The sequence below is a fragment of the Rahnella rivi genome (genome assembly GCF_019049655.1).
Classification (GTDB): Bacteria; Pseudomonadota; Gammaproteobacteria; order Enterobacterales; family Enterobacteriaceae; genus Rahnella; species Rahnella rivi.
On sequence record NZ_JAFMOX010000065.1, the window covers coordinates 1 to 230,686 of the forward strand.

Below are 230,686 nucleotides of genomic sequence, written 5' to 3' on the forward strand. Positions count from 1 at the left end.
GCCCTATCACCAGCGCTAAAACAACTGACGAAATCGCCAGTTCCAGTGTCACCAACGTGCCCTGGATGATTACCTGGGAATACCCATACAGCATGGTTTTTTCCTGTCTGAAAGGATCCCGGCGCGGCCAGAAAATGGCTCGCGTCAGAACCTCAGGGAGCAGCGCACCGCCCCCTGTGGCACATCACACAGCGCGCAATTAGCCGCCGTATACGTCAAAGTCGAAGTATTTCTTCGCCAGCTTGTCGTAAGTACCGTCTTTACGCATGCTGTCAAACGCCTTGTTCAGCGCGGCTTTCAGATCCGTATCGGTCTTACGCAGACCCATGCCGGTACCCACGCCGAAGAATTTATCGTCTTTAACAGACGGACCCGCGAACGCGTATTCTTTACCTGCAGACTGTTTCAGGAAGCCTTCGCTGCCCGCCACTTCGTCCTGGAACGCGGCATCAAGACGGCCTGAAGCCAGATCCGCATAAATCAGATCCTGGTTCTGGTAGGCCACAACGTTGATGCCTTTTGGCTGCCACATGGCGTTGGCATAGGCTTCTTGGGTGGAACCCTGTAATACACCGACGTTTTTGCCTTTCAGCGCGTCCAGTTCAGGCAGAACTTTAGAGCCTTTAGGCGCGATCAGACGGGCGTTGGCGGCGTACAATTTCTCAGTGAAATCAATTTCCTGCTGGCGTTTTTCAGTGATGGACAATGAGGAAATGATCGCATCAATTTTTTTGGCTTTCAGGGAAGGGATCAGTGCGTCGAAATCACTTTCGACATACGTGCATTTAATTGCAGCGCGTTTACACATTTCATTAGCGAGATCGATATCAAAACCTACCAGCTTGCCGCTGGAATCCTTTGATTCAAATGGGGCATACGTCGGATCAGTACCGATATTAATTGCTTTAGGTGCGGCAGCGAACGCACTACCTGCGCTGGCTAAGACCAAAACCAGCGGAAGAACCTTGAACAACTTTTTCATACATTAGCCTCAGTGATTATTCATCTGTTGTGGTTGCGTGTGCGTGAATGAACGTCTTTTTATAGTTTGCTGAACGATGCAAATGGCTTTTTTGCCAGATTCTCTCATGCACGTTTCGTGCCGTTTCTTAGCGAGGGCAATTTCCCCGTTAAGAGAGTGAAAACCGGTCAAAAAATCATCAGGAATATGAAAGTATTCAGAGGTCTGAGGAAAGGATAGCGTAAGCGCCCGTTAACAATGCACCAGAATGAATCAAATTGTGATCAGCGTTGGTGCATTGTTAGTGAAATGCTAGAAATAAGTGCGTAGAGGGGGGAGAAAACTCAGTGGCTGCCCTGCCATCGAACAAACAGGTCTTCCGGCAGCTCAATATCGAACTGATCGATGACGCGGTTAACGGTCTGATCGATGATATCTTCCACCGACGCAGGGCGATGATAGAACGCCGGAACCGGCGGCATGATGATGGCTCCGAGCTCAGCGGCCTGAGTCATCAGGCGCAGGTGGCCAAGATGCAGCGGCGTTTCGCGGACACAGAGCACCAGACGGCGGCTTTCTTTAAGCACCACGTCTGCCGCGCGGGTCAGTAATCCGTCGGTATAGCTGTTAACAATGCCGGACAAGGTTTTGATCGAACAGGGTAAAATCACCATTCCGGCGGTTTTAAAGGATCCGGAAGAAATACTGGCGGCGATATCGCGGGAATCATGAACCACATCGGCCATGGCCTGCACGTCGCGCAGCGTCAGATCGGTTTCCAGAGTCAGCGTCTGCCGTGCGGCATTACTCATCACCAGATGGGTTTCGACATCCGGTACGCTTTTTAACACCTGCAACAGCCGGACACCGTAAATTGCGCCGCTGGCGCCTGAAATACCGACAATAAGTCGTTTCATGAACACTGCCTTAGAAGAATGAACCCGGACGGTGCTAATACTGACATACATTCAGGCATAAAAAAACGCGCCCGACCTGTGTGTTCACAGGAGGGGCGCGCTTTGTATCATGTCAGCAACGCGCTTATCAGCCTTCGTTGTGCATCTCGAGGTTTTCAGCTTCCTGCTGACCACGTAACGCCTGAGCGTCGTCGTTGCGCAGGGCTTCGAGGTATTCCAGGTAATTCTGGTCAACATCTTTCGTGACGTAAATACCGTCGAATACTGAACACTCAAATTTCTCGATATCGCTGTTGTCTTCTTTCACTGCGGCGATCAAATCGCTCAGGTCCTGGAAGATCAACGCATCGGCACCGATGATTTGGTTGATTTCGCTGACTTCACGGCCATGCGCAATCAGTTCGTTAGCACTTGGCATATCGATGCCGTAGACGTTCGGGAAACGAATTTCCGGTGCCGCTGAAGCCAGATACACACGTCTCGCCCCCGCTTCACGCGCCATCTCAACGATTTGCTGGGACGTGGTGCCGCGCACGATGGAGTCATCCACCAGCAACACGTTCTTATCACGAAACTCAGCGCGGTTAGCATTGAGTTTGCGACGCACAGATTTACGACGTTCCTGCTGACCCGGCATGATAAATGTACGGCCAACATAACGGTTTTTCACAAAACCCTGACGGTACGGTTTATCCAGGATACGCGCGATTTCCAGCGCGATATCACACGAGGTTTCCGGGATAGGGATCACCACGTCGATATCCAGATCTTCCCATTCACGGGCAATCTTCGCGCCCAGCTTTTCACCCATACGAACACGGGCGCTGTAGACGGAAATTTTGTCGATAAACGAGTCAGGACGTGCGAAATAGACGTACTCGAACAGGCACGGATTGTACTGCGGATTCTCAGCACACATGCGGGTGAACAGCTGGCCTTTTTCGGTGATGTACACCGCTTCGCCCGGCGCCACATCACGCAGGAACTCAAAGCCCAGTGTATCTAACGCCACGCTCTCAGACGCCACCATGTACTCATTGCGGCCATCTTCCAGCGTACGTTTGCCGATCACCAGCGGGCGGATGCCGTGCGGGTCACGGAAGGCCAACATGCCGTGGCCGATGATCATCGCCACGCAGGCATAAGCACCACGGATTTTCAGGTTCACCGCCGATACTGCGGCGAAAATGTTGTCAGCTTCGAGCGGATAATGCTGGAAACGATCCAGCTCGCTGGCCAGGATATTCAGCAGGACTTCAGAATCAGAAGTCGTGTTGACATGGCGACGCTGGCCTTCGAACAGATTGCTTCTCAGTTCATGGGCATTGGTCAGGTTACCGTTATGGGCCAGGGTGATGCCGAACGGAGAGTTGACGTAAAAAGGTTGAGCTTCTGAAGCGCTGGAACTGCCAGCCGTTGGGTAGCGAACATGGCCGATGCCCATGTTGCCTTGCAAGCGTTGCATATGGCGGGCTTCGAAAACATCCTTCACCAGGCCATTCGCTTTCCGTAAACGGAAGTTATTATTGGCATCAATGGTGACGATGCCTGCGGCATCCTGCCCACGGTGTTGTAACACCGTTAACGCGTCATAAATCGACTGGTTTACCGGCATGAAACCGGCGATACCGACAATACCGCACATGTTGTCTTTTCCTCTTCAGCGCTGCCAAAACTAAAGATGTTTTGGCAAGAAACTCGACGTGCTCTGCAGGTAGTCAAAGAACCACCTGATGATATAACTGAACTGTGGGATCAACTGGGATTGCTTCCAGTCTTCACTTTGTGAGAAGCCGGTAAAAGTATCCAGGAAGAACAGCATCGCGGAGACAATCAACACCCCGCGCAGCGCGCCGAAGCACACACCTAACACCCTGTCTGTGCCGGACAATCCGGTTCTTTCCACCAGCGAACCAATCACATAGTTGACAATTGCACCTACGATCAACGTCGCGATGAACAAGATGGCAATTGCGATCCCGTTTCGAACTAACTCATCTTCGAAACGCGTGAAGTAGATGGCGAGGTAAGGGTAATAATGACTGGCAACGAAGAAGGCGCAAGCCCAGGTTACCAGTGATAAAGCCTCACGAACAAAGCCACGAATCAAACTGACTAATGCAGAAAATCCGATAACCGCAATGATGACGTAATCAATCCAGACCATTAACTATTCCAGTGTCTAATCCAGTCACGTCTACCCCGGCATCCAAATCGCTGCGAATTCTAACAGAAAAAGAAAACGTTTGCGTAGGGGAAATCTGCCGGTCAGACAAATTAATAATAGCGATTAAAAAAACCTCAATCGCAGCATAACCCTATAAAAACCCAACCTGAGGATCTTATAGAAAAAGGGCACAAATCGCTTGTGCCCTCCCTGGTATTTTTTATGTTTTATCAGTTCCCTCCCCGGCAAAGGGGAGGAGTCACGTCAGTGTGCAGAGTAAGCCCTAACCTGGCCGCCTAATCCGCTGAGCTGTTGCAACTGCGGCAACGAGGCTTCGAGTTTCTGCCTGGAGGCATCCGGCCCGACGTAGAGGCGCGTTATCTGCCCCTGTACCGGCGTTGACGGAACCGTGTAGGCACGGAAACCGGAGAGTCGCAGATTCGCCACGATCTCATTGGCTTTGGCCGCATTTTTCAACGCCCCCAGCTGCACAACATACGACTGCCCCGCTGGCGCTTTTTCTTCCTGCGCCGGCTTCGGCTGTTCTGCGGCTTTCGGTTGCTCTGCCGGTTTAGGCTGTTCAACCGGTTTCTGTTTGACGACAGGCGGTGCTTCGACCATCGGTTTAGGCTCGATCGTCTTAGGCTTCTGAACCACTGGCTTTTGCTCAACCGGTTTCTGCTTCGCAGGTTCGGTACGCGTTGGTTGCACCGTTTTTTTCTGCTCTGGCAGCGTCGTTGCCGGTGGCGTCTCTACCGTGGTATTCCCCGGTGCCACCGCGCCACGATTGGCCGCCGTGGTGTTGGTCGCGGAATTGTCAGATTCCGGTGCGCCATGCATCGACTGATCTGCGCCTTCAGGCGCCTGAGCAGGCAGCGACTGCGTCACCGGCGGTACCGAATCCTGCTCCTCGACATCACCCGCTTTTGGCACCAATGGGATCGACGCAAATTCGTCTTCGTAATGTTTTTTCTTGCCGTCGAGTAATCCGGGCAAAATGATGACGCCCAGCGCCACCAGAATGACCGTACCGACCAGGCGATTTTGAAACTTACTTGCCACTGGTTTTCCCCGTATCTAAAGCATCCATTACGTGAGCGACGGTATGAAACGAACCGCAGACGATCACAATATCCTGAGGAGCCGCCTCCTGCATGGCCTGCTTCCAGGCTGACTCCACATCCGCAAACTGACGCGCCGCGGGCAGATGCGCCGTCAGTTCTTCAGCGCTGGCACCGCGCGGGCCTTCAAGCGGCGCGCAATACCATTCATCCACCTGCGGGGACAGACACGCCAGCGTACCGGCAATATCTTTATCTGACAACATGCCGACGACGGCCCGTACTTTCCCGCCATGGCGTGGCTGTTCAGCCAAACGCCCGGCCAGATAGGCAGCAGCGTGAGGGTTATGCGCCACGTCGAGGATCAGGCGCGGTGATTCGCTCACGGTCTGGAATCGTCCCGGCAGCGCCGCACGCGTCAGACCACTGCGCAACGCCTCAGCCGGGATCTCCAGCGGCGAATAATGCAGGGCTGCCAGTGCCGTCGCCGCGTTGGCTAAGGGAACGTTTGGCAACGGCAAAGCCTCCAGAACAGTGGTTTCCGCCCCTTCCTGCAACGCCGCCCAGCGCCAGCTGTCAGAACCGGCGGTAAAATGCCACTGGCTGTCACGACGGCAGAGATCGGCATTTTTTTCCTGCGCCACATCCGCAATCGACTGTGGCATATCCGGCTCACCGACCACCGCCGGTTTACCCGAACGGAAAATACCGGCCTTTTCGCGGCCAATGCTTTCGCGGTCTGACCCCAGCCAGTCCGTGTGATCCAGCGCGATGCTGGTCACCACGGCAACCGAGGCATCAACAATATTGGTGGCATCCAGACGACCGCCCAGCCCGACTTCGAGGATCACCACATCCAGCTTAGCCTGCTTAAACAGCTGCAAAGCAGATAAAGTGCCGTACTCGAAATAGGTCAGAGAGATATCGCCACGCCCGGCTTCCAGCTGTGCGAAAGAGGCGCAGTGTGCCGCTTCGGGCAACTCGTCGCCCTGAATACGCACGCGCTCGGTGTATCGCACCAGATGAGGAGAACTGTAAACGCCGACACGGTAACCCGCCGCCATCAGAATCGATTCCAGTGTGGCGCAGGTGGTGCCTTTGCCATTGGTACCGGCCACGGTAAAGACCAGCGGCGCAGGTGTCAGTAAATCGAGTTTGGTGGCGACTGCGCTGACGCGGCTAAGGCCGAGTTCAATCGCCTGAGAATGGAGATGTTCGAGATAATAAAGCCACGTGGCCAAAGGCGACGTGGCTTGAGGGATAAGTTGATTTTGCATGAGCCCCGTTCAACCTGCATTAGGTTCACTTCGACACTACATCACCAGACTGTGACAGCAGGCAATGCCCTCTTTTTCAGATACTGCTGAAAGAGTAAAAGCACGGCCTGCCAGTCCTGAGCGATAACAGCTTGACGGCGACAGCTTGGGCGGCACAACGATGAGTGGCCGCCCTGAACAACTGACCGGCTTTTACTCTGATCGATCAGGCATCCTGATGATTGTCAGCGGCAGAACCGTTGACCGCTGCCGGCACCTCAGCCACACGTGGCTCAGGTTGTCCGGTGAGCTTCGCCAGAACGCTGCCCAACTTGGCACGCAGATCCGGGCGACGGACGATCATATCGATCGCGCCTTTCTCAATCAGGAATTCACTGCGCTGGAAACCAGCAGGCAGTTTTTCACGTACGGTCTGCTCGATAACGCGCGGGCCGGCAAAACCAATCAGGGCTTTTGGCTCAGCCACGTTGATATCACCCAGCATCGCCAGGCTGGCAGAAACGCCGCCCATGGTCGGGTCAGTCAGCACAGAAATATACGGCAAGCCGCGTTCCTGCAATTTCGCCAACGCCGCACTGGTTTTCGCCATCTGCATCAGCGACATCAGCGCTTCTTGCATACGTGCGCCGCCACTGGCTGAGAAACACACCAGCGGGCAGTTATCTTCCATGGCCTGTTCAACGGCACGGACGAAACGAGCCCCGACCACTGACGCCATGGAACCGCCCATGAACGCAAACTCAAACGACGCCACCACGATCGGCATACCAAACAGCGTGCCTTTCATAACAACCATCGCGTCTTTTTCGTTGGTTTCTTTTTGTGCAGCAACCAGACGATCTTTGTATTTTTTGGAATCTTTAAACTTCAGAACATCTTTAGGCTCAAGCTCGCTACCTAATTCAACCTCACTGCCCTCGTCCATGAAAGTGGACAGACGCATACGCGCAGACATACGCATATGGTGGTCGCACTTAGGGCAAACCATGAGGTTGCGCTCGAGCTCGGCGCGGTAAAGTACCTGTCCGCAGCTGTCACATTTAGTCCAGACGCCCTCAGGAATGCTTGCCTTACGGGTTTGCGAGTCAGTGCTCTTACTAAGAATTCGTTCAATCCAGCTCATCGATAACCTTTCTGTTTGAACCCGGCCAAAGCCAGTCCGCTGTTCATGCAGTAACAAGTCCCCTGAAACCTACCCAAAAATGTCTGTGTCCGGCGTGATAAAAAACCTCACACGCCGCATCACAGAAGGGTTGTTCGCAGGAACAGACCATAAATTGTCGCTCATTAAACCATAACAGCCAGAGACTGTGGATAAAAAACTGGTGAGTCTGCGGGTTTAATGACCGTCAATATCCTGTTAATTGATAAAAATTGTCACGGGATCACCCCTGATGACGTTTCTCTTTCGCCGCTGCGCGTTTGTGCCGCCAGATTTCAATCACACCCGGCAGGATGGAAACCACAATGATGCCGACGATCAGTAATTTCAGATTTTCCTGAACAATCGGAAGATCGCCGAAAAGGTATCCAGCATAGGTAAACAGCAGCACCCAAACTAACGCACCAATCACGTTATACGCAGCGAAATGACGATAAGACATATGCCCCATGCCCGCGACAAACGGCGCAAATGTCCGGACGATCGGCACGAAGCGCGCCAGAATAATCGTTTTGCCGCCATGTTTCTCGTAAAACTTATGCGTCTTGTCCAAATAACTGCGACGGAAAATCTTCGAATCCGGGTTACTGAACAGACGCTCACCGAACACCCGCCCGATCGTATAGTTCACCGCATCGCCCACAATGGCAGCAATCGCCATCAGGAACACCATCAGATGGACGTTAAGGTCATTGCCCGGCAACGCGGCAAGCGCACCTGCGACAAACAGTAATGAATCGCCCGGCAGGAAAGGTGTCACCACCAGGCCGGTTTCACAGAACAGGATCAGGAACAAAATCCCGTACACCCAGGCGCCATACTGCGCGACCAGCTCCGCTAAATGCACATCAATATGTAGAATAAAATCGATCACAAACTGAATGAAACCCATTTGATTTCCGTCCTTTTTTACACCATCAATGGTTCTTAATCTTCTAAGAACAGCGGCCCCATATTGACCTGGGGTAATGCAAATTTCTCGGGGTAATCCACAGAAACCAGATACAAGCCTTCGGCTTTTCCGGTCGCCGCAGCCAGATTGCGATCTTTCGCCGCCAGCAGCTCTGCCATCCAGCTCACCGGCTGATTCCCCGCACCAATTTCCACCAGACTGCCGACAATATTGCGCACCATATGATGCACAAACGCGTTCGCCTTGATGTCCACCACGACATAATTACCGTGGCGTGTGACATTCAGGTGCACCATGTAGCGCCACGGCGTACGCGACTGACACTGCGACGCGCGAAACGACGTGAAGTCGTTCTCACCCAGCAACGCCTGACCGGCGAGCTGCATTTTTTCCACGTCGAGCGGCATGTGAACGTGCGTCACACCGGTGTGCAAAATCGCCGAACGGTAGCGATGATTGTAGATAACATAACGATAACGGCGGGCAGTGGCGCTGAAACGGGCGTGAAAATCTTCCCCGACGTTGGCACACCAGCGTACCGCAATGTCTTTCGGCAGGTGCGTGTTCACGCCCATTGTCCAGGCCGCATCATTACGCATCACCGGCGTATCGAAATGGACCACCTGACCGGTGGCGCTGACGCCCGCATCGGTGCGCCCTGCGCAAAACACCACAATCGGCGAATCGGCCACACGGCTCAGTGATTTCTCCAGACATTCCTGAACGCTGGCGGCTCCCTGCTGACGCTGCCAGCCGAAATATGCGCTGCCGTTGTACTCAATACCTAACGCAATGCGCCCCACTACCGGGGCTGCACTGACGTCAGAAATAACCTCGTCGGACATAATCAGTACCAGTACTCATTGATCAGTTTTTCTGCGGTTTCCACCGCCATCAGGGCACCGCCGAAACGCACGTTATCCGCCACTGACCAGAATTGCAGTAATTCAGGCACGCCGTAGTCATTACGCAGACAGCCAATGCTCAGATTGGCATTGCCGGACGCATCACTGACCTGGGTCGGGAAATCGTCTTCATCGCTCAGGGAAATATCGTCGATACGTTCAAGTTCCGCGCGTGCTTCGTCTGCAGAGAGCGGGCGCAAACCTTCCAGATGCACTACCTGCGCGTGACCGTAAAACACCGGCGATTGCACGCAGCTGACAGAAATTGGCAAACCGTCGTCCTGCAAGACCTTACGCACCTGATCCACCAGACGACGTTCCTGCAACACGCTGCCCTCTGCATCACTCACCAGCGGCAACAGGTTAAACGCCAGTTGCTTACTGAAGATCCCTTCCTCTGCCGGAATACCGTTCAGCAGGCGCGCACTTTGCCCGGCTAAATCATCCACCGCCGCTTTACCCAGCGCAGACACGGAGAGCAGTGACGTCACATGCAGACGCGATAAACCGGCCTGTTCGGTCAGCGGTTTGATGGCGGTCAGCAACTGACTGGTCAGGCTGTCAGCCACGGCCACAATATTACGGTTACGGTAATGGGACAGCGCGTCCGGGTTCACGCCCGGCACCACCAGAGGAATGTCGTTTTCCAGCGAGAACAGGCCGCTGCTGTCGATAACCAGACATCCCTGATTCGCCGCTTCTTCAGCGTACAGTGCCGAGGCTTCGCTGCCCGCGACAAAAAACGCCAGCTGAACCTGCGACCAGTCGAATTCAGACGCCAGCTGCACGCGCAGGCTTTTGCCATTGAAACGCACGGTCTGACCGGCGCTGCGCTCACTGGCCAGCGGGAAGAGCTCACCAACCGGGAACTGACGTTCAGCCAATAATTCCAGTAACGCATCACCGACTGCGCCCGTTGCGCCAAGCAGCGCAATATTCCAGCCATCAGACATGTTGGTTTTCTCCAGAAATAAAAGTGCAAAATACAAAGGGGCGATGAATGATCACCGCCCTGCTTTCGAAATCGTTATCAGATTACTGTATGTGAAAAAGCTTAAGGCCGCGTTAAGCCTCAGCCCATCTGAGTGGTAAAGCCCAGCTTTTTCAGCATCTCCGCGGTGGCCGGATCGTCACATATCACCCGTAAAGATGACCACTCGCGACGCTCTTCATAGAACTTACGCAGTTTGTCGAATTCACCTGCTTTTCCGGCGACACGGCGCAAAGGCCGGTCATCGCGGCGCACATCATACACTAAGTGAATAAGACGCAGCAGTTTGGCTTCACTCAGTGCACCGCGTAGCGTGACTTCAGCAAATTCTGGCGGCGGTAACAGCGAGGCCAGCGCCACGGTTTGCGGCTGACCGATAAACTGACTGAATGCCTCAAACACCTGGGTGGTGCCGCGCGCCTTGCCTTCCAGGCTGTAGCCTGCGATATGTGCCGTGCCGATAGCCACTTTTTCAAGCAGCGCCAGCGATAAATCAGGCTCCGGCTCCCAGACGTCGAGCACGGCGGTCAGCTTTTTCGTGCCGTTCAGCGCATCGAGCAGCGCGGCGTTATCCACCACTTCACCACGACAGGCGTTGATCAAAATACGGTCAGCCGGCAGGCGCGCCAGCAGATCGGCATCCACCAGATGATGGGTCGCGTAAGGGCCGGACGGGTTGAGCGGCGTGTGGAAGGTCAGAATATCGGCGTCGGTGACCAGTTTTTCCAGCGGCCAGAATTCCCCTTCATCACCGCGATCGGCACGCGGGGGGTCGCATAACAGGGTGCGGACACCCAGCGCTTCCAGACGGGCATTGAGGCGTGAACCGACGTTACCCACGCCGATAATCCCGACGGTTTTATCGCGCAGCTGGAAACCATCGCGCTCTGCGAGGATCAGCAGTGAGGAGAACACATATTCAACCACCGCAATGGCATTACAGCCCGGAGCGGCTGAGAAACCGATGCCCTGCGCAGCCAGCCAGGCATCATCAACGTGATCGGTCCCCGCTGTGGCTGTACCGACAAATTTCACCGGTTTGCCCGTCAGTAAACTTTCGTTCACCTTGGTCACCGAACGCACCATCAGCGCATCGGCATCGTTGAGCGCATCCTGCGGAACAGGACGGCCGGGAACAGCCTGCACAGTGCCCAGCCGGCTGAACAGCTCAACGGCATACGGCATATTTTCATCAACCAGGATTTTCACGTTTGACTCCGGCAACACGGCCTAAAGAAAGAATAGAAAATAAAGAAGACAGGGATTTTGCCACGTTCGTGGCGTTGATCCCAACTTTCAGGGCACAACTTTACCTGTCGTTACGAAAACGCTGCGGGGTGGTGCCGGAAATTTGCTGGAACATGGTGATGAACGCCGAAGACGAGCTGTATCCCACATCGTGAGCGACGTCCTGCACATTTTTTCCCTGCTCAAGTAACGAGATAGCATGTAAAAAACGCAGCCGCTGACGCCATTGGGCAAAACTCATCCCCAGTTCCTGCTGGCAGCGGCGCGACAGCGTCCGTTCGGTGGTGTAAATCTTTGCCGCCCATTGCGCCAGCGGCGTGCTGTCAGCCGGATTCTTTTCCAGTGCGCTCAACACCTGCGACAACAATTTGTCTTCCGACGTCGGCAGATAGGTGTTTTGCCGGGGTGCCAGGCTGATTTGATCCAGCAACACGCGGCACATACGCAGGTCTGTCTCCGTCTCCGGTTCCGTCAGTTTTCGCGAAAAACAGTCATCGGCAATCGCATTAAAAATCGCGGTGGGCGTTAACAAACAGGGCGCAGACGGCAGATTTTGGTCCAGTTCGGGAGCGATATCGATGGCGCAAAACCGCGTCGTTTTGCGGTTATAACTCGAGTGCTCGGTGCCCGCCGGTAACCAGATGGCAAATTCGCGCGGCGCCAGATAGCGCTGCCCGCCCACCAGCATGGCAAGCACACCGGATTTGACGCAGATAATCTGGCTCCACGGATGCGAATGGCGCACATACTCCGAGTTGCCTGCCACGACTTCGCCGCGAAACAGCAGCGTGGTCGGCATTTTCTCCGGCAACGGCGGATAGTAACGTGGAGGAGGTGATGTGCGCTGAGCCGTGCCGCGTGGTGATGCCATAAAAGCCTTTTGTCTGTGACGGAAATCCCGCGCCATCAGGTTGTCTGAATTACGTGAAGGGTTGTCTGATTATCGTTATATATAACAAATAAGACAATCGTACACTGGCGCAACGATTTACTTAGGGATGATTTGCCATGAATGTACTTTTTCCGCTGATGGCCGTGTTGATCTGGTCACTCAATGCCGTGGTCAGCAAGGCTTCCGCGACCGCCATTGATCCTGCTGCCATTTCTTTTTACCGCTGGCTGCTGGCGCTGCTGACACTGACACCTTTTGTCTTGCCCGGCCTGCTGCGTAACTTTCAGGCGGTGAAACAATACTGGTGGAAACTGCTGATCCTCGGTCTGCTGGGGATGGTGCTTTATCAAAGCCTGGCCTATTACGCCGCACATAGCGTCAGTGCGTTGTTCATGGGGATACTGAACTCGCTGATCCCGCTGCTGACCGTGGTGATCAGCCTGTTCCTGCTGAGCGTGGTGCCCACTGTCGGTATCGCGCTGGGCTGCATCATTTCTTTCGCCGGTCTGGTGTGGCTGGTCAGTGCGGGCGATCCGGCGCAACTGCTGCAACATGGGATTGGCAAAGGCGAGCTGATGATGTTTTGCGCCTCCGCGGCCTACGCGCTGTATGGCGTGCTGACCAAACGCTGGGCGATCCCGCTGCCTAACTGGCAGTCACTGTATGCGCAGATTATTTTTGGCGTATTACTGCTGCTGCCCAACTTCCTGCTGGCAAACGACGTCAGCCTGACGGTGCACAACATTCCGCTGGTGCTTTTTGCGGGGATTCCGGCCTCGATCATTGCGCCCTTTTTGTGGATCCAGGGCGTTATCCGCCTCGGTGCCAACAAAGCGTCCATTTTCATGAACCTGTCGCCGATTTTCACCGCCATTATCGCGGTGCTGTTCCTGCATGAGCATTTGCAGAGTTACCACATTATCGGCGGCGGCATTACGCTGGCCGGGGTGGTGATCGCCCAGCGGCTGCGCAAACCGCTGTTTGGCGGCGCCTGCCCTCCCGCAGAGAAATAACGCCACTGAACGTCACTGCTCTGCGCGAAAATCAGCAGAGCAGTGACTGATTTTTCGCTTTCGCGCCACGCCAGACGTTTTTAACGCCCGTTTTGATAAATAATATTTCTAAGAATAGTCATCAGCCTGCCATTCACGGTGTCGATTAATAAACTTTGCAGGTATGATGAGGCGCTTCTGCGCTCTTGCGCCGCGCTTTGACTTTTCTTCCAGGTTCAGGCGACGTTTTAATTTCCAGCGAAGGACGGTGATATGCAACCTTTGAGCGGCCCGGGCATGCCGGTTGGCGACAACAGAACACAGCCTCAGGGTCAGACCGTTCCTGCTCAATCGGGTGGCGAACTGCCATTAACCCCGGCGCAGCGAACCACGCTGGAAAAGCTGATCGTAAAGCTGATGGCGCTGACGCCGATTAAATCTGCGGAGATCTGGGCCAACCTGCGCCACGACCTCGCTTTACCGCACGACGCAGAGATCACCTCGTCGCAATTTCCCCAGGCGCAGACGCTGCTGCAGGGAAAACTGACGCAGGCACAGGACAGCCACGCTTCGCGCCAGCTGATGCTGCAACTGACCGAGCTGCTGCCGCAGGGCAACAATCGTCAGGCGGTCAGCGATTTCATCCGTCAAAGTTTTGGCCACACCGTGCTCAGCCAGCTGACCCATCCGCAGTTGCAACAGGTGCTGGATCTCATTCAGACACGCCAGATGAATATTCCGCAGCCGCAGCAAACACCGGTCACCGATCGTCCCTTGCTGCCTGCCGAACACAATAACCTGCAACAACTGGTCACCCGTCTCAGTGCGGCCACCGGTGAAGCGCCGGTGAAAGTGTGGCAGGAGCTGTTCAATCTGGTGGGCGTCAAAGTCGGCGATGCCATACCGGCGAAACACTTCCAGCTGCTGAGCCAGTTTATGCAGGTGAAAGCCTCACTGAGCCAGCAAACAACGCCACCGACGCTGACGACCCTGCTGAGCGTGCTTAAACAACCCGCCACAACGCAGGAAATTCGCCAGCTCACCGAATACGTGGAAAACCGCTTCAACGCGACGTTATCATCGCCCCTCACGCCGGTGCAGGTGAATGACCTGATTGGCGTACTGTTCAGCCAGCGCGTGGATCGCACGCCGCGCAGTGAAGAGATTGATGATCACTTCACTACCACGACGCGTACCGATCCCCAGCCGATCATGAATCCGCTTGTTGCGATGTTGCCGCCTTCCATGCAGGCGCTCGGCGGCAAGCCGCTGCTGTTTATCGCCTTTGTGGTGATTGTGCTTTTACTCTGGGCACTGTTTTAAGCCCGCTTCGCTCCTGAACCTGCAAAGGTTCATCACTCAGGCACAGCCACAATCTTGCGGGGCGACGTGACGGGAATAGTCTCCCCGTTCCTCGCCCGTTGCCAGCGGATGCCGGTCGCGGATCCAGAAATCCAGCCCGCCAATCATCTCTTTTACCCGAAATCCGAGCTTAGCCAGCTTGTATGCGCCCTGTGTAGAACCGTTACAGCCAATCCCGTCACAATAAGTCACATACACCACCTCTTTACTGAGGGCAGCCGTGCTCTCAGCGGTCATCAGTTTATGTGGAAAACTCACCGCCCCCGGCACGTGCCCGCGTACATAATATTCAGCAGAACGGGTATCAATAACCACAATACCGGTGACGCCATTTTGCAAATCTGCGGCCACATCGGCTGCGTCGGTGTAAAAACTCAGTTTTGACAGCAAATATGCAGCGCTGACTTCCGGTGACGGTGGCTCAAAAGCCAGAACATACGATGAATGCGACATATCTTCTCCTGTGAGATTTTCTTTGTTGAAAGCCGTTCCATCATCACCAATTTTGGTCTTATTATTGATGCCAATTTCAGCCATATGATAAGACCCATTATGCCCAAAACGGATCGGCCTTCCGCCTTGATCACTTTGTTCGGAGATACCGCTGAGCGGGGTCAGGCAGCGCCTGCCGGGCTGCGCGACCGCCTGTGTGCCGCACTGCGCAGCGCCATTCACAGCGGTGCGCTGATTGCCGGGGAGAGATTACCGTCATCCCGCCTGCTGGCCGCTGATCTGAACCTGTCCCGCATCACCGTGGAAGCGGCGTATGCCCAGACAGAAGCGGAAGGTTATCTGTATCGCCAAACGGGAAAAGGCACCTTTGTCAGCGCATCCCTTCCCCGCCCCGCAGCACCGCGCAAACAGGCCATAATTGCCGTAAGCCCCCCGAGACTGTCAGCACGTGGACAAACCATTTTGGCAACCGGCGGGTGCCGCGATCCGCAATTCCCGCTGGCTTTTGCCGCCGGTTCGCCCGATCTGCGCGCATTCCCGCTCAAAACCTGGAAACAGCTGACCGCCAGGCAATTGCGCGTTCACGGCGAGCGTCTGCTGGGTTATGGCGATCCGCAGGGCTATTTACCCTTACGCGAAGCCATCGCCAGCTATCTGCAACAATCGCGCGGCGTGGTGTGTTCGGCAGAACAGATCCTGATCACCACCAGTTCGCAGCAGGCGCTGCAATTACTGGCGATGCTGCTTATCGATCCGGCCGATTGTGTCTGGCTGGAACAGCCCGGTTATCCGGGTGCGCGCAACGCGTTTGCCAGTGCGGGTGCGGATATTTGTGCCGTTGCGGTTGACGGTGAAGGGATCGCGCCGGCGGCGAATTTACCCGTGCCGCGCCTGATGTATCTGACGCCGTCACACCATTACCCGACCGGCGTCAGCCTGAGTTTGCCGCGCCGCCTGCATCTGCTTGACTACGCAAAGCGTCACGGCAGCTGGATCATTGAGGACGACTACGACAGCGAGCTGCATTACGACGGACGCCCTCTTCCGGCCATGCAGGGGCTGGATAAATATCAGCAGGTCATTTATCTCGGCACGTTTTCGAAGGTTTTATTCCCTTCTTTGCGGCTGGCCTACGCCGTGCTGCCGCCAGCTCTCGTCGGGCCAATGGTCACGATGCGCACGGTGAATGACGGACACTCTTCACAGCTGATGCAGGCGGTGACCGCTGAATTCATGCAAACGGGGCATTTCGCCGCCCACCTGCGTTTTTCCCGCCAGCTGTACCACAGCCGTCGTGATCATCTGCTTGAACACATTAAGCAAAAAATCAGCTGGCTGACACCGCAGGTTGCCGCTGGCGGTTTACAGCTTGCTGCCCGCCTTCCTGCCGGTCAGGAGTCACACCTGAGTAAGCTTGCTGCACACGCCGGGGTGGAAACACCCCGCTTATCGCCGTTATTTCTGGATGTGCCAGGCTCTGCCGCCCGGCATCAGGACGGCTGGTTGCTGGGATTCTCCGCACTGACGCCTGCGGAAATCACGGCAGCCGTCAACCGGCTGGCGTCAATCAACGTTGCCGTTACTTCGCCAGCAGCGGCAGCAGCCACCACCCCGCCAGCCCGCTGAACAGCAGGAACGGGAAAGAGTAGTAATGAAATTTGAGCCAGATCTTTTTGTCATTCGCCATACGCAGGGCAATCAGATTGGCAAGCGAACCTATTGCCAGCCCGAAGCCCCCCGCGTTAACGGCGTAGGCCAGCAGCGGGCCGGACGGCAGATAGTTGATCATCAGGATCGTCGCAGGCACGTTGCTGATCACCTGTGAAAGCCCGATGCTCAGCAGGTAATGTCCGTAATCGGGCAAACTGTGGATGTGGGTAAACGCGGGCTGCAAAGCATTCAGCCCGACCAGCAAACGCACATCAATAAACATCACGATAAACACCAGAATCAGCGGCCAGTCGATACGCAGCAAAACGTTGCGTGCCAGCAACAGGAAGCACGCAATCACGGCCAGTAAACCGTAAAGTGCCAGCCCCAGATCCACACAGGCGATGAACACCACATACAGCACTGCGCAGCTGAAAAGCAGCCGTTTACGGAAAGGATATCCCTGATTACTTTCAAGCTTTTTCAGGCTGTGCGACGGAAAACAAAACCACGTCACCAGCAACAATGCAGCCAGCGTCACCAGCGCCAGCGGCGCCATCTGCCCGATAAAATGCAAAAATGACTGCCCGGACTTATTCCACAACAGGATGTTTTGCGGATTGCCGATAGGCGTGAGCAGGGATCCGGCATTCACCGCCAGCGCTTCGAAAATGATCAGCCGGGTCACCGGCAGCGATGTCAGTTTTTTTAACGTAATCGTCAGCGGTATCACGATGAACAGCGCAACGTCATTGGTCATAAACGTTGAAAGCACCGCCGCGGCCATCACCAGAAACAGGGCCAGCCACCGCTCATTGTCGATGGCGTTAATCATCTTACGGCCCACAAAATCAAAATAGCCGCTGACCTCCACGCCTTTGGTCAGCATCAGTAAACCGAGCAACGTGACGATGGTGTTCCAGTCAACAAACTGCGGAAACTGAGTGATTTTCTCCGGCTGGAACACGGTCAGAATGACGCCAAGCAGAATTAACAGATGCAAAAATCTGTCACGTAAAAAAGGTTTAACGACTGTGCAGAACGCTGCTATCAACATGGTTATTCTTCGCTGAACAAGATGCGCTGACGTTACCCGAAGAAATTCTCTCCTGCCAGCGCAAAAATGATTTCTCCGGGATGTCGCGCAAAAAAAACGAGGCTCATACAGAGCCTCGTCATCGGGTTGCGGCGTATCCCGCAATGCTTTTATCTCATACCACTTTCCGCTTGCCGGTGAAAAAACAGACGCTACTCTTTCAGCACCCAGATGTGGTACTGGCCGTCTTTGAACTCTGCCCCTTCGAGTTCTTTTTCGAAGCCGGGGAATTTCTCGCCCCATTGCGCGATGCTGCGAATATAACTCAGCCACGGGTCGTTTTTGGCACCGAAACTTTCACCCGGCATGACGATAGGGATCCCCGGTGGATAAGGGATCACGCCGACCGCGGAGACGCGACCGGCCAGCTTGTCGAGGGTCAGATGCTCACAGCGCCCGGCCATATGGTCCTGAAACGCAGCGCGCGGCAGTTTGACCGGTGTCGGGATCTTGCCGAAAGCGTCGGACTGCAGTTTGTCCATCTGGCTGGTTTTCATGTAGGCGAACATCTCGTCGCAGAGATCTTTCAGCCCCATACCGGCATAGCGCGCGGCGTTGGAGGAGGCCAGATCCGGCAGGCACAGCGTCAGCGGGCTGTTGTCGTCGTAATGCTGTTTGAACTCCAGCAGAACGTTGATCAGTGTGCCCCACTTGCCTTTGGTCACGCCGACCGAAAACAGACACAGCACCATAAAATCGGTGGTGCGCGAAGGGACAATGCCGTGCTGAGAAAGGAATGCCGTCACCATCGCCGCAGGAATGCCGTTTTCCAGCATCTTGCCGTCGTCACCCATGCCCGGCGCCAGAATACCGGCTTTGATCGGGTCGAGCATGCACCAGTCGTCGTCGAGCTGATCAAAACCGTGCCAGCTTTCGCCCGGTCTGAGCACCCAGCAAGACGGGTCTGTCGTCAGTTGTTCTTTGGAGGCATTAATGAACGGAATTTTTTTACCGGTTTTCACATCCAGCACGTCTGGCGCATTCCACGGCGAGAAGAACCATTCGCCCTGAGCGGAGAACGCTGCATGAACTTTTGCCAGCGCCATGCGGAAATCGACCGCTTCGTTGATCACTTCCTGAGTCAGCGATTCGCCCTGCTTTCCGTCCATCATCGCCGCGCCCACTTCATTGGCGGCAATAATGGCGTACAACGGCGACGTGGTGGCCTGCAACATGTAGGACTCGTTGAAGCGCGAATGCTCCACCGGTTTTTTACCGTTACGGATGTGGATGTAAGAAGCCTGAGAAAGTGCGGCCAGCAGTTTGTGGGTGGAGTGCGTGGCGAAAACCGTCGGGCCTTCAGGGTCATGATCGGCCGGATTACCGCGCATGGCGTAACGATCGCGGTAGAACGGATTAAAGCGTGCATAGGCATACCAGGCTTCATCGAAGTGAATATTATCGACGCTCTTCGCCAGTAAATCCTGCGCCTGTTTGGCGTTGTAGCACATGCCGTCGTAAGTACAGTTGGTGACGACGGCATAAACCGGTTTCGGATCTGAGGCGAGTTTTTTCAGCGGATGTTCATCCATTTTCTGCTGGATGGACTCGGCCATAAACTGCGATTTGGGGATCGGCCCGATGATGCCAAAGCGGTTGCGCGTCGGGATGAAAAAGACCGGTATACCGCCGGTCATTACCAGCCCCTGCTCGATCGACTTATGGCAGTTACGGTCACACAGCGCGAACTGACCATCGCCTACCACCGCCGTCATGATCGCGCGGTTAGAGCCCGATGTGCCGTTAAGCACCGAGTAACTCTGGTGCGAGCCGAAGACCCGTGCGGCGTAGGTTTCAGATTCTTTAATCGGACCGCTGTGATCGAGTAACGAACCCAGCGCACCGCGCTCGATACCGGTATCGGTGCGGAACAGGTTTTCACCAAAGAAATCGAGAAACTCGCGCCCTACCGCTGTTTTGGTAAAGGCGACACCGCCCTGATGACCGGGTGCCGCCCACGAATATTCCGGAGAATATTTGGTGTAGTGAAACAATGCTTTGGTGAACGGCGGCAACAGCTGGTCATAATATTTATCGATCAGGGCAACGGAGCGCGCCGCGATAAACTCTGCGGTGTCCTCGTGCATCCACACAAATTCGTTGACCATTTTCATGGTGTCGAGGGTCAGGGTGTCGATACAGGAGTGCTCTGCCATCAGCAGCACCGGCACGCCTTTGTTGCGGCGGCGGATCTCCTGCAGCAGCGCAAACGCCTGACTGTGCGAAACATCGTCGTTGCCGCCGGAGGTCCAGTCGACAAACACGCAGCAGATAGAGGCATCAGACGTGATGGTCGCGATGCCGTCTTCAAAGGTGACGGCGGGGATCACCGTCAGGTTGGTGTCTTCCAGCGCTTCGATAAGTTCGCGCACGGCGCGACCGTTTGCGGTATTAACCTCGGAAATATTGCTGTCAACCACCAGCACTTTACGTTTTTTATGGCGACTTAAATCGATCATAACCTTTCCTTTCCTCTTGAATTTCAAAATGTCAGGGAGCTAAAAACGGTCAGTCCAGTTCAAGCGGTTTGCCCAACGGATACGGGTTTTTATGACGACGGTTATAGTTGAAGCTGTACAGCGCGGTAATCACCATCAGCGCGATGAATGACCACATCACCTCTTCCGCGCCGGAGCCGACCACGGCCCATACGCAATACACAAAGGCGATCAGCGTAATAAAGCTGTACATTCCGGTGCGGTTGCCCAGATGACCATGCCCGACCAGCATCAGCGCGGCGCAGGTATACAGATACGGCACTAAGGTGAAAATGACGGAAACCGAGGAAACCAGGGCGAACTGTTCCGTGGCATCCGGAGAAATGGTCGATACCTGGAAGATAGTCATCAGGATACCGAGCACGATAAGACCTTTGACCGGCACCCCCTCTTTGTTGACCTTGGCAAATATCGGCGGGAACAATCCGTCATCGGCGGCGGCTTTTGCGGTCTGGCTGGCAAGTAACGTCCAGCCACCGAGTGAGCCCAGACACCCCGCAGCGGCGCAGAAGGTGACGATGGCCCCTGCCGTTTCGCCCATTGCCATCCTTGCGGCATCACCGAACGGCGACGTGGAGAGGCGCAGCGCCGCATTCGGGATCATGCCCATGATCGCGGTGGTCGAGAGCACGTAACAGACCGCAGCAATCAGCACGCCGCCGATGGTGGCAATCGGCACGTTGCGTTTCGGGTTTTTCACCACCGCCGCCGCGACCGAGGCGCTTTCTACGCCGATAAATGACCACAACGTCACACTCAGGGTGCTTTGAATCGCGCCAAAGGTGCTTTTTCCACTGACGTTCCAGGCCTCCATGTAAGTATCACTTTTGAACCAGAACCAGCCAAAAATGGCGATCGCCAGAATCGGGATCAGCGCCAGCACCGTCGCGACGGCCTGAACACGGGTGATCATCTTCGCACCGACAATGTTGAGAATGACGAACAACCACAGCACGGCAACGCAGGTGAAGGTCAGAACCAGCGGCTCTTTTAAAATAGGGAAGAAGTAGCTGAGATAACCAACGCCGATCACCACCATCGCGATGTTACCGACCCAGCACGCCAGCCAGTAAAGCAGGTTGGTTTGATAACCCAGATAGGGGCCAAATGCCCTGCGCGCATAGGCGTAGGAGCCCCCTGCACTGTCATCAAGCGATGACATTTTGGCGTACACCATCGACAGCGCCAGCGCGCCAATAATCGTCACCAGCCAGCCATATATCGCTACCCCGCCAGTGGACGCCAGGTTGGCCGGCAGGAGGAAAACTCCCGAGCCCATGATATTCCCGGACACCATCAGGGTGACCGGAATTAACCCCACTTTGTGATCATCTGATTCAATAGCCATGAACAAACCCCTACATAAAGTAATGCATTAATTTACAAAGGAAATATTGAATAAAACAAAGACATTCTTCGGACTTTTCTGATGCAAGAATAAGACTAGTAGAGTTTTTGGCGGGCGTAATAAATAGCGCGATAATTTAAATAAATGGTTAATTATCACAAATATAAAAATCAGTTTTATCAGTGTGATATATGAAAATGAAAAAATAAGATTCAGAGGAAGGAGAGTAATGCCGGTGGTGCATCGCATCAGCACCACCGGAAATTTAAGATTAGTTCAGGTTACGGGTGCGGTACACCCTGCGCTCAGAGGTTGCCCAGCGGGCGATATCAATCAGCAGGAAAATGACCAGGCTGACGCCCATCACCGGCAACGAAACCGCAAGCCCGAGTGTGATCAAAAAGAGTGGGCATTGCAGGCTGAAAGGCACCGATTTCCAGGTTTGCATCAGCGTGATCACCGGGTTTACCCCGCCGCTGCTCACGTTTCTGCGCAGCCACCACAGACGATATCCCCAGGCAATCATCACGCAAAGCCCGGTACCAAACACCGCCAGAATCACCTGATTCCACAGGCCAAACAGAATACCCATATGGGCGTCCACGCCCCAGCGGGTCAGTTTCGCCAGCAAAGGGAAATCGGCAAAACGCACGTGATCGACAATCCGCAGGGAGGTCGGATCGATAGAAACGGCATCGACCTGCGTCGGCCAGCTGCGATCGACTTCGGTCACCGTCCAGGCTTTACCGGGGGTATAGGCCGGGCGGATTTCAATTTTATTCGCCCCGATCCCTGACGCCCGCGCGGCCTGAACGACAGTATCAAAGGTATCGGGGGTGACCGGCACGGTTTCAGGTTTCTCGTGCATCGCATGACCAGACATCTCCATGCCCGGCATATCCGCCATGGTGGCGTGATGCTCAGCGTGCTCGTCAGCGGGCGCGGCCGGAGCGTCAGCCTCTAAGGCCGTGTTCACCGTAGGCGTCAGCCAGCCCATGTGCGCGCGCAGCACGCCAATATTATCCCCTGCCCACTGCGACCAGGTCAGACCCGTGGCCGAGAAAAACAGCAAACCGGCCATCAGCGCCAGCCCCAGCGTGCTGTGCCAGCGACGGCTGCGCTCCTGCTTCGCCACTTTTTCGCTCAGTTTTCGGGGCGAGCGGCGTTTCGGGCGGCCGGTCAGCCACAGGATTATGCCGCCGATTGCCGCAACCCATAGCCAGGAAGCCGCAAGCTCACTGTAAAACCGTCCGGCATCGCCCAGCAGCAGGCCGCGATGTAAATCATCCAGCCAGGTGCGAAACGGTAAAATCCCGCTGGTGCCGTACACCGTCATATCGCCTTTAACCCCCAGCGTGGCGGGGTCGATAAAGATGGCGCGGCTTTTGGAAGCACCCAGTTGCGGATCGGAGAACATCACCCGCGTGGTATCGCCCTCATGAGGCGCAGGGCGGACGGCGTAAATTTTAGGATCCGGACCGGCCACCTTCACGGCAGCATCAATTTGTTGCGACAGCGGCTGCGCTTCCCCCTGAGAAGAGGTGAACAGCGCATCGGCGTACAGATAGTTTTCAAACTGCGGCGTGAGGACATACAGCGTGCCGGTCAGTGCAGCGACAAAAATAAACGGGCCGACGAACAGGCCGATATAAAAGTGTATGCGCTTGAGCAGCGCAAGAGATGCGGCTTTGACCGTCATTTTTTGAGAAACAGCAGGCTGGCTCATCAATCAGATTTCCTGAATTTTCCATAGCAAACACACAACGGTTACGCGGGTTAAGCGCCGTTATGTCGATAATTTTCATGTGAAGAGAAAAAGCTAAAGAAAATGAGGAGGCGCGCGGGGTTGGGAATCAGTGAAGAACAGCGAAGGAAAGAGACGTTGTATTACTGAACGCGAAGGCGCGCGGCCGGAATAAGCCCGCGACCACAGCATCGGCATGGCCTGTAAATCGAGCATCGGCAGATGCACCAGCAACACGCAATAACCGCAGGCGGCATCGCTCATGTCACCGAACATCATCCTTTTGGCGATATCTTTCGGCGCAGACTGACAGGATAGCTTCTGACAATGTTCCGGCGAGTCATGGTGGTCAGGCATCATCATGCCAGCCATCTCACCCTCTGGCATGTCCATGTCGGACATCACCATTCCCGGCATCATTGTGTGCTGCGCACCCTCAACCCCCTGTGATTTAGAAATCACCGGAGCAATAAACAACATCAGGATCGCCAGGATCCCAAGCCAGGCCGGGAAGCGCAGATGTCGATGATTGATGTGTCGGAGTGAGAGCATTATGTCAACAAAGTGAAAATAAGAAGCGGCGAAATTGTACCTGAATTGTTGAGGGATAACAGGAGGGATAAACAACAGACGTAAAAAAGCCCGTGTTAAACGGGCTTTTTTTAGTGCTTAACGACAGGAATTATTTGTCGTTTTTCATCTTGCGCATAACCAGCGTGGCGTTAGTGCCGCCGAAACCGAAGCTGTTGGACATCACGGTCGTCAGCTCGCGCTGAGTTGGCTTAGTGATGATATCCATGCCTTCCGCTTTCTCATCGAGGTCTTCGATGTTGATGCTTGGCGCGATGAAGCCGTGCTCGGCCATCAGCAGGGTGTAAATCGCTTCCTGAACGCCTGCGGCACCCAGAGAGTGACCGGTCATGGCTTTGGTGGAAGAAAGCGCTGGCGTTTTATCGCCGAACACTTCACGGATCGCACCCAGCTCTTTCACGTCGCCGACCGGAGTAGAAGTCCCGTGCACGTTAACGTAATCGATAGGCGTATCCACGCCGTTCATTGCCATTTTCATGCAACGCACAGCGCCTTCACCGGATGGAGCCACCATGTCTGCGCCGTCAGACGTTGCGCCGTAGCCAACGATTTCTGCGTAGATGTGCGCGCCACGAGCCAGAGCGTGTTCCAGCTCTTCCACGACAACCATACCGCCGCCGCCTGCGATAACAAAACCGTCACGGTTCTGATCGTAAGTACGGGAGGCTTTTTCAGGGGTTTCGTTGTAACGGGTAGACAGCGCGCCCATTGCATCGAATTCACAGGCCATTTCCCAGCACAGCTCTTCGCCGCCACCGGCAAAGACCACGTCCTGTTTGCCAAGCTGAATCATTTCTAACGCGTTACCAATGCAGTGAGCAGAGGTTGCGCAGGCAGAACTGATGGAGTAGTTCACGCCACGGATTTTGAACGGGGTCGCCAGACAGGCTGAAACACCGGACGCCATCGCTTTGGTCACCATGTAAGGGCCAACGCCTTTCAGGCCTTTGGCACGCATACCGTCGGAACCCGCAACCTGGTTGCGCGGAGAACCGCCGCCGGAACCGGCGATAAGGCCGGTGCGGTCGTTGGACACCATTTCAGGGGTCAGACCGGAATCTTCAATCGCCTGTTGCATGGAAAGGTAAGCGTAGATCGAGGCATCACTCATGAAACGCACAATCTTACGATCGATAAGGCCTGCGGTGTCTAATTTGACATCACCCCAGACGTGACTACGCATGCCGGCATCTTTCAGCTCTTGCGAGAAGGTGATCCCAGAGCGACCCTCTTGCAGAGATGCAAGAACTTCCTGCTTGTTGTTACCGATGCTCGAGATGATACCCAGGCCAGTAATCACTGCACGTTTCATTTAATACCTCTTGTACTATTCACCATTCGGGATTTCGTCACGCACTCTAGCGTACAGTTGTACGCCGAACAAGTCCGATCAGCAATTCCTTGTGTAAATCGTGGTAAATTTGCGCGGGGTCAAACGCAGGCGTAAACTCCGGCATCGCCTTGAACTGAGAGAGTTTCACGTGAGCCATAACCCGATCACACCCGCTGAATTAAGCTGGAACGAACAGGGTACACCTGTTTCCCGACATTTTGATGACGTCTACTTTTCCAATCAGGACGGCTTACTGGAAACACGCCATGTCTTCCTGAATGGCAATCATTTTCCGGCACGTTTTGCCGATCACCCGCGCCCGCTTTGCATCATTGCGGAAACCGGATTCGGTACCGGACTGAATTTCCTGACGTTGTGGCAGACCTTCGAGGCGTTCCACTCTGAGAACCCTGAGGCCACCCTGCAACGGCTGCATTTCATCAGCTACGAAAAATTTCCGCTGTCCGCCCGCGACCTTATCGCTGCCCATGCACAATGGCCGGAACTTGTCGACTACTCCGCCGAACTCTGCGAACAATGGCCGATGCCCTTTGCCGGATGCCACCGTTTGCTGCTGGCCGGTGGGCGTATCACGCTCGACCTGTGGTTCGGTGACGTGACTACCCTGCTTCCGGCATGTGACACCAGTATGAATCAGCAGGTCGATGCCTGGTTCCTCGACGGCTTTGCGCCCTCGAAAAACCCGGACATGTGGACACCTGAGCTCTTCCACGCCATGGCAAAAATGACCCGTCCGCAAGGGACCTTTGCCACTTTCACCGTCGCGGGCATAGTCCGCCGTGGCCTGCAGGAAGCCGGTTTTGACATCAGCAAAGTGCCGGGCTTCGGTGAAAAGCGCCATATGTTATCCGGTGTTTTACCGGCAGAAATTGATGTTCCTCATCCTGCCCCGTGGTATTTACGTCCTGCGGCGAAAAATGCCACAGAGTTTGCAGTTTTAGGCGGCGGCGTTGCCAGCGCCGTGCTTTCACTGGCACTTTTGCGCCGTGGCTATGCGGTCACGCTGTACTGCGCCGATGAAAAACCGGCGCTCGGGGCCTCCGGCAACCGTCAGGGCGCGGTTTATCCGTTGCTTAATGGCCGTGGCGATACGCTGGAAAACTTTTTCGCCCAGGCCTTCACCTTTGCCCGCCGCCAGTACGCGCAGCTTGAAACGCTGAATGTGCCTTTCGACCACGGCTGGAGCGGCGTGACGCAGCTCGGTTATGACGAAAAAAGTCAGGGCAAAATTGATGGCATACTCAAAGGCGGCTGGCCGGAAGAACTGGCAAAAGGGCTGAGTGAAGAAGACGTGGAAGCGTTGTGCGGATTACCGTGCGGCAGCGGCGGCGTGACCTATCCGCTCGGCGCGTGGCTGTGCCCGGCAGAACTGACCGCGTCGCTGATTTCTCTTGCCGAAACCCAGGGCTTAACGGTGCATTATTGCCAGCGCGTGACTGCATTAGAATTTGACGCCGGTTCGCAATGGGCGCTGACCTTTGCTAACGGCCATGTCGCCCGACATCAGGGTGTTGTTCTGGCGAACGGCGCAGACATTACTGATTTCAGTCAGACAGAAAAACTGCCGGTTTATGCCGTCAGCGGCCAGGTGTCGCATATTCCGACCACACCGGCGCTGAGCAAACTGACGCAGGTGTTGTGTTATGACGGCTACATGACGCCGGTCAGCCCGCAGAATCATCACCATTGCATTGGTGCAAGCTATCACCGCGCCGACAAATGCACGGATTACCGTGACGGCGACCAGCAGGAAAACCGCCAGCGTCTCATCAGGTGTCTGCCGGATCAGCAATGGCCGCATGACGTGGATGTCAGTGAAGGCGAAGCGCGAAACGGCGTGCGCTGCGCGACCCGAGACCATCTGCCGATGATCGGCTCGGTGGCTGATTATGATGCGCTGCTGGAGAGTTATCAGACGTTAGATCTCGACATTAAACGCCACCGCCCGGTAGCGCCTGCGCCTGTGTATGAAAATCTGTTTCTGTTTGGTGCGCTCGGTTCACGCGGGCTGAGTTCTGCGCCGCTCGGGGCAGAAATACTGGCGGCGCAGATTGCCGGTGAACCGCTGCCGCTCGACAGCGAAACGCTGGCGGCCCTCAATCCGAACCGCATGTGGGTCAGAAAATTGCTGAAAGGCCGCCCGGTGGAATCACATTAAGCAGGTTTTCAGACCTGACTTTGGGTAAATAAAAAAGCGCAGCCGGTTCACCCTGGCTGCGCTTTTTTTTACTGAAAGGGGATTATTGTGGCAAGGAAGCCTGATAGAGATTTTCCCACATGCCCTGAACCAGTGCCTGATCGCGCGGCGATAATTCACCGGCGCGGATAGCCTTATCCAGTCCGTCCTGAACACGAATTTTCAGCGCTTCGGCGGTGTGTTCACCGTTCTCTTCCGCTTCTGCTACCGCGACCGTCAGATGGCCCCGCAGATAGCCACTGGCAAACAGTTCGTCGTCGCTGGCGCTTTCGACCATGTCGTCAATCAGCGTTAAAATCCGCGTTTCAAATTCTGCGATCATTACTCTTCCTCTCGTGTCCGGTATTGAGTCTTTTATTCGATCGGCTGCAACGCAGGGAAGTCTGCAGGCGTCAAAGGGGCGGTATTGTAAAACGATTGTAACGCTTTAATAAAGCGCGAAGGTCTTTCCGGGATGCCCTGCTCCAGCATACGCAGCACTTCTGCACGCACTTTATTCTGGAAACCGACGCGGTCGGGCTCGCAATCGCCGCTCAGGTTGTCGCAACTGACGTTAAACGCAAAACCCGCTGCCGCGCAGAACAACCATTCATAGGATTGCGGTTTGATTTCGACTTTCTCAAACTCGCTCTGCGTCTGGGCATCACGGCCGTCCGGGCAGTACCAGTAACCGAAATCCACCAGTTTGTGGCGTTCAGCACCCGCGACGCACCAGTGAGAGATTTCATGCATTCCGCTGGCGTAATAACCGTGGGCAAAAACGATGCGGTTAAACGGCTCCTGCTCATCCGCAGGCAGATAGATCGGCTCGTCATCGCCTTTAATCAGGCGCACGTTAAATTCCTCAAAGAAGCAGGAATCAAAAATGTCGATCAATTGATGATAGTTATGTGTTGCAGTCGAATCAGACATAATTGCTGTGAAACTCGTTAAAGTAAGATCAGGGGCGACAATATACCCCTGATTGAATGGCGTATTTCATGACTTCGGGCAAGCATTCTGCTGCTGGTAAAATTATAAATGCAGACTTAGCCAGTGCATGATTTCGGTACCGTGATTGTCGTAAATCAGCTTGCAACTCATCACCACGGACACGGTCACCACCATCGGGCGGATCATCTTCTGCCCTTTGCTGAGCACCATCCGCGCACCAAGACGCGCACCGATAAACTGCCCGGCCATCATCACAAATCCCAGCACCCACACCACTTTGCCGCCGAGTATGAAGAACAGCAGGCCGCCGAAGTTGGAGGTGAAATTCAGGACTTTTGCGTGCGCCGTGGCTTTAGCGAGGTTAAACCCACATAAAGTCACAAAACCCAGCGCGTAGAACGAGCCCGCACCGGGGCCGAAAAATCCATCATAAAAACCGACACAACCGCCGCCGACCAGCGCATACGGCAACGCATTCAGGCGTCTGGCGCGATCGCTTTCGCCCAGGCGGGGCGTCAGCAGGAAATACAACCCAATGCAGATAATCAGCAGAGGCAGAATCTGACGCAGCATGTCGGCGCGCAGATGCTGAATCAGGATCGCACCAATCACCGAACCGACAAAGGTGCAGGCGATATTGAGCTTTTGATCGTTGAGATCCACCACCCCGCGCCGCACAAAATAGAGGCTGGCGGAAAAAGATCCGCCAATGGATGACAGCTTGTTGGTGGCAATGGCCTGCGCGGGGGAAACCCCCGCCGCCAGCAGTGCGGGCAGGCTGATAAGCCCGCCGCCCCCGGCAATGGAATCAATGAAACCGGCAAACAGTGCAACGAAAAATAAGACGATTAATACCCACGGTGCAACGATCAGCCAGTCCATTCATTTCACTCAGCAAGATGAAGTCAAAATCGTACAGGCCAGTTAAAGCTGACCAACATGTTTATCCAGCAGCGCCTGACAGGTTGGCGGCAACGGAGGCGGCTCGCTTTTCACTGAAGTGCCACTTCCCGGTTTTGGCGGCAGGAACCAGCTTTGCAGCTCAGCGCCACAGCCATCTCCCGGAGGAGGTGGTGCCTGATTGTCGCATTCCAGGCTTCCGGCGGGGCAGCTCAGGCGCACATGCATATGCGCACGATGGCCGAACCACGGACGCACTTTGTGCAGCCATTCACGATCGGTTCCCGCATCGATGCAAAGCTGTTGCTTGATCGCCGGGTTGACGAAAATGCGTACCACCTCTTTATCCTTCGCGGCCATCTTGATCAGCGTTTCTATCCGCGGCTGCCACTGGCCTGGCACAACGGATTTACCGTTAGCACTGACCAGATCGATAGGCTGCGGTTTGAGCAGCATCTGTTCGCTCCAGCGCTGACGCGGCAGTTGCAGCCAGATATCCACATCCAGCCCGGACTGATGGCTGGCGTGACCGCTGCTGAAACGTCCGCCCGCGGGCATCGCCATATCGCCGACCAGCATGGTGCCCAGGCCTTTTTCACGCGCCTGAGTGCCCAGACGGGTGATAAACGCCAGCAAATCCGGCTGCCCGAAATAGCGGCGCTGATCGGTTCGCATCACCTGATAATCCGGTGAATTGAGCGGCAGTGGTTGCGCACCAATCTGGCATCCGTTGGCGTAGCTGCCTATGGCCTGAGGCGCGCCGGAAATCGGTTGGGTAATTTTCTGCCACGGCGTTGCCGCCAGAGCAGGCGCGCAAAGCGCGAGCACCAGAAAACTGGCGCAGGCGGCTTTCAACGCAGGAACAGGGCGTAAAAGTTTCATCGAATGATTACCAGCGTGGCACGGTGGAATGAACGTCGCCGTTCTGAGCGCGCTGACGCAGTAAGTGATCCATCAGCACAATCGCCATCATCGCTTCCGCAATGGGTACAGCACGGATGCCGACGCACGGATCATGACGCCCTTTGGTGATCATCTCGACCTGCTCGCCTTCAAGGTTGATGGTGCGCCCCGGAACGGTGATGCTGGACGTAGGTTTCAGCGCCAGATGGGCAACCACCGGCTGGCCGCTGCTGATCCCGCCGAGAATACCGCCCGCATGATTGCTTTCGAAACCGGTCGGCGTAATTTCGTCACGGTTTTCGCTGCCGCGTTTATTAACCACGGCAAACCCGTCGCCAATTTCCACGCCTTTCACCGCGTTGATGCTCATCAGCGCATGCGCCAGATCAGCATCCAGACGGTCAAACACCGGCTCGCCCAGGCCGACCGGTACGTGATCTGCCACAACGGTAATTTTGGCACCGATGGAATCGCCTTCTTTTTTCAGCGCGCGCATCAGTTCGTCCAGTGCTTCGAGCTTGCTTTCATCCGGGCAGAAGAACGGGTTGGTTTCGACCAGATCCCAGTCTTTCAGTTCGCAGGTGATATCGCCCATCTGGGACATATACCCGCGCACCTTCACGCCGAATTTTTCCAGCAGATATTTCTTCGCCACGGCACCTGCGGCCACGCGCATGGCGGTTTCGCGGGCAGAAGAACGGCCACCGCCACGATAATCGCGCACGCCGTATTTTTGTTCGTAGGTGTAATCCGCATGTCCCGGACGGAACACGTCCTTGATGGCGCTGTAATCCTGCGAGCGCTGATCGGTATTCTGGATGATCAGGCCGATGCTGGTGCCGGTGGTCACGCCTTCGAACACGCCGGACAAAATTTTCACTTCGTCGGCTTCGCGGCGCTGCGTGGTGTAACGCGAGGTGCCAGGGCGACGCCTGTCGAGATCGTGTTGCAGATCTGCTTCGGTCAGCGCAATACCCGGCGGCACGCCGTCAATAATACAGCCCAGTGCCACACCGTGGGATTCGCCAAACGTGGTGACGCGGAAAAACTGCCCAATACTGTTCCCTGCCATCACGGCTCCTTACCATTATGTTGATGTTTGATGCTGGAATGACCGGCGAAAGGCCGGTCATGAGAAGTCATTAGTCACGGTAGCCGGTGAAGTATTCGGCGCATTCAACGAGCTGCTGTTTGGTCAGCATAAAGACGCCATCACCGCCGTTTTCAAACTCCAGCCAGGTGAACGGGATCTCAGGATATTGTTCCATCAGATGTACCATGCTGTTTCCTACTTCACAAATCAGCACGCCGTTGTCCGTCAGGTAATCCGGCGCACAGGCCAGAATACGACGGGTCAGTTTCAGGCCGTCAGTGCCTGAAGCCAGGCCCAGCACAGGTTCGTGGCGGTATTCCTGTGGCAAATCAGACATGTCTTCTTCATCCACATACGGCGGATTAGTGACGATCAGATCGTATTGCAGCGGCGGTAATTCGCGGAACAGATCAGAACGGATCGGCGTGACCCAGTTCTCGATGCCGTGCGTATCAATATTGCGTTCAGCCACGGCCAGCGCATCGGCAGAGATATCCACCGCATCCACTTCGGTTTCCGGAAACGCATAGGCACAGGCGATAGCAATACAGCCGCTGCCGGTGCACATATCAAGAATATGCTCAGGTTTCTCGTGCAGAATGCCGGAGAAGCGGTGTGTAATCAGCTCACCAATCGGCGAGCGTGGCACCAGAACGCGCTCATCGACATAAAACTCCATGTCACAGAACCAGGCTTTGTTGGTCAGGTAAGCCACAGGCACACGCTCATTGACGCGGCGGATCACGCGCTCCACGATGCGGTGACGCTCACTGGAGGTCAGACGCGCAGTGTGCATATCTTCAGGGATATCCAGCGGCAAAAACACGCTCGGTAACACCAGTTGCACCGCTTCGTCCCACGGGTTATCGGTGCCGTGACCGTAATAGACATTGGCTGCGTTCAGGCGGCTGACGGTCCAGCGCAACATATCCTGAATGGTATGCAGTTCACTGACCGCTTCGTCGACGAAAATTTTGTCCAATTTTATTCTCCAGGCATGCACGGGTTTTTAACAGACGTTTAACCCATAATTTGCCGCATAGTTTGCCACGAAGCCCGTCACAAATCAGCAGCTAGTCAACGCACTTGCGCGATGTCTCGAAGAATTTAACCCTGAGTTTTCTTTAAACCACAGGTCGCCCGCAGGTACACTGTCGGCATTGTGCGAAAAAGACGACCCGAAAATGAAGAAAAAGCACCTGCTGAGCCCGGAAGAAGCCGCGATATTTCGCGAGGCCGTTCCCGGCGTCAAGCGCCTGAAAAATGACACGATTACCCATCCGCCACGGCGAAAAAAAGTGACGCAAATGTCGCCTCAAAAGCTGCTGCAGGAGCAGGTGGACGCAAGCTATTATTTTTCTGATGAATTCCAGCCGATGTTGCAGGAAGAGGGTCCGGTACGTCATGTCCGGCCTGATGTCAGCCATTTTGAATTGAAAAAATTACGCCGCGGGGATTATTCCCCCGAACTGTTTCTCGATTTGCACGGGTTAACGCAAATGGAAGCCAAGCAGGAATTGGGCGCGCTGATTGCCGCCTGTCGCCGCGAACACGTCCATTGTGCCTGCGTGATGCACGGGCACGGCAAGCATATTCTCAAGCAGCAAACGCCGCTGTGGCTGGCGCAACACCCTGACGTCGAGGCATTTCATCAGGCGCCGAAAGAGTTCGGCGGCACCGCCTCGCTGCTGGTGCTGATTGAGCTGGATGACAAAATCAGCTAACCCCGGCTGGCGAAACACAGAAAGCAGAAAGGCACAGCGCGTTCACACGGCTGTGCCTTTCTTTTGTTTACTTTTCCATCCCGGAAAATTAAACCTTCGCCATCACCTGGCACGGACTAAATTGCCACTCGAAAGTGCCCTGCCCGGTTTCACCATTCAGTTCCACACTGGCCATCGCGGAAGTGGCAAACATTGGCGGGCACAGACCCGGACACAGTTCCGCGACCAGATAGCCCACCAGCGGCAAGTGAGACACCACCAGCACGGCATTCACACCGGTCAGCGCCAGATGTTGCAACTCGCTGGCCACCAGTGCGGGATCGCCGCCCGGCGTCAGTTCTTTCAGCGTATCGATTTCAACGTTGTCTGGCAGCGCCAGGCTCAGCCGCACTTTTTCAAGCGTCTGCTGCGCACGCAGATACGGACTGACCAGAACGCGATCAATTTTGACGCCACGGCCATTGAGCCAGGCTGCCATATGTACTGATTCGTCACATCCGCATTCGCTTAACGGGCGAACCGAGTCGCTTGCAGCTTCAAGAACCGCATCACCGTGACGCATAATAACAACTTGCATATTGCACCGCTTTTGTTAACAAAAATAGCGCTATACAGAAACGCTTTGCGTGCTGTATCACCCATTGCCCAGCGTTTTTTTATCGTCGTTTGACAACAAAAAAGCTGAAAGGCAGTACATCCACTTAACCCGCCTGGCCACATGCTTTGCATGGTCAGCATCAGCGGTCGGGCATTTTGCCTGAAAGTTCACGTAAAGAAAACGCTGTTTTTTACACCAACCCTTACCGCATGTAAACTATTCAGGCTAATTTTTAACCACTCGGGTTGTAGATCAATCGTTTGGGTTTGTTCTTGTACAAAACCGACCTCCCCATAAAAAAGATCCCGCAGGCTTAAGTATGGCTGCAAGCAGGATCTGTTCCACACTCTCGCGAAATACATCGTCACACAGTGACGGAGGTCACACTGCGTCGGCCATTTCCTTCGCCTCGCCTTTCGGATAGAAAAGCCCGCCGTTCGCCGCGCGAAGCACCAGACCTTCGCACGGCGTAAAGTGTTCACCGTAACGCTGCGCCAGTTGCTCCAGGGTTTTCACCACGTTTGCCGCCCCCAGCGTATCAATGTAGCGGAACGGCCCGCCGCGAAACGGTGGGAAACCGATGCCAAATACCGCGCCCAAATCGCCATCACGCGCGCTGCGGATCACCTTTTCATCCAGACACCGCACCGCCTCATTGAGCATCAGCATCACACAACGTTGGGCGATTTCCGTCTCCGGCTGCTGCACTTTCGGGGTGACGTTGAGCAGGCGATAGACGGCAGGATCGACCTGCTTTTTCTTAGCCATGCGTCCTTTCTGGGCATAAAGATAGAAGCCTTTGCCGTTTTTACGCCCTTTGCGATCGTCTTTGAGCACTGCATCAAAACCGGCGGGCGCAGCAAATCGTTCGCCAAACGCATCCACCAGAATCGGGCTGATTTTAGTGCCGACGTCGATCCCTACTTCATCAAGCAACTGCACCGGCCCGACCGGGAAACCAAAGCTGACCAGCGCTTTGTCGATGTGATCGATGGGTTCGCCAGCCAGAACACAGCGCGCCGCTTCGTTGATGTAAGGCGCAAGAATGCGGTTAACGTAGAACCCGGCACTGTCACCCACCACAATGGCTGTTTTTCCCTGTTTCTTCGCCAGCGACACTGTTGTGGAAATCGTCTGCGCACTGCTGCCGGCATGGGGGATCACTTCCACCAGCGGCATTTTATCCACCGGGCTGAAATAGTGCAGACCAATCACCTGTTCAGGTCTTTCCGCCTGCGCAGCTATCTGATGAATAGGTAAAGAAGAGGTGTTTGAAGCGAAAATAGTGTGCGGAGCGGCATTTTTCTCAATCTCCGCCACCATGCCCTGTTTCAGCGCCAGATCTTCGAAGACGGCTTCAACCACCAGATCCACCTGCGCAAAGCCGCTGTAATCAGTGGTGCCTGAAATCAGCATCATCTGGCGTTGCTGTTCATTGCGCGTCAGTCTGCGGCTGCGCACTTTTTTCTCCAGCAAATCCCAGCTGTATTTCAGAGCATGGCGGATACCCTCGACATTGATGTCTTTGATACGCACCGGCAGCCCGGCGCGGGTGGCCGTGACGTTAGCGATACCCCCGCCCATCAGCCCGCCGCCAAGAATGCCGACACGGCGAAGCGGCAGCGGTTGGGCGTCCGCACCTGTTTCTTTTTTCAGCGCCGTGGACGCAAAGAATAAGCTGCGCAGCGCAGCGGATTCAGGCGTCATCACCAGTTCGCCAAACGCGTTTGCTTCCGCCTGATAACCATTACCGCTGCCCTGATCCAGACCGGTTTTCACCACATCGATGATTTTTTCGGTGGCCGGATAATTGCCGTGGGTTTTGGCGCGCGTCTGTTTGCGCACAAAATGGAACAGCACACTTTTCCCCAGCGGTCCGCCCGCCAGTCTTGCCTGCCACGGCAGCACAGGGCGTGCCCTGCGGCCTTTGGCTACGCGTTCCAGCGCCGTTTGCAGCAAGATTGAATAAGGTACAGCGTCATCCACCAGCCCCAGTTTCAATGCCTGTTTCGCCCGCAGGCTTCGGCCGGTGAGCATCAGTTCCAGCGCTTTCGGCGCACCGATTAAACGCGGCAGGCGCTGCGTACCGCCGGAGCCTGGCAACAGGCCAAGTTGCACTTCCGGCAGGCCGAGCTGAGTTTTATCATCCAGCGAACAAATGCGGGCATGGCAGGCCAGCGCCAGTTCCAGACCGCCGCCGAGGCAGGCACCGTGAATGGCGGCCACCACCGGCACGGAGAATGAGGCAATCTGCGACATCACCGTCTGGCCTTTCAGCGCGAGCTGGCTGGCCTCTGCGGCGGTTTTGCAGCCGGCAATCATCGTAATATCGGCACCGGCGATAAAAGAATCGGGTTTGCCGGAAATCAGCACCAGCCCCTTCAGATTCGGATACTGCTGCGCTTTATGCAAAATAGAGGAGATTTGCTCAGCAAATTCAGCCTTTAAGGTATTCACTTTTTCACCGGGAACATCAATGGTGATGATGCCGATATGTTCGTTGGTAAACATCAGTGAAAACGCGGAATCCGGCGCTGTGATTAAGTTTTCCATGCTGTCTTTCATTGTGCCGCCTCCAGGATCATCGCCGCGCCTAAACCCCCGGCGGCGCAGGCCGTCGTCAGGCCGTATTTTCCGCCACGGCGGCGTAATTCATGCAGTGTCTGGGTGATCATGCGCGCGCCGGTGGCGGCAAACGGATGTCCGTAAGCCAGCGAACCGCCAAGCACATTGAACTTATCCCAGTCGATTTCCCCCACCGCTTCGCTGCGCCCCAGTTTTTCACGGGCAAACTGCTCGCTGCCCAGCATTTTGATGTTCGCCAGCGTCTGTGCCGCAAAAGCTTCATGCATGTCGATCAGATCGAGATCGGCAAACGTCAGCCCCGCCCGGTCAAGGGCAATCGGCGTGGCGTACGCCGGGCCGAGGAGCATATCTTCCCAGACATCGATGGCGGCAAAGGCAAAACTTTTCAGATAGCCGAGCGGCTGCAGCCCAAGCTCACGGGCGCGGGACTCGCTCATCATCAGCACCGCGGCGGCGCCGTCCGTCAGCGGCGTGCTGGTGGCGGCGGTGACGGTGCCATGTTTGCGGTCAAACGCCGGTCGCAGTTTGGCATATTGCCCGATCTCTGAATTGAGGCGGATATTGTTGTCTTTTTGCAGCACCTCACGGTACGGCGGGATCTGCGCGGCCATTACCTGACTGTTCAGGTAGCCCTGTTCCCAGGCCAGCGCCGCCAGCGTGTGGGAACGGTGCGCCAGTTCGTCCTGCTGCTGACGGGTAATGCCGTGGCTTTTCGCCATCTGCTCGGCGGTGTCGCCCATGCGCAGGCCGGTCGAATACTCCGCAACCGCCGGAGGCACCGGCATCAGGTCACGCAGTTTGAGTTTACTGAACAATGACAAACGCTGTGACAGCGTGCGGGCTTTGTTGACGTCAACCAGCGTGCGGGCGAGACGTTTACTGACGCCAATGGGCAGCACCGAGGAAGAATCCGCGCCCCCGGCGATGCCGACGCTGATCGTTCCGCTGAGAATGCTTTCAGCCACATTCGCCACCGCCTGAAAACTGGTGGCACAGGCGCGCGAGACGCTGTAAGCATCGGTCGAGACATTCATGCCAGTGCCGAGCACAATTTCGCGCGCAATGTTCGGCGCTTCCGGCATTTGTACCACCTGTCCGAACACCAGCTGATCGATAACTTTCGGGTCAATCCCACTTTTCGCCAGCAATTCGCTGACCACCATTTTGCCCAGATCCACGGCGGGAATGCCGTGGTAGGCGGTGGCCTGTTTCGCGAAGGGCGTGCGTAAACCATCGACAATCGCAATGCGATCGCCTTCACGCGTTACCAGTGGAATGACCTTGTTCATACATGCTCCTGAGTAAATAGGGTCTAAGAGGTCTGACCTGATAACTCAGTTTTAACCATGTATTTACATTTGGCAAAGCGAAAGCGGCCGAAGTGCGAGCAACAGCAAATTTTTCTGAAATTAGAATGAGAAGGAAAGCAGGCGGGAAAGGATGACGGACAAAAAAATACCGCTGCGGGCGGGCAGCGGCATGTGAAATGCTCAGGTGGGCTTATCTTAAAGCCAGCTGGAAGATCATGGTTTCAGCCTGGCAGCTAAAAGTGAAATCGATATTCAGCTCAACGCCACCGTCCACTTTTTCCATGCGGCTGGTGATCTCGCAGGGTTCAGATTCGACACCGCGCGCACGTTCGGTCAGGGATTGCAGCATCTCTTCGGCCTGGGCTTCGTTTTCAAAAACGCGGCTGTAAGAAGCGGTGCAATCGGTGTTGTCCATGATAGTGCCCACATCAACACAACAGCAGGCTGCCGTTTCTTCTGCGCCGCATTTGTTGATGGAGTGCAGAGGTTGGGTGGATTTAGAGGACATGGTTACGTCAGACATAATTTTCTCCCCGGCATCAACGGCAACGTCCACCGTCTGGCCTTTTGCGAATTTAAGATTTATTTTCCTTTCGTATTTTACGCCACCCTCTCCCGCTTCGACTAGCACTTACTTTTTATGTGTGTTTATCGTGCTTCAGATCACAAAATGGCGAAGAACAGATTAAATTTAAGTCAGGTTTCTCAGTTTAACGTTTCTGAATTGAACTTTTAATGTTGGTTTTTTGTTAAGTGGATCCGATTTCTTGCATCAAATAAGAAATATCAATGAAACATGATTGCAACTACACCACAGGTCAGACCTATACTTCGCTCACTGGTCTGATTTGTCAGACTGATAACGGACCCTACAATCCCGCGCTCATTGTTACTCGATGTAACATTGTTTGATAAAAAACATAAAATTGAGGTTTTGGTCATGAACCAGAAAAACCTGTTTAAAAGATCAGCTCTGGCAGCTGCAGTGGCAATTGTTTCTTCCAACGTTTATGCAGCAGGTTTTCAGCTCAACGAATATACCGCTGCGGGTTTAGGTCGTTCCTTCTCTGGTGAAGGCGCGATTGCAGACACCGCGGCGTCTGGTAGCCGCAACCCGGCGACCATGACGATGTTTGATCGTCCGGCATTTTCCATCGGTGCGGTTTACGTTGACCCGGATGTCAGCGTGACGGGCAAATCCCCGGTCACCGGTGCCAGCACCGATGCAGGTAACATTGCGCCAAACCAGTGGGTGCCGAATATTCACTTTATTATGCCGCTGAATGAACAGTGGGCAGTGGGTGCGTCGGCGACGTCTAACTACGGTCTGGCGACCGAGTTTAACGATAATTACCCGGCGGGCCCGATCGGTGGCGAAACCGATCTGATGACCATCAATAATAACTTAAGCGTCGCTTATCGTTTCAACGAGAACTTCAGCTTTGGCGTGGGCTTTGATGCCGTTTATGCGAAAGCAAAAATTCGTCGTACCGCCGGTGAACTCGCCCCGCTGGCGACCCGTGGTCTGATTTCTGAAGATACCGAAGCGGCCAAGCTGAAAGGCAACGAATGGGGCTACGGCTGGAACGCCGGTATTCTGTATGAAGTCGATGACAACAACCGCTACGCCTTCACTTACCGTTCAGAAGTGAAAATTGATTTCGACGGGGAATACCGTAACGGCATTCCACAAGCACTGGGCGGCACTGGCGGTCAAACCGTGCCTGGCTCCCTGACCCTGAATCTGCCGGAAATGTGGGAAGTGTCAGGTTATAACCGCGTTGCGCCAAAATGGGCCGTTCACTACAGCCTGGCTTACACCAGCTGGAGCCAGTTCCAGGAGCTGAAAGCCACCGGTTCTAACGGCCAGACCCTGTTCCAGAAAGACGAAGGCTATCACGATGCTTATCGCATCGCGCTGGGTACCACCTATTACTACGACGAAAACTGGACCTTCCGTACCGGTGTGGCATTCGATGACAGCCCGGTTCCGGCGGATAACCGCACCATTTCGATTCCGGATCAGGACCGCTTCTGGGTCTCTGCGGGGACCACGTACGCATTCACCAAAGATGCCTCAGTGGATGTCGGCGTCTCTTATATGCATGGCCAGACCGTCAACATCAGCGAGCAGGTGTCTGCCAACGCGCCTAAGTATGAATTCCAGGCGAAAGGGACGGCCATGTTGTACGGCGCGAACTTTAACTACAGCTTCTGATGAGTTGAGTGTGACGCCTGAAATGAAAAAAGCGCCGAAAGGCGCTTTTTTTATGGCGACGAAACGGTTATTCCGAATCGATATCTTTCAGGTCACCCTGAATCAGTGCCGCATTCGGGTTTTCCTGCGGCGTCAGCTGACCGCCTCTCGCCAGGAAGTCGTGACGCTGGAAGTAAGCTTCACGGATCATCAGGTAAGGATCAGAAGAGTTACGAATGATGCCATCAGAATCCAGCAATTCAGCACGGGTTTCGACGCCTTCCAGCACCCATTTACCGGCTGACATCCAGAACGTCAGATAGCTGAGCATCGGATAGAGATCATCGACTAAATCGCCCCCCTCGTCACGCAGGGTCGCGCTGCCATAACCTGGCAGAACGGCGTAAGGGCCGTAACCAACACCATAATGTCCCAGCGTGCTGCCAAAGCCCTGCGCCTCTTCACGCGCCAGTTTCGGGTTCGCCATTCCTGCCACGTCAATCAGACCGCCCATCCCTAACAAGGTGTTCAGGAAGAAGCGGTTGAAGTGGATCGCCGCGCGGTACGGATCGCCTTTAAGCAAGGAGTTCACCATGCTGGCCGGTTCGTCGAGGTTGCTGAGGAAGTTACTGGTGCCGTTACGCGCCGGTTGCGGGACATAATCACGCCACGCCACGGCAACAGGCCGCACCAGATACGGATCCATATAGTTATAGTTGAAGTCGAACATGACCCGGTTGAAACCTTCCAGCGGATCAGAACGTCCCTGCTGTTCGCTGTCAGAGGATCCGGACGTGCCGGCACAACCGACCAGTAAAACGGTCGCAAACGCCAGCCCAGTCAGGCGTAAGTTCATGGATATCTCCCTGTTATTGATCTTCGGCTCTCTGATTACGGAACCTGCTGATTAATTTCAATGCTGACCTGACCGTTACCGGCAAAATCTGTCAGCGGACTGTCGCCGTACCAGTCACCCGAAGCTGGCGTCGCCAGACCATTCTGTGAAATACGAACGCGTACTTTTAATTGATGCAGCGAAGAAAGCAAGCGTTCCGGCATCATCGCATTACTGTCGTCCACGGTGATCGCCAGCGGGAAGCGGCTCAGGGGCAGTTTTTTCACTGCCACCGGCACCGGGCTGCTGCCGTCCGTCACCGAAATAAAGACCGTGCCATCCTGCGGCAGTGTCTGCTGAGCCGCGGCAGAAAGGCTGACGTTGACGGCCAGTTTTGCCTGATCGGCACCGGACTTTTGTTTCGCCTGTTCGATACTGGCACGCACCATCTCAAGGCGCTTGTCACCGGCGGGCAGAATTTTCAGCATAACTTCCCACGCGCCAATCGCTTGCGGGTAGTGCCCCTGTTCAAATTCATTATAGGCCAGCAGGCTTAATACACGCAGGTCACCCTGAGATTTTTCCAGCATACCGCGCAGGAGATTTCCCCCGGTAAGGTTATCCTGCGGATCGGAAGAGCGGGTTAACACTTCGGCATACCCGAGTTTTACCGCCACATCATCCGGCGCAAGGGCATATGCATGGGCGTAAGCCTGCGTCGCCGTTGCGCCATTATTGAGCGCCATACCAACGCGGCCAAGCATCACCCAGTCCTGCACATTTTTCGGATCGTCCTGTAACTCAGTGCGCAGGCCTAATCCTAAATCCTGCACATCCATAATGGTCAGCGGTGTGCCGCGATCGTCTGCGATGCGGTGACGCAAATCGGGCATACGCTGCATCACCTGATTCCACGCACTCACCTGCCCCAGACCACCGGCGTAGAGATACACCCCCAGCGTGATGATCACCAGCAACAGTGCGCCCGGTACCAGCGTCCAGCGCGCGATCGGCTGTGACGCCGCCGGTGCCTGACCGGCCGGAATATCGGTCAGCAGATTTTCCTGTAATTCCTGAATATGCGCCGGACGTTCATCCACCACGCCCTGCGCTTCATCTTCTTCCAGCTCACTTAACCGGTGATGATAAAACGCTTTGTTCAGCGCATCGCGCGTGGTGTGCTCGCGGCGATCGCCGCGCAGAACCGGCACGATAAACAGCGCCAGCGCGATAACCAGCATCACCAAAATACACAGCCAAAAAATACTCATGATCCTTTCCTGTCGCTGTCTTTAAGTAACTGCGCCAGGCGCTGTCTCTCTTGTTCAGGCATCTGTTGTGCGGCGGTTCTGCTGCTCACCGGGCCACGGCGGGCGCGCATGAAAATCATTGCGCCACCGATGAGCACCACCAGCACCGGTCCCAGCCACAAAATCAGGGTCGATGGCGTGACCGGCGGTTCGTACGTGACGAAATTGCCATAGCGCGCCACCATATAGGCGACGATTTGCTGGCGATCTTGCCCCTCTTTCAGCAACTGAAAGACTTTGGTGCGCATGTCAGCGGCGATGATCGAATCAGACGCGGCGATGTTGGTGTTCTGGCATTTCGGGCAGCGCAGTTGTGCCGTGATGTCGCGATACGCCTGTTCCTGCTCCGGCGAGGCAAACTGGTAAGTGTCGATGGCGGCAAACGCGCTGACGCTCAGCATCAGGCCGAGCACTAACGCCGGCAGTGACGAAAGCATTTTCATGCGCCACCTCCGTACTTTTTGTACAGCGGCAAGACTTCGGCCTGCCAGACTTTCTCATTTAAGTCACCGGCATGGCGATAGCGGATGATGCCCTGACCGTCGATCAGGAAGGTTTCCGGTGCGCCGTAAACGCCGAGATCTAAGCCTAACATGCCGTCGCCGTCGTACAGGCTCAGCATGTAAGGATTGCCCAGCGTATTCAGCCAGTTTACCGCTTTCTGCCGGTTGTCTTTGTAATTGAGCCCGACCACACGCACGCCGGTGGCGGCAAGCCGGTTCAGATAATCATGTTCAGCCCGGCAGGTCGGGCACCAGGTCGCCCAGACGTTGAGCAGCATCGGTTTGCCGTCGCGCAGTACCGACTGATCGTAGGTTTTCCCGGCCTCGGCCAGCGATTCCAGCGTAAACACCGGCACAGGTTTGCCGATAAGCGCAGATTCCAGCAGGGTCGGGTCATCGCCGTTGGCATTGCGGGTCAGCTGCACCAGAAAAGCCGCCGCCAGCGCCAGGAACAAGAACAGCGGAATAAAGAGGAGTTTACGGTTCATGCGTCTTCAGCCTCCGCCAGACCTTGTTTTTTGAGTTTTTTACTCATGCGGTATCGCGGATCCAAAATACACATCACGCCACCGGCTGCCATAAACAGACCACCCAGCCATATCCAGCGGACAAAAGGTTTGTAGTACAAACGCACCGCCCACGAACCGTCGTCCATCTCTTCACCCAGCGCGGCGTAAAGGTCGCGCGCCAGATTGCCGTCAATGGCCGCTTCGGTCATCATGCTGCGCGCCACGCTGTAGAAGCGTTTTTCAGCATGCAGCGTGGTGATTTTTTTGCCGTTCTGCGTGACGTCAATATTCGCTTCACCACCGGTATAGTTCGGACCGGTAATATCGCGAACGTCGCGGAAGATAAAGTGATAGTCATGAATATCCACGGTATCACCGGCTTTCATGCGCACATCACGCTCAACGCTGTAATTCTGGCTGAACGCGATGCCGATCACCGTCACCGCCACGCCAAGATGGCCGAGCACCATGCCCCAGTGGCTGCGGGAAAGTTTGGTCAGGCCGCGCCAGAACGAGTGGCGATGCGTGGCGCGTTCGTGCAATTCCATCAGGGTAAGCACAATCACCCACACCGCCATCAGCATGCCGACCACGGTCATGCCGACGATCTTGTCCTGCAACAACCACGGCAGAAGAATCGACAAGACCAGCGTGACCAACAGCGCCACGCCCAGACGACGCCACAGTTTGCTCGGCTCATCACGACGCCAGCGCACCAGCGGCCCGATGCCCAGCAGCAGCGCCAGCGGCGCCATCAGCCAGGTAAACATCGTATTGAAGAAGGGTTCGCCGATAGAAATACTGCCCATACCCAGTTGTTTATGGATAAGTGGCAACAGCGTGCCGAGCAGCACCACCAGCATCGCCGCCACCAGCAGGACGTTATTGCTGAGCAAATACGTTTCGCGCGAATGCAGTTCGTGACGGCTCGGCGCACGCACCGAATTACCTTTGATGGCGTACAGCAGCAGCGAACCGCCAATCACAATCACCAGATAAGCCAGAATAAACATGCCGCGCGCCGGATCCGAGGCGAACGAGTGAACCGACACCAGCACGCCGGAGCGCACCAGGAATGTCCCGAGCAGACACAGCGAGAAGGCGGTGATCGCCAGCAGCACGGTCCAGGCTTTGAACGTCCCGCGTTTTTCCGTGACGGCGAGCGAGTGGATCAGCGCCGTCCCTGCCAGCCACGGCATAAAGGAGGCGTTTTCAACCGGATCCCAGAACCACCAGCCGCCCCAGCCTAATTCGTAATATGCCCACGCCGATCCGAGCACGATACCGATCGTCAGAAATACCCATGCGGCCTGCGTCCACGGACGTGACCAGCGCGCCCACGCGGTATCCAGGCGCCCTGCCATCAGCGAAGCAATCGCGAAAGCAAATGCCACGGAGAAACCGACATATCCCATGTACAGCAACGGCGGATGGAAAATCAGGCCGATATCCTGCAACACCGGATTGAGGTCACTGCCGTCCACCGGGAAATTCGGCAATGAGCGGATAAACGGATTCGACGTCAGCAGGATAAACAGCAGGAAGCCGCCGGTGATCATGCCCATCACGGCCAGCACGCGCGCGATGGCATCCTGCGGCATCTGGCGGCTGAACAATGCCACCGCCAGCGTCCAGCAACTGAGCAACAGCACCCACAACAGCAGGGAACCTTCGTGCGCGCCCCAGGTGGCCGCCACCCGGTAATACACCGGAAGATGGGTGTTGGAATTGTTCGCGACATAGGCGACGGTGAAATCATTCACCACAAACGCATGGACCAGAATAATGAATGCCAGCGTGATGCAGGCAAACATCCCGTAAGCCAGCGGACGCGCCATCGCCATCATGCGGCTGTCCTGGCGCGCCGCGCCCCACTGCGGATAAATACTCAATAACACCGCCAGACCTAACGCCAGACAAAGTGCAAATGTTCCCAGTTCCGGCATCATGAGCGGTCGTTTCCTTTCTCGTTACCCACATAGGCCGAAGCCGGCCCTTTATGGTTTTCTTTCATGGCGTCGGCGACTTCCGGCGGCACATAGTTTTCATCGTGTTTCGCCAGAACCTGAATGGCATTCACCACGTTTCCCGGTTCCATCACGCCCTGCGCCACCACGCCCTGCCCTTCACGGAACAGGTCGGGCAGAATGCCGTTGTAAGTCACCGCAATCGCCCCGCGCGCATCATAAATTTTAAAACTTACCTGCAAACTTTTCGGGTCACGTTTTACCGAACCGGGCATCACCATGCCGCCGATGCGCAACCGCTGGCCGACTTCCGGCATTTCGTGGTTTTCCCCTTTGCCCTGCAAAATTTCACCCGGCGTATAGAACAAATCAATATTGGAGCGCAGCGCGTACATCACCAGCGTGATGCTCAGGCCAAGGCCGATCAGCACCAGCAGCGCCAGCGTCATGCGCTTTTTACGACGTGGATTCACAATAACTTCTCCGGGGAGGTGTCCGGTTCCAGCGCTGACGTCTGTGCGCCAGGCTGTTTTTTAGACTGAGACTGAATAATGCGTTTTTCGCGGGCCTGACGGCGGCGGACCTCATTGAGGATCTGGCGGTGCTGCACGAAAGTGTGCGCCACCAGCGCAATCAGGGAAATCAGCGTGGCGGCAACGGACAGCCAGACATAAAACGCATAGCCGCCCATCGCAAAGAAATCATGCCAGCTTGAGAATGCAGGGCTCATCCGCGACGCTCCTTATTCAGCAGGCCAGCCACCCACGGACGCAGACGCTCCTGAACCAGGATCAGGTTACGTAAGCGCATCAGCGTCAGGGTAATAAAGAAGAACAGATAACCGAAGATCGCCCAGCGCAGCGGGTAGCGCATACTCGGGTCGATGGTTTGCTGCATATTGGTCGAGCCCTGATGCAGGGTGTTCCACCATTGCACGGAATAATGAATGATCGGGATATTCACCACGCCGACCAGCACCAGAATACCGGCCGCACGCCCCGCCAGACGGCGATCGTCGAACGCGTTGTAGAGCGCAATCACGCCAAGATAGAGGAACAGTAACACCAGCTCGGACGTCAGACGCGCGTCCCACACCCACCAGGTGCCCCACATCGGTTTGCCCCAGGCAGAGCCGGTAACCAGTGCAATAAACGTGAAAACAGCCCCCACCGGTGCCATGGCAGCCACGGCCAGATCGGACATTTTCATCTGCCACACCAGCCCGATAAAGGCGGCGATAGCCATGCCGCTGTAAATTCCCATCGACCAGATGGCCGCCGGGACATGAATATACATAATCCGGTAACTGTTACCTTGCTGATAATCCGGCGGCGCGTAGCCAAAACCCCATACCCAGCCGATCAGCAGGCAGGCAATGCCAAGCAGCCCGAGCCACGGAATGAACCGGCCACAGACGTGGTAAAGCCGTTCAGGCCTTGCGAGTTGATGTAACCATTTCCACATTGTTATCGTTGCTCACTCTAAAATGTCACTGTGCGGGTTGCCGTGGAGCCTCATCGGGCTCTTGCGCGGTCAGACTGCGGTCTTCCGCACTTACTTAGCAATCTCTCTATTTTTGATCATAGAGAAATGTGATGTTAGTCAAAGGTTGCGTTTTTTCTTCCGTATTGTAACGACAGGTAAAATAATTCCACTTCACACGGCGCACAGACACAACTGTCAGTGGACGCTCACTCTCAGCGCCGCCGCCGTGGCGAAGGGCGCTAACGTCGCACTGCCCGCCAGCATCGCGCCGAGGATAGCCAGATAACCGTCGATCGGCATCGACATCGACGCCGCATCAATCGCGCCGGTGGAAAATATCAGTACCGGAATATACAGCGGCAGCACCAGCAGGCTGAGCAGCACGCCGCCTTTGCGCAGCCCGACGGTGAGCGCCACGCCAATCGCGCCGATAAAACTCAGCGTCGGCGTGCCCAGTAACAGGGTCAGCGCGACTGCTTTCCAGGTTTCAAAATCCAGCGAAAGCAGTAAAGCAATCAGCGGTGACAGGAGCAGTAATGGCAGACCGGTCACCACCCAGTGAGCACATACTTTCCCCACAACCGTGAGCGCCAGCGGCGAAGGCAGTAACAGCAGTTGCTCGAGCGTGCCATCGAGATAGTCATCACGGAACAACCTTTCCAGCGCCAGAAGCGAAGACAACAGCGCCGCGACCCAGACAATACCGGGTGCTATCCGCGCCAGCAGTTTAGGCTCCGGGCCAATGCCTAACGGAAACAGAGTGATCACAATCAGGAAAAACCACAGCGGGTTGATAATTTCGGCGCTTTTGCGAAAGGCAATTTTCAGTTCGCGTCGCAGGACTTTAGTAAACATTCCGTCTCATTTCCCCAGGCGTCACGCCAGCTCTTCGCTGGTCAGACGGAGTTTTCGCACGTCACGGCTCACGCCCTGCAAATCCTGATGCGTGGTCAGCAGCACCATGCCGCCCTGCTCTGCGTGTTGTTCAAACAGATTAATCAGCGTGGCAACGCCTTGTTTATCAATGGCGGTCAGCGGTTCATCAAGGATCCACAACGGCGCGGTGCTCAGCCATAAACGCGCCAGGGCAACGCGGCGCTGCTGTCCGGCGGACATTTGCGCCACGGTCACATCCTCGTACCCCAGCAGCCCGACATTGTCTAATGCCTGATAAATCGCCCCGGCATCGGCTTCAGCCTTTCCGGACGGGCGGTTAACAGACAGATAAAAGGCAAGGTTTTCAAACGCAGTAAGCACTGACTTTACGCCGGGCTGGTGGCCGAGATACAACAGATGCTGATGAAAAACGTCGCGCTGACGGCGGGTATTCACGCCCTGCCAGCGAACTTCACCGGCGTCCGCAGAGGAAAGCCCGGCAAGAATGCGCATCAAGCTGGTTTTACCGGCGCCGTTGCGCCCCTCAATCTGCACGATTTCACCCGGTTCGAGGGTGAAACTTAAGCCGCTGAACAAGGTTCGCTCATCGCGAACACAACTCAGATTAAGGGCTTCAAACATGAGGATATCTCTTATTTTTCACAAGTACGCATCATATCACAGGCGTCAGAGGCGACGCAGCGCAAGGTGCCACAGTTTACATGGCTGAAAACCCTGAAATCCAGCACACAATCCACAAATTGTCCCATAAGGTTCATGGGTTAATGCTTTGTAACTTTTATGTATATTTGCTCATAAACGCGTTGTCTCGCCTATGCTTATCCCTGAACACATTTTAAAGCCGCCTTGCGGCACACCGAAGGAATCACCATGCAACAAGAGCACAAAAAACAGGGCAACAGTGACGTCGACAGCGACGAGCACGCACAGGGCAAAGAGATCGAAACCGGCGAGGACAATTTGCCGTCCAAAGCCGCAGCGGTACACGAAGTTATCCGCATGGAAGGTGAGAAAGAGCTGGAGCGCGACGGGCAGGCTTTATTGTGGTCAGCCATCGCCGCCGGGCTTTCCATCAGCGCGTCATTAATGGCGAAAGGCATTCTGCACGCACGCCTGCCGGATTCCCCGGAACGGTTCTTCATCGAGAACATCGGTTATACCGTCGGGTTCATTATTGTGATCATGGCGCGCCAGCAGCTGTTCACTGAAAACACCGTGACGGCGGTTTTACCGGTGATGCAAAAACTGACCGGCAAAAATATCCTGCTGCTGCTGCGGTTATGGGGTCTGGTGCTGGGCGGCAACATCCTCGGCGGCGGGATTGCGGCGCTGGCGTTCCATCTGGTGCCGTTCTTCGACACCACCACTGACGAAGCCTTCCGCACCATCAGTCTGGAGATCATGGAGAAAGGCCCGGAAGCCATGTTTGTTGGCGGAATGGTGTCCGGCTGGCTGATTGCCACGATGGTGTGGATGATCCCGTCAGCCGGTGCCGCCAAACTCTGGGTGATCATGCTGATGACTTACATGGTGGCGATAGGCGACCTGACGCACATCGTGGTCGGTTCGGTGGAGGTTCTCTACCTGGTGTTCTCCGGCGCGATCCCCTGGTATGAATTCATCTGGCCGTTCGCCCTGCCAACGCTTGCGGGGAACATCGCTGGTGGCACCTTTATCTTCGCACTGATAAGCCACGCGCAGATCCGTAACGACATGAGTAACCAGAAGAAAGCCAAAGCCAAAAAAGAGGAACAGGAAGCCGCGAAGAAAGAGGCCGCGAAGCCGTAAACGTCAGTAAAACCGCCGCAACTGGCGAGGAAACGACCAAACGGCAGGCTAACGCCTTATTATTGAGAGAAAAACGAGTATACTACGCGGGCGCTTTCCACAGGCGCCCGTGTCTCCTTAGTTAAACGGATATAACAAGCCCCTCCTAAGGGCTAGTTACAGGTTCGATTCCTGTAGGGGACACCATTTTCACTTCCCATCACGCCTTTCTAAGTGCGAAAAGCCATACATTTCAAATCCATAATCTAAAGCCACGTCTCAACATATCAAAGAGAATGCAGTATAAGCTCGCACAAATGTGTATTTAATTGCGTATAACTCAGGTTCGATGCAGACAGTTTGTTTTAAAAATGTCTTATGAGAGCTTCGTAAGTCAGTTTGGAACATTAATATAGCGTTATCAGCTCGTGTTTCCTGGGCGTAATGATGCCAGCAAGCCGAAGAGTGATGGGTACATCAATAAGGTGCTCAAACTGTTTGGATATCATGGCAAAGCGACAGGATATGGATTCAGGCACACCATGAGCACTGACTTGCATATGGAAGGTTTTGTAGTACTTGAATGGAGTTACAGCTTGCGCATGTTGATAAGAACTCAATTCGTGGGACTTATAAGCATGCACAGAATTTTGAAGGTAGAAAAACAGTGAAGTAAATATATTCAGAAAATATTAAAATTTAAAAATACAATTAACAAATTAAAAAATAGATTTCTCCAATCTATCTTTCAGGTGAGTTTTAACACGCTATCTTTAGCATCCTCCAATATTTCAGCACTATGTACAATAAATTTAGCTCTTTCTAACAACTCATCATAAAACAATATGTCAATATTTTTCATATTTCGACGATACAGCTCAAGTGTTTTTCTTTTAATTGCTAACTCCTTTGGAGAACCTTCAAGACTAGAAAGTGAACCAATAATTAATATACACTCTGTATCATATGTTTCCTCAGAGATTAACTTGTCATCAGAAGTATAATTCTTACTTTGACTTTTAACTTCCCAATTTGCTTTTTGTGTCAATATTTGACTAACTGCATCCGTTAGATCATTAGACAGTCGCCAAGAGTCAGCTCTATTCTGATTCGTCGAAAATAGTTTCGTCATAGGAGTCTTTAACTCCACTATTTTAGTAAACTTTGAGTCTGAGATCAAAAAATCTGTTATTACACTATTAGAACCGCTTACATCTTCACCTGCAACATGGGCTTCCCTCTGAAGTATTTTCAGATACTTGTACCTTAAACCGTATCCAAATATCCATTCATTTCTTTCAAAAAACGCTTGCCAATGCCCTTCTCTATAATCTTGTGCGTTATTAAGCATGGCTTCATATTCAGAAAGCGCGTCCTTACGCCCAAGAATAGTGTTGATATCACTATTAGTAAGTCTATTACTTATTATATGTTGAAGTGCCAAAATCAGTGATGCATTCTCTGAGTGTTCTAGTACCTTCATTATTTGATGATGATCACCAACAACCTCTATAAAATGTCCAGTGCTAGTAGCCGAATTATCACGTATAGCGTGGTACTGAGAAAGATGCTGATAAAAATCACGCAAATTATCTATACTTAAATTACAAGTAAATCGCGACTCTCCAGTTATTGTACAATGTGCAAAGATAGTAGCACTCAAACTTGATACATCTTTAGATTCAGAATCTAAACCTGAAATATTAAAAACAAGTTCATTTACAGTATCCTGACCAATCAAATAAGAGTGCTTTATACTCATATTATACCTTTGCAATTACATATTTGTACATGTCGGACTCAGGCTTGTATTTGTCATTGATTGGAAATGGAGTTTTGGACTCTATAATTTCCACACCTGACAACTCTGATATGTCGAAAGTACGAAACTCAGGGAAGTTAGGAACTGAATCGGTAACACCTTCAGTTTGAACAATATGGACTTTTGTTGATTCAGTCTCATCCAGTCTTCTTAAAATAAATACGGCATGAGGATTACCAATTCTTTGCCCTGGAACCTTACCCTCTTTATTATATTCAAATGAGATAGACTTTCGTTCTTGAATAGCTTTCTTCAAAACTGTTAAAGACATTTACTTTCCTTAGCTATGTGTAAGTTCATTTAACAGTACTTACAATCAACTACTTTGAAAAGGCTTTTTAAAAATTTTTGATGATTTTCATCACAAAACAATCCTAAGCAGACTTATTATTCAAAAATGAAAAACATTAAGTTTAAAAACCTCGACTAGTCACAGCCAACTTATATCCTTTAACTATATAATCAAAATAACTTACAAGCACCACTATTAGCAACATGTCATTACTACCTGTTTTTTTAATATAAAGAACCCATTATTGCTGTAATCTCCATTTAAATCCGTATGTTATTTATGTTTTCAATATAGACACAATTTTGACGAAAATTACCCTAAACCGCACCCACCTGAAGTTTTTGTAATGCATAATTTTATCAGTTTTACGTGAAAATAAGTCACCGAAAAGGGAGTGGTATATGGTTGGGGTAAAACATGCGAATCCTTGCACCATGTGCTCTGGCAGCGTAAGGGATAAAATCAAAACTGAAAAAATGTAAGGTTAAGACCAGCGGCTCCATATTTGAACTTTCAATCAACAAGCTGATTTCTGCGAACTCCCAAAATTATGTCTCACTAACGCACCTTACCTTTTCCTGTTGTTACTCACAGACAATCTCATATGAGAGGGCATTTATTCCCGCAGGGGCTCAGCGAGAGATACTCCGCGCAATCACCTTAAGAACCTAAAATATGTTGGGACTGCGCGTATAGAAACACCATTCACCCCTTCAAGCCCTGTTCATCTTGCTCTAAAAAATATATCCCCCCTTCTCCTTATGCACGTTCTTTAGCCGCTCAACTACTGTTCAAATATCAGCATTGTTTATGTGGTTTTCAGGTGTATTCTCGTCGCAAATAATTACAACCCATACAGCAACGACAGGGATGCAGTGCCATCATGCGCTTACTCGGATTTGTTCTTTTTGCGATCACGCTTTTATTCAATACTGCTACGGCAAAGCAGCATACACAGTCTCCGCCTTCGGATAATGAACTTGTCGAGCAAGGGGATTACACCAACTCTGACGGGCAGGAAATTCACCGTCCGGCGCATACAAAATCGGGTAACGCGCCCGATGGCGCATCGGCTCAGTGCCGGGATGGCACGTACAGTTTCAGTACGCATCGCCGGGGGACCTGTTCCAGACACGGGGGTGTCGCTGCCTGGCTCAACTGACAGCAATCTCCACAAATTCCCAGTTTTGAGATCTCACGCAAACTTTCCTGCAAAAAATTTGTTTTACTTACACATGTTAAAAAATGTTACGGAAATGAGTTCGTAATGAAATCTAAGATGTAAGTAAGGAAACTTTGATGAAGACTTTGACTACTTTTTGCCTCGCCAGCCTGTTTTCTGTCAATGCATTCGCCCTCACCGGCAACGATGCGACCACCAAACCAGACCTTTACTATCTGAAAAACGATCAGGCGATCAACAGCCTGACGTTGCTTCCGCCGCCACCTGCCGTTGGCAGTATCGCGTTTCTCAACGATCAGGCCATGTATGAACAGGGCCGGTTGCTGCGTTCAACCGAGCGCGGCAAACAGGCTGCTGAAGACGCTAACCTGAGCGGCGGCGGCGTGGCGAATGCCTTCTCCGGTGCGTTCGGCTCGCCGATCACAGCCAAAGATACGCCGGAGTTGCACAAGCTTTTGACCAATATGATTGAAGATGCCGGCGATCTGGCGACCCGCTCAGCCAAAGAGAAGTACATGCGCATTCGTCCGTTTGCATTCTACGGCGTGCCGACCTGTAACACCACCGAGCAAGATAAGCTGTCGAAGAACGGATCCTATCCTTCCGGCCACACCTCTATCGGCTGGGCGACAGCGCTGGTACTGACTGAAATCAACCCGCAACGTCAGGATCAAATCCTTCAGCGCGGTTATGATCTGGGCCAGAGCCGTGTGATCTGCGGATACCACTGGCAAAGCGATGTCGATGCCGCCCGCATCGTCGGCTCCGCGGTGGTCGCCACGCTTCACACCAACGATGCCTTCCAGCAGCAGTTGAAGAAAGCCAAAGAAGAGTTTGCGAAACAACATAAATAAAGCGGCACCATGATGTGACGCTTCGGTCAGACAGGCGCGGTTCAGCGCCTGTCTGACACCTCAACCGCCTGTTACCACCCTGGCACCGCGCCACCGTTAAAGATTTTCTCTGCCGCCTTCGCCACTTCTGGCGACTGGTAAGAATTCAGAAACTCCTTCACGTTCTGCGCCTCTTTGTTGTCTTCCCGCGCGACCAGAATATTGACGTAGGGAGAGTTTTTATCTTCGATAAACACGCTGTCATGCACCGGCGAGAGTCCGGTTTGCTGAATGTAGGTGGTGCTGATGATCGCCACGTCAACTTTCGGGTCGTCCAGTACGCGCGGTAACTGCGCACCTTCCAGCTGCATAATGTTCAGGTGATGCGGGTTTGCAGTGATATCCAGCGCCGTCGGCAGCAGGCCGGTTCCCTCTTTGAGGGTGATCAGTTTTTCTTTTTGCAGCAGCAACAGCGCACGCCCGAGATTGGTCGGATCATTCGGGATCGCGACCGTCGCGCCTTCGCTGAGTTGATCAACGGTTTTAATTTTCTTTGAATAACCGGCCATCGGGAAAACGAAGGTATTACCGACGGCGACCAGATGATAGTTATGCGCTTTATTGTCCTGTTCAAGGAACGGGCGATGCTGGAAAACGTTCGCATCCAGATCGCCATGCTCGGTGGCATCGTTCGGCAGTAACGAACCGCTGAAACCGACCAGCTCGACCTCCAGACCGTATTTCTCTTTGGCGACTTTTTTAGCCACTTCCGCCACATCCTGCTCGGCGCCGTTAATCACCCCCACCTTAATATGTTTCGAATCACTGCTTTTTTGGTCACAGCCTGCCAGCAGTAAACCCGCCAGCAAAACCAGGGCTCCGGCCCGAAAATGAGAGGTTGTCAGTTTCACTCTTTATCCTTAAAAAATAAGCGCTAATGTGCAAAGACACTGACTATAACAGGAGGACCGACGGTGATTAAAAAACCAAAAAAGTATCGATAAGAAGAAAAAAGTATAAACACAGAACAGTGGCCGGCAGGGGTATCCAGACGTTTTACTTATACCTGTCAAAAACAGTTTGCCTTCGGGCCCTGTTTACGCAAAAAGTAGTGATTTGGCACCCTCTGCGGAGCAGGAAGAATGGAAATTATTGAGGCGGATGAACAACATGTTTCCGCGATGCAAAAAATTTATGCCTGGCACGTCATTCACGGAACGGCCTCGTTCGAGACTCAACCGCCTGAGCAAAGTGAAATCTCCGCCCGTCTGAAAAAAATCAAAGAGGCCGGTCTGCTGTGGCTGGTGGTGCTGCATGAAGGGGAAGTGAAAGGATTTTGCTATCTTGGCCGTTATCGCGAGCGTTTCGCTTACCGGTTCACGCTGGAAGATTCTATTTATATTGATCCCGGTTTTCAGAAACGGGGAGCGGGTAAAGCGCTGCTTCGCCGCGCCATCGACTGGGCGGAAACTCACGGCTTTCGTCAGTTGATTGGAAACGTCGGCGACAGCGACAATACCGCGTCGATCAATCTGCATCTCGCGGCCGGTTTTCAGATAAAAGGGACCCTGCACTCGGTGGGGTTCAAGCATGGCCGCTGGCTGGATACCGTATTTATGCAGCGCGCACTGGGAGACGGGAATCAGACCCTGCCCGCGCAGTAGCCGTGAGCGGGCAGCCGCGCTGCCCGCCTTTTCACGCTACCCCGTCACTTCACTGCGTAGCACTTTTCCCCTGGCACTTGCGCCCCAGACTTCACTGTACTCATAGCCGGTCAGGTCTTTGATCACTTTCTGGCACTCCGGCGTGCAGTCTGCAAGATCGCCGCCCAGTTTCAGACGCGCGACCTCTTTGATCAGCGTTTTGTGGGTGTCACGCGTCAGTTTAAATTTGAACGTCATGTAAAAACTGACGGCCAGCAGTGCGGCGGTGGCGAATATCATTAGCCCGATAATCGCATGCAGCGCGCTGACCGGTTGCATACCCTGCCCTTTAACGAAACCGCTCTCCTGCAACACGATGCCGATCAGCATAATTGCCAGCGCCACGGTGCTTTTTCGGGTCAGTACCATCACACCGGCAAATATCCCTTCGCGACGTTTTTTGGTGACGATTTCATCCACGTCGGGAATAAAGCTGTAGATATTCCACGGAATATAATAAAGCCCGGCGCGGGCAAAACCGAACACCGCGAACACTGCCGAGAACAGCAAAACAGACACCGTCATTTCGGTGATATACACATAAAACAGGAATGCCAGTACGCAGAAAATAATGCCGTAAGCCAGCCGTAATGCGCCGGAAGGTGACATATTGATTTTTTCCAGCAGCATCATAAAAATAAAGGTGGAAGGCACGGAGGCTAATGCCGCGACGGTTAAATATCCCGATACCGCCGACGCACTCAGATGTAATCCGTACACCACGTAATAAGTAAAGACGGCACCAAATACGTCCAGTGCGGTAAAAGAGAAAATATAGATAATAATATGCTGGCGGAACATACGTATTTTAAAGGAGGAAAGAAGATCCAGCGCCAGGCTTTTTAAATGGTGCAGCAATCCGCCGCTGTTTGCGCCCAGCGGTTCCGGCTCAAACTCTTCCCGCACGTCTTTGGCTTCCCAGGTACACATCCAGGTGGTAAAGACCGCGACGCAGAAAATACAGGCGAAAATAATACCGGTATACGTGTACGTCATCGGATTATCTTTACCGGTGAATTGCATAATCACACCGGGGATCGACACCGCCAGCAGGCCACCGAGCTGGGAGCAGATCATGCGTACGCCTGACAGGCGGGTGCGTTCGCTAAAGCGGTTGGTCATTTCAGAAGAGAGCGTCTCCCACGGCACCAGCACCATGGCCGAAAGCAACTCGATAGAGAGATAGGTGCCGAGATAATACCAGTAGCTCATGTCGGTTACCCAGACCAGCGCATACAGGAACATCAGCGGGGAACTGATCAGCAGGAAAAACCGGCGGCGGCCAAACTTTTTCCCAAGCCAGGTGTTGGCGAAATTATCGGTGATGTAGCCCATGATCGGACTTAATATGGCGTCGATGACGCGGGCAATGGCGAATATTGACCCGGCCTCTAATACGGATAATCCACAATAGGTCGTATAAAAGAATAAAAGCCAGGTACCAATAACGGCGAATGCACCGCCACCAAATAAATCCGTCACGCCATAACCTATGGCCGTGCCGTAACCGACTCTGCGTTCAGTAGGCTTCATTTTTATTATCCTGTGAATGTAGGGTTATTATTAATATTATTTATTCAAGCGTGATCCATTGTCTTAATTGTGAGGAACGATAAATCGCCTCAACCATCTTGAGGGAAATATCGGCCTCATCCAGAGAGGTATAATTATCATCTTCAAGGTTTCTGTTCTCGAAAGACCGGACAGAGTGCGTGAAATTATTAATGGCCTGACGATGGCTGTCGCCCCAGTAACTTTTCCCCTGCCCTGCCGGGCTGTGATCGCTGACCAGCAGCGTTTTATTTTCTCCTGAGATCAGCCACAGCGCGTTATGGTGCAGTTGCAGCAGCCCGTTTTCACAGTGGATTTCCAGCAGCAGCGGGGAATCGGTGCTGTGACAGTTGCTGGCATAAAACAGCCCGCGTGCACCATTCGCCAGTATCAGGCTGGCCATGGCGGTGTCTTCGTTCTCGGTCACCTCCCCCAGAAAATGGCTGTCCACCACACCTTTTATCGCCCGAACGCCGCCGCCAAACCACTGCATCAGATCCAGTGTGTGGATCGCCTGATTGATCAGCAGACTGCCGCCTTCGGTCGCGAAATGCCCGCGCCACGGGCTCTTGCTGTAGTAGGCTCCGCCGCGTGACCAGGTCAGCACGGCTTTAATGCTCAGCATTTTGCCCAGCGCGCCGCTTGCCAGCAGCGCGTGGATTTTCTGGCTCGACGGGTTAAGCCGGTTCTGATAACACACTCCGAGCAGCCTTCCCGAGTCGGTCAGCGCTTTTTTAACCGCCTTGATTTCGCCGGGATTGAGTACCGCCGGTTTCTCGGTAAATACGTGTTTTCCCGCCGCCAGTGCGGCGAGAATGGCCTCCTGATGCAGATAATGCGGCAGGCAAATATGCACCACATCAATGTGCGGATCGCGCAGCATTTCGGCGTAATCGGCGTAAAACGCACACTGATACTGCTGCGCCAGCGCCTGGCCTTTTTCAACATCGCATTCGGCAATGGCCTGTAAACGGCTGGCCGGATTTTGCAGGATCGCCCCGGCATGGCAGGTGTGAATAGCCCCGCAACCGATGATGGCCGCATTAATGGTTTTCATGACGCGCCTCCGGATTACACCGATTGTCCCGCCTGATTTGCCAGCATCTGCGCCCGCACGCACAACTCGGCGGCTTTAAACGCATGCTCCTGGGTCATGGCGTTTTCGGTGCGATTCAGGCAATCCTGAATCAGCTGGCCGAAGAACGGGAAGCCCACTTTTCCTGATACCGGATAGCGGAACTCGCCCTGCTGATTCACCAGATACACCACATCCTGCTCGCCGCGCGTGATATCGACATATTTGCGCATCTCGATGTAGCCTTCGGTACCCAGCAGCGTCAGACGTCCGTCGCCCCAGGTGCTCAGCCCGTCTGGCGTGAACCAGTCGCAGCGGAAATAACCGCGTGCGCCGTTGTCGCCTTCCAGCATCGCGTCGCCGAAATCCTCAAAACGCGGGGACACCGGATGGTTAAAATTCATCGCCTGCGCGGCGACCACGCGGGCGTTGCGGTTGCCGGTGTAAAACAGGAACTGTTCGATCTGATGGCTGCCGATATCACACAGAATGCCGCCGAATTTTTCCCGTTCGTAAAACCAGTCCGGGCGGCCTTGGCCTTCGCGGTGTGGCCCGGTGCCCAGCGTCTGGATAACCCGCCCGATCGCCCCTTCCTGCACCAGTTGTCCGGCGAAAACCGCGCTCTCAACGTGCAGCCGCTCGCTGTAATAAACCGCATATTTTCGCCCGGTGGCAGCCACTTTTGCTTTTGCCGCGGCCAGTTGTTCCAGCGTGGTCAGCGGTGCTTTATCGGTGAAATAATCTTTACCGGCCTCCATCACTTTTAGCCCAAGGGCGCAGCGTTCAGAAGGCACGCCCGCGCCCGCCACCAGCTGAACTTCTCTGTCGGCGAGGATCGTTTCCAGTGAATCTGCCACCGCCACCTGCGGATACTGGCTGACAAATTTTTGCACCTTTTCCGGATCCGGGTCGTAAACCCATTTCAGGCTGGCACCGGCTTCAATCAGCCCGTTACACATGCCGTAAATATGCCCGTGATCCAGCGCCGCCGCCGCCATCACAAACTCGCCCGGCTTCACTACCGGTTGCGGTTTCCCGACCGGCGCATAGTTCATCCCGTCTTGAATGCTCATCTTCAGGCTCCTTTATCCATGTTTTTGCCCAGCGGGATCGCCTCTTCATTGGCGAAGTTTTCCACGGAGGCGGATTTCTCATAAAAGTGCGGTGCCAGCGACACCAGCCCGCCGGTCTGATAGAAAGGATCCGACGGCAAAATCGGCAGCGTCACAATGCAGCGGGTGATGGCGGATTTATAAATCGCGGCAATCAGCTCCAGCGAGCGTTTGCCCTGCACGCCGTCGACCAGCGGTGCGGTTTCGGTTTCCAGCGCAGTGAGGAAATTGTCGATCTGACCGGTGTGCAGCGTGTACGTCAGCGCAGGAATGGACTGATAAATGTCGTTGAGACGGTTTTCCCGCGCCGTATCACGCGCTTCGACAGGGAAACCGTTAGGTGCAGAAATGCTGGCGAAAGTGTCCCACGGCGCGGAGATCCGCGCGCGCTCGCCCTGGATCACCATCTTCTGATCTTCGCCGTGATGCACCACCGAGGCGGTCAGCTGGGTCAGCGCACCGGAGTCATATTTGAAAATCGCCGCCGAGAGATCTTCCACTTCGGCATTGTCGTGCGCGGCATTGGTGATCATCGAGACCACTTCCGACGGGAAACCCAGCATCCACTGAATCGCATCAATATGGTGAACAGCGTGATTGAGCGTGCAACCACCTGCCTCTTTTTCCCAGGTGCCGCGCCACCACAAATCGTAATACGAGTGGCCGCGCCACCAGAAAGAGTCCACCTGCGCATGGCAGACTTTGCCCGCTTCGCCGGAATCGATGACTTTTTTCAGCCGCCAGAACGCATCGGTAAAGCGGTTCTGGGCAATGATCGACAACGTTTTGCCGCTCGCCTGCGCAGCGCTTATCATCGCATCGCATTCCTGTAATGATGCCGCCATCGGCTTTTCACAAAGCACATGTTTGCCCGCGGTCAGCGCATCAATTGAAATTTGTGCATGCACATACGGCGGCGTACAGATGTCAAAAACGTCGATGTCGGGGTCGCCGAGAATATCCTGATGGCTGGCATAGACTTTGGCCTCTGTCAGGCCGTAATGCCGTTTCTTCTCTTCGGCTTTCTCAGGATAAATATCCACCAGCGCGACAATCTGACAACGGTCAGCAAACTGCAAATATCCCTGAATATGGTTATGTGAAATATTACCGGTACCAACGATCGCTATTTTCAGCATTATTTTATTCCTGATTTCAGACTGATGGGCAGCCGTCACCTTGCTGATTTAATGACTGATTTTACGTGTTTCGTCATTTCATCTGGCGCGGATAAATACTTAAAATCTGCTGCAACACTTATTGCTGAGAGAATAGTAATGGCATTTTTTTCCAACAATCGGTATTTGTGACAGGAATTGCAGCGCGGCATTTCGGATTTGCTATGATGATGAATAGCTGATGAATTACAAACAGTTACACGTGGTAATAAGTCCATAAGCTAATGAGGCGTTGATCACAAAATGACAGGAAAATTAAAAATCAGGCAAATAGCCGAGTTAACGGGGCTTTCTCCCAGCACTGTTTCCCGGGTATTAGCTGGCAAAGCGAATGTCAGCCCGCAGGCAAAAGAAAAAGTATTTACCCATGCCAGAAATATGGGTATTTTGCGCGACATTCCCGCCAGCCGCCTGTTAATGAATACTCTGTTAATTTGCGCGCCACCGGCTGCATTCTCTCCCCATGAAGATCTCTATTATTATGAAGCCATTCAGGAAATAACGGCGGAGGTCAGCCGTTTCGACATTCACGTGCGAAAATGCGCGCTGACGGTGAATGATCCGGATATCGCCGGTTTCATGCAGGCGCTCAGCCAGTCGGATGTGGATGGCATTATTATTATCGGCATTGATGATGTGATGCTGTACCGGCTGGCGGCGGAATCCAATAAACCGGTGGTGATGATTAACGCGAAAGACAGCGAAATGCGCCTCGACTGTGTTTCCGCCGATCACTATTCCATCGGCTACAGCGCGGCACATTATTTATTCCAGAAGGGGCACAGGCCGGTATTGCTGTTCACCGATCTGCGGCGGGAAACCATGATGCAGCGTCTGGACGGTTTCAAACGCGCCTGTCTTGAACATCACATTGCTTTTGATGAAGCCACTCATCTGCTGATCAATAAAGGTAATGGCAAGGAGCAGGCGCGGGAAAGCATTGATAAATACCTGCGCGAACATAAACGGGAAACGCTGCCCTCGGCGATAGTCTGCGGCAGTACGCCGATTGCCCACGCCACGCTGGAAGCACTGACCGCAATGGGCATCCGGGTTCCGGAAGATATTTCACTGATGAGCATGGATTTCGCCCATGAGATGAAAACCGCGACGCCGATGAATTTCACCTCGATGCTGCTGCCCTGCCGCGAGCTCGGCACGGAGGCGGTGTATATCCTGCAAAGCCGCTTAATGCGCGCCACCAGCGCCAAGTTTAATCTGCTGTTGCAGGGAAAAATCCACAGCGGCCAGTCGGTGGTCGATGTGAAATGGAAGCGCAAAGGCTTGTATCCGCAGCCGGTTGGGTTATGAGAGATTGCGGTGTAACATGTCGCCATTACAGTGACTTAATCACCCGGCGTCTTGTTGCCGCTGCCTCACCGGAAACTTCATGAACAAACTCACCGCTTCCGTTTCAGAATCCATTACCCGCGATTTAGCGCTGCGTATTATTCGTGGTGAGCTGGCCGTTGGCATGCCGATTGCGGGAGAAAATGAGCTGGCGCAGCAGTACGAGGCGTCGCGCACGTCGGTTCGCAACGCGCTTCAGGTGCTGGGGGCAAAAGGCATGTTACTGATCCAGGCCAAGCGCCGCAGTATCGTCACGCCGCGCGAGCAGTGGAGTTTTCTGGATGCCGACGTGCTCTCATGGCTGGAAGACGTCGGGATTGAATCCGAACTGGTTGAGCAACTGATGCTCACGCGCCTGATTTTCGAACCGGACGTCGCGGCCATGGCGGCGCTCAATGCCAACGGAAACGATCTCGCCGCCATCGAAAATGCGCTGCACGCCATGCAGTCCGGGCAGCAAAAGGGTTCTGCCGCCCAGTTTGAACAGGGCGATCTGGCTTTTCATACGGCGGTGCTCAAAGCCTGCCATAACCCGTTCCTCTCCTCCGTCGGCAGCGCGCTGTCTGCGGCGATGCTGCTCTCTTTTAAGCATACCCTCGAAGAGGATCTCACTCTGACGCAGGATGCCGTGCAGCAGCACCGGGATCTGTTCGAAGCCATTCGCCTCAAGCAGGTCGACGAGGCGCGCCAGTGCATGCGCCACATCTTACTCAGCGCCGCGCACAAACATATCTGGCGTGAGATCCCCGAAAAGTATCAACACTTCTTTTAACGCTTTTCCCGCCTGATTCGCTAACTTCCGATCTCCCTCACAGTAATAAGGTTATTTCTCACCCATCATTCTTGTCATACAAGATTTATATTGTTGTAACTCAAGAATGAGAATGCCATGCACAAACACTGGATTGCCATTGACTGGGGAACCTCGAATTTTCGGGCGTTCCTGATGAAGGATTCCCTCTGTGTTGCCACGACTCACGCCCCCTGCGGCCTGCTTAACGTACCCGACCGGCAGTTTGCGGCGGCGTTGCAGCCTCTGATTCAGCCGTGGCTGGACGAGTACCCCAGGCTGCCGCTGCTGATGGCGGGAATGGTCGGCTCACAGCAAGGCTGGCTGGAAGTGCCTTACGTCGCCCTGCCCGCCGGAGGTGAGCAGCTCGCCGCGCAGGTCGCCACGGTGAACACGCCGTGGGGAAGCCCGTGCCAGATAATCGCGGGCGTCAGCGGCCCAAACGCGTTCGGCCTGCCCGACGTGATGCGCGGAGAGGAAGTCCAGCTGACCGGGCTGGCGGCACTGCACCCGCAGGCGCAGCACTGTGTGATTTTACCGGGTACGCACAGCAAACATGCCTTCCTGCTGAACGGCCAGATCCGTCATTTCAGCACCTTTATGACCGGCGAAATCTACGCCGTGATGCTCAACCATTCGCTGCTGGGCCGGGATTTGCCTGAGCCGTCAGACGATGCCAGCGCCTTTGCGCTTGGCGTCAGTCATGCGCCCGCAGCACCGTTTCTCAGCAATGCGCTGTTCTCGGCGCGCACCCTGCGGCTCGACGGCACGCTGCCTCCTGCAGACGTTGCCAGCTACCTCTCCGGTTTACTCATTGGCGCAGAGCTGCTGGCCCTGCCGGAAACGCAGGCGTGGATCGTCGGTTCCCCGGCATTAACCGAACGCTACACCCGCGCTGCCAGCCAGATGGGCATCAGCCTGCAACCGGCTGACGGCAATGACTGTTTTATTGAAGGCATGGCCGCTATCTGCCGCAGCCTGAACGGAGAACGCACATGAATGCACTGAATTTTTCCACCCGCTGGCAGCAATGCCGGTTGCCGCTGATTGCCATTTTACGGGGTGTGACGCCCGCCGAAGCTGAAGGCGTGGCGCGTACCCTGCTGGAATGCGGATTTACCTGGCTGGAAGTGCCGCTGAACAGCCCGCAACCGCTGGAGTCGATCGCCATCATGGCGAAAACCGTCGGTGATAACGGTTTTGTCGGCGCGGGTACCGTGCTCAGCGAACGTCAGGTGCATCAGGTGGCGGAAGCCGGGGGTCAGCTGATTATCTCCCCGAACCCCGATCTTTCGGTTATCCGCGCCACCTGTGCGCTCGGTTTAGTCAGCCTTCCGGGCGTCGCCACGCCGGGCGAAGCCTTTGCCGCGCTGAATGCCGGTGCCAGCGCCCTGAAGCTGTTTCCGGCGGAGATGATCACCCCGGCCATCACCAAAGCGATGCTGGTGGTATTACCGGAAAAAACCCTGTGCCTGCCGGTCGGCGGGATCAGCGCCGATCCCGCACAAATGCACAGGTATCTGCAATCTGGCGCACGCGGTTTCGGCCTGGGCGGTGGCCTCTATCAGCCGGGCATTTCCCTGACCGCACTGCGCGAACGCGCGCTGGCTTATCAGGGCGCGTGGCATCAGGCGCATGAAGCGCTGCTGAGCCGTAAAACCACCTGACAGCGGCCACTCTGCTTTCCCTACACATCCCAATAAAAACATAAAATGACCTCCGAGGTTTCGTATGACGACACATGCAATTCCACACTCTGTTCCCCGCACCAACCGGCAAACGTTGCTGGTGTGTTTTTTAGCCGCGCTGGCCGGTCTGCTGTTCGGGCTGGATATGGGCGTGATCGCGGGCGCTTTACCGTTTCTGGCACAGGAATTCGGGCTGAGCAGCCATCAGCAGGAAATGGTGGTCAGCGTCATGATGGTCGGCGCGGCGCTGGGCGCACTGTGCAGCGGCCCGATGTGTACCCGTATCGGACGTAAAAAAACGCTGCTGATTGGCGCAGCGCTTTTTGTCGCAGGGTCGGTCGGTTGCGCCTTTGCCCCTGATTTGCAGACTCTGATCGTCTCGCGTTTCCTGCTCGGCGCGGCGGTCGGTGTCGCCTCGTTCGTCGCACCGCTGTATCTGTCTGAAATCGCGCCGGAACATATCCGTGGCAGCATGATTTCCATGTATCAGCTGATGATCACCATCGGGATCCTGGTGGCGTTTCTCTCCGACACGGCCTTCAGCCAAAGCGGCAACTGGCGCTGGATGCTGGGCATCATCACCTTTCCGGCGCTGGTGCTGTTTGCCGGGGTTCTCACCCTGCCGGAAAGCCCGCGCTGGCTGATGATGAAAAACAAACATGCGCTGGCGCAGAAAGTGTTGCTGCTGTTGCGCTCCAGCGAAAGGGAAGCGCACACCGAGCTGGACGCCATCCGCGAAAGCGTGAAGGTAAGCCAGCGCGGCTGGCAGCTGTTTCGTGCCAGCAGTCATTTTCGCCGCTCCACCTGCCTCGGCGTGTTATTGCAGTTCATGCAGCAGTTCACCGGCATGACCGTCATCATGTATTACGCACCGAAAATCTTTGCCATTGCCGGTTTTGCCTCCACCCAACAGCAGATGTGGGGCACGGTGATCGCCGGTTTAACCAACGTGCTGGCGACGTTCATTGCGATCGGTCTGGTAGACCGCTGGGGACGCAAGCCGATCCTCAAACTCGGTTTCAGCGTGATGGCGATTTGCATGGCGTTACTGGGTTACATGTTCTTCATCGGCATCACCAGCCCGGTGCAGCAATACACCGCCGTCATCCTGTTGCTGATTTTCATCACCGGTTTTGCCATGAGCGCCGGGCCGCTGATCTGGGTGCTGTGTTCAGAGATCCAGCCGCTGGCCGGGCGCGATTTCGGCGTTACCTGCTCCACCATGGCGAACTGGATCGCCAACACCATTATCGGCGCGACCTTCCTGACGCTTATCGACTCGGTGGGCAGCGCGGGCACCTTCTGGCTCTACGCCGTGCTGAACGTCCTGTGCATCATCCTCACCCTGCTTTTCGTGCCTGAAACCAAAAACATCTCGCTGGAAAATATCGAGAAAAACCTGATGGCCGGCCTGCCTCTGAGAAATATCGGCAGCTCTCTTTACTAACCCCGTTTTCCCCTTCCTGACGGCGGGGGAAATGAAGAGATCAGAACCTATGGCGATTATTCATTCTGAAAACAGAGCTGACGCGGTGTACAGCAAAATCACCCGTCGCCTGATCCCGTTTTTAATTCTGTGCTACTTCTTCGCGTATCTGGATCGCGTCAATATCGGTTTTGCCAAACTGCATATGCAGGATGCGCTGAACTTCAGCGACACGGTGTACGGGCTGGGTGCCGGTATCTTTTTCATCGGCTATTTCCTGTTTGAACTGCCGAGCAACCTGATGATGCAACGCTACGGCCCGCGCTTCTGGATAGCGCGGATCATGATCAGCTGGGCGGTGCTGTCAGCGGCGATGATCTTTGTGACCACGCCGATGCAATTCTATGTGCTGCGCTTCCTGCTCGGCGTGGCCGAAGCCGGTTTCTTCCCCGGTATCGTCTTTTATCTCACGCTGTGGTTTCCGTCGTGGCGCTCGGCACGCACGCTCGGCCTGTTCATTCTGGTCACGCCGTTGTCCACCATCATTGGCAGCCCGCTGTCCGGTTTGATTTTGAAAACCTTTGAGGGCGTCGATGGCCTGCACAACTGGCAATGGCTGTTTGTGGTGGAGGCGATCCCCTCTTTCCTGCTGGCTTTTGTGGTACTGAAATATCTTGATAACGACGTCAACGCCGCCCGCTGGTTAAGTGCACAAGAGAAACAGATTGTCGCCGAGGATCTGGAAACAGACCGTCAGCGCAGCCTGATAGCCAATGCCGGTAAACCGCCGCAAAGCCTGAAAATGATGTTTAAAAATGGCTACGTCTGGCTGCTGGCGCTGATTTTCTTCAGCTTTAACATCGGTTACTACGGCATTAATTTCTGGCTGCCGTCGATCATCAAAACCTCCGGCGTGACCGATGATTTTCACATCGGCCTGCTCGCCGCCCTGCCTTACGTGTTCGGCGCCGTGTTTATGGTGTGGAACAGCCGCCACTCAGATTTACGCCGTGAACGCCGCTGGCATATCGCCATTCCCGCCATTATTGGCGCGGTCGGCCTGAGCCTGAGCGCCTATTGCAGCGGCTCAACGGTATGGATGATGGCGTGGATTTGCTTAGCCATGTCCGGCACGCTGGCGCTTATCCCCACCTACATCAGCCTCCCCGGCACGTTGCTTTCCGGCACCGCGGCGGCGGCCGGTATCGCGCTGGTCAACTCGGTCGGCAACCTGGCCGGATTCTTCGGCCCGACCGTTCTCGGCTGGCTGAAAGACAACACCGGCAGCACCAACATGGGCCTGTATATTCTCGCCGCCTTCCTGCTGCTGTGTGCGCCATTGATATTTTTGTTACCAGCACGGCTGGTTAATCCCCGTCGCAGCCCTGAACCAGCGGCTGAAAGCGGCGTTGAATCATCATTAAAAAGAGGCAGTGTATGAGCGGATGCAGTAACGGATGTGGAACCTGTGGTGACCACTTTAACCCGGTATTAAGCGGAGACGACGGCGCACTGAAACGCGCGCTGTACAAGTCGATGGGGCATACCGATGAGCAACTGCGCCGTCCGGTGATCGCCGTGGTGAACAGCTACACCAACGCCACCGCCGGTCATGTGAACCTCAATGAGCTGACCGCCGAAGTCCTCAAAGGCATTGACGAAGCCGGTGGCGTCGGCATGGTATTTGGCACCATTGCGCCGTGCGACGGCATCGCCGAAGGCCATCTGGGCATGCGTTACATTCTGGCCGCCCGCGAAGTGATCGCAAGCTCCATCGAAGTGATGATGCGCGCCCACCGTTTCGACGGCATGGTGATGCTCGGCTCGTGCGACAAAATCGTGCCCGCCATGCTGATGGCGGCGGCACGTCTGGATATTCCGGCGATTCTGGTCAACGGCGGGCCGATGTATCCGGCGCGCTATCACGGCAAAGACTGGGACGGCAACATCGTGACCGAAGCCATCGGCTGGAAAAAGCGCGGTGAAATCGACGAGGCAGAATTCCGTCACATCGAAGATATCGCCGAGCCCGGCCCCGGCTCCTGCACCATGTACGGCACCGCCAATACCATGTGCTGCATCGCTGAAGTGATGGGCATGAGTTTACCCGGCAGCAGCACCCTGCCCGCCATTTCGCCGCAGCGCCGGGAATGCGCCTTCCGCACCGGTCAGACGGCGGTAGATCTGGTGAAACGCGGCGTGAATGCGCGCCAGATCATCACGCCGGACGCTATCCGCAACGCCATGATTTACCTGCTGGCGACCGGCGGCTCCACCAACGCCATCCTGCATTTACAGGCCATTCATTACGAAGCCGAATACGGCCATCTGCCGCTGTCGGATTTCGACAAACTCAGCCATCACGTGCCGCTGGTCGCCGCGCTGTATCCGGCGTCAGAGCACGACATGATCGACTTCTGGGAAGCCGGTGGCGTGACGGCGGTCGAGAAAGAAATCAGCGCGCTGATGCATCTGGATGCACTGACCGTCAGCGGCCAGACCAAGCGCCAGTGGCTGGAAACGCAGCCTGAAACCTCGCGTCCGGAAGTCATTCATACGCTGGCGATCCCGGTGCGCAATGAAGCCGGTGTCGCGGTGCTGCATGGCAATCTGTCGCCGCTCGGCTGCGTGGTGAAACCGGCGGCCGTGCCGGAAGACCTGATGATCTTTAGCGGCCCGGCGGTGGTGTTTAACAGCGAACAGGAATCGGTGGACGCCATTCTTTCCGGCGACATCCCGCCGGGCAGTGCGCTGGTGCTGCGTTACGAAGGGCCGAAAGGCGGGCCGGGAATGCCGGAAATGTACAAGCCGATGAAATGCCTCGAAGGCATGGGGCTGTCTGACAGCTGCGCGCTGATCACCGACGGGCGCTTCTCCGGCTCCAACCGCGGGCTGTTTGTCGGCCATATTTCGCCGGAGGCCAGCGACGGCGGCGATCTGGCGCTGGTCGAAAACGGCGACATCATCACCATCAATATTCCGACCCGCGAGCTGACGCTTAACGTCAGCGCAGACGTACTGGCCATGCGCCGCCAACACTGGGTGCCGGTCGAAAAACAGGTGCCACGCGGCTTCCTGCGTTTATACCGCCGCTGGGCATTACCGGCCGCACAGGGCGCGGTCTTAGCCGACCGTGACGAGGTGTAATGATGTATTCATCTTCACAGATTTGCGGCGTCAATCCGATTGCCGCGCTGCCTTTCACCGCGCAGGGCGAACCGGATTACGCGAGCGTTGACCGCCTGCTCGGCCACCTTGCCGACACCGGCATTCAGGGGCTGACGCTGTTTGGTATTGCCAGCGAATTCCCCAAACTCGAGGACAGCGAACGGCTGCGGCTCGCCGATCAGTTTATTTCCACGCTGAGCGGCAGCGGCATTTTCCGCGCCCTGTCCGTCACCGATCACAGCACCGAAGTGGCGGTGAAACGGGCGCGGGATTATCAGAAACGCGGCGCCGATGCCCTGATGCTGCTGCCACCGTTTTTCCTGCAACCGGATAACGCCGCGATTTCGCACCACATTTTCTCGGTGTTGGAAGCCGTGGAGATTCCGGTCATGGTGCAGTACGCGCCGGGGGAAACCGGTTTGTCGATTACGCCGGAGAAGCTCAGCGAGGTGGCCAGGCGCTACCCGCACGCGGTGTTTAAAATCGAATGCAATCCGCCGGTGGATTACACCCGTGAGTTTCTGCAACGCGCGCCGCAGGCCTGTGTGCTCAACGGTTACGCGGGTTTATACATGCCGGAGATGCTCAGCGCGGGCGGCAAAGGCGTGATGCCGGGCTGTTCGTTCAGCGAGATTTACGTGCAGATTTACCGTTTGTGGCAGGCAGGCGAACACGATCAGGCGCGGGCACTGCACGCCCGGCTTTTACCGTGGATCCGCCGCTGGATGACGCACTGTGAATACATCATTCAGGTGGAGAAAACCATTTTGCACAAACGCAGGATCATCGCCACCGACTACTGCCGCCATCCGGGCTGGACACTGACGGCAGAAGACCATCAGTCGATCGACACCTTCATCAGCACTTTTTCCCTTTAATGTTGCGGAGTTCTTATGACTACCACGCTTACATTCCCGCGCGTTGTGATCGTCACCGGTGCCAGCCAGGGCATCGGTCACGCCATCGCACGCACCTTCCTGGATCACGGTGACATCGTGATTGGCTGCGCATTTTCTTCTGCGGATAACGCCCCGCACGCCATGAAATTGCAGGCGCAGTTCCCGGAGCAGTTCTTTTATTATTCCGTCGATATCACCAAAACGGACGCCATCGCGAATTTCATCAGAGAGGTAGAAACACGCTTTGGCCGGCTGGATGTGCTGGTGTCGAATGCCGGTAAAAACGTTTTCAAAGGCATCGACTGCGAACCGGAAGACTGGCATCACAATCTGGATCTCAACCTGCGTTCGCACTGGTATATCGCCAAATGCTGCCGCGCATTGCTGGAAAAATCCAAAGGCGTGATCCTGATCATGACCTCGAATCACGCGTTTTCCACCATGCCCGGCTGCGCGCCCTACAACATCACCAAACGCGCCCTGCTTTCGCTGGTGCAAAGCCTGACCATCGAATGGGGTCCGGCGATCCGCACGGTAGGGATCGCCCCCGGTTTTATTGATACGGCGGGCAATCAGCTGTGGTTCGACGCCCATGAAGACGGCGAAGCCTCGCGCGAGGAAACCATCAGGAAACACCCGGTCGGGCGCATCGGTACGTCTGAAGAAGTGGGCGAATTGTGCCTGTATTTAGCCAGTCAGGCTGCCGGTTTTATCGCCGGTACCACCATCGTCATGGACGGCGGGCGCAGCGCATTAATGCAGGATTAAGCCCTGTGCGTGCCCTGCATCCGGCAGGGCACATTCTCAGCGTCGCGCTTTTTCATCTCCTGCTAGACTTCTCTGTCCTAACCTAAAAAAAGATGCGGAGATTTCAATGTCAGAACAGTATCAGCCACCGAAAGTCTGGACCTGGAATAAAGACGAAGTCAGTAAATTCTCGAACATCAACCGCCCGATAGCGGGCCCGACTCATGAAAAAACATTGCCGGTCGGCAGGCATCCGTTGCAGCTCTATTCCCTCGGCACGCCGAACGGCCAGAAAGTGACTATTCTGCTGGAAGAGTTACTGGCGCTGGGCATCAGCGGCGCAGAGTACGATGCGTTTATCATCCGCATCAACGAAGGCGATCAGTTCTCCAGCGGCTTTGTAGACGTCAACCCGAACTCGAAAATCCCGGCGCTGCTGGATAACTCCACCACCCCGCCGATCCGCGTGTTTGAATCCGGCAACATCCTGCTGTATCTGGCAGAGAAGTTCGGCAAGTTCCTGCCAAAAGACCTCGCCGGACGCACCGAAACCCTGAACTGGTTGTTCTGGCTGCAAGGCTCCGCGCCGTATCTGGGCGGCGGTTTCGGCCACTTCTACCATTACGCACCGGTCAAAATCGAATACGCCATTAACCGCTTTACGATGGAAGCCAAACGCCAGCTCGACGTGTTAGACCGCCAGCTGGCGGAGCACCGTTTTATTGCCGGTGAAGAGTACACCATTGCCGATATCGCCATTTTCACCTGGTACGGCAGTCTGGCGCAGGGCGGGCTGTATGAGTCTGCTGAGTTCCTCGACATTCATTCCTACAAGCACTTCCAGCGCTGGGCCGAAGAAGTCGCCAGCCGTCCGGCGGTGAAACGCGGGCGCATTGTCAACCGCACCTGGGGCGATGAGCAGCTGGAAGAACGTCATGATGCATCGGATTTCGACGGCGTTCTGAAATCCTGACCGGCGTCTGACACGTAAAAAAAGGGCGGGATTTTGCGATCCCGCCCTTTTCTTTAACGTACTTTCCGTCAGGCGGTTTCCGTCTGCGGATCGAGATACTTTTTAAACCAGGCCAGCGTTCTTTCCCACGCCAGATCGGCTGCCGCTTTGTCATAACGCGGCGTCGAATCATTATGGAACCCGTGATTTACGCCGGGATAGACATACCCTTCATAAACCTTGTTATTGGCTTTGAGCGCGGCTTCATACGCGGGCCAGCCTTCGGTGATCGGCTTATCCAGCTCGGCGTAATGCAGCAGCAACGGCGCTTTGATGCGTGCCACGTCTTCCGCTTTTGGCTGACGCCCGTAAAAAGGCACCGCCGCCGCCAGTTCGGGATAGGCCACCGCCGAGGCATTCGCCACGCCGCCGCCGTAACAGAAACCGGTGATGCCGACTTTGCCGGTGGCCGTGTCGTGGTGCATCAGAAATTCGATGGCGGCGAAGAAATCATTCATCAGCTTGGTCGGATCAACGCCTTTTTGCAGCTCGCGCCCCTTTTCATCGTTACCGGGATAACCGCCCACCGAGCTGAGGCCATCCGGTGCCAGCGCGATGTATCCGGCTTTCGCCACGCGGCGCGCCACGTCTTCGATGTAGGGATTCAGCCCGCGATTTTCATGCACCACCACCACGCCCGGCACCTTGCCGGTGGCTTTTGCCGGACGCACCAGATACCCGCGCACGCTGCCGTGCCCCTGCGGCGACGGATACTGAATATATTCCGCCACAATGTCCGGATCGGTAAATTCGACCTGCTCGGCATAGGCATAATTCGGTGTCATCAGCGTGGTGAGCGCCGCCGCCGATAATCCGCCGACCACAAATTTCGCCGAGAGATCGAGAAACTCCCGTTTGGTCATCTTGCCATGCACGTAGAAATCAAAGTATTCGAGGAGTTCAGGGGGAAAATCTTTGGCCGTCATTCGCGTCATCTTGAGGCTCCGTTCAGTGCAAAAGAAGCCTGAATAATGACCTGATTCTGGCGATTTTGTAAACCAATTGTGAAATACCAGGCCAATTCGGGCGCCTTACGCGCCCCCTTTGCGCACCGGAAATGGTAGACTGCGGGATAAAAAAGGGGAGCGTAATGGGTAATCATCAAAGGAAAGCAGCCAACATACATTTCGTTGAGTGGAACTCAGAATACGAAAGGATGATGACGTCTGCCCTCAAAAAAGACTTCAACGTCAGTGAGATTTATCGCGTCAAACAGCATTTCAAGTCTGTGCAAAATCTCCTGCCTGGAAACACGCTCAGGCGCTGCCATGCCAGATGGCAAAGTGCGATAAAATTTCGGCATGTCGCTGACAACGATGTGATCATTTGCAATGGCTACAGCGCGTTTCTGTTGCTGGATCTGATTGCGCCGCTGCGTTGTAAAAAGATCCTGGTTTTGCGTGACGCCGTGTCGGCACTGACCTCTAAGCGCCGCCGCCTGAAATTGCTTTCCGACAATGAAAACTATCTGGACAGAGTGAAACCTGTTTTTGACGTTATCTACAGTTTCGACCCGGAAGATTGCCTGAAATATCAACTTGCCTATGTCGATCAGTTTTTACCCTTTACCCGCAACGACATCGCGGCGTGGCGGGCTGAACCGGCCAACGCCCCGTCTGCGCACTCATGCTTTTATGTCGGTGGCTATGATGATGGCCGGGCCAATCTGATTAACCAACTGGCGCCGTTGTTGCAGGAAAATCAGTGCCAGCCGGATTTTTATCTGGTGGGCGGTGATGCGGAAAACCCCCATTACCCGGCCTTCTGCATCAATCAAAAACTCAGTTATCAGCGAAATATTGAAAAACTCAAACGTTCCACCGTCGTGCTCGAAATCAATAAGCCGGGCCAACACGGATTAACGCTGCGCGCGCTCGAAGCGATGGCTTTCAACAAAAAGCTGATAACCAATAATGCCTCGATAAAAGATCATGCTTTTTATCATCCCGACAAAATCTTTATCTGGGGAGAAGACGACCACGACACTATTGCCCGCTTTCTTTCCTCAGCGCATCAGGAAACCGATCTGGCATTGCTGGAGAAGTATTGCGCTGACGGCATGCTGAAAACCCTGGCCGGAACGGCAGCAGAGTAAAGACAGTGCGGGACAACGTAACCATTCAGTTAAAGGAGACACCATGAACACATCACTCGCAGGGCTCAGTAAAGAAGAAATGGACAAAGTGAGTGCCGGGCTCGCGGCCGGGACTGTCGCGGTGCGCGAGCGCAATAATCTGCCGGTAAATGCAGATGAAGTGGAAATGGAGCAGCCGGAACATCTGCGCGCCTATTTTCGCGAGCGTCTGGAACATTACCGCCAGCAGCCAGCGAAAAAGTGATCCGCGCGGCTCAGCCCGCGTGCGCAAAGAAAGCGATAATCGCCTCTTTCAGATGCCTCGCCGCCTCGCCGGGCAGCGTCTCGCTCTGATGGAGGCTGATGCCCACATCCCCCGCCGCAGGCAGTTCGCTCAGGCAATGTAACGACGCCGGCAGACCGAAACCGGTACGCAACGTCACCCCCAGCCCCGCCGAAGTTGCCGCCCAAATTCCGCTCAGACTGCAGCTGGTAAAGGCGATCCGCCAGGGGATTCCGGCGCGATCCAGCGCCGCGGTTGCCGCACTGCGCATCAGGCATGGCGCGTCAAACACCAGCAGCGGCAGCGGTTCACCGGAGGCCAACATTTCGCTGACGGGGAAATTCGCCGGGCCAATCCAGCGCAAAGGCACCCGCCCCAGCGACTGGCTCGACGGGAAAAGCAGCGTCTCTTCGGCCTGCCAGCACAGCGCCAGATCGAACTCATTGTGCCGGATCCCCTCAAGCAACTGCCGGTTACGGGTAATGCTGGCCGAAATCTGCACCTGCGGATGGGTGCGGGTAAATTGCCCGAGAATGGCCGGTAACAGGATTTCGCCGAAATCTTCCTGCATGCCCACGCTGAGGCTGCCACCCGGCACGCCCGCCCGCAGCGCCGCGCTGGCGTCGTCGTTCAGGCTGAGGATCCGTCGCGCATAGCTCAGCATCACTTCGCCACGTTCGGTCAAAATCAGGTGTCGTCCGGATTTCTGCACCAGATCCGTCCCCGCCTGTTGCTCCAGCTTTTTCAGCTGTGCGCTGACGGCGGAGGTCGAACGCCCCAGCCGGTCGGCGGCCAGCACAAAACTTCCCAGCTCAATGCCGGTCACAAAACTGCGCAACGCCTCTGAATCAAAAGTCACTGGCCTTTTCGACACGCTAACCATCCCGTATTTATGAAGTAATGCTGCTGATATTTTCGATATTCAGGATAATCATAACGCCTTATGCTCCATTTCACACCGACAAACATGGAGCCTGATATGAGCACAACGCCCCCTTCCCTGCGCCCGCCTGAAAACATGGCGCGCCTGACGCCAAAACTGGCAGAACTGACCGAACAGGTGCTGTTTGGCGATCTCTGGCACAGAGACGAACTTTCCCCGCGTGACCGCAGCATGATCACCGTGGCCGCGCTGATTGCCCTGAACCGCAGTGAACAACTGCCCTTCCATCTGGATCTGGCCGTTAAAAACGGTGTCGGCCACGCCGAGCTGGCAGAAGTGATCACTCATCTGGCGTTTTATGCCGGATGGCCCGCCGCCGCGTCAGCCCTGACCCGCTTCGCCGCTCTCAACGATCAGTAACCGGAGGATCTGACAATGCCTTTCAGCCGAATTTCTTTACCCGCTCACCGTGCAGATGCCTGGCAGGACGCCATTTCTGCCATTTTACAGGAGACGCTGGTCGATCATTTCTCTGTCCCCAAAGAAGACTGTTTTCAGCTATTCGAACCCGCCAGCCGCGGCCAGCGGGTGATCAACCCGACCTATTTAGCCGGAGATAATGACCGGCGCTCAGACGATTTTTTGCTGTTTCACATCACCGCAGGCAAACCGCGCAACGGTTATCAGAAACAGCAGCTGTTCCGTCATCTGGCCGATAAATTACATGCCGCGCTGGGCATTTCTGCGGCGGATGTGATGGTGGTGGTAACTTTTACCCAGCCGGAAGACTGGTCATTCAGCCACGGAGAGATGTTTCAGCTGGCAGGAAAATAACCGCAGCCACGCAGAAAAGGCTGCCCGAAGGCAGCCTGAGGAACAGTCAGCGTAAAATTATGCCTGCAGAATCACATCAGCCATTGGCGGGATGTAACCGTAATCGTACTCACCGACCACAAACGTCTGTTCGCCTTTGAGCTTGATTTTCACGGTCGGCGCTTCGGTGCCGCCGATGCGGTAATCCAGACCGGTGGTGGCTTTATCGACCGGGACACTGTCGATAAACGACGTGACCAGACCGTTAGGCATCACATAGTGGGAATAGGTCTGGTAAGGCTGTGAAGGCGGGTTACCCAGCACCAGGCCGGAGCCGTTCAGCGGCACATACGGGCCGAACAGTGCGTCACTGACAAAACCGTAAACCCCGTCCGGACCGGTCACCCCTTCGCCATAGGTGAATTTATGACTGATGGTGAACAGGTAATATTTCCCGTCCTGGAACACAAAGTGCGGGCGTTCTGTCTGATCATTTACCCCGACCGCCGTCAGCAACGGGGGCAGCAATGTCCAGCTGTCGCCGTTTTCATCTGCCGCTTGCGCGATACCGATGCACGCCGTCTGATAGCGTGAATTGCCCACGTCTTCATAGCCCGGTGGCACATCACCGATTTCATCCGGCCCGACCACGTGGGAACCGCGGTCGCCCGCCACATTCCCTTCAAACAACATATACAGCTTGCCGCTTTTCGGGTCGCGGAACGGGAACGGGTCGCGAAAGCCCCAGTAAGGGTTTTGGGTTTCGGTCTGATAGATTTTCCCGTCGGGGTCAAACAGCGGTTTCACCGCAGTAAAATCCGCCACCTCAACACCCTGTTGAGTGGTGATCACGCGTCCGCGGACTTTTACAATCGTCGCACCCGGTGTTACCGCCGTATAATATAAATCCACTTCCCCTTTATTATTTAATAATACCGGTGAACCCGCCCATTCGCGCACTGTAGGAGAAACACCTTCAGCCATTACGCGGCCACCAAATACCCAGTCTTTTCCGGTTGCGGAATACCAGTAGCAGATTTTTGCGCGGCCATGTCGGTTATTCCAGTCGAGGGTAATATCGTAATTGCCATTGGCATCAATATTTGCCGGATCATGTGGCTGACGGTCTGCCGTCAGGGTAAAGATGACTGACCAGCCATCGACCGACAGTACGTTACCGTCAATGTCGCGCAGCGGCATGGTGTCCCAGATAAAGACCTCATCACTCATGACCGGGAAGTCACCGCTGACGCGTGGTTGCGTTGTGGTCGGGTCATTTTCATTCACTTTCAGGGCATCGGCACGGGTCCAGATACTCGGCTTTTTCGCCGCCTGTTCCTGCAAGCCTTTTTCGATTACGTTACTCATAAACCACCTCATCATTATAAAATTCAAAAGATTCAAATTAATTAATTTGCCGGTTTCGCTGCGCTCAATAATATTCATTCACCAAGCGTTGCCGACAGAGTTAATACTGAACCCTGAGGATTTTCTGATAAAGCAGTTGGCGTCCGGTGGCGGCTCACAGGACGTACGAATAATTAACCCGTGGATTTAAAATAAAAAACCCTGAGGCGGAGTCAGGGTTTTTTATCGGTATTTACATGATTAGGATATTTATTATCTGGCGGCAATACCCAGCTTTTTCATCCGTGATAATAGCGTGGTACGCTTTAGCCCGAGGCGCTGTGCGGCACCACGCGGCCCGGCCACCACGCCATTGGTTTCTTTCAGCACGGCCAGGATACGTTCACGTTCATCCTGATCGCTGAGTTGCGCCACCGCGTCCGTCTTCACCTGCGGCGCGACCACGGGCAAGGTGGTCAGCGGGTAATTCAGCTCGGGAAGTTGCAGATCTAACACCGTGCCGCGCGTCAGCAGCACCGCGCGTTCAATGACATTTTCCAGCTCACGCACATTACCCGGCCACGGCATACGGCTCAGCAGGCGCAGGGTTTCCGCCGGAATACTGTCGATGGTGCGCTTCATGCGTTTAGCGATTTTATAAGTGAGGAATTTCACCAGTTGCGGAATATCTTCCGGGCGTTCGCGCAGCGGCGGAATAATGATCGGAAAAACGTTCAGCCGGTAAAACAGATCGCTGCGAAATTCTTTGTCAGCCACCATCTGCTGCAAATCCCGGTTGGTGGCGGCGATCATCCGCACGTTGACCGAAATCAGTTTGTTACCGCCTACCCGTTCAAACTCCTGTTCCTGAAGGATGCGCAAAAGTTTGGGTTGCAGCTCGAGGGGAATTTCTCCGACTTCATCCAGAAACAGCGTTCCTTTATCCGCCAGTTCGAAGCGCCCCATCCGTTGTGCGGTCGCGCCGGTAAAAGAGCCTTTTTCATGGCCGAATAAATCACTTTCCATCAGCCCGGCGGGCATGGCCGCACAGTTCATTTTCACCATACGCTGGTCACGGCGATCGCCGAGATTGTGGATCGCTCGGGCGATAAGCTCTTTACCGGTGCCGGTTTCGCCGAGGATCAGCACCGAGCAGTCACTTTTCGCGACGATTTCCACCTGTTTCAGCACCGCTGACATACTCGAACTGCGCCCGACAATATCGCTGAAATCCGGGTTATTGCTGTTGATCTGCTCGGTGAGATACAGGTTTTCGTGTTGCAGTTTTTCTTTCAGGCTTTTGATTTCCTGATAGGCCAGCGCGTTGTCTACCGCGATGGCGATACGTTCTGCTATTTGTTGCAGCAGACGCAGATTTGCAGAATTGAAATTGTCCGGCTGGCACTGCGCCAGTTTCAGTACGCCCAGCGTTTTATGGCCGAAACGCAGCGGCAGAATACACAGCGTTTTGGTCTGCTCCCGCCACAGCAAATGGAACAGCGTGCTTTCTTCGCTTTCCCGCTCTGCGTCTGGCCGCACGTTAGTCAGCAGCATCTCGCCGCTTTTCATCACCTGCTGTTCAAGGGTGCCCTCCAGCGCCATCCGTGATTGTTCACGTTCCGCCACGTGCGCCTGCACGTAATGCGTGGCATAGACGCTGGCCGGTTCCGTCTCTTTTTCGGCATCGCATAACACTATGCTGATGGCGTTGATGTGAAAGAAATGGTGGATGGTTTTGGCGATTTCGCCGGTCAGTTCATCGAGATCCAGCTTGGACAGCACCGCGTTGGTGATATCCACCAGAATGCGAAAATCGTCACGTTCATGACGCAGCAGGGAGTGCTGAAACTGTGCATTTTCACGCAACCGGATCTGTTCGACGGCGATGGCAGCCAGCATACAGAGTTCATGCAGACCCGCGTTGTCTTCCTCGCTGAACGGACGATCGTGCTGGCGGGTAAACTCGCAGCCGCCGAGCAGGCCGGTGGAGGCCAGCAGCGGCACCAGACAATAATCGGTAAACGGCGGATAGAGATTCAGCGCAGCCAGTTGCGGATAGCGCAGGTTCAGCGCTTCGCTGCGCCAGACCTGCGTTTTAGGGTTGTTCAGCAGGCCGTGCACCGGCCCGGTGGCTAACAGGGTTTCATCTTCATAACTGACCGGCTGATGGTGCGGATCGATACCGTAAAAACTGACGCGATCGCTGTTGCTGTCAAACAGCACCAGCGTCACCGCTTCGGCGATACCGGCACTCTGAACCACCTGCGTCAGGGTTTCCAGCAGTGAAACCATGGTCTGTTGCAGCAACAGCGTGCGCGTCAGTTCCAGTAACCCTTTATGTTTTGTGATGCTCATTGTTGCACTCTGCATAGCGTTAGCTCTGGATACCTGTTCTTTCAGTTGCATAACTGGGTTGCAAAAATTTCTCCGAAGGGGCAGACCAAAAGTCTACCCCTTTCATGGCAGGCCACTCCCTGCCGAGATCAACAAATGCGGGGTAACGGCTCCGCATGGGGCAACATCAGCTGGCGGACGACGCCCAGCGCACCCCGTAAACAGACCTGCGGATGTTCCGTCACCTCGCCAATGGTCCGGGCATCGATGCCCAGAGGATGGCTCTGCAGGATATCCAGCACCGCCTTTTCCACCTGCGGGGACACCACCAGCACCAGTTTGCCTTCGTTGGCAAAATTGAGCGGCTCAAGCCCCAGCAGCTCGCAAATACCGCGCACCGCCGGTTTCACCGGCAGGGCATCTTCGTCAATGCAGATCCCGAAACCACTGGCCTCGCAAAACTCATGCAAAATGGCATTGACCCCGCCGCGGGTGGCATCCCGCAGTGCGTGGACTCCGGCCAACGCACGCAGCGGCGCAATCATCGGGGCCAGCACGGCGCAGTCACTTTCCACCCCGAGATCCATACCGAGCTGTTCCCGCAGATTCAGGATCGCCGCACCGTGATCGCCGAGCGTGCCGCTGACAATCACTTTGTCTCCGGCTTCGAGGGTTTTCGCCGCCCACTTCACTGAGGTGGGGATCACGCCAATCCCGGCGGTATTGATAAAGATTTTGTCCGCCGCGCCGCGCTGCACCACTTTGGTGTCGCCGGTCACGATGGCAATGCCCGCATCGCGGGCGGTCTTCGCCATTGCGCCGACGATTTTCTGCAAATCCGCCAGCGGCAACCCCTCTTCGAGAATGAATCCGCAGGAGAGATAAGCCGGTGTTGCGCCGCTGACGGCCAGATCGTTCGCCGTACCGCACACCGCCAGTTTGCCAATGTTGCCGCCGGGAAAGAAAATCGGGTCGATAACGTAGCTGTCAGTGGTGAATGCCAGCCGGTCGCCCTGACGGGTGAGATCGGCCAGGTTCAGCCGCGCGCCGTCTTCACATTCGTTAAGCCAGGGGTTATCAAATGCGGCGCGAAACGTCCGTTCGATCATCTGCTGCATAGCCCGTCCGCCGCTGCCGTGCGCCATGGTCACCACGTCATTACGGTTACTCATCCTGCCACCTTCTGTCGTTGATGCGTCTGCACGCGTTGCGTTTCCTGATGCCGGTACTGATACCACGCGGCGCAGGCGCCTTCGGACGACACCATCAGCGCACCGAATGCGTTATGCGGCGTGCAACCGGTGCCAAACAGCGGGCACTGATGCGGCTTGCAGCGTCCGGTCAGCACTTCGCCGCAGCGTGCACGCGGATCGTCAGCGACCGACTGCGCCTGCGGGTTAAAGCGCCGCTCGGCATCGAATGCCGCGTAGCCCTTAGTCAGCGAAATACCGGAATTTTCTATCAGCCCCAGACCGCGCCATTCGCTGCTGCCCGACAGCACAAACACGTCGCGCATGGCGTCCTGTGCCAGCAGGTTACCCTCTTCCGGCACCACGCGGCGGTACTGGTTTTCAGTTTTACACGATGCCTCGCAAACTTGTTCCACCAGCATCAGAACGCTTTGCAGCATATCCAGCGGTTCAAATCCGCTGATCACCAGCGGTTTACCAAATTGCGTATTGATAAAGTGATACGGCGAGGTGCCGATCACCATGCTGACGTGGCCGGGCGCGAGGAACGCATCGATGCGCACGTCGTCTTGTTGCAGCAGGCTGCGCAAGGTAGGGATCAGGCTGATGTGCTGGCAGAACACGCTGAAGTTCATCAGACCTTCACGCCGCGCCTGTTGCAGCGTCACGGCGGTCACCGGCAGCGTGGTTTCAAAACCAAGGGCGAAAAACACCACCTGACGCGCCGGGTTTTCCCGCGCCAGTTTCAGCGCATCGAGCGGCGAATAGACTACGCGCACGTCGGCGCCGCGTTCGCGCTCCTGTAACAGCGAACCCTGTTTACCCGGCACGCGCAGCGCATCGCCAAAGGTGCAGAAAATCACCTCGGGATGCGCGGCGATTTCACAGCAGGCGTCGATGCGCCCCATTGGCAATACGCAGACCGGACACCCCGGCCCGTGGATAAACTCAAGCTGCGGTGGCAGCAGTTTATCCAGCCCGAATTTGAAAATCGCGTGGGTGTGGCCGCCGCAGACTTCCATAATCTGCATCGGTTTTGCGGCGCTGTAAGGCAGTTGCGCCGCCCGCTGATGCAGCCGTTCGATCAGCGTTTTGGCAAGTTTAGGATCGCGGAATTCATCGACAAATCGCATTATCTGACCTCCCCTCTGCCGAGGAACAGCGCGACGTCGGCTTCCACTTCCTCCATGGCGTGCAGCGCCGCCAGCGTTTCCTGCGCCTCCTGTTCGTCGAGTTTGCTCAGCGCGAAACCGACGTGGATCAATACCCAGCAGCCGATCAGCGCCTGCCGGTTCTCACCACCGACCAGCGCGATATTCACCTCGCGGCGCATTCCGCACACCTGCGCCCAGGCGTGGTCGGGTTGCTGATCGTGCAGGGCAACGATTTGCCCCGGAATGCCTATGCACATCGCTGTTGCTCCAGCCACGCCAGCCAACGCGCCATCCCTTCACCGGTGGTCGCAGAGAGCTGAATCACCTCAATGTCCGGGTTAACCTGGCGCGCATTGGCAATGCAAACCTCAACGTCGAACGTCACGTAAGGCAGCAGATCGATTTTATTGAGGATCATCAGCCGGGAAGCGGCAAACATATGCGGATATTTCAGCGGTTTGTCTTCGCCTTCGGTGACAGAAAGCACCGCCACTTTATGACGCTCGCCGAGATCGAAACTGGCGGGGCACACCAGATTTCCGACATTTTCGATAAACAGCAGGCTGCCGTTTTCAGGTGCCAGCTGGTGTACCGCGTCGTGCACCATTTGCGCGTCGAGATGGCAGCCTTTGCCGGTATTCACCTGAATCGCCGGCACCCCGGTGGCGCGAATGCGGTCAGCATCATTGGTGGTTTGCTGATCGCCTTCCACCACCGCGCAGCTCACCTGCGATGCCAGACGGGTCAGCGTGCTGGTCAGCAACGTCGTTTTGCCGGATCCGGGGCTGGACACCAGATTCAGCGCCAGGATCGACGCACTGGCAAAGTGCTCGCGGTTATGCGCCGCAATGTGATTATTCTTCGCCAGCACGTCCATTTCGATATCAATCAGGCGGCGCGGCGCAAACGGCAGGCCGTGGGAATGATCATCATGAGAGTGGAAATGTGGCGACGCGTCGTGAGGGTGCTGATGGGAATGTTGATGGAGATGTTCACTGCTGACGCCTTCAATCCGAAGTTCGCCACTGGCACAACCGCAGGTACTGCACATAATTTTCTCCCGGGGCAAAACGCGCCCGTTATTCGATTTCAATACGTTTTAATTTCATGCCGTCGTCAGCAACAACGCGGACATGACGGCCGCCGCACAGCGGGCAAAGCAGTACGCCGGGGCTGAGCAGGCGGATGTCGAGCTGGCAATCGTGGCACCAGCACTCTGCCGCAGGCGTCGCGAGATGCAGCTCGCAGCCTTCGGCCAGCGTTTCGCGGCAGGCCAGTTCAAAACAGAATGTCAGCGCGTCAGGCTCGACGCAGGAAAATGCCCCCACTTCCATCCACACGGCGGTGATCCGGCGGGCATTATTTTGCCGGGCAAATTGCTGCATTAATTCGACGGCATTCTGGCACAGGGTTATTTCGTGCATCGCGTCCGCTCTTTTAAAAATGATGACAGTGCGCTGCAATATTAATGCCAGAGTGTATTCATGAACTGAGAAGGGAATATTTCCGTCGGTCTGTCAGGCGGCGGTCAGCCCCCGTCATATATGTCGAAATAAGGTGTCATCGACATGTCATTTAATTTCCCTTCCACATCCCTGTTAATACGAAAAATATCCAACAACCTGAATTTAAAGCAGTTAACAGAAAAATTCCGCAACTGGCACGCTTTATGCCAATACAGCCCTATGCGCCGTATTTTCGTCGTCATCTGACATTTCGAAATGGCACCCTTACAGAACTCAACAACGGGTAACCACCATGAGCACTCTCAGCGAACTGACCACTAAAGCGGATTACATTGCCAGCAAAAATAATCAGCTGAAATCACACTGGCACACCTATCAGAACAGCCTGATCCAGGCGATCACCACAACAAATAAGAAAATAAATCATGAGTTTACCTGTAGCGAAGAGCAGGACATTCGCTTCACGCTGTTTAACCATTTCTCAGTCAGCATTCATCTGAGCGATGACTTCTACAGTCAGGACGTGATTTACAGCCTGAACATGGCACCGGCCAGCGAAGAACCGGAATTTAAAGCGTTTGCCCACGCCAGACTGAGCGAAGACGGCCATCTCGACGATGTGGTGGATATCCGTGACAAACATGCGGTACAGGAACATTACCTGAATAAGATTTCCGCTATTTATCAGTGCCTGTTCGATTCCCTGCATAACAATCAGGCCGTTTTACCGCAATTAGAAAAATTGCTGATTCAGGAAAAATAATCCTGCGGAATTCATTTTCACGGCGTGGCGAAAATAAATACCCCCTCGCTGAACTGCCGTTTCTTTAATGGGATTAATTCCGACATAAGTGTCGAAATGTCATTTTTAGTGCCGATTTCGTCATCTTTGACGAAATAGAAAGGAGAGGTCATGAGCGTTAAAACGGCCATGAATCAATATGTGATAGCCGACCCGAAACGTTGTATCGGCTGCAATACCTGTATGGCCAGCTGCTCGCAGGAACATCAGCGCCACGGCTTACAGTCTGCTCCCCGTCTGCAGGTGATGCGTAACCGTCTGGATTCCGCGCCGGTCATGTGTCACCAGTGTGAAGATGCCCCCTGCGCGCAGGTGTGCCCGGTGAATGCCATCACCCGCGAAAATGACGCCATTCATCTGAATGAAAGTCTGTGCGTCAGCTGCAAACTGTGCGGTATCGCCTGCCCGTTTGGCGCGATCACCTTTTCAGGCAGTACGCCCGTGGACATTCCGCGCGACTGCAACACATGGAAAGCGCAGCCCGCCCCGCGCGCACCCCGTGCGGTCAGCCCGTTTCTTGACTGCGTTCCCGGCATTCGCGCCGTGGCGGTGAAATGCGATTTGTGCAGCTTCAGCCCGCAAGGCCCGGCGTGCATCACCTCCTGCCCGACGCAGGCGATCACGCTGGTGACCGCCGGTCTGTCTGCCCGCGCCAGCCAGCAAAAACGCCTGAACGCCATGACCGTTTTCCCCGCCGATCTCCCGGTCGATTTAACCGCCTTCACCGCACCTGACGCGGAGACAAAATCATGACGTCTTTATTGGCTTTGACTCCGGCGTCCCTGCTGGCGCTGGCGCTGATGCTCTGGTTACTGAGCGGTGTCCTGAGTTGGCTGGTGGCGGTTTTTGCACGCCTGAGCAGCCTGATTTCCGGCCTCGGCGGCATGCTGGCCTCCCTCGCCGCCATGACGGCGGCGTTGCAGATAGTGCACGGCGGCCCTGCGCAGGCGATCACGCTGCCGCTGCTGCATTTCGCGGCGGAGTTCAGCGCGCTGAACGGCCTGCTGCTGCTGGCGATGTCCGTTCCGGCGCTGTTTTGCAGCCTGTATGCCTGCGCATGGCTCAACGCGGTGAATTCACGCACGCGCGCACGCACCGGGCTGTTGTGCAATCTGCTGCTGGCCGCACTGGCCGCCGCGTCAGTGTCTGCCAATGCCGTTCAGCTGATTCTGATGATGGAGCTGGCGGCACTGTGCGCCTATTTCCTGATCGTACAGAGCGACGATGTAAAAAGCCGTCGCGCCGGTCTGAACCAGTTTCTCTCGGGCCGCCTCGGCACGCTGTGCCTGATCCTGGCCTTTGCCCTGCTGCATCACACCAGCGGCAGCGTCAATTTTGAGGTGCTGCGCCAGGCAACGTTGACGCCGGGCATTAAATCGGCGGCCTTCCTGCTGGCGCTGGCGGGTTTCGGGCTGTACGCCGGAATTATTCCGCTGCACGCCTGGGTGCCGCAGTCACATTCCAGCGCGCCCGCTCACGCCGCCGCGCTGTTCTCCGCCGCGCTGATGAAAATCGGCATTATCGGCATCGTAAAAGTCGGTCTGGATCTGCTGGGCGCACCGCCACTCTGGTGGGGCCTGATGGTGTTGCTTCTGGCGATCCTGACCGCATTTATTGGCGGGCTGTACGCGCTGATGGAACATGATCTCCGCCGTCTGCTGGCTTATCACACGCTGGAAAACGTCGGGATTATCCTGCTCGGCGTGGGGGGCGCGATGGTGGGCGTGGCGCTGGATCTGCCGGTGCTGGCGTCGCTTGCGCTGCTGGCCGGGCTGTTCCATCTGTTCAACCACGGCCTGTTCAAAACCGCGCTGTTCCTCGGTGCCGGTGAAATCGAAATGCAGACCGGCATCAGGGATATGGAAAAACTCGGCGGTATTGCGCGGCTGATGCCGTGGACCGCCGTGGCGGTGCTGATTGCCCTGATGTCGATGGCGGCACTGCCGCCGCTCAACGGCTTTGCCAGCGAATGGCTGCTGTATCAGTCGCTGTTCCAGCTGAGCGCCAGCAAGGTGTTTATCGCGCGTCTGCTCGGGCCGCTGCTGGCGGTCGGTCTGGCGCTGACCGGGGCACTGGCGCTGATGTGTATTGCCAAAGTTTTCGGCGTCACCTTCCTTGGCGCACCGCGCAGTCAGGCGGCGGCAGATGCCACACCCGCCCCGCTGGCGATGACGCTCGGCAGTCTCTTACCGGCGCTGCTGTGCATTCTGTCTGGCGTCGCCTCCCCCTGGATCATTCCGCACTTTTCCGGCGTGGCTGCTTCCGTGCTGAATACGCAGCTCATGCCGTTTGCCCGAAACGGTGCGGCGGTGTCCGGCACCTCCGCCGTCTGTGCCCCGATGATTGCCCTGCTGCTTCTGGCGATGCCGTTACTGCCGTGGCTGATTGCCAGCCTGTTACGCGGAGCGCGTCTGCCGAACCGTGTGCGCGGCGACGCCTGGGCGTGCGGTTATGGACATTCCGCTGAGATGGTGGTGACCGCCACCGGTTTTGCCCAGCCGCTGCGCGTGATGTTTGCGCCGTTATATCGCCTGCGCCAGCGCGCCACGCCTGCCGCGCTGGTGGCTGCCCTGCACCGGGGCTGGCTCGGGGCGTTCTGCCGTCGTCTGGCTTTCATCGAACTGGCCGTGTTGCTGGTTGTGGCTTTTGCCTGAGGAACTAAAGATGAATTTTCCCGTTTTGTTAAACACCGCCCTGTGGCCGCTGGCGCTGATCCAGGCGGTGGCCCTGCTGGCTGTCGCGCCGCTGTTTGCCGGTTTCAGCCGCGTGATGCGCGCCCGGATGCACAACCGGCAGGGGCCGGGCGTGTTACAGGAATATCGCGATATCGCCAAATTACTGACACGCCAGAGCGTGGCACCGGCGGCATCGGGCGCGGCGTTTCGCAGTATGCCGTATCTGCTGACCGGCGGATTGCTGGTCATCGCCACCGCCCTGCCAGCGGTGACGCTGGCATCACCGTTGGGAGCGGCGGGCGATCTGATCACCGTCATTTATCTTTTCGCCATCGTGCGCTTCGTGTTCGCCATCGCCGGGCTGGATACCGGCAGCCCGTTCACCGGCATGGGTGCCAGCCGCGAGGCGGTACTCGGCGTGCTGGTCGAGCCGATTCTGCTGCTCGGCCTGTGGGTCGCGGCGCTGGTGGCCGGTTCCACGTCACTCGGCGCGATTGCTGCCCGCGTGCTGCACTGGCCGGTGTCGTCTTCGTTAACGCTGATTCTGGCCGCGCTGGCCTGCGCTTTTGCCACCTATATCGAAATGGGCAAGCTGCCGTTTGATATGGCCGAAGCCGAGCAGGAATTGCAGGAAGGCCCGCTCACCGAATACTCCGGCGCGGCGCTCGGCGTACTGAAACTGGGGATCAGTCTGAAGCAGCTGGTGGTGTTGCAACTGTTTCTCGGTCTGTTTTTCCCGTTCGGTCTGGCAGAGCACCTCACGCCACTGACGCTGCTGATGGCGGTGATCGTCTGCCTGCTGAAACTGCTGGTTGCCGTTTTTCTGGTGGCACTGATTGAAAACAGCGTCGCCCGTCTGCGCTTTCTTAAAACCTCCCGCACCACCTGGGCGGGCTTCGGGCTGGCGTTTCTGGCGCTGGTGTCCTGGCTGGTCGCAGGCTGACCTGACATTTTTCGTGTCCCGCTGCGGCGGGAAGAGGCTTTGTAATGAGTGAATTCAATACCGCGTTAAACCAAAATCCGGTGGGTAAGCATTATCTGGCGGCGCTGGCGAAGCAGTTTCCTTCGGCAATTTTAGGCAGCGAATGGCAGACCGATACGCAGGCCACCGTGACCATCAAACTCAATGCCCTGCCGGAAGTGGTCGAGTGGTTGTATTACCAGCAGGGCGGATGGCTGTCGGTTTTATTCGGCAATGACGAGCGCACGCTGTGCGGCAACTATGCGCTGTACTACGTGCTGTCGATGGAACAGGGCGTGAAATGCTGGATCACCGTGCGCGCCGAAGTGGATCCCGTCTCGCTGGAATTTCCTTCCGTGACGCCCCGCGTACCGGCAGCCGTCTGGGGCGAGCGCGAAGTGCGCGACATGTACGGCCTGCGTCCGGTGGGTTTGCCGGATGAACGCCGCCTGGTGCTGCCCGATGACTGGCCTGACGATTTATATCCGCTGCGCAAAGACGCCATGGATTACCGCCAGCGCCCTGCGCCGACCACGGACGAAGAAACCTATCCGTTTATTTCTGAGGCCAAAGAAGGCAGCAAAATTGTGCCGATCGGCCCGCTGCACGTCACCTCTGACGAACCCGGACATTTTCGTCTGTTCGTCGATGGCGAAGACATTATCGATGCCGATTACCGCCTGTTTTACGTGCATCGCGGCATGGAAAAACTGGCCGAAACCCGCATGGGTTACAACGAAGTGACGTTCCTGTCAGACCGCGTTTGCGGCATTTGCGGCTTCACGCACAGCGTCGCCTACACCTCGTCGGTGGAAAATGCGATGGGGATCGTCGTGCCGGAACGGGCGCAGATGATCCGCTCGATTCTGCTGGAAGTGGAACGCCTGCACAGCCATCTGCTGAACCTCGGTCTGGCCTGTCATTTCGTCGGTTTTGACTCCGGCTTTATGCAGTTCTTCCGCGTGCGCGAGCAGTCCATGAAGATGGCGGAGATCCTCACCGGCGCACGGAAAACCTACGGTATGAACCTGATTGGCGGCATGCGTCGCGACATTTTAAAAGACGATATGATCGCCACCATTGCGCTGGCGGGCAGCATGCGCCGTGATCTCAACGAGCTGGTGGATATTCTGCTCAGCACGCCGAATACCGAACAGCGCAGCGTCGGCGTCGGCATTCTGGATCCGCAGGTGGCGCGTGATTTCAGCAACGTCGGCCCGATGGTGCGCGGCAGCGGCCATCGCCGCGATATGCGTCAGGATCACCCTTACGCCGGTTACGCCAAACTGCCGTTTGAGCTGTGCAGCGAAACCGGTAACGACGTCTATTCCCGCCTGAAAGTGCGCATCCACGAAGTTTTCAATTCCCTGAATATGATCGAGTTTGGCCTGCAAAGCCTGCCGGGCGGCCCGCTTGCCGTGGAAGGTTTTACCTATATTCCGCACCGCTTTGCGCTGGGTTTTGCCGAAGCACCGCGCGGCGACGACATTCACTGGAGCATGACCGGCGATAACCAGAAGCTGTTCCGCTGGCGCTGCCGGGCGGCCACCTACGCCAACTGGCCGACGCTGCGCTACATGCTGCGCGGCAATACGGTGTCCGATGCGCCGCTGATCATCGGCAGTCTCGATCCCTGCTATTCCTGCACTGACCGCATGACGGTGGTCGATGTGCGTAAGAAAACGACCATTGTCGTGCCTTACAAAGAGATCGAACGTTACGGCATCGAACGCAAAAATTCGCCGCTTTAAGGAGCCGCTCACTCATGCTGAAACTGATAAAAAAAGTGCTGAAAACCGGCACGGCGACGGTGGCCTATCCGTTTAAACCACTGGATCTGGCACCGAACTTTCGGGGTAAACCGCAGTACAACGCGCAGCAGTGCATCGCCTGCGGCGCCTGCGCCAACGCCTGTCCGTCCAATGCGCTGACCATGACCACGGCAGAAGACGGCGAAACGATCCGCTGGCAGTTGTTTTTAGGGCGCTGCATTTTCTGCGCCCGCTGCGAGGAGGTCTGCCCGACGGCGGCCATTACGCTCTCACAGGAATTTGAACTGGCGGTGTGGCGCAAAGAAGATCTGTTCGAAACGGCAGATTTTCCCGTCTGCCACTGCCGTGAATGTGGCAAAGCCTATGCCGTGCAGAAAGAAATCGACTTTGCACTCAGCCTGTTACAGGAAAACGGCGCGCTGAGCGAGCGGCAAATCGCCGACCGGCGCATCCAGTATGAAACCTGCCCGGAGTGCAAAAAAATGCACTGTCTTTCTTCCACCGACCGCATTGATATCGGCCGACATATGACCACGGAGGCGCAGTCATGAGCCAGACGCTGATCGGCCCGCGTGACGAACATGGCCTGCCGGTGCCCGTCACCCTTGATGAAAGCATCGCCAAACTGAAATCCACCCTGCTCACCCGCATCCGCCGCTCTGCCTACGTCTACCGCGTGGACTGCGGCGGCTGCAACGGCTGTGAAATCGAGATTTTCGCCGCGATCTCCCCGCTGTTTGATGCCGAACGTTTTGGGATCAAAGTGGTGCCCTCACCGCGTCATGCCGACATTTTACTGTTTACCGGTGCCGTCACCCGCGCCATGCGCGTGCCTGCGCTGCGCGCCTGGGATTCTGCCCCTGATCCTAAAATCAGTATTTCCTACGGGGCCTGCGGCAACAGCGGCGGCATTTTCCACGACCTTTATTGTGTCTGGGGCGGCACTGACAAGATCGTGCCGGTGGATGTGTACATTCCCGGCTGCCCGCCCACGCCTGCCGCCACCATTTATGGTTTTGCGATGGCGCTTGGCCTGCTGGATCAGAAAATCAAAGGCCAGCAACACGACGAGGCTGCCCGCGAACCGGCGGCATTATTGCATCCCGACCTGCCGCAACCGCTGCGCGTATTGCTCGATCGCGAAGCCCGCCGCATGGCCGGTTACCGCTATGGCCGCCAGATTGCCGATCGCTTTATGGAGCTGGTCGCCGCGCCCGGCCTGCAACCGGTAGAACAGCGCATCTCGGCCTATCTGGATGAACAAGGGGATATGCGGCTCAACGAAATCGTCGGCAACCTGCAACAGATTTACCAGCAGGTGCTGCGCGGGGAGGTACGCCTGTGATGACCTCCGCCAACGATAACCGTTATGCCCGGCATCAGACCCCGGCGGGCATCACGCCTGAAAAGAACAAAGTGATTTTCTATTCGCTGAGCAGCAAGTTCGTCGATGAAAAGCGCGCGCAGAAACGCAGCTCGCAAAAAGTGCAGGAAGTCATTTATTACAGTCTGGCGATCGGCCATCACCTTGGGGTCATCGACTGCCTGAAATCCCGCCTCGAATGCCCGCTTGATGATTATCGCCGGTGGATAGACCTTCTGCCGGAGAACGGTGAGGCGCACCGGAAACTGGCCGGAGTGCAACGCTTCGGCGAGATCAATATCGACAGCACACACACGCACTGCCTGGCGCTGGCGCTGCGCGCTGCGCGCCAGCAGATGACCCCGCAGCAACAGGGCTGGAGCGATGCGCTGGTCGCCCTGCTCCAGCAAATCGAAAACGACCCCGCCATGTACCTGATGGTCAGGAGATACGATGCCTGATTTACCTTCCCGCTACGCGCTGCTGTGCGTCGGCAACAGCATGATGGGTGACGATGGCGCAGGCCCGCGGCTGGCCGAACTGTGCGCCGAACGGCCACTGCCCGGCTGGACCGTCGTGGACGGCGGTGCCGCGCCGGAAAACGATATCGGTTTTTTACGCGAACTGCGCCCGCAGCATCTGGTGATTGTCGATGCCACCGACATGGGGCTGGCGCCCGGCGAAATGCGCATCATCAATGAAGAGGACATCGGTGAGATGTTCATGATGACCACCCACAACCTGCCGCTGACGTTTCTGATTCAGCAACTGCGTGAAGATATCCCGGACATCACGTTTGTTGGCATCCAGCCGGATGTGGTGGCGTTTTATTACCCGATGAGCGCGGTGGTGGAACAGGCGGTCAGGCATCTGCATCAGCGGCTGCCGGCACTGGAAACCGGCTTAGGTATCGCGCTTTATGCTGCCGGGGATGCCTGACATCGGCTATCGACACATCTGTCGAGGCGGTGACGAAGCGGGCATGACGTCAGCGCCCTGTTTCGTCACTGTGAATAATCACTTCGCTAACCCGTTGAATCAAAAGCGTAAAAATTAACCCTCTGAACTGGCACGGTTTATGTATAGCCAGAGCAGCAATGTCGTCAGGCCGGTGTCATCCGGCTTCATAAGAAAATCCGGAATCAGGAGAGTTGAAGATGAACCGGTTTATTATCGCCGACCCTAAAAAATGTATCGGCTGCCGTACCTGTGAAATTGCCTGCGTCATGGCTCACAGTGAATCGCAGGATATCTCGCTGCTTAACGCCGCCACATTCGCGCCGCGTTTGCACGTGATCAAGGGCGTTAATCTGAGCACCGCCGTCATGTGCCGCCAGTGTGAAGACGCGCCCTGCGCCAATGTCTGCCCGAACGGGGCTATCAGCCGCGTCGGCGACCGCGTTCAGGTGATGCAGGAGCGCTGCATCGGTTGTAAAACCTGTGTCGTTGCCTGCCCGTACGGCGCGATGGAAGTGGTCACCAAACCGATTTTCCGCCAGAACGGCGCGGCCATGACCGCCACCTCTGACAAAGCCGAAGCGCATAAATGCGATTTGTGCCACGCCCGTGCCGGTGGCCCGGCCTGTATGGAAATTTGCCCGACGAAGGCGCTGTACGCCATCGACCGCAATCACTTACAGGAAATGAACACAGAAAAACGCCGCCGCGCTGCGCTCGATAGCACCTCCCCCCTGCTGTTTTAACCTCGGATAGAGGAAGGAAGATCATGAAAAAAGTCACCACTGTCTGCCCATACTGTGGGGCGGGATGCAAAATGAATCTGGTTGTGGATAACGGTAAAATTATCCGCGCAGAAGCTGCCAATGGCGTGACCAATCAGGGCGAGCTGTGCCTGAAAGGCTATTACGGCTGGGATTTTCTCAATGACACTAAACTGCTGACGCCGCGCCTGACACAGCCGCTGATCCGCCGCCAGAAGGGCGGAAAATTCGAAGCGGTCAGTTGGGATGAAGCCATCCGTTACACCGCGCAGCGTCTGAAAGAGATCAAACAAAAACATGGCCCGCGTTCGATCATGCACACCGGTTCTTCCCGCGGAACCGGCAATGAAACCAACTATGTGATGCAGAAATTCGCCCGCGCGGTGATCGGCACGAACAACGTCGACTGCTGCGCCCGCGTGTGTCACGGCCCGTCGGTTGCCGGTTTGCAGGCCACCCTCGGCAACGGCGCGATGAGCAATTCCATCGGCGATATTGAGAATTCCAAATGCCTGCTGGTGATCGGCTATAACTGTGCCGATTCACACCCGATCGTTGCCCGCAGGGTGATCAAAGCCAAAGAGAAAGGCGCGCAGATCATTGTGTGCGATCCGCGTCGTATCGAAACCGCGCGCATCGCCGATCAGCATCTGCAAATCAAAAACGGCTGCAACATGGCGCTGGTGAATGCGTTTGCCCATGTGCTGATCGAAGAAAATTTGTATGACCACGACTACGTCGCCAAATACACCGAAGGCTTCGAGGAGTACCGCAAAAACGTCGCGGATTATTCGCCGGAAAAAGTCGCGGAACAGACCGGCGTCAGTGCACAGCAAATCCGTCAGGCAATGCGCACGTACGCCGCCGCGCCGTCTGCCACCATCATGTGGGGCATGGGCGTCACGCAGTTTGGTCAGGCAGTGGACGTGGTGAAAGGGCTGGCCGGGCTGGCATTGCTGACCGGGAACCTTGGCCGGGCAAACGTCGGCGTCGGGCCGGTGCGCGGTCAGAATAATGTGCAGGGTGCCTGCGATATGGGCGTGCTGCCAAACGAATTCCCCGGCTATCAGTCTGTGACTGATGCCAAAGTCCGCGCAAAATTCGCCGATGCCTGGGGTATCGACGTGAATCAGATGGATGCACAAATCGGCCACCGCATCACCGAGATCCCCCATCTGGCGCTGGAAGGACAGGTAAAAGCCTATTACATCATGGGTGAAGATCCGTTGCAGACCGAAGCCGATTTAAGCCTGGTGCGTAAGGGCTTCGAAGCGCTGGAGTTTGTGGTTGTGCAGGACATCTTCATGACCAAAACCGCCGAGCAGGCCGATGTGATCCTGCCGGCCACCTCCTGGGGTGAGCACGGCGGCGTATTCTCCTGCGCCGACCGCGGTTTCCAGCGTTTCGAGAAAGCCATCGAACCGAAATACAACGTCAAGCGTGACTGGGAAATCATCAGCCTGCTGGCAACGGAACTGGGCTATCCGATGCATTACAACGATAACCAGGAAATCTGGGACGAAATGCGCGAGCTGTGCCCGCTGTTTTACGGCGCAACCTACGAAAAAATGGGCACGCTCGGGCATATCCAGTGGCCGTGCACCACGCTGGAAAGTCCGGGGACTCAGTACCTTTATCAGGACAATCATTTCGACACGCCAACCGGCAAAGGCCAGCTTTTCGCTGCACCGTGGCGCGCCCCGGCTGAAGTGCCGGACGGCGAGTATCCGCTGGTGTTGTGTACCGTGCGCGAAGTCGGCCACTACTCCTGCCGTTCGATGACCGGTAACTGCGCCGCCCTGCAAACGCTGGCCGACGAGCCGGGCTTCGTGCAGATGCATCCGCAGGATGCGCAGGCGCTGGGGATCCGCGATCAGCAACTGGTCTGGGTCGCCTCCCGCCGTGGCAAAGTCATTTCCCGCGCCAACTTTAACGAGCGCATCAATATTGGCGCGGTGTACATGACCTATCAGTGGTGGATCGGTGCCTGTAATGAGCTGACGCAGGAAAATCTGGATCCGATCTCAAAAACGCCGGAAACCAAATACTGTGCGGTCAACGTGGAAAACATCGCCGATCAGCGCTGGGCGGAAGACTATGCACAGCAAAGCTACAGCGACATGAAAGCACGTCTGCGCCGTGCCGTTGAAGATGTGATCCCGGTGGTTGAAGTTTAGGTTAATGGAGATCCGCACCTCAAAGTGTGAGGTGTCGTTTTGCTCCCTCCCCTGCAACGGGGAGGGGTCGGGAGGGGGTATAAATGACAACGCGGGATCCGCCGTGGCCATGAATCCCCCTCCCCGCCATTTAAAAAGGGTTTTTATGTCTGGCTTACTCATTCGCATCAGTGGCAAAGTCCAGGGCGTCGGTTTCCGGCCTTTTATCTGGCAACTGGCTGACCGTTTACAACTTCGCGGTGAAGTCTGTAACGACAGCGCGGGAGTGGAAATCAGACTGCTGAAACCGGTCAATATCGACATTTTTGTCGAACAGTTACAACGCCACTGCCCTCCGCTGGCGCGCATTGACAGCATTACACTGGGTCCTTTCGACTGGCAGGATCCGCCACACAGTTTCACGATCACCGGCAGTCGCAAAAGTCAGATGGACACTCAGGTGGTGCCGGATGCCGCGACCTGCCCGGCCTGTCTGAAGGATATTCAGCAGCCCGGCGATCGTCGCTTCGGCTATGCCTTCACCAACTGCACCCACTGCGGCCCGCGCTTTACGTTGATCCGTTCAATGCCCTACGACCGCCCTTCCACCAGCATGGCGGAATTTACGCTGTGCCCTGCGTGTTTACAGGAATATCACAACCCCGCCGACCGGCGGTTTCATGCGCAGCCGGTCGCCTGCCCTCACTGCGGGCCGGGGCTCAGCGCCACCGGACAAAATGGTGAGGTGCTGGCACAGGATCAGACGGCCATCGCGCAGGCCGTGATTGCGCTGCGCGCCGGTAACATTGTCGCCATCAAAGGGCTGGGCGGTTTTCATCTGGCCTGTGACGCCACGCAGCAGGCCGCCGTGATGCGGCTGCGGGCACGAAAACATCGTCCGACAAAACCGCTGGCCGTGATGCTGCCGGACATCCGCTGGCTGGCGCGCTGCACGGATGACCCGGCATCGCCCGCGCTGCGGGAAGTGTTGCAGTCCCCCGCCGCACCCATCGTGCTGACGCAGAAAAAAAAGAGTTCTGTGCTGTGTGAGGCCATCGCCCCCGATTTAGATGAGGTCGGGCTGATGCTGCCGTTTACGCCGCTGCATCATTTACTGATGCAGGCCTACCCGACCCCGCTGGTCATGACCTCGGGAAATGCGGCGGGTTGCGCACCGGCGTTATCCAACACCGACGCGCTGCGCCAGCTCGACGGCATTGCCGATCTGTGGCTGCTGCACAACCGTGAAATCGTCCAGCGTGCCGATGATTCACTGGTACGCCTGACCCCGCAGGGCACTGAAATATTGCGGCGTGCCAGGGGTTATGTGCCGGACGCCCTGCCATTGCCGCCGGGTTTTCTCGTGCAACCGACGTTGCTTGCGCTCGGAGGCGATCTGAAAAATACGTTTTGTCTGGTCCGTGGCGGGCAGGCGATACTCAGCGCGCACTTTGGTTCGCTGGCGCACCGCGATGTTGCCCTGCAACAGCAGCAGGCGATTGAACATTTCCAGCATCTTTATGCCTGTACGCCCGTGACCCTCGCCCGCGATGCGCATCCCGCTTATGTCAGCCATGTTCAGGCGGACAAGCCCGGCACGCGGGTGGTGGATGTATTGCATCATCATGCCCACATCGCCGCCTGTCTGGCGGAACACCGCTGGCCGCTGGAGGGCGGAAACGTCATCGGGCTGGTGCTGGATGGCCTGGGATACGGTCAGAAAGGCCAGCTTTGGGGCGGCGAATGCCTGCTGGTGAACTATCGCCGGTGCGAACACATGGGCGGATTACCGCCGGTGGCTCTGCCGGGCGGCGACCGCGCCGCGCGTGAACCCTGGCGAAATCTTCTGGCGCAGTGGATGGCGTTTGTGCCGGGCTGGCAGCACCTTCCTGAAGCGCAAACGTTGCTTACTCAGCCATGGCAGCCGCTGTCAAAAGCGATTGTGGCGGGCATCAATTCCCCGCTGGCCTCCTCCTGCGGGCGTTTATTCGATGCCGTGGCAGCCGCGACCGGCTGCGCCCCGGAAAGTCTGAGCTGGGAAGGTGAGGCCGCCTGCCGTCTGGAAGCGCTGGCACATCAGGCATACGGCGTAAAACATCCTGTCACCCTGCCGCTCATTCACGCCGCTGACGGCACCTTTCTGGATTTGGCCGTTTTCTGGCAGCAATGGCTCGGCTGGCAGGCGACACCTGCCGAACGCGCGTTCGCTTTTCATGACGCACTGGCACAAGGTTTTGCTGCCCTGGCCCGCTATTACTGCGCGAAAAACGGCACCCGCACTGTCGCACTGAGCGGCGGCGTGCTGCATAACCGGCTGCTGCGCCAGCTTTTACATCAGGCTTTATCGCCACTGCACATTCTGTTGCCGCGGGAGTATCCGGCAGGTGACGGCGGGCTGGCTCTGGGTCAGGCGATTGTCGCCTGCGCCCGTCTTCAGTCTGTTTCTGGTTTCAATCTGAATTAACAATAAGGATCCCCATGATTAACCGCGATTTTTTCCATACGCATCGCCGCGCCTTCTGGCTTTTTATCGGCCTGATTGCCGTCAATCTTCTGGCGTGGGGCTGGGCGCTGGCGGCGTTTCGCCACAATGCCGCGCTGATTGCAGCTGCGCTGCTGGCGTACGGTTACGGGTTGCGTCATGCGGTGGATGCTGACCATATCGCGGCCATCGATAACGTCACCCGCAAGCTGATGCAGCAGGGTCAGCGGCCGGTGGCCGTCGGGGCTTTTTTCTCGCTGGGACATTCGAGCATTGTGGTGCTGGCCTGCGTGGCGATTGCAGCCACCTCGCTGGTCTTTGGCAATAAAATCGGCTGGCTGCACGATTACGGCAGCACCCTCGGCACGCTGGTTTCTGCTCTGTTTTTATTGATGATGGCGCTGCTGAATGCGCTGATCCTGCGCGATGTTTACCGCCGTTTTCAGAAAGTAAAACGCGGTCAGACCTTCAGCGGTAAAGAGGAACTGCATCAGGTTCAGGGCGGCGTGATGAGCCGGTTGTTCAGCTTCGCTTTCAATATGGTGAATAAAAGCTGGCAGATGTATCTGGTGGGATTTCTGTTCGGGCTGGGTTTCGACACCGCCACGGAGATCGGCCTGCTGGGCATCTCGGCGGCGGGCGCCTCTTCCGGGATGTCGGTGTGGAGCATTATGGTGTTTCCGGCGCTGTTCGCCAGCGGCATGGCGCTGATTGATTCACTGGATAATTTTGTGATGGTTGGCGCGTATGGCTGGGCGTTCGACAAGCCGGTTCGCAAGCTCTATTACAACATGACCATTACCGCCACGAGCGTCTTCATTGCGCTGTTTATCGGCGGGCTGGAAGCGCTGGGGCTGATGGCCGACAAGCTGAATCTGCACGGCGGATTGTGGCGGGTAGTGGAACATCTCAACGACAACATGGGCAGCGTCGGTTACGCCGCGGTAGCGATTTTCATCCTGTTCTGGGGCATTTCGGCGCTGAATTATCGCCGTAAAGGCTATGACTCCCTGACGGTCTGAAACCCCGGATCCTGCGGTTACGCATCACCCGGCAAGGTTATCTGCTTTTCCAGACGCAGCGTACCGCCGTCTGTCACTGTGATCATGATTTGCGTTTTACTGCCCGGCTGCACGGCAAAGCGCATCTGCCCGAGCGGCTGTGGCTGATTGGCAGAAAGATTGACGTTGCTGCTCTGGCGGCTGGTGCTGTTGCCCGCGCTGCCTTGTTGCGAAACGGACACCGCCACCTGGCAGGCGCAGGCTTTGGTGAGGCTGACCATCGGGGTGATGACGTAATTCTGCGCCTCATTATGCGTATCAAACCAAAGCTGATTGGACATGACGGCGGCGATCAGGAGTAAATGCATAGCCTTTATTCTCCGGGTTCAGTCGAAAAAAAACAGGGCTAGTGCCCTGTTCTGCTTTGCTCCTCCCCTTCGCAGGGGAGGAATGGTTAATCAGTTTTGACTGGCGTAGGCCAGGTTAGCTGTACCAAGCTGGGTGATGCTGGTCAGAGAACCGTTTGCGCCTTGTGAAGCCTGCGCGTAGTTGCCTGAACCGTTTTGAGAAACAAGCACTTTACTGCCGTTAGCGGATTGCGACACGTTAGCCGTGTTGTATTCGCCTTTCTGCGCCACACTGATCAGGCTGCCGTCGCCAGTCTGATTCGTGCCAGAGGTGTTTCTGAACCCGTCCTGATTTACCGCAGTCAGCGATTTCTGCGCACCGGTTTGAGTGGCATTCGCCAGGTTAGCAGTACCCTGCTGGTAAATCTGAATTTCAGAATTCCACTGGGTGGCCGTGAATGTCGGCACTGTTGATGGAGGTGTAGAAGGACCACCACCGCCGCCGCCACCATGATTTTGACCCGTTGCAAATGCACTGCCACTAACGACTAAAGCGGAGACTGCCACAATTTTCCAAAGTTTCATGATGCTACCCCATTGGTTTAATATCGGATGTCATAAGAACGTATGTTTTTAATGCTGTGTCACTCTAATCGCCATTCCTGACGAGTTTTGCACGACGCCGCTACTCTGGTTCGTTCCATTCTGGCGTATCTCAGTCACACTCCGGCCTTTTTGCAGAATGTAAGCTGTGTTACCAAAATTCTGTTGCGTAATGGATGAATTCCCGCCACCGGTTTGCGATATATAGGCAAAGTTATCGCTGCCGCTTTGAGAAATATCCGCATTATTTCCATTACCTCTTTGTTTTATCAGCGCAGTATTTTCTGAGCCAGACTGCCGGATAACGCTCGTGCTGCCGTTACCTGTTTGATTGCTGTAGGCCATATTGCTACTGCCATTCTGATAAATCGCCGATGTATTCCCTGATGAATTTCCCGCACCTGCATAATAGATTTCAGCGCTGCCGGCACTTATCTCCGGAAAAGCCATATCATATTGTTGTGCGTTAACGACCCAGGATGCTGAAAGTAATGCCAGGGTCAGTAAAGTCTTTTTCATTTCGTCACCCTGTATTAAATCCGGAGAACAATTTCTTGCTGACCGGTTTTATTGCTGTTGACGAATTGATTATGGAGTTTAAGAAAAATAAGGAACTCACCCGCACGTCGTATTTTAATTTCCGGCTTCATCAAAAAGTATGAGTTGCCCCTTCTCATGCGGATTGACCAGTACATTCTGGTTAAAGGTCAATACGGCTAATCTGGTGCATGGCATTAATCCTAAAGTAACGGGAAAGAGTCATTTCATTAATCACACAAATGCAACTATTCTTAATGGCTCGGGAACGTTCCCTTCGACAATAAAGCGATCTGCCGCACATTTCCGTTGCTTATAATTGGGCGAAAAACGCCGCCACACCGCTATTCCTGCCACTTCCTACACCTTTCCATAGGGTTCTGACCCCTGCCACCTAAGTTAAATCGATTATTAGAGCGGGTGGTATTTGAGTTATTAAAGCAGAATGATGAAGTGTATTGCAGAATTTGGAGAATATTTTCGGAGAGGGAATGATTAAAATCGCTGGGTTAACAACGGCAAACGTTAAGATTATGTAAACCCCGTTACTTTAATTTTATTGAACAGGATTTACATTGCGCATGGCAATACATTAGGAAAACTTTATACATTTTACGTTACATTTTGAAACACAAATAGGCCTTGCGTAAGAGAGGCCAAACGCTAAATTGAGTCAGTACCGCACATGAAACGACCTGAAAATATTATGTGCACCAGGTTGTGTTTATTTTCTCTTTTTAGATATACACAGCAAACATACAGCTATAGATTTAGCAAAATAAGTTAACGGCCTCATTATTGCCTTTCTTTAATCCGGCAACAGAAGGCCGTGGCTATAATAATCAAGGCAGGGTTTGATTATGCTTAATGAAGCGGCGATCAATAATAATATTCTTTTATTAGTGACGAAACCGTCATTACAGGCCAGTGCTTTATTGCAGCAATTAAAACAGCAACTTTGTGTCAGTACCCGACTCCATAACATTCAAAAGTCCCTAGAGGATCAATATCTTCATCAGACATTAATTCTCTTCGACATGATGGAGGCAGATCGCCGCACCATTGAGCAGTGGCAATCCGCATTACACCATTATCACGACAGCGTGAAACTGTTGTTACTCAATACGCCTGACGAATACCATTTTCGTGAAATAGAAACCTGGCCGCGGATAAGCGCCGTGTTTTATCTCTCAGCCGATGAAAGCAATCTGGTGGAAGGGATCAAAAGCGTGATCCGTGGCGAATGCTATTTCTCGCAGGGCTTTGCCAGTTACCTGATCAATCAGTCGGGTGCCTTTCGCCAGCTTCACTCGCAAGACACCGGACTGACCCATCGCGAGAAAGAGATCCTCAATAAATTACGTGTGGGGGCGTCGAACACGGAAATTGCGCGGCTGTTATTTATCAGCGAAAACACCGTCAAGACGCATCTTTATAATTTATTTAGAAAAATCTCGGTAAAAAACCGTACTCAGGCGGCGTCCTGGGCCAACGATAATCTCAAGCGCTGACATCATGAGACTTTACAGCAAGACCTTGTGGCTGTGGCTGGTATTGCTTTGCGGCGCCTGCCTGCATGTTCATGCAGCGGAAATTAAAGATCCCGGCCTGGTCATCGATCACACGGTGACCTCGGTCGGCCATGATTTTTATCGCGGTTTTACCGATAAGTGGGACCGCAACTACCCGGAAACCATCACCATTTCAGAAAGGCCCAGCGCACGCTGGGGCAGCTGGATCAGCGTCAAAATAGGCCAGGACACGCTCTACCAGACGCTGTTGTTCCCAAATCGTCGCAATTTTAATAAGGACGTCGACACCGCCATAGATGGCGTCACCGAGGCGCTATCACGTCGCCAGTTAGACAAGGCGTTACTTGGCACCGGGGATCTTGCCCATGATGAATTTTAATGCACAGCCTCTTTTAAGGAGAGCATCGTGAATATTCCAGTCTCAGTCCCCCGCTCGGTGATGCTGCTGGCGTTACTGACGGCGTCCCCGCTTTCCTGGGGCGGCAGTATGGTCTTTCAGTTTGTTAACCCGAACTTCGGCGGCAACCCGAACAATGGCTCGTTTCTGCTCAATGAGGCGCAGGCGCAAAACTCGTACAAAGATCCGGACAGCTATGACTTTGGAACGTCCGGCACGTCGGCGCTGGATAACTTCACTGCCTCGATTCAGTCGCAACTGCTGGGCACGCTGATGGGCAACATCAATCAGGGTAAACCCGGCAGGCTGGTGACGCAGGACTTTATTGTGGATATCCAGAATACCGACGGGCAGCTGGTGATGAATGTCACCGACCGTCAGACCGGCAAAGTGTCCACCATTCAGGTTCAGGGTTTGTCAGCAACGACTAACTGATTCCGACGAACAAAATCCCCAAAAAATTCGATACGAAATCGAAATAAGAAGGGAAAAAACGGGAATGAGATCATGCGCAATTATTTATTACTCATCGCAGTTTTTGTGTTGAGCGGGTGCCTGACAGCAGCACCTAAAGAAGCCGCCAGACCGACATTATTACCGCGTGCGCCGAGCTACACCGACCTGACCCATCTGCCGCCTCCGCAGGGACGGATATTTGTGTCGGTGTACAACATTCAGGATGAAACCGGTCAGTTCAAGCCGTACCCGGCCAGTAACTTCTCGACGGCGGTGCCGCAGAGCGCCACGGCGATGCTGGTGTCCGCGCTGAAAGATTCGAAATGGTTTATACCGCTGGAACGTCAGGGGCTGCAAAACCTGCTCAACGAACGCAAAATTATTCGCGCCGCGCAGGAAAATGGCAGCGTCGCCATCAACAACCAGCGGCCGCTCTCCTCGCTGGTGGCGGCGAATGTCCTGATTGAAGGCTCGATTATCGGTTATGAAAGCAATGTGAAATCAGGCGGGATTGGTGCGCGTTACTTCGGTATCGGCGCCAGCACGCAGTACCAGTTGGACCAGATAGCCGTGAACCTGCGTGCTGTCGACGTCAATACCGGGGAAGTTCTGTCGTCAGTGAATACCAGTAAGACGATATTGTCGTACGAAGTGCAGGCCGGGGTGTTCCGCTTTATCGACTATCAGCGTCTGCTGGAAGGCGAACTGGGCTATACCACCAACGAGCCCGTCATGCTGTGCCTGATGTCGGCCATTGAATCCGGGGTAATTTATCTGGTCAATGACGGTATCGACCGCAATCTGTGGCAGTTGCAGAATCCGTCGGATATCAATTCACCGATACTTCAACGCTACAAAAACACTATTGTCCCTGCCGAATCCTGATGAGAGGCAGTTGGCGAAGGGAAGTGGCGGGTTGAGGCCGCTTCCCTTCTTTTTTTAGGACCAACCTCAGGTTTTGTTCTCCTGAGTTTTCACGCCTTGCTGGTAATTATTAACGCGCTTTTTATCTTCAAGATTAAAATCGGGATCAAGATAAATGCTCAGCCGTTTGATCAGCAACTCGTCAAATTCAAACACCGTACAGAAATGATGACGCCCCGCCTGAGACGTTGGCCAGCGGTCGCCGTTTTGCATCACGCCGCGCATCTGCCCTTCCAGCACCAGGGTGTCGCCGTCGCACAGAAAGCGAAATGCGTCCTGAATATGCTGGATTTTGTCGATCTCCAGCGCAAAACGTTTTCCCAGTTCTCCCAGTGAGGATTTGCCCTGCGCGGTGCCAAACTTAGGAAAGAACAGTTCGACGTCTTCCGTAAAAAGATCTAATAAGGAAGCATCGGCCTGATCCAGTTTGGCGTAAAAAGTCTTCACAACGTCAATGCGCTTTTCTTTCAATGGTTGTTCTGTCATTTTCCACCTCGAAATCACTCCCTCAGCCTCAAGCCTAGTGACTGTCGCTGAATTTGCCAGTTATGTGGCCGGGCTCACAAAAGCCAAACGCCGCCAGTTCAAAGAGATTTCTGCACTCTGCGGCGTAACCCATTACACTTGCAGGATTGTTTACGTTCATTTCCCCTTACATTTTGGAGAGTCACGGATGTCTCAGTTCACTCGCGCAGGCAGCGTTATGCCGCCTGTTCCGACTTCCGCCCGGGCGGTCATCATCGCCATTTGCGTGTTGCAGGGACTGCTGCTGTATTTCTTCCTCTCGCACCCTGCGTCTCCCGCGCTCGAATCCCTGAGCCATAATATTTACGGCCAGACTATGGCATTTACATTACCGGTTCTGATTTCGTTATCGGTCGTGCACCTGAATTCTCGCCGTTTCTGGGGCGGCATAGCCGTGCTGACGTTGCTGCTGGCGGGGATGGCGGCGTGGCTGAAAAGCAACATGACCGGCGCGCCGTCAGAGGCGGTGCTGTTTCCTTTCTGTCAGTCTTTGGTTCTGCTGGTTTACTTTGTGCTGCCGTGGTTGCAGGTGCAGTCTTTCCCGCCGGACACCCGTTACCGCTACGCAAATCTGGTGGCGTGCTATTCGCAAAATACGCTGTGCCTGATGCTCACCGTGCTGCTGATGCTGCTGACCCTGGGCGTGATGGCGCTGTGTGCGGCACTGTTCAGGCTGATTGGCATTGAGTATTTCCACACGCTGTTCTTCGATACGCCGCTGTTTATGTGGCTGGTTTACGGGCTGCTGCTGGGCATCAGTATCGTCACCTGCCGCACCCAGCCGTCGCTGATGAACACCACCAAAAACATTATTCGTTTTATTCTGAAAGGCTTACTGCCGCTGGTGGCGTTTGTGGCGCTGCTGTTCCTGTGCGCCCTGCCGTTCACCGGGCTGAAGGCGCTGTCCGATGCCTGGTCTGCGGCCAGCCTGCTGACCATCATGGCGATGAGTGTGCTGGTGCTGGTGAATGTGGTGCGCGAAGCGGATAACGCCTCGAAGCCGTATCCGCGTTTCATCCGTCTGCTGGTCAATGCGGCCATTCTGCTGCTGCCGGTGTATGCCGCGCTGGCGATGTACGCGACCGGTTTACGTATTGCGCAGTACGGCTGGACGCCGCAGCGTCTGTGGGCGGTGCTGACCATCGGGGTGACGCTGGTGGCCTCGTTGTGCTACAGCCTTTCGGTGATCGACAAACGTCCGGACTGGCTGCCGCGCATCACCCAGTTAAACAAACCGCTCTCGCTGCTGGTGGTTTTGCTGGTGATCGCCGTTAACAGCCCGCTGCTCGACCCGTACCGTATCAGCGTGAACAATCAGATTGCCCGTTTAGACCAGGGTAAAACGCAGGCGAAAGATCTCGATTTGCATATGCTGCGTTTCGATACCGGCCGCCGGGGCAACGACGCGCTGAAGGCGTTACAGCAAAATCCGGCGTTCGTGGCCGATCCCCATCTGCTGGTGCTGTTGAAAAATACCCTTTCACAGACGTCGCGCTGGGGTTCTTATGACGTGGAAGATGCCGCGCAGGCAGCTAAAGACTACCGTGCAGAAAATGCGAAGAAGATGATCCAGCTGGCGAAGGGATCGGTTCAGCCTGAGGATGCCTGGTGGAACAGCCTGCCTGAGCTGGAAAAATACCGCAGTACGCTGCGCGATTGCCTCAGCCTGCAAGGCGTGTGCATCGTCAACACTCTTGAACTGAACAACGACAAACAGAAAGAAGTTTTCCTGTGTAATACCCTGGATCCGAAATCGGTTAATTGCCGGGTGTACGCCAGAAAGGCAGGGAAATGGACTGAAGCCGGTGAACTGTATCTGTATGAGGAAAAAAACAGAGAAGAGATCATTCAGGCATTGCGTAACGGGGAGGTCAAACCGGTAGCGCGCAGAGAGTCAGACGTGCAGATTAAGGGCAAACGGCGGGTGATTCATTACAACAATGATAGTGAGCAGTAAGTGACACATCCTGAATGACGCGTCGTGAATAACCCGCGTCTTTGTCCTTCACCGGCAGGCCACAGCGCCTGCCGGTTTAACATCATATCAACGCAACCTGTTACGGCGTGACCGTCGGATCCTGCTCCACGGGCGGTTCACCCGCGGTTTTCTTCGGCGGCAGCAAACCGTCGGCGCGGAACATCGCTTTGATCCCACGAACCGCCTGACGAATACGATCCTGATTTTCGATCAGCGCGAAACGCACGTGCGTATCACCGTAATCGCCAAAACCAATCCCCGGAGAGACGCAGACTTTAGCATCAGCCAGCAGACGTTTGGCGAACTCCAGCGAGCCTAAATGGGCGTAAGCCGGCGGAATTTTCGCCCAGACGTACATGGAAGCCTTCGGATTTTCCACCATCCAGCCCGCTTCATGCAGGCCGCGCACCAGGACGTTACGGCGCTGGCGGTATTGCTCGGCGATGTCTTTCACACATTGCTGATCGCCTTCGAGTGCCGCGATGGCTGCGACCTGCAACGGCGTGAAGGTGCCGTAATCGTGATAGCTTTTGATGCGCGCTAACGCGCTGACCAGTTCCGGGTTACCGACCATAAAGCCGATGCGCCAGCCCGCCATGTTGTAGCTTTTTGACAGCGTGAAGAATTCCACCGCGATGTCTTTTGCGCCCGGCACCTGCATGATTGACGGCGCTTTCCAGCCGTCATACACGATATCGGCATACGCCAGATCGTGGATCACCAGCACGTCATATTGTTTTGCCAGGGCCACCACGCGCTCGAAGAAATCCAGTTCCACGCACTGCGCCGTCGGATTGGACGGGAAGCCGAGGATCATCATTTTCGGACGCGGAATGGTTTCGCGAATGGCTTTTTCCAGCTCAGCGAAGAAATCCACACCTTCGGTCAGCGGCACGGAACGCACCTGCGCACCGGCGATCACTGCGCCATAAATGTGAATAGGATAACTTGGGTTGGGCACCAGAACGGTGTCGCCGTGATCGAGCGTCGCCAGCATGAGATGCGCCAGCCCTTCTTTCGAGCCGATAGTGACGATAGCTTCACTTTCCGGATCAATCTCGACCTGATAGCGATCGGCATACCAGCGGGAAATCGCCCGGCGCAGACGCGGAATACCGCGTGACGTCGAATAGCCGTGGGTGTCTTCGCGCTGCGCCACCTGCACCAGTTTTTCAACGATGTGCGGCGGCGTTGGACCGTCGGGGTTGCCCATACTGAAATCAATGATGTCTTCGCCGCGATGGCGCGCCGCCATTTTCAGCTCAGCGGTGATGTTGAAAACATAAGGGGGAAGACGATCAATACGTGAAAAACGACGTGGTGAACTGGAATCAGCCATAATTTCCTCGAGGATACGTAAGCGCCCGGACCGTCCGAGCGACGCTGGCCGCATTGCGGCCTTCCACGAACATAACGCAGACTCAAAAAACTGTCGAGAGTGTGAACACTCTTTTTTAGCGTTGCCCGGTTCTCAGCGTGGATCGTGCTTCAGCAATCCCAACAGCCAGTCGTTCTTCCATTCATCGCCAATGCGATAACTGTCGCGCAACAGACCTTCCATCTGAAAACCACATTTCTCCAGCACGCGGCGAGAGGCGTGGTTGCCTTCGAGCACATTGGCTTGCAGCCGGTGAAAATCACAGTGGTCGAAAGCAAAATTCAGCACCTCACGCAGGGATTCCACCGCGTAGCCTTTGCCCTGATGCTCAGGTGCCAGAATAAATCCGACTTCCGCCTGCTGATAAGGCCGCCAGTCAGGGAAGAATCCGGTCAGCCCCACCGCTGCACCGGTCTGTTTTTCGCGGATCAGCAGACACAACCAGAAATCGCTGTAACGATCCCAGTTACCGAGCCGTTGTTCAAAGCGACTGTGGATCTGAGCGGGGGTATCAAGGTTGCCAATAAAACGCATGACGTCAGGATCCTGATACAACCGCAGGAAAAAAGCCCAGTCATCGGCCTGGAGGGGTTGCATGTGAAGCCTTGCGGTCGAAAGCGAAATCATCATCCGAACTCCTTTGCTGTCAGCAAATTATCCCTGTTTTTATTGTGCCATGACAGGCTGAACGCCGTCTGTCTGGTGGTCAATTACGGGTGTTTTACATATAATAAACCACGATTTAATTTAGCGTGATTATACAATGTCGCGCAGAGAACCTGCCATGCAACACATGTTCGATATGCTGCTGGCGGTCTTTGACCGCGCGGCACTGATGCTGATCTGCCTGTTCTTCCTCACGCGTACCCCGCTGTTCCGCAAACTGCTGCACAAAGAAAATGAAAACCACACGGCACTGGAACTGACCGCCGTGACGGCGATTTTCTCGTTGTTTGCCATTTTCGGTACGCTCTCGGGGATCAACGTGGAAGGGTCGCTCATCAACGTGCGAACCATTGCCATCATGTCCGGCGGGATCCTGTTCGGCCCGTGGGTCGGCATTATCACTGGCGTGATCTCCGGCACTCACCGCTTTTTGATCGACATCCACGGCCCGACGTCCCTTCCCTGTCTGATCACCAGTATTACCGCCGGTTTTCTCTCGGGCTACATCAATAAAAAAGTCAAAAAAGCGCTGCACTGGAAAGTCGGCATTCTGGCGGGGATGCTGTGCGAAACCCTGACGATGGTGCTGATCCTGCTGATGGCGCGGCCTTTTTCGCTCGGGCTGGATATCGTGATGAATATCGCCGCACCGCTGATCCTCGGGGCCAGTTCTATCGGGCTGATTGTCTTGCTGGTGCAAAGCGTCGAGGATGAAAAAGAGGTGATTGCCGCCCGGCAGGCGCGGCTGGCACTGGATATTGCCAATAAAACGCTCCCCTATTTTCGAAATATTAATGCAGAATCCCTGGCCAGTATTTGCAGCATCATCCGTGATGATATCGATGCCGATGCGGTCGCCATCACCGATAACAAAAACATTCTGGCCTACGTCGGCGTGGGGGCAGAAGAATACAATATTGGCCATGAAACGCTCAGTGAGATGACCAAAGCCACGCTGGAAAGCGGTGAAATTACGGTGAAAAACAACGACGAAATGCACCGCACGCCGCAAATTCACTCGCTGATAATTATCCCGCTGTGGGAAAAGGGCGAAGTCACCGGCTCACTGAAAATCTATTATTGCGATCCGCACCGCATCACCTATTCGCTGAAAGTGATGGCGATCGGCCTGTCGCAAATTATGTCTACCCAGATGGAAGTGTCGCGCACCGAGCAACTGCGCGAAATGGCCAACAAAGCCGAAATGCGGGCATTGCAAAGCAAGATAAACCCGCACTTTCTGTTTAATGCCCTCAATGCCATTTCCTCTTCGATCCGCGCCCGCCCTGACGTGGCGCGCCAGCTGGTGATCAATCTCTCCCGTTATTTGCGCTACAACCTGGAACTGAACGACGAGCTGATCGATCTGCGCAAAGAGTTGCATCAGGTGCAGGATTATATCGCCATCGAACAGGCCCGCTTTGGCAGTAAACTGACGGTGATCTACGATATTGATGATGACATTTCGGTAAAAATCCCCAGCCTGCTCATTCAGCCGCTGGTGGAAAATGCCATCGTGCATGGGATCCAAAAGTGCAGCGGTAAAGGCGTGGTGGTGATTTCAGTGAAGCACCATGCCAACGGCGTGTGGGTTTCGGTGAAGGATACCGGCCACGGCATTAATCAGGAAACCATCGATCGTGTGGCACGCAATGAAATGCCCGGCAATAAAATCGGCCTGCTGAATGTGCATCATCGCGTGTCTTTACTGTATGGTCAGGGGCTGGTGATCCGCCGCCTCGAACCCGGCACGGATATTTCGTTTTTGATCACACAATCCCCGGCAAAAATCACGGCAGCCCCCGAGAGCACTATAGCCTGACCATGTTGAGGGAATTTCTCTGCTTTATTTCTGTCGCCCGCTTTTCGGGCGCTCGCACCGGGGGATAATTCCGTGAAAGCTATTATCGTCGAAGATGAAGTTCTGGCTCAGGAAGAGCTGAGTTATCTCATTAATACGCACAGCAGCATCAAAATTGAAGCCACATTTGATGACGGGCTGGACGTGCTTAAATATCTGCAAACCCATGAAGTGGATGCTATTTTTCTGGATATCAGCATCCCTTCGCTGGACGGCGTGTTACTGGCGCAAAACATCAGTAAGTTCGCGCATAAGCCTTACATCGTGTTCATTACGGCCTATAAAGAACACGCTGCCGAAGCCTTTGAAATCGAGGCTTTTGATTACATTCTCAAGCCGTATCATGAGTCACGCATTGTCACCATGCTGCAAAAGCTGGAGTCGCACTTTGCGAGGGATAAGCAGAGCGGCAGTAAGCCTGAAGATGTCCATCCGGCGCAGGGCAGCGCCAATCGCGTCAGCCACAGCATTAATCTGATCAAAGATGAGCGGATTATCGTGACCGACATCAATGATATTTACTACGCCGCCGCGCAGGAAAAGGTGACGCAGGTGTATACCCGCAAAGAAGAGTTCACCATGCCGATGAACATCACCGAACTCTGCAACCGCCTGCCGGAAGAGCATTTTTTCCGCTGCCATCGTTCGTATTGCGTGAACCTGTCAAAGATCCGCGAGATCGTGCCGTGGTTTAACAACACCTATATTTTGCGGTTGAGTGATTTGGATTTTGAAGTGCCGGTAAGCCGGAGCAAGGTGAAAGAATTCAGACAGTTAATGCGGTTTTGATGACTCCCCCTTTACAGGGGGAGCTTTTTTTAGATCGTCATACCCATCGACTGACGCAAATACGCGCCTGCGCCAAGCAATCCTGGCTGATCGTGAGTGATCAGGAATACCGGGATATCCATCAGGTAATCTTTAAAGCGGCCTTTATCTTCAAACGCGGCACGAAAACCTGACGCTTTGAAGAATTCCAGGAAGCGCGGAACGATGCCACCGGCAATATAGACCCCGCCAAATGTGCCCATGTTCAGCGCCAGATTCCCGCCAAAGCGCCCCATGATCACGCAAAACAGCGACAGCGCGCGGCGGCAGTCTACGTTTTCATCCGATAACGCCAGCTCGGTGACGTCTTTCGGTTTGAAGCTCTCCGGCACGCGGTTATCAGATTTCACGATCGCGCGGTACAGATTGACCAGCCCCGGCCCCGAGAGAATACGTTCGGCAGACACGTGACCCATTTCAGTACGCAACTGCTCAAGAATGATGTCTTCTTCTTCGCTGTTAGGTGCGAAATCCACATGTCCGCCTTCGCCGGGCAGGCTCAGCCACTGTTTGTTGGCATGGATCAGATGAGCCACACCGAGGCCGGTGCCCGCACCGTAAATCACTGCCGGTTTGCCATCCAGCGCTTTCTTACCGCCGAACTGCAACAGATCAGCCTCTTTGAGCATCGGGATCGCCATGGAAACGGCGGTGAAATCGTTGATCACTTCCAGATGCTGCAGGCCGAGACTTTGTTTCATTTCGGCAATGGAGAACGCCCAGGTGTGGTTGGTCATCGCCACCCAGTCGCCGGTGATCGGGCAGGCGATCGCAATACAGGCATCTTCAACCTCCTGATGCTGCTGCGCGAGATACTCACGTACCGCGGCTTCGAGGCTGTCGTAATCCAGCCCGGAAAAAGTCTGAGACTGTGAGATCTCGCCGCTGTCTAAGGCGCACAGCGCCAGACGACAGTTGGTGCCCCCGACATCGCCCACCAGGGAGTATTTAGTCATGTTATTCTCCGCAAAAGTAAATTCGTTATACTGCGCATCCACGCCAGAAATGCTGTGCTCATGAGTACGCTGCCAGACACCCTGATGTAAGTGGTGGTCATCAATAAAAGCGACTGGCGAATGCCTGCAATGGGGCAGAGCTGACAGATTCGTGTGGGCAAAATAGCGGTAATTGCTATACGCTGCAATGCAGTTTTGTACCAACGCACATTTATGCGGCATGTCACACAAAATAATGTCGGCCACCCGCAAACTGACCTTGCTGATATTCATCTAAGCTATCAGGGCAATCAAAATTATATAATAAGGAAATCATTGCATGTTTCATCCTCGCGCCAGAATCATGCTGGCTTTTGCCCTGCCCGCAATCGTTATTGGTGTCATGTCCAGCCTGATCCTGGTTTTGGTCATGATGATGTCCGGCGCGCTGCAAAACCTGCTGTGGCAGTACATTCCTGACGTTCTGCACGTCAATACCCAGTCGGCCACCTGGACACTGTTCATGCTGACGCTGACCGGGATTGGTGTCGGAGCGTTGATCAAGTATATGCCAGGCCACGCCGGGCCGGATCCGGCGACGGAATCGCTGATTGGCGCCCCGGTGGCGGTCAATGCGCTGCCGGGACTGGCACTGGCGCTGATGGTCGGGCTGGCGGGTGGCGTCAGCCTCGGGCCGGAACATCCGATCACGGTGATCAATATCGCGCTGGTCGTCGCGCTGGGTTCGCGTCTGTTGCCGAAAGTGCCGACCACCGACTGGGTCATTCTGGCCGCCGCTGGCACTATCGGCGCGCTGTTCGGCACGCCGGTGGCGGCGGCGCTGATTTTTTCGCAAACCCTCGGCACCAATAAAGATGTGCCTTTGTGGGATCGCCTGTTCGCACCTTTGCTCGCCGCCGGTGCGGGCGCGCTGACGACCGATCAGTTCTTCCAGCCTGATTTTTCACTCAGCATTCCGTCGTATGACAGCTCCCGCCTGATTGATATTTTTAGTGGTTCAGTGGTGGTGCTGATTGCCATTGCGCTGGGGATGATTGCCGTGTGGCTTTTCCCGCATCTGCACCGGATGTTTTACAGCATTCATGATCCGATTATCCGGCTGGGGGTTGGCGGGTTTGTTCTGGGATTGCTGGCGCTTATCGGCGGGGAAATCACGCTGTTCAAAGGGCTGGATGAAATGAAGGAGCTGGCCCACTCGAACCAGCTTTTTGAGATGGGGCCGCTGCTGGCGATCACCCTGACCAAACTTGCGGCGCTCGTGGTGGCGGCGGCCTGCGGTTTTCGCGGCGGGCGGATCTTCCCGGCGGTGTTCGTCGGCGTTTCGCTGGGGCTGATGCTGCACCAGTATGCGCCTGACGTACCGGCGGCGGTGACCGTATCCTGCGCCGTGATGGGAATGGTTCTGGTGGTCACGCGCGACGGCTGGCTCAGTTTGTTTATGGCCGCCGCCGTGGTGCCGGGGCTGAAATTGCTGCCGCTGCTGTGCATTGTGATGCTGCCAGCCTGGCTGATGCTGGCAGGAAAACCGCTGATGCAGGTGGCTAAACAGCGGCTGGGGCGTCAGGATCCGGAAAAAGATTAATCCTGCGTTAAGGCAAACTCCGCCGCCGCCAGCGCATGAATGGCGGTGGTGTCGAAGACCGCGACGCGCGCGTCTTCCGCGCCCACCAGCAGGGTGATTTCCGTGCAGCCCAAAATAATGCCTTCAACGCCCTGCTGTTCTAATTTGCCAATAATCCGGCGATATTCCTCGCGGGAATCATCCTTAATAATGCCCAGACACAGCTCGTCATAAATGATGCGATGAACGATCGCGCGGTCAGCGTCATCCGGCGTCACCACGTCAATCTGATGTTTTTCCTGCAAACGCCCGCGATAGAAATCCTGCTCCATGGTGAAACGTGTGCCGAGCAGCCCGATTTTACGCAGCCCCTGCCCTTTAATTTTTTCTGCGGTAGCGTCTGCGATATGCAGAAGCGGCAAACCGCCGATGCGTTCGATATCACCGGCCACTTTGTGCATGGTGTTGGTACAGACCACAATCACTTCCGCCCCTGCTCGCGCCAGAGAACGGGCGGCATTGCCGAGGATTTCACCCGCCTGCTGCCAGTCGCCGGCCATTTGCAGTTTTTCGATCTCATAGAAATCGACGCTGTAAAGGAACAGTTTGGCCGAATGTAATCCGCCGAGCTGCTGTTTTACGTGTTCGTTGATCATGCGGTAGTACGGCACCGTGGATTCCCAGCTCATGCCACCAATCAGCCCTAACGTCTTCATTTTCGCCCCTGAGATTAAGTATTGAGCAAAACCATAACTGACAAAAAGCCCGCAGACAAAGAAAATGTCTGCGGGCTTTTTCGGGCATTCAGCGAGGTTGAATCAGTGTTTAGCCGCGCAACGCTCTGCCGCCAGACGGCGGTTCATCCAGCGCTGACGCAGGGTGTCGTAGATCCAGTTGTAGGCGACGGTATACGGCAGGAAGAACAGGAAGAACCCGACTTCCAGCATGAAGGCATCCAGCAGTCCGATACCCAGCCACAGCGCGGCAATCGGCAGACCAATCATGATAAATCCACCTTCAAAGCCCAGCGCATGCGCCACGCGGATTTTAAATGTCCGCACCACACGGGATACAGGCCAGAACCGGTCGAAAATGCTGTTATAAACGATGTTCCATACCATCGCCGTGGTAGACAGCATAATAGCCAGTGCGCCCATTTCCCAGACCGGTTTGTTGAGTAGCCACGCCGCCGCAGGGGCTGAAATCAGCACCGCCAGCGTTTCAAAGCCAACCGCATGAAAAATGCGCTCGCCGAACGTTTTCTGAGAGATGTTCCGTGTTTGCTTAGACATAAAAACCTGCCTGATTCCTGAAATTAAAAAGGGGTGACGGTTGTCACCAGGCAGGCATTATCATTATAAAATGAGATAGGTAAAAGATAGAAAGTATTGATAAAATCGATAGATTGCCGTTCAAAGAGACTCACGGAGCCTGATTATGCGTTATTCACCCGAAGCCCTGATGGCCTTTGTGGAGGCCGCCGACGCGGGATCTTTTTCCGCTGCGGCCCGTAAACTGCGTAAAAGTCAGTCCACTGTCAGCACCGCGATTGCCAATCTGGAAGTGGATTTGGGCGTCACGCTGTTTGATCGCCAGAGCCGACATCCGGTGCTGACGCCCGCCGGGCAGCGCGTGCTGAGCCATGTTCAGGCCATTCTGGCGGCCAGTGAGCGTCTCGATGAACTGGCCGTCCGGTTATCTACACAGGTGGAAACGCGCCTGACGTTTGTGCTTTCCGATACTTATCAGCCGACACACCACGAAGCATTGCTGCGCCGGTTTGAGCGCCGCTATCCTGATATCGAATTTGAGTGTCAGATAGCGGAAGATCAGGACGTGATCGATCTGTTGCAGTCCGGCCGCGCGCATATCGGCATGGTGGAAGTGCAGGATCACTATCCGCCGGATATAGGTGTGGCGCGTCTTCCGGAGCAAACGGATATGTCGATTTTTTGCAGTAAAGCACACCCGCTGGCGAGTATTTCCTCTCTGCAACCCGAACAGTTACACACCTTCCGCCAGCTCTGTCTGCAACCTTACAGCCGCCGGGAAATGCCACGGGCGCAGGGGCAGATCTGGTCTGCGCCGAGCTACCTGATGCTGCTGGAAATGGCAGAGCAAGGGTTTGGCTGGGCCACACTTCCCCACTGGCTGGTGAAGCAGTTCGGGCATGACAAGCTGGTCAGCCTGCCGCTGCGGGGCTGGCCGAAGAGAATTTCGGTGGATGCGGTGTGGAGTAAAAATAATCAGCCCGGCCCGGCGGGAAGCTGGTTCATCGACCAGCTGATTGACCCGCCGCCGCCGGATGCAGAATTACTCCCCTGAATTGCGTTTCGCCAGGGAACGAGTGACGGAATCGAGTAACGCGGGAATATCCATTTTAGGCAAAATCACTTCAATCCAGGCCATCCGCCGTTTGGCGCTGGCCTGTTCTATCGCCTCTTTCAACGCCTGCGGCGAATCCGCCCGCGCGCTGAACACTTCTTTGCCGCCAAACGCCGCCGGGAACTGCGTCCAGTTCCATTGCGCAATATCGTTATAGCGCTGAGTCTCACCGTGGATCGCCCTTTCCACGGTGTAACCCTGATTATTAATGACGAAAATCACCGGCGGCAAACCATAGCGGATCGCCGCGCCCAGGCCCTGAAGGGTCAGCTGCGCAGAACCGTCGCCGATCAGCAAGACCACGCGGCGATCAGGTGCGGCGATCTGCACGCCAAATGCGGCGGGCAGCGTAAAGCCGATTGAGCCCCACAAAGGCTGGACCACGAACTGGCAATCCTGCGGCAAGTTCAGCGCCGCGGCACCAAAACAGGCGGTGCCCTGTTCCGCCACCAGCACGTCGCCGGGTTGCAGAAAGGCCTGAATTTGTTGCCAGAAGGCATATTGATCCAGACTGTTATCCGCAAGCTGCGGGAGTGTGGTGCGTTTAACCGCGTAAGGCGGCCATTGATCGGCCCGTTCCGCCGTCAGACGATGCAACACGCTGACGGTTTTTTCCAGCGGAAGCTGATGGAATATCTGATTGCCGACGCGGGCGGAAAATGGCTGGAGATCGATACATTTTTCGGCAGGGAGTTGCTGGGTAAAACCGGCAGTGATGGTGTCGGTAAACTTCACACCGATGCTAATCACCACGTCAGCGCCCTCAATGGCCTCTTTGGTCGAGGCGGCGCTGGCGGCACCGGAATACGTCCCGGCAAAATTCGGCTGCTGCTCGTTGAACAATCCTTTGCCCATCAGCAGCGTGGAGTGCGCCAGCGGCACTTCCTCCATCCATTGCTCCAGCGCGGCCTTCACGCCAAAGCGTTCCGCCAGAAAATCGGCCAGCAGGGAAACGCGTCCGGCACCGCGCAATTTGGCATCGGCTGCCGCGACAAAGGCTTCGAGAGACGAGGCGGAAAACGCCGGTTGCCGCGCAGGAATGGCATGGGCGCGGGTACTGACGGGCAAGGCGGCCACGTCACTCGGCAGTAAGAGGTAGCCGGGACGCGAGGAATAGATGACGTCTTCAATGACGCGGTCAATTTCGGCCAGCGCATTTTCCGGCGTCAGTGACGCCTGCGCCACACTCACCGGCTGCGACATGCGCATGAAATGGCTGAAGTCGCCATCGCCCAGGGTGTGATGGAGTAATTCGCCTTTGCGCTGCGCTGCGAGGGGCGGAGCGCCGACGATATGGATAACCGGCACATATTCGGCATAACTGCCCGCAATACCGTTCAGCGCACTGAGTTCACCGACGCCAAAGGTGGTCAGCAGCGCGGCGATACCTTTGGTGCGCGCGTACCCATCGGCACCATAGGCGGCATTGAGTTCGTTGGTACAACCGATCCAGGTAATTTGCTGATGGCTGATGACGCTGTCGAGGAATTTCAGATTGTAATCGCCCGGCACGCCAAACAGCTCCGAGATCCCGCTAAATGATAAGCGGTCTAAGAGATAGTCCCCTACGGTATAGATATTATCCATGACGATCCTCTGTTAAATAGAAAGTAAACAGTTAATCCCACTAGCGTAAGTATTACGCCAAACCGGGGAATAGGATATTTTTTATTCGAAAAAAGACGTGGCAACGCAGAGTTACAGTGCTGCACTGCGATCTCGCACGGGCAGCCCCTGAACAGTAAAAGTAATAGCCGGAGGGAATAGCCCTGTTTTTCAACGGTAACGCGCCGTAAGGATTGTTCTGGTTGTGATCGTGGTAGCTGGAATTGTTAGTGAAAGCGCATACACTAAAAGGGTTTTTATCTGATTCCTTACACGACACCTACCTCAAACAATAAAGGTTCCTATGCCGTATCTTGCTAGTTCAAACCGTTACGAAAAGATGGAATATCGTCGCTGCGGCCAAAGCGGCCTGAAACTGCCTGCCGTTTCTCTCGGCCTGTGGCATAACTTCGGCGATAACGCGCATTTTGAGAATGGCCGCAATCTTATCCGCCATGCTTTTGACCACGGGATCACCCACTTCGACCTCGCAAACAACTACGGGCCACCTCCGGGCTCGGCAGAGCAGCATTTTGGCCGTATTTTGCAGGAAGATTTGCTGCCTTATCGCGACGAACTGATTATCTCCTCCAAAGCCGGTTACACCATGTGGGACGGCCCGTACGGAGACTGGGGTTCGAAAAAATATCTGGTCGCCAGCCTGAACCAGAGCCTGAAACGCATGGGGCTGGACTACGTCGATGTCTTCTATCATCACCGCCCGGATCCTGATACGCCGCTGGAAGAAACCATGGCCGCGCTGGATTTGATCGTGCGCCAGGGTAAGGCGTTGTATGTCGGGTTATCGAACTATCCGGCTGACCGCGCCAAAGCGGCATTCGACATTCTCAAACAGCTGGGAACGCCGTGCCTGATCCATCAGCCGAAATATTCCATGTTCGAGCGCTGGGTTGAAGCCGATTTGCTCGATACGCTGGCAGATAACGGCGTCGGCTCCATCGCCTTCTCACCGCTCGCCGGTGGCGTGCTGACTGACCGCTATCTGGCAGGTATTCCGGAGGATTCCCGCGCCGCCAGCGGCAGTAAATTCCTCACCACCGATCAGCTGACCGAAGAAAAGCTGGCGAAAGTCCGTAAGCTGAATGACATCGCGCAGGCCCGTGGGCAAAAACTGTCGCAGATGGCGCTGGCGTGGGTGTTGCGCGGCGACCGCGTGACGTCAGTGCTGATTGGTGCCAGTAAAACCAGCCAGATTGACGATGCGGTGGGCATGGTGGCAAACCGCCACTTCACTCAGGAAGAGCTGACTGCCATCGAAGCGATTTTAGTGTAAGCGTTTACCCTGACGGTGAAAAAACATCCCTTTATGGAGGCTGAGTAAGGATTCCGTTAAGGGTGGGTAAATCAATCAAAACAGGATTGCCCCCATAGAATAGCGGGTGCCTTCACCTTATAACTGTCAGCATAAATTATAAGGAATCTGGGGGCATCATGATTAAGCCTTTACTGTTCGGTACATTATTGTTCGCATTGCTTCCTGCCGCAGCGCCCGCTGTGCAGGCCAGCAGCTTTAGCCTGAGCACGCCTGGGCTTTCAATCAATATCGGTGACCGCGACCGTCGTGGTTATTACTGGGATGGGTATGACTGGCGTGATGCGGGCTGGTGGAACAATCACCGCGGGCGTTACTACGGTGAACGCAGCCATCGCGGCTATTACTGGGATGGCGGCCGCTGGCGCGATCGCGGCTGGTGGGATAACCGCTCTCATCATCGTCCGCCTCCGCCGCGCTATTACGGGCGTCCGCATTATGATCATCCTGGCCGCGGGCCGGATCGGGGTCATGGTCACGACAGAGGTCGCGGCCCGGACCGCGGACACGGTGACCACCGGGGTCATGGCGATCACCGCCATTAATCCGCAAAGATCACAGATAAAAAAACGGGACAGTTTGCGCTGTCCCGTTTTTTTTGCCGCGGTGCTGTGATTATTTCAGCATGCCGAACAGCAGATAGAGATTCAGGCTGACAACAATCAGGACGATCACCCGCCCTGCCCACTGCACGGTTTTGGTGTTGGTCATCTCACCCATCAGATGGCGGTTACCGGTAAATGCCAGCAGCGGCAACAGCGCCAGCGCAATCCCGAAACTCAGCAAGACCTGGCTCATCACCAGAATGCGCGTCGCATCCAGCCCCATCAGAATAACAATAAAGGAAGGCATCATGGTGACCACGCGACGCACCCAGATCGGAATGTAGAACTTCACGAAGCCCTGCATCACCACCTGCCCCGCCAGGGTACCCACTACCGTTGAAGACAAACCGGCAGCCACCAGGCTCAGGCCAAAAGTGGTAGCAGCGGCATGGCCGAGTAACGGTTGCAGTGTCAGATAAGCCTGATCCAGCTCGCTGATACCGCTGTGACCGCTGAAGTGGAACGCGGCAGCGGCGGTCGCCATCATCGCCAGATTCACAAAACCGGCGATGGTCATGGCGATCCCGACATCCAGCTTAGTGGCAGAGTAACGCTGTTCTTTCGATGCCTTACCGGCCCGCTGGGTCAGTGAGGAGTGTAAATAGATGACGTGCGGCATGATGGTTGCGCCAAGCACACCGGCAGCCAGATAAACAGAATCACTGGTGGGCAGAGAAGGGATCAGCATCCCTTTGCCGAGCGCCAGCATGCTGGGCTGCGAGAAGAAGAGTTCGACGATATACGCCGCAGCCACAAACAGCAGCAAACCGGCAATCACCAGCTCAAGCGGTTTTTGTCCACGCTTTTGCAGACCGAGGATAATAAAGGTGGCAATACCGGTAAGCACCGCGCCCTGCAACAGCGACACACCGAGCAGCAATTTAAAACCGATCGCCGCACCGATGAATTCCGCCAGATCGGTCGCCATGGCGATAATTTCAGCCTGCACCCAGTAAGCCCAGACGGCCGGACGCGGAAAACGATCGCGGATGTGTTCAGCCAGGTTTTTGCCGGTGGCGATACCCAGTTTGGCAGAAAGAAGCTGGATCAACATCGCCATGACGTTAGCCCAGACCACGACCCACAGCAGCTGGTAACCGTAAGAAGCCCCGGCCTGGATGTTTGTCGCAAAGTTACCCGGATCGATGTAACCGATGGCGGCTATAAAGGCCGGTCCCATCAGCGAAAATTTCATCTTTCTGGATGCGCGGCCTGAAGATTCGGTCCGGCTGTTAAACATAATGGATTAACCCCTACAATTATTACGCTTACACAAATATCGTCTAAATGATAATGATTATCAAGTGCATTTAGAGAAATTTGAGCGATGATTCTGATAGGCAGTAAGCGACGACGTGATAACTGTGTGGTTATTCGCCCGCCCGGCTTTCTCAATCCGGGCGCGCGCGCTTTCCTAAAACAGAGGCTGTTTGACCAGATTTAGAACGCATTACGGCACATGATAAAGCTAGCACAAGAAAGCAAATTGTGCCTATTTTTCTTAACATCTTGATTTTTTGTGTGGTGGAATGGGATTTGTTGCAATTCATGTCTGCAATTTCTATATTTGCAAGCGACTTCACGTTTTAAATGTACGCGTTACATAGAATGTCCGTCGAAATATAGCCTGCCTCTAATTTGGAGCACCCATGTCTAACATTTTGCACTTTGTATTAGCGTTGGCCGTTGTCGCAGTACTCGCTTTACTGGTGAGCCGTGATCGTAAAAGCATCCGTTTACGTTTCATCGTTCAGCTGTTAGTGATCGAAGTCCTTTTAGCCTATTTCTTCCTGAACTCATCTATTGGTTTAGGTTTTGTGAAAGGCTTCTCAGATATGTTTGAGAAATTATTAGGATTCGCTGCGGAAGGAACCGGCTTCGTATTTGGGGGCATGAGCGATAAGGGATTAGCGTTCTTCTTCTTGAAAGTCTTGTGTCCGATCGTGTTTATTTCCGCACTGATCGGTATTTTGCAACACATTCGCGTACTGCCTTTCGTCATCCGTATCATCGGTACGGTACTGTCGAAAATTAATGGCATGGGAAAACTGGAATCTTTCAACGCCATCAGTTCCCTGATTTTGGGTCAGTCAGAAAACTTTATCGCGTATAAAGATATTCTGGGCAAGATGTCTGAAAAACGTATGTACACCATGGCCGCTACGGCAATGTCGACTGTTTCTATGTCGATTGTGGGTGCGTATATGACCATGCTGGAACCGCGTTTCGTCGTGGCTGCGTTGGTGCTCAACATGTTCAGTACCTTTATCGTACTGTCTCTTATCAACCCTTACAGAGTTGATTCGGAAGAAGACCTGCAGATCGGTAACACGCACCAGGGTCAGAGCTTCTTTGAAATGCTGGGTGAATATATCCTCGCCGGCTTCAAAGTGGCGATCATCGTTGCAGCCATGTTGATTGGTTTCATCGCACTGATTTCCTGCCTGAATGCGCTGTTCGACGTGGTATTCGGTATCACCTTCCAGGGCGTGCTGGGTTATGTCTTCTATCCGTTTGCATGGATGATGGGCGTTCCAAGCCATGAAGCCTTGCAGGTGGGCAGCATGATGGCAACCAAACTGGTTTCCAACGAGTTCGTGGCGATGCTGGATCTGCAGAAAGTGGCGGCTGAATTGTCACCACGCAGCGTCGGTATCCTGTCCGTGTTCCTGGTGTCCTTCGCTAACTTCTCCTCGATTGGTATCGTGGCAGGGGCTATCAAAGGCCTGAACGAACATCAGGGCAACGTGGTTTCACGCTTCGGCCTGAAATTGCTGTACGGCTCAACGCTGGTCAGCGTGTTGTCTGCTTCTATCGCGGGTCTGGTACTGGCGTAAGTAAGCAAACGACTGAACGACAAAGAAACCCGCTTCGGCGGGTTTTTTTATGGCTGCAATTTGGTGCTGCAAAACAGGAAGGAAAAATGACAAGGCTCAGAAAGCAAAAAACCCGCCGAAGCGGGTTTCTTTAATATTTGGTGGAGATAAGCGGGATCGAACCGCTGACCTCTTGCATGCCATGCAAGCGCTCTCCCAGCTGAGCTATACCCCCACACGAGGTCGTACACATTTACTTTTTGTTTCCTCTGGAAGGAAACAGCCAACTTACTCTGGAAAGGAAGTTGGTGGAGATAAGCGGGATCGAACCGCTGACCTCTTGCATGCCATGCAAGCGCTCTCCCAGCTGAGCTATACCCCCAATTCAAACCAGTAAAAACCGGTGAACGGGGCGCATCATATGAAACCGTGTCTACCCTGTCAACGGCTAAATCGGTTTCTGCAATCAAGCGCTGAAAAAGCCGCCAAATACCCCATTTCGCAGGGAAATCCGCCCTGCCCTTAAACAAATTTTTAGCAGGATGCGTTGTTTTACGATCGCCCCTCCAGCCCGCATTTTCACTAGCTTTATGATCGGCCAACACATTTTATTAACAAGCAGGTTTGAATGATTAATGAAATGTTAGCAGACTATTAAAATCGTCTTGTTTTGAGATAACTCTCAGAATAGACTGCTCGCGCAATAATCATAATCCATTACGACGAGCAATCTCATGTCCTTGTATTCACCTAAAGAAATCGCATCCATCGCTGTCTCGGCAGGCGTGACGAAAAGTCATTCCTCCGTGTTGAATTTGTTAATTTTGGGTTTCCTGGCGGGCGCATTCATCGCCACCGGCTTCCTGCTGGATCTGCATGTAATAGGGACGTTACCTGCATCCTGGGGCTCTTTCAGTAACTTACTGGGCGCCGCTGTATTCCCGGTAGGGATCATTCTGACTGTGTTAGCAGGGGGAGAACTGCTGACCGGTAACATGATGACCTTACCTATTGCCTGGTTCGCACGTCAGATCAGTCTGTTTGCCGTATTGCGTAACTGGTTCTGGGTCACGCTGGCCAACCTGTTAGGTAGCCTGGCGGTCGCGTACTTCTTCGGCCACGTGTTAGGGCTGACGGAAGGCGCATTCCTCAGCAAAACCGTCGCCACTGCCACCGCAAAAGTGAACGCTGACTTTATGCATGCCTTCATTTCAGGGATTGGCTGCAACTGGCTGGTGTGTCTGGCGATCTGGCTGGCATTCGCCAGTAAAGACGTCGGCGGCAAAGTGATCGGCATGTGGTTCCCGGTCATGGCATTCGTGGCAATCGGGTTCCAGCACGTGGTGGCGAACATGTTCATCGTGCCTGCGGCAATCTTTGCCGGCGCACTGAGCTGGTCCCAGTACTTCCCGAACTTCGTTGCCGTATTCCTCGGTAACGCCGTGGGCGGTGCAGGCTTTGTCGGTCTGATGTACTTCCTGGCTTATCGCCCGACGGTTGCGACACCGGCGACCGAACAACGTTAATTCAGGCGTTTTTCACGCGTCGGATTTATAAAAAGAAAAAAGCCAGCCGGTTTCCCGCGCTGGCTTTTTTTATGACGAGCGGCTGCGATTACTGAGCTTGTGTTTCGCGCTCAGCAATAAAAGCTAACGCCATGTCGATACGCGCCAGCACACGGCTCTGGCCGATAGCGTGGACGGTCACGTCAACACCCGGTGACTGGCCTGCGCCGGTCACGGCGACACGCAGCGGCATACCCACTTTACCCATTCCGACTTCCAGCTCATCTGCCGTGCCCTGAATGGCATGGTGAATGTTTTCAGCCGTCCAGTCAGTGATGGCAGCCAGTTTCGCACGCACCACTTCCAGCGGCTGACGTGCCACCGGACGCAGGTGTTTCTTCGCTGCATCGGCATCAAACTCTGCAAAATCTTCGTAGAAGTAACGGCAAGATTCCGCCATCTCTTTCAGCGTCTTGCAGCGCTCACCCAGCAGGGTGACGATCTCAAACAGCTGCGGTCCGTTACGGGTTTCGATGCCAGCCTGCTCTACGTGCCACAGCAGATGGGTCGCCACGTACTGCGGGTCCATCGCGTTGATGTAATGATGGTTTAGCCATTGCAGTTTTTCAGTGTTAAACGCGCTGGCAGATTTGCTGACGTTTTCCAGTGAGAACAGCGCTTTCATTTCGTCGCGGCTGAAGATTTCCTGATCGCCGTGGGACCAGCCCAGACGCACCAGATAGTTCAGCAGTGCTTCAGGCAGATAACCATCGTCACGATACTGCATCACACCGACCGCACCGTGGCGTTTGGACAGTTTTTTACCGTCGTCACCCAGAATCATAGAAACGTGGGCATAAACCGGTACAGGCGCGCCCAGCGCTTTCAGGATGTTGATCTGACGCGGGGTGTTATTGATATGGTCTTCGCCACGGATAACGTGGGTGATTTCCATATCCCAGTCATCGACCACGACGCAGAAGTTATAAGTTGGAGAACCATCGGTACGGCGAATGATCAGATCATCGAGCTCATCATTGCTGAATTCGATCGGGCCACGGATCTGATCATCAAAGATGACGGAACCTTCCTGAGGGTTACGAAAACGCACCACACACGGCTCATCAGCGGCGTGATGTTCATGGCTGTCACGGCAGCGGCCGTCATAACGTGGCTTTTCGTTATTCGCCATCTGGTGTTCACGCAGCGCTTCCAGACGCTCTTTAGAGCAATAGCATTTATACGCAGTGCCGTTTTCCAGCATTTCGTCGATCACGCCGTTATAGCGGTCAAAACGTTTGGTCTGGAAATACGGGCCTTCATCCCAGTCCAGATTCAGCCAGTTCATGCCATCCATAATCGCGTCGATAGCTTCCTGAGTGGAACGCTCGAGATCGGTGTCTTCGATACGCAGCACAAACTCACCGCCAAGGTTGCGGGCAAAGAGCCAGGAATACAGTGCGGTACGGGCGCCGCCGACGTGCAGATAGCCGGTCGGGCTTGGGGCAAAACGGGTTTTGATTTTCATCCGGGTGCAACCTTAGTCACGCAACGCCAAGAAACGCTGCTCTTAATTAACAAAAAGTGGCTGACATTCTACCACTCTGCCCTGATTCCTCAACGCTGATACAGGGTAAGGTCGCCGGTTTAAGACCATGAATGCGTAAAGAATCGACTACGCGGGCGAGAAAGACGTCATGTTGTCTAAAAATAAGCCGAACGATCATTTTTGTTTTTAAAAAGCGTTGACGTAATTTCAAGTATCCCTATAATGCGACTCCATCACGACGGGGGCGATTAGCTCAGTTGGTAGAGCATCTCCTTTACACGGAGGGGGTCGGCGGTTCGAACCCGTCATCGCCCACCACTCTTAGAGTGGACGCGTTGTGATAGTAAGCAGGAATGAGAAATGGGCGATTAGCTCAGTTGGTAGAGCATCTCCTTTACACGGAGGGGGTCGGCGGTTCGAACCCGTCATCGCCCACCATTTCTCAGCAGTTTCTGACTTACGTTGTGGAGTACCCAGAAGTGGGCGATTAGCTCAGTTGGTAGAGCATCTCCTTTACACGGAGGGGGTCGGCGGTTCGAACCCGTCATCGCCCACCACTTCTGCGGGCCGTTAGCTCAGTTGGTAGAGCAGTTGACTTTTAATCAATTGGTCGCTGGTTCGAATCCAGCACGGCCCACCAATTCAGAGAAAAGCGCCTTTAGGCGCTTTTTTCGTTTCTGAACTCCGGAGCTTAAACCGTGATGGAGGCGAACCAGCCGCTGGTTCGAGCCGAGCGCAGCGAGACGACAACGCGACAGCGTTGCCCGCAGGGTGAGGCCGGAGGCCGAATCAATCCAGCACGGCCCACCAATTCAGAGAAAAGCGCCTTTAGGCGCTTTTTTCGTTTCTGAACTCCGGAACTTAAACCGTGATGGAGGCGAACCAGCCGCTGGTTCTATTTTTCCCCTCCTCTACTCCAGCTTAAACATCGGCACGACTTTGTTGTGCAGCGCCGGGTTATCGCTTTCATCCTTCAGATTTACCCCCGACAATTTTCGCTGGAATGATTGTTCGAGCAGCCACGCCAGCTTAAAAGCCGCCTGCGGATAGTTCAGCCCCTCCGGACGCACGTTCGAAATACAATTTCTTTCTGATTCCAGCCTTTTGGTGTGCGGCCCCCAGGTCATGTAAATCCCCAGGCTGTCCGGCGAGGATAAGCCGGGGCGTTCACCAATCAGAATCGCCACCGCCTTCGCTTTCATCGCCTGCGCAATATCATCGCCCAGCGCCACACGCGACTGATGCGCCAGCACCACCGGCCCTAATGCCAGTTCCAGCGTGTTTAAATAAGGCAGCAATGCACGAATAAGCGGAACGGCCTGACGGTGCACCGCCTTCGAAGACAAACCGTCTGCCACAATCAGAACAACATCTGACGGCTTCACAGTGAGGCTTTGCAGCGACTGACGGCTTTCTTCCGAAAGTTTGCGCCCCAGATCGGGGCGGCACAGATAGGTGGCTCTGTCCGGTGCGGCGCTGGCGACGGTGAGCGTTTTCAGCCCGAGTTGCTGAAGTTCGGTTTCCAGCGATTCACTGTCAAAGGGTTGATGCACAGCGTCACGCGCCTGGGCGTGAGCTAAACCGAAACGCAGCAGTTCTTGTGTGGGTAAGCTTGAACCGGTGCGCCCCAGTGCTATACGTGCGGCGGTAAACTGACGCAGCGTTTCCCACGGATTGTTGTGCACCAGCTGGATTTCCCCCGGTGCTTTCTCATTATTTGTCACAGGCTTCCCTCAGCTTAACTGCGGCAACTGACGCAGCAACGGATGCGACGCGCGGGCATCCTGCAAAATGCCCTGCGGATCGATGATGTTCATTTTCTCCAGCCAGACTGCAAATTCCGGCGCATGTTTCAGCCCCAGCAGTTCGCGGATATAGAGTGCATCATGGAAAGAGGTGCTCTGATAATTGAGCATGATGTCGTCCGCGCCCGGTACGCCAATCAGGAATGTCAGCCCGGCGGTGCCCAGCAGCGTCAGCAGCGTGTCCATATCGTCCTGATCGGCTTCGGCGTGATTGGTGTAACACACATCGCAGCCCAGCGGCACACCCAGCAGTTTTCCGCAAAAATGGTCCTCCAGCCCGGCACGAATGATTTGCTTGCCGTCATACAGATACTCCGGCCCGATAAAGCCGACCACCGTATTGATCAGCAGCGGTGAAAAACGCCGCGCGATGGCATAAGCCCGTGCCTCGCAGGTTTGCTGATCCATGCCGAAATGCGCATTGGCAGACAAACAGCTGCCCTGCCCGGTTTCGAAATACATCACGTTGTCGCCAAGCGTGCCGCGTTTCAGGCTGAGTGCCGCCTGCTGCGCTTCTTCCAGCAAAGCGAGATCGATACCAAAGCCACTGTTAGCCGCTTGCGTACCCGCAATCGACTGAAACACCAGATCGACCGGCGCACCACGTTCCACCAGCTTGATGGTGTTGGTGACATGTGTCAGCACGCAGGATTGCGTGGGGATATCAAAGCGCGTGATGATGTCGTCGAGCATGTAATTGAGATTTTCCAGCAGCGGTAAACTGTCGCTGGCCGGATTGATACCGATCACCGCATCGCCGGAACCGTACAGCAGGCCGTCGAGCATACTGGCGGCAATACCCTGTAAATTATCGGTTGGATGGTTCGGTTGCAGGCGCACGCTCATGTGTCCCGGCAGCCCGATGGTATTGCGAAACTGGGTGATCACGCGGCATTTTTTAGCGACCAGAATCAAATCCTGGTTACGCATCAGTTTACTGACCGCCGCCGCCATTTCCGGGGTGATCCCCCAGGCGACCGCCGCCAGCACCGCGCTGTCGGTTTTTTCACTCAGCAGCCAGTCACGAAAATCGCCAACGGTGAGGTGTGAAATCGCGGCAAACGCCGCGACATCATGAGTATCAACAATCAGCCGCGTGACTTCGTCCTGTTCATAGGGCACCAGCAGCTGTTGCAGGAAAGTTTTCAGCGGCACCTCCGCCAGTGCCATCTTCGCCGCCATGCGCTCTTCCGCGCTGGCCGCCGCCACTTCGGAAAGATAATCCCCCGATCGTGCGGGGGATGCTTTTGCCATCAGCTCGCGTAAATCTTTAAACCGGTAGCTGCGGTGGCTCAATGTGGTCTGAAACATAACGCTCCTTAGCGAACCGGGTTATTTGCCGATTTTGGCCGATGCCGGTCGCAATCCACGTAACTGCGGGTCTTCCGCTGCGTCACGGCGTGCCTGATGGGTGAGAAGGAACCAGGCGTAAGCCAGCAACATCATGGCGGCGAAGATTAAAAACAGCAGCGTGTTGTAATAGATCATAGCCCCCAGACAGACCACCGCCAGCACCAGTGCCAGCGCGGGAGCGAAAGGATAGAGCGGCGCACGAAACGGACGGATCAGGTTCGGCTCGCTGCGGCGAAGTTTGAACAGGGCTGCCATTGAAATGATATACATCACAATCGCCCCAAACACTGACATGGTGACGATATTTGCCGTCAGCGGCTGGCCGCCAATCACAATCAGAGAATCCGAGAAAATTGCCGCAATGCCCACCACGCCACCGGCAATAATGCCCAGATGCGGAGTCTGAAAACGGGCGTTCACCGTCGCCAGCCGTTTCGGTAAATACCCTGCGCGAGCCAGCGCAAAAATCTGGCGGGAATACCCCATAATGATGCCGTGGAATGACGCGATAAGCCCAAACAGCCCCAGCCACACCAGCATGTGCAGCCAGCCGCTGTCGCTGCCGACAATCAGTTTCATCGCCTGCGGTAACGGGTCATTGATATTGGACAGCTTCGTCCAGTCGCCCACGCCACCCGCAAACAGCATCACGCCGAGCGCCAGCACGGTGAGCGTCAGGATCCCGCCGATAAAGGCTTTCGGAATGGTTCGCTGCGGATCTTTCGCTTCTTCAGCGGCCATCGAAGCCCCTTCAATGGCAAGAAAAAACCAGATCGCGAAAGGGATCGCGGCAAAAATACCGGAGAACGCCGCCGGGCTGAACGTATCGCTGCCCGCCCAGCCGCCGTGCATAAAGTTCGACATTTCAAAGCCAGGTGCCACCACGCCCATAAACACCAGCAATTCGAAAATCGCCAGCAGCGTGACCAGTAACTCGAAGGTTGCGGCAATGCTCACGCCAAGAATGTTGAGCACCATAAAGACGATATAGGCGCCAACCGCCACCCATTTGGGTTCGATAGCAGGAAACTGTACGTTGAGATAGGCACCGATCGCCATCGCGATGGCGGGCGGCGCGAAGACGAACTCCACCAGCGTGGCGAATCCGGCGACAAATCCCCCGGTGGGGCCGAAGGCGCGATAAGCGTAGGCAAAAGGCCCACCGGCATGAGGAATGGAGGTGGTGAGTTCGGTAAAACTAAAAATAAAGGCGCAATACATCGCGGCAATCACCAGTGCGGTGATGAGAAAACCCAGAGTTCCTGCCTGAGCCCAGCCGTAACTCCAGCCAAAATACTCGCCGGAAATAACCAATCCGACGGCGATGCCCCAGAGTTTAAAACTGCCCAGCGTCCGCTTTAAAACGGGAGTGACTTTCGTGGTTTGCATGTGTGATCCCCTGCCCGGTGATAACTCAATTTTTGTTGGAAGCGAAAATGCCGCAGTGCTGCCCGTTCTTTCTGCCCACATCCGATCCTGCAAAGGCTGTACCACTTAAGCCATCCCGCGCCGAAGCGGCCTGACACCTTTCAGCCCGCCGTTTTGCTTCATTTTGGCGCGCCGGTGTGGCCGTAAAATCCGAAACGGTGCGTTGGAGTGCTGTCATGAAATGCGGCTACAATGGAGCGCCCCCTTCCGGAGACTGACGCGTGAAAGAGATGGAACAACGAATTATCACCTGGCTCACAGAAGAGCCACTGCATCTGCGGGCGCTGACCGAGGTGCGTAAACTGGGGCTTAACGATGCCTGGCTGGCGGCTGGATTCGTACGCAATCTGGTGTGGGATCGGCTGCACGGTTACGATCAGGCGACACCGCTCAACGACATCGACGTGGTGTATTTCAGTCCAGAGAATTGTTCGTCCCTGGAGGATCAACGCCTGGAACAGCGCCTGTTACAGTCCTCACCCGACCTGCCCTGGTCTGTGAAGAATCAGGCGCGGATGCATCAGCGGCACGGCCACGCGCCTTATACTTCCAGCGCGCAGGCCATCAGTTACTGGGTTGAAGTGGAAACGGCGATTGGCGCACGGATGAACCCTGCAGGGCAAATTGAGCTCAATGCGCCACTCGGGCTGGAGGCCCTTTTTACGTTCACTATCACGCCCAATCCGCGTCATGCCATCCCTGCGGTGTTTGCCGAACGTATCAGCAGCAAAGGCTGGCTGACGCGGTGGCCGGAACTTGTCGTGCAAGCGCCGCGCTGACAGGGTAAGAAATCTGCAAAAACAATAAAGCCCGGCTCATCGCCGCCGATAACGCTTAAGCACCCTTACGTGCAAAAAATTATCCACACTAAGCGAGGCTATTATGAGCACAATCAGTGCCACCGGCAGTTCGGTGAGTTCGTCCTCCAGCAGCGATGCGGGCAGCAGCAGCCAGATTGCGCAGCTGACGAAACAGATTCAGAAACTGACCGAGCAGGTCAAAAGTCTGAGCAGTTCAGGCGGCGATAAGGAACAGGTAAAACAACAGCAGGAACTGTTACAGCAACAAATCGAAATGCTGCAACAGCAAATTGCGGAGATCCAACAGCAGCAGGCCGATAAAGCTCTCGAGCAGCAGCAAAAAGCCGAAGAAGCGTCTGACATCAAAAAAGAAGAAGGCGTCAATAAGCCAACTGACACCAATGCCATTGATATCTACGTGTAACCGACGTTAGTCAGAAACAGCCAGCATGGTGTCAGGGTTTGAACATGCCCTGCTGGCTGCGTTTTTCACTCAGCAGTAAAGCCTGGTCTTTTACTACCTGCCAGATGGCCTGCGCGGCGGGAGACAGCGAGCGGTTTTTACGTTTTGCCAGCATCAGCACGCGGTTAATTTCCGGCTCGAGCGGCCGGATAGCCAGCCTGCTCCCCTGTGGCACCGGCAGCGCCAGCGCCGGAAATACGCTGATGCCAATGCCTGCCTCCACCATCGGGAACAGCGTCGCGGTATGGCCGATCTCCTGAACGATTTCCGCCTTTACGCCCTGTGACTTCAGCGCTTTATCAATCAGCACGCGGCTGCCTGAGGCGTAATCCTGTAAGACCAGCTTGCAGCCGTTTAACGCTTTCCACTTGATGGCGCTCTGGCTGGCAAACGGATGATCTTCAGGACACATCAGCAAAAATGGCTCATTGAGTACCGGTTCGCAGTCGAGATCCGTACTGGCACCGGGGTCGATCACAATACCGAAATCCACTTCTGCATTACGTACGCTGTTAAGCACCAGTTGCTGCGCCTGATCGCGCAGTAAAATACGAATGTCGGGATAAAGCTGTTCGCCGCTGGCGATGCACTGAGGCATCAGTTGTGCGGAAATGGTCTGGCTGGATGCAATCCGCACGCGACCATTGTGCTGAGTGCCGAAACTTCGCGTATCAAGCAGCATCGCGTGCAACTCATCGAGCAGAGGCTCGGCACGGTTTGCGAGACGCCGCCCGGCATCGGTCAGCGCCACTTCCCGCGTGGTGCGATCCAGCAGCCGCACGCCCATCTCCCCTTCCAGCTCTTTCATGCTGTGACTGACTGCCGACTGGCTCAGGCCGATGGCTTCCCCTGCCCGGCTGAAGCTGCCGTAGCGGGAAACGGCGACGAAAACGCGTAGCTGCCGGAGAGAATAATTCATGAATTTTCCGCATTAATGGATTAAATAAATCAATTTTTTAATTGTAACCCACAGGCTCAGAATAGCGGAACGATATGACCCCTTTCTGAGACACCACAATGCGTTTCTTACCCGACCGTTTCACCCTTACGCTGATCGCCACCGTGCTGCTGGCGACATTTCTCCCGGCAAGCGGCATGTTTGTCGCCTTTTTCAATAACCTGACGATTATCGCCATCGGCCTGCTGTTCTTTATGCACGGTGCCAAGCTGTCGCGTGAGGCGATATTTCAGGGCAGCAATAACTGGCGGCTGCATCTGTGGGTGATGTTCAGCACCTTTATCCTGTTCCCGGTGCTCGGCCTGCTGTTTCAGTGGTGGCATCCGGTAGACGTCAGCCCGCAGATTTACAGCGGTTTCGTTTATCTGTGCATTCTGCCTGCCACCGTGCAATCAGCGATCGCGTTCACCTCACTGGCCGGCGGTAACGTGGCGGCGGCGGTGTGCAGCGCCTCGGCATCAAGCCTGCTGGGGATTTTCGTTTCACCGTTGCTGGTGAGCCTGCTGATGCATGTGCAGGGCACCACCGGTAACGGGCTTGAGCAGGTCGGCCACATCGTGTTGCAACTGCTGGTACCCTTTATCGCCGGGCATTTGTTGCGCCCGCTGATTGGCGGGTTTGTTGAACGTCACCGTAAGATGATTGGCAAAACTGACCAGACCTCCATCCTGCTGGTGGTGTATACCGCCTTCAGTGAGGCAGTCACTCAGGGGATCTGGCATCAGGTCGGCATCGGTTCACTGCTGTTTATCGTGGTGTTCAGTGTGGTGCTGCTGGCCTTCATTCTGGTGATAAATACTTACATGGCTCGCTGGATGGGATTCAGCAAAGCGGATGAAATCACCATTGTGTTCTGCGGTTCGAAAAAAAGCCTGGCGAACGGGATCCCGATGGCCAACATTCTGTTCCCGGTCAGCGCGATTGGCATGATGGTGTTGCCTCTGATGATTTTCCATCAGGTTCAGCTGATGACCTGTGCGGTGCTGGCGAAGAGATATCAGAAAAAACAGCAGGACATGGCGCAGAAGTCAGCGCAGATTACGGCATCGTAGAAACAACAAAGGCGCTGAAATCAGCGCCTTTGTTCATTTATTTCCTGACCTCAGTCGTCAGTTCCACCCAGCCCCGGTCCGTTACGGCGCAGCGGGTTAATCAGACTTTGCAGCCCTTCGCTTTTGATTGTCAGCGTCAGTTGCATCAGCTCACCGAGTTTTCCCTGCGGAAATTCGTCTTTGCGGGCGAACCACAGCAAATATTCTTCCGGCAAGTCGATCAGCACCCGTCCGGCATATTTACCGAACGGCATCACCATATTGGCAATCTGGATCAGATCTTCTTTTTCCATCGCTTATTCACCCAGCAGGCGGATCATCTCCGCTTCATCGATAACCGCGATCCCAAGCTCCTGCGCTTTCGCAAGCTTTGATCCCGCCGCTTCACCGGCAATCACCAGATCGGTTTTCTTCGATACGCTGCCGGAGACTTTCGCGCCCAGCGCCGTCAGACGATCTTTGGCTTCGTCACGGGAGAGGATCGAAAGCGATCCGGTCAGCACCACGGTTTTACCGGCGAAAGGACTGTCGATTTCTTCCGGTACGATCACCTGTACTTCCGGCCAGTGAATGTTGATTTCCGGGCTGAGCAGCTCGTCGATCACCTGCTGGTTATGCTCTTCCGACAGGAAATTCACCACGTGTTTCGCCACCACGTCACCGACATCCGGAACGGTTTTCAGGGATTCGATATCCGCCGCTTTCAGCGCTTCCACTGAGCCATAATGTGCAGCCAGATTGGATGCCGTCGCTTCGCCAACTTCGCGGATACCGAGCGCATACAGGAAACGCGCCAGCGTGGTTTCTTTGGCTTTCTCCAGCGCGCTGACCACATTCTGCGCGGATTTCGGCCCCATGCGATCCAGGCCGGTAAGTTTGCCCGCGGTCAGACGGAACAGATCCGCCGGATTTTTGACGTACTCTTTTTCCACCAGCTGATCGATAATTTTATCGCCCATGCCGTCAACGTCCAGCGCGCGGCGGGAAACGAAATGTTTCAGCGCCTCTTTGCGCTGTGCGCCACAGATAAGCCCGCCGGTACAACGGGCAACGGCTTCGCCTTCCACACGTTCAACGTCTGAATGACAGACCGGGCAGTGCGCCGGAAATACCACTTCGCGGGCATTTTCAGGGCGCTCTTCCATCACCACGCCAACGACCTGCGGGATGACATCACCGGCACGGCGAACGATAACTGTATCGCCGATGCGCAGGCCCAGACGCTCGATTTCATCGGCATTGTGCAGCGTCGCATTACTGACCATGACGCCCGCCACCAGCACCGGTTCCAGGCGTGCCACCGGCGTAATCGCACCGGTCCGGCCAACCTGGAATTCGACGTCTTTCACCAGCGTGATTTGCTCCTGCGCGGGGAATTTAAACGCCGTCGCCCAGCGCGGCGCACGCGCCACAAAGCCCAGCGTTTCCTGAATATCCAGTGAATCAATTTTGACAACGACGCCATCGATATCAAAGCCCAGCGCTGGGCGGTCAGCTTCAACCTGACGGTAAAACGCCACCACTTCGTCGCTGCCGGTGCAGACACGCACGCGATCGCTGACCGGCAGGCCCCAGGCTTTCAGCTGTTGCAGACGTTCATAATGGCTGCGGGGTAATTCACCGCCGTCCAGCACGCCTATGCCGTAGCAGAGAAACGTCAGAGGGCGTTTGGCCGTAATACGCGGATCAAGCTGGCGCAGGGACCCCGCCGCCGCGTTACGCGGATTGGCGAACACCTTGCCGCCAGTGCGACGCGCTTCTTCGTTCATCGCTTCAAAACCCGGCTGCGGCATAAACACTTCACCGCGCACTTCGAGACGCGCAGGAATATTGTCACCGTGCAGACGTAGCGGGATAGCGCGGATAGTGCGCACGTTGGCGGTGATGTTCTCGCCCGTGGTGCCGTCGCCGCGCGTGGCCGCCTGCACCAGTTCACCGTTCTCATACAACAGACTGACCGCCAGCCCGTCGAGTTTCAGTTCACAGCAGAAGGTCAGCGGTTCAGCCGTTTTCAGCCGATCCTGAACACGCTTATAAAATGCCAGATAGCTCTCTTCATCGAAGACGTTATCCAGAGAAAGCATCGGTACCTGATGTTTAACCTGTCCGAATTCAGAAAGCGGCGCGGCACCGACGCGCTGCGTCGGTGAATCGGCGGTGACCAGATCAGGGTATGCCGTTTCCAGCTCGCGCAGTTCGCGCATCAGACGATCGTATTCGGCATCAGGCACTTCAGGGGCATCAAGAACGTGATACTGATATTCGTGATGGCGCAGCTGAGTGCGTAATTGGTGGATTTGTTCTTCGATAGTGGCCATGACTCACCGTGGAGATAAAAAACCCCCGCAAGCGGGGGTCAGGAGATAGGGGATGTCACAACCGCCTGAGTCAGGCAGTCGCCTCGAGGACCTCACGGATCCGCGCTTTATAGGTTTCGAGCTTCTGCGGCGTAATCATACGACGCTCATCGTCAAGCACCATCGCACCGACATCATCGGCAATGCGCTGGGCAGACTGCAACAGCAGTTTGAAGTTCTGATGCGCGTCGCCAAAGCAAGGCACCATCATGAACAACGTAATTCCTGGTGTGGAGAAGTCGGACATATTGTCAGGGTCGAATGAACCCGGTTTGACCATATTTGCCAGACTGAACAACACCGGACCACTGCCCGCAGGGCTGACGTGACGATGGAAAATATTCATGGCACCAAACTGGAAGCCCGACTGAAGCACGCTGTTGAGCAACACTTCGCCGCCGATAACGCCGCCCTGATGTGCAGCAACGTGCAGCACCAGAACCGTCTCTTTCAGCTTCGCTTTTTCTGCCGGTGCATCTGGCTCAGCAGGCGCAAAAGCTGACGACTGAGGCTCTGCTTTCGCCGCAGGGGCTGCATCCGCATGAATCTCCTGCGGAGGAACCGGTGCCTGCGTTCTCACTGGTGCTGAAGGCGCAAAATCGACCGCAGGTTCGCGGCGGGATGCGACGTCAGGCTCAGCGGCAGAATAACCACTTAACAGCGGATCTTCCTGAACAGCAGTGTGTTGGGGCTGAGCGGGTTGCGGTTGACGAGCAGCAGGGGCTGGCGCTGGCTGCACAGGCTGAACCTGTGGCTGACGTGGCGGTGCAGCCTGTTCTGGCTCATCATACTGACCAAAAGTCGGTTCATCCTGAGGATAAGCAGGACGCACGCGCACTTCCCCCACTCCATCGACAAAATCATCCGACGGAGACTGGTCCCGTTCTTTTTTCATTCGTTTAGCTGGACGATCACGAAACAGCGAAGAGCGTTCTTTACGGCTGGTCCACAAACCGTGCAATAACAACGCTATTATGGCGATCGCGCCAACAACGATTAATATCAGACGCAAATCCTGCATCATTGCTATCTCTGTTGTTCTAATTCATTGCCACCACGGCAAACATTCACATGTTTAACTCTATTTGCCCACGTAGATAAGTGCAAGTCTGGACTCTACTTTCTGCTAATAAACATGGTAGTCGCACCTTTTTTTGCTGTTTTTTCCGCCAATACGCGGCTAGCCAGTGGAAAATCATACCGATATGATAGTCCATGTCATTCAACTCAGAGAGAAAATTTCATCCATGACTTCATCACCAGGCGCCGGACAACACAATGGCGTGCATTATTTCAAACAGGGCTGGACGCTCATTTCCTTACCAGGGATCCGACGTTTTGTGATTTTGCCCCTCGCCGTCAACGTGATTTTGATGGGCGGAGCCTTCTGGTGGCTGTTCAGCAAACTGGGAGAATGGATCCCGGCGATGATGAGCCGCATTCCCGGCTGGCTCAGCTGGCTGGATTATCTGATCTGGCCGGTGGCGGTGATTTCCGTGGTGCTGGTGTTCAGCTATTTCTTCAGCACCCTGGCCAACCTGATTGCCGCGCCCTTCAGCGGCCTGCTTTCCGAACAACTTGAAGCGCGCCTGACCGGCAAAGCCCCACCGGATACCGGCATCTGGGACATCATGAAAGATCTGCCACGCATCATGAAACGCGAATGGCAGAAGCTGGCGTATTACCTGCCGCGTGCTTTGCTGCTTTTCGCACTGTATTTCATTCCGGTGATAGGTCAGACCGCGGCACCGGTGCTTTGGTTCCTGTTCAGCGCCTGGATGGTGGTGATCCAATACTGTGACTATCCTTTTGATAATCATAAAGTCAGTTTTGCCGATATGCGGCGGTCGCTCGGTAAAAACAAGATCGACAACATGCAGTTTGGCGCGCTGGTCAGCCTGTTTACCATGATACCGGTGCTGAATCTGGTGATCCTGCCGGTTGCCGTGTGCGGTGCGACGGCGATGTGGTGCGATCGTTACCGGGATCTGTATGTCCGAAACAACCGCGACGTCAATCCGACGCGTGGCTGAGCCGCGTCAGCACTTGTTTTAACAGCCTTTTATTTCAACAGCCGCCCTGCGCGGCTGTTCGCTTCACTTGACTTTTGCGCTTCAAACTTATTTCTTAATAACCTATCGATATACCAAATACCAAAAGCTTACTTCACTCGAAAAGCCGTTCGCGTATGCTTTTCTGATTCCCACTAATTTCAGAGTGTTGAAAGCTTCACACCGTGGATATTTCATACAGTTAAAGGACGGGTTATGAGCAAGATCTATGAAGACAATTCATTAACAATCGGCCATACGCCACTGGTTCGCCTGAACCGTATCGGTAATGGACGTATCCTGGCTAAGGTCGAGTCGCGTAACCCGAGCTTCAGTGTGAAGTGCCGTATCGGTGCCAACATGATTTGGGACGCCGAAAAACGCGGGATTCTGACCAAAGATATCGAACTGGTTGAACCTACCAGCGGCAACACGGGTATCGCTCTCGCATACGTCGCCGCCGCGCGCGGTTACAAACTGACGCTGACTATGCCTGAAACCATGAGCGTGGAACGCCGCAAGTTGCTCAAAGCCCTCGGTGCCAATCTGGTGCTGACCGAAGGCGCAAAAGGCATGAAAGGGGCGATCGCCAAAGCGGAAGAAATTCAGGCCAGCGATCCGCAGCGTTATCTGATCCTTCAGCAGTTCAGCAACCCGGCGAACCCGGCCATTCACGAACAAACTACCGGTCCTGAAATCTGGGAAGACACCGACGGCGACGTGGATGTACTGATTGCTGGCGTCGGCACCGGCGGTACCATCACCGGGACGGGCCGTTATCTGAAAAGCAAAAAAAGCAGCGTGACGCTGGTGGCCGTGGAGCCAACCGATTCCCCTGTTATCACCCAGACGCTTAACGGCGAAGAAGTGAAACCTGGTCCGCACAAAATTCAGGGCATTGGTGCCGGTTTTATTCCGGGAAATCTGGATTTAGAACTGCTGGACCGTGTGACGCTGATCACAAATGATGAATCCATTCAGATGGCACGCCGCCTGATGGAAGAAGAAGGGATTCTGGCCGGTATTTCTTCCGGTGCAGCCGTCGCCGCCGCAGTGAAATTATCTGAAGAAGCCGACTTTGCCGACAAAACCATCGTGGTGATTTTACCGTCTTCCGGTGAGCGCTATCTGAGTACCGCATTATTTGCAGATTTGTTCACTGAAAAAGAATTGCAACAATAATGCCACATCCTTGAAATCGATTAAAAAAGCACCTTAACGGGTGCTTTTTTGTGGGCTGCGTCAAACTTTACACCACTCTGCCATTGATTTTACCCGCCAGGTTTAGTATTTAACCGGACAATTATTTCGGTGCGCGAAATTAATCGCTTCCACCCCGCCTCCCGCTGAATCGATTTACCGATTTGTTACAAGGGGGAAAAAGACGGCATAATGGGGTGATAACAGGAAAGCCTAGATCTAGGGCAAAGAGTTTTATCGCAGAGTGCGCTATTTTCTCTTTTCTGTTGCATCAGAACCTGCCCCTGAACCATAGTCAGGCGCGAATCTCTCAGGCCAAAGTGAAGCCAGTACGCTAAACTTTAGCTCCACAACATTACTTTAATAAGTTGGGGAAACAACAATGTTCCAGCAAGAAGTTACTATCACTGCACCTAATGGTCTGCACACTCGCCCGGCGGCACAATTCGTGAAAGAAGCGAAAGGTTTCACTTCTGACATCACCGTGACTTCAAACGGTAAAAGCGCCAGCGCTAAAAGTCTGTTTAAACTGCAAACTTTGGGCCTGACCCAAGGTACCGTTGTGACCCTCTCAGCTGAAGGTGAAGACGAGCAGAAAGCCGTTGAACACTTGGTAAAACTGATGGCAGAGCTCGAGTAACAACAGCCGCTCTTATATAGTTTAAACCAGTCAAGAGAAAGGTAGGGTTATGATTTCAGGCATTTTAGTATCTCCCGGTATCGCTTTCGGCAAAGCACTTCTGTTGAAAGAAGATGAAATTGTCATCAACCGGAAAAAAATCTCTCCCGATCACGTTGATCAGGAAGTTGAACGTTTCCTTACTGGCCGTGCGAAAGCATCTGCCCAGCTGGAAGTGATCAAGACCAAAGCCGGTGAGACCTTCGGTGAAGAGAAAGAAGCCATCTTCGAAGGCCACATCATGTTGTTGGAAGACGAAGAGCTTGAGCAGGAAATCATAGCCCTCATCAAAGACGAGCACGCTTCTGCTGACGCAGCGGCTTACTCGGTGATTGAAGGCCAGGCGAAAGCCCTGGAAGAGCTTGATGATGAATACCTGAAAGAACGTGCGGCTGACGTGCGTGATATCGGTAAACGTCTTCTGCGCAACATTCTGGACATGGCGATTGTCGATCTGAGCTCCATCCAGGACGAAGTGATTCTGGTTGCGACCGATCTGACGCCGTCAGAAACAGCACAGCTGAACCTGAACAAGGTGCTCGGCTTTATTACTGATTTAGGTGGCCGTACTTCTCACACCTCTATCATGGCCCGCTCACTGGAACTGCCTGCTATCGTAGGTACCAGCGACGTGACCAAACAAGTCAAAAACGATGACTATCTGATCCTCGATGCCGTGAACAATAAAATCTACGTCAACCCGACGGCGGATATTATTGACCAGCTGAAAGCGGTTCAGAACCAGTACATCTCTGAAAAAGACGAACTGACCAAGCTGAAAGATCTGCCTGCGATTACGCTGGACGGTCATCAGGTTGAAGTCTGTGCCAACATCGGTACCGTGCGCGACGTCGCCGGTGCAGAGCGCAATGGCGCTGAAGGTGTCGGCCTGTATCGTACCGAATTCCTGTTCATGGACCGTGACAGCCTGCCTACCGAAGAAGAGCAATTCCAGGCCTATAAAGCCGTTGCTGAAGCGATGGGTTCACAAGCTGTTATCGTACGTACCATGGACATCGGCGGTGATAAAGACCTGCCGTACATGAACCTGCCAAAAGAAGAAAACCCGTTCCTGGGCTGGCGTGCAATCCGTATCTGTCTGGACCGTAAAGAAATTCTTCACGACCAGCTGAAAGGTATTCTGCGTGCTTCTGCGTTCGGTAAACTGCGCATCATGTTCCCGATGATCATTTCTGTTGAAGAAGTGCGTGAACTGAAAGCAGAACTCGAAATGCTGAAAGTCCAGCTGCGCGAGAAAGGCCAGGCGTTCGATGAAACTATCGAAGTTGGCGTGATGGTAGAAACTCCGGCCGCGGCCGTGATTGCTCACCATCTTGCAAAAGAAGTCGATTTCTTCAGTATTGGTACAAACGACCTCACCCAGTATACTTTGGCTGTGGATCGCGGTAACGAGCTGATATCTCATCTTTACAACCCAATGTCTCCGTCTGTACTTGGCTTAATCAAGCAAGTTATTGACGCATCTCATGCTGCCGGTAAATGGACAGGGATGTGCGGCGAGCTAGCCGGTGACGAACGTGCTACACTTCTTCTATTGGGCATGGGGTTAGATGAGTTCAGCATGAGTGCTATCTCTATCCCACGCATCAAGAAAATTATTCGCAATACAAACTTCGAAGATGTGAAAGCGCTGGCAGATGAGGCTCTGGCTCAACCTACGGCGCAAGAGTTGATGAACCTGGTCAACAAGTTCATTGAAGAAAAAACACTCTGCTAATTGCGCGATGCTGTAAAGCTGCCCAAATTAATGCTTAGGAGAAGATCATGGGTTTGTTCGATAAACTGAAATCATTGGTTTCTGATGATAAAAAAGACGTTGGCACTATTGAAATCGTAGCGCCAATTTCTGGTGAAATTGTCAACATTGAAGATGTGCCAGACGTTGTTTTCGCTGAGAAAATCGTCGGCGACGGTATTGCTATCAAACCAACGGGCAACAAAATGGTTGCTCCGGTTGACGGTACTATCGGTAAAATCTTTGAAACTAACCATGCTTTTTCAATCGAATCCGACAGTGGCATCGAACTGTTTGTTCACTTCGGTATCGATACGGTGGAACTGAAAGGCGAAGGCTTCAAACGCATCGCTGAAGAAGGCCAACGTGTGAAGAAAGGTGATTTGATTATCGAGTTTGATCTGGCTCTTCTGGAAGAGAAAGCGAAGTCTACCCTGACTCCGGTTGTTATCTCTAACATGGACGAGATCAAAGAGCTGATTAAACTGACTGGTAGCGTGACAGTGGGCGAAACCCCAATTATCCGCATCAAGAAGTAATTCGCTTAGCGATAAGAAAGAAAAACGGCGCTCAGGCGCCGTTTTTTTATGTCTGCAATTCTGTAATCTGGCGGGACTTTCCCGCCCGCAAACCGCCGTTTCAGAGCTTCCAGTGCGGCACCTGCAGGCTGATCACCAGCCCGTGAGGGTGCGCATTACGCGCATCAACCTTCCCTTCGTGGGCAACCATCACCTTGCGGGTGATCGCCAGCCCCAGCCCGTAGCCTTTGCCTGAAAGCGGCGACTTCACGCGCACGAACGGGTCAAAAATACTCGACAGCTTATCTTCTTCCACGCCCGGCCCCTGATCGGCCACTTCAATCTGCAAATACTCTTCGAGATGCGCCAGAGAAACCGTGATGGTTTGCCCCCGCGCCGAAAAACGAAGCGCGTTACGCACCACATTATCGACCGCGCGACGCATCAGCTCCGCATTTCCTTTGACCGTGTAATCCGCGCTGTCCGGCGTCTCAGGCGACATCACGATCTCCACGCCCGGCAGCTGCGCTTCATAACGCGCATCATTGACCACGGCCTCTACCAGCCCGTACAGGTCGAAATACTCTTCATCAGGGATTTCACTGCTTTCTGTGCGCGATAACGCCAGCAGTTCGCCGATCATCTTATCCAGGCGCCCTGCTTCGTGTTCGATACGGCTCAGCGATGTTTCTACGTTGGAAGGATTTTGCCGCGCCAGCCCGATCGCCAGTTGCAAACGCGCCAGCGGAGAACGCAGCTCGTGCGACACATCATGCAGCAGTTCTTCACGCGCTTTGACCAGCACCTGCAAACGTTCGGCCATGGCATCGAAATCACGCGCCACTTCGGAAAGCTCATCGTGGCGTTTTCCCATACTGGAGAACAGACGCACCGAGAGATCGCCCTGCGCCACCCGACCAAAGGCTTTACGCATTTGCAGCATCGGCCGCGTCAGGTTCCAGGCCAGCACGGCGCTGAACAGCAACCCGCCCAGACCGCCGAGCCACAACAGCGGCGGGGGCATATTCAGTAAATCCCGGTGGCGCTGCGGCCGGTATTCGTGCATCAATCCCTGCACATCATAACGCAGGCGATAGCCCTGCCCGTTCGGCCCCTGTACGAATTCCACCACTTCGTGAGGGATTTTCCCCGGCTCTAAATCCTCCACGGTGTCGCCCTGTGCAGGCAGCAGCGAAGGCGTCACCGAAAACAACTGGCGATCGCTCTCCGGCCAGTTTGCCATCATATTATTCAGCGCAGGCATTCCGCCGGTGTGCAGCGTGGAGACAGCCGAATTGATTTGCAGTTTGACAAAGCGCCGGGCGATACCACTTTCCGGCGGCTCATGCGGGTTATAAAAGGCGAAAACCACCCAAAGGCCCTGGGTGATGGCAACGAAGGTAAACCAAAATCCTAAAAGGATTTTCCAGAACAGCCTTCCGCGCATACGTTTATCGGATCCGGTAACCAATGCTGCGCACCGTCTCAATAGTCAGAATGTCACCACCGTCCAGTGAACCGAGTTTCTGACGGATATTGCTGATGTGCACGTCGATGCTGCGATCATAAGCTTCACGCGGACGCCCCAGCCCTTTTTCCGACAATTCATCTTTTGACACCACACGTTCCGGGGAACGTAACAGCAGTTCGAGAAGATTGAACTCAGAGGCCGTCAGGTCGAAAGACACGCCGCGCCATTCACTGCTGCGGGTGGCAGGGTTGAGCGTCAGATCGCCGTAGTTGACCGAAGAGGAATCAGAGTGCGATTCCTGCTGTTCTTCCACACGACGCAACACCGCACGCAGACGGGCCACCAGTTCGCGCGGATAGCACGGTTTTGGCATGTAATCATCCGCACCCATTTCCAGGCCGATCACGCGATCAATGTTATCGCCCTTGGCGGTCAGCATGATGATCGGCAGACGGCTGTTCTTGCGCACCTGACGCAGGACATCGATACCGCTCATGTCCGGTAACATGATGTCGAGGATCATCGCGGTGTATTCGCCAGACATTGCGCCTTCCACACCCGCTTTACCGGTCAGAACCAGAGAGGCATCAAAGCCTTCGGCAATCAGGTATTCACTGAGCATGGTGCCCAGTTCAAGATCGTCATCGACTAACAAAATTTTCATTATTTTTCCGCCTGACTAAAATTTTGGTCATTTTTACCACTAAGCCTGCAATTCGCAGCCGCTTTTACTCTAATTTTACATTCATCAGCTGAATATAGAATCAGACATCAAAAACGCCAGTAGATAAATACCGGTCGCCACGATCGCAGATGATGGCAACGACCACGCTGCCCGGCTGGCTTTTTGCCACGCGCAACGCGCCTGCCACGGCACCGCCGGAGCTGACGCCGCAGAAAAGCCCTTCTTCACGTGCCAGAGCCCGCATAGTCTCTTCTGCCTCTGTCTGGCCCATATCCATTACGTCATCAACCAGATCAGGTTTGAAAATGCCCGGCATATACTCAGCGGGCCAGCGGCGGATACCCGGAATGCTGCTGCCCTCAGACGGTTGCAGCCCGACAATCGTGACGGCGGCACTCTGGCTGCGCAAATAGCGGCTGACGCCGGTGATGGTGCCGGTGGTGCCCATGCTGGAAACAAAATGCGTCACACGCCCGTGAGTCTGCTGCCAGATTTCAGGGCCGGTGGTGGTGAAGTGCGCGAGGGGATTGTCGGGATTATTGAACTGATCCAGCACTTTCCCCTGCCCCTGCTTCTCCATCTCCAGGGCGAGGTCCCGTGCGCCTTCCATGCCCTGCGCCCGGCTGACCAGCAGCAACTCAGCGCCGTAAGCGCGCATAGAGGCCTGGCGCTCAAGACTCATGTTTTCCGGCATCAGCAATTTCAGTTTGTAGCCTTTAAGTGCGGAAATCATCGCCAGTGCAATACCGGTGTTGCCGCTGGTGGCTTCAATCAGCGTATCGCCGGGGCGGATTTCACCACGCTTTTCTGCCTGCTCAATCATAAACAGTGCTGCGCGGTCTTTGACTGAGCCGGCAGGATTATTGCCTTCCAGTTTGACCCAAATCTCGCTATCCAGCCCGGCAGTCAGCCGCTGTAATCTGACCAGAGGGGTATTACCGATATAGTGTTCGAGCGTGCTCACTGTGCTTGCCTTATCTTGCGGATATGAAAAAAGAGCGGTTATAAACCACTCTTTAAAATCTGTAATAGAAGGAAATTAACAGCAGGGAGAATGATTGGCAAACAGTTGTACGGCCAGATCAGCGATTTTGAAATGGCGTGTTAACTGGCGTTGAGAATTTTTTCCAGCGCATAACGCTTGCCGCGGCTGACTATTCTGAAGTTATTAAAAACTTTGTCACCGGGTTGAGCGAAGATCAGTTTATTGCCTTTTTTAACGCCAATTTTCATTCTGCCTGCTTTTCCTGAAACCAGCACAATTCTCGGCAGTGGCGGAGGCTGAATTTTGGCGGGAGCGGCTGGCTGGGTTTCATTCGCCGGGGCGACTGTAAAGCCTGATGAACCCGATTTTCCTGAGAATAACAGCGTTGCCGGGTTGATAAGCTTTCCGTTATAGCTTAATTCGAAATGCAGATGCGGGCCGGTCGTCCGCCCCGATGCGCCGGAAAGCGCAATAATATCGCCCTTCGACACTTTTTGCCGGGCATGCACCTTAATGCTGCTCAGATGCAAATACTTACTGACCCAGCCGTTTTTATGGGTAATCACCAGATATCGCCCGGAAATCGGATCGCCAGCCACCTGTGTCACGGTTCCATCCTGAACGGACGCCACTTTGCTGAACATCGGAGCCTGAAAATCCGTGCCGTGATGCTCAGCATAGCGCGCCGTGACCGGGTGGAAACGCCGCCCGAACCCGGAAGTCACCTGCATAGGGATCAGTAAAGGAGGGGCGAGTGAAATTTGTCTGCTGACATGCTGGGCTGAAGCCGGTTTAAGCTTATGCCCTTTCGGGCCCGCCACCGCCCACTGCGAACAAATCAACACGCCCCAAAGGCACCCTTTCCACAATGTCATCAGGGGACAATGCAGATATGGAAAAGGATCAAACCCGCCAGAGCAATCGCCGGGCCGAAGGGAATATACTTATTCTCCTGGGTAAACGGGCTGTCAGAAACATGCAGGATTTTCTCGTAATATCCCCATGCCGCCAGATAGAAAAATCCGCCGACGACAGAAGAAATTAAAATTAATTCCGGCAATAAATCTAATCCTAACCAGGCGGATACCGCCGCATAGAGTTTTACATCGCCGTTACCCAGCCCATCATGACCGCGGAATTTTTTATATAACGTCATCACACCGTACATCACCGCCCAGGCGGTAATAACGCCCAGCACAGACTGCTGCGGTTTCACCGGGATGATATCAAGCACGGAAGCCAGCACTCCGCCCCATAACAACATAAAGACCAGTGAGTCGGGCAGAAGCATACTTTTGAGATCTATCATCGCCAGCGTATATAAAATACAAAAGAAACCCATACAGAAGACGAACTCACTCACGCTGATACGCGGAACCAGGTGCAATGCCATTAATGTAAACCAGATACCCACAATCGCTTCCGATATCGGATACTGGACGGAAATACCGGTTCCGCAGAACCGGCATTTCCCTTTAAGCCATAGCCAGCTGAATACAGGAATATTATCGCGTTTCAATATTGGCTTATCACATTCCGGGCAATGGGAAGGGGGCCACCAGAGGTTAAATACGCCGGTGGTGGTCTCTTCCTCATAGTGTGCAAGAACCATCAGCGGCAGCCGATAAATCACCACATTGAGGAAACTCCCAATCACTAACCCCACGATCAAGGCAAATATCGGGTAACTTGAAAACAAAATAAATTCAGCCATACTATTTCCAGTGCTATAAGTTCTTATGATTAATTACAAGTAGTATTTTTCCCGGTAAAGTGGTGTTTTAAATATTTTATTTCAACATCAGTATTTTCAAAAACTTTATCTAATTTACCTAAATCGCTCCAATATACAGGATTAGTTTTATCCCATTTAGAAAAATCTGAGCCGCGGGAGGTTATAACGATCTCATCAACAGTGCGTAAATCTATAGTTGAAAAATCTGGGAAAGTTTTTAGGGGATGCCACGGGGTGCCCCCACCGGACTGTCCTTTACCCGGGTAACGATCAAAGATACCACCCGAAGTAGGCGTCAACGCAATGACCTCTCCAAGATAACCTTTCCCAACCCCAGGCTCAGGTGCCCAGAAGTCGAACGAGAAACTTAGTTGTGATGATCCAGGAACAGTGTCTTGTTGCTCGTCTAAATAATACGAGCTAGGGGTATTTAACACCGCAGCACCATAGGAGGGGTTTCCAGTAATATAGAGTCGTTTATAGCTTCTTAGAGGCATTCTCACCGTGACTTTACTTGAATTCCCGGTGATATCAGCCTTGCCATTAGGTAGATAAGCTGTCATTACTTTAGCTTCAGTCCCATAAATTCGCTTAAACATCTCACCAAATGATCCGAAGGCGTCCATCTTTGAATTTTCGCCAACTCTGACTGGCATAAATGCATTGTTATTTTGAGTTCTAAACCCGCCAATTGCACCCCAATCAACATAGTTTTTATTGCCATTTGCTGCCGCATACTCTGCATCAGGATATTTTTTATCCTCCCATGGGTAAACGTTCCGATCATTTTCTACACGGATATAATTTCCTCTATAAGGACGGCTATCATCTACCATATAAAAAATATTATAAGCCATTGCAAACCCATGACCGGGTTTATACTCTTCAGTCTCATTTATAAAGGTGATCGCAAAAGATTCATAAGGACTTGCGCATTCACTAATAGCCCCTCCTGCTGGCGTGATGTAGGTAAAACTTCCGCCTTTTTCAGTGGTTGCAGGATCTGTCTTTGCTGAGTACGCCATACCTGAAGTACTTATACCTATTAGCGCAGAGATAACAACTGCCAGCGTTTTTTTCTTACTAAGACGTCTGTTGATTTTCATAATAAATATCCTTATAAAATTATTAATATTGCGACATTTTAGAAATTGCGTCTGTCAGCGCATACAACGACAGAAACACCCAAATCACACAACCACCCAGAATTAATGTTGAAAGCGCTTTTAACAGCCCCGAAACCTTGACAATATACTCCTGAATTTTCACCCTCGACTTGTCAGATACCGCAGTCAATACATCATTAAAAGAAGGTAAGCTCGAATACAGTGTAATATTGAGTAGTTCTTCTGCACCGAACAGGCCGGTGTTTAATGAGTCACCGTAGTTTTCCCCCGAGGTCATTTTCAATAGCATGGTATCCACATGGGACTTTAACCAGCGGTTAGCGTTAAGTGCCAGTATGTTGAGGCTGTCATTAATCGGAATGTTATTTTTCAACATTCTGGCAAGGTTGTTCAGAAAAACAGATGCCGATATTTGCTTAAATGTTGAAAAGGGCATGATTTTATCGAGGTATCTGTTTCTCAAGTCACCGGTGAAATTAGCCATCATAAAGCGCATCAAAAAAAACACACCGACAAAACCCAAAATAATAAAAAGCCATAACCCGTGAAATAACGCCGTACCAAAATTAAATAACCGCTGCGTTATCACCGGCCAGTGCTCAATAGGCACGACATCGGCAAAAGCAGGAAACACCTTGAGCGCATAACCGGTAATTACGCCCAGCGCCAATACCATCATAATTATAGGAAAGGTCACGGCTGATATCAGTTTTTTCATTAACAAATCATTGTACTCAATAATATTCACCAACGTCATAAATCCGTCAGCTAACCCGCCACTGCGCTCGGAGGCATGAATAATACTCAGTTCATCGCGCGGTACAAGATCCTGAAACACCGAAGCAATCGAAATACCGCCCTTCATTTTCGAAATTAAAAACTGGAGTTTGATACCAAATGATTTCCCGAGTAATAACTGGCTTTCCACCTGAAGTTTTAACAGTGACTCATAAAGGGGCAAGTCCGCGTTAATCATATCAGAGCAGAACTGGTATAAATAAAGACGATGCTTTTTACTAAATTTTCTCAAGGATCACCTCCAGGCTTTCACTTTCAAGCTCACCGAACTCCATTTCAAACCAGGAAGCGCAGACTTTACCTGCAAGCACTTTCGCCATGACTTTTTCTTTAATTTCGAAACCTTCTGAAAGCGAAGCTTTTCTTTTACGCTTTTCACGCCAGATTGTATAAACTCTTAACCACTCCTGCTTCGCAATGGCTTCAAGTTCTTCATAGCCAGGGCGCATATATTCAAGAACCAGCTGACGCCCGGAAATACCGGTATGATTACATCGTACACACCCATCATTACTGCGCGAAAAAACATTAAAATGGCGATCAAGAAGAATCATCTCGCGGCTGACTTTACAGTGCTCACAGATTACCGGAACCAGTTTCTGACACTGCAAGCCTGCAACAAAACCTGGCGTCGAAAGCTTATCGCTGGTAATCCCTAACGCGGATAAACGTTGCAATAAGGAAACAATATTCCCTGCATGTACGGTGGTAAAACAGTAGTGTCCGCTTTCTACAGCACCGGCAAGTGCGTTAGCGGAAATGGTGTCGCGTATTTCCCCGACCATCAATACATCAGGGTCGCGACGCAATGCGGATTTTATCGCCAGATGAAAACCGCCGCCTTCAGCATTCAGCACTGAGCTTTGCTTCGCGCCATAAATCTGATACTCAACCGGATCCTCGACGGTAAGAAAACAACCACGGTCGTCATACCGGTTAATTTGCAGCCACTCCATTAAATTCTTCAACGTGGTTGACTTACCTGAACCGGTCGTCCCTGCGATAATATAAGCACCGTAAGGATTGCTCAGAATTTTTTTGAGGTCAGTCAACTCCTCGTTATTAACACCTAATTTATCCAGGCTGGCGATGGCGCCCTTTTGTATACCCGAAGGGATAATACGTAATACCGCATGGTAACAACCCGCCGTTTCACCGAAAATGGGGAAATGAGCATAGCGGAAACGGTAGTTTTTATTCGCCAGTGTATACAGAATGTTTGCGCTTTGCGGTATAGCCCGGTTCCAGGTGGTATCTTTGGTACTGGCCTCCACATTATATAAAACGAAGACCAGCTCATCGCACCTGTCAGATTTCATCTGGGTGAAGACGCTCAGCACACCATTTATTCTGAACTCTACCTGAGCAATATTATCGTTACGGGTAATATGCAGGTCGCTTGCGCCTAAATTAACAGCGTTCAGTAACAACTTCTCCAGTGAGTTTTGAATATCACTGTTATCAATAAGTGTCAGCTTTCTACGGTTAACCGACGTTTGCTCAAGGACAATAAAGTAATCGTCCTCACTGATGATAGCGACGCCGCACACATCACATTCATAGAACGTTTTAAGCTGATAAAGATCACTATCAAGTGTGGCGAGTTTTTCAAGTAAAGTTGAACGCGTGAGTAAATATTCCCCATCCTGACTCTCAGCAGTAATGAGATCTTCTGCATACTCAGTAAAACGCCATTCACCATTGAGAATAGCGTCATTATCCAAATAAATAACACCTAAACTCACTTAGTGATTTCCCTCACAGTTGGCATCCCTCGTCCGGAATTGGAAACGATAAACTGATGCCCTTCCTGGGTAAATTTCTCGTTCAGCCTGACCATTTTAACGCCATCACCAGAGGACACAGCCACCCGTGACACGCCGGCAATTTCAGAAACCAGCACGACTTTTGGCAATGCCACAGCTTCTACAGTTTCAACAGGTTGAACATCGGGCTGAACGGACTCCGGAGCACGCACCGGCTCAACGGATATAGGTTCGTTATCCTCTTTTAACTTATTTATTTCACTGCGAATTTTTTCTAGCTCAAGCTCATTCGATAATTCCCTTTTTTGTGCATCGAAGGTAATATCATTCTGCATCATCTGAATAATATGTTCCTGTACAGGCGTTGGGATACTTTCAGCCGTATTCGCAGGTTCTGCCGGATTCACCGAAGATTCAGCAGCATAAATTTGAAATGAAACTGGGTTTAACACCAGCAGTAAAGAAAAAGTTAACTTCCAGTTTTGCATACAAAGTCTCCTGAAATGCTGACAGTGCCCAATTTAATTTCGATATTTTTAACAAGAAAATCGTCACGGAATGCCTGACCGTCAAAAATGCTGATCAAATGAGAGATACTATTATCTTTAGTTTCCATCTTCCATGAACCAAAAAGTAAACCGTAATATTTCCCCCTGACACCAAGTTCTTTTTCAATTTCAATGACGCTTGATGCTGGAGGTGCTACAATTTCAAAAACCCCTGAAATTATTCCGGAAGAATTTAAAGAATAGATATAATTAAGCATTCTCCCACATTCAGCCACGTTGACATCTTCGTTAGCTTTATATTTATCGAGCAAAACATTACTGTTTAACTTGGAAGGTATATCTGAAAAACTAACTTCTTTTTCTGAAAAACTACCTGAAAAATCGCTTCCCCAAAACTCTTTATTTTGAAGACTAAAAACATGACCTTGATGAATGGCATAGTTGAATGTACAACCAGAAGTTGTACAATTCACAGAATTTTCGTCGTACCCAGATAGGCTGAGTTTCGTCCTGCTTTTATATATTTCAAAAAGCAAAAGATCAAGGCGATCAATACTCCCTCCAGATAAATTACTATCATAGAAACTCGCAACTTGTAATATATTATCCTGAATAGCCTGTTCTTTTCTTTTGAGTTCTTCCTCATGCTGTTTATGAGGCGTATAAATCAGGTAATACCACCCGGCAGCGCCCCCTGATAAAACAAGAATGATGAGCGCGATGACAATCCCCATGGTTTTACTGGGTTTTCTGCTGTTCTTCCAAAAATACAGTCCGCTTTTCATAAAACCTTATTCCAGCAACATGTTAAGTATAAATATAACTGTAATGAGCAATAATGAACCCGCCAGACCGACACCGAGAGCAAAGAGTCGTTTCTTCTTTTGCGTATTAATTCTTTTCTGATGACATTTTTCCGCAACAGCGTCAATCCACTGCTGGCTCAGTTCGTTCACTTTCAGATGTGAATATTCACTTTCTTTCATCTGTTGAATAAGGGTGTCGAAGAAGCCCGTTTTTACCACCCGGTCACTGCCACTCAGGATCCGGTCATCGGTAATAATAAGAAAGTAGATTTCATCATCCGCCAGTGGCCCGCGGATATAATAAACCCCATCACCGAATTCATTCTTTACATAAATAGCAAAAGGTTCAAGATCTGAGAACTTCCTATCTGAATAACCTTTAAGCAGACCACCATTATTCGTGATATAAACTAACTGACTCTGTGTTTTGCGAAGTTTACTTAACCACTGTTGATAACTTTTACTGTTTGTAACAGTATCAACCGGTTCCCAGATAAGACCGGTTAAAAGATTATTATCGTGCAGATGCTTTATCATCATAACTCACTTAGCCGACGTCGGAGCCCGATAATAATCAATCCCGACGACCGTGACCACGGTGACCGAGTCTTCAGAATTAGTGGCGTCCGCTCCCAACATCACGTAGCTATGGCCATCATTCGATTCCTGGGCCTCGTATTTCCCAACCATCAGCATCGTGCCTGCAGAAACCATCGTGGTGTTGAACATTTCTGTTGTTGTCGTATTAGGCAGCTGAACTAAATCAAACGTATCGATGCCATTTAAATAGCGTTTGGTAAAACCACTGGTGACTTCGATGCGGCCATCATTTTGAACACGTGGCGTAATAATGAAACTCGTCCCGGTGATGATCTCTGAGGTCTCAATGGAGGTATCTTCAGTCGACGTCAGATCGTTAGTGGTCAGCGTTCTGCCGGAGACATAATGCTGAGTTTGGGTCATATTCAACGGAATCGGTACACCATTGCGCGTGACAAATGAGCCACTCTGAATAACTTTATTACCCGTAATTTCATACAGCGCATTCATCTGGGCACTCACATTCAGGGTGTGATCAGAGCCAGCATAGAAGTTACGGCCAAACGACATACCACCATCCATATTCGTCAGAATCTTATTGCTGTCGATATTGAACGTCGTCCCGCCCTCTTTATATTTCATGGTGGCGCCGGCACTCAACTGCTTCATTTTTGTTTTGTCTAAGGTATAGATTTTATACGTTACAACGAATTGTTTATTATTATCAGATTGATATTTCTTCAATACTTCGTTCAATGTATTGTATTCCGAAGGACGCCCTGCAAATGTTAATATTGAAGCATCCTTAAATACTGTGTAAACACCGCTGGATACATATTTCTCAGCCATATCATCAATATCGTCCCAGTAGGATGACTCAAACTTTGTCTCACTTTTACCTTTCAAACCCCACCTGATGTTGATGAGTTTCCTGAAAGATCGAGGCCGGATTCTGATATGGTGTCTTCACCATAAAAATCCATCTTGATAATATAAGAACCATAGAGGTCTAATTTAAGAACGTTATTATCATCAAGAACAGTATTTACATCATACAGTGCTGCGATATAACGCATAAACTCTTCAAAACTGCCGGAGAAATTCACGCTGCGAGTATCTTTTTTCGGGTCGCTTGTCTCATCCGTTTTGGCTGTACCCGTACCTGGCACTGAATAATTCAGACGAAAACTGATCCCTGTTTGCTCTGCAACCGCATTCATCAGGGTATCCAGATCCATCTGTTCATAGGACTGGATACTTACGTGTTTAGCCAGTAACTCTTGAGTTTTAGGGTTGTAATTAACTTCTTTTCCCAGGAAAGCTGTATCAAACTTTTGATAAGGACGGGTCTTCACATCATCCGTAGTAGTGATTTTGTCGTCTTTATTCTCTGTTAATTTTGCCACATCATATTTATCATCAATATTTGTACAGCCCTGAATTGAAAGCAGCAAGGTTAAAAAGATGAATTTATTCTTCACAAGATTATTTTGCATATTATTGCTCATCAACCAGGAGTACATTATTTTTTTGATAAAACTTGATTACCAAACCATAATTTTCAGAAGCGAAAAGCTTACCTAATTCACCCAGCACTTCATCCTGAGTTTTACCGGTAAACGAAATCGTACTGTAGATAATATAATCTTTGGCACTGTTCCAGAGCATTTTATAGCCTGAATCCTTTGCCCATTCATTCAGCCCCTGACTAAGAAGCATATTTTCATGAAGCACCAATACCCGTGCGGAAGCGGCTGCTGGTGTGCCCGAATTTAATGGCCCTGAGGCCATGGGCTGTACCGGAGTCACCAGCGTTTTGGGAGCCTGCTGTGGTGTTTTATTATCAAATTCAGACGACGTTAAAATAGATCCATAAACCCCGTTGTCACCATTACCTCCGGATCCGCTAAAGGGATTATGTTTTTGTGCATCAGAACTTCCTTCTGCAAATACACCGCCAGAGACAAACAGCAGCATCAGAAAACAACAAAAGTTCCGTTGTTTCTTTTTCAAGTTCCCTTTGTTCATAATTCCCTCTGAATATCTAATTTCTGATATTAATGGACATGGCTAAGTACCATTTATCATTTTCTATTGCGGTATGGTGCTGCACCATGAAGTCAGCACGACCGAAACCGAGGTCGAGTTAATCAGATTAACTCCCAATCCAGTCGCGTTATCGTAAACAGCTGACGTTGAACTTACCGTCCAGTCAGTATCTTTACTGTTTAAATTCACCTGTAAAGCTACCCCGGCTAAACGGCCAACCGCACCAAGATGTGTTCGGTTTTGCGCAACATTCGCAAAATCACTCTCTTGACTCTGATTATTGATGTCGAACCCGACATCCGCAGCCACAGAGGAAATAGCAGCTACCAGACGCGGATACATTTCTCTGCCTCCGGGAGCAACAGGGCATTTCTGGACATTGACCTTCATCGTGCCGGGTTCTGTGCTCACATTGCCGATGTAAGTGTTATCTTTTTTGCCATTAGTAAAATCGTTACCAAATGCCCGGTATTCGACAACAGGAATAGTCAGTAATTCAGGTTGGCCTTTGGCATCAAGGTTGCCGGTATTCTCGACGATAATATTGGCCATGAGTGTACCGGTAACTGTTTGATTATTTTTTTCCGTGGTTAAACGCATCACCTGATCATCCTTATTGACCCCTTGCCCGTCAGCCACAGAGAGACAAGGCAAACTTTTGCTGCTTTTTGAATCCCAGCACAGCCCTGGTGTATGCGACGTACTGCCGGTACCGCTGTAAATAGAGAGTTTGTCAGCGTCTTCTGCCGCAATACAGGGGCCGGTCATCTGTGAATTAATATTCCAGCACTGTTTATCTACGCCAACCGAACCGTCAGATTTAGTATTCTTGCCGATGCCCATTTCAAAGCTAAATCTGATCGCATACTCTTCATTTTTTGAATTCGTCAGATCGGCTGTATGGCTGACAACAGAGCCAAATTCAATCACACTGGTGGTATTATTTTGTTTAAGTAAAATCACCTGCCATGACTTGTTTGAACTGCCTGTTGAACGCCGTAATAATGCGGCTTGCTTATAACTAATTTTATAGTGTGAAAGCGCCTGATCAAATGCAGGTTTTAATTTTTCGAAATGCAGCTCTTCACCCTTTGCATCAGGGATATATCTTACAACGAAATCCACCCGGTTAATGGCCAGGGGTTCTGTTGTGCTCCCAACAAGGTCAATCCTATCGAATTGCATTTTCCCTTTTAAGGCTATATCAGGTAATTTGCAGAGAATATAATCATCATCAAAATTTCTTTTTACCTGACCATTTGTGGGGTCATTACCGCTCCCATCACATTTTTTATTTGTAAAATATTGTCGTTTTGAATCTTTACCACTCCAGGAAAGATAATCATCCGTCTGCATCTGATCTAATAAATCGCTGTTTTTTACACGCTTATCAAAAACATCTGCATAAGCAGCTATCGCACCTTGCCCTCTAATATATAAAGGGTTTATTTCTGGCGTCGTGGAGTTGTCCAACGCTACCTCGTCTTCATTTACAAACTTGAGTAATCCGTACATCTCTTGTACAAGAGCATTTGCATTTATTTCATTCCTGAGTTCTTCTGCCTGTTTTTTCTTATAACTGGCTAACATCACTAACATCATTCCGATTAATGCTAAAACAATGATAACTTCCAAAAGTGAAAAACCTGAATTTCTCTTTTGCACGTGATCGCAGCCTTTTATTAAAAGCCCCCCCTGAATAGGAGAGGGCTAAAGTTAAATTATTTACTGCCTAAGACAACGGCGTTGCTGCTATTAGCAGCACAAGTCTGGGATGCAGCGTCTGCAGAGATCTGAACCATACCTGTGGCCGGATCAAGACTACGTAAAACACCTTGCGGTGCACCTTTTGTACCAGTAACTGTTACAGGTGCATCCAGAGCCGCAGGAACTGTTGGCAATGCACCTGCAGCGGCAATAGCCACCCCTACGTAGTCCCAAGAGTTACCAACCTGTAGCAGAAGACTACGACATTGTCCTTCGTCAAGCCCATTCACTGCCAAAATAAAGCCTTTAGTATCAGCAGCACCGGCAGCTGCAGTCAGTTTAGTACCCCGCATATAGAAATAATCGCCAGAGATGCCGTTCTTGATCTCAGGTTCGCTAACTTGACCGAGGTTTACTAAGACCGCAGCCATTGCACCAGTTGAACCTTTCTGGCCAGCAAGAGAAGATGGGACTAAACCGATGACTGTACCAGCAGCAGCTGGATACACACCTGCATCTTTATAAGCATTACCAGCAGCAACACGCACCGTGTTCGTATTATCCACCAAATCGGTAATGTCCTGGCTATCGAATGCACGCTGCGCAAGAATAACGACTGCAGCTGCCATTGTACCAATGATGCCCAGTACGATAATGACTTCCAGTAAGCTCATACCGCGTTGCTTTTTAAGCTCAGCGTAACGGTTAGCCTTTGTCTTTAATTTATTAACAAAATTATTCATCATATTTTCCATAATATAAGAGATTATTTCTTTTCTCAGATTCGCTGAGTGAATTCTTTTGTGTAAATTCACAGAGAATACTGAGTTCTTGGGTTTACAACTTACTACACTACATAACACATATCAGCACTGATATTTTATGTTATTCAACAGGACGTAGACCTATCCAAATAGAGTTCCACTGCGACACTGCCTTTGAATTAAACAAATAATTCTGACATGTGTGATAGCAGTGAAATATATAAATCATGTATATTTAAAGCATCATTGCGTTAAATACTGTTCAATTCAACCGAACGTTTTTGCATGCTATGAAATACGGAGTTTTTTACTCTTGCGCAGACGAGTTGTAACTTTGCATCCAGTTCCAGGCTCAGGATTTCTTTGGCATCTTTATTGACATTGTTACCCTGTGATTTGTACGTTGCATAGTTTTTATTAATTTCTGCAAACTGTTTCGCATATAAATCATAGCCAATTGGGTCAAGATCCCCCAAGGCCTCAAATTCTTTCAAGCATGCTTTATTACTTGGGCCAGTCTGTTGTTGCACCGGCAGCACTTTGTTAGTGCATCCTGTTACAACAACCATTAGCAGTAATATAAAAGATGATTTCCATATTATTCGCATAGTAATCCCTAATAGAAAAAATACCTACTCCGCATAATAAACATGCAAAAATAAAATATAAGAATGCGCTGATTTGCAAGTCTGGGCATTCTATTCAATAAGAATTATCACCGCAACAATATTTTTATATTCTTTTAAATGATCTAAAAGATCGCACACATATAAAAATTAGATTAATTAGATGATTTGTTTTTAAAAACACTTCTCTCAAATGGACTTAATTAATAACTAGATAACCGGTTGCTTGAAAAACTCATAACGTCATGAAAAAAAAAGAAAAATAGTCCTAAATAAAAAATGCGCTCAGGGTGTCGGGGGAGTTAAAATATTTAAATTGACATGAAAAATAGAATTATCGACTCAAAGAGTTAAGTAAAAAACAAGGCAACCTGCAAAAAATGGCATTCGAGAATTAAATAGAAAAATCATGAATCATCATTATTTACTATTTATTATTCCCTCGTTAATTACTGCTTATAAAGTAGCCTGTTACATGAAAGATTAATGATTCTCTGTTGTTTTTAAAAGTCACCACCTCATTTCGCAATGCAATGATAAGGCGCAGGTGTGCGTTTACGTGGCTTTGTTCGGGGAGACAGACGGATGAAAGGTGTTCACAAAAAAAGATATCGGGAACCTCAAAGCAGCCTGATGCTGCTTTGAGGTGGGCTGTCGGGAATGTGTATTCAGGCAGATTTCGCCAGTGCAACGGCTTGCAGCGGCTGATCGCCAGCATACAGGCGGCCATTCAGCCCGCCGACGTAGAAGCGGTCGCCACGCTCAGGGGCGTGGCTGCCATGCGTTTCAGAAAGCACAACAGCAAGCGGTTCATCATGCCAGCCCTCGGCCTGAACAATGAGTTGCCAGAAATGACCACGCGGGCTGACTTCCAGCACTTTTACCGGCAAAGGGCAACGTGCCGAACTTTGCGGCGTGATCTCCATTTCCCACGGGCGCAGGAATAAATCCACCGCGCCCTGATGCAGTGGCGGGTTCTCCAGTGGCCAGTGATGTGCGCCGACATACAGCTGTGAGCCACGAATTTCGCCGCCGATTTTATTCACTTCACCCATGAATTCCAGCACGAATCGGGTCGCCGGTTCGCGCCAGATTTCCTGCGGTGCGCCCACCTGTTCGATATTCCCCTGGCTCATCACCACCACGCGGTCAGCGACTTCCATCGCTTCTTCCTGATCGTGCGTCACGAACACGCTGGTGAATTTCAGTTCTTCATGCAACTGACGCAGCCAGCGGCGCAGCTCTTTACGCACCTGCGCATCCAGCGCCCCAAAAGGTTCATCCAGCAGCAGAATTTGTGGTTCCACCGCCAGCGCACGGGCCAGTGCAACACGCTGTTTCTGACCACCGGAAAGCTGAGCCGGATAGCGGTTTGCCAGATGGCCTAACTGCACCATTTCCAGCAATTTGGTGACTTTCTGTTTGATTGCCTCAGCGTTCGGACGCTCGCGGCGTGGCAGCACCGTCAGGCCAAACGCAATGTTGTCGAACACGGTCATATGGCGGAACAGCGCGTAATGCTGGAACACGAATCCGACCTGACGATCGCGGGCGTGCAGCCGGGTTACGTCCTTACCGTGAAAGCTCATGTGCCCGGCGCTCTGGTTTTCCAGCCCGGCGATAATGCGCAGCAACGTGGTTTTTCCTGAGCCGGAAGGCCCGAGCAGCGCGACCATCTCTCCGGAAGCAATATCGAGCGAGATATCATTGAGCACTTTCGTGCGGCCAAAATATTTGTTGATACCGTTAATTTCAATGCTCATGACTTTCCTCCCGCTCAAGACGGTCGTTGTGACGCTTCAGACGACATTGCAGGCCGCTTTTCAGAAACAGTGTGACGATGGCCATCAGGGTTAACAGCGCAGCGGCAGTAAACGCGCCAGCGGTGTTGTAGTCCTGATGCAGTAATTCGACTTGTAAAGGCAGCGTGTAGGTTTCGCCACGTATAGAACCGGAAACGACAGAAACTGCCCCGAATTCCCCAATCGCGCGGGCGTTGGTCAGCACCACGCCGTACAGCAATGCCCAGCGGATATTGGGCAAGGTCACGCGGCGGAACATCTGCCAGCCGGAAGCCCCCAGCAGAACGGCCGCTTCATCTTCGTGGCTGCCCTGACTCAGCATCACCGGCACCAGCTCGCGAATCACAAACGGACAGGTGACGAACACCGTGACCATCACCATACCCGGCCAGGCGAACATGAATTGAATGTTGTGCGCATCCAGCCAGCCACCGAGCGGGCCGTTGGTGCCGTAGAACAGTAAATACAGCAGACCAGCAACCACCGGAGACACGGCGAACGGGATGTCGATCAGCGTCAGCAACAGCTGACGGCCTGGGAAATTAAAGCGCGCCACAAGCCACGCCAGCAGCGTGCCGAAAATCAGGTTCACCGGCACGGTAATCAGCGCCATCAGCACCGTCAGCCAGATGGAGTGCAACATGTCGGAATCCGACAGATTCTTCCACACCGCAGCAATACCGTCAGAAAACGCCAGCACAAAAATGCTGATCATCGGGATCACCAGCAGCAGGATACATATCAGCACCCCTGTGCCGATAAGCGCCCACTTCACCCAGTCGACGGGCTGGCGGGCAGCCCCTGCAAAATCCGGAACATCAGACATTATTGGCCTCCCAGACGACGGCCATAACGGCTCTGTAAGGTGTTAATGGCGAACAGCAACACCAGCGATGCCGCAAGGATAACCGACGCAATCGCGCTGGCGGCCGGATAGTCAAATTCCTGCAAGCGGATGAAAATCATCAGTGACGTCACTTCCGTTTTCCACGCAATGTTACCGGCGATGAAAATGACCGCGCCGAATTCACCGAGGCTGCGGGTGAAAGACAAGGCGGTCCCCGCCATCAGCGAAGGCATCACTTCGGGCAACACCACACGACGGAAACTCTGCCAGCGCGATGCGCCCAGCGTTTCGGCCGCTTCTTCATATTCCGGGCCTAACTCTTCCAGCACCGGCTGCACGGTTCGCACCACAAACGGGATGCTGGTGAAGGCCATCGCCACCGCAATACCGATCCAGGTGTATGAGACTTTGATATCAAAATGCGCCAGCCACTGACCGTAAAAACCGGTGGTGGAAAACAGTCCTGCCAGCGTCAGCCCTGCCACCGCAGTCGGCAACGCAAAGGGTAAATCCATCAGGCCGTCGATCAGGCTTTTCCCCGGAAACTCGTAACGGGTGAGGATCCACGCCATCAGCATGCCGAAAACGCAGTTGAAAAGGCTCGCCACACCCGCGGCCAGCAGCGTAACTTTGTAGGCCGCCACGACCTGACCGTTGGTGATCACATCCCAGTATTGTGACAGCGTCATTTGTGACAACTGCATCACCAGCGCGCTCAGCGGCAGAAGCAGCACCAGACACACGAACAGCAAACTGCTGCCGAGGCTCAGGGTAAATCCGGGTAGTACGCGTTTGCTCGACAACAACATTACTTGTGACCTTGCTCTAACAGTTTATCCAGCTCACCGCCGGTACCAAAATGGGTGTCCATAACCTGTTTCCAGCTGCCAAACTGATCTTCAACGTTGAAGAGTTTGGTATCCGGGAACTGATCTTTCGCCGCCGCCATGGCCGTTTTGTCATACACACGGTAGTTAAAACTGGTGATAATTTTCTGTGCCTGCGGGCTCCACAGATAATTCAGGTAATCTTTGGCAGCTTTCTCCGTGCCATTTTTCTCGACGTTTTTATCGACCCAGGCCACCGGGAACTCCGCCAGAATGTCCACCGGCGGAACAATCACTTCGTACTGATCGTCGCCGTACTGTTTGCGGATATTGTTCACTTCAGATTCGAAGCTGATCAGCACATCACCCAAACCGCGCTCGACAAAAGTCGTGGTCGCGCCACGGCCTCCGGTATCAAAGACCTGCACGTTCTTCAGAAAGCTGGCCATTTTGGCGCGAGTCTGCGCGGTGTCTTTTTTATCTTCAAGATTGAACGCGCCCCACGCCGCCAGATAGGTATAACGGCCATTGCCGGAGGTTTTCGGGTTCGGGAAAATCAGGCTCACGCCCGGAAGGGTTAAGTCGTCCCAGCTGTGAATATTCTTGGGATTGCCCTTGCGCACCAGAAACGCCATGGTGGAATAGAACGGCGAGCTGTTGTTCGGCAACCGGGTTTGCCAGTCGGCAGGGATCAGATTGCCGCGATCGTGCAGGATCTGCACATCGGTTACCTGGTTGTAAGTGACCACATCGGCTTTCAGCCCCTGCAAAATCGCCAGTGCCTGCTTTGATGAGCCGGCATGAGACTGTTTGATCTCGAGTTTGTCGCCATTATTTTGCTCGGCCCACTGCTGCTGGAACGGCGGGTTCAGCGCTGCAAAAAGTTCACGGGAAACGTCATACGAGCTGTTGAGCAATTCGGTTGCGGATGCCGCCCCGCTGGCCAGCAACAATGCCGCCACAGATCCTTTCAGCACATTGCCTGTCAATCCGGTAGTTTTCATGCTTAGCCTTAGGTGAGTGAACCGATATGCGACGCTGATAAATGCCGCTCAATATCACACAGTGTATTTATAACTGAGGGTCAGGCTGTAACGGTTTTATATACCATTTGGTGATTTTCAAGCATGAAAAGCTATAAGGCATTAACAAACGCGGGGGAAATTGCAGGAGGGAGGAAAAAGCGCGCCCAAAGCGGAGCGCGCCGGAAAAGCTTAAAGCGCTAAAAGACGGGTCAGGGACGGCGCGAAATAATAGCTGCCGGTGACCGGGCGGGTGAAGCGCAACATGGCGTCACGTTTGCCATCCAGATCGCCAAACATGCTCAGCAGTTGTTTCTCAATGTTCCACAAATGCGCGCAATAGCTGATGAAGTACAAGCCATGCTCGCCGCTGGCTGTGCCGTAAGGCAGGCTCTGACGCAAGATTTTCAGGCCCTTGCCCTCTTCTTTCAGATCAACACGGCTGACGTGTGAGGTGTCCGGACGGGTTTCTGAATCCAGCTCTTCATCCGTGTCTTTGGTGCGGCCAATCACCTCTTCCTGCTGCTGCACGGAGAAGCGCTCCCACTGCACCAGATTATGTTTCCAGCGCTGGACCATCACGTAACTGCCACCGGCATCGACGCTGCCTTCAGGAATAATCGCTACCTGGGCGCGGGCTTCTGCTTTCGGGTTTTCGGTGCCATCAACAAAACCGCTGAGATCGCGCTCTTCGATTCCACGGAAACCGTGGGTTTCTTCTTCCACCACGATGGATTGACCAAAGGCTTTCAGTGCAGCCTGCGCAACGGCAAAATTCACGTCATGGCGCAAAGACTGAATGTGCAACAGCATATCGCGCTGCGTGGCCGGAGCCAGCCCTTTCCCCAATGGCACGAACGCTTTCAGCTCGTCCGCACCCTGATTGCCCGACAGATCGCGCCAGACGTCGTGACCAAAAGCCACCACCGCGCCAAGATGTTCATGGGGGAATTTCTGCTGCATCTCTTCGAGTGCAGCGACAAATGTCCGGCAGCCCTGCCGGAGCGCATCCAGGTCGCCCTGAGCTTTCGCTTCAATATAAATGGCGAAACGGCAATGTTCGGGCAAAATGCCGCTCTGAACCTGAGTCATGATCTTATCCTCGTTAATTTGACCGGCGATATCATACCGGATGTCAACAAAAATGCCTTGCGCGAAGGCAAGGCATTACGTCGTTTTTAAACGAAGAAAGAAGCGGTGTACGTGCTTACTGCGCGGCAGTTGCCTGAGCAGGATCCGCCCGCCAGATGATTTTGCTGACTTTCCAGTCTTTCAGCGAATCGTCCGATGGCATCAGCGAATCCGGGCCGTGCCAGATCCCGCTGAACACGTAAGTTACGTGAGCACTTTGCGGGGCTTTGCACTCGATACTCTGCGCATCGTCACCTTCGCCTTTCACACAGACATCAAAGGCTTTGGTATACAGATCGCTAAAGGAAGTGCCTATTTTAACGCCCCATTCGCTTTCGACTTTAGCGTCTGTCACATCAACCCGCCGCACAGTGCCTTTCGGCTCGCCGCTGATCGACATTTTCACGTCTTTGCCATCCATCGCCTGGAAGAAACTGAGCATTTTACCGTTACTCATCGACATACCACTGCGCAGCGTGTAATCCCCGTCCAGCGCCTCTTTGATCGCATCTTCAGTCAGCGGCGTGCTGGCGGTGATATCACCGACACCTTTTTCAGACACCGTCAGGCTGCTGCCGAACCAGTTCAGAGGATTCATGGATGACCAGGAAATGCCCGGCATCGACATATTCGATATCGACGAACAGCCCGTGAGGATCAAAGGAAGCGCCAGCAACATCGGGCGAACCCGTAAGCGAACAGTCATTCAGTGTACTCCTTGGCTCCCCGTTTCCGTTGGCCGGTGCGGCCTGACGGACAAACCGGCAGCATAATGAGGGATAATTAACTTTTATACAGCCTGCGGCTGCTTTTAGCGTTCAGCGCCAGTTCGAGTGCTTTCTTTCCGAAAAAGTTCAATGACGTCACGCCAGACGGCGCGCCGCATCGAAACAGGCTCGCAGACGACGGCTCAGCAGCCAGTAGGCCAGCGCGGCGGCGTCGAGCAGCGCCAGTGCAATATCCACGCCGGAAATCAGATCGTTACTTTGCCAAAGCCCGAGTGCCTGCAGTGCAAACGTCACAAACATGCCCGCCAGCAACAGCCAGTAACCGGCCTGCCAGATGCGTGGCCATAAATGGCGGCGACCGCTGAGCAGAAACACCAGCGCCGGGGGCAGCCCCAGCAACATACCGGACCAGAAACTTTGACGATCGGGATAAAAAAGGGACAGTAAATCATTGCCCTGCTGCCGCGATGCACCCGCCATGACAAACAACAGCCAGGTTCGCGCCTGTAACATCAAAATCGTCCAAAACCACAGCGGCAGGCGCAACATTCCGTGGTCGTTATAATCATCCGGGTTCATAAAAGAGGACAACGTTCCTGCGAATTAAGTGAAATTAAACAATAATCAGAGCATCTTAAGAAACCGTTAAGAACAGTCTGCTTTACTGTACCTCAACGCGGCAACACATCGCAAAGATGCCATAGTTGCTGACACACACCAGAAAAGTTAATTAAGGAAGACCTATTATGATGAAGAAAATCACTCTGGCAGCCCTCATCGCACTGAGTTCAGCGTCCGTTTATGCCCAGCAAACCGGCGGTTTTAACGGCCCTTCCGCTCAGGAAGCGCAAACCCAGCCAGCGGCACAGGGCGGCTTTACCGGCACCACCGCACTGAGCACCGTAAAAGATGCTCAAACCATGAAAGACGATCAATGGATTATGCTGGAAGGTTTTATCGATCAGCGTATCGACCATGATAAATACATTTTCCGCGACAACACCGGTACCCTCAATGTAGAAATTGACGGCAAACGCTGGCAGGGACAGAACGTGTCACCAAAAGACAAAATCCGCATTGAAGGTAAAGTCGATAAAGACTGGAACTCAGTGGAAGTGGACGTCAAAAGCGTAAAAGTGATCAAGTAATCACACCCGGCGTTTAAACGTAAAAAGCCCCGACGGCCATCGCCTGTCGGGGCTTTTTTAATTTATGCAGACCCGGCTTAATATTCCTGATCTTCGATAAGCCGTTTACCCAGCAGCAGCGTATCTGAAATCTCGTAGCCGAGTTTTTCATACATGCTGACCACCGCGTCATTTTCAGCACGCACCATTAAATTGATTTTTGGGCAGCCACGGGCAATCAGTTTCTTTTCCAGCCGGTTCACCAGCGCATTGGCAATCCCGCGCCCGCGATAATCCGGGTGTACGCCAAGATAGCCCACCGAACCGCGATGACCGTCATAGCCCCCCATCAGCGTGCCGACCACTTCCCCGCCAACTTCGGCCACCAGGAAAAACTCCGGGCTGTGGTTAATCTTGCGCTCAATATCCAGTTCCGGATCATTCCACGGACGCAGCAGATCGCAACGCTCCCACAAGGTCAGTACTTCTTCGAAATCTTCTTGCCGGTATACGCGAATTTCCATCACTGTCGCCACTGTTGTGTTAATAAGGGGAAAGAGGTTTCTATAATTATCGCGTGATCTGCTTGATACGCAACATCAAAATCAAAAATCGTGCATTTTATAAGCGTTTTTTCTCTGGCCGTTTGTCAGCCCGTCAGCTCATGAATCATTAATTTGAGATATATTTGTCCGGCAATATATTAATTCGCGACACAAAATTCATAAACAGTAATAGTTCTCAGATCGAAACTATAAAAAAGATACTCTATAACATAGGGCATTCTGCTTTTTTTATGACGGTAATGGACTGATGTTAAACCCCCTGAACAAATTTCTGCATTTCCAGCCTCTGCCCGCTTCCGCTACCCGTCGCCAGCTCCTGTTATCCGGCCTGGGTTTAGCCATTGCCGCCTTTGGTTCCCGTTCTGCCAGCGCAGCGCAGCAGGAACACATCACCAAATCTGCTCCGGCGCCGAAACCGCCGGGTTCGAAAAAGCTGGTGATGATCGACCCTGGCCACGGCGGGATCGATTCCGGTGCCGTCGGCCATGAAGGATCGGAAGAGAAACATGTGGTGCTGGAGATTGCCAACTATGTGCGCGAAATCCTTGGCGCGCAGAGCCATATTGAGGTCAGGCTGACGCGAGATTCCGACCACTTTATCCCGCTGTATCAGCGTGTTGAGCTGGCGCATCAGCATCAGGCCGATCTGTTCGTTTCAATTCACGCCGATGGTTACACCAGCCCGAGCGCTTCCGGCGCGTCAGTGTTTGCACTTTCTAACCGGGGTGCCAGCAGCGCGATGGCGCGATACATGTCCAAAAAAGAGAACGACGCCGATTTGGTCGCCGGGGCGAAATATGCCAAAGAAGACAACAATTACCTGCAGCAGGTGCTGTTTGACCTGGTGCAAACCGACACCATCAAAAACAGCCTGACACTCGGCCACCATGTGCTCGACAGAATCCGCCCTATTCACCATTTACACAGCCAGCAGACGGAGCAGGCCGCTTTTGCCGTGCTGAAATCGCCGTCGATTCCCTCGATTTTGGTAGAAACATCTTTCATCACCAACCATCAGGAAGAGCAACTGCTCAGCACCACCGCGTTTCGTAAAGAGATTGCACAGGCGATTTCGCAGGGGATAATCAACTTCTTCAGCTATTTCGATGCCAATGAGCGTAAACCACGATAATCTTCATTCTTCGGGCTGCACATGCCCTGGCGGCTCTGACTCCTGCGAATTACGGACAGTGCCGCCTTCCTGCAACTCGAATGATTTTGAGTATATAATAGCGTCCACTTTTCTCTCATTCAGCGCCCGCAAGGCGCTGAATGTCTTTTCAGTCAACGTCTGCGAGTTTGCCTGTGAGCCAATCGATTCCCGACATTCAGCAAGTTAAAACCTTCCTGCTTTCACTGCAGGAGCACATCACTCAGCAACTGGCTGCCGCCGACGGTCAGGGCCAGTTCGCCGAAGATCAGTGGGTGCGCGAAGAAGGCGGCGGCGGTCAGAGCCGGGTGTTAACGAATGGCGCCGTCTTCGAACAGGCTGGCGTTAATTTTTCCCACGTGTCCGGCGCCATGCTCCCCGCTTCCGCCACCGCGCACCGCCCCGAGCTCGCAGGGCGCAGCTTTCAGGCAATGGGCGTTTCTCTGGTGATTCATCCGCTGAATCCTTATGTCCCCACCAGCCACGCGAACGTGCGTTTCTTCATTGCCGAAAAAGCCGGTGAAGCCCCGGTATGGTGGTTCGGCGGCGGGTTTGACCTCACCCCTTATTACGGATTTGAAGAAGACGCCCGCCACTGGCATCTCACGGCGCAACAGCTGTGCCAGCCATTTGGTGACGACGTCTATCCGAAATACAAAAAATGGTGCGACGACTACTTCTTTATTAAACACCGCAATGAGGCGCGCGGCATCGGCGGCCTGTTCTTTGACGACCTCAATACCCCGGATTTCGCCACCAGCTTTGACTTTATGCAGGCTGTGGGCAACGGTTTCACCGACGCTTATCTGCCCATTGTTGAAAAGCGCAAATTGCTGCCGTGGGGCGAACGTGAGCGCCAGTTCCAGCTCTATCGCCGTGGCCGCTATGTCGAATTCAATCTGGTGTGGGATCGCGGAACGCTGTTTGGCCTGCAAACCGGTGGCCGTACGGAGTCGATTCTGATGTCAATGCCGCCGCTGGTCCGCTGGGAATACGGCTATCAGCCTGAAGCCGGCAGCCCGGAAGCGGCGCTGTACAGTGATTTCCTGCCGCCACGCGACTGGCTGAATCTGCACGCTGATCTTACGGGGAGCGACACTGATGCAAATCTGGGTTGATGCCGATGCCTGTCCGAATGTCATCAAGGACGTCCTGTTCCGTGCCGCCGAACGAACCGGCATGATGGTGACGTTAGTGGCTAACCAAATCATCCGCACGCCGCCGTCAAAATTCCTGCGCACCCTGCGCGTTGAGGCGGGCTTTGACGTGGCGGATAACGAAATTGTGAAGCGCACTGAGCAGGGAGATTTAGTGATTACCGCCGACATCCCGCTGGCAGCTGAAGTGATCGAAAAAGGCGGCGTGGCGCTCAACCCGCGCGGCGAGCGCTACACCACCGAAACCATTAAAGAGCGCCTGAATATGCGTGATTTTATGGACACCATGCGCGCCAGCGGCGTGCAAACCGGCGGGCCGCCCGCGCTAAATCAGCGCGACCGCCAGCAATTCGCCAATGAACTGGATAAGTGGCTGCAACAAGCTAAAAAATAATCCGGTCAGGCAAAACGATGTATCCCTACACTTTAAAGGAATAAAACATGGTCAAAAAGATCATCCTGGATTGCGATCCGGGGCATGACGATGCCATCGCCATGCTGCTGGCACACGGTAATCCGGAAATCGAACTGCTGGCAGTCACCACCGTAGTCGGTAACCAGACGCTGGAAAAAGTCACCCGTAACGCCCTTGCCGTGGCGCGGGTGATTAACCTGACCGGCGTGCCCTTTGCCGCAGGTGCCACTCGTCCGCTGGTGCGTCAGGTGGAAATCGCCGACGAAATCCACGGCGATTCTGGTCTGGATGGCCCGGTATTGCCGGAAGCGGCCATCACACTGGAACCCGTTCACGCCATCGATCTGATCATTGATTTGATCATGTCGCATCCGCCAAAAACCATCACGCTGGTGCCCACCGGCGGCCTGACCAACATCGCCATGGCGGTGCGTAAAGAACCGCGCATTGCTGAACGCGTCAAAGAAGTCGTGCTGATGGGCGGCGGTTATCATGTCGGTAACTGGAGCGCCGTCGCGGAGTTCAACATCAAAATCGACCCGGAAGCCGCGCATATCGTCTTCAACGAGAAATGGCCGCTGACCATGGTCGGTCTGGATCTCACTCATCAGGCGCTGGCAACACCGGAAGTCGCGGCGCGTATCGCCGCCGTCGGCACGCAACCGGCAAAATTTGTGGGCGAGCTGCTCGATTTCTTCGGATTAAGTTACAAAGATCGTCAGGGGTTTGATTCCCCGCCGGTTCATGACCCCTGCGCCGTCGCTTACGTCATTGATCCGAACGTAATGACCGTACGCAAAGTGCCGGTGGATATCGAACTGACCGGCACATTGACGCTTGGCATGACCGTGGCTGATTTCCGCGCCCCGCCGCCGCCGGACTGCCATACACAAGTGGCGGTAAAATTGGATCATCAGCGTTTCTGGGATCTGATCGTCGATGCGCTCGAACGCATCGGCGAAGTCAAATACTGAGGCCGCAAGCAGACGTAACGGGCATCCTGCTGATCCCCGTTTTCGTCAGGATCCCCGCGTTATAAAGGTTCGGTTTGCGCCTCTACCACGGCCAGCGCCACCATATTCACAATACGGCGTACCGAGGCAATGGGCGTGAGAATGTGCACCGGTTTTGATACCCCCATCAGCACCGGCCCGACGGTCACCCCTTCCGAACTGGACACCCGCAACAGGTTGTAGCTGATGCGGGCTGATTCCATATTCGGCATGATCAAAATATTGGCCGCCCCTTTCAGCGGGCTGTCCGGCATGATGTCCTGGCGAATGCTTTCAACCAGCGCAGCGTCACCGTGCATCTCACCATCGATTTCGAGATCCGGCTCGCGCGCGTTTACCAGCTCCAGCGTCCTGCGCATTTTAAGCGCCGCCGGGCTGTCCGACGTGCCGAAACTGGAATGGGATAACAGCGCCACTTTCGGCTCGATACCAAAACGCCGCACCGTTTCTGCCGCCATCAGGGTAATTTCCGCCAGCTGTTCAGCGGTCGGGTCATCATTGACATAGGTATCCGCAATAAAGGTATTGCCGCTCGGCAACAGCAAGGCATTCATTGCTCCGGCCACGTGAGTGCCTTCGCGAAAACCAAACACCTTTTCCACGATATCGTAATGCTCATGGTAGGTACCGACCGTGCCGCAAATCATCGCATCGGCTTCACCGCGCAGCAGCATAATCGCCGCGATAAGCGTCGGATTGCCGATCACCGCGCGCCGGGCCTGTTCCTGCGAGACGCCGCGTCGTTTCATGCGGTCATAGTATTCACGCCAGTACTCGTTAAAGCGCGGATCGGATTCGTTATTGACCACTTCGAAATCTTTGCCCGCTTCGAGTTGCAGACCGAGTTTCTTGATGCGCATTTCAATCACGCTCGGTCGCCCGACCAGAATCGGTTTCGCCAGCCCGAGAGTGATCAGTTCCTGCGTGGCCTGCAAAACACGCTCCTCTTCACCTTCGGCCATCACCACCCGCTTCGCCTCTTTTTTGGCCTGCGAGAAAATCGGTTTCATAAACAAATTGGTTTTATAAACGAACTCCGACAGCTTCTCGACGTAGGCATCGAAATCCAGAATAGGCCGCGTGGCAACGCCAGAATCCATCGCCGCCTTAGCCACCGCCGGGGCAATTTTCACGATCAATCGCGGATCAAAAGGCTTAGGAATGATGTAGTCAGGGCCAAACGACAGCTCCTCTTCACCGTAGGCCGAAGCCACCACATCGCTTTGCTCGGCCATTGCCAGATCGGCGATCGCATGGACACAGGCCAGCTTCATTTCTTCATTGATGGTGGTTGCGCCAACGTCCAGCGCCCCGCGAAAAATAAACGGGAAACACAGAACATTGTTCACCTGATTAGGGTAGTCAGACCGGCCGGTGCAGATAATGGCATCAGGGCGGACGGCCTTTGCCAGCGGCGGCAGAATCTCCGGTTCCGGGTTAGCGAGCGCCAGGATCAGCGGATCTTTTGCCATGGTTTTCACCATGTCCTGCGTCAGCACACCAGGCCCGGAACAACCGAGGAAAATATCCGCTTGCGGGATAGCGTCCGCCAGCGTGCGCTGGCCGTTGTCTTCGATGGCATACACCGCTTTGGTTTCAGCCATGTTCTCTTCACGGCCTTGATAAATCACGCCGCGGGAATCACAGGCCGTAATGTTGTGGCGCTTCAGCCCCAGCGCCACCAGTAAATTCAGACAGGCAATAGCCGAGGCTCCCGCCCCCGACACCACCAGCCGTACATCTGAAATATTTTTCCCGACCACGCGCAAACCATTCAGAACAGCGGCGGTACAGATGATCGCGGTACCATGCTGATCGTCGTGGAACACCGGAATATTCATGCGCTCACGCAGTTTTTTCTCGATGTAAAAACACTCCGGCGCTTTGATATCTTCAAGATTGATGCCGCCAAACGTAGGCTCCAGCGCGGCAATGACGTCGATTAACCGGTCGGGATCCAACTCATCCACTTCGATATCAAACACATCAATACCGGCGAATTTTTTAAATAATACGCCCTTGCCTTCCATCACAGGTTTACCCGCCAGCGCACCAATATTGCCGAGGCCGAGCACCGCCGTGCCGTTTGAAATCACGGCCACCAGATTTCCCTTGGCCGTGTATTTGTATGCCGTCAGCGGATCTTTTTGAATTTCGAGACAAGGCGCGGCCACGCCCGGCGAGTACGCCAGCGCCAGATCCCGCTGTGTGGCGAGCGGTTTTGTCGGGGAAACCTGAATCTTTCCGGGCACCGGAAATTCGTGGAAATCGAGCGCACTTTGCTTGAGTTGTTCGTCCATCGTAGGGTCCTTTTCTGTTTCTTATTTTTTTCAGGGGTACAGAGCAAGGGAAGCCGCAACATCCGGTTTTCCCGCACAACAGTATAGATAACCTGCCACGACACAGGCCGAAGCACGACCAAAAGTTGTGCGTTACATTGATTACTTTTCGTTCGCGGAAGACGTCTCGCAAAATTCAACTAAGCTTAAGGTTCCCCCTTGCGCAACTCAGGTTGAAAGCTCAGCCTTGCGTAGGCTTTTGCTTTTTCATTGCTCTGACCCATTACAACAATCAGAAAAAGCGTATTCATATTGTTAACAGAATGATGCAGGGTAGACCCCCTGTGAAAAAGAGTCGCACGACCTGTTGCTGTATCGTTTTTTAGCTAAGGAGATGTAGAGATGAACCAGTTAGACGCCCTCAAAAAGCTAACTACCGTGGTTGCCGACAGCGGTGACATTGAATCTATCCGTCATTTCGAACCGCAGGATGCCACCACCAATCCATCCTTAATCCTGAAAGCCGCCGACCTCCCGCAGTATCAGAATTTGATCAAAGACGCGGTGGACTACGCCCGCAAACAAGGTGGCAGCAAAGAAGATCAGGTGATAAACGCCACGGACAAACTGGCGGTCAATATCGGTGTCGAAATCCTCAAAAGCGTGCCCGGTCGCATCTCGACAGAAGTGGATGCGCGTATGTCTTTTGACAGCGAAAAATGCCTCGCGAAAGCCCGCAAACTCATCGGCTTATATCAGGAACAGGGGATCGATAAATCCCGTATTCTGATCAAACTGGCCTCTACGTGGGAAGGCATCAAAGCCGCCGAAGAACTGGAAAAAGAAGGCATCAACTGTAACCTGACGCTGCTGTTCTCCTTTGCTCAGGCACGCGCCTGCGCCGAAGCCAATGTCTACCTGATTTCCCCGTTCGTTGGCCGCATTTATGACTGGTACAAAGCCAAAGATCCTGACGCCACCTATGACGTAGAAAAAGATCCGGGCGTGAAATCTGTCCGTGAGATCTACACCTACTACAAATCACACGGCTACGAGACGGTGATCATGGGGGCCAGCTTCCGTAAAGTTGAACAGATTCTGGCACTGGCGGGCTGCGACCGCCTGACCATTTCACCGGCCCTGCTGGAAGAGCTGAAAGCCAGCGAGGCACCGGTGGAACGTAAGCTGCAAGCGTCATCACAGGGCAGCAAACAGCCTGCACCGCTGACTCAGGCAGAATTCCTCTGGGAGCATCATCAGGACGCCATGGCGGTTGAGAAACTGGCTGAAGGTATCCGCCTGTTCGCCGTCGATCAGCAGAAACTCGAAGACATGCTTTCTGCTCAACTGTAATTCCACTCACTGTTATTTCAATGGCCGTTGACCTGTTCAGCGGCCATTCACCGGAGAAAAATATGCCTTCTCGTAGAGAACTCGCGAACGCTATCCGTGCGTTAAGCATGGATGCGGTGCAGAAAGCCAATTCCGGCCACCCAGGCGCTCCCATGGGGATGGCGGATATCGCCGAAGTGTTGTGGCGCGATTACATGAATCACAACCCGACCAACCCGCACTGGGCAGACCGCGATCGCTTCGTGCTGTCCAACGGTCACGGCTCCATGCTGATATACAGCCTGCTGCACCTCACCGGTTATGATCTGCCGATGAAAGAGCTGGAGAATTTCCGCCAGCTGCACTCCAAAACACCGGGCCACCCGGAATATGGCTATACGCCGGGCGTTGAAACGACCACCGGCCCGTTGGGTCAGGGCATCGCCAATGCCGTGGGTTTTGCGATTGCAGAACGCACGCTGGCCGCACAGTTCAACCGTGAAAACCACGACATCGTTAACCATCACACTTATGCCTTTATGGGCGATGGTTGCATGATGGAAGGGATTTCCCACGAAGCCTGCTCGCTGGCTGGCACCATGAAACTCGGTAAACTGACCGCGTTTTATGATGACAACGGCATTTCTATCGACGGCCATGTTGAAGGCTGGTTCACCGATGACACGGCCAAACGGTTCGAAGCCTACGGCTGGCACGTGATCCGTGGTGTCGATGGTCAGAATGCTGACGCCATCAAAGCGGCCATCGAAGAATCCCACAAAGTGACCGACAGACCTTCCCTGTTACTGTGCAAAACAGTCATCGGTTTTGGTTCACCGAATAAAGCCGGTACGCACGATGCACACGGTGCAGCGCTGGGTGTGGATGAAGTGGCTGCCACCCGTAAAGCGCTGGGCTGGAACTACCCTGCCTTTGAAATTCCGCAGGATATTTATGCTGCCTGGGATGCCAAAGAAGCGGGTAAAGCGAAAGAAAAAGCCTGGGATGAAAAGTTCGCCGCCTATGCCAGTGCCTACCCTGATCTGGCGAAAGAATTCAAACGTCGTGTGAACGGTGAGTTGCCTGAAAACTGGGAAGCTGACGCACAGAAATTCATTGAAGGTTTGCAGGCCGCCCCGGCCAATATTGCCAGCCGTAAAGCTTCACAAAATACGCTGGAAGCCTTCGGTAAAATCTTGCCTGAATTCCTCGGCGGCTCCGCTGACCTTGCCCCAAGCAACCTGACCATGTGGTCCGGCTCGAAATCCCTGGGCGATGATCTGGCCGGTAACTACATTCACTATGGCGTACGTGAGTTCGGCATGACGGCAATCTCCAACGGCATCGCGCTGCACGGCGGTTTCCTGCCTTATTCAGCCACTTTCCTGATGTTCGTTGAGTACGCCCGTAATGCGGTACGAATGGCGTCGCTGATGAAGATCCGCAACGTATTCGTTTACACCCATGACTCCATCGGTCTGGGCGAAGACGGCCCGACGCACCAGCCGGTCGAGCAAATGGCCAGCCTGCGCGTCACCCCCAACATGAGTCTGTGGCGTCCGGCCGATCAGGTCGAGTCGGCGATTGCGTGGAAATATGCCATCGAGCGTAACGACGGCCCGGCTGCGCTGATTTTCTCCCGTCAGAACTTGACCCAGCAACCGCGTACACCGGAGCAACTGGCTAACGTGGCGCGCGGCGGTTATGTGCTGAAAGATTGCCAGGGCACACCTGACGTCATCCTGATTGCCACCGGCTCTGAAGTGGGTATCACGGTTGAAGCCGCAGACAAGCTGGCCGCAGCAGGTACGAAAGTGCGCGTGGTTTCCATGCCGTCCACTGACGTGTATGACAAACAGGACACGGCATACCGCGAATCGGTGCTGCCAAAAGAAGTCACGGCACGCCTGGCGGTTGAAGCGGGTATTGCGGATTACTGGTACAAATACGTCGGCCTTAATGGCGGCGTGGTTGGCATGACCAGCTTCGGCGAATCAGCCCCTGCTGAACAGTTGTTCAAAGAGTTCGGCTTTACGGTCGATAACGTTGTCGCGAAAGCCCAGGCGTTACTGAAATAAAATCAGGCCGTTTTTATTCCCTCTCCGTGAAAAGAGAGGGAATAATTCATACTAAAAATCTCAAAACATGTCCCCTTCCTGCTTGATGAAAGTCGCCCGCTCCGGTAAAGTCCCGCCCCTTCTTTGGCATGGGGAACAGTAATGTTTATTGGATTTGACTACGGTACAGCGAATTGCTCCGTTGCGGTGATGCGCGACAATAACGCCCACCTGCTGGCGTTAGAAAATAACGATCCTTATTTACCCTCCATGCTGTGTGCACCATCGCGTGAAGCGGTCAGCGAATGGCTGAACCGTCACGGACAGGTGCCGACAGGCAGTGATGAAAATCTGGCGCTGCTGCGCCGCAGTGTCAGTTTTAACCGTGAGGAAGATATTCCGGTTAACGCCAACAGCGTTCACTTTGGTTTGCAGGCGCTGGCGACGTATATGGAAGATCCGGAAGAGGTATATTTTGTCCGCTCTCCGAAATCCTTCCTTGGCGCAAACGGCCTGAAACCACAGCAAATTGCACTGTTCGAAGATCTGGTCTGCGCCATGATGTTCCACATCAAGCGTCAGGCAGAATCTGTCCTGCAAGAGACGATTCATCAGACCGTCATTGGCCGGCCAATTAACTTCCAGGGCATGGGCGGCGATGACGCAAACCGTCAGGCGCAGGGTATTTTGCAACGCGCCGCAGAACGTGCCGGTTTCCGTGATATCGCTTTCCAGTTTGAGCCGGTCGCTGCCGGTCTGGATTTTGAAGCCACGCTGACTGAAGAGAAAACGGTGCTGGTCGTCGATATCGGCGGCGGAACCACGGACTGCTCGGTGTTGCTGATGGGCCCGCAATGGCGTGATAAAGCAGAACGCCAGAACAGCCTGCTCGGCCACAGCGGTTGCCGCGTTGGCGGTAACGATCTGGATATCATGACAGCGTTCAAACAACTGACGCCTCAGTTTGGCATGGGCAGCGAAACCCAAAAAGGCACGGCGATCCCTGCGCTGCCTTACTGGAATGCGGTAGCGACAAATGATGTCCCGGCGCAGCTGGATTTTTACAGCGTCGCCAATGGCCGCATGTTGCGTGATTTGATCCGTGACGCCGCGCAGCCGGAGCTGATTAAGCGCCTGCTGAAAGTCCAGCAACAGCGCCTGAGCTATCGTCTGGTGCGTGCGGCGGAAGAGAGCAAGATAGCGCTTTCACAACGCGAGAACGTCACGGCCGCCATGGACTTCATCGAATCCGGTCTGGCAGAAACCATCAGCCAGCAGCAACTGAGCGAAGCCATTGCACAGCCGCTGGAGCGCATTCAGGAACAGGTCAATCTCGCGCTGGCAAGCAGCGAAATAAAACCGGACGTGATTTATCTGACCGGTGGCAGTGCGCGTTCTCCGCTTCTGCGCGCGGCATTGCAGGCGCAGTTGCCGGGTATTCCGCTGGTGGGTGGCAATGATTTCGGCTCGGTGACCGCCGGTCTGGCTCGCTGGGCACAAACGCTGTTCCGTTAATCGCTGAACGCCGGATGTAAAAAAACCGCCTGAGACATCCGGGCGGTTTTTTTTATTTCTGAGACGGCAAATTTACCAGGCGCTGGCGTCGTTCAGCGTCTGAATATCTGCATCATCCAGTTTCAGCGTTGCGGCCTGCGCCAGTTCGTTCAGCTGCTGCAAGGATGTCGCGCTGACGATCGGAGAAGTGATGGAGGGGCGGGCAATCTGCCATGCCAGCGCGACCTGGCCAGGCTGCGCACCGTGCTTTTCAGCGACCTGATCCAGCCCCCGTAGCACCTTCAGACCGCGTTCATCGAGATAACGCGCAATCACACTCTCACCGCGCAGACTTTTACTGGCGTCAGCCTGAGTGCGATATTTCCCGGTCAGGAAGCCGGCGGCCAGCCCGTAAAAGTTAATGACGCCCAGACCGTTGTCCGTCACGACCTTTTCCAGCGCTTCTTCATACACTTTGCGGTCATACAGGTTGTACAAGGGTTGCAGCGTTTCATACCGCGCCAGACCGTTCTCCTTGCTGACTTTCAGCGCCTCAGCCAGACGCGGCGCGCTGTAGTTCGACGCGCCAACGGCACGGACTTTACCTTCTTTAATCAGCGCATCAAACGCGGCCATGGTTTCAGCCAGCGGCGTATCGGCATCATCATCATGCGACTGGTAGAGATCGATATAGTCCGTTTGCAGCCGTCTGAGCGAAGCTTCCACCGCGTCTTTAATGTAGCGGGGAGACAGGCCCACTTTGCCTTCTCCCATGGGTTTACCGACTTTAGTCGCCAGAACGATCTGATCGCGTTTACCGGTTTTCTTCAGCCAGTTACCGATGATCGTTTCGGACTCGCCGCCCTGATTGCCCTCGACCCAGGCGGAATAGACGTCGGCGGTGTCGATAAAGTTCAGGTTGTGATCCAGTAAGGCATCGAGCAGGCTGAAAGAGGCCGTCTGATCGACCGTCCAGCCAAACACGTTGCCACCAAAAGTCAGTAGCGGTACCTGGATACCTGAACGGCCTAATTCTCTTTTACTCATCACTCACTCCTCTAAACGGTCAGGGTAGATTTTCTTCGCGTGCGAACGATTTGTGATTCAGGGTTTACCTTAGCATTCTGATATAAAATGGGTGGCTGAAAGTCCGACCTTTTTGTCATAAGTCATGTCCAAATCGTTGGGAGAAATGAGGGGGACTCTCCTTAATTCCTCCATTTTCTGCCGGAGCAATCTGGCTACACTGTAGGTCTGGCCTGATGACCCTCTGCAAGCCGCGACAATGATTGTGCTGATGCGATAACCCGATGAAATCTGAAAACACTGACACCGTACTGCCCTCCGCCCCCCTGCCGCCCTCTGTGCGCTGGCAGTTGTGGATCGTCGCCTTTGGCTTCTTCATGCAGGCACTCGATACCACCATCGTTAACACCGCGCTGCCGTCGATGGCCCACAGCCTGGGTGAAAACCCATTGCACATGCACTCGGTGGTGGTCGCGTATGTCCTGACCGTGGCCGTGATGCTGCCCGCCAGTGGTTGGCTGGCAGACAAAGTCGGCGTTAAGTGGGTTTTCTTTTCGGCCATCGTCCTGTTCACCTTAGGTTCGCTGCTGTGTGCACAGTCCGACAGCCTGCGCGAACTGGTGATGTCCCGCGTGGTGCAGGGCGTTGGCGGCGCGATGATGGTGCCGGTGGGCAGACTGACAGTGTTAAAAATCGTGCCGCGCAGTGAATATATGGCAGCCATGACCATGGTGACGCTGCCGGGTCAGGTCGGCCCTCTGCTCGGCCCGGCGCTGGGCGGCTTTCTGGTGCAGTACGCCAGCTGGCACTGGATATTTTTGATTAACCTGCCGGTGGGCATCGCCGGTTGTATCGCAACACTCATGATCATGCCGAACTACAAAATGCAGACCCGCCGCTTTGATATCAGCGGGTTTGTGATGCTCGCCGTGTGCATGGCCACCCTGACGCTGGCGCTTGACGGCAGCCGTGGCCTAGGGCTGACCCCGCCGGAACTGCTGCTGCTGACCTTCGTCGGCTTTGGCGCGCTGGGCATTTACTGGCTGCACGCCCGCGGTAATTTATCCGCCCTGTTTTCCCTGCGCCTTTTCCATACGCCGACCTTTAAAATCGGCCTGACCGGCAGTTTTCTTGGCCGCATCGGCAGCGGGATGCTGCCGTTTATGACCCCCGTTTTTCTGCAACTCGGCATGGGCTTCACGCCGTTTCATGCCGGGCTGATGATGATCCCGATGGTGCTCGGCAGTATGGGCATGAAACGGGTGGTCGTCCGGCTGGTGAATCAGCTCGGCTACCGTCATGCGCTGGTCATCGCCACCCTGCTGCTGGCGCTGATTACGCTTATCTTCCCGCTTGTGGCGATTTACGGCGCGGTGTGGATGATTCCCGTGGTGCTGTTTTTCCAGGGAATGGTGAACTCACTGCGCTTCTCGTCAATGAACACGCTGACGCTGAAAGATCTGCCGCCGCGCCTTGCCAGCAGCGGTAACAGTTTGCTGTCTATGATCATGCAACTGTCAATGAGCCTCGGCGTCAGCGTCGCGGGGATACTCATCGGCCTGTTTGCTCATCAGCAGGTCAGCGTCGGCAGCAGCGCAATGCACACCGCATTTTTGTATTGCTACATGTCGATGGCGCTGGTGATTGCCCTGCCCGCCTGGGTCTTCTCACGCGTGCCGCTGGATGCGCAGAAAAATGCCCTTATTGACCGTCGTCGCGCTGCGGCCGGTTCTCCCGATCCAATGAGAAAATCATGAAACCAGGTATCACCGCAAAACTGTTCATGGCCATCTTCTGCACCTGTGCGCTGGTGCTTATTACCATGAACTGGGGCGTGCGAATGAGCTTCGAGCGCGGCTTTATCGATTACATTCGTCAGAGCAACGAACAGCGCGTCGAGTTGCTGGCAGACACTTTACAGGAGCAGTACCGGCAGCACGGCAACTGGGAGTTTCTGGAAAAAAATGACCGGCTGATTTATCAGCTCATGCGCTCATTTGAACAAAACAGCAGCCCGAAAATGCCGCCACAGGGGTGGCGCACTAAATTCTGGATCCTCGACAGTAACGATCGTCGCATCGGCGGTTACGATCAGCCGGTTCCGCATGATCTGCAGGGGCCGCGCCGCGTAATGACCGTCAACGGCGTGGTGATAGGTTCGGTGATTTCTACCCCGGCTGAACGCCTGACCCGTGATGCCGATATTAACTTCGAGCGCCAGCAAAGCCGCACCAGCTGGATGATTGTCGCGTTTACCGCCTTGCTGGCTGCTGCCGTGACCTGGCTTTTATCCCGTGGAATGCTCGCGCCGGTAAAACGGCTGGTCAACGGCACTCATCAGCTTGCGGCGGGGAATTTCAGCACCCGGGTGGAAGTCGACAGCGAGGATGAGCTGGGCAAACTGGCGCAGGATTTCAACCAGCTGGCGATGACGCTGGAAAAAAATGAACAGATGCGGCGGGCATTTATGGCTGATATATCCCACGAACTGCGCACCCCGCTGGCGGTGCTGCGCGGCGAGCTGGAAGCCATGCAGGACGGCGTGCGTAAAATGACCCTCGGCTCGCTGGAGTCGCTGCAATCCGAGGTGTCGATCCTGACCAAACTGGTGGATGATTTGCATCAGCTTTCCCTTTCTGATGCCGGCGCACTGGCTTATCGCAAAGTCGATACCGATGTCGTGCATCTGGTCCAGCTGGCAGAAGCCGGTTCGCGCGATCGTTTCCACAGCAAACAGTTAACCCTAACCAGCACGCTGCCGGAGCACGCCGAGGTGTTCGGCGATCCGCAGCGTCTTTCTCAGCTTTTCAATAATCTGCTGGAAAACAGCCTGCGCTATACTGACCCTAATGGTGGGCTGGAAATCCTGGGTGAAATCCGTGAGAAATCGCTGTGTCTGACCTTTCAGGACAGCGCCCCCGGCATCAGCGATGAACAGCTGACGCGCATTTTTGAACGCTTTTACCGCACCGAAGGCTCGCGCAATCGCGCCAGCGGTGGCTCAGGTTTAGGCCTGGCGATCTGCCAGAATATCGTCGAAGCACACGGCGGGCAGATAAGCGCCAGCCACTCTCCCGCAGGCGGCGTGCGTGTCACGGTCGTCCTGCCGCTTTCTGTTCCACATGGACCGAGAAACTGATGAACGATTCTGTAATGTCCGGCCCTGCGCCGTTAAAAATTATGATCGTGGAAGATGAGCCGAAACTCGCTCAGTTGCTGATCGACTATCTCGAGGCCGCAGGTTACGCCACGCAGTGGCTGGCGGACGGCCACGATGTGATCGCCCAGGTCAAAGCCCATCCACCCGCGCTGATTTTGCTGGATCTGATGTTGCCGGGCAGCAGTGGTCTGTCTATCTGCCGCGATATTCGCCAGTTTTCTGACGTGCCCGTCATGATGGTCACGGCAAAAACCGAGGAAATTGACCGCCTGCTGGGGCTGGAAATTGGCGCAGATGATTATATCTGCAAGCCTTACAGCCCGCGTGAAGTGGTGGCGCGTGTAAAAGTGATCCTGCGACGCTGCGTGCGGCCTGAAGAAACGTTCACGAAAAGCCACGGACTGCACATTGATGAGGCGCGTTTTCAGGCGTCATTTCAGGGGCATGAACTGGAGCTGACACCGGCGGAGTTCCGGCTGCTGAAGACGCTTTCGGTGAAACCGGGCTACGTGTTTACCCGCGAAGTGCTGCTGAATAATCTCTACGATGATTATCGCGTGGTGACGGACCGCACCATCGACAGTCACATCAAAAATCTCCGGCGTAAGCTGGAATCCCTTGATGGGGAGAAAGCCTTTATCCGCGCGGTTTACGGCGTCGGTTATCGCTGGGAAGCGGAGCCCTGCCACCTCGCCTGATGCACTCCGGGCCGGCATTTCAGTTTTGTAAAGTTACTGAAAGTCTGTCGGCCGGTTCACATTTCATGCCATAACTTCCTCTTATTGCCGCGAAACATTCTTCTTTAACTACACTTATCTCAGGAAAATAACCCCCTCTTGCTGGAGATAACCTTTATGGCAACTGGTCACTATGATCTGAAAAAAGCGAAGAATGGACAGTTTCACTTTAACCTGAAGGCCGGGAACGGAGAGATTATTCTCACCAGTGAAATGTATGCCAGTAAAGCATCGGCGGAAAACGGCATCACCTCGGTACAAAACAATGCCCCGCACGAAGAGCAGTACGAAGTGAAACCGTCAAAAGACGGTCAGTTTTACTTCGTACTGAAAGCCAAAAACCATCAGGTGATTGGCGTGAGCGAAATGTACACGACCGAAAGTGCAGCAAAAAAAGGCGTGCAGTCGGTGGTTAAAAACGGGAGCACCACGGATATCCGTGATCTGACCCAGCAAACTGCCTGATCGCTCTTTTCCTGAGGTTGTCACGTTCCTGCGGCAACCTCAGTCGCCAAAAATTGATCTGACCCCGTAAAACCCCAAATACCCACACTAACCGGCTGCTTTTGATCAACTCAGACGTTACAATTCTGGCCTTTCGTCGCCCCGCATTCGGGACGGCCCTGACTTGTGATCAGACTGAGATTGACTATGTTGACCCCCGATTCTTTTGTTCCTGAACTGCTTTCCCCTGCCGGTTCCCTCAAAAACATGCGCTACGCTTTCGCCTATGGCGCAGATGCGGTCTATGCCGGACAACCGCGCTACAGCCTGCGCGTGCGTAATAACGAATTTAACCATCAGAATCTGCAAACCGGCATCGATGAAGCCCATGCGCTGGGTAAAAAATTCTACGTGGTGGTCAACATCGCCCCGCACAATGCCAAGCTGAAAACCTTCCTGCGTGACCTGCAACCGGTGATCGACATGGGGCCGGACGCGCTGATCATGTCAGATCCGGGGCTGATCATGATGGTGCGCGAAGCCTTCCCGCAGATGGATATTCATCTCTCGGTGCAGGCTAACGCGGTGAACTGGGCGACGGTGAAGTTCTGGAAGCAAATGGGGCTGACGCGGGTCATTTTATCGCGTGAACTGTCACTGGAAGAAATCGCTGAAATCCGCACCCAGGTGCCGGACATGGAAATCGAAATTTTCGTTCACGGCGCGCTGTGTATGGCGTATTCCGGCCGCTGCCTGCTTTCCGGTTACATCAACAAACGCGACCCGAATCAGGGAACCTGCACCAACGCCTGCCGCTGGGAATATAAGGTTCAGGAAGGCAAAGAGAACGATATCGGCAGTATCGTGCATCAGCATGAACCGATCCCGGTACAGCAGGTGGATGCAGTGGAACCGACGCTGGGCGTCGGCCAGCCAACGGACAAAGTCTTCATGCTGGAAGAAGCGATGCGTCCTGGCGAATACATGAGTGCGTTCGAAGATGAACACGGCACCTACATCATGAACTCAAAAGATCTGCGCGCCATTCAGCACGTTGAAACCCTGACCCGGATGGGCGTGCATTCTCTGAAAATCGAAGGCCGCACCAAATCTTTCTATTATTGTGCCCGCACCGCGCAGGTTTACCGCCGCGCCATTGATGACGCCGTCGCCGGAAAACCCTTCGACCCGACCCTGCTCTCTACGCTGGAAGGCCTGGCGCATCGCGGCTATACCGAAGGTTTTCTGCGCCGCCATACGCACGACGCACAGCAAAACTATGAATACGGTTTCTCGGTCAGCGACCGTCAGCAATTCGTCGGTGAATTCACCGGCAACCGCGTCGATGGCTGGGCGGAAATCGATGTGAAGAATAAATTCAGCGTCGGTGACAGCGTGGAAATGATGACGCCGCAGGGCAACATCCAGTTCAAACTGGAGGCCCTGCGCAACAAAAAAGGCCAGCCGACCGACGTGGCGCCAGGCAACGGGCACATTGTGTATGCAGCGCTGCCGGAGGATGTCAGCCTGGAATTCGCTATCTTGTTGCGCAATCTGGAAGAAACCGATACGCGCAATCCGCACGCGAAATAAGGCTTTTGTTGAAAACAAGAAACTGATCACATCTATTTCTTGCCGGGCTGGATAATATGCATTCGCAATTTACTTCGAATGCAAAATAAAGCACCGGACTACACTAGGAACCACCTCCTTGGCCAGCTCAATCTCCCTTGAGCTGGCTTTTCTTTTGGTAATCAATCCCCTTTGAATGTTCGCCGTCCTGTCTCATTATTTTTTCTTTCCTTTCTATTAATAAATAAAATTGACGCCTAAATAATAGCTTTAATAAATATATATAATTTCAACCATTTCATTTATGAATGAGGTTTTCGATCATTTATCTGATAGCCAAGTATGCGCTTAATCATTTATGGTAGTTATAGAAAGAAACGAGGAGCATACATGACCACAGCACTGTTGATTTTGAATGGAAAAGGCGCAGGCAATGAAGAGCTGCGTGAGGCCGTCGGTGCTCTGCGCAAAGAAGGGATCGAACTGTTTGTCCGCGTAACCTGGGAATACGGCGACGCCCTTCGTTATGTCGCAGAAGCTGTCGCCCTTGGGTGTGACACGGTGATCGCGGGTGGCGGCGATGGCACCATCAACGAAGTCGCCGGCGCACTGGCGCAACTTGAAGGCCCGCGTCCGATCCTGGGCATTGTGCCACTCGGCACTGCCAATGATTTTGCGACCGCTTGTAATATTCCGCTGGCGCCTGAACAGGCATTATTGCTGGCGATCAAAGGCCGTGCAGAAGCCATCGATCTGGCTCAGGTGAATGATAAACATTTCTTCATCAATATGGCGACGGGCGGTTTTGGTACGCGTATCACCACCGAAACGCCGGAAAAACTCAAAGCGGCACTCGGCGGCGTCTCGTACTTCATTCACGGACTTTTACGTCTGGATACGCTGAAGGCTGACCGCTGCGAGATCAAAGGCCCGGATTTCAGCTGGGAAGGCGACGCCCTGGTCATCGGCATTGGTAATGGCCGTCAGGCCGGTGGCGGCCAGCAGATTTGCCCGGAAGCGCTGATCAATGATGGCCTGCTGCAACTGCGTCTGCTGACGTCAGAAGAACTTCTGCCGTCTTTCCTTCGCAGCCTGCTCAACAACGAAGAAAACAAAAATATCGTCTCCGCCCATCTGCCGTGGCTGGAAATCACTGCCCCCCATGACATGACCTTCAATCTGGATGGCGAACCGCTGACCGGGAAACATTTTCGCATTGAAGTTCTGCCCGAAGTCATCGAGTGCCGGTTGCCACCCCATTGCGAGTTGCTGGGCTAACCTCTCCCCTCCTGTCATTTGTTCATTCTCTGTACTGTGATCTGCCTTACAGTACAGAGGAAATCCATCCCTGTTTTTGTGATCCCTCCTGTTAAATCCCGATAAATATACTTGTATGGTAGCTGTGCATTACCTAGGTTTACATTGCCTATGCCGCTGAAGGTCCACGGATGAAGTTCTGCGGGCATTATTATTCGTGTCTTTTCATGACTTTTATTTATCTCAATTTTATTGGATACAGAGGCATCATGATTAATCATCATAAAGAAAGACCGATATCGCTTAAAAATATGCTGGCGTACGGCGGAGGTGATTTCTTCGGCGGCGGATGTTTTGCGGTATTGGGTTTGTGGATAATGTTTTTCTATACCACTTATGCCGGATTAAGCCCCGCAGAGGCGGGAGCCGTTATTGCGACGGCACGTCTGCTGGACGCTTTTTTTGATCCACTGATGGGATATGTCACTGATAATTTCTACCGTAACCCGCTGGGTAAAAAATACGGACGCCGGGGATTCTTCTTCTTATTCGGCGCGCCGTTAATTATGGTGACTTACATTATTATGTGGGTCAGCGGTATGGGGTTCTGGTATTACCTGGTCACGTATATTTTATTCTATGCTGCCTATACGCTGGCCATTGTGCCGTATGAAACGCTGGCAGCAGAAATGACCTCCAGCTTTAAAATGCGCACAAAACTCACCGGCGTCAGAATGTTCTTTTCTACCGGCGCGGCAATATTAGCGGCATGGTTACCGGGGCGGATTATTGCGTATCTCGGAGATGACTCTTCTTCCTCTTTTCTGATTATGGGTGCCATTTTTGGCGTGCTGTTTGCCGTGGTGATCCTGCTGTTGTACTTCTACACCTGGGAGCGCCCTATCCCTGTGGATGTTTCTGCGCCTAAACTCTCTTTTCGACGGGACATGAAACACCTGTTTAAATCCCTGGTTTCCACCATGAAAGTGCGGACTTTCCGCCAGCATGTGGGCATGTATCTGGGGGGCTATGTCGCGCTCGACGTGCTCGGTGCAGTGCTCGCTTATTACATCATTTTTGTTCTCGGGCAGAATGCAGTGTCAGCCTCCAACGCCATGACATTAATGACGCTGGTACAGTTTGTGTGTGTCGCGCTGTTTATTTTTCTCTGTATGAAATGGGGAAATGGCGCATCGTACAGAATTGCTCAACTGTTTATGTTAGCCAGTGTCGGCTTATTCATCGCCATTCATCTTCTGCAATTGCCTTATAATATGGCGCTGATTTATGTGTCCGTTATCCTCATGGGCGTCGGGCGTTCCGGCACCAGTTATGTTTGCTGGAATATCTACAGCTTTATTCCTGATGTGGATGAAATGCTCACGGGTAAACGTCGCGAAGGTATATTCGCCGGAGTAATGACCTTCGTGCGCAAAGCCGTTCAGGCAGTGGCGTTATTCAGCGTCGGGCTGTTATTACAGCATTATGGATTTACCCCAAAAAGCAGTACTCAACCTGCCGAAGCTGTTTATGGTATTACGTTGGTGTTCGGTGCCGGTTCGGTTATTTTCCTGCTGATCGGTTTATACAGTTCAATGAAATTCAAACTTACCCGCCATAATCATGCCTTGCTGGTTAATGAAATCGAGCGCCTGAAAGCCGGTGGCAGTAAATATGACGTCACGCCTGAAACCCGTTTAATCGCCGAACAACTGACCGGCTGGCCTTACGAAAAATGCTGGGGTGATAATAATATTCTTAGTCAGACCGACATAATGTCTTCCCCGACTTCCCCTGAACTCTCAACCGGAGCCGACCATGCAAAGAATTGAATTCAGCCTGATGCAACAGACAATCCAGCGCGCCCTGCTCAATGCCGGGCTGGATGATGAAAGTGCGCGGGTTTGCGCCCGTATCCATACCGAATCCAGCTGCGATGGCATTGCCTCACACGGCCTGAACCGGGTGGCGCGCTTTGTGGATTATGTCAAAAAGGGCTGGATTGATATTCATGCCAAACCGGAACTTGAAAAATCACTGGGGGCCATCGCTATTTACAACGGACATCAGGGGATCGGCATCACCAACGCCCTGTTCGCCGTCGAAAAAGCCGCAGAGATGGCAAAGGAATACGGCGTCGGCATTGTGGCGCTGAAAAACAGCACCCACTGGATGCGCGGCGGAAGTTATGGCTGGCACGCAGCCGAACATGGCATGGCCGCGATATGCTGGACGAATACTGAATCCTGCATGCCTGCCTGGGGCGGTAAAAATACCCGTGTCGGCAACAACCCGTTCGTGATGGCGGTGCCCCGCGCCAAAGGCCCGATCGTGCTGGATATGGCGATGTCACAGTATTCCTACGGCAAATTACAGGTTACCCGGCTGAAAAACGAAAAACTGCCTTTCCCCGGCGGCTACGATAAAGAGGGAAATCTTACCGACGATCCGGGCCCGATCGAAGCCTCAATGCGTATTTTACCCACCGGTTACTGGAAAGGTTCCGGTCTGGCGATTGTGCTGGATGCCATGGCCGCACTGTTGTCAGCCGGAGCCCCCACCAATGAGATCGACAAAATAGGCAAAGGCAGCTGCACCGGCGCCAGTCAGATCTTCATGGTGTTCGATCCGCAACAACTCGGTGGCGCTGAGTTCACCGAACGCATGGCCGACAGCGTGGCAGATTATGTGAATGGATCCGATCCCGCCGAAAACAGTCGCGATGTGCGGTATCCGGGGCAAACGGCGGCATCAAACCGCCGTGAAAACCTCAGCCAGGGGATCCCGGTGGATGATGCGGTATGGGAGGAAGTGATGCGGCTGGCGCAATAAAAACACCCGAAGCCTCCCACCGCGGAGGCTTTTTTATTGGCACCCGCAGCCGGTTTCCCGCCTCTCGTCATATTCACTTTTCCGCAACAAAGTGTGATCCTCCCCGGCAAAAAACGATAAACATACTTGTATGGTAGTTGTCATGTGGCGTATTTATAGCCAAAGAAAATGCATCTTACTTTACTGCAGAAGGTCATAACCGATGAAAATCGTGAATGCTGAAGTCTTTGTTACTTGTCCGGGGCGCAACTTTGTTACGTTGAAGATCACTACCGACAGCGGGCTGACCGGGATCGGTGATGCCACGCTGAATGGCCGCGAACTGCCGGTGGCGTCCTACCTGAAAGATCATGTTTGTCCGCAACTGATCGGGCGTGACGCGCATCAGATCGAGGATATCTGGCAGTTCTTCTACAAAGGCGCGTACTGGCGTCGTGGCCCGGTCACTATGTCGGCGATTTCCGCCGTGGACACCGCGCTGTGGGACATCAAGGCCAAAGCCGCCAATATGCCGCTGTATCAACTGCTCGGTGGCGCATCGCGCACCGGCGTCATGGTTTACTGCCACACCACCGGCCATTCGGTGGATGAAGTGCTTGATGACTACGCTAAACACAAAGAGCTGGGCTTCAAGGCGATCCGCGCGCAATGCGGCGTACCGGGCATGAAAACCACTTACGGCATGGCGAAAGGCAAAGGGCTGGCCTACGAACCGGCCACCAAAGGCAACTGGCCGGAAGAACAGCTGTGGTCAACGGAGAAATACCTCGATTTCACACCAAAACTGTTTGAAGCCGTGCGTAACAAATTCGGCTTCGACGAACACCTGCTGCACGACATGCACCACCGCCTGACGCCAATCGAAGCGGCGCGCTTTGGTAAAAGCATTGAAGACTATCGTCTGTTCTGGATGGAAGATCCGACCCCGGCGGAAAATCAGGAATGCTTCCGTTTGATCCGCCAGCATACGGTGACGCCAATCGCGGTAGGGGAAGTGTTCAACAGCATCTGGGATTGCAAACAGCTGATCGAAGAGCAACTGATCGACTATATCCGCACCACCATTACCCACGCGGGCGGCATCACCGGCATGCGCCGCATTGCTGATTTCGCCTCGCTGTATCAGGTGCGTACCGGCTCGCACGGCCCTTCCGACCTCTCACCCGTTTGTATGGCGGCGGCGCTGCACTTCGACCTGTGGGTGCCAAACTTTGGCGTGCAGGAATATATGGGTTACTCCGAGCAAATGCTGGAAGTCTTCCCGCATAACTGGACGTTCGATAACGGCTACATGCACCCTGGCGAAAAACCGGGTCTGGGCATTGAGTTCGACGAAAAGCTGGCAGCGAAATATCCGTATGAACCGGCCTATCTGCCGGTAGCCCGTCTGGAAGACGGTACGTTGTGGAACTGGTAAGGGAGCGAATAATGAACAGTGTCGTTATACAAGAACCAGGAAAACTGGTGATCGAGCAACGTGCCTTGCCGGTACCTGCCGCCGGTGAGGTACGAGTTCGGGTCAGTTACGCAGGGATTTGCGGTTCGGATGTGCACATTTATCACGGGCATAATCCGTTCGCAAAATACCCACGGGTGATCGGCCATGAGTTCTTCGGGCACATCGACAGCGTCGGAGAAGGCGTAGACACCTCGCGTATCGGCGAGCGCGTGGTCGTTGATCCGGTGGTCAGCTGCGGCCATTGTTATCCCTGCTCCATTGGCCGCCCGAACGTGTGCACCGAGTTGCAGGTGATCGGCGTCCACCGTGACGGGGGTTTCAGTGATTATGCCTGCGCACCGGCGAAAAATGCCTACGTGGTGCCTGCGGCCATTCCGGACAAACTCGCCAGCATGGTCGAACCCTTTACTATCGCGGCCAATATCACCGCCTTTCTCAAACCGACACCGCAGGATACCGCGCTGGTGTACGGTGCCGGTCCGATGGGGCTGACGGTGATTCAGGTACTGAAAGGCGTCTACGGCGTGCAGAAAGTGATTGTCACCGATCGCATTGAAGAACGTCTTCAGATGGCACAGGAAAGTGGCGCAGACTGGACCATCAACAATGCCGAACGCAGCGTAGCCGACGTGCTCGCCGCAGAAGGTGTGCGCCCGACGCTCATCGTGGATGCCGCCTGCCATCCGGCGATTTTGCAGGAAGCCATTCTGCTGGCGTCTCCGGCAGCACGCATCGGCATGATGGGTTTCTCCGGCGAGCCGAGTTCGGTGACGCAGCAAAGTATTACCAGCAAAGAGATTTCGTTGTTCTCTTCACGCCTGAACAGCCACCGGTTCCCGCAGGTGATTGAATGGATTGAGCAAGGGAAGATCGCGCCCGAAAAGCTGGTGACGCACTGGATGCCTGCCAGCGAAGTCGAAGCCGCGCTGACGCTGTTTGAGAAAGATCAGCGTTCATGCTGCAAGGTTCTGCTGGCATTCTGATCACGAAGATATCTGACGATTTGGCTTTAACGGGAGGAGAATTCAATCCTCCCGTCTGTTGTACCTCATATTCTACTTATAAAAACGCAACACTATTAAAACAACACTACGTGGAGCATCTATGTTTAAGAATCTACGCTGGATAATCGTATTCCTGCTGTTTATGGTTTACATGATCAATTATCTCGACCGCGTTGCGCTGTCGATCACGGTCCCGATGATAGAAAAAGAACTGGCCATCAATCCTGAACAGTTCGGCATGATATTTGGCAGCTTCTTCTTTGGTTACGCGATATTTAACTTCCTTGGCGGTCTGGCTGTCGATAAATTTGGCCCGACCATCGTCATGGGGTTAGCCGTCGGGTTATGGTCACTATTTTGTGGCATGACCGCTATCGCCACCGGTTTTTATTCCATGCTGATTCTGCGGGTATTATTTGGCATGGCCGAAGGCCCGATCTGTGCCTCGGCAAATAAGATGATCAACGGCTGGTTCCCGAAGAAAAAGGCGGCGACCGCCATGGGTCTGCTCAGCGCCGGTTCGCCGCTCGGCGGCGCTGTGGCCGGGCCTATTGTCGGGTATCTGGCAATCTCCTTTGGCTGGCGTCCGGCGTTTATGGTCATTGCCGCGATTGGTATTGTGTGGATGGTGATCTGGTTCTTTACGGTGGCCGATAATCCGCTGAAAAGTAAGCGCGTGTCCCAGGAAGAATTGCGTTTAATTGATGCAATGAAGAATGAAAATATCAGCGAAGAGGAAGATCTGGCGCAGGCTGCGCATGGGCTGGGGTATTATTTAAAACAACCGATTATTCTGGTCACTGCCTTTGCATTCTTCTGCTACAACTATATTTTGTTCTTCTTCCTCAGCTGGTTCCCGGCTTATCTGGTGCAGGCGCATGGCCTGAATATTAAAGAGATGAGCCTGACAACGGTTATTCCGTGGATTGTCGGCTTCGTCGGACTGGCACTGGGCGGTTATATTTCAGATAAGATTTTCAATATTACCGGCCGCTTATTGCTGTCGCGTAAAATTATATTGGTGGTCAGCCTGTTAGCCGCTGCCATTTGCGTCGCCCTCGCCGGTATCGTCACCAGCGTGGTGCCTGCGGTAGTGCTGATGTCAGTGTCTATTTTCTTCCTGTATACCACCGGGGCAATTTACTGGGCGATTATTCAGGACGTGGTACATAAATCCCGCGTCGGGGGCACCAGCGGATTCATCCATCTGGTCGGCAGCATCTCCGGCATCATCGGGCCTGTGGTCACCGGGTTTATTGTCCAGAATACCGGTCGTTTTGACAGCGCCTTTATTCTCGCAGGCGGCGTCGCCGCGCTGGGGGCAATTCTGGTGTTCTTCGTGATCAAACCGCCTAAACAGTCCGCCGAGACAACACTCTCTCACAGCTAAATCAGTAAAAGGTTATTCAAAACCCGGCCACCTGCGCCGGGTTTATTTTTTGGAGGCTGGCTCAGCCTTTTCTACACTTCATCAATCCACACCCGCATCTCCCCTTCCCCACGGTTCGCCCAGGCAAAATACGGCACAAAGGTCATGGTTTGCGGCAAAGTTGCTTCCTTTGGCGGATTGTAGCGGTACAACGGCTGCTGCCCGGCCTGTACCGACGGGCGTCGCTCGCCCTGCGTTTGCAGCAATGTTTTACCCGCGAACAGTCCGCTGCCTGAAATCAGGCGGAACGGCGCATCGTGCGGCAAACGAATGTTATGCAGTTCACTGCCGTTATCCGCCTGTTCCAGGCAATACACCAGTGGCCCGCGCTGCACGGCGACTTTTCCGGCGACGTGGCGCAACAGTGCGTTACCTTTCACGCGGGTGACCGGCATCGGTAAGATCATTTCAATGCGATCGCCTTTCTGCCATTCCCTGGTCAGACGCAAATATCCGCGCTGCGTCAGGCTGGTCAGTTCAAGCGGATGACCATTGATGGTGACCTGCGGGCTGGCGCACCAGTCTGGTAAACGCAGCGCCAGCGTGGCTTCCAGCGGTTCGCCGGTATCAACGTCAATCGTTACGTTTTCAGCCCACGGATAGCCGCCGGATTGTTTCAGCCGCAGCGGTTTTCCGCCGATTTCCGCCTCCACATCGCTGCCGATATACAGATTGATATCCACGCCGTCCGGGCGCCGGGTATAAATGTAATGGCCGAGTGACGCCAGCAGCCGCGCGATATTGGGCGGGCAGCAGGCGCAGCCGAACCAGCGCTGACGCACCGGTTTTACGTGATCATAAATATGGTTGAACGGGATGCTTTTCGGGTGCACTTCCAGCGGATTCACATAGAAGAAATGTTTACCGTCGAGCGCCATACCGGCCAGCACGGTGTTGTAAAGCGCACGTTCCATCACGTCGCTGTAACGGCTGTCGGCCTCCATCTGCAACATGCGGTTGGCAAACATCATCAGGCCAATCGAGGCGCAGGTTTCGGTATAGGCGGTATCATTGGGTAAATCGTAATCCGATGAAAACGCTTCGCCGCTGCTTTGCGAACCAATCGCCCCAGTGATGTACATCTGCTTTTGCGTCATGTTTTCCCATAAGCGCTGACAGGTTTCGCGTTTTTCCTGATCCTGACTCAGCCTCGCCAGGTGCGCGACACCGGCGTACAGATAAACGAATCGCACCGCATGGCCGACCGCCGTGGTCTGTAGTGCTATCGGTAAATGCGCCTGCGTGTAGGCTTTATCTTTAACCATCCACGCCGGGCCGTAGTTATTCCAGTGCGATGTTTTGCCGCGTTTTTCATATTCGATATCGTAAAAATGCGGCTGCGCTCCGCGCTGCTCAACGAAATACCGTGTCAGTTCGAGATAACGGGTTTCGGCGGTTTGTTCATACAAACGCATCAGCGCCAGTTCAATTTCAGGGTGACCGGGATAGCCGTGTAATTGCTTTTCGCCCGGCCCGAAGACGTCGGCAATGTGATCAGCCAGTTTGCAGACGATCTCCAGCAAACGGTTTTTTCCCGTAGCCTGCGCATAAGCCACACCGGCTTCGATCAGATGTCCGGCGCAGTAAAGCTCGTGACATTCCGCCAGATTGGTCCAGCGGTGTTGCGGCTCTTTGACGGTGAAATAGGTGTTGAGATACCCGTCGGGCTGCTGCACCGCGCCCACCAGTTCGATCACCTGATCGGCGGTTTCCTCCAGCGCCGGGTCCGGGGTTTTCGCCAGCAAATAACCCACCGCTTCCAGCCATTTGGCGACGTCGCTGTCCTGAAAAACCATGCCGTAAAACTCACCGTCACTTTGCCCGGCGGCAATGCGGAAGTTTTCTATCGCGTGGCTCGGTTCGGCATCGGCGACCTCATCATTGAGCGCCTTCCACTGATACGGCACCACCACATCTTTCACCAGACGCTGATACTCCCGCCAGAACGCGTCGGAGACATTCACCTTGTGCAAAGGCACTTCTAAAGATTCAACCGGAGAAAAAGACATACAACCTCCTGAACAGTTATCAACATTAAACGTTTGCCGCCAGCTCGCGGGACATGCGGGTCAGCAATGTGTTATTGAGCTTGCAGAACATCAGCGTCCCGGCCAGCAGTAAATGCATCGCCGCGGGCAACAGCGTTTCCAGCAGCGTGATCCCGCCAAGGGATGCCGCGGTCTGGTGCCCGGCACCGGCCTGATAAGACACCCAAATAAAGACCAGGCTGATGATCCCGGCGCTGGAGGCCCAGGCCAGTTTGATAAAGAAAAGATTGAAGGCGAAGTTCATGCCGGAAGAGCGGATACCGTTTTTCCAGTGTCCGTAGTCATCGGCAAACGCCATGATGGAAAAGTGCAGCGGCAGCGTGAAGCCGAGGATCACACAATGTACGAAGATAATGCCAAGCCACAGCGTCTGGAATTGTTCACCCACCGGCACAAACCACAACAGCAGGGAAAACACCGCCAGCACCAGATTGGTGATCAGGTAGAGACGCACGCTGTCGATAAATTTGGTCAGCTGATTGACGATGATCGCGCCGAGAATTGACGCCAGCGTCACCATGCCGAAGAACATCGACGCATACCCCGCACCGCCTTTGAGCACGTAGGTGATGAAATACATATAGCCGCCACCGCGCAGGTTGAACACGTTGATCAGCAGGAATGACATGAGGAGAACCAGCAACAACTGATCGTTTTTCAGCATTCCGCGGATGTGCTCTTTAATGCTGAACTGCCCCAGCAGCGCCAGCGGCAGACGCTCGCGAACCGTGAAGAAGCACCACAGGAACATCACCACCGCCACCGCGCACAGCAAGCCGACGCCCTGCTGATACCCCCGCGCAGCATCACCTTTGCCGAAGAGTTGCACCAGCCACGGCAGCCCGACGGAAACCATAAATCCGGCCACACCGCACAAAACAAAGCGCCATGACTGGCAGGAAATCACCTCCCGGTGATCGGTGGTCATGGTGTTAATCAGCGCGCAATACGGCACGTTGATGGCCGTGTATGACACCGAAAGCAGGAAGTAAGTGAAGAAGGCGTACGCGATTTTGGCATCACCGCTCAGGCCGGGCACCGTGAAGGTGAGAAAACCGACTACGCCAATCGGCAGCGCTATCCACAACTGCCATGGACGAAAGCGCCCCCAGCGGCTTTGGGTGCGGTCAGCCAGAATGCCCATCAGCGGATCGGAAATCGCATCAATCACCCGCAGGGAAATAAACAATGTGCCGACAATCGCCGGCGTCAGCCCGAAGACATCGGTATAAAAGAAGGTCAGAAAACTGGTGATCAGACAGGTTATTATCGTGCCACCGGCATCACCTAATCCGTAACCGATTTTCTCACTGACGGAGAGTTTAGCGTTAACAGAAATTATTTTTCCCTCAACGCTTACCGGCGCAGAACCGGTATTAACTGAATCTGTTGGCATTATTTTTCCTCGCTTTTATATCGTTATTTATAAGCTGTAGGAACACAATGAATAAGGCTGATTTTTCGCATCAGCCCTGAGATGAAATAAGGTACGCCATAAATCTGGCATAGAGATCTCATGCCAACAAGAGGAGGATAAAGTAGTTAAACGGGACAATTCCGACTCACGAACAGAATCTGTGAAGCAGATCAAAACCTCTTTACGCCCGGCGGGTAGCGCGTGTTTCTTATGCTACTGTCAGTCTACACCTGCCTGATGAGCGCCTGAAAATGCCTGAAATACTTGCGTTTCCCGTTAATTACCCGGTAAAAGTGCAAAACGGTGGCCTGTTTATTTCAAGGGGAATTGGCACACATCCGACCCGACGCCTGAGTTCACACGAGTTAATTTATATTGTGCGGGGTTCGCTGTCTTTGCAGGAAGAAAATAACCGTTTTGATTTACACGCAGGCGAAAGTTTATTGTTATTTCCAGGGCGTGAACATAAAGGGATCACAACATTCGATCCCGATTTAAAATTTTACTGGCTGCATTTCGATATTGTGAAAGATAGCGCAATAATGAAAATACAACCAAACAGTCCCTCTTTACAGCTGAATATTCCACAGCACTGTAAAGTCAGAGACAGCGAAACCCTGTTAACGCTGTTCAGATTATTTTTATATGAACAGGAACGCGGGGGTAACTCTCTCGAGCTGTTTCTCATATTGCTGTTACAGGAAGTCTCGCGTGCCTGGCCGGAGAATGTCGAACCGGGCGGCCCCGGCGTGGCACTGGCTTATAAAGCCCGCCAGCTCATCACGACACAGTTTCATCTGCCGCTGGGGGCTTCGGAACTGGCGGAACGGCTGCACTGCAACGCGGATTATCTCGGACGGGTTTTCCGCCTGACTTTCCAGATGACGCTGACCGAAGCATTGCATAAACAACGTGTTGCCGCCGCCGAGAAACTGTTGCTGGCGAATACCGGCAATGTGGCGGATGTGGCCCGCCTCACCGGGTTTAATGACGTGGCGTATTTTCGACGAGTGTTTCGCAAACTGCTGGGGATCACGCCAGCGGCGTATAAAAAGCTCTATTGCCGTGAGCACATTAATTCGGATTAGCTTTGATGAAATAAGCCAAATATCTGTGAAAACCTTGCGCTAACAATCTCAAAATCCTGAGAAAACTCATGTTAGTATTATGGACTCCCGATTCTGAAGACAACTTTTGCCCATGACAGACGCCTTTGAATTTCTCAGCAATGTACCGGTTAATCAGCAGATTTACCGTACCTTGCGTCAGGACATCGTCACCTGCGCCATTGCGCCGGGGGCATTCCTGTCGGAGAAAGAGATTTCCACACGCTTTAACGTGTCCCGCCAGCCGGTGCGCGAAGCCTTTATCAAACTGGCGGAAGCAGGACTGGTGCAGGTACTGCCACAGCGCGGCACCTATGTGATGAAAATTTCCTCCAAACGGGTGGCTGACGGCCGTTTCATTCGTGAAGCCGTCGAAACCGCCGTGGTGCGCCGTGCGGCGATGGTTGCCACCGGGAAAGATCTGGCATTGCTGGAACACAATCTTGAACGCCAGACGCTGGCCGCCAAAAGCCAGCAAACGCAGGAATTCCTGCTGCTTGACGATGATTTCCACCGCACCATCGCGCAAATCATTGACTGCCGTCTGGCGTGGGAAACCGTCGAACACATCAAAGCCACCATGGACCGCGTGCGGTTCCTGACGCTCAGTAAAGTCTCCCCGCCGGAGAATCTGATTGCACAGCATTATGCGATTTTCGATGGTCTGAAAGCACATGACCCGGATGCTGCGGAAAAAGCCATCCGCATTCATTTGCAGGAAATGATTTCCACTATCACGCCCATTGCTGAACAGAACAGTGACTGGTTTGATGCCGAGTGAGTTTGTCTTCCCGCGTGGTAAAACGATGCCAGCGCGGGAGATGATTTTCACTTCAGGGCAATTTGTTCCAGTCTTTTGAAGGGCGGTAGCAGGCTTCTCGCGGGCCAAGCAGCACACCTCCCCCTTCAAAACCTTCAACATCTTTTTGACCTTCATATTTTTCATCGCAGGATCTTAAAAATCCGACAACGAGTTCCACTAGTTCTGTCTGCCGAGGCGTTAAATTAACCGGTTTTTCCTTGTCTCGCTTCATGTGCTGCTCCTGATAAGTCAGATAAAAATTCTCTGTCTGAAATGATGAATTCATTCTTCAAACGTTGATATTAAATAAATCCATATTTATATATTCACGTAATAAATAGTAAGTAGATTCGCACTCCATCTCTTGTGAAACTTGCGACAGGGGCGCTGCGGAGATATAAAAACGCATTACATCATCATTAACAACATCTTTAATTACAAATCTCGCCCTTTCTTTCTTTAATATACCCAGCTCATTAAGAACCTCAGCGTAAATCACCATAAGACAAAGGCTGTAATACAGCATATTCCTTTTCAAAGGATGCCCTGCTGTCTTGCGATAAAAATTCTCCAGTGCATTGAGCTCCAGTTCTTCTGATAAGCACCGGCACGAGGTTAACAGGAACGCGGCCCGCTCCTGCTGCAGGTTATTGAGACAAAACACATAAGCGGCCTGCTCCATACCTGAATTCTGCGGCTTATTTTTCCGATACGCGTTAAACAGCCATTTCCAGTTAAGCTGGTGTTTTTCAGGTTGTCGTAAATTACGCCTCGCCCGACGCTGCTGCCAGATAATATCACTGCGACGAATACACTTTATAATAAGAGAGAGTTCTAACTTACTGAAGACGGCATTCATTATTGTGACCGTCTCATTAATCACCCTTTCATGTAACGTCATCCTTTCCATTTTATTCCCACAGGTTGCATGTTATTTCGCAAGAATAATCCTCAATCCGGGAATAACAATCATGATGCGTTTTTTTTACGAGACGTCTCGTAAAATTTCATCAGACCCTGGGTCTGTAAGGCGAAGGTTTTCTTTCCATCCCGCTGTCTGCGGCGTTCAATTTTTGCGGGTTAGCGCCAAAATCTGTATGACAACTTAGTGTAAGCTGTAAACCACATCAATATCGTGGATACCTTTATGCCAGCCGCAGCCCCCCTGAAAAAAAGCTATTACAGTGCCGAACAGTCACTCTCCCTCGCCCAACTGGATGAAGAAAAGATCAGCCAGATTGCACGCGATCTGGACGTGGCCGAAAGCGAGAAAGAGCATTATCTCACCGGCTGGATGGGCCAGAACAGTGTGGTGCTGGTAAGAAATTATCAGGATAAACGTGGCACCGCGAACGGCCTGGTGATGTCGCGGGGTAACCGTTACAAACTGACCGTGCAGGCCATCACTTTTCGCATTCCCAAAGTGCTGCTGTGGGTGACTTTCCGCCGCACGCCGCGCACCATGACCGTCATTGCCTATAACAAACTGGGCGAACAGGCGACCGGCCTGCAACAGTTTATGCATGTGCAGGATCCTGAGCTGAAAGAGCGCCTCGAAAACGACTGGCGCGAGCTGAATGATTATCTTGGTATGGCCTGCTGGCAGATGGACAATAACCGCCCGTTATGGCGTCAGCTGCATGAAGAGATCACCCCGCAGGCACTGTGGCTGCTGGCGGATTCATCGTGGTTCAGCGGTAAAAAACTGCAAAAAGATGGCGAACTGGAAGGCCTGTGGCTGCATGAGCAGTTTATTGGCCGACGCAGCGGCGAACACGCGGCGCTGGTTCTTTCATGGAAAGATGAAGAGAATCAGGACATCGCCAGTTATCTGTATGAGCGGATTTCTGTCAGCCAGATCCGGGTGATGCTGCGTCCGCGTAAAGACGAGAAATTCTACCCGCTGAATCCGTTTGATGCCGTGCATTTACAGCGGGCGCTGATGATGTTTCATCAGGCAGAACAGGCGCTGGAAAAATCGCAGCGCAGCGCCTGACTGCCCTTCACTATCGTCTTACCACCAGCGATGGAAATGATGCACCGGCCCGATGCCCTGCCCGACATCCAGCGAGTCGGCCTGTATCAGCGCCTGTTGCAGATAGGCTTTGGCTTCGCGCACAGTGTCTGCCCAGCCGCTGTGGCGCGGGCGCAGTGCCGCCAGTGCGGCTGACAACGTACAGCCGGTGCCATGAGTATGGCGGGTGTTCACCCTCGGCGCAGTGAAACGCTCACGCGTATCCCGCATAAATAACCAGTCCGGACTCTCTTCGTCGCTAAGATGCCCTCCCTTCATCAACACCGCGCCACACCCCATCGCCAGTAAAGCTTCGCCCTGCTCACGCATTTCCGCTTCACTGGTGGCGATGGCGCATTCAAGCAAGGCTGCTGCTTCAGGCAGGTTTGGGGTGATGATCGAAACCTGAGGCAAAAGCAGCCGCCGCAACGCCTCGACCGCTTCCGGCTGCAATAAAGGATCGCCGCTTTTCGCCAGCATCACGGTATCGAGCACCACGAACGGCGGCTGATAATGGCCAAGCCGCTCCGCCACCGTTTCCACAATCTGACTGTTTGCCAGCATGCCAATTTTAGCGGTGTCGATCCGCACATCGCTGAGGACGGAATCAAGCTGCGCCGCCACAAACTCCGGTGAGATGTAACAGACCGACTGAACGCCGCGGGTATTTTGCGCCACCAGCGCCGTGATCACGCTGGTGCCATAAGCGGCGAGGGCGGAGAAAGTTTTTAAATCCGCCTGAATGCCCGCACCGCCGCTCGGGTCCGTTCCGGCAATGGTCAGCGCATTAATGCGTTTCATGACAGCCCTCCCCCGTTCAGCCATGTTTCGTTCAATAAATACAGATTATCGAGGAACGCTGGCGTAAAGCTGCCCGGCCCGTAGGCTGTCGCACAAGCCCGCTCACCGGCACATGACATGACGCGACACGCCGCCGCGACGTTGTCCAGCCGGTCGCCCGGTAATGCCGAAAATGCCGCCACCACGGCAGATAATGCACAGCCGGTACCGACCACGCGGGTCATCATCGGATGCCCACCCGGCACAGCCCAATTGCGTTTGCCGTCGGTGATGTAATCCGTTTCGCCGGTCACAGCCACTATCGCCCCGGTTTGCTGCGCCAGTTGCTGTGCGGCAGGCAGAGCGGAAAGCGAATCGTCGCCGCTGTCAACGCCGCGGCCTGACGCGCTCAGGCCACTGAGGGCACGGATTTCAGACGCATTGCCACGAATGGCGGCGGGTTTTAACGGCAGGATATTGAGGCAAAATTCGGTTCGCCAGCTCAGGCCACCGACCGCGACGGGATCTAACACCCAGGGTTTCCCGGCCTGATTGGCGGCATGAATCGCCGCCAGCATCGCGTTAGCGTGGGGATGTGTGAGCGTGCCGACGTTCACCAGTAAGGCATCGGCAATGGCGCTGAACTGCGCCGCTTCATCGGGATCGACCACCATCGCCGGAGAGGCACCCAGCGCCAGCAGGACATTGGCAGTAAAAGATTGCACCACATCGTTGGTCAGGCAATGGACCAGCGGTGAGGCATGGCGGAGTTGATGTAAAGAACCGGCGGCAGTAGCACCGGGAAATACGGAAGGTCGGACGTTCATAAGTCTCCCAACCGGCTTTCAGGAAGGCGGCATCGGGAGAGATACCTGACTTCCCTACGCTGGCATAATCCAGATCAGGTAATACGGGTAAAATCTCAGCCGTTCTTTTGCAAGCACGGCACCCCGAGTCAAGGGAGCATTATTGGTGTGGACGGCGGGAAGATCAATCAGCAATTGATACAAAAAAGCCCTGTCCATTGACAGGGCTGATGAAACAACCGCGATTTACAGCGTAGCCGGCACGTCGCCAGTCGTGCCTTCGCTGCGCGCCTGCCACAACGTTATCCAGCGCAGAACAGATGCCACCATAATCACCGCGCCGAGGGCGACCATGATGATTGAGATGGTGCCGTTGAACAGGTTGAAACCTTTGGCCGCAGAATTGAAATACACATGAGCGACCATCCAGTACGCCGCATAGTTGACCGTGACATAGAGATAGGCCAGCGGGATCAGGCAGGTCAGCATGTAGCGGCGTTTGTCCGCCAGACGCAAGATAATGGTCGCGCCGATCATCAGGCCAATCGAGGCCATCAGCTGGTTTGAAACGCCAAACAGCGCCCAGACGGAGTTGATGTCGCCCGAGTTAAGAAGGTATCCCCACAGCAGGCAGGCGACGATGCTGCACGCCACTGCGCCCGGCCACCAGTCAGTACGTTTGAGCGGCGCCCACAGATCGCCGAAGAAATCCTGTAACAGATAGCGCGCCACGCGGGTCCCGGAATCCACGGCCGTCAGAATAAATACCGCCTCGAACATCACCACAAACTGGAAGAAGTACGAAGACAAATGGCTGAACCACGGGATGCGGGTAAAGATATCCGCCATGCCGACTGCCAGCGTCACAGCCCCGCCGGTACGGCCACTGAGATCCAGACCAATTTCCTGGCTGAGTGTTGGCAGATTCACCACCTGCATCCCCAGACCGGCAAAAACCTCGGGCGCCGAGTTGATCGCAAAGTAATCCGCCGGATGCAGCGCGGTCGCGGCAATCAGCGCCATCACGCCGACCACGCATTCCGCCAACATCGCACCAAAACCGACCGGTAAGATGTCGCTCCATTTATCGATTTGCTTCGGCGTCGTGCCGGAACCGATAAATGCGTGGAAGCCGGAGATCGCGCCACAGGCGATAGTGATTGAGATAAACGGCCAGACCGGCCCGGCCAGCACAGGGCCGCCACCGTGGATAAACGGTGTGATCGCCGGAAACTGGATCTCAGGGTTAATGAATACTACCCCGACAATGAGCGCCCCGAACACGCCGATTTTCATGAAGCTGGAGAGATAACCGCGCGGTGTCAGCAACATCCACACCGGCAATGCGGTCGCGAAGAATGCATAGACCGGCAACACCAGGCTGACCGTCGAAGCACGCAGGCTCAGCCATTCCCCAAACGCCGAGGCCTGAATGTACGGCCCGATCACCACGCAGGCCATGATGGCAATAATCCCCACCCACGAAGCGGCTTTCATACTGCCGGTCAGACGTTCCCACAGGCCAACGCAAATCGCCACCGGGATGGTCATGAAGACGGCAAACGTCCCCCACGGATTACGCTCAAGAGCGTGGACAACCACCATCGATAAACCGGCCATGGTGATCGTGATGATGAACAACATCGCCAGCCCCGTGCACCAGCCTGCCACCGGGCCAAGCTCTCGCTTAGCGACCTCGGATAACGATTTCCCTCTGTGTTTCATGGAGGCAAACAGCACGACGGTATCATGCACCGCGCCGCCGACCACACAGCCGATCAGCAGCCATAACATGCCGGGCAGATAACCGTATTGCGCAGCCAGCACCGGGCCGACCAGTGGCCCCGCCGCCGCGATAGCCGCGAAGTGGCTGCCAAAGTTCACCCATTTTTTGGTCGGGACGTAGTCTTTCCCGTCTTCCAGTAAATGCGAAGGAGTGACCTGAGCATCATCGGCTTTCAGCACTTTACGGACGAAAAACACCCCGTAAAGCCGGTAACAGATTGTCAGAATACACAAAGTCGCGATGACAAAAGTCAGTGCGTGTTGCATCTTGTTGTTCTCCGGATAAGGAATAATCCGGCGCAACGTAACAAAGTGCCGATGAAAGCGCTCCGGCTATTGGCGTGAGCGGCGTAATAGTGATTTAAACGGTTAAAACGCCAGAGTGAACGGTGCGGGTTACAGGCCCAGCCGGGACTTCAGGGCTCTCAGGTAGCGACGACTGACCGGCACCCGTACCTCATTTTTCATCACCAGCTCTGCCAGCCCGCAGTCATCAAAACGGATTTCGCGCAGATGCTGCATATTAATCAAATACTGCCGGTGGCAACGCAGCAACGGCGTGCGACTTTCCAGCGTGCGCAGCGTCAGCTCTGTAAAGCATTCACTGCCGTCGGCGCGGTTCACGAATACCCCGCTGACCCGTGAGCTGACAAAAATCACCTCATCTGTGGAGAGCAGATAAATACGGTTCTGCCCGCAGCAGGGGATCAGGGCCAGATCCGGCTCCCCCGCCATCAGCGCACTGACATTTTGCGCAGGAAGATGCTGTCGCAGGCGATGAAGGGTTTTCTCCAGCCGTGAGGCCTGAACCGGTTTGAGCAGATAATCGAACGCATTCTCTTCGAACGCCTGCAGCGCATACTCATCGTATGCGGTGAGAAAGACGATATGAGGCATGCGCTCGGGGTCGATCATACCGACCAGTTCCAGACCGCTGATGCGCGGCATGTGTATATCCAGAAACACCACGTCAGGTCGCAGCCGGTTGATCGCGCCAAGGGCTTCCACCGCATTTTCACATTCGCCGGCCACGATGACGTCAGCGACCGGCTGCAACAGCACGCACAGGTTTTCACGCGCAAGCGGCTCGTCATCAACAATCAATATTTTCAGCATGTCGGCTCCTGGCTGGCAAACGTAAAATGACGCGGGTGAACCGTTCCGGCTCGCATTCAACCTGTAACCCGAACTCGTCGCCGTAACGCCCACGCAGTCGGCGATCGACCAGGCTCATCCCAAGCCCGTTACCGTTCGCCGACGGCGCGTACAGCCCGGCGTTATCTTCCACGGTGAGCACCAGACACTCTCCCTGCCCGATGGCAGAAAGACGAAGCTGCCCGATACCAAGCAACTGCGATGTCCCGTGTTTGATGGCGTTTTCCACCAGCGGTTGCAGGGTAAAAGCGGGTAAACACAGCTGTTGCAGCGCCTCGGGGAAATCAAAGGTGACATTCAGACGGTCACTGAACCGCGCTCGTTCGATATGCAGATAGGCTTGCACATGCTCGATTTCGTCGGCCAGCGTCACCACTTCCTGCGGGCGTTTGAGGTTTTTGCGAAAAAATGTAGAAAGATGCTGCACCAGTTCACTGGCCTGCTGGCTGTCGCGACGGATCACCGCCACCAGGGTATTCAGCGCGTTAAATAAAAAGTGAGGGTTCACCTGCGCGTGCAGCAGTTTAATTTCCGACTGGATCAGCAACTGTTTGTGCCGTTCGTACTGTCCGGCGAGGATCTGCGCCGACAGCAGGCTGGCGATGCCTTCGCCCAGCGTACGGTTGATCGAACTGAACAGCCGGTTGCGCGCTTCATACAGTTTGATCGTGCCGATCACTTCCTGATTTTCACCGCGCAGCGGGATCACCAGCGTCGAGCCCAGCTTACACGACGGGCTTTGCGTGCACTGATAGGCCACTTCATTGCCGTCGGCATAAACCACTTCGTTATGTTCGATGGCGCGGTGCGAATGTTCGGACAATATCGGCGATCCCGGCAAATGGTGATCGTCGCCGATCCCGACAAACGCCAACAGCTTCTCACGATCGGTAATCGCCACCGCGCCGATATCCAGCTCCTGATGAATGATCTGCGCCACCCGTGCAGTATTCTCCTGATTAAACCCCTGACGCAGCACACCTTCGGTACAGGCGGCGATATTGAGCGCGCGGGCGCTGAACGCCGTGGTGTAACGTTCAAACATCGCCCGCCGGTCGAGCAGAATGCGCATGAACATGGCCGCGCCGATGGTATTGGTCACCATCATCGGCGTGGCGATGCTTTTGACCAGCCGCAGCGCTTCGTCAAAAGGACGCGCAACCATCAAAATTATCGCCATTTGCAGCACTTCGGCAAACAGCGTGACGCCCGCGACGGTCAGCGGATTAAACAGCCGGTCAATACGTCCCCGTCGCATCAGCACACGATGCACTATGCCGCCGAGCAATCCCTCGATAACCGTCGAAATCATGCAACTCAGCGCTGTCATGCCCCCCAGCGAATACCGGTGTAACCCGCCCGTCAGACCGACCAGAACACCAACGACCGGCCCGCCGAGTAAACCGCCCAGCACCGCGCCGATAGCCCGGGTATTGGCGATTGAATCCTGAATATGCAGACCAAAATAAGTGCCCATAATGCAGAACATCGAGAACATGAAATAACACAGCAATTTGTGCGGAAGCCGCACGGTAACGTGCATCAGCGGGATAAACAGAGGGGTTTTGCTGAGTAAATACGCAATGACTAAATAGACGCACATTTGCTGCAACAGCAACAAAACCAAATTGAACTCATACATAGTCGCTGGCAGTATCGTTAAGTGAGTTGCGTACCATACGCACAAATAACCCTACAGTCTTTGAGGAGTCTCACTCTTTGGTATCACCACTTCGCATCCGGGCTTACGAAGAAGCCGATCGTCCTTTTTTACGCACGCTGTATCTGGCCGCACGCAAAGATACCTGGACGTGGCTGACAGAGGCTGACTACAAGCTGGAAGATTTTGACCGTGCGGTGATCGGCGAGACGATACTTGTCGCGGAGCGCGATGGGCATTTACTCGGGTTCGCCTCGATTTTTACCCAGGAAAACTTTCTGCATAACCTGTTTATCGACCCGCAATTTCAGGGGACCGGCGCCGGCAGCGCCTTACTTCGCGCCGCTGAAAAAACCTTTACCCGCACCGGTTCGCTGAAATGTTTGGTAAAGAGTCAAAAATCGGTCGCATTTTATTTATCAAAAGGCTGGGACATCGTCGCCACGGGGGATAGCCCTAAAGGCGAGTACTATCTCTTTCATTCACCAAATAAATGAGACGAGCGTGATCAATCATGCGCTCCTCTCACAAATATCAATACTCTGTTCTTCATCAATTTTTCTTTGTTGTTAAGAGGTTAAATTCCCCAGCGGTGCTATACATACTTTGTCTTCCTTAAAAATTTCGAGGGTTCGAATGAAAAAAATAAAGCTGCTGCAGATTGCTCTTGTGACCGGTACGATGTTTTTAGCGGGCTGTACAAGCCATGTTACGCAGACTGAAAAATTCTCAGGCTTCCTGGGGGATTATTCGGGCCTCAAGGAAGTGAAAACTGCCTCAGGAAATCCGGTTCTGCGCTGGATCGATCCTTCGTTTAAGAAAGAGAATTACTCCTACATTAAATACGAACCGATTAAATTCTATCCTGAGCCTCAGCCTACTGAGCAAATCAGCAAAGAGACACTTCAGGGGGCTCTGGATTATGCCAACAGCCGCATGAAAACTGCGCTGTCTGAGCGTCTGCCGCTGACCGATCATGCGGGGCCACGTACTTTGATCTTCAAAGGTGCCATTACCGGTGTGAATACTTCGGCTGAAGGTTTGCAGTTCTATGAAGTTATTCCGGTGGCGCTGGTGATTGCAGGTACCGAAACGGCGACCGGCCATCGTACCCGTGATACCGAAGTGTACTTTGAAGGCGAGCTGATCGATGCCAGCACCGGTAAAGCGGTGATAAAAGTTGTTCGTAAAGGATTCGGTAAACAGGTTTCTAACGATAAACAAAAAGTGACGGCAAACGATCTGAAAAGCGTCGTCGACAGCATGGCGAACGACACCCGGTTGTTCAACGAATAACGCCCACATGTGGCATGACAACAAGGCGGCCTGAGGGCTGCCTTTTTTGTTTTATTTTTTTCGACTTTCATTTTTGATATCAAATAGTGATATCATAAAAATTTGGCGGCAATCACTTTCGAAGGATCGATAAATTATGAAGATGCTAAATGCCGCACACCTGAAAACGTTACATCTTATTTTTGCCTTACCCACCCCCTCAACGCTCGAATGGCGAAAAATAGAGGTTTTATTTATCGCTTTGGGAGCCAAAGTCAGTGAAGGCAAAGGTTCGCGGGTACGCTTTGAAATTAATCAGGTTGTTGCTTCATTTCACCGGCCACACCCGGAAAAAGAAGCGAAAATTTATCAGGTACGGGATGCCAGAACATTCCTTGAAGCGACAGGAGTAAAACCATGAGTACCATGACCTATCAGGGATATGCAGCCAGGATAGAATATAGCGACGAGGATCAGTGTCTGATCGGGCACATCGCGGGTATTCAGGACGTAATAGGTTTCCATGCAGATAACGTCTCAGACCTCAGGGCTGTTTTTGAAGAAGCCGTTGACGACTATCTCAGTTATTGTGCTGAGCAAGGTCGCGCTCCTCAACGTCCCGCAAGCGGTAAAATCAGCCTGAGGATTCAGCCTGAAGTCCATGCTGCTATCAATATTGCAGCAGAGATCTCCGGTAAAAGTGTCAATCAATGGATTAACGATATGTTGATTCAGGCAGTTCACGGTTAAAAAAATGTACCCGGAATGAGGCAGCCCGTTGGTTGCCTCATTTCAAATTGATTGCGCGATAATTTTCCGCGCACTCAATCTCCTGGCACCCATGCCGCAGTTCCGCCGTTATCCGCGCCTGACGCTCAACTCAGACACCGCGCCAGAGAAGAATGGGTTTGGGGCGCACAGAAAATAAAACTCTGAGAGGATTTCACACATAAAAAAACGCCAGCGGATCTTGCGATCGCACTGGCGTTTTTACGGGTTTCAGGCTTCAGCTTTTGCTAAAACTTATTCCCACTCAATCGTTGCCGGTGGTTTACCCGAGATGTCGTAAACAACGCGGGAAATGCCGTCAACTTCGTTGATGATGCGGTTGGAGCAGCGGCCGAGGAAATCGTACGGCAGGTGCGCCCAGTGCGCGGTCATGAAGTCGATGGTTTCCACTGCGCGCAGGGAAACGACCCAGTCGTATTTACGGCCATCGCCCATCACGCCAACGGAGCGGACTGGCAGGAAGACGGTGAAGGCCTGGCTGACTTTGTTGTACAGATCGGCTTTGTGCAGTTCTTCGATGAAGATAGCATCGGCGCGGCGCAACAGGTCGCAGTACTCTTTCTTCACTTCGCCCAGCACGCGAACGCCCAGACCCGGCCCCGGGAACGGGTGACGGAAAAGCATGTCGTATGGCAGGCCGAGTTCCAGACCGATTTTACGCACTTCGTCTTTGAACAGCTCTTTCAGCGGCTCAACCAGACCCAGTTTCATTTCTTTTGGCAGGCCGCCCACGTTGTGGTGGGATTTGATCACGTGCGCTTTGCCGGTGGCAGAGGCCGCAGATTCGATCACGTCAGGGTAGATCGTGCCCTGCGCCAGCCATTTCACCGCATCCTGCTTGCAGGCTTCTTCATCGAACACTTCAACAAAGACGCGGCCAATGATTTTACGTTTGGCTTCAGGTTCATCAACGCCTGCCAGCGCAGACAGGAAACGCTCTTCGGCAGCGACGTGAACGATGTTCAGGCCGAAACGGTCGCCGAACATTTCCAGAACCTGATCGGCTTCGTTAAGACGCAGCAGGCCGTTATCCACAAATACGCAGGTCAGACGGTCGCCAATCGCGCGGTGCAGCAGCATCGCGGTCACGGAGGAGTCCACGCCACCGGACAGGCCGAGGATCACGTGATCGTCGCCAATCTGCACGCGCAGACGCTCAACCGCGTCTTCGATGATTTTCGCTGGTGTCCACAGGGCTTCGCACTCGCAGATGTCCATGATGAAACGTTCGAGCATACGCAGGCCCTGACGGGTGTGCGTCACTTCCGGGTGGAACTGCACACCGTAGAAGCGTTTTTCTTCGTTCGCCATAATGGCAAACGGGCAAGTCTCGGTGCTGGCAACGGTCACGAAACCGGACGGGATGGCCGTCACTTTGTCGCCGTGGCTCATCCAGACGTCGAGCAGCGGTTTGTTGTTCTCGCTCAGGGCGTCCTGAATGTCGCGGATCAACGCGCTTTCAGTCTGAACTTCAACCTGCGCGTAACCAAATTCGCGCTCGTTAGAGCCTTCAACATGGCCGCCTAACTGCATTGCCATGGTTTGCATGCCGTAGCAGACGCCCAGAACCGGCACACCGGCTTCGAAGACGTAATCAGGGGCGCGCGGGCTGTCATGCTCGGTGGTACTTTCCGGGCCGCCGGACAGGATGATCCCGTTCGGGTTGAATTCGCGGATTTGGGCTTCGGTTACGTCCCAGGCCCAGAGTTCGCAATAGACACCCAGTTCACGCACGCGGCGCGCAACAAGTTGGGTGTACTGGGAGCCGAAATCGAGGATCAGGATACGGTGCTTGTGAATATTTTCGCTCATGAGGGGGCGTTTTCCAGAAAGCAATAAAAGCGTTAAAACAACAGGTTAAATTTTCTGACAATCTTAAAAGCAGACAGCGAGCCTTAAGCTCGCTGTCTTTCGGGTCAGGAACCCATGCGGTAGTTCGGTGACTCTTTGGTAATGGTCACGTCATGTACGTGGCTTTCCTGGATCCCTGCACCGCTGATGCGGACAAACTCAGCCTTGGTGCGCAGGTCGTCGATGGTAGCACAACCGGTCAGCCCCATACAGGAGCGCAGACCGCCCATTTGCTGGTGGATGATTTCTTTCAGACGGCCTTTATAGGCCACGCGACCTTCGATACCTTCCGGTACCAGTTTGTCAGCGGCGTTGTCCGTCTGGAAGTAACGGTCAGAGGAGCCTTTGGACATCGCGCCCAGAGAACCCATACCACGGTAAGATTTGTATGAACGGCCCTGATACAGCTCGATTTCGCCCGGCGATTCTTCGGTCCCTGCCAGCATCCCGCCAACCATCACGCAGCTTGCGCCAGCCGCGATAGCTTTAGCGATGTCGCCGGAGAAGCGGATACCGCCGTCAGCGATAACCGGAATGCCTGTGCCTTCCAGCGCTTCAACCGCGTCAGAAACGGCGGTGATTTGCGGAACACCCACGCCGGTCACGATACGGGTAGTACAGATGGAGCCAGGACCGATACCGACTTTCACCGCGCTCACGCCCGCTTTCGCCAGTGCCAGAGCACCTGCGCCAGTTGCGACGTTACCGCCAATGATTTGCAGATCCGGGTATTTAGCACGGGTTGCGCGGATACGTTCCAGAACGCCTTCGGAGTGGCCGTGAGAGGAGTCAATCAGCAGAACGTCAACACCGGCGGCGACCAGCGCATCGATACGCTCTTCGTTGCCCGCACCTGCGCCAACCGCAGCACCGACGCGCAGGCTGCCCTGCTCATCTTTACAGGCGTTCGGTTTACGTTCGGCTTTCTGGAAGTCTTTTACGGTGATCATACCGAGCAGATGGAATTGCGCGTCAACCACCAGCGCTTTCTCTACGCGTTTTTCGTGCATTTTTTGCAGCACGACTTCGCGGGCTTCGCCTTCTTTGACGGTGACCAGACGCTCTTTCGGCGTCATGACTGCCGTGACAGGCTGTTCCAGATCGGTCACGAAGCGCACGTCACGACCGGTAATAATACCGACCAGTTCGTTTTCTTCCGTCACGACCGGATAACCGGCAAAACCGTTAATTTCAGTGAGTGCTTTAACCTGACGCAGAGTGGTCGAAGGTGTGACGGTTTTAGGGTCAGCAACAACGCCGCTTTCATGCTTCTTCACGCGACGGACTTCTTCCGCCTGACGCTCAATAGACATGTTCTTGTGGATGAATCCGAGGCCGCCTTCCTGCGCCAGAGCAATCGCCAGATTCGCTTCAGTCACGGTATCCATGGCTGCGGACAGCATAGGGATATTCAGACGGATTTTAGCGGTCAGTTGAGTACCGAGATCGGCAGTATTGGGCAGAACTGTGGAGTGGGCTGGAACAAGGAGAACGTCGTCGAACGTTAGTGCTTCTTTTGCGATACGTAGCATGGGCAATATCTCACCAAGGTGGATGCGGAAAAGATAAAATATTGCAGCGGGAGTATACAGGTGAGTAGGCATTCCGACCAGAACTATTTCAAAAAATTCTTGATTACCTTTTGCGGGCATGTAGTATCGTTCGATTAAGTCTCTGTTTTTGAATTTGATCTGGATCACATGTCACTACCTTCTTCGCCTCCTATTTTTACCGTAAGCCGCCTGAATCAGACGGTCCGACAGTTGCTGGAAAACGAAATGGGTCAGGTCTGGCTCTCCGGTGAGATTTCAAACTTCTCTCAGCCGTCCTCCGGCCACTGGTATTTCACGCTCAAAGATGACCGCGCTCAGGTCAAATGCGCGATGTTTCGCAACACCAATCGCCGCACGACGTTTCGCCCGCAAAACGGTCAGCAGGTTCTGGTCCGCGCGACCATAACCTTGTACGAACCGCGCGGCGATTATCAGCTGATTGCCGAAAGCATGCAGGAAGCGGGTGACGGTCTGTTGCAGCAGAAATTCGATCTGCTGAAACAGCAACTGGCCGCCGAAGGTCTGTTTGATGCGCAGTTTAAACAGCCGCTGCCCTCGCCTGCCAAATGCGTCGGTGTGATCACGTCCGCCAGCGGTGCTGCGCTGCATGACGTCTTACATGTCTTAAAGCGTCGTGACCCGTCATTACCCGTCATTATCTATCCGACCTCCGTTCAGGGCGTGGATGCGCCAGGGCAAATCGTCCGTGCCATTCAGCTGGCGAATGCCCGTGAAGAAGTGGATGTCCTGATTGTCGGGCGCGGCGGCGGTTCGCTGGAAGATTTGTGGAGCTTTAATGATGAGCGTGTGGCACGGGCGATTTTCGCCAGCCGCATTCCGATCGTCAGCGCCGTCGGCCACGAAACCGATGTCACCATTGCCGATTTTGTCGCTGATTTACGCGCGCCGACGCCATCTGCCGCCGCCGAACTGATCAGCCGCAACCAGCTGGAATTGCTGCGACAGATCCAGTCACAGCAGCAGCGCCTTGAAATGGCGATGGATTATTATCTCGCGCAGCTCACTCAGCGTTTCACGCGTCTGAATCATCGTCTGCAACAACAGCATCCGCATTTACGTCTGGCGCGCCAGCAAACGGCACTGTTCAAACTGCGCCGCCGTCTTGATGAAGCCATGCAAAACCAGTTGCGCCAGATGCTGCGCCGCACCGACCGTTTACAGCAACGCCTGACACAGCAGCAGCCGCAACCGCGTATTCACCGCGCCCAGCAACGGGTCCAGCAATTACAGTACCGCTTGCAGCAGGCGATGTCCGCACAACTGGGCGAACATCGCGAGCGCTTCGGCAAGGCCTGTGCACAACTGGAGGGCGTCAGCCCGCTGGCAACGCTGGCGCGCGGTTATAGCGTGACCACCACGCCACAAGGCGCGTTACTCAAGAAAACCACCCAGACCGCACCGGGCGATACGCTAAAAACACGTCTGGCCGATGGCTGGATTGAAAGTGAAGTGAAATCGATTGTGGTGGAGAAGAAGGCGCGGAAACGGGCGGTCAAATAAACGTGGGGTTTAACACCTCCTCCCCTTTTCAGAGGAGGAGGTTGAAATACTTAGAGATTATAGCCAGTTGTTTTCACACCGTTCACCCACACCTCACGCGCTTCGCCTGCTGGCAGCACAATGTTGAGGATTTTCCACGCCGGTTTAAATTCCCCGCGCTGAGTGATTGTGATATCGATGCGTTGCGCGTCAGTGACAATATTCCAGTTCAGCCACAGCGCCTGATTTTGCTGCCAGCGGTGGCTCTCGCCGTCATCTTCGAACAGCATTCCCGCTGAGGTCAGTTCACCCGGTGCCGGATAAACGTGCAACTCGCGCTCCAGGTCTTTATGGCTGTCAACGTGGGCCAGCCGTGCGGATTGCGGCAATGCAGCGCCGGCGCGGACCAGCAGCGGCAAGCGCTCAAGCGGTGCATCAAGGGTGATTGTCTGGCCGCCTGCAAACCATTCCCCGGTGTAAAAATCACACCAGCCGATGCCGTTATCCGGCAGATAAACCTGACGTTCACGCTGACCTTCATCCACCACGCTGGCGACCAGCAAATCATGCCCCATCAGGAAATCATCGGTTTCCGCGAAGGTGTTTTTATCGTGCTCGTGGTCGAGGAATGTCGGGCGCAGCATCGGCTCATCGTCGGCATGTGCCTGCCACAACAAGGTGTAGAAATACGGCAGCAGACGGTAGCGCAAACGGATCGCGTCGCGGATAAGCGGCGTCACCTGCGGGTACATCCACGGCTCATTCACCGTGTGATCGTCATTCCAGGAGTGAATGGTAAAACGCGGATGCATCACGCCGTTTTGCACCCAGCGTACAAACAGTTCGGCATCGGGCTTATCGCCAGAGAAGCCGCCGACGTCGTGGCCGACGTTGTACAAACCGGACAAACTCATGCCAATGCCCATGCGCGTGTTGTAACGCAGCGTCTGCCAGCTGGTGCGGTTGTCGCCGCTCCACGTCTGCACGTAACGTTGCATTCCCGCACAGCCGGAACGTGAAATCAGATACGGACGGGTTTCCGGCGCGAAACTTTGCTGCGCTTCAAACGACGCACGCATCATCAGCAGCGGCATTACCGGGCGGATATGTTTAATGGCGATGGACTTACCGAAACCGTGACAACGCGCATCGTTGTCCCAGACTTCGTATTCGTTGTTGTCGTTCCATGTTGAGCCGATGCCCTTTTCCAGCAACTGCTGCGTCACCCCTTTTTGCCACCAGCGCACCGCGGCCGGGTGGGTGAAATCGAGATGCGATCCTTCGTCGTCCCAGAAAACAGAACGTTCCGGCACATTACTTTCGCTGTCACGAATGAACAATCCCTGCTCCGCCACCTGCCCGTATTGCGGGTGATCCTGCAACAGACAAGGTTTGATGTTGGCCGCCAGACGAATACCCGCATCAAGAAATGCCTGCGACATCACTTCAGGCTGTGGCACTTTGTCGTAGTTCCAGTTGAAGACATAACGCTTGTTGCCAATCGAGGTATAACCCGATGAAAGCTGGAAAGAATCGCAGGGAATTTCATGTTGCTGACACAGCGTGATGAATTTCATCAGCTGCTGCTGGGCGTCCGGCGCATCGGTGTAGTACATGGTCGAGCCACTGTAACCGAGGCTCCATTTCGGACCAAAGGTGGTTTTACCGGTCAGCTTCACCAGTTTTTTGGTGACATCCAGCGCGGTCGGGCCGATAAACAGGTAGTAATCCAGATCCCCGGCTTCGGCGCTGAAACGGCGGTATGGCAGATGGTAGTTATCCAGCTCATTGCCAAGATCAAGCCAGACATTGCTGAGATTGTCGTAGAACAAGCCGAAACTGACGTCGTTACGGCGGGTCAGGGTAAACGGAATATGTTTGTATAACGGATCGGTGCTGGCGGCGTTGTAACCCATCGCATCCAGATTGCGCATTTCAAAACGACGACCTGCACGGTTAAGATCCCCGGCTTTTTCGCCCAGCCCGTACACGCCATCCTGTGCTTCACGCAACTGATAGTGCGCCGAGGCATCGCCTTTCACCGACAGCATATACGCGCCGGTTTTTCGATCGCTGACCAGCGGTAACCAGACGCCCGCCTCATTTTTATGTTCCCACTCCAGCCACAAAGGCTGATGCACGGTGACACGTAACATTTCGGTGGTCACCGTCAGGGTATTTTCGCCGTGCGCAAGTTGATAACCCGGCAACGTAAAACCTTCATTGCTCAGACGATCGCGCCCTTCCCACGGCACATCATTTTGCGGCGCAATGCTCCAGGTGCGGTCCAGTGCCAGTTCACCATTGCGCTGAATAAAGACACGGATTAACCCCTGCTCCAGCACCCTCAGACAAAACAGATGCTTACCTTCGACACGCAAATCCACGCCTGCGTCATGATGTCCGGCCAGCTCCCAGTGTTTCAACGTCTTCATACATGCTCCCTTTTTGCCGGATTGCGGCGTTCAGCGATCAGCGCAATCAGGAATATTGCCCCAATCAAATCAAAGAATCCCATTGCGATAAACAGCGGATTGAAACCAATCGTGTCGGCAACTGCGCCGATCAGCAGTGAAAACAGGAAGCTGGCGATCCACGCAGAGGAACCGCGCATGCCGTTGACGGTCGCTACCTGATTTTTGTCGAACGTCTCTACCACCACGGCGCTCAGCATGCAGGAAATCACCTGGTGCCCGAAGCCACCGATGGAGATCAGCGCAATCGCCGCGTAAGGACTTTGTGTGAGTGCAACCAGGGCCAGAGACAGCATCATGAAAGCGCCGGTCACCGAGCTGGCAACGATAGAGTTAATGCGCGTGCAGCCAAATACTTTGCGGTAGAGCGTGGTGAGATAACCGCTGGCGATACTGCCCAGATCGGCGGCCAGGAAGGGTAGCCAGGCGAACATCACGATGTGTTTCAAATCCATCCCGCGTTCGTTGGCGAGATACAGCGGCACCCAGAAACTGAACACGGCCCATGCCGGTTCGGCCAGAAATGCCGGAATAGCGATCCCGTAGAACTTTTTGTTTTTGCAGACGATTTTCAGCGACTTAAGGAACGGCAAACGCGTTTGCTGCGGCTCGTTATCAGAGCGAATCAGCGTCAGTTCGTCTTTGCTCAGGTTCGGATGGGTTTCCGGTGAATGATAAAATTTCCACCACAGCAGCACCCACAGCATTGAGAGCACACCGCAAAACAGAAACGCACCACGCCAGCCAAAAGACAGGTGCGCCACCAGAATAATAGGCGGCGCCAGCATCGCGCCTATCGAGAAGCCTACGCCAGCCCAGCCGGCAGCAACCGGCCGCTCTTTACGCGGGAACCAGTCGGAAATCGCTTTGGCGTTGGCCGGGGTGGCCGCCGCTTCGGCGCTGCCCATGAAGAAACGCAAAATCGCCAGCTGGATCCAGCTGCCTGCCCCGGCATGCAGCATACACACCACCGCCCAGACGGAAGCGCAGATCAGGAAGCCAAGCTTCAGACCGATCACGTCAATCAGCCAGCCGCACAGGGGCTGGAAAATGGTGTACGCCGCCTGAAACGCAGCGACGATGTAAGAATATTGTTCGGTGGTCATGTTCAGGCTGGTTTTAAGTTCCGCAGCCAGTAAACCCAGAGAGTTACGGGTGATGTAGTTGACCGTCACACCCAGCAGGAACAGCGCCAGCATCCACCAGCGCAAGGCTTTTATTTTTCGACGTCCGATAACGGCCGTATTTTCGGTGTTGATTTGAATTGTCATGTCCGTTCTCCCACCCGTCGGCCTGGCCGCAGATGATGTGTTATGTGAGGTACTTTTGCAGAGTAGGCAGGCGGATTTGTGAGTGGAACGTGATTTTTTGCAAAAGCTTTCACGCTATAACTGCGTAGCGAAATCAGAGCAGATAAAAGCTTATGGATGAGCGGGCTTCTCAGATGAAAAATTTTGCATGAGCGATTTTGAAGGAGATCACAGTTTGAAAGGAAAGTTAAATATCCAGCAAATTGCCGACCAGACCGGGCTCTCAATCAGCACCGTTTCACGGGTTCTGGCCGGAAAAAATAACACCAGCAGCAAAGCACGCGATCGCGTGCTCGAATGTGCGAAATCACAGGGTGTTTTTAACGGGCTTTCAACCGGTCGCCTGATGCTCAACAACATCATGATTTTCGCCCCGGCCCGCGCTTTCGATGTACGCAGCGATATTTTTTACTACAAAGTGGTTCAGGGGATCCTGGCGGCGACGGCTCACCATGAAGTGCGGGTGCGCTATTGCGCGATGGAAGAAGAAAATGCCAACGCGGCGTTGTTTATCGCCAAAATGACCGACCCGCTGACCGAAGCTGCCTTGCTGGTCGGTATCGACGATCCCCATATTCATCTGCTGGCGGCGGAAATGGGTAAACCCTGCGTGCTGGTGAACTGTCATGACCGGCACATGCGCCATGACAGCGTCAGCCCCGATCATCAGAGCATGGGGGATTTTGCCTGTGACTACCTGTTTTCACAGGGCCATCAGCACATCGTCACGCTGCAATGCCTGCGCCGACATACCATGGAACTGCGTCTGTGCGGCATCAAACAGGCCTTCACCCGTCACCATCAGACCTTCAGCGACAACCATCATCTGATCAACACATCAGGTTTTGGCGCGCAGGAAAGCGAACAGGCGTTACTCGAATATCTGGACGCTTTACCCATCGGACAACCGTTGCCGACAGCGATTCTGGCCGGGGGAGATTACATGGCGTCCGGCGTGGTAGCTGCGTTGAGTAAAAAAGGGATTTCGGTACCCGGTGATATCAGTGTGCTCAGCACCGACGGGTTTAATCTGGCGGAGATCCATGACGTCCTGCTCACTGCGGTGCACGTGCCGCGTGATGAGCTGGGAACCGAGGCTATCGCGCTGTTACAGCGACGCATGCTGCGCCCTGACGCGCCTTATACCAGCCAGCTGTTACAAGGGAAGCTGGTGGTGAGAGAATCGGTACGCAAGGCGTCTGGTCGCGCGGTGATCCCCCGTCCGCATCATCTTTATGATCAACCTGTTTTATGACCGGGGTATTGTGTAACCCGCAGGCGGACAGATAAATCTCATCTTTCACGGGCAGGTTGTCGCGCGGTTCTATACTGAAAATTGATGACTAAACATTAGCCGCTTTTCACTATCAGAATATCCGAACACCTTTCTTTCACCTCCGGGTGACCCTTGATAAGGAGATTCACGATGAAACACAGTTCCGCGAAACGTTACAACAGCGTCATCCCACCTTATATGCTCAACCGCATTATTGAACACGGCTCAGAACCTCAGCGCAGATGCGCAAAACAGACGCTGGTGCATGTTAATACCCTGATGGCCCAGCCTTACGCCAAACCGCAAAAGACGGTGACGGCCAAAGCGGGTCTGGTTGAGCGCGATATTTACGACGCCAAAAACACCACCCGCCTGCCGGGCGAATCCGTGCGAAAAGAAGGCCAGGCGAGTAACGGCGATGTCTCGGTGGATGAAGCCTATGATTATCTCGGCGTAACCTATGATTTCTTCTGGCAGGCGTATCAGCGAAACTCTCTCGACAATAAAGGACTGGCATTGCTCGGCACCGTTCATTACGACAAGGGCTATCAAAATGCCTTCTGGAACGGTCAGCAAATGGTATTTGGCGACGGTGATGGGGAAATATTTAACCGCTTCACCATTGCTATCGACGTGGTTGGCCATGAACTTTCCCACGGTGTGACAGAAACAGAAGCCGGCCTGGAATATAACGGGCAATCCGGCGCGCTGAACGAATCGATGTCGGATGTGTTTGGCTCGCTGGTGAAACAGTTCCATCTGAAACAGACTGCCGATAAAGCCGACTGGATCATTGGTGAAGGATTACTGGCAAAAGGCATTCACGGCACCGGCCTGCGGTCGATGTCGCATCCCGGTACTGCGTATGATGATCCGCTGCTCGGCAAAGATCCGCAGCCTGCCGACATGAGCGGCTACGTCAACACCCGCGACGATAACGGCGGTGTGCACATCAATTCCGGCATCCCTAACCGCGCATTTTATCTGGCGGCGACGACACTTGGCGGTAACGCGTGGGAACGCGCCGGTTATGTCTGGTATGACACGATCTGCGATAAGTCCCTGCCCAAAGACGCAGACTTTGTGACTTTTGCCCAACTGACGGTTCAGCATGCGGAAAAACGGTTTGACGCTTCTGTCGCTCAGGCGGTTCGTGAGGCCTGGGAGCAGGTTGGAGTGATGTAAATGAAACCTTTAGATTCGCTGGAAAGTAATGCGGTGATTGAGATTTACCGCGAAGGCGGCATCGCGTTTATCCCCAAACTCAGCGGGCCGCGCAGGGTCGAGCTTGCAGGAATGAGCGATGACAAACGGCAGCAAATTTGCCAGCTCATCAACCAGGCCATGCCCTTCGCTCAGGAAAAAGAAAACGCCGGTCGCGGTGACCAGCGTTATTTCCGTATTGAGATTTACGTCGAATCGGCCGAGCATTCTGCCAGTCTGGTGGTGATTATTCCCGAAACCGAAGCCCCGGAAGCGCTGGTGAATTTATGGAAACAGGCTCAGCCCGATGATCATCCCTCTGAATAAGGGGAATACGTAAACAGCACCCGTTTTTTAGATACCATCCCGTGCCCGTTTTGGCAGAAATAGTCGACCGCGCCGCAGGCTTTCAGCTCCTGCAACGGTTGCTGACAATCCGGGCATAACGCCGTTTGATTATATTCTGTGCCGCAGGCGTCGCAGCGAAAGTGACCGCTCACCCAACTCATTGGCTGCTCACAAACCGGACAATATGCTTCCATCATGCCTCTCCTTTAAATGACCCCGAGCGTCCGTAATAAATACAGGCCCAGCGCGGTGGTAAAAAATGATCCCAACGTCGTGACCGCAATAATGTTCGCCGCCAGCGTGGCATTTCCGCCCATGGCGCGGGTCATTACGTAGCTGCCTGCGGCCGTGGGCGTGCAGGAAAAAAGAAAAATGACGCCAAGCGCCGCGCCGCGAAAACCAAAAGCCCATGCGCCCAGTGTCATCAGCGCAGGCACAAATACCACACGCGAGGCGGATGACCAGGCGGCCACATTCGAACTGCGAAACATCGCCCGCCAGTCAAGGCTGGCACCGGCGCACAACATCGCCAGCGGCAGCGCCATGCCGGAGATGAACGCGCCGGTACTGGCAAGCGTTGCCGGCATCGGCAGATGGCTGTGCTGGAATGCCAGCCCCAGCACCAGGCCAATAATCAGCGGATTGGTCAGGATACCGTGCAACACAGGCCGTATTCCGATGCGCTTACCCTGCCCGCCCTGCAAACTGCGGGTCAATGTAATCACCGACAGCACGTTGAACAAGATCACCGTCACTGCCAGATACATCGAGCCGAGTGCAATGCCTTCACTGCCGAAGGCCAGCGACGCATAGGCCAGCCCTGCGATGCCGGTATTCGCGCGAAATCCGCCCTGCACAAAAATGCCGCGCTCACGCGGATCTTTCACCAGCTTTAGCGCAACCAGTTCCAGCAGCAGGAAAGACACCACTGTCGCCACGCCACCATAAATCGCCAGCGGCAGGTTAGAACCCGAAGAATCATGCCCTTGCGCCACACTGAAAAAGAGCAGGCAAGGTAACGCGATATTGAAAACAAGCCGGCTGGCTTTCTCATTAAAACTGTCGTCCATCAGGCCGGTACGGCGTAAAACCATGCCTAACAACAAAATCAGTAAATTTGGCACCGTTACGCCAAATGCAAAACTCCAGGTCTGCCAAAACATCCAGCCAGTTCCTTGCGAAAAGTGGGGCAAAAAAATGGGGTACATTTTCATGCACCCCATCAGTTTAGGATTTGTTTTTCAGATGCTGCAGAAGGCGTCGACGTTTACGCTGCTGGTGTGGTGACAGCGTGTTTTTCTTGCCTTCATACGGGTTCTCACCCTCTTTAAACTGGATGCGGATAGGCGTTCCCATCACTTTCAATGAACGGCGGAAATAGTTCATCAGATAGCGTTTGTAGGAGTCAGCCAGATCTTTCACCTGGTTACCGTGGATAACCACGATCGGCGGGTTATACCCCCCGGCGTGAGCATATTTCAACTTCACACGACGGCCATTAACCAGCGGTGGCTGATGATCGTCCGCCGCCATCTGCATGATACGGGTCAGCATGGAAGTGCTCACTCGCGTGGTCGCGCAGGTGTAGGCTTCGATCACTGACTCAAACAGATTGCCCACGCCGCTGCCGTGCAGGGCCGAGATGAAGTGGATTCGGGCGAAGTCGACAAAGCCAAGGCGCAGATCCAGCTGGTCTTTCACCTGTGCACGCGCATCTTCACTCATGCCATCCCATTTGTTCACCACAATCAGCAGTGAGCGCCCACTATTGAGGATGAACCCCAGCAGTGAAAGGTCCTGATCGGAAATGCCGTCGCGGGCATCAATCACCAGCATCACGACGTTCGCGTCTTCAATTGCTTTCAGGGTTTTGATGACGGAGAATTTCTCAACGGTTTCAGTAACTTTACCGCGCTTACGCACGCCGGCAGTATCGATCAGAACGTATTCACGCTCGTCACGCACCATCGGAATATAAATACTGTCACGGGTGGTCCCCGGCATGTCGTAAACCACGACACGCTCTTCCCCCAGAATACGGTTAGTCAGTGTGGACTTACCTACGTTAGGACGCCCGACAATAGCCAATTTGATTGGCAGGGACTGCGGATCAAAGTCGTCTTCTTCGTCTTCCGGGATTTCATCACCGGTCGCTTCTTGTTCTGCCCAGTAAGCGGCGTTAGCCTCTTCTTCCGTCAGTTCGACTTCTTCCGGCTTTTCACCGACAAACGGGATCAGCACGTGTTCAATCAGCTGCGCCACACCACGGCCATGAGAAGCCGCGATCGGGTAGACTTCGCCTAAACCCAGTGAGTAGAAATCGCCGACGGCGCTGTCCGGGTCAATACCGTCGGTTTTGTTCGCGACCAGGAAAGTGGATTTTTCACGGCTGCGAAGATGTTGGGCAATGCCCTGATCGGCAGGCATCAGGCCCGCGCGCGCATCGACCATGAAAAGCACGATGTCCGCTTCTTCGATTGCCAGCAATGACTGGCCAGCCATGCGGGTTTCAACGCCGTCTTCGGTACCGTCGATACCGCCGGTATCCACGATGATGAATTCATTACCCTCAATCTCAGCACGACCATACTTGCGGTCACGCGTTAGCCCCGGGAAATCCGCAACCAGCGCATCGCGCGTCTTGGTCAAACGGTTAAATAAAGTGGATTTACCCACATTCGGGCGCCCAACAAGCGCAACGACAGGTATCATTTTGAAGCCTCAGTGTTTTTATTTATAGCTAAACGCAAATAGTCTGCAGCCCTTCACTTCTGGACAAACAGCTATAATTCAATTTGTTACAGCGCAATTAGATCGAAAAATTGCACGGTTTTCAGAATACGAAACGGCCCCTGAGCAATTCAGGAGCCGTTTTTAAGCCCGCGATCAAACGATCTCAGGGCCAGACGCCGGGCGCGATATTAGCGGGTGAAGGAGTAAACTTCGCCACCTTTCGCCTGCACGACCAGCTTGTCACTTGCCACAATCGGCGCACTCAGGAAGCCATCGCTGTCGACTTTCTGCTGAGCAACGAAACGACCATCTGTGGTATTGATCCAGTGCAGGTAACCTTCGGAATCACCCACCACGATATACCCATTATACAGCACTGGCGCGGTGAGATTACGGTGCAACAGATCACTTTGACGCCACAGGCTAACGCCGCCTTGCGTATCAAGCGCCATTACACGGTCATCCTGATCGACCATGTAGATACGGCCGCTGTCGACGATAATGTCATTGACAGAGCCCACATCACGTTTCCACATGACCTGACCTGAACGCAGATCCATGGCCACCAGATTACCGTTGTAAGCCAGCGCATAAACAACGCCATCAACGATAACCGGCGTAGTATCCACGTCACTCAGACGATCGATTTCTGTCGTCCCGGTGGTTTGTGAAATACGTTGCTGCCAGATTAACTGACCTTCTTTCATCAGCACTGCGCTGACACGGCCGTTATCACCGCCGACAATCGCTGCGCCAAACGCCACTGCCGGGGCTGACTCGCCGCGCAGGGACAGGGTTGGCATATCGAGGTTAGCAGTCCACTGCACGGTACCGTCAGATTCGCTCAGCCCCTGCAACATCCCGTTGCCGGTATGTACCAGCACTAAGCCATCGCTGACCACAGGCCGGGACAGTGCTTCGCCCGCCACTTTGGTCTGCCATGCCACTGTACCGTCTTCGGTATTCAGCGCATAAACAACCGCTTTTTCACTGCCGACATACACATGGCCGCCAGAAACAGTCAGACCGCCGGACAGTTGTGCTGAACGGTTGCTGGAGAAGAAACCTGTTTTTTCAGACAGGTTAACACTCCACTTTTCTTTACCGCTGTCAGCATCCAGTGCTTTCACGATGCCAAAACGATCGGCTGCGTAAATGGTGCTGTCCTGCCAGGCCGGACGCAGGTGGGAGTAGAAATCGCCTACACCGTCGCCTACGGATTTGCTCCAGACCTGAGTCGGAGTAAATTGATTTTCAACTTTTGGCAGCGGGGACATTTTGACAACATCTTCTTCGCTGTTAAACAATGAACAGCCACTCAGCAGGGCAACAGAAACCCATCCTACCAAGAGTGTTTTACGCAATTGCATCGGGGTTCCCCTTAGCTGGCTAAGTTGTTCAATTTCATACGCAGCATCGTTTGCAGCGTTTGAGAGGGTTTAGATTCCAGACCTTTGCTGAAGGCTTCACGAGCCCCTTTCGCATCGCCTTTTGCGAGCAGAACATCACCGCGGATGCCTTGCTGCATTGCTGTCCAGCCTTCACCCTTCACGCCATCTAACGTTTTGAGTGCATCATCAAATTTGCCTTGCTGCATCTGGACACGTGCCAGACGTAAGTTCACCAGCGAGCGTAAATTGTCTTCTTTGGCCTGACTTTGCCCCTGAAGAAGCTGCTTCTCAGCATTCGCGAAATCTTTGATTTCGACAAAGTGATCGGCCAGTTGCAGAGCGGCAAACACACCGTAGTTATTGTCATTGCTCTGACCAAACTTTTCCAGCTCAGCCACGCCTTGCGGATTTTTGCTGGTCAGCGCCTGATTCGCTTTCTGGAAAGACGCAGAAGCTTCCGTCAAAGCGGAATCCTGATGGCTCTGCCAGACACGCCAGCCGCCCAGGGCGACAATACCCAGAACAACGCCGATGGCCAGCGCTTTACCGTTCTCGGCAAAGAAGCGACGTACAGCATCAACCTGTTCATTCTCAGTGGTATAGACTTCCACAGTGTCCTTCTCCTTAACCCAACATCGAGGCCAGACGCACAGCAACATCACTCTGCGTCAGCGTTTCTTGCGTTCCAGTCTGCAGGTCTTTGATCACAACCTGCTGGTTAGCGACTTCATCTTCGCCTAATACCAGGGCAACTCGCGCACCCCATTTATCTGCACGGGCGAATTGCTTCTTAAAGTTTCCGCCACCGTAGTTAGTCATCACTTTCAGCTCCGGCAGCGCATCACGCAGTGTCTCAGCCAGTTTAATGGCTGCACCTTGCGTTCCTGCTCCCGAAGAAATGACGTAAGCATCCACCGTCGCAGGGGCTTTGAAGTCCGGGTTTACGGCCTGAACCAGTAACACCAGACGCTCCAGACCCATCGCAAAACCGACAGCAGGGGTTGCTCGCCCGCCTAATTGTTCAACCAGCCCGTCGTAACGGCCACCGGCACAAACAGTACCTTGTGCGCCAAGGCTGCTGGTTACCCATTCGAACACGGTGCGGTTGTAATAATCCAGACCGCGCACAAGTCGCTGATTAACCGTATATGGGATACCAGACTGCTCTAAAAGTTCACACAGACCTGCAAAGTGTTCTCTTGATTCTTCATCAAGATAGTCACCCAGTTGCGGAGCATCATTCAATAATGCCTGGATATCCGGATTTTTGGAGTCCAGAACGCGCAGCGGGTTGCTGTACATGCGACGTTTGCAGTCTTCATCCAGCTTGTCTTTATGCTGCTCCAGGAAAGCCACCAGCGCATCGCGATAGTTGGCGCGGGCTTCCAGTGAACCAATTGAGTTCAGTTCAAGCGTCACGTGTTCAGAAATGCCCAGCGCACGCCACCAGCGCGCACTCAGCAGGATCAGCTCCGCGTCGATGTCCGGGCCCTGCAGGCCAAAGACTTCCACACCTAACTGATTAAACTGACGATAGCGGCCTTTTTGCGGGCGCTCGTAGCGGAACATCGGGCCGATGTACCACAGACGTTGTTCCTGATTGTACAGCAGACCATGTTCGATACCGGCGCGCACACAGCCCGCCGTGCCTTCAGGGCGCAGCGTCAGGCTTTCACCGTTGCGATCCTCAAAGGTATACATTTCTTTTTCCACGACATCGGTCACTTCGCCGATCGCGCGTTTAAACAATGGGGTCTGCTCTACAATCGGCATACGGATTTCGCTGTAGCCGTAACCACTGAGTACCTGTTTCAAAGTACCTTCGATACGCTGCCACAGCGCAGTGTCTTCCGGCAGGTAGTCGTTCATGCCGCGAATGGCCTGGATATTCTTTGCCACGTCAGTTCTCTATCGTTTTATAAAAAATGAACCCGATTATAGGGGGTTTGTGTCCTGCGGTTCAACGCACAACGCCGTCACCCCTGTCGGGTTCAATATAATGCAGATGTACTCTGACACCCGCAACCGATGTTACTTTTCAAGATGATTGATAACGATACGTTTACTCTCATCCATAATCGCCGCTTTAGCACGGATCTTCGCTTCTAACTGGTCGATCATCTGTTCGTTGTCAAAACGATCTCTCTGACGTACGCCGTCTTCATAGAAGCCGCTTTTATTATGGCCTCCGGTGACGCCGATCGTGGACACCAGCGCTTCGCCCGGCCCATTCACCACACAACCGATGATGGAGACATCCATCGGGGTGATCAGATCTTCCAGACGCTGCTCTAACGCGTTAACCGTGCCGATGACATCAAATTCCTGACGCGAGCAGGTCGGACAGGCAATAAAGTTGATGCCACGCGAGCGAATGCGAAGTGACTTCAGAATATCAAAGCCTACCTTCACCTCTTCGACAGGGTCGGCAGCCAGCGAGATGCGCAGCGTATCGCCGATACCTTCGGACAGCAAAAGACCGAGGCCGATGGCCGATTTCACGGAACCGGCGCGCAAACCGCCCGCTTCAGTGATGCCAAGATGCAAAGGCTGATCGATACGCTTCGCCAGCAGACGATAAGACTCAACGGCAAGAAACACGTCTGAGGCTTTAACGCTCACTTTGAACTGATCAAAGTTGAGGCGATCGAGAATATCAACATGGCGCATCGCCGATTCCAGCAGCGCTTCCGGCGTAGGTTCGCCGAATTTTTCCTGGATATCTTTCTCCAGAGAGCCGCCATTCACGCCGATACGAATAGGAATATTGTAATGACGGGCGCAATCCACTACCGAGCGAATGCGGGATTCATTACCAATGTTACCTGGATTAATACGCAGGCAATCAACGCCGTATTCGGCTACTTTGAGCGCGATACGGTAATCAAAATGGATGTCAGCGACCAGCGGGACATTAACCTGCTGCTTGATGAGCTTGAACGCCTCAGCGGCATCCATGGTAGGCACGGAAACGCGAACAATATCGACACCGACACGTTCCAGCGATTTGATCTGCGCGACCGTCGCCGCGACATCTGTGGTGCGGGTGTTGGTCATCGATTGCACAGCAATCGGTGCTCCGTCACCTACAGGCACCTTGCCGACATAAATCCGGGTTGATTTGCGACGGGTAATGGGTGCTTGGTTATGCATTACTTCACTCTCCATCGTTGCAATCGTCCGACAAGCTGCCGATTACTCGGCAGCGATAGTCAGGCGCGCAACACGGCTTGATTTTACGAAACGACTTAAATCAACCGGCTTGCCCTGGAATTGAATATCCACTGCACCCGGTGCACCGATTTTCAGCTTATAAGGTGCGGTTCCCTTCACGCTCAGGGTTTCGCCACCTTTTTTGATGCCGCTGAACAGGGTCTTACCTGACGCGTCATCGATCTGTAACCAGCAGTCAGCTTTGAATGTCAAAGCGACAGCTTGTGGATCCGCACCTGCCGCAGCAGTTTGTGCATCACCGGTTGGCAGACCATTCTCAGCCGTGGCTGGCTGGCTGGTGGATACTGCAGCAGGTGCTTGTGCTGCAGGCGTTCCGGCGGTAGCCGGTGCGCTGCTATCCGTTGGCGTTGACGTGGTGTTCAACGGAATTGAGTTCTGTGCCTGTGGTGCCCCGGCCGCTGCGTCAGGCGCAGAAGAGGAATCTTCTGTCGTCGGTGCAGAATTGGCATTGTCACCACCGCCCAGAGGAATAGTTTGCCCCTGGCCGTTATCCTGATTCAGTTGAGCCGTTGACTGATCGGCCATTGTCGCGATTTCTTCCTGCTGCGCCTGATGGTTTTGCCACCACCATGCACCGGTCAGGCCAATCACAACAAACACGATCAACCAGGTAAAGCCCATCAGCCAGCCATCGCGTTTTTTACGAGACTTGCCGAGAGAAAAACCCTGCATTGAAGCGACTTTCGGCACTTTGATGGGGGCTTGCTTACCGATCAGATCTAACAGTTCTTCTTCCGGGATATGAACCAGTTTGGCGTAAGAACGAAGATAGCCACGCAGGAAAGTCGGAGCGAGATCGCCCGGCGTCGTTTCTTCTTCGATTTGGCGAATCGTTGAGACTTTCAGACACAGGCGTTCTGCAACGGCCTGATGGCTTAGCCCTAACTCTTCACGTGCCTGACACAGGCGTTGGCCTGCGGTCAGTTTAACTTTATTTTCTTGGGAGGCTTCAGTATTCATTAGCTAAGAACTGCTGGTACTGTTGGGATTGTGGATAACTACGCGCAAGCTGCTTACCGTAGCGTTGAACGCTGTCCGGATTGCCCGCTAACGCAGCGAATCGAATTTGTAACATAATGCTGTCAGCCGTGGCTGGCAGAACATGCTGGTATACATCCAGTAGAAGTTTTGCCTGAGCGCGATTCCCTTCTCCAAATTCTTTGGTTGCCTCTGTCAGCAAGGGTGCGCCTTTATCGGGATCGATTTTTAATGCCCGGCTCAGTAACACTCGCGCTTCCTCATTCTGATTTGCCTTCAGAAAACAGTAGCCTGCATTTTCGAGACTGTCAGCAACCTGACCGTAATCAGGCGCATTAGCTGCGGCGCTAAACTGCTGTTGTGCCGGTACATACTGCCCTAAACTACACAAAAACGCACCGTAATTATTCAACACGGTCCCATTTTGCGGCGCCAGCTTCAGCGCTTGCTGGTAGCGACTTTGCGCAGCTTTTTGATCGCCGGTTTTTTGCTCGTAAAGCGCCATGCCCAGCTGAGTGCGATAATCGTCAGGCGCACTGTCCGCGGCTTTCTGCAAATTCTGTTTCGCCGCGTCCATATTTCCCTGGGAGAGATAGGCCATTCCCAGTTCAAGACGCGTCTGTGAGGCACCGGTAGCTGACTGCGTCTCCTTCGGAGAGCTTGAGCACCCGGCGAGCAAAGAAGCGACTAAACCCGCCGCCATCAGCACCTTCACACTGCCTTGCATTGTCATGCTTAATTCCCTTTATTCTGCCACCGACAATAAACAAACGGGCTGTGAAATGGTATCTGCACAGCCCGAACGCACCTACTCACACTTCTGACGACTAAACGGCTTTAACGGAAATCTGCTGCTCAGCTGCCATTTTTTTCTTCAACGTACGCTTGGTACGGTCGATCACATCACCGGCAAGCTGACCACAAGCGGCATCAATATCGTCGCCGCGGGTTTTACGCACAATGACGGTAAAACCGTATTCCATCAGCACCTTAGAGAAGCGATCGATGCGGCTGTTTGAGCTGCGGCCATACGGGGCGCCAGGGAACGGGTTCCACGGAATGAGGTTGATTTTGCACGGCGTATTTTTCAAACGCTCAGCCAGCTCATGCGCATGCTCAGTACCGTCGTTAATGTGGTCAAGCATCACGTATTCGATAGTTACGCGGCCCTGGTTAGCATTGGATTTGCTGATGTAGCGTTCAACAGCGGCCAGGAACGTATCGATGTTGTACTTGCGGTTAATTGGCACGATCTCGTCGCGGATAGTGTCATTTGGCGCATGCAGGGAGATGGCCAGCGCAACGTCAATCATGTCGCCCAGCTTATCCAGCGCAGGAACCACACCGGACGTAGACAAGGTCACGCGGCGTTTAGACAGACCAAAACCGAAGTCATCCAGCATGATTTCCATGGCCGGCACCACGTTATTCAGATTCAGCAAGGGTTCGCCCATCCCCATCATCACTACGTTGGTGATAGGACGGGTACCGGTGACTTTCGCAGCACCGATGATTTTAGCCGCACGCCACACCTGGCCGATGATTTCGGACACACGCAGGTTACGGTTGAAACCCTGCTGAGCGGTAGAACAGAAGGTACATTCCAGCGCGCAGCCAACCTGAGAGGAAACGCAGAGCGTCGCACGATCGCCATCCGGGATATACACAGTTTCGACCAGCTGGCCGCCTACCTGAATCGCCCATTTGATGGTGCCATCGGTAGAACGTTGTTCGGAAGCGACTTCCGGCGCACGGATTTCAGCCACACGCGCCAGTTTGTCACGCAGCGGTTTGTTGATATCGGTCATTTGCTCGAAATCATCGCTGCAATAGTGATACATCCACTTCATGACCTGATCAGCACGGAACGGTTTCTCGCCCATGTTGATAAAGAACTCGCGCATTTGTTTGCGGTTGAGGTCAAGAAGGTTAATTTTTGCGGCAGCAGGAGCAACAGTTTTCACTTCCTCTGCAGAGATTGGGAAGGTTTCAGACACGTTTTGCTCGGGAGTTGTAGATTCTAACATAATGAAATATGGCCTCGTTGTTACACGTTATGGCGCCAGGGAAGTGCAGAGCCTGACCTTTTGCTGCCTGTCAGCGGCATTCAGGTGGCCTGCAATAAATTGCGCCCCGAAGAGGCTGGCTCATTCGGGGCGCAACATTGTACAAATTTTAGGGCAGAGTTGCCATGTTTGGAAGGTGACCAGGGCAAATTCTTGTGAATATGCGGCGCATCTTCCAATCAGGCTTCGCCCAAAATCTTAACGCGGGCAGATTTCGCTTTCGTCGAAGAAGTAAGCGATTTCGCGTTGTGCAGATTCTACAGCATCAGAACCGTGAACAGCGTTAGCGGTGAAGCTGTCAGCAAAGTCTGCACGCAGAGTACCGGCCAGTGCATTTTCCGGGTTAGTTGCACCCATGATGTCACGGTTACGCTGAACTGCGTTTTCGCCTTCCAGAACCTGAACCATGATCGGGCCAGAAGTCATGAACTCAACCAGACCGTCGAAGAACGGACGACCTTTGTGCTCAGCGTAAAAGCCTTCAGCCTGCTCTTTGGTCAGTTTCAGCATTTTAGAAGCAATGATGGTGAAACCTGCACGTTCGAAACGCGCGTAGATTGCGCCGATGTCATTGTTTGCAACGGAGTTTGGCTTGATGATGGAGAAAGTACGTTGGATAGTCATGAAAAACCTCTGGCTGACTTTTATAGGTAGGGCCGGTTAATTTAATGTTATACCTGCCGTAAAATGGCGGTGATTATAGGGAGCGAAGTTAAAATTGCCTACCCGAATCACAACATTTAATTAAAAAAATGCGGTATTGATTCACGATCAAGCACAAACACCCCATTTCCCTTAAACAAAGCAGGGGCAATAAAGGGATTTGCGCCCCGTTTACCTTATCGTTTTATGCCTGCCCGGACGAAGGAATGATGTTACGCAACCAGCTTCCCCATTTGCGCTGATAGAAAGGCTGGGTGTGGCTGATCAGATAATGGCTGATGCCGCGCTCTTTTTCGCAAACGATACAGAAATCAACCGGACGGTCATCGGGAGACGTTTCGGCAGCCACATTGCCGGCTTCGCGGATCAGCGCATCGATTTCCTGTTCATCACCGTCAGCTTCTACACCGATCAGCAGGTTAGGTTGATCATCCACGGTTTTGTCATGGATAAGGGCCATAAACGCCCGGCGCACCGGCTTTTTCTGAGTAAACAGCGTGGTCAGCGCGTCGATCATCGCCGAGGGATACTCCTCCGGCTGGCCAATCAGCAGCTGGCTTTCTTTATCCAGCACCAGTTCTGAAGGCGCATTCAACCCGCCGTTGCTCAGCAGCAGCGTCACTTCGCTTGGGTAGAATTCTTTGCCGTATTCAGACTTCGGATTCAGAAATAATTCTTCCCCTTGTGTCATTTCAAACAAAACGCGGGCAGGCAGCGCGACAAACGCCTGCTCATCCGGGCTTTCGCCGGCACTGGCTTTTTCAAGAACGTCTACAGAGGAAAAGAAAGGAATGATTGAGCTGCCGTCCTGCTTTTCCCAGTGCAAAATATTCAGTTCACTGCCAGCGGTGATCGCCACACTGCCCTGCTTTTCAGCGTCATCCTGCCCTGCGTCACCCAGCACAAAAACCGTGGATTCCAGCAGCGTTTGATAGAACGCCGGGCGCCAGGCAGCCGCGGTGACAGACAGGCGGAGCAGGCGCTCGAGCTCGTTTTCACCGTCTGTTGCCGCTGCGCCGGCAGGGAGATGATCGTGTGGGACACTCATGATTCTTGACTCCGGTAATGGTATGAAACGGGGCGCCGTTAAGCGCCCCGTTGTGCTTCTTGCCATGCTGTCTTAATTTATTTGGCTTTTGCTAACAATAAGTTGGCAACGGTACGCACGCCCAGGCCGGTCGCTCCCGCAGACCACTGATCCGCCGCGCTTTTACGGTAAGTGGCGGAGCAGTCGATATGCAGCCAGCCTTTCTTATATTCAGTGACGAAATGAGACAGGAAAGCTGCCGCCGTGCTTGCACCCGCGGTATGAGAAGGGCCCGCGATATTATTCAGTTCAGCAAAATTGGACGGCAAATGTGCGCGATGGAACTCTTCCAGCGGCAAACGCCAGAACGGTTCGTGTTCGGCTTTCGCGCTTTCCAGCAGTTCGGCAGCCAGCGCATCGTCAAAGCTGAACAGCGCATGATAATCATTGCCCAGCGCCGTTTTCGCAGCGCCCGTCAGCGTTGCCGCATCAATCAGCAGTTCAGGATTCTGAGCAGAGGCGTCGATAAGCCCATCCGCCAGAACCAGACGGCCTTCGGCGTCGGTGTTCATGACTTCAACGGTTTTGCCGTTGCGGTAGCGAATAATGTCGCCCAGTTTCAATGCGTTGCCGCTGACCATGTTGTCTGCACAGCACAGGTACAGTTTCACACGTTTGTTCAGGCCATTGGCCGCGGCCAGTGCCAGAGCGCCGGTCAAGGTGGCTGCGCCGCCCATATCGGCTTTCATCGAGTCCATGGAAGCGCTTGGCTTGAGGCTGTAGCCGCCGGTGTCAAAGGTGATACCTTTGCCGACCAGACAGGCGTAAACCGGTGCTTCAGCATCGCCGCTCGGGTTGTAATCAAGTGCCAGCAATACCGGCGGACGATCAGAACCCCGGCCAACAATGTGCAGCCCCTGATAATTCTGCTGACGCAGATCGTCACCTTTGGTAATGCGGTAGCTGACTTTATCGTTGCCGAATTCGCACATCAGATCCACAGCGCGGGTCGCCAGTTGCTCAGGTGACAACTCTTCCGCCGGAGTATTGATGGTGTTACGTACCCAGTCGATGATTTTCAGGCGTTGTTTCAGTGTAGTGGCGTCATCTTCTGATAATTCAGCCCACTCAACGTTGCGCGCGCCTTTCGGGCCGCGGAAGCCTTGCCAGAACGCCCAGCTGTTTTCGAGATCCCAGCCTTCACCGGCCAGCTTAACGTTTTTAACGCCCTGACCATCGATACGGCGCGCTGCACGTGAGATTGCCGTCAGCGCGTCGCCGCCATTCAAATGAATGGTCATGCCCGCTGAATCGGTACTCAAAGTGGCTTTTTCGCCCCAGCGTGCATCGGCAGGCTGAGTGGAAAGGAAAACGCGCATGGCTTCATTGGTCGTTACTTCGGAACTCATAACAGCACTCCTGATTGTTTTTATCTTCAATGATGACAGGTAAATCGCCCTTTCACGGGGAGGCACTTCATTTCGTATAAACCGGGGGTAACTCACGCAGGCGGGTGACTGATTTCACCACCAGCGCGATGGCATAATCGATTTCTTCTTCGGTTGTCCAGCGTCCCAGCGAGAAGCGGATCGAACCGTGCGCCAGTTCTTCACTCAATCCTATGGCACGTAAAACGTA

The 230,686-nt window shown here is 54.0% G+C and carries 216 protein-coding genes, 7 tRNA genes, 1 other RNA gene, 2 pseudogenes and 1 riboswitch (1 of these 227 cut by a window edge); of the genes and pseudogenes, 95 read left to right on the forward strand and 131 right to left on the reverse strand.

The annotated features are described in order from the left end of the window. From J1779_RS19235 to J1779_RS19295, 13 genes and pseudogenes are all read right to left on the reverse strand, one after another. Window positions 1–94 (reverse strand): annotated as a pseudogene (locus J1779_RS19235) (amino acid ABC transporter permease); the annotation flags it as partial. A gap of 105 nt (window positions 95–199) precedes the next feature. Beyond that, window positions 200–982, reverse strand: coding sequence for a lysine/arginine/ornithine ABC transporter substrate-binding protein ArgT (gene argT, locus J1779_RS19240; protein ID WP_056782177.1), 783 nt, complete (start codon window positions 980–982; stop codon window positions 200–202). Window positions 983–1,305: 323 nt separating this feature from the next. After that, window positions 1,306–1,878 (reverse strand): UbiX family flavin prenyltransferase, encoded by a 573-nt coding sequence (locus J1779_RS19245; protein ID WP_122097531.1) that lies wholly within the window; start codon window positions 1,876–1,878, stop codon window positions 1,306–1,308. 127 nt (window positions 1,879–2,005) lie between these two features. Beyond that, window positions 2,006–3,523: an amidophosphoribosyltransferase gene (gene purF, locus J1779_RS19250; protein ID WP_056782171.1), complete on the reverse strand. Its 1,518-nt coding sequence runs from the start codon at window positions 3,521–3,523 to the stop codon at window positions 2,006–2,008. Window positions 3,524–3,553: 30 nt separating this feature from the next. Continuing rightward, on the reverse strand, window positions 3,554–4,045 hold the full coding sequence (cvpA, locus tag J1779_RS19255) for a colicin V production protein (RefSeq protein ID WP_034791821.1): 492 nt from the start codon (window positions 4,043–4,045) through the stop codon (window positions 3,554–3,556). 264 nt (window positions 4,046–4,309) lie between these two features. Further along, a complete protein-coding gene (gene dedD, locus J1779_RS19260; protein ID WP_056782168.1) occupies window positions 4,310–5,107 on the reverse strand; it encodes a cell division protein DedD in 798 nt (265 codons plus the stop codon). Next, window positions 5,097–6,383: a bifunctional tetrahydrofolate synthase/dihydrofolate synthase gene (gene folC / locus J1779_RS19265; RefSeq protein WP_217204533.1), complete on the reverse strand. Its 1,287-nt coding sequence runs from the start codon at window positions 6,381–6,383 to the stop codon at window positions 5,097–5,099. The genes dedD and folC overlap by 11 nt, the downstream gene beginning before the upstream one ends. 205 nt (window positions 6,384–6,588) lie before the next feature. After that, window positions 6,589–7,506 (reverse strand): acetyl-CoA carboxylase, carboxyltransferase subunit beta, encoded by a 918-nt coding sequence (gene accD, locus J1779_RS19270; RefSeq protein WP_056782162.1) that lies wholly within the window; start codon window positions 7,504–7,506, stop codon window positions 6,589–6,591. Window positions 7,507–7,768: 262 nt separating this feature from the next. After that, complete coding sequence (locus J1779_RS19275) at window positions 7,769–8,437, reverse strand: DedA family protein (RefSeq protein ID WP_217204534.1); 669 nt, start codon at window positions 8,435–8,437, stop codon at window positions 7,769–7,771. A 35-nt stretch (window positions 8,438–8,472) separates the two neighbouring features. Continuing rightward, window positions 8,473–9,303, reverse strand: coding sequence for a tRNA pseudouridine(38-40) synthase TruA (gene truA / locus J1779_RS19280; RefSeq protein ID WP_056782156.1), 831 nt, complete (start codon window positions 9,301–9,303; stop codon window positions 8,473–8,475). A gap of 2 nt (window positions 9,304–9,305) precedes the next feature. Next, window positions 9,306–10,316 carry an aspartate-semialdehyde dehydrogenase gene (locus J1779_RS19285; RefSeq protein ID WP_056782155.1) on the reverse strand — a complete coding sequence of 337 codons (1,011 nt, stop codon included), beginning with the start codon at window positions 10,314–10,316 and terminating at the stop codon, window positions 9,306–9,308. A gap of 119 nt (window positions 10,317–10,435) precedes the next feature. Beyond that, window positions 10,436–11,563: a 4-phosphoerythronate dehydrogenase PdxB gene (gene pdxB, locus J1779_RS19290; protein ID WP_217204535.1), complete on the reverse strand. Its 1,128-nt coding sequence runs from the start codon at window positions 11,561–11,563 to the stop codon at window positions 10,436–10,438. Between the two features lie 100 nt (window positions 11,564–11,663). After that, the gene (locus J1779_RS19295; RefSeq protein ID WP_420804213.1) at window positions 11,664–12,473 is read right to left on the reverse strand and encodes an AraC family transcriptional regulator; all 810 of its coding nucleotides are present in this window, start codon (window positions 12,471–12,473) and stop codon (window positions 11,664–11,666) included. A gap of 137 nt (window positions 12,474–12,610) precedes the next feature. Between J1779_RS19295 and J1779_RS19300 the strand changes: the two genes are divergently transcribed. Both J1779_RS19300 and flk read left to right on the forward strand, forming a co-directional pair. After that, complete coding sequence (locus tag J1779_RS19300; RefSeq protein ID WP_183847785.1) at window positions 12,611–13,507, forward strand: DMT family transporter; 897 nt, start codon at window positions 12,611–12,613, stop codon at window positions 13,505–13,507. 252 nt (window positions 13,508–13,759) lie between these two features. Next, on the forward strand, window positions 13,760–14,809 hold the full coding sequence (gene flk / locus J1779_RS19305; protein WP_122097525.1) for a flagella biosynthesis regulator Flk: 1,050 nt from the start codon (window positions 13,760–13,762) through the stop codon (window positions 14,807–14,809). A gap of 36 nt (window positions 14,810–14,845) precedes the next feature. Here the strand turns inward: flk and J1779_RS19310 are convergent, their stop codons facing one another. After that, window positions 14,846–15,301 carry a rhodanese-like domain-containing protein gene (locus J1779_RS19310; RefSeq protein WP_183847786.1) on the reverse strand — a complete coding sequence of 152 codons (456 nt, stop codon included), beginning with the start codon at window positions 15,299–15,301 and terminating at the stop codon, window positions 14,846–14,848. Here J1779_RS19310 and pdxR point away from each other — a divergent pair. Next, the gene (gene pdxR, locus J1779_RS19315) at window positions 15,293–16,927 is read left to right on the forward strand and encodes a MocR-like pyridoxine biosynthesis transcription factor PdxR (protein ID WP_238485224.1); all 1,635 of its coding nucleotides are present in this window, start codon (window positions 15,293–15,295) and stop codon (window positions 16,925–16,927) included. The two genes, J1779_RS19310 and pdxR, sit on opposite strands and share 9 nt — an antisense overlap. Here the strand turns inward: pdxR and J1779_RS19320 are convergent. From J1779_RS19320 to fabB, 6 genes are all read right to left on the reverse strand, one after another. Next, entirely contained in the window at window positions 16,881–18,008 is a 1,128-nt protein-coding gene (locus J1779_RS19320) for an SLC13 family permease (RefSeq protein ID WP_217204536.1), read from the reverse strand. The two genes, pdxR and J1779_RS19320, sit on opposite strands and share 47 nt — an antisense overlap. A 191-nt stretch (window positions 18,009–18,199) precedes the next feature. Next, entirely contained in the window at window positions 18,200–20,506 is a 2,307-nt protein-coding gene (locus J1779_RS19325; RefSeq protein ID WP_056782141.1) for an Orn/Lys/Arg family decarboxylase, read from the reverse strand. Between the two features lie 49 nt (window positions 20,507–20,555). Further along, on the reverse strand, window positions 20,556–21,893 hold the full coding sequence (adiC, locus tag J1779_RS19330; RefSeq protein ID WP_056782139.1) for an arginine/agmatine antiporter: 1,338 nt from the start codon (window positions 21,891–21,893) through the stop codon (window positions 20,556–20,558). A 271-nt stretch (window positions 21,894–22,164) separates the two neighbouring features. Continuing rightward, complete coding sequence (locus J1779_RS19335; RefSeq protein WP_217204537.1) at window positions 22,165–23,619, reverse strand: PepSY-associated TM helix domain-containing protein; 1,455 nt, start codon at window positions 23,617–23,619, stop codon at window positions 22,165–22,167. A gap of 93 nt (window positions 23,620–23,712) precedes the next feature. Further along, on the reverse strand, window positions 23,713–24,189 hold the full coding sequence (locus J1779_RS19340; protein WP_122097606.1) for a DUF2946 domain-containing protein: 477 nt from the start codon (window positions 24,187–24,189) through the stop codon (window positions 23,713–23,715). A gap of 130 nt (window positions 24,190–24,319) precedes the next feature. After that, on the reverse strand, window positions 24,320–25,540 hold the full coding sequence (gene fabB, locus J1779_RS19345) for a beta-ketoacyl-ACP synthase I (protein ID WP_056782131.1): 1,221 nt from the start codon (window positions 25,538–25,540) through the stop codon (window positions 24,320–24,322). A 169-nt stretch (window positions 25,541–25,709) separates the two neighbouring features. Between fabB and mnmC the strand changes: the two genes are divergently transcribed. Then, window positions 25,710–27,740, forward strand: coding sequence for a bifunctional tRNA (5-methylaminomethyl-2-thiouridine)(34)-methyltransferase MnmC2/FAD-dependent 5-carboxymethylaminomethyl-2-thiouridine(34) oxidoreductase MnmC1 (gene mnmC / locus J1779_RS19350; RefSeq protein ID WP_217204538.1), 2,031 nt, complete (start codon window positions 25,710–25,712; stop codon window positions 27,738–27,740). Between the two features lie 82 nt (window positions 27,741–27,822). Here mnmC and J1779_RS19355 read toward each other — a convergent pair whose 3' ends face one another. The 6 genes from J1779_RS19355 to prmB form a co-directional block, all read right to left on the reverse strand. Further along, the gene (locus J1779_RS19355) at window positions 27,823–28,101 is read right to left on the reverse strand and encodes a YfcL family protein (RefSeq protein ID WP_056782127.1); all 279 of its coding nucleotides are present in this window, start codon (window positions 28,099–28,101) and stop codon (window positions 27,823–27,825) included. Between the two features lie 32 nt (window positions 28,102–28,133). After that, window positions 28,134–28,691 (reverse strand): elongation factor P hydroxylase, encoded by a 558-nt coding sequence (locus J1779_RS19360; protein ID WP_056782125.1) that lies wholly within the window; start codon window positions 28,689–28,691, stop codon window positions 28,134–28,136. Window positions 28,692–28,793: 102 nt separating this feature from the next. Next, complete coding sequence (locus J1779_RS19365; protein ID WP_056782123.1) at window positions 28,794–29,594, reverse strand: sulfite exporter TauE/SafE family protein; 801 nt, start codon at window positions 29,592–29,594, stop codon at window positions 28,794–28,796. A 42-nt stretch (window positions 29,595–29,636) separates the two neighbouring features. Further along, a complete protein-coding gene (mepA, locus tag J1779_RS19370) occupies window positions 29,637–30,494 on the reverse strand; it encodes a penicillin-insensitive murein endopeptidase (RefSeq protein WP_217204539.1) in 858 nt (285 codons plus the stop codon). Between the two features lie 7 nt (window positions 30,495–30,501). After that, window positions 30,502–31,587 carry a chorismate synthase gene (gene aroC / locus J1779_RS19375; RefSeq protein WP_217204540.1) on the reverse strand — a complete coding sequence of 362 codons (1,086 nt, stop codon included), beginning with the start codon at window positions 31,585–31,587 and terminating at the stop codon, window positions 30,502–30,504. Between the two features lie 70 nt (window positions 31,588–31,657). Continuing rightward, on the reverse strand, window positions 31,658–32,590 hold the full coding sequence (prmB, locus tag J1779_RS19380) for a 50S ribosomal protein L3 N(5)-glutamine methyltransferase (protein ID WP_056782114.1): 933 nt from the start codon (window positions 32,588–32,590) through the stop codon (window positions 31,658–31,660). Window positions 32,591–32,792: 202 nt separating this feature from the next. On the opposite strand from prmB, the gene smrB reads away from it, so the two are divergent. Then, window positions 32,793–33,332, forward strand: a complete 540-nt coding sequence (gene smrB, locus J1779_RS19385; protein WP_056782366.1) for an endonuclease SmrB — start codon at window positions 32,793–32,795, stop codon at window positions 33,330–33,332. Window positions 33,333–33,420: 88 nt separating this feature from the next. Here the strand turns inward: smrB and sixA are convergent, their stop codons facing one another. From sixA to J1779_RS19405, 4 genes are all read right to left on the reverse strand, one after another. Continuing rightward, entirely contained in the window at window positions 33,421–33,909 is a 489-nt protein-coding gene (gene sixA / locus J1779_RS19390) for a phosphohistidine phosphatase SixA (protein WP_056782111.1), read from the reverse strand. A 402-nt stretch (window positions 33,910–34,311) separates the two neighbouring features. Continuing rightward, window positions 34,312–36,495: a fatty acid oxidation complex subunit alpha FadJ gene (fadJ, locus tag J1779_RS19395; protein ID WP_217204541.1), complete on the reverse strand. Its 2,184-nt coding sequence runs from the start codon at window positions 36,493–36,495 to the stop codon at window positions 34,312–34,314. Then, window positions 36,492–37,805, reverse strand: coding sequence for an acetyl-CoA C-acyltransferase FadI (gene fadI, locus J1779_RS19400; RefSeq protein WP_217204542.1), 1,314 nt, complete (start codon window positions 37,803–37,805; stop codon window positions 36,492–36,494). Before fadI ends, fadJ begins: the two co-directional genes overlap by 4 nt. 211 nt (window positions 37,806–38,016) lie before the next feature. Continuing rightward, window positions 38,017–38,349, reverse strand: a complete 333-nt coding sequence (locus J1779_RS19405) for a YfcZ/YiiS family protein (RefSeq protein ID WP_217204543.1) — start codon at window positions 38,347–38,349, stop codon at window positions 38,017–38,019. Window positions 38,350–38,766: 417 nt separating this feature from the next. On the opposite strand from J1779_RS19405, the gene fadL reads away from it, so the two are divergent. Next, a complete protein-coding gene (fadL, locus tag J1779_RS19410) occupies window positions 38,767–40,044 on the forward strand; it encodes a long-chain fatty acid transporter FadL (RefSeq protein WP_136376842.1) in 1,278 nt (425 codons plus the stop codon). 67 nt (window positions 40,045–40,111) lie between these two features. Here fadL and mlaA read toward each other — a convergent pair whose 3' ends face one another. From mlaA to ccmA, 10 genes are all read right to left on the reverse strand, one after another. Beyond that, window positions 40,112–40,879 (reverse strand): phospholipid-binding lipoprotein MlaA, encoded by a 768-nt coding sequence (gene mlaA, locus J1779_RS19415; protein WP_056782103.1) that lies wholly within the window; start codon window positions 40,877–40,879, stop codon window positions 40,112–40,114. A 35-nt stretch (window positions 40,880–40,914) separates the two neighbouring features. Next, window positions 40,915–42,129 carry a c-type cytochrome biogenesis protein CcmI gene (ccmI, locus tag J1779_RS19420; protein WP_217204544.1) on the reverse strand — a complete coding sequence of 405 codons (1,215 nt, stop codon included), beginning with the start codon at window positions 42,127–42,129 and terminating at the stop codon, window positions 40,915–40,917. Beyond that, a complete protein-coding gene (locus J1779_RS19425; protein ID WP_056782097.1) occupies window positions 42,126–42,611 on the reverse strand; it encodes a cytochrome c-type biogenesis protein in 486 nt (161 codons plus the stop codon). The genes ccmI and J1779_RS19425 overlap by 4 nt, the downstream gene beginning before the upstream one ends. After that, the gene (locus J1779_RS19430; protein ID WP_056782095.1) at window positions 42,608–43,159 is read right to left on the reverse strand and encodes a DsbE family thiol:disulfide interchange protein; all 552 of its coding nucleotides are present in this window, start codon (window positions 43,157–43,159) and stop codon (window positions 42,608–42,610) included. Before J1779_RS19430 ends, J1779_RS19425 begins: the two co-directional genes overlap by 4 nt. Beyond that, a complete protein-coding gene (locus tag J1779_RS19435) occupies window positions 43,156–45,129 on the reverse strand; it encodes a heme lyase CcmF/NrfE family subunit (RefSeq protein WP_056782093.1) in 1,974 nt (657 codons plus the stop codon). The genes J1779_RS19430 and J1779_RS19435 overlap by 4 nt, the downstream gene beginning before the upstream one ends. After that, entirely contained in the window at window positions 45,126–45,620 is a 495-nt protein-coding gene (gene ccmE / locus J1779_RS19440) for a cytochrome c maturation protein CcmE (RefSeq protein WP_056782091.1), read from the reverse strand. The genes J1779_RS19435 and ccmE overlap by 4 nt, the downstream gene beginning before the upstream one ends. Continuing rightward, the gene (ccmD, locus tag J1779_RS19445; protein WP_056782089.1) at window positions 45,617–45,877 is read right to left on the reverse strand and encodes a heme exporter protein CcmD; all 261 of its coding nucleotides are present in this window, start codon (window positions 45,875–45,877) and stop codon (window positions 45,617–45,619) included. The genes ccmE and ccmD overlap by 4 nt, the downstream gene beginning before the upstream one ends. After that, on the reverse strand, window positions 45,874–46,611 hold the full coding sequence (locus J1779_RS19450; protein ID WP_056782087.1) for a heme ABC transporter permease: 738 nt from the start codon (window positions 46,609–46,611) through the stop codon (window positions 45,874–45,876). The genes ccmD and J1779_RS19450 overlap by 4 nt, the downstream gene beginning before the upstream one ends. 216 nt (window positions 46,612–46,827) lie before the next feature. Continuing rightward, the gene (ccmB, locus tag J1779_RS19455) at window positions 46,828–47,487 is read right to left on the reverse strand and encodes a heme exporter protein CcmB (protein ID WP_056782086.1); all 660 of its coding nucleotides are present in this window, start codon (window positions 47,485–47,487) and stop codon (window positions 46,828–46,830) included. 21 nt (window positions 47,488–47,508) lie between these two features. Next, window positions 47,509–48,150 carry a cytochrome c biogenesis heme-transporting ATPase CcmA gene (ccmA, locus tag J1779_RS19460; protein WP_217204545.1) on the reverse strand — a complete coding sequence of 214 codons (642 nt, stop codon included), beginning with the start codon at window positions 48,148–48,150 and terminating at the stop codon, window positions 47,509–47,511. Window positions 48,151–48,399: 249 nt separating this feature from the next. Here ccmA and J1779_RS19465 point away from each other — a divergent pair, with 249 nt between their 5' ends. From J1779_RS19465 to J1779_RS25570, 3 genes and pseudogenes are all read left to right on the forward strand, one after another. Continuing rightward, entirely contained in the window at window positions 48,400–49,317 is a 918-nt protein-coding gene (locus J1779_RS19465) for a formate/nitrite transporter family protein (protein ID WP_217204546.1), read from the forward strand. Between the two features lie 111 nt (window positions 49,318–49,428). Beyond that, window positions 49,429–49,503 (forward strand) — tRNA-Arg (locus tag J1779_RS19470). A 209-nt stretch (window positions 49,504–49,712) separates the two neighbouring features. Then, window positions 49,713–49,972: pseudogene (locus J1779_RS25570) on the forward strand (integrase); the annotation flags it as partial. A 72-nt stretch (window positions 49,973–50,044) separates the two neighbouring features. On the opposite strand, the gene J1779_RS19475 reads toward J1779_RS25570, so the two are convergent. Both J1779_RS19475 and J1779_RS19480 read right to left on the reverse strand, forming a co-directional pair. Continuing rightward, entirely contained in the window at window positions 50,045–51,058 is a 1,014-nt protein-coding gene (locus tag J1779_RS19475) for a Shedu immune nuclease family protein (protein WP_217204547.1), read from the reverse strand. Between the two features lies 1 nt (window position 51,059). Next, entirely contained in the window at window positions 51,060–51,389 is a 330-nt protein-coding gene (locus tag J1779_RS19480) for a hypothetical protein (RefSeq protein ID WP_217204548.1), read from the reverse strand. A gap of 904 nt (window positions 51,390–52,293) precedes the next feature. Here J1779_RS19480 and J1779_RS19485 point away from each other — a divergent pair. Continuing rightward, a complete protein-coding gene (locus J1779_RS19485; RefSeq protein WP_136376815.1) occupies window positions 52,294–52,572 on the forward strand; it encodes a DUF3761 domain-containing protein in 279 nt (92 codons plus the stop codon). Between the two features lie 137 nt (window positions 52,573–52,709). Next, window positions 52,710–53,447, forward strand: a complete 738-nt coding sequence (gene phoC, locus J1779_RS19490; protein WP_056774350.1) for an acid phosphatase PhoC — start codon at window positions 52,710–52,712, stop codon at window positions 53,445–53,447. 71 nt (window positions 53,448–53,518) lie between these two features. Here the strand turns inward: phoC and nlpA are convergent, their stop codons facing one another. Beyond that, the gene (gene nlpA / locus J1779_RS19495; protein WP_217204549.1) at window positions 53,519–54,337 is read right to left on the reverse strand and encodes a lipoprotein NlpA; all 819 of its coding nucleotides are present in this window, start codon (window positions 54,335–54,337) and stop codon (window positions 53,519–53,521) included. A gap of 231 nt (window positions 54,338–54,568) precedes the next feature. Between nlpA and J1779_RS19500 the strand changes: the two genes are divergently transcribed. Beyond that, window positions 54,569–55,090, forward strand: a complete 522-nt coding sequence (locus J1779_RS19500; protein ID WP_217204550.1) for a GNAT family N-acetyltransferase — start codon at window positions 54,569–54,571, stop codon at window positions 55,088–55,090. A gap of 36 nt (window positions 55,091–55,126) precedes the next feature. Here the strand turns inward: J1779_RS19500 and J1779_RS19505 are convergent, their stop codons facing one another. From J1779_RS19505 to J1779_RS19520, 4 genes are read right to left on the reverse strand one after another with little or no spacing between them, the layout of a single operon-like run. Beyond that, complete coding sequence (locus J1779_RS19505) at window positions 55,127–56,662, reverse strand: MFS transporter (protein WP_217204551.1); 1,536 nt, start codon at window positions 56,660–56,662, stop codon at window positions 55,127–55,129. A 40-nt stretch (window positions 56,663–56,702) separates the two neighbouring features. Next, window positions 56,703–57,737 (reverse strand): Gfo/Idh/MocA family protein, encoded by a 1,035-nt coding sequence (locus J1779_RS19510; RefSeq protein ID WP_217204552.1) that lies wholly within the window; start codon window positions 57,735–57,737, stop codon window positions 56,703–56,705. Window positions 57,738–57,751: 14 nt separating this feature from the next. Then, window positions 57,752–58,828 carry a Gfo/Idh/MocA family protein gene (locus J1779_RS19515; protein WP_217204553.1) on the reverse strand — a complete coding sequence of 359 codons (1,077 nt, stop codon included), beginning with the start codon at window positions 58,826–58,828 and terminating at the stop codon, window positions 57,752–57,754. A 2-nt stretch (window positions 58,829–58,830) separates the two neighbouring features. Next, window positions 58,831–60,006 carry a Gfo/Idh/MocA family protein gene (locus tag J1779_RS19520; protein ID WP_217204554.1) on the reverse strand — a complete coding sequence of 392 codons (1,176 nt, stop codon included), beginning with the start codon at window positions 60,004–60,006 and terminating at the stop codon, window positions 58,831–58,833. A 282-nt stretch (window positions 60,007–60,288) separates the two neighbouring features. On the opposite strand from J1779_RS19520, the gene J1779_RS19525 reads away from it, so the two are divergent. The 10 genes from J1779_RS19525 (at window position 60,289) to yghU (ending at window position 71,086) form a co-directional block, all read left to right on the forward strand. Then, window positions 60,289–61,356 (forward strand): LacI family DNA-binding transcriptional regulator, encoded by a 1,068-nt coding sequence (locus J1779_RS19525; protein WP_122097508.1) that lies wholly within the window; start codon window positions 60,289–60,291, stop codon window positions 61,354–61,356. A gap of 79 nt (window positions 61,357–61,435) precedes the next feature. Further along, on the forward strand, window positions 61,436–62,167 hold the full coding sequence (locus J1779_RS19530; RefSeq protein WP_217204555.1) for a FadR/GntR family transcriptional regulator: 732 nt from the start codon (window positions 61,436–61,438) through the stop codon (window positions 62,165–62,167). Window positions 62,168–62,284: 117 nt separating this feature from the next. Next, window positions 62,285–63,184: a 2-dehydro-3-deoxygalactonokinase gene (locus J1779_RS19535; RefSeq protein WP_217204556.1), complete on the forward strand. Its 900-nt coding sequence runs from the start codon at window positions 62,285–62,287 to the stop codon at window positions 63,182–63,184. Continuing rightward, entirely contained in the window at window positions 63,181–63,852 is a 672-nt protein-coding gene (locus J1779_RS19540; protein ID WP_217204557.1) for a 2-dehydro-3-deoxy-6-phosphogalactonate aldolase, read from the forward strand. The genes J1779_RS19535 and J1779_RS19540 overlap by 4 nt, the downstream gene beginning before the upstream one ends. Window positions 63,853–63,916: 64 nt before the next feature. After that, window positions 63,917–65,320: a sugar porter family MFS transporter gene (locus J1779_RS19545; protein ID WP_217204558.1), complete on the forward strand. Its 1,404-nt coding sequence runs from the start codon at window positions 63,917–63,919 to the stop codon at window positions 65,318–65,320. 31 nt (window positions 65,321–65,351) lie between these two features. After that, window positions 65,352–66,740, forward strand: a complete 1,389-nt coding sequence (locus J1779_RS19550) for an MFS transporter (RefSeq protein WP_235533424.1) — start codon at window positions 65,352–65,354, stop codon at window positions 66,738–66,740. After that, window positions 66,737–68,446, forward strand: coding sequence for a dihydroxy-acid dehydratase (gene ilvD, locus J1779_RS19555; protein ID WP_217204559.1), 1,710 nt, complete (start codon window positions 66,737–66,739; stop codon window positions 68,444–68,446). Before J1779_RS19550 ends, ilvD begins: the two co-directional genes overlap by 4 nt. A gap of 2 nt (window positions 68,447–68,448) precedes the next feature. Continuing rightward, window positions 68,449–69,345: a dihydrodipicolinate synthase family protein gene (locus tag J1779_RS19560; protein WP_217204560.1), complete on the forward strand. Its 897-nt coding sequence runs from the start codon at window positions 68,449–68,451 to the stop codon at window positions 69,343–69,345. A gap of 15 nt (window positions 69,346–69,360) precedes the next feature. Further along, on the forward strand, window positions 69,361–70,134 hold the full coding sequence (locus J1779_RS19565; RefSeq protein ID WP_122097501.1) for an SDR family NAD(P)-dependent oxidoreductase: 774 nt from the start codon (window positions 69,361–69,363) through the stop codon (window positions 70,132–70,134). 106 nt (window positions 70,135–70,240) lie between these two features. Next, on the forward strand, window positions 70,241–71,086 hold the full coding sequence (gene yghU / locus J1779_RS19570; RefSeq protein ID WP_217204561.1) for a glutathione-dependent disulfide-bond oxidoreductase: 846 nt from the start codon (window positions 70,241–70,243) through the stop codon (window positions 71,084–71,086). A gap of 68 nt (window positions 71,087–71,154) precedes the next feature. Here yghU and yghX read toward each other — a convergent pair whose 3' ends face one another. Beyond that, window positions 71,155–72,060: a YghX family hydrolase gene (yghX, locus tag J1779_RS19575; RefSeq protein WP_056774285.1), complete on the reverse strand. Its 906-nt coding sequence runs from the start codon at window positions 72,058–72,060 to the stop codon at window positions 71,155–71,157. Between the two features lie 155 nt (window positions 72,061–72,215). Between yghX and J1779_RS19580 the strand changes: the two genes are divergently transcribed. Both J1779_RS19580 and J1779_RS19585 read left to right on the forward strand, forming a co-directional pair. Beyond that, the gene (locus J1779_RS19580; protein WP_217204562.1) at window positions 72,216–73,220 is read left to right on the forward strand and encodes a WaaS/CpsH family glycosyltransferase; all 1,005 of its coding nucleotides are present in this window, start codon (window positions 72,216–72,218) and stop codon (window positions 73,218–73,220) included. Between the two features lie 43 nt (window positions 73,221–73,263). Then, window positions 73,264–73,464: a DNA polymerase III subunit theta gene (locus J1779_RS19585; protein ID WP_056774278.1), complete on the forward strand. Its 201-nt coding sequence runs from the start codon at window positions 73,264–73,266 to the stop codon at window positions 73,462–73,464. A gap of 10 nt (window positions 73,465–73,474) precedes the next feature. Here J1779_RS19585 and J1779_RS19590 read toward each other — a convergent pair whose 3' ends face one another. Beyond that, window positions 73,475–74,356 (reverse strand): LysR substrate-binding domain-containing protein, encoded by an 882-nt coding sequence (locus J1779_RS19590; protein WP_217204563.1) that lies wholly within the window; start codon window positions 74,354–74,356, stop codon window positions 73,475–73,477. 105 nt (window positions 74,357–74,461) lie between these two features. Between J1779_RS19590 and J1779_RS19595 the strand changes: the two genes are divergently transcribed. Continuing rightward, the gene (locus tag J1779_RS19595) at window positions 74,462–74,785 is read left to right on the forward strand and encodes a carboxymuconolactone decarboxylase family protein (protein WP_238485227.1); all 324 of its coding nucleotides are present in this window, start codon (window positions 74,462–74,464) and stop codon (window positions 74,783–74,785) included. A 15-nt stretch (window positions 74,786–74,800) separates the two neighbouring features. Next, a complete protein-coding gene (locus J1779_RS19600; RefSeq protein WP_217204565.1) occupies window positions 74,801–75,199 on the forward strand; it encodes a tautomerase family protein in 399 nt (132 codons plus the stop codon). 57 nt (window positions 75,200–75,256) lie between these two features. On the opposite strand, the gene J1779_RS19605 is transcribed toward J1779_RS19600, so the two are convergent. The 7 genes from J1779_RS19605 to hypA all read right to left on the reverse strand — a co-directional run bounded on the left by J1779_RS19605 (window position 75,257) and on the right by hypA (window position 82,627). Continuing rightward, window positions 75,257–76,546, reverse strand: coding sequence for a glycoside hydrolase family 68 protein (locus J1779_RS19605; protein ID WP_217204566.1), 1,290 nt, complete (start codon window positions 76,544–76,546; stop codon window positions 75,257–75,259). A 252-nt stretch (window positions 76,547–76,798) separates the two neighbouring features. Then, a complete protein-coding gene (gene flhA / locus J1779_RS19610) occupies window positions 76,799–78,880 on the reverse strand; it encodes a formate hydrogenlyase transcriptional activator FlhA (protein WP_235533422.1) in 2,082 nt (693 codons plus the stop codon). A gap of 128 nt (window positions 78,881–79,008) precedes the next feature. Then, entirely contained in the window at window positions 79,009–80,031 is a 1,023-nt protein-coding gene (gene hypE, locus J1779_RS19615; RefSeq protein WP_056774260.1) for a hydrogenase expression/formation protein HypE, read from the reverse strand. After that, the gene (gene hypD, locus J1779_RS19620; RefSeq protein ID WP_217204567.1) at window positions 80,028–81,182 is read right to left on the reverse strand and encodes a hydrogenase formation protein HypD; all 1,155 of its coding nucleotides are present in this window, start codon (window positions 81,180–81,182) and stop codon (window positions 80,028–80,030) included. Before hypD ends, hypE begins: the two co-directional genes overlap by 4 nt. Beyond that, window positions 81,182–81,460, reverse strand: coding sequence for a HypC/HybG/HupF family hydrogenase formation chaperone (locus J1779_RS19625; protein ID WP_056774253.1), 279 nt, complete (start codon window positions 81,458–81,460; stop codon window positions 81,182–81,184). Before J1779_RS19625 ends, hypD begins: the two co-directional genes overlap by 1 nt. Then, window positions 81,451–82,254 (reverse strand): hydrogenase nickel incorporation protein HypB, encoded by an 804-nt coding sequence (gene hypB, locus J1779_RS19630; protein WP_122097493.1) that lies wholly within the window; start codon window positions 82,252–82,254, stop codon window positions 81,451–81,453. The genes J1779_RS19625 and hypB overlap by 10 nt, the downstream gene beginning before the upstream one ends. Before the next feature lie 28 nt (window positions 82,255–82,282). Beyond that, complete coding sequence (gene hypA / locus J1779_RS19635; protein ID WP_056774386.1) at window positions 82,283–82,627, reverse strand: hydrogenase maturation nickel metallochaperone HypA; 345 nt, start codon at window positions 82,625–82,627, stop codon at window positions 82,283–82,285. Between the two features lie 334 nt (window positions 82,628–82,961). Between hypA and J1779_RS19640 the strand changes: the two genes are divergently transcribed. The 13 genes from J1779_RS19640 to J1779_RS19700 all read left to right on the forward strand — a co-directional run bounded on the left by J1779_RS19640 (window position 82,962) and on the right by J1779_RS19700 (window position 97,623). Then, the gene (locus J1779_RS19640; RefSeq protein WP_136375700.1) at window positions 82,962–83,432 is read left to right on the forward strand and encodes a formate hydrogenlyase regulator HycA; all 471 of its coding nucleotides are present in this window, start codon (window positions 82,962–82,964) and stop codon (window positions 83,430–83,432) included. Window positions 83,433–83,600: 168 nt separating this feature from the next. Continuing rightward, entirely contained in the window at window positions 83,601–84,224 is a 624-nt protein-coding gene (locus J1779_RS19645; RefSeq protein WP_205965144.1) for a 4Fe-4S dicluster domain-containing protein, read from the forward strand. Continuing rightward, complete coding sequence (locus J1779_RS19650) at window positions 84,221–86,125, forward strand: proton-conducting transporter transmembrane domain-containing protein (protein ID WP_217204568.1); 1,905 nt, start codon at window positions 84,221–84,223, stop codon at window positions 86,123–86,125. The genes J1779_RS19645 and J1779_RS19650 overlap by 4 nt, the downstream gene beginning before the upstream one ends. A gap of 10 nt (window positions 86,126–86,135) precedes the next feature. Beyond that, window positions 86,136–87,089 carry a respiratory chain complex I subunit 1 family protein gene (locus J1779_RS19655; protein WP_183847857.1) on the forward strand — a complete coding sequence of 318 codons (954 nt, stop codon included), beginning with the start codon at window positions 86,136–86,138 and terminating at the stop codon, window positions 87,087–87,089. A 44-nt stretch (window positions 87,090–87,133) separates the two neighbouring features. Beyond that, window positions 87,134–88,858, forward strand: a complete 1,725-nt coding sequence (locus J1779_RS19660; RefSeq protein WP_183847859.1) for a hydrogenase large subunit — start codon at window positions 87,134–87,136, stop codon at window positions 88,856–88,858. A gap of 14 nt (window positions 88,859–88,872) precedes the next feature. Continuing rightward, window positions 88,873–89,430: a formate hydrogenlyase complex iron-sulfur subunit gene (locus J1779_RS19665; protein WP_217204569.1), complete on the forward strand. Its 558-nt coding sequence runs from the start codon at window positions 88,873–88,875 to the stop codon at window positions 89,428–89,430. Continuing rightward, complete coding sequence (locus tag J1779_RS19670) at window positions 89,427–90,224, forward strand: NADH-quinone oxidoreductase subunit B family protein (RefSeq protein ID WP_217204570.1); 798 nt, start codon at window positions 89,427–89,429, stop codon at window positions 90,222–90,224. Before J1779_RS19665 ends, J1779_RS19670 begins: the two co-directional genes overlap by 4 nt. Next, entirely contained in the window at window positions 90,224–90,703 is a 480-nt protein-coding gene (locus J1779_RS19675; protein ID WP_217204571.1) for a formate hydrogenlyase maturation HycH family protein, read from the forward strand. The genes J1779_RS19670 and J1779_RS19675 overlap by 1 nt, the downstream gene beginning before the upstream one ends. Next, a complete protein-coding gene (hycI, locus tag J1779_RS19680; protein ID WP_122097486.1) occupies window positions 90,696–91,181 on the forward strand; it encodes a hydrogenase maturation peptidase HycI in 486 nt (161 codons plus the stop codon). The genes J1779_RS19675 and hycI overlap by 8 nt, the downstream gene beginning before the upstream one ends. A gap of 218 nt (window positions 91,182–91,399) precedes the next feature. Then, window positions 91,400–91,945 carry an electron transport protein HydN gene (hydN, locus tag J1779_RS19685; RefSeq protein WP_217204572.1) on the forward strand — a complete coding sequence of 182 codons (546 nt, stop codon included), beginning with the start codon at window positions 91,400–91,402 and terminating at the stop codon, window positions 91,943–91,945. Window positions 91,946–91,968: 23 nt separating this feature from the next. Further along, on the forward strand, window positions 91,969–94,140 hold the full coding sequence (gene fdhF / locus J1779_RS19690) for a formate dehydrogenase subunit alpha (RefSeq protein WP_056774208.1): 2,172 nt from the start codon (window positions 91,969–91,971) through the stop codon (window positions 94,138–94,140). A 145-nt stretch (window positions 94,141–94,285) separates the two neighbouring features. Next, window positions 94,286–96,583: a carbamoyltransferase HypF gene (hypF, locus tag J1779_RS19695; protein WP_238485228.1), complete on the forward strand. Its 2,298-nt coding sequence runs from the start codon at window positions 94,286–94,288 to the stop codon at window positions 96,581–96,583. Between the two features lie 14 nt (window positions 96,584–96,597). Continuing rightward, complete coding sequence (locus tag J1779_RS19700; RefSeq protein WP_217204574.1) at window positions 96,598–97,623, forward strand: HoxN/HupN/NixA family nickel/cobalt transporter; 1,026 nt, start codon at window positions 96,598–96,600, stop codon at window positions 97,621–97,623. Between the two features lie 17 nt (window positions 97,624–97,640). Here the strand turns inward: J1779_RS19700 and csgC are convergent, their stop codons facing one another. From csgC to J1779_RS19715, 3 genes are all read right to left on the reverse strand, one after another. Beyond that, the gene (csgC, locus tag J1779_RS19705) at window positions 97,641–97,970 is read right to left on the reverse strand and encodes a curli assembly chaperone CsgC (RefSeq protein WP_056774196.1); all 330 of its coding nucleotides are present in this window, start codon (window positions 97,968–97,970) and stop codon (window positions 97,641–97,643) included. A 90-nt stretch (window positions 97,971–98,060) separates the two neighbouring features. Next, window positions 98,061–98,534, reverse strand: coding sequence for a curli major subunit CsgA (gene csgA, locus J1779_RS19710; protein WP_122097481.1), 474 nt, complete (start codon window positions 98,532–98,534; stop codon window positions 98,061–98,063). A 48-nt stretch (window positions 98,535–98,582) separates the two neighbouring features. Next, entirely contained in the window at window positions 98,583–99,071 is a 489-nt protein-coding gene (locus J1779_RS19715) for a curlin (protein ID WP_122097480.1), read from the reverse strand. 878 nt (window positions 99,072–99,949) lie between these two features. Between J1779_RS19715 and csgD the strand changes: the two genes are divergently transcribed. The 4 genes from csgD to csgG all read left to right on the forward strand — a co-directional run bounded on the left by csgD (window position 99,950) and on the right by csgG (window position 102,359). After that, window positions 99,950–100,600, forward strand: a complete 651-nt coding sequence (csgD, locus tag J1779_RS19720; protein WP_056774184.1) for a biofilm master transcriptional regulator CsgD — start codon at window positions 99,950–99,952, stop codon at window positions 100,598–100,600. A gap of 4 nt (window positions 100,601–100,604) precedes the next feature. Next, window positions 100,605–101,000: a curli production assembly/transport protein CsgE gene (gene csgE, locus J1779_RS19725; protein ID WP_217204575.1), complete on the forward strand. Its 396-nt coding sequence runs from the start codon at window positions 100,605–100,607 to the stop codon at window positions 100,998–101,000. Between the two features lie 60 nt (window positions 101,001–101,060). After that, entirely contained in the window at window positions 101,061–101,453 is a 393-nt protein-coding gene (csgF, locus tag J1779_RS19730; RefSeq protein WP_056774376.1) for a curli production assembly/transport protein CsgF, read from the forward strand. A 72-nt stretch (window positions 101,454–101,525) separates the two neighbouring features. Beyond that, window positions 101,526–102,359 (forward strand): curli production assembly/transport protein CsgG, encoded by an 834-nt coding sequence (gene csgG / locus J1779_RS19735; RefSeq protein WP_056774181.1) that lies wholly within the window; start codon window positions 101,526–101,528, stop codon window positions 102,357–102,359. A gap of 66 nt (window positions 102,360–102,425) precedes the next feature. Here the strand turns inward: csgG and J1779_RS19740 are convergent, their stop codons facing one another. Further along, window positions 102,426–102,884, reverse strand: a complete 459-nt coding sequence (locus J1779_RS19740) for a nuclear transport factor 2 family protein (RefSeq protein WP_217204576.1) — start codon at window positions 102,882–102,884, stop codon at window positions 102,426–102,428. A 187-nt stretch (window positions 102,885–103,071) separates the two neighbouring features. On the opposite strand from J1779_RS19740, the gene J1779_RS19745 reads away from it, so the two are divergent. Beyond that, window positions 103,072–104,880, forward strand: a complete 1,809-nt coding sequence (locus J1779_RS19745) for a DUF4153 domain-containing protein (protein ID WP_217204577.1) — start codon at window positions 103,072–103,074, stop codon at window positions 104,878–104,880. Window positions 104,881–104,980: 100 nt separating this feature from the next. On the opposite strand, the gene alaC is transcribed toward J1779_RS19745, so the two are convergent. Next, the gene (gene alaC, locus J1779_RS19750; protein ID WP_122097476.1) at window positions 104,981–106,240 is read right to left on the reverse strand and encodes an alanine transaminase; all 1,260 of its coding nucleotides are present in this window, start codon (window positions 106,238–106,240) and stop codon (window positions 104,981–104,983) included. A 132-nt stretch (window positions 106,241–106,372) separates the two neighbouring features. Beyond that, window positions 106,373–106,906, reverse strand: coding sequence for a GNAT family N-acetyltransferase (locus J1779_RS19755; protein ID WP_122097603.1), 534 nt, complete (start codon window positions 106,904–106,906; stop codon window positions 106,373–106,375). 157 nt (window positions 106,907–107,063) lie between these two features. Between J1779_RS19755 and J1779_RS19760 the strand changes: the two genes are divergently transcribed. Together J1779_RS19760 and J1779_RS19765 are read left to right on the forward strand one after the other, a co-directional pair. Further along, entirely contained in the window at window positions 107,064–108,767 is a 1,704-nt protein-coding gene (locus J1779_RS19760) for a sensor histidine kinase (protein WP_217204578.1), read from the forward strand. A 72-nt stretch (window positions 108,768–108,839) separates the two neighbouring features. Further along, a complete protein-coding gene (locus J1779_RS19765; RefSeq protein ID WP_056774163.1) occupies window positions 108,840–109,595 on the forward strand; it encodes a LytR/AlgR family response regulator transcription factor in 756 nt (251 codons plus the stop codon). Window positions 109,596–109,624: 29 nt separating this feature from the next. On the opposite strand, the gene glk is transcribed toward J1779_RS19765, so the two are convergent. Continuing rightward, entirely contained in the window at window positions 109,625–110,590 is a 966-nt protein-coding gene (glk, locus tag J1779_RS19770; protein WP_056774369.1) for a glucokinase, read from the reverse strand. Window positions 110,591–110,909: 319 nt separating this feature from the next. On the opposite strand from glk, the gene J1779_RS19775 reads away from it, so the two are divergent. Continuing rightward, a complete protein-coding gene (locus J1779_RS19775) occupies window positions 110,910–112,172 on the forward strand; it encodes an ion channel protein (RefSeq protein ID WP_056774160.1) in 1,263 nt (420 codons plus the stop codon). Here J1779_RS19775 and J1779_RS19780 read toward each other — a convergent pair. Further along, entirely contained in the window at window positions 112,169–112,867 is a 699-nt protein-coding gene (locus tag J1779_RS19780) for an aspartate/glutamate racemase family protein (protein WP_056774157.1), read from the reverse strand. The genes J1779_RS19775 and J1779_RS19780 overlap by 4 nt on opposite strands. A 102-nt stretch (window positions 112,868–112,969) precedes the next feature. Next, window positions 112,970–113,443 carry a multidrug/biocide efflux PACE transporter gene (locus J1779_RS19785; RefSeq protein WP_056774153.1) on the reverse strand — a complete coding sequence of 158 codons (474 nt, stop codon included), beginning with the start codon at window positions 113,441–113,443 and terminating at the stop codon, window positions 112,970–112,972. A gap of 145 nt (window positions 113,444–113,588) precedes the next feature. Between J1779_RS19785 and J1779_RS19790 the strand changes: the two genes are divergently transcribed. Continuing rightward, window positions 113,589–114,476: a LysR family transcriptional regulator gene (locus J1779_RS19790; protein ID WP_122097472.1), complete on the forward strand. Its 888-nt coding sequence runs from the start codon at window positions 113,589–113,591 to the stop codon at window positions 114,474–114,476. Here the strand turns inward: J1779_RS19790 and J1779_RS19795 are convergent. Beyond that, window positions 114,465–116,123: an alpha-keto acid decarboxylase family protein gene (locus J1779_RS19795; protein ID WP_217204579.1), complete on the reverse strand. Its 1,659-nt coding sequence runs from the start codon at window positions 116,121–116,123 to the stop codon at window positions 114,465–114,467. The genes J1779_RS19790 and J1779_RS19795 overlap by 12 nt on opposite strands. A 322-nt stretch (window positions 116,124–116,445) precedes the next feature. Here J1779_RS19795 and mgrA point away from each other — a divergent pair, with 322 nt between their 5' ends. Continuing rightward, window positions 116,446–117,435: an L-glyceraldehyde 3-phosphate reductase gene (gene mgrA, locus J1779_RS19800; RefSeq protein ID WP_217204580.1), complete on the forward strand. Its 990-nt coding sequence runs from the start codon at window positions 116,446–116,448 to the stop codon at window positions 117,433–117,435. Window positions 117,436–117,593: 158 nt separating this feature from the next. After that, entirely contained in the window at window positions 117,594–118,019 is a 426-nt protein-coding gene (locus J1779_RS19805) for a DUF2502 domain-containing protein (RefSeq protein WP_072158081.1), read from the forward strand. Window positions 118,020–118,089: 70 nt separating this feature from the next. On the opposite strand, the gene J1779_RS19810 is transcribed toward J1779_RS19805, so the two are convergent. Beyond that, complete coding sequence (locus J1779_RS19810; RefSeq protein ID WP_056774135.1) at window positions 118,090–119,319, reverse strand: Nramp family divalent metal transporter; 1,230 nt, start codon at window positions 119,317–119,319, stop codon at window positions 118,090–118,092. Window positions 119,320–119,728: 409 nt separating this feature from the next. Here J1779_RS19810 and J1779_RS19815 point away from each other — a divergent pair, with 409 nt between their 5' ends. Continuing rightward, the gene (locus tag J1779_RS19815; protein WP_056774132.1) at window positions 119,729–120,916 is read left to right on the forward strand and encodes a NupC/NupG family nucleoside CNT transporter; all 1,188 of its coding nucleotides are present in this window, start codon (window positions 119,729–119,731) and stop codon (window positions 120,914–120,916) included. A 138-nt stretch (window positions 120,917–121,054) separates the two neighbouring features. Here the strand turns inward: J1779_RS19815 and J1779_RS19820 are convergent. Together J1779_RS19820 and J1779_RS19825 are read right to left on the reverse strand one after the other, a co-directional pair. Continuing rightward, window positions 121,055–121,130, reverse strand: a tRNA-Ala gene (locus J1779_RS19820). Between the two features lie 71 nt (window positions 121,131–121,201). Continuing rightward, window positions 121,202–121,277: transfer RNA gene (locus J1779_RS19825), tRNA-Ala, on the reverse strand. Window positions 121,278–121,629: 352 nt separating this feature from the next. Between J1779_RS19825 and J1779_RS19830 the strand changes: the two genes are divergently transcribed. Beyond that, entirely contained in the window at window positions 121,630–122,421 is a 792-nt protein-coding gene (locus tag J1779_RS19830; RefSeq protein ID WP_056774127.1) for a formate/nitrite transporter family protein, read from the forward strand. Between the two features lie 88 nt (window positions 122,422–122,509). Here the strand turns inward: J1779_RS19830 and gltX are convergent, their stop codons facing one another. Then, window positions 122,510–123,928 (reverse strand): glutamate--tRNA ligase, encoded by a 1,419-nt coding sequence (gene gltX / locus J1779_RS19835; RefSeq protein ID WP_056774124.1) that lies wholly within the window; start codon window positions 123,926–123,928, stop codon window positions 122,510–122,512. 263 nt (window positions 123,929–124,191) lie between these two features. Here gltX and J1779_RS19840 point away from each other — a divergent pair. The 5 genes from J1779_RS19840 to J1779_RS19860 all read left to right on the forward strand — a co-directional run bounded on the left by J1779_RS19840 (window position 124,192) and on the right by J1779_RS19860 (window position 124,759). Further along, window positions 124,192–124,267 (forward strand) — tRNA-Val (locus tag J1779_RS19840). Between the two features lie 44 nt (window positions 124,268–124,311). After that, window positions 124,312–124,387 (forward strand) — tRNA-Val (locus J1779_RS19845). A 43-nt stretch (window positions 124,388–124,430) separates the two neighbouring features. Continuing rightward, window positions 124,431–124,506 (forward strand) — tRNA-Val (locus tag J1779_RS19850). Window positions 124,507–124,513: 7 nt separating this feature from the next. Beyond that, window positions 124,514–124,589 (forward strand) — tRNA-Lys (locus J1779_RS19855). A gap of 44 nt (window positions 124,590–124,633) precedes the next feature. Continuing rightward, window positions 124,634–124,759: non-coding RNA, RtT sRNA (locus J1779_RS19860), on the forward strand. A 101-nt stretch (window positions 124,760–124,860) separates the two neighbouring features. On the opposite strand, the gene eutC is transcribed toward J1779_RS19860, so the two are convergent. The 3 genes from eutC to eat are packed head-to-tail and all read right to left on the reverse strand — an operon-like array spanning window position 124,861 to window position 128,496. Continuing rightward, complete coding sequence (gene eutC, locus J1779_RS19865; protein ID WP_420804214.1) at window positions 124,861–125,673, reverse strand: ethanolamine ammonia-lyase subunit EutC; 813 nt, start codon at window positions 125,671–125,673, stop codon at window positions 124,861–124,863. A gap of 9 nt (window positions 125,674–125,682) precedes the next feature. Next, window positions 125,683–127,065, reverse strand: a complete 1,383-nt coding sequence (locus J1779_RS19870) for an ethanolamine ammonia-lyase subunit EutB (RefSeq protein ID WP_217204581.1) — start codon at window positions 127,063–127,065, stop codon at window positions 125,683–125,685. A gap of 21 nt (window positions 127,066–127,086) precedes the next feature. Then, entirely contained in the window at window positions 127,087–128,496 is a 1,410-nt protein-coding gene (eat, locus tag J1779_RS19875) for an ethanolamine permease (protein ID WP_056774116.1), read from the reverse strand. Window positions 128,497–128,765: 269 nt separating this feature from the next. Between eat and J1779_RS19880 the strand changes: the two genes are divergently transcribed. Then, window positions 128,766–129,314, forward strand: a complete 549-nt coding sequence (locus J1779_RS19880) for a nucleotidyltransferase family protein (protein ID WP_217204677.1) — start codon at window positions 128,766–128,768, stop codon at window positions 129,312–129,314. A gap of 103 nt (window positions 129,315–129,417) precedes the next feature. Beyond that, the gene (locus J1779_RS19885) at window positions 129,418–129,759 is read left to right on the forward strand and encodes a FlxA-like family protein (protein ID WP_217204582.1); all 342 of its coding nucleotides are present in this window, start codon (window positions 129,418–129,420) and stop codon (window positions 129,757–129,759) included. A 31-nt stretch (window positions 129,760–129,790) separates the two neighbouring features. Here J1779_RS19885 and J1779_RS19890 read toward each other — a convergent pair whose 3' ends face one another. Then, window positions 129,791–130,717: a LysR family transcriptional regulator gene (locus J1779_RS19890; protein ID WP_122097468.1), complete on the reverse strand. Its 927-nt coding sequence runs from the start codon at window positions 130,715–130,717 to the stop codon at window positions 129,791–129,793. A gap of 98 nt (window positions 130,718–130,815) precedes the next feature. Here J1779_RS19890 and J1779_RS19895 point away from each other — a divergent pair, with 98 nt between their 5' ends. Beyond that, window positions 130,816–131,808 carry a bile acid:sodium symporter family protein gene (locus J1779_RS19895; protein WP_122097467.1) on the forward strand — a complete coding sequence of 331 codons (993 nt, stop codon included), beginning with the start codon at window positions 130,816–130,818 and terminating at the stop codon, window positions 131,806–131,808. Between the two features lie 50 nt (window positions 131,809–131,858). Here J1779_RS19895 and J1779_RS19900 read toward each other — a convergent pair whose 3' ends face one another. The 3 genes from J1779_RS19900 to zipA all read right to left on the reverse strand — a co-directional run bounded on the left by J1779_RS19900 (window position 131,859) and on the right by zipA (window position 135,189). Continuing rightward, window positions 131,859–132,101, reverse strand: a complete 243-nt coding sequence (locus tag J1779_RS19900; RefSeq protein ID WP_056774102.1) for a DUF3820 family protein — start codon at window positions 132,099–132,101, stop codon at window positions 131,859–131,861. A gap of 3 nt (window positions 132,102–132,104) precedes the next feature. Further along, window positions 132,105–134,126 (reverse strand): NAD-dependent DNA ligase LigA, encoded by a 2,022-nt coding sequence (ligA, locus tag J1779_RS19905; protein WP_056774099.1) that lies wholly within the window; start codon window positions 134,124–134,126, stop codon window positions 132,105–132,107. Window positions 134,127–134,196: 70 nt separating this feature from the next. After that, the gene (gene zipA, locus J1779_RS19910) at window positions 134,197–135,189 is read right to left on the reverse strand and encodes a cell division protein ZipA (protein WP_122097465.1); all 993 of its coding nucleotides are present in this window, start codon (window positions 135,187–135,189) and stop codon (window positions 134,197–134,199) included. Between the two features lie 223 nt (window positions 135,190–135,412). On the opposite strand from zipA, the gene cysZ reads away from it, so the two are divergent. From cysZ to crr, 5 genes are all read left to right on the forward strand, one after another. Further along, window positions 135,413–136,198: a sulfate transporter CysZ gene (gene cysZ / locus J1779_RS19915; protein WP_136376017.1), complete on the forward strand. Its 786-nt coding sequence runs from the start codon at window positions 135,413–135,415 to the stop codon at window positions 136,196–136,198. 234 nt (window positions 136,199–136,432) lie between these two features. Continuing rightward, window positions 136,433–137,398: a cysteine synthase A gene (gene cysK / locus J1779_RS19920; protein ID WP_056774087.1), complete on the forward strand. Its 966-nt coding sequence runs from the start codon at window positions 136,433–136,435 to the stop codon at window positions 137,396–137,398. A gap of 400 nt (window positions 137,399–137,798) precedes the next feature. After that, on the forward strand, window positions 137,799–138,056 hold the full coding sequence (gene ptsH / locus J1779_RS19925; protein WP_003038086.1) for a phosphocarrier protein Hpr: 258 nt from the start codon (window positions 137,799–137,801) through the stop codon (window positions 138,054–138,056). A gap of 49 nt (window positions 138,057–138,105) precedes the next feature. Then, on the forward strand, window positions 138,106–139,833 hold the full coding sequence (ptsI, locus tag J1779_RS19930) for a phosphoenolpyruvate-protein phosphotransferase PtsI (protein WP_056774083.1): 1,728 nt from the start codon (window positions 138,106–138,108) through the stop codon (window positions 139,831–139,833). A gap of 47 nt (window positions 139,834–139,880) precedes the next feature. After that, complete coding sequence (gene crr, locus J1779_RS19935) at window positions 139,881–140,390, forward strand: PTS glucose transporter subunit IIA (RefSeq protein WP_056774079.1); 510 nt, start codon at window positions 139,881–139,883, stop codon at window positions 140,388–140,390. Window positions 140,391–140,490: 100 nt separating this feature from the next. On the opposite strand, the gene J1779_RS19940 is transcribed toward crr, so the two are convergent. From J1779_RS19940 to J1779_RS20050, 24 genes are all read right to left on the reverse strand, one after another. Then, a complete protein-coding gene (locus tag J1779_RS19940; protein ID WP_217204583.1) occupies window positions 140,491–141,816 on the reverse strand; it encodes a HAMP domain-containing sensor histidine kinase in 1,326 nt (441 codons plus the stop codon). Window positions 141,817–141,820: 4 nt separating this feature from the next. Continuing rightward, a complete protein-coding gene (locus J1779_RS19945) occupies window positions 141,821–142,504 on the reverse strand; it encodes a response regulator transcription factor (RefSeq protein ID WP_056774073.1) in 684 nt (227 codons plus the stop codon). A 100-nt stretch (window positions 142,505–142,604) separates the two neighbouring features. Next, the gene (gene cysM / locus J1779_RS19950; RefSeq protein ID WP_217204584.1) at window positions 142,605–143,489 is read right to left on the reverse strand and encodes a cysteine synthase CysM; all 885 of its coding nucleotides are present in this window, start codon (window positions 143,487–143,489) and stop codon (window positions 142,605–142,607) included. A gap of 140 nt (window positions 143,490–143,629) precedes the next feature. Then, a complete protein-coding gene (locus tag J1779_RS19955; RefSeq protein WP_217204585.1) occupies window positions 143,630–144,355 on the reverse strand; it encodes a M23 family metallopeptidase in 726 nt (241 codons plus the stop codon). A gap of 29 nt (window positions 144,356–144,384) precedes the next feature. Then, the gene (locus J1779_RS19960) at window positions 144,385–145,224 is read right to left on the reverse strand and encodes a prepilin peptidase (protein WP_217204586.1); all 840 of its coding nucleotides are present in this window, start codon (window positions 145,222–145,224) and stop codon (window positions 144,385–144,387) included. A gap of 29 nt (window positions 145,225–145,253) precedes the next feature. After that, window positions 145,254–146,351 carry a hypothetical protein gene (locus J1779_RS19965; protein ID WP_217204587.1) on the reverse strand — a complete coding sequence of 366 codons (1,098 nt, stop codon included), beginning with the start codon at window positions 146,349–146,351 and terminating at the stop codon, window positions 145,254–145,256. A 22-nt stretch (window positions 146,352–146,373) separates the two neighbouring features. Then, entirely contained in the window at window positions 146,374–147,402 is a 1,029-nt protein-coding gene (locus tag J1779_RS19970) for a type II secretion system F family protein (protein ID WP_217204588.1), read from the reverse strand. Then, window positions 147,389–148,915, reverse strand: a complete 1,527-nt coding sequence (locus J1779_RS19975) for an ATPase, T2SS/T4P/T4SS family (RefSeq protein ID WP_338019873.1) — start codon at window positions 148,913–148,915, stop codon at window positions 147,389–147,391. Before J1779_RS19975 ends, J1779_RS19970 begins: the two co-directional genes overlap by 14 nt. Beyond that, the gene (locus J1779_RS19980) at window positions 148,912–149,424 is read right to left on the reverse strand and encodes a hypothetical protein (protein ID WP_217204589.1); all 513 of its coding nucleotides are present in this window, start codon (window positions 149,422–149,424) and stop codon (window positions 148,912–148,914) included. Before J1779_RS19980 ends, J1779_RS19975 begins: the two co-directional genes overlap by 4 nt. Next, window positions 149,406–150,230: a hypothetical protein gene (locus J1779_RS19985; protein WP_217204590.1), complete on the reverse strand. Its 825-nt coding sequence runs from the start codon at window positions 150,228–150,230 to the stop codon at window positions 149,406–149,408. Before J1779_RS19985 ends, J1779_RS19980 begins: the two co-directional genes overlap by 19 nt. 6 nt (window positions 150,231–150,236) lie before the next feature. Further along, window positions 150,237–150,791 (reverse strand): hypothetical protein, encoded by a 555-nt coding sequence (locus J1779_RS19990; protein WP_217204591.1) that lies wholly within the window; start codon window positions 150,789–150,791, stop codon window positions 150,237–150,239. A gap of 3 nt (window positions 150,792–150,794) precedes the next feature. Further along, entirely contained in the window at window positions 150,795–151,697 is a 903-nt protein-coding gene (locus J1779_RS25730) for a hypothetical protein (RefSeq protein ID WP_338019874.1), read from the reverse strand. After that, a complete protein-coding gene (locus J1779_RS25735; protein WP_338019875.1) occupies window positions 151,694–152,287 on the reverse strand; it encodes a hypothetical protein in 594 nt (197 codons plus the stop codon). The genes J1779_RS25730 and J1779_RS25735 overlap by 4 nt, the downstream gene beginning before the upstream one ends. A 1-nt stretch (window position 152,288) precedes the next feature. Beyond that, complete coding sequence (locus J1779_RS25575) at window positions 152,289–152,819, reverse strand: TcpQ domain-containing protein (protein ID WP_235533489.1); 531 nt, start codon at window positions 152,817–152,819, stop codon at window positions 152,289–152,291. Window positions 152,820–152,882: 63 nt separating this feature from the next. Next, the gene (locus tag J1779_RS20005) at window positions 152,883–154,505 is read right to left on the reverse strand and encodes a type II secretion system protein (protein WP_217204592.1); all 1,623 of its coding nucleotides are present in this window, start codon (window positions 154,503–154,505) and stop codon (window positions 152,883–152,885) included. A gap of 56 nt (window positions 154,506–154,561) precedes the next feature. Further along, window positions 154,562–155,362, reverse strand: coding sequence for a type IV pilus major pilin (locus tag J1779_RS20010; protein WP_338019876.1), 801 nt, complete (start codon window positions 155,360–155,362; stop codon window positions 154,562–154,564). A 200-nt stretch (window positions 155,363–155,562) separates the two neighbouring features. Further along, a complete protein-coding gene (locus J1779_RS20015) occupies window positions 155,563–155,919 on the reverse strand; it encodes a hypothetical protein (RefSeq protein WP_217204593.1) in 357 nt (118 codons plus the stop codon). Window positions 155,920–156,605: 686 nt separating this feature from the next. Further along, window positions 156,606–157,700, reverse strand: coding sequence for a sulfate/thiosulfate ABC transporter ATP-binding protein CysA (gene cysA, locus J1779_RS20020; protein WP_217204594.1), 1,095 nt, complete (start codon window positions 157,698–157,700; stop codon window positions 156,606–156,608). Continuing rightward, the gene (cysW, locus tag J1779_RS20025; RefSeq protein WP_217204595.1) at window positions 157,690–158,565 is read right to left on the reverse strand and encodes a sulfate/thiosulfate ABC transporter permease CysW; all 876 of its coding nucleotides are present in this window, start codon (window positions 158,563–158,565) and stop codon (window positions 157,690–157,692) included. Before cysW ends, cysA begins: the two co-directional genes overlap by 11 nt. Further along, the gene (gene cysT / locus J1779_RS20030) at window positions 158,565–159,395 is read right to left on the reverse strand and encodes a sulfate/thiosulfate ABC transporter permease CysT (RefSeq protein ID WP_056781124.1); all 831 of its coding nucleotides are present in this window, start codon (window positions 159,393–159,395) and stop codon (window positions 158,565–158,567) included. Before cysT ends, cysW begins: the two co-directional genes overlap by 1 nt. Next, on the reverse strand, window positions 159,395–160,417 hold the full coding sequence (cysP, locus tag J1779_RS20035) for a thiosulfate ABC transporter substrate-binding protein CysP (protein ID WP_217204596.1): 1,023 nt from the start codon (window positions 160,415–160,417) through the stop codon (window positions 159,395–159,397). Before cysP ends, cysT begins: the two co-directional genes overlap by 1 nt. A 210-nt stretch (window positions 160,418–160,627) precedes the next feature. Further along, window positions 160,628–161,527 (reverse strand): Dyp-type peroxidase, encoded by a 900-nt coding sequence (locus J1779_RS20040; RefSeq protein WP_217204597.1) that lies wholly within the window; start codon window positions 161,525–161,527, stop codon window positions 160,628–160,630. 115 nt (window positions 161,528–161,642) lie between these two features. Next, window positions 161,643–162,272 (reverse strand): RpoE-regulated lipoprotein, encoded by a 630-nt coding sequence (locus J1779_RS20045; RefSeq protein ID WP_136377195.1) that lies wholly within the window; start codon window positions 162,270–162,272, stop codon window positions 161,643–161,645. 157 nt (window positions 162,273–162,429) lie between these two features. Next, entirely contained in the window at window positions 162,430–162,873 is a 444-nt protein-coding gene (locus J1779_RS20050) for a DUF2919 domain-containing protein (RefSeq protein ID WP_122097446.1), read from the reverse strand. Window positions 162,874–163,043: 170 nt separating this feature from the next. Between J1779_RS20050 and J1779_RS20055 the strand changes: the two genes are divergently transcribed. Beyond that, window positions 163,044–163,442, forward strand: a complete 399-nt coding sequence (locus tag J1779_RS20055; RefSeq protein ID WP_056781648.1) for a YgiW/YdeI family stress tolerance OB fold protein — start codon at window positions 163,044–163,046, stop codon at window positions 163,440–163,442. A 77-nt stretch (window positions 163,443–163,519) separates the two neighbouring features. On the opposite strand, the gene J1779_RS20060 is transcribed toward J1779_RS20055, so the two are convergent. Continuing rightward, the gene (locus tag J1779_RS20060; RefSeq protein WP_056781138.1) at window positions 163,520–163,945 is read right to left on the reverse strand and encodes a GNAT family acetyltransferase; all 426 of its coding nucleotides are present in this window, start codon (window positions 163,943–163,945) and stop codon (window positions 163,520–163,522) included. Between the two features lie 289 nt (window positions 163,946–164,234). Here J1779_RS20060 and amiA point away from each other — a divergent pair, with 289 nt between their 5' ends. The 4 genes from amiA to uriH all read left to right on the forward strand — a co-directional run bounded on the left by amiA (window position 164,235) and on the right by uriH (window position 167,683). Beyond that, entirely contained in the window at window positions 164,235–165,119 is an 885-nt protein-coding gene (gene amiA / locus J1779_RS20065; RefSeq protein WP_056781140.1) for an N-acetylmuramoyl-L-alanine amidase AmiA, read from the forward strand. Between the two features lie 140 nt (window positions 165,120–165,259). Next, on the forward strand, window positions 165,260–166,255 hold the full coding sequence (gene hemF / locus J1779_RS20070; protein WP_217204598.1) for an oxygen-dependent coproporphyrinogen oxidase: 996 nt from the start codon (window positions 165,260–165,262) through the stop codon (window positions 166,253–166,255). Continuing rightward, the gene (locus tag J1779_RS20075; protein WP_217204599.1) at window positions 166,239–166,688 is read left to right on the forward strand and encodes a YaiI/YqxD family protein; all 450 of its coding nucleotides are present in this window, start codon (window positions 166,239–166,241) and stop codon (window positions 166,686–166,688) included. The genes hemF and J1779_RS20075 overlap by 17 nt, the downstream gene beginning before the upstream one ends. A gap of 47 nt (window positions 166,689–166,735) precedes the next feature. Further along, the gene (uriH, locus tag J1779_RS20080; protein WP_056781151.1) at window positions 166,736–167,683 is read left to right on the forward strand and encodes a uridine-preferring nucleoside hydrolase UriH; all 948 of its coding nucleotides are present in this window, start codon (window positions 166,736–166,738) and stop codon (window positions 167,681–167,683) included. 59 nt (window positions 167,684–167,742) lie between these two features. Here uriH and maeB read toward each other — a convergent pair whose 3' ends face one another. After that, the gene (maeB, locus tag J1779_RS20085) at window positions 167,743–170,022 is read right to left on the reverse strand and encodes an NADP-dependent oxaloacetate-decarboxylating malate dehydrogenase (RefSeq protein ID WP_217204600.1); all 2,280 of its coding nucleotides are present in this window, start codon (window positions 170,020–170,022) and stop codon (window positions 167,743–167,745) included. A gap of 381 nt (window positions 170,023–170,403) precedes the next feature. On the opposite strand from maeB, the gene tal reads away from it, so the two are divergent. The 3 genes from tal (at window position 170,404) to yegD (ending at window position 174,905) form a co-directional block, all read left to right on the forward strand. Then, window positions 170,404–171,354, forward strand: a complete 951-nt coding sequence (gene tal, locus J1779_RS20090) for a transaldolase (protein WP_217204601.1) — start codon at window positions 170,404–170,406, stop codon at window positions 171,352–171,354. A gap of 62 nt (window positions 171,355–171,416) precedes the next feature. Continuing rightward, on the forward strand, window positions 171,417–173,411 hold the full coding sequence (tkt, locus tag J1779_RS20095) for a transketolase (protein WP_056781162.1): 1,995 nt from the start codon (window positions 171,417–171,419) through the stop codon (window positions 173,409–173,411). Between the two features lie 141 nt (window positions 173,412–173,552). Beyond that, entirely contained in the window at window positions 173,553–174,905 is a 1,353-nt protein-coding gene (yegD, locus tag J1779_RS20100) for a molecular chaperone (RefSeq protein WP_136374775.1), read from the forward strand. Window positions 174,906–174,977: 72 nt separating this feature from the next. Here the strand turns inward: yegD and J1779_RS20105 are convergent, their stop codons facing one another. After that, window positions 174,978–175,931 (reverse strand): aldo/keto reductase, encoded by a 954-nt coding sequence (locus J1779_RS20105; RefSeq protein ID WP_217204602.1) that lies wholly within the window; start codon window positions 175,929–175,931, stop codon window positions 174,978–174,980. A gap of 263 nt (window positions 175,932–176,194) precedes the next feature. Between J1779_RS20105 and mdtD the strand changes: the two genes are divergently transcribed. The 11 genes from mdtD (at window position 176,195) to J1779_RS20160 (ending at window position 189,765) form a co-directional block, all read left to right on the forward strand. Continuing rightward, complete coding sequence (gene mdtD, locus J1779_RS20110) at window positions 176,195–177,667, forward strand: multidrug transporter subunit MdtD (RefSeq protein ID WP_217204603.1); 1,473 nt, start codon at window positions 176,195–176,197, stop codon at window positions 177,665–177,667. After that, on the forward strand, window positions 177,664–179,049 hold the full coding sequence (baeS, locus tag J1779_RS20115) for an envelope stress sensor histidine kinase BaeS (protein WP_217204604.1): 1,386 nt from the start codon (window positions 177,664–177,666) through the stop codon (window positions 179,047–179,049). Before mdtD ends, baeS begins: the two co-directional genes overlap by 4 nt. Next, window positions 179,049–179,768, forward strand: coding sequence for an envelope stress response regulator BaeR (baeR, locus tag J1779_RS20120; RefSeq protein ID WP_056781176.1), 720 nt, complete (start codon window positions 179,049–179,051; stop codon window positions 179,766–179,768). Before baeS ends, baeR begins: the two co-directional genes overlap by 1 nt. Before the next feature lie 156 nt (window positions 179,769–179,924). Next, window positions 179,925–180,272 carry a YegP family protein gene (locus tag J1779_RS20125; RefSeq protein ID WP_122097438.1) on the forward strand — a complete coding sequence of 116 codons (348 nt, stop codon included), beginning with the start codon at window positions 179,925–179,927 and terminating at the stop codon, window positions 180,270–180,272. 186 nt (window positions 180,273–180,458) lie between these two features. Beyond that, window positions 180,459–181,844 carry a prephenate-dependent tRNA uridine(34) hydroxylase TrhP gene (trhP, locus tag J1779_RS20130; RefSeq protein WP_122097437.1) on the forward strand — a complete coding sequence of 462 codons (1,386 nt, stop codon included), beginning with the start codon at window positions 180,459–180,461 and terminating at the stop codon, window positions 181,842–181,844. 369 nt (window positions 181,845–182,213) lie between these two features. Beyond that, complete coding sequence (gene yegS, locus J1779_RS20135) at window positions 182,214–183,101, forward strand: lipid kinase YegS (protein WP_122097436.1); 888 nt, start codon at window positions 182,214–182,216, stop codon at window positions 183,099–183,101. Between the two features lie 248 nt (window positions 183,102–183,349). Then, the gene (locus J1779_RS20140; protein ID WP_217204605.1) at window positions 183,350–184,912 is read left to right on the forward strand and encodes an MFS transporter; all 1,563 of its coding nucleotides are present in this window, start codon (window positions 183,350–183,352) and stop codon (window positions 184,910–184,912) included. Beyond that, window positions 184,899–185,912, forward strand: a complete 1,014-nt coding sequence (yiaK, locus tag J1779_RS20145) for a 3-dehydro-L-gulonate 2-dehydrogenase (RefSeq protein ID WP_217204606.1) — start codon at window positions 184,899–184,901, stop codon at window positions 185,910–185,912. The genes J1779_RS20140 and yiaK overlap by 14 nt, the downstream gene beginning before the upstream one ends. Before the next feature lie 202 nt (window positions 185,913–186,114). Beyond that, window positions 186,115–187,329: a D-mannonate dehydratase ManD gene (manD, locus tag J1779_RS20150; protein WP_056781191.1), complete on the forward strand. Its 1,215-nt coding sequence runs from the start codon at window positions 186,115–186,117 to the stop codon at window positions 187,327–187,329. A gap of 11 nt (window positions 187,330–187,340) precedes the next feature. Continuing rightward, a complete protein-coding gene (locus J1779_RS20155; RefSeq protein WP_183847933.1) occupies window positions 187,341–188,354 on the forward strand; it encodes a Zn-dependent oxidoreductase in 1,014 nt (337 codons plus the stop codon). A 121-nt stretch (window positions 188,355–188,475) separates the two neighbouring features. Further along, window positions 188,476–189,765 carry an MFS transporter gene (locus tag J1779_RS20160; protein WP_056781197.1) on the forward strand — a complete coding sequence of 430 codons (1,290 nt, stop codon included), beginning with the start codon at window positions 188,476–188,478 and terminating at the stop codon, window positions 189,763–189,765. Between the two features lie 71 nt (window positions 189,766–189,836). On the opposite strand, the gene J1779_RS20165 is transcribed toward J1779_RS20160, so the two are convergent. Next, complete coding sequence (locus J1779_RS20165) at window positions 189,837–191,813, reverse strand: glycoside hydrolase family 127 protein (protein ID WP_217204607.1); 1,977 nt, start codon at window positions 191,811–191,813, stop codon at window positions 189,837–189,839. A gap of 25 nt (window positions 191,814–191,838) precedes the next feature. Then, window positions 191,839–193,248 (reverse strand): MFS transporter, encoded by a 1,410-nt coding sequence (locus J1779_RS20170; protein ID WP_217204608.1) that lies wholly within the window; start codon window positions 193,246–193,248, stop codon window positions 191,839–191,841. A gap of 272 nt (window positions 193,249–193,520) precedes the next feature. Between J1779_RS20170 and J1779_RS20175 the strand changes: the two genes are divergently transcribed. Both J1779_RS20175 and J1779_RS20180 read left to right on the forward strand, forming a co-directional pair. After that, window positions 193,521–194,357: an AraC family transcriptional regulator gene (locus tag J1779_RS20175; protein WP_217204609.1), complete on the forward strand. Its 837-nt coding sequence runs from the start codon at window positions 193,521–193,523 to the stop codon at window positions 194,355–194,357. Between the two features lie 112 nt (window positions 194,358–194,469). Next, complete coding sequence (locus J1779_RS20180) at window positions 194,470–195,156, forward strand: GntR family transcriptional regulator (protein ID WP_056781211.1); 687 nt, start codon at window positions 194,470–194,472, stop codon at window positions 195,154–195,156. Between the two features lie 52 nt (window positions 195,157–195,208). Here the strand turns inward: J1779_RS20180 and J1779_RS20185 are convergent, their stop codons facing one another. Further along, the gene (locus J1779_RS20185; protein WP_122097430.1) at window positions 195,209–195,409 is read right to left on the reverse strand and encodes a hypothetical protein; all 201 of its coding nucleotides are present in this window, start codon (window positions 195,407–195,409) and stop codon (window positions 195,209–195,211) included. A gap of 57 nt (window positions 195,410–195,466) precedes the next feature. After that, complete coding sequence (locus tag J1779_RS20190; RefSeq protein ID WP_217204610.1) at window positions 195,467–196,087, reverse strand: hypothetical protein; 621 nt, start codon at window positions 196,085–196,087, stop codon at window positions 195,467–195,469. Between the two features lie 237 nt (window positions 196,088–196,324). Between J1779_RS20190 and J1779_RS20195 the strand changes: the two genes are divergently transcribed. Next, window positions 196,325–197,173, forward strand: coding sequence for a hypothetical protein (locus J1779_RS20195; protein ID WP_056781222.1), 849 nt, complete (start codon window positions 196,325–196,327; stop codon window positions 197,171–197,173). An 18-nt stretch (window positions 197,174–197,191) separates the two neighbouring features. Here the strand turns inward: J1779_RS20195 and thiD are convergent, their stop codons facing one another. The 5 genes from thiD to J1779_RS20220 all read right to left on the reverse strand — a co-directional run bounded on the left by thiD (window position 197,192) and on the right by J1779_RS20220 (window position 203,359). Continuing rightward, a complete protein-coding gene (gene thiD, locus J1779_RS20200; RefSeq protein ID WP_136374766.1) occupies window positions 197,192–197,992 on the reverse strand; it encodes a bifunctional hydroxymethylpyrimidine kinase/phosphomethylpyrimidine kinase in 801 nt (266 codons plus the stop codon). Beyond that, window positions 197,989–198,798, reverse strand: coding sequence for a hydroxyethylthiazole kinase (gene thiM, locus J1779_RS20205; RefSeq protein ID WP_217204611.1), 810 nt, complete (start codon window positions 198,796–198,798; stop codon window positions 197,989–197,991). Before thiM ends, thiD begins: the two co-directional genes overlap by 4 nt. 34 nt (window positions 198,799–198,832) lie before the next feature. Then, a riboswitch (TPP riboswitch) is annotated at window positions 198,833–198,934 on the reverse strand. 89 nt (window positions 198,935–199,023) lie between these two features. Then, window positions 199,024–200,829 carry a carbon starvation CstA family protein gene (locus J1779_RS20210; protein ID WP_217204612.1) on the reverse strand — a complete coding sequence of 602 codons (1,806 nt, stop codon included), beginning with the start codon at window positions 200,827–200,829 and terminating at the stop codon, window positions 199,024–199,026. A gap of 129 nt (window positions 200,830–200,958) precedes the next feature. Next, complete coding sequence (gene btsR / locus J1779_RS20215) at window positions 200,959–201,678, reverse strand: two-component system response regulator BtsR (protein WP_217204613.1); 720 nt, start codon at window positions 201,676–201,678, stop codon at window positions 200,959–200,961. After that, on the reverse strand, window positions 201,656–203,359 hold the full coding sequence (locus J1779_RS20220; protein WP_217204614.1) for a sensor histidine kinase: 1,704 nt from the start codon (window positions 203,357–203,359) through the stop codon (window positions 201,656–201,658). Before J1779_RS20220 ends, btsR begins: the two co-directional genes overlap by 23 nt. Window positions 203,360–203,436: 77 nt before the next feature. Here J1779_RS20220 and J1779_RS20225 point away from each other — a divergent pair, with 77 nt between their 5' ends. From J1779_RS20225 to J1779_RS20240, 4 genes are all read left to right on the forward strand, one after another. Further along, a complete protein-coding gene (locus J1779_RS20225) occupies window positions 203,437–203,874 on the forward strand; it encodes a GNAT family N-acetyltransferase (protein WP_217204615.1) in 438 nt (145 codons plus the stop codon). Window positions 203,875–204,013: 139 nt separating this feature from the next. After that, the gene (locus J1779_RS20230) at window positions 204,014–204,673 is read left to right on the forward strand and encodes a DUF3313 domain-containing protein (protein WP_122097422.1); all 660 of its coding nucleotides are present in this window, start codon (window positions 204,014–204,016) and stop codon (window positions 204,671–204,673) included. Between the two features lie 136 nt (window positions 204,674–204,809). Beyond that, on the forward strand, window positions 204,810–205,073 hold the full coding sequence (locus J1779_RS20235) for a type II toxin-antitoxin system HicA family toxin (protein ID WP_122097421.1): 264 nt from the start codon (window positions 204,810–204,812) through the stop codon (window positions 205,071–205,073). Then, window positions 205,070–205,402, forward strand: coding sequence for a type II toxin-antitoxin system HicB family antitoxin (locus J1779_RS20240; protein ID WP_122097420.1), 333 nt, complete (start codon window positions 205,070–205,072; stop codon window positions 205,400–205,402). Before J1779_RS20235 ends, J1779_RS20240 begins: the two co-directional genes overlap by 4 nt. Window positions 205,403–205,675: 273 nt before the next feature. On the opposite strand, the gene guaA is transcribed toward J1779_RS20240, so the two are convergent. Together guaA and guaB are read right to left on the reverse strand one after the other, a co-directional pair. Further along, a complete protein-coding gene (guaA, locus tag J1779_RS20245; protein WP_056781247.1) occupies window positions 205,676–207,253 on the reverse strand; it encodes a glutamine-hydrolyzing GMP synthase in 1,578 nt (525 codons plus the stop codon). A 104-nt stretch (window positions 207,254–207,357) separates the two neighbouring features. Then, window positions 207,358–208,824, reverse strand: a complete 1,467-nt coding sequence (guaB, locus tag J1779_RS20250) for an IMP dehydrogenase (protein ID WP_136374760.1) — start codon at window positions 208,822–208,824, stop codon at window positions 207,358–207,360. Between the two features lie 168 nt (window positions 208,825–208,992). On the opposite strand from guaB, the gene xseA reads away from it, so the two are divergent. Beyond that, the gene (gene xseA / locus J1779_RS20255) at window positions 208,993–210,366 is read left to right on the forward strand and encodes an exodeoxyribonuclease VII large subunit (RefSeq protein ID WP_136374759.1); all 1,374 of its coding nucleotides are present in this window, start codon (window positions 208,993–208,995) and stop codon (window positions 210,364–210,366) included. A 50-nt stretch (window positions 210,367–210,416) separates the two neighbouring features. Here xseA and J1779_RS20260 read toward each other — a convergent pair whose 3' ends face one another. Both J1779_RS20260 and J1779_RS20265 read right to left on the reverse strand, forming a co-directional pair. Continuing rightward, complete coding sequence (locus tag J1779_RS20260) at window positions 210,417–212,780, reverse strand: glycoside hydrolase family 31 protein (protein ID WP_217204617.1); 2,364 nt, start codon at window positions 212,778–212,780, stop codon at window positions 210,417–210,419. Continuing rightward, entirely contained in the window at window positions 212,777–214,090 is a 1,314-nt protein-coding gene (locus J1779_RS20265) for an MFS transporter (RefSeq protein WP_217204618.1), read from the reverse strand. The genes J1779_RS20260 and J1779_RS20265 overlap by 4 nt, the downstream gene beginning before the upstream one ends. A gap of 214 nt (window positions 214,091–214,304) precedes the next feature. On the opposite strand from J1779_RS20265, the gene J1779_RS20270 reads away from it, so the two are divergent. The 3 genes from J1779_RS20270 (at window position 214,305) to J1779_RS20280 (ending at window position 216,935) form a co-directional block, all read left to right on the forward strand. Further along, a complete protein-coding gene (locus tag J1779_RS20270) occupies window positions 214,305–215,384 on the forward strand; it encodes a LacI family DNA-binding transcriptional regulator (protein WP_217204619.1) in 1,080 nt (359 codons plus the stop codon). A gap of 171 nt (window positions 215,385–215,555) precedes the next feature. Beyond that, window positions 215,556–216,590 carry a M4 family metallopeptidase gene (locus J1779_RS20275; protein ID WP_217204620.1) on the forward strand — a complete coding sequence of 345 codons (1,035 nt, stop codon included), beginning with the start codon at window positions 215,556–215,558 and terminating at the stop codon, window positions 216,588–216,590. Next, window positions 216,591–216,935 carry a protealysin inhibitor emfourin gene (locus J1779_RS20280; protein ID WP_122097415.1) on the forward strand — a complete coding sequence of 115 codons (345 nt, stop codon included), beginning with the start codon at window positions 216,591–216,593 and terminating at the stop codon, window positions 216,933–216,935. It begins immediately after the preceding gene. On the opposite strand, the gene J1779_RS20285 is transcribed toward J1779_RS20280, so the two are convergent. The 14 genes from J1779_RS20285 to J1779_RS20350 all read right to left on the reverse strand — a co-directional run. Then, complete coding sequence (locus J1779_RS20285) at window positions 216,920–217,150, reverse strand: zinc ribbon domain-containing protein (RefSeq protein WP_122097414.1); 231 nt, start codon at window positions 217,148–217,150, stop codon at window positions 216,920–216,922. The genes J1779_RS20280 and J1779_RS20285 overlap by 16 nt on opposite strands. A 12-nt stretch (window positions 217,151–217,162) precedes the next feature. After that, window positions 217,163–218,119 (reverse strand): AEC family transporter, encoded by a 957-nt coding sequence (locus tag J1779_RS20290; RefSeq protein WP_217204621.1) that lies wholly within the window; start codon window positions 218,117–218,119, stop codon window positions 217,163–217,165. 64 nt (window positions 218,120–218,183) lie between these two features. Beyond that, window positions 218,184–219,668 (reverse strand): ribosome biogenesis GTPase Der, encoded by a 1,485-nt coding sequence (gene der, locus J1779_RS20295; RefSeq protein ID WP_122097413.1) that lies wholly within the window; start codon window positions 219,666–219,668, stop codon window positions 218,184–218,186. A gap of 209 nt (window positions 219,669–219,877) precedes the next feature. Beyond that, entirely contained in the window at window positions 219,878–221,059 is a 1,182-nt protein-coding gene (gene bamB, locus J1779_RS20300) for an outer membrane protein assembly factor BamB (protein WP_056781269.1), read from the reverse strand. A gap of 11 nt (window positions 221,060–221,070) precedes the next feature. Continuing rightward, window positions 221,071–221,691 (reverse strand): YfgM family protein, encoded by a 621-nt coding sequence (locus tag J1779_RS20305; RefSeq protein WP_056781272.1) that lies wholly within the window; start codon window positions 221,689–221,691, stop codon window positions 221,071–221,073. Between the two features lie 13 nt (window positions 221,692–221,704). Continuing rightward, window positions 221,705–222,979, reverse strand: a complete 1,275-nt coding sequence (gene hisS / locus J1779_RS20310) for a histidine--tRNA ligase (protein WP_217204622.1) — start codon at window positions 222,977–222,979, stop codon at window positions 221,705–221,707. A gap of 132 nt (window positions 222,980–223,111) precedes the next feature. Further along, the gene (gene ispG, locus J1779_RS20315; RefSeq protein ID WP_056781278.1) at window positions 223,112–224,233 is read right to left on the reverse strand and encodes a flavodoxin-dependent (E)-4-hydroxy-3-methylbut-2-enyl-diphosphate synthase; all 1,122 of its coding nucleotides are present in this window, start codon (window positions 224,231–224,233) and stop codon (window positions 223,112–223,114) included. Window positions 224,234–224,275: 42 nt separating this feature from the next. Further along, window positions 224,276–225,274, reverse strand: coding sequence for a cytoskeleton protein RodZ (gene rodZ / locus J1779_RS20320; protein ID WP_217204623.1), 999 nt, complete (start codon window positions 225,272–225,274; stop codon window positions 224,276–224,278). Further along, the gene (gene pilW, locus J1779_RS20325; RefSeq protein ID WP_238485229.1) at window positions 225,264–226,025 is read right to left on the reverse strand and encodes a type IV pilus biogenesis/stability protein PilW; all 762 of its coding nucleotides are present in this window, start codon (window positions 226,023–226,025) and stop codon (window positions 225,264–225,266) included. The genes rodZ and pilW overlap by 11 nt, the downstream gene beginning before the upstream one ends. Window positions 226,026–226,119: 94 nt before the next feature. After that, window positions 226,120–227,319, reverse strand: a complete 1,200-nt coding sequence (gene rlmN, locus J1779_RS20330; RefSeq protein ID WP_056781288.1) for a dual-specificity RNA methyltransferase RlmN — start codon at window positions 227,317–227,319, stop codon at window positions 226,120–226,122. A gap of 237 nt (window positions 227,320–227,556) precedes the next feature. Further along, window positions 227,557–227,982 carry a nucleoside-diphosphate kinase gene (ndk, locus tag J1779_RS20335; RefSeq protein ID WP_056781291.1) on the reverse strand — a complete coding sequence of 142 codons (426 nt, stop codon included), beginning with the start codon at window positions 227,980–227,982 and terminating at the stop codon, window positions 227,557–227,559. Window positions 227,983–228,205: 223 nt separating this feature from the next. Continuing rightward, a complete protein-coding gene (sseB, locus tag J1779_RS20340; protein ID WP_056781294.1) occupies window positions 228,206–229,069 on the reverse strand; it encodes an enhanced serine sensitivity protein SseB in 864 nt (287 codons plus the stop codon). Between the two features lie 77 nt (window positions 229,070–229,146). Further along, the gene (gene pepB, locus J1779_RS20345; protein ID WP_217204624.1) at window positions 229,147–230,457 is read right to left on the reverse strand and encodes an aminopeptidase PepB; all 1,311 of its coding nucleotides are present in this window, start codon (window positions 230,455–230,457) and stop codon (window positions 229,147–229,149) included. Between the two features lie 67 nt (window positions 230,458–230,524). Continuing rightward, window positions 230,525–230,686 carry the 3' portion of an IscS subfamily cysteine desulfurase gene (locus J1779_RS20350; RefSeq protein WP_217204625.1) on the reverse strand. It continues 1,008 nt past the right edge of the window, so only the last 162 of its 1,170 coding nucleotides appear in the window; its start codon lies beyond the right edge, outside the window; the stop codon is at window positions 230,525–230,527.

Coding starts and splice junctions, on each gene's coding strand:
- argT (WP_056782177.1), bottom strand. CDS start 982: ATGAAAAAGTTGTTCAAGGTTCTTCCGCTGGTTTTGGTCTTAGCCAGC.
- J1779_RS19245 (WP_122097531.1), bottom strand. CDS start 1,878: ATGAAACGACTTATTGTCGGTATTTCAGGCGCCAGCGGCGCAATTTAC.
- purF (WP_056782171.1), bottom strand. CDS start 3,523: ATGTGCGGTATTGTCGGTATCGCCGGTTTCATGCCGGTAAACCAGTCG.
- cvpA (WP_034791821.1), bottom strand. CDS start 4,045: ATGGTCTGGATTGATTACGTCATCATTGCGGTTATCGGATTTTCTGCA.
- folC (WP_217204533.1), bottom strand. CDS start 6,383: ATGCAAAATCAACTTATCCCTCAAGCCACGTCGCCTTTGGCCACGTGG.
- accD (WP_056782162.1), bottom strand. CDS start 7,506: ATGAGCTGGATTGAACGAATTCTTAGTAAGAGCACTGACTCGCAAACC.
- J1779_RS19275 (WP_217204534.1), bottom strand. CDS start 8,437: ATGGGTTTCATTCAGTTTGTGATCGATTTTATTCTACATATTGATGTG.
- truA (WP_056782156.1), bottom strand. CDS start 9,303: ATGTCCGACGAGGTTATTTCTGACGTCAGTGCAGCCCCGGTAGTGGGG.
- J1779_RS19285 (WP_056782155.1), bottom strand. CDS start 10,316: ATGTCTGATGGCTGGAATATTGCGCTGCTTGGCGCAACGGGCGCAGTC.
- J1779_RS19295 (WP_420804213.1), bottom strand. CDS start 12,473: ATGGCATCACCACGCGGCACGGCTCAGCGCACATCACCTCCTCCACGT.
- J1779_RS19300 (WP_183847785.1), top strand. CDS start 12,611: ATGAATGTACTTTTTCCGCTGATGGCCGTGTTGATCTGGTCACTCAAT.
- flk (WP_122097525.1), top strand. CDS start 13,760: ATGCAACCTTTGAGCGGCCCGGGCATGCCGGTTGGCGACAACAGAACA.
- pdxR (WP_238485224.1), top strand. CDS start 15,293: ATGCGACATATCTTCTCCTGTGAGATTTTCTTTGTTGAAAGCCGTTCC.
- J1779_RS19310 (WP_183847786.1), bottom strand. CDS start 15,301: ATGTCGCATTCATCGTATGTTCTGGCTTTTGAGCCACCGTCACCGGAA.
- J1779_RS19320 (WP_217204536.1), bottom strand. CDS start 18,008: ATGTTGATAGCAGCGTTCTGCACAGTCGTTAAACCTTTTTTACGTGAC.
- J1779_RS19325 (WP_056782141.1), bottom strand. CDS start 20,506: ATGATCGATTTAAGTCGCCATAAAAAACGTAAAGTGCTGGTGGTTGAC.
- adiC (WP_056782139.1), bottom strand. CDS start 21,893: ATGGCTATTGAATCAGATGATCACAAAGTGGGGTTAATTCCGGTCACC.
- J1779_RS19335 (WP_217204537.1), bottom strand. CDS start 23,619: ATGAGCCAGCCTGCTGTTTCTCAAAAAATGACGGTCAAAGCCGCATCT.
- J1779_RS19340 (WP_122097606.1), bottom strand. CDS start 24,189: ATGCTCTCACTCCGACACATCAATCATCGACATCTGCGCTTCCCGGCC.
- fabB (WP_056782131.1), bottom strand. CDS start 25,540: ATGAAACGTGCAGTGATTACTGGCCTGGGTATCATCTCGAGCATCGGT.
- J1779_RS19355 (WP_056782127.1), bottom strand. CDS start 28,101: ATGATCGCAGAATTTGAAACGCGGATTTTAACGCTGATTGACGACATG.
- J1779_RS19360 (WP_056782125.1), bottom strand. CDS start 28,691: ATGTCTGATTCGACTGCAACACATAACTATCATCAATTGATCGACATT.
- J1779_RS19365 (WP_056782123.1), bottom strand. CDS start 29,594: ATGGACTGGCTGATCGTTGCACCGTGGGTATTAATCGTCTTATTTTTC.
- mepA (WP_217204539.1), bottom strand. CDS start 30,494: ATGAAACTTTTACGCCCTGTTCCTGCGTTGAAAGCCGCCTGCGCCAGT.
- aroC (WP_217204540.1), bottom strand. CDS start 31,587: ATGGCAGGGAACAGTATTGGGCAGTTTTTCCGCGTCACCACGTTTGGC.
- smrB (WP_056782366.1), top strand. CDS start 32,793: ATGAAGAAAAAGCACCTGCTGAGCCCGGAAGAAGCCGCGATATTTCGC.
- sixA (WP_056782111.1), bottom strand. CDS start 33,909: ATGCAAGTTGTTATTATGCGTCACGGTGATGCGGTTCTTGAAGCTGCA.
- fadJ (WP_217204541.1), bottom strand. CDS start 36,495: ATGAAAGACAGCATGGAAAACTTAATCACAGCGCCGGATTCCGCGTTT.
- fadI (WP_217204542.1), bottom strand. CDS start 37,805: ATGAACAAGGTCATTCCACTGGTAACGCGTGAAGGCGATCGCATTGCG.
- J1779_RS19405 (WP_217204543.1), bottom strand. CDS start 38,349: ATGTCTGACGTAACCATGTCCTCTAAATCCACCCAACCTCTGCACTCC.
- fadL (WP_136376842.1), top strand. CDS start 38,767: ATGAACCAGAAAAACCTGTTTAAAAGATCAGCTCTGGCAGCTGCAGTG.
- mlaA (WP_056782103.1), bottom strand. CDS start 40,879: ATGAACTTACGCCTGACTGGGCTGGCGTTTGCGACCGTTTTACTGGTC.
- ccmI (WP_217204544.1), bottom strand. CDS start 42,129: ATGAGTATTTTTTGGCTGTGTATTTTGGTGATGCTGGTTATCGCGCTG.
- J1779_RS19425 (WP_056782097.1), bottom strand. CDS start 42,611: ATGAAAATGCTTTCGTCACTGCCGGCGTTAGTGCTCGGCCTGATGCTG.
- J1779_RS19430 (WP_056782095.1), bottom strand. CDS start 43,159: ATGAACCGTAAACTCCTCTTTATTCCGCTGTTCTTGTTCCTGGCGCTG.
- J1779_RS19435 (WP_056782093.1), bottom strand. CDS start 45,129: ATGATGCCGGAACTGGGAACATTTGCACTTTGTCTGGCGTTAGGTCTG.
- ccmD (WP_056782089.1), bottom strand. CDS start 45,877: ATGAGCCCTGCATTCTCAAGCTGGCATGATTTCTTTGCGATGGGCGGC.
- J1779_RS19450 (WP_056782087.1), bottom strand. CDS start 46,611: ATGTGGAAATGGTTACATCAACTCGCAAGGCCTGAACGGCTTTACCAC.
- ccmB (WP_056782086.1), bottom strand. CDS start 47,487: ATGTTTACTAAAGTCCTGCGACGCGAACTGAAAATTGCCTTTCGCAAA.
- ccmA (WP_217204545.1), bottom strand. CDS start 48,150: ATGTTTGAAGCCCTTAATCTGAGTTGTGTTCGCGATGAGCGAACCTTG.
- J1779_RS19465 (WP_217204546.1), top strand. CDS start 48,400: ATGCAACAAGAGCACAAAAAACAGGGCAACAGTGACGTCGACAGCGAC.
- J1779_RS19475 (WP_217204547.1), bottom strand. CDS start 51,058: ATGAGTATAAAGCACTCTTATTTGATTGGTCAGGATACTGTAAATGAA.
- J1779_RS19480 (WP_217204548.1), bottom strand. CDS start 51,389: ATGTCTTTAACAGTTTTGAAGAAAGCTATTCAAGAACGAAAGTCTATC.
- J1779_RS19485 (WP_136376815.1), top strand. CDS start 52,294: ATGCGCTTACTCGGATTTGTTCTTTTTGCGATCACGCTTTTATTCAAT.
- phoC (WP_056774350.1), top strand. CDS start 52,710: ATGAAGACTTTGACTACTTTTTGCCTCGCCAGCCTGTTTTCTGTCAAT.
- J1779_RS19500 (WP_217204550.1), top strand. CDS start 54,569: ATGGAAATTATTGAGGCGGATGAACAACATGTTTCCGCGATGCAAAAA.
- J1779_RS19505 (WP_217204551.1), bottom strand. CDS start 56,662: ATGAAGCCTACTGAACGCAGAGTCGGTTACGGCACGGCCATAGGTTAT.
- J1779_RS19510 (WP_217204552.1), bottom strand. CDS start 57,737: ATGAAAACCATTAATGCGGCCATCATCGGTTGCGGGGCTATTCACACC.
- J1779_RS19515 (WP_217204553.1), bottom strand. CDS start 58,828: ATGAGCATTCAAGACGGGATGAACTATGCGCCGGTCGGGAAACCGCAA.
- J1779_RS19520 (WP_217204554.1), bottom strand. CDS start 60,006: ATGCTGAAAATAGCGATCGTTGGTACCGGTAATATTTCACATAACCAT.
- J1779_RS19525 (WP_122097508.1), top strand. CDS start 60,289: ATGACAGGAAAATTAAAAATCAGGCAAATAGCCGAGTTAACGGGGCTT.
- J1779_RS19530 (WP_217204555.1), top strand. CDS start 61,436: ATGAACAAACTCACCGCTTCCGTTTCAGAATCCATTACCCGCGATTTA.
- J1779_RS19535 (WP_217204556.1), top strand. CDS start 62,285: ATGCACAAACACTGGATTGCCATTGACTGGGGAACCTCGAATTTTCGG.
- J1779_RS19540 (WP_217204557.1), top strand. CDS start 63,181: ATGAATGCACTGAATTTTTCCACCCGCTGGCAGCAATGCCGGTTGCCG.
- J1779_RS19545 (WP_217204558.1), top strand. CDS start 63,917: ATGACGACACATGCAATTCCACACTCTGTTCCCCGCACCAACCGGCAA.
- J1779_RS19550 (WP_235533424.1), top strand. CDS start 65,352: ATGAAGAGATCAGAACCTATGGCGATTATTCATTCTGAAAACAGAGCT.
- ilvD (WP_217204559.1), top strand. CDS start 66,737: ATGAGCGGATGCAGTAACGGATGTGGAACCTGTGGTGACCACTTTAAC.
- J1779_RS19560 (WP_217204560.1), top strand. CDS start 68,449: ATGTATTCATCTTCACAGATTTGCGGCGTCAATCCGATTGCCGCGCTG.
- J1779_RS19565 (WP_122097501.1), top strand. CDS start 69,361: ATGACTACCACGCTTACATTCCCGCGCGTTGTGATCGTCACCGGTGCC.
- yghU (WP_217204561.1), top strand. CDS start 70,241: ATGTCAGAACAGTATCAGCCACCGAAAGTCTGGACCTGGAATAAAGAC.
- yghX (WP_056774285.1), bottom strand. CDS start 72,060: ATGACGCGAATGACGGCCAAAGATTTTCCCCCTGAACTCCTCGAATAC.
- J1779_RS19580 (WP_217204562.1), top strand. CDS start 72,216: ATGGGTAATCATCAAAGGAAAGCAGCCAACATACATTTCGTTGAGTGG.
- J1779_RS19585 (WP_056774278.1), top strand. CDS start 73,264: ATGAACACATCACTCGCAGGGCTCAGTAAAGAAGAAATGGACAAAGTG.
- J1779_RS19595 (WP_238485227.1), top strand. CDS start 74,462: ATGAGCACAACGCCCCCTTCCCTGCGCCCGCCTGAAAACATGGCGCGC.
- J1779_RS19600 (WP_217204565.1), top strand. CDS start 74,801: ATGCCTTTCAGCCGAATTTCTTTACCCGCTCACCGTGCAGATGCCTGG.
- J1779_RS19605 (WP_217204566.1), bottom strand. CDS start 76,546: ATGAGTAACGTAATCGAAAAAGGCTTGCAGGAACAGGCGGCGAAAAAG.
- flhA (WP_235533422.1), bottom strand. CDS start 78,880: ATGAGCATCACAAAACATAAAGGGTTACTGGAACTGACGCGCACGCTG.
- hypE (WP_056774260.1), bottom strand. CDS start 80,031: ATGAGTAACCGTAATGACGTGGTGACCATGGCGCACGGCAGCGGCGGA.
- hypD (WP_217204567.1), bottom strand. CDS start 81,182: ATGCGATTTGTCGATGAATTCCGCGATCCTAAACTTGCCAAAACGCTG.
- J1779_RS19625 (WP_056774253.1), bottom strand. CDS start 81,460: ATGTGCATAGGCATTCCGGGGCAAATCGTTGCCCTGCACGATCAGCAA.
- hypB (WP_122097493.1), bottom strand. CDS start 82,254: ATGTGCAGTACCTGCGGTTGTGCCAGTGGCGAACTTCGGATTGAAGGC.
- hypA (WP_056774386.1), bottom strand. CDS start 82,627: ATGCACGAAATAACCCTGTGCCAGAATGCCGTCGAATTAATGCAGCAA.
- J1779_RS19640 (WP_136375700.1), top strand. CDS start 82,962: ATGAGCACTCTCAGCGAACTGACCACTAAAGCGGATTACATTGCCAGC.
- J1779_RS19645 (WP_205965144.1), top strand. CDS start 83,601: ATGAATCAATATGTGATAGCCGACCCGAAACGTTGTATCGGCTGCAAT.
- J1779_RS19650 (WP_217204568.1), top strand. CDS start 84,221: ATGACGTCTTTATTGGCTTTGACTCCGGCGTCCCTGCTGGCGCTGGCG.
- J1779_RS19655 (WP_183847857.1), top strand. CDS start 86,136: ATGAATTTTCCCGTTTTGTTAAACACCGCCCTGTGGCCGCTGGCGCTG.
- J1779_RS19660 (WP_183847859.1), top strand. CDS start 87,134: ATGAGTGAATTCAATACCGCGTTAAACCAAAATCCGGTGGGTAAGCAT.
- J1779_RS19665 (WP_217204569.1), top strand. CDS start 88,873: ATGCTGAAACTGATAAAAAAAGTGCTGAAAACCGGCACGGCGACGGTG.
- J1779_RS19670 (WP_217204570.1), top strand. CDS start 89,427: ATGAGCCAGACGCTGATCGGCCCGCGTGACGAACATGGCCTGCCGGTG.
- J1779_RS19675 (WP_217204571.1), top strand. CDS start 90,224: ATGACCTCCGCCAACGATAACCGTTATGCCCGGCATCAGACCCCGGCG.
- hycI (WP_122097486.1), top strand. CDS start 90,696: ATGCCTGATTTACCTTCCCGCTACGCGCTGCTGTGCGTCGGCAACAGC.
- hydN (WP_217204572.1), top strand. CDS start 91,400: ATGAACCGGTTTATTATCGCCGACCCTAAAAAATGTATCGGCTGCCGT.
- fdhF (WP_056774208.1), top strand. CDS start 91,969: ATGAAAAAAGTCACCACTGTCTGCCCATACTGTGGGGCGGGATGCAAA.
- hypF (WP_238485228.1), top strand. CDS start 94,286: ATGTCTGGCTTACTCATTCGCATCAGTGGCAAAGTCCAGGGCGTCGGT.
- J1779_RS19700 (WP_217204574.1), top strand. CDS start 96,598: ATGATTAACCGCGATTTTTTCCATACGCATCGCCGCGCCTTCTGGCTT.
- csgC (WP_056774196.1), bottom strand. CDS start 97,970: ATGCATTTACTCCTGATCGCCGCCGTCATGTCCAATCAGCTTTGGTTT.
- csgA (WP_122097481.1), bottom strand. CDS start 98,534: ATGAAACTTTGGAAAATTGTGGCAGTCTCCGCTTTAGTCGTTAGTGGC.
- J1779_RS19715 (WP_122097480.1), bottom strand. CDS start 99,071: ATGAAAAAGACTTTACTGACCCTGGCATTACTTTCAGCATCCTGGGTC.
- csgD (WP_056774184.1), top strand. CDS start 99,950: ATGCTTAATGAAGCGGCGATCAATAATAATATTCTTTTATTAGTGACG.
- csgE (WP_217204575.1), top strand. CDS start 100,605: ATGAGACTTTACAGCAAGACCTTGTGGCTGTGGCTGGTATTGCTTTGC.
- csgF (WP_056774376.1), top strand. CDS start 101,061: ATGCTGCTGGCGTTACTGACGGCGTCCCCGCTTTCCTGGGGCGGCAGT.
- csgG (WP_056774181.1), top strand. CDS start 101,526: ATGCGCAATTATTTATTACTCATCGCAGTTTTTGTGTTGAGCGGGTGC.
- J1779_RS19740 (WP_217204576.1), bottom strand. CDS start 102,884: ATGACAGAACAACCATTGAAAGAAAAGCGCATTGACGTTGTGAAGACT.
- J1779_RS19745 (WP_217204577.1), top strand. CDS start 103,072: ATGTCTCAGTTCACTCGCGCAGGCAGCGTTATGCCGCCTGTTCCGACT.
- alaC (WP_122097476.1), bottom strand. CDS start 106,240: ATGGCTGATTCCAGTTCACCACGTCGTTTTTCACGTATTGATCGTCTT.
- J1779_RS19755 (WP_122097603.1), bottom strand. CDS start 106,906: ATGATTTCGCTTTCGACCGCAAGGCTTCACATGCAACCCCTCCAGGCC.
- J1779_RS19760 (WP_217204578.1), top strand. CDS start 107,064: ATGCAACACATGTTCGATATGCTGCTGGCGGTCTTTGACCGCGCGGCA.
- glk (WP_056774369.1), bottom strand. CDS start 110,590: ATGACTAAATACTCCCTGGTGGGCGATGTCGGGGGCACCAACTGTCGT.
- J1779_RS19775 (WP_056774160.1), top strand. CDS start 110,910: ATGTTTCATCCTCGCGCCAGAATCATGCTGGCTTTTGCCCTGCCCGCA.
- J1779_RS19780 (WP_056774157.1), bottom strand. CDS start 112,867: ATGAAGACGTTAGGGCTGATTGGTGGCATGAGCTGGGAATCCACGGTG.
- J1779_RS19785 (WP_056774153.1), bottom strand. CDS start 113,443: ATGTCTAAGCAAACACGGAACATCTCTCAGAAAACGTTCGGCGAGCGC.
- J1779_RS19790 (WP_122097472.1), top strand. CDS start 113,589: ATGCGTTATTCACCCGAAGCCCTGATGGCCTTTGTGGAGGCCGCCGAC.
- J1779_RS19795 (WP_217204579.1), bottom strand. CDS start 116,123: ATGGATAATATCTATACCGTAGGGGACTATCTCTTAGACCGCTTATCA.
- mgrA (WP_217204580.1), top strand. CDS start 116,446: ATGCCGTATCTTGCTAGTTCAAACCGTTACGAAAAGATGGAATATCGT.
- J1779_RS19805 (WP_072158081.1), top strand. CDS start 117,594: ATGATTAAGCCTTTACTGTTCGGTACATTATTGTTCGCATTGCTTCCT.
- J1779_RS19810 (WP_056774135.1), bottom strand. CDS start 119,319: ATGTTTAACAGCCGGACCGAATCTTCAGGCCGCGCATCCAGAAAGATG.
- J1779_RS19815 (WP_056774132.1), top strand. CDS start 119,729: ATGTCTAACATTTTGCACTTTGTATTAGCGTTGGCCGTTGTCGCAGTA.
- J1779_RS19830 (WP_056774127.1), top strand. CDS start 121,630: ATGTCCTTGTATTCACCTAAAGAAATCGCATCCATCGCTGTCTCGGCA.
- gltX (WP_056774124.1), bottom strand. CDS start 123,928: ATGAAAATCAAAACCCGTTTTGCCCCAAGCCCGACCGGCTATCTGCAC.
- J1779_RS19870 (WP_217204581.1), bottom strand. CDS start 127,065: ATGTTTCAGACCACATTGAGCCACCGCAGCTACCGGTTTAAAGATTTA.
- eat (WP_056774116.1), bottom strand. CDS start 128,496: ATGCAAACCACGAAAGTCACTCCCGTTTTAAAGCGGACGCTGGGCAGT.
- J1779_RS19880 (WP_217204677.1), top strand. CDS start 128,766: ATGGAACAACGAATTATCACCTGGCTCACAGAAGAGCCACTGCATCTG.
- J1779_RS19885 (WP_217204582.1), top strand. CDS start 129,418: ATGAGCACAATCAGTGCCACCGGCAGTTCGGTGAGTTCGTCCTCCAGC.
- J1779_RS19890 (WP_122097468.1), bottom strand. CDS start 130,717: ATGAATTATTCTCTCCGGCAGCTACGCGTTTTCGTCGCCGTTTCCCGC.
- J1779_RS19895 (WP_122097467.1), top strand. CDS start 130,816: ATGCGTTTCTTACCCGACCGTTTCACCCTTACGCTGATCGCCACCGTG.
- J1779_RS19900 (WP_056774102.1), bottom strand. CDS start 132,101: ATGGAAAAAGAAGATCTGATCCAGATTGCCAATATGGTGATGCCGTTC.
- ligA (WP_056774099.1), bottom strand. CDS start 134,126: ATGGCCACTATCGAAGAACAAATCCACCAATTACGCACTCAGCTGCGC.
- zipA (WP_122097465.1), bottom strand. CDS start 135,189: ATGATGCAGGATTTGCGTCTGATATTAATCGTTGTTGGCGCGATCGCC.
- cysZ (WP_136376017.1), top strand. CDS start 135,413: ATGACTTCATCACCAGGCGCCGGACAACACAATGGCGTGCATTATTTC.
- cysK (WP_056774087.1), top strand. CDS start 136,433: ATGAGCAAGATCTATGAAGACAATTCATTAACAATCGGCCATACGCCA.
- ptsH (WP_003038086.1), top strand. CDS start 137,799: ATGTTCCAGCAAGAAGTTACTATCACTGCACCTAATGGTCTGCACACT.
- ptsI (WP_056774083.1), top strand. CDS start 138,106: ATGATTTCAGGCATTTTAGTATCTCCCGGTATCGCTTTCGGCAAAGCA.
- crr (WP_056774079.1), top strand. CDS start 139,881: ATGGGTTTGTTCGATAAACTGAAATCATTGGTTTCTGATGATAAAAAA.
- J1779_RS19940 (WP_217204583.1), bottom strand. CDS start 141,816: ATGCGCGGAAGGCTGTTCTGGAAAATCCTTTTAGGATTTTGGTTTACC.
- J1779_RS19945 (WP_056774073.1), bottom strand. CDS start 142,504: ATGAAAATTTTGTTAGTCGATGACGATCTTGAACTGGGCACCATGCTC.
- J1779_RS19960 (WP_217204586.1), bottom strand. CDS start 145,224: ATGGCTGAATTTATTTTGTTTTCAAGTTACCCGATATTTGCCTTGATC.
- J1779_RS19965 (WP_217204587.1), bottom strand. CDS start 146,351: ATGAAAATCAACAGACGTCTTAGTAAGAAAAAAACGCTGGCAGTTGTT.
- J1779_RS19980 (WP_217204589.1), bottom strand. CDS start 149,424: ATGCAAAACTGGAAGTTAACTTTTTCTTTACTGCTGGTGTTAAACCCA.
- J1779_RS19985 (WP_217204590.1), bottom strand. CDS start 150,230: ATGAAAAGCGGACTGTATTTTTGGAAGAACAGCAGAAAACCCAGTAAA.
- J1779_RS19990 (WP_217204591.1), bottom strand. CDS start 150,791: ATGATGATAAAGCATCTGCACGATAATAATCTTTTAACCGGTCTTATC.
- J1779_RS25735 (WP_338019875.1), bottom strand. CDS start 152,287: ATGCAAAATAATCTTGTGAAGAATAAATTCATCTTTTTAACCTTGCTG.
- J1779_RS25575 (WP_235533489.1), bottom strand. CDS start 152,819: ATGAACAAAGGGAACTTGAAAAAGAAACAACGGAACTTTTGTTGTTTT.
- J1779_RS20015 (WP_217204593.1), bottom strand. CDS start 155,919: ATGCGAATAATATGGAAATCATCTTTTATATTACTGCTAATGGTTGTT.
- cysA (WP_217204594.1), bottom strand. CDS start 157,700: ATGAGCATTGAAATTAACGGTATCAACAAATATTTTGGCCGCACGAAA.
- cysW (WP_217204595.1), bottom strand. CDS start 158,565: ATGTCTGATGTTCCGGATTTTGCAGGGGCTGCCCGCCAGCCCGTCGAC.
- cysT (WP_056781124.1), bottom strand. CDS start 159,395: ATGTTGTTGTCGAGCAAACGCGTACTACCCGGATTTACCCTGAGCCTC.
- cysP (WP_217204596.1), bottom strand. CDS start 160,417: ATGAAAACTACCGGATTGACAGGCAATGTGCTGAAAGGATCTGTGGCG.
- J1779_RS20040 (WP_217204597.1), bottom strand. CDS start 161,527: ATGACTCAGGTTCAGAGCGGCATTTTGCCCGAACATTGCCGTTTCGCC.
- J1779_RS20045 (WP_136377195.1), bottom strand. CDS start 162,272: ATGACTGTTCGCTTACGGGTTCGCCCGATGTTGCTGGCGCTTCCTTTG.
- J1779_RS20050 (WP_122097446.1), bottom strand. CDS start 162,873: ATGAACCCGGATGATTATAACGACCACGGAATGTTGCGCCTGCCGCTG.
- J1779_RS20055 (WP_056781648.1), top strand. CDS start 163,044: ATGAAGAAAATCACTCTGGCAGCCCTCATCGCACTGAGTTCAGCGTCC.
- J1779_RS20060 (WP_056781138.1), bottom strand. CDS start 163,945: ATGGAAATTCGCGTATACCGGCAAGAAGATTTCGAAGAAGTACTGACC.
- amiA (WP_056781140.1), top strand. CDS start 164,235: ATGTTAAACCCCCTGAACAAATTTCTGCATTTCCAGCCTCTGCCCGCT.
- hemF (WP_217204598.1), top strand. CDS start 165,260: ATGTCTTTTCAGTCAACGTCTGCGAGTTTGCCTGTGAGCCAATCGATT.
- J1779_RS20075 (WP_217204599.1), top strand. CDS start 166,239: ATGCAAATCTGGGTTGATGCCGATGCCTGTCCGAATGTCATCAAGGAC.
- uriH (WP_056781151.1), top strand. CDS start 166,736: ATGGTCAAAAAGATCATCCTGGATTGCGATCCGGGGCATGACGATGCC.
- maeB (WP_217204600.1), bottom strand. CDS start 170,022: ATGGACGAACAACTCAAGCAAAGTGCGCTCGATTTCCACGAATTTCCG.
- tal (WP_217204601.1), top strand. CDS start 170,404: ATGAACCAGTTAGACGCCCTCAAAAAGCTAACTACCGTGGTTGCCGAC.
- tkt (WP_056781162.1), top strand. CDS start 171,417: ATGCCTTCTCGTAGAGAACTCGCGAACGCTATCCGTGCGTTAAGCATG.
- yegD (WP_136374775.1), top strand. CDS start 173,553: ATGTTTATTGGATTTGACTACGGTACAGCGAATTGCTCCGTTGCGGTG.
- J1779_RS20105 (WP_217204602.1), bottom strand. CDS start 175,931: ATGAGTAAAAGAGAATTAGGCCGTTCAGGTATCCAGGTACCGCTACTG.
- mdtD (WP_217204603.1), top strand. CDS start 176,195: ATGAAATCTGAAAACACTGACACCGTACTGCCCTCCGCCCCCCTGCCG.
- baeS (WP_217204604.1), top strand. CDS start 177,664: ATGAAACCAGGTATCACCGCAAAACTGTTCATGGCCATCTTCTGCACC.
- baeR (WP_056781176.1), top strand. CDS start 179,049: ATGAACGATTCTGTAATGTCCGGCCCTGCGCCGTTAAAAATTATGATC.
- J1779_RS20125 (WP_122097438.1), top strand. CDS start 179,925: ATGGCAACTGGTCACTATGATCTGAAAAAAGCGAAGAATGGACAGTTT.
- trhP (WP_122097437.1), top strand. CDS start 180,459: ATGTTGACCCCCGATTCTTTTGTTCCTGAACTGCTTTCCCCTGCCGGT.
- yegS (WP_122097436.1), top strand. CDS start 182,214: ATGACCACAGCACTGTTGATTTTGAATGGAAAAGGCGCAGGCAATGAA.
- J1779_RS20140 (WP_217204605.1), top strand. CDS start 183,350: ATGATTAATCATCATAAAGAAAGACCGATATCGCTTAAAAATATGCTG.
- yiaK (WP_217204606.1), top strand. CDS start 184,899: ATGCAAAGAATTGAATTCAGCCTGATGCAACAGACAATCCAGCGCGCC.
- manD (WP_056781191.1), top strand. CDS start 186,115: ATGAAAATCGTGAATGCTGAAGTCTTTGTTACTTGTCCGGGGCGCAAC.
- J1779_RS20155 (WP_183847933.1), top strand. CDS start 187,341: ATGAACAGTGTCGTTATACAAGAACCAGGAAAACTGGTGATCGAGCAA.
- J1779_RS20160 (WP_056781197.1), top strand. CDS start 188,476: ATGTTTAAGAATCTACGCTGGATAATCGTATTCCTGCTGTTTATGGTT.
- J1779_RS20165 (WP_217204607.1), bottom strand. CDS start 191,813: ATGTCTTTTTCTCCGGTTGAATCTTTAGAAGTGCCTTTGCACAAGGTG.
- J1779_RS20170 (WP_217204608.1), bottom strand. CDS start 193,248: ATGCCAACAGATTCAGTTAATACCGGTTCTGCGCCGGTAAGCGTTGAG.
- J1779_RS20175 (WP_217204609.1), top strand. CDS start 193,521: ATGCCTGAAATACTTGCGTTTCCCGTTAATTACCCGGTAAAAGTGCAA.
- J1779_RS20180 (WP_056781211.1), top strand. CDS start 194,470: ATGACAGACGCCTTTGAATTTCTCAGCAATGTACCGGTTAATCAGCAG.
- J1779_RS20185 (WP_122097430.1), bottom strand. CDS start 195,409: ATGAAGCGAGACAAGGAAAAACCGGTTAATTTAACGCCTCGGCAGACA.
- J1779_RS20190 (WP_217204610.1), bottom strand. CDS start 196,087: ATGGAAAGGATGACGTTACATGAAAGGGTGATTAATGAGACGGTCACA.
- J1779_RS20195 (WP_056781222.1), top strand. CDS start 196,325: ATGCCAGCCGCAGCCCCCCTGAAAAAAAGCTATTACAGTGCCGAACAG.
- thiD (WP_136374766.1), bottom strand. CDS start 197,992: ATGAAACGCATTAATGCGCTGACCATTGCCGGAACGGACCCGAGCGGC.
- thiM (WP_217204611.1), bottom strand. CDS start 198,798: ATGAACGTCCGACCTTCCGTATTTCCCGGTGCTACTGCCGCCGGTTCT.
- J1779_RS20210 (WP_217204612.1), bottom strand. CDS start 200,829: ATGCAACACGCACTGACTTTTGTCATCGCGACTTTGTGTATTCTGACA.
- btsR (WP_217204613.1), bottom strand. CDS start 201,678: ATGCTGAAAATATTGATTGTTGATGACGAGCCGCTTGCGCGTGAAAAC.
- J1779_RS20220 (WP_217204614.1), bottom strand. CDS start 203,359: ATGTATGAGTTCAATTTGGTTTTGTTGCTGTTGCAGCAAATGTGCGTC.
- J1779_RS20230 (WP_122097422.1), top strand. CDS start 204,014: ATGAAAAAAATAAAGCTGCTGCAGATTGCTCTTGTGACCGGTACGATG.
- J1779_RS20235 (WP_122097421.1), top strand. CDS start 204,810: ATGAAGATGCTAAATGCCGCACACCTGAAAACGTTACATCTTATTTTT.
- J1779_RS20240 (WP_122097420.1), top strand. CDS start 205,070: ATGAGTACCATGACCTATCAGGGATATGCAGCCAGGATAGAATATAGC.
- guaA (WP_056781247.1), bottom strand. CDS start 207,253: ATGAGCGAAAATATTCACAAGCACCGTATCCTGATCCTCGATTTCGGC.
- guaB (WP_136374760.1), bottom strand. CDS start 208,824: ATGCTACGTATCGCAAAAGAAGCACTAACGTTCGACGACGTTCTCCTT.
- xseA (WP_136374759.1), top strand. CDS start 208,993: ATGTCACTACCTTCTTCGCCTCCTATTTTTACCGTAAGCCGCCTGAAT.
- J1779_RS20260 (WP_217204617.1), bottom strand. CDS start 212,780: ATGAAGACGTTGAAACACTGGGAGCTGGCCGGACATCATGACGCAGGC.
- J1779_RS20265 (WP_217204618.1), bottom strand. CDS start 214,090: ATGACAATTCAAATCAACACCGAAAATACGGCCGTTATCGGACGTCGA.
- J1779_RS20275 (WP_217204620.1), top strand. CDS start 215,556: ATGAAACACAGTTCCGCGAAACGTTACAACAGCGTCATCCCACCTTAT.
- J1779_RS20280 (WP_122097415.1), top strand. CDS start 216,591: ATGAAACCTTTAGATTCGCTGGAAAGTAATGCGGTGATTGAGATTTAC.
- J1779_RS20285 (WP_122097414.1), bottom strand. CDS start 217,150: ATGGAAGCATATTGTCCGGTTTGTGAGCAGCCAATGAGTTGGGTGAGC.
- J1779_RS20290 (WP_217204621.1), bottom strand. CDS start 218,119: ATGTTTTGGCAGACCTGGAGTTTTGCATTTGGCGTAACGGTGCCAAAT.
- der (WP_122097413.1), bottom strand. CDS start 219,668: ATGATACCTGTCGTTGCGCTTGTTGGGCGCCCGAATGTGGGTAAATCC.
- bamB (WP_056781269.1), bottom strand. CDS start 221,059: ATGCAATTGCGTAAAACACTCTTGGTAGGATGGGTTTCTGTTGCCCTG.
- ispG (WP_056781278.1), bottom strand. CDS start 224,233: ATGCATAACCAAGCACCCATTACCCGTCGCAAATCAACCCGGATTTAT.
- rodZ (WP_217204623.1), bottom strand. CDS start 225,274: ATGAATACTGAAGCCTCCCAAGAAAATAAAGTTAAACTGACCGCAGGC.
- pilW (WP_238485229.1), bottom strand. CDS start 226,025: ATGACAATGCAAGGCAGTGTGAAGGTGCTGATGGCGGCGGGTTTAGTC.
- rlmN (WP_056781288.1), bottom strand. CDS start 227,319: ATGTTAGAATCTACAACTCCCGAGCAAAACGTGTCTGAAACCTTCCCA.
- ndk (WP_056781291.1), bottom strand. CDS start 227,982: ATGACTATCCAACGTACTTTCTCCATCATCAAGCCAAACTCCGTTGCA.
- sseB (WP_056781294.1), bottom strand. CDS start 229,069: ATGAGTGTCCCACACGATCATCTCCCTGCCGGCGCAGCGGCAACAGAC.
- pepB (WP_217204624.1), bottom strand. CDS start 230,457: ATGAGTTCCGAAGTAACGACCAATGAAGCCATGCGCGTTTTCCTTTCC.